Here is a 173,124-nt window from a genome sequence, read left to right as displayed (position 1 = left end):
CCCAGACTTCCCTCGACCATCGAGCGCACCGGCAACCCGGCCGGTCACTCCCACACGCCCTGACCCGCGTCCAAGATCATCGGGCTGGACCGGCCGGGCACCGAGACCTCGTCGGTGGATCAGGGCTGAGAAGTCCTCGCAAGATGGCTCGCGACAGTGCGTGCACCTCGCCATCGAACTCGGCTGTTGAGCTGGTTGAAGTCTTCCGAACGATCGCGGTAGTTGACAGCTGCAGTGGCACTCGATCACGGCTACTGCTTAGAAGGCGCCAATAATAGTTGGTCAGGTATCCCCGTGGCCCGTGTGACAGGTCCTCACGAAGCCGAGCTGGAGGGCCACACTTGCGTCTGCCGCTTCGCAGCCTCGTCGACCCAATTCGCTTACTGCCGCATTCTACGGTAGAGTCGACGTCGACCATCCCCGATCTGAAGAGGTCCCTAAATGACGGCAGATCCGGCCCAGTGGTTGAAGCAGTACGAAGAATTGCGACCGCAATTAGAACCTCTCAGGCAGAAGTTAGATGCACTTGTGCGAGACCTGCTCGAGGATGCCGGCATTAAAGTTATTCAGGTGGAGTCAAGGGCCAAAACTTTAGAAAGCTTTGGCGGGAAACTCGAGAGCAAGGGTGACAAGTACTCCGATCCCATCCATGATGTAACCGACCTAGTCGGTCTACGCGTGATCGCGTACTATGTCGAGGATGTAGAGCGGATTGGCGATATCGTAAGAAATGAGTTCGAGGTAGATGAAACCAATTCCGTAATGAAGGGACGCGAGTATGATCCGGACCGTTTCGGATATCGATCCGATCAGTACATCGTGAGCCTGCAGGAGAACCGGAGCGCCCTGCCGGAATGGCGGCGCTTACCAAAGATCAAATGGGAGATCCAGGTTCGCACGGTACTTCAGCACGCCTGGGCCGCCGTGGAACACAAGCTTTACTACAAGTCGGTTAACGATGCACCGCCGGAGGTGCGTCGCAGGCTGTTTGCTTTGAGTGCCCTTTTTGAGTTGGCCGACCGAGAGTTCTCCGGTATTCGTGATGCCAAGGATGCGATCGTAAGAGGCGTTGAACGCGACGTAACCGAGAACAATTTCGACATTCCGTTGACCTATACGTCGCTGAGTGCGTACCTGGATACACATCAGTACCCGCAGGACGTGAGAGATGCCCTCCTCCAGCAGGGGAATGCAATGACACCTTTGAGCCATCGGCGAATCATAGGAAGTCGCCGTTCGGACCTCGGCGAGCTGCTGGACTACTACAACATCGAAAGCCTTGCACAGTTTCATGAATATCTGCGCACTGACATCGAACCGGTGTTGCGGACGGTCGGAGTTTTTGCTCGACCAGATAATGCGCGTTATGCATTTGAAGACTATCTTCAGGAAGCCGTTCTGATTGCGCGCAATGTGGACGAGGACGACTTCTACAGCCTCGGATACAGTGAACGGGAATGGCCGGCGTATCAGACAAACAGAGACAGCTTTCGGGAGAATGGCACGCTTTCTAGCTGAATATCCCGCATCGATGAATCGGCCCGTGCTGCGCCATCCCCTGGCAGTTCAGTGAGCGCCTAGCCGTTGCCAGCCTCGCGTACTACGTACGCAGAGTGACATCGACCCAGCCCCTCTATGCGCTCGCTCGGCGGCAGATGAGGTGCGCCGCGAGGCGCCTTGTTGTATCCCCAGCGCATGGAGTCGCTTCTCAGCGACATCGATCCAGTCGAGCGGGCCGAGCGGAGCCTAAAGTCGCGACCACCTGGTGCCCGTACTCGCGACCATAGCCAGGAATGCCATCGCCATCAGTTCGATGCTGGCCTGTCCTTTGCCATCGATGTGTGTCCGCGTGCCACTGAAGTTTGTCTCCCGGCCACTCGAGCGAGTGAAGATCTGGGCGAGAGAACTTTCTGGACGTTGGTGCTGCTAAGCCGGTGGCAGCAGATCGTGCCCGATTGCGGGCTGCAGATAACCGCAGCTCAGCAGGCCCTGCGACAGACTTCAGTGGCACGAATCCGGCCGGGACGTACTCGGATGACACGGACAGACTTCACTGGCAAAGGACACTCACCACGGCTACGGGCGCGCACCGTGGACTGAGAACGCCGTATCGAAGGTGCACAAGCGCCTCAGCGCGGCGCTCGCCGCCTGAACACGCCCCGGCTAGTCGTCGTTCGGTAGGTACCAGCCGTGTTCGCGGTGCCTGGTGGTTGCGTCCGGGTTGTCGCGCTTGTAGGCCTCGTTGGCGCGGCGCGTCATCTCTTCGTCGTAGCGGTGCAGCTCGTTGTAGAGGTTCGACGCCTCGCCGACATTGTCGCTGGACACGTAGCGCTGTCGCAACGCCTCGCGCTCGTCTTCGAGTTCCGCGTCGGACAGCGGCCGGAGGCTACCCAAGCCGCGTGCGATGGAGTCGAAGATGCCCATCCGCAGATGCTGTCACGCCGGGGGCGGGCGGGCAAGGAAGCTGCATAGGCCCCACTCCGCATCGGCCCGGCTACAACCGCCAGGTGATGCGCAACGTGTCCGGGTCGAACCCCTTGCGCCCACGTGGCGCGCGAAGCAGCTCCACCGTCATCAGGGTGTCGATGAGTGCCCGCCGTCGGTCGAGGTTCAGCGCTGCCGGGTGCGTTCGTCTTGAGTGACCTGTCGGTTGGTTGATCATGCGGTGAGGTCGTATTGCTGCTGGTAGAGGCTGGTGGTTAGCAGCACCAACGTCCAGAAAGTTCTCGCCCGGATCTTCACCCGCCCGGGTGACCGGGAGACAAACCTCAGTGGCACGCGGACACACTTCGATGGCAAAGGACATGGCCTACAGCCGCCACGGACTCTCGGTACTCTGCAACTGCCGGACCCGCTCGAGCTGGCGAGTGAACTCCTCGGCGCGCCGGCCGCGCTGCTTCCACAGCACGGCGAGCCACCGCAGCGCGCAGGTTCGCTGCGCAGCCCGGAACTGTGGTGTGTTCGTGCGGTCGACGCCAAGGTCCCCCAGCAGGCCGTACCAGACGTCGTCAGGGACGTCACGGGAGCTGATGTGCTCAATCTGGTCAGCGGCGTCGGCGGCAACGGTGCTGCGGCCACTGAATTCGAAGTCGACACAGCCGCTCGACGACGGCAGGACAAGCCAGTTGAGGAGGTTGGCGTCGCCGCGCGACAACACGTACGGAGCGGACTGCCGGATGAGTTCGCGGTCGCCGCTGCCGTGCCACGCCGCGAGCAACTGACGCATGTCGGCGGTCAGCGGATCGTCCGGGTACTCGGCGAGCTGGCCGGGCCACAGCTCGGTGAGCCGGAAGGCGTAATGCGCAATTGAGTCGATGCGGTCCAGCTCCGCCAGCAGTCCGGACGGGGGAACTGCCTGGATTCTCTGCACCGTGTGCGTCATGTTCTTAAGCGCGGCGGGCAGGTTCGGACTCTGCAGCAGTGGGACGCCGTCGAGCAGGCTCATGCCGATCGCCGGCTCGGCGCCGTTGCGGTCGATCCATAGCGGTCGGGGAACATCGGTGACCCCGTGCTCGGCGAGGAGTGTGAGGGTGCTCCACTCCCGGTCCGCGCGTCTGCGGTCGTCGACCCGGTAGTAGATCTTGATGCAGGTCGGCCCGCGGTGCGGGTCGTCCCATACGTAGACGTGGTTGTTGCGCCCGCCGGTGAGCGGGCGGAGGCTCCATCGGTCGAGTGTGGTGTGGAGCTGGTCACTGTCCCCGCCGGCCCGGGCAACGCGGAGTTCTTCGAGCAGGGCAACGCGGCTTTCCGCTGGTGGCATAGTTCGCGGCTCCGTGCGGCAGGTGGTCGGGTCGATAGGCAGGAGGTTGGTCGAGAGCCTAGCGGTCACGATCGGGATGCGGTGGGCACGCGGATCACGCAGCGAGCTGCTCGAAGGCGTCCAGCCAAGCTGGTAGGACGCTCAGGTGATAGTCGTGTTCCCGGGCCAACTCATGTGCTGCCCGGCTCATCCGTTGCCGCCGCTGGGCGTCGGCGGCCAGCTCGCCGATGTGCCGGACGAACGCGTCGCGGACGGCGGGGGTAGCTGGATCACCCGGGATCAGTAACCCGCTCTGGTTGTGTATCACCCGATCGGGGAGGGCGCCCGACGGTGAGGTGACGATGACAGCGCCAGCGGCGCTGGCCTCGAGCGCGGCGATGCAGCACGTTTCCGGGTATGTCGTCGGGTACAGGTAGATCTCGGCTGTGAGCTGGTGCTCGATGAGCTGGGGCTTCGGGATGCGGCCCAGGAACCGCACGCCGAGCGGCGCCATGGCCCGGGCCCGCGTGTAGAGGTCGCCAGCGAGCGCTTGGTCGCGCTCGGCGGTGAAGCCGCGCAGCAGGTGGCTGGAAGCGACATACAGCTCAGCGTCCGGCTGTTGCTCGCGGATCGCCGGCCACATGTCCAACAGGACGCACAGCCCGCGTTTTGGGTTGGCCGCATGGAGATACTTCCCAGGGGTCTTCTCGCGGCGCGTGTCGTAGTGCCGGATGTCGAGCCCGTCGGCGGTGACGAGCCAGTTTGCCGTGCCAGGGAAACCGAACTGCTGGCAGTAGAGCTGCCGCTGAAAGTCGGAGAACGCGATGAGCAGGTTGATCGCGCCGGTCTGCACCTGGCCCAGCAGAGTCTCGTTCGGCGTTTTCAGGCCGAGCTTGGCGATCCGGATCGGAGCGTTGAACCTGCTCGGGTCGTGGCCCTTGGTCCGCACCCAGAACATGATCACGTCGCGGTACTCGCCGGGGTTGAGGTCGGCGAGGGGCCGCCAGTCCACGCCGTAGTCGTGGTCGGGCTCGCAGTCGGCGTAGATGCGGACCTGGTGGCCGAGCTCGGCGAGGCATCGGGAGGCGAGCAGCATCGCGGTCTCGTTGCCGCCGAGTCCATACCGGGTGAAGTAGGCAGGCTGCAGGGGCAGGTACCCCGGATGCACGATGTCGATCTTCATCTCATCCCCGGCCGCCGCTTGGTGGCCGCCGGGCCGCGCTGCGTCGGCACCAGCGGGCGGCTGTTCGACCGACTGGCGGCGAGGTCACCGGCGAGGGCTGCCAGGACAGCGGCGTGGACCTCGTTGACTGTACGACCGGCGACGTCGACGACGATCAGCGTTGGGTCGCGGTCGGCGAGCTCGCGGTAGGCGTCGTCGACGTAGCGCAGGTACAGCCGTTGCTCGGCCGTGTAAGGGTGGCGTTGTCGGTGTTCGGCGCGGGCGATGGCCTCGTCGACCGGCAGACGCAGCCACAGCGACCGGTCGGCGGCGCGGCCGGTGAGGGCGCCGACCGCGTACAGCCAGGCGATCGCCAGGTCGGGAGCGCTGCGGTGCCGCTGCAGGAGGGTGGCAAGGCTGTACGAGTACATCGTGTGCAGGCCGCGGTCCTCAACGACGGTGCGGCGCTGGTCGAGGGTCGGCTCGATGTGGGTGGCGAGCGTGTGGGTACGGATCGCGGCGGCGAGATGGACCTCGGTGACGACGCTGTCGTGCCGGGCGAACGGGTCGCCTCGGGTGAACAGGGACAGCAGCGTCGCGCCGAGGTCGTCGGTGTCGCGTGTGAGGTTGTCGGGCAGATAGACGACCGCGTGGCCGGCCCTGTCGAGGTGCTCGGCGAGCAGGCGGCTCTGCGTGGACTTGCCCGCGCCCGGCAGGCCCTCGAAGGCGATCAGGGTCAACGCTCGCCCCGCTCGCGGTCGGGGGCGTAGCGGCTGTTCGCGGTGGTGTCTTTGAGGACGGCGAGGATGGAGTCGCGCAGGCCCGGGGCGGTGGCGATCGTGGTGCGCGAGGCGGTGGTGTGGTCGCTGCCGTCGGTGTCCATGACGGCGGCGCCGGCCTCACGGGCGATCACGGCCCCGGCCGCCATGTCCCAGGAGCGGTTCCCCAGCGTCACGGATGCGTCGAGGGTGCCGTCGGCGACGAAGGCCAGATCGACGGCGGACGAGCCGAGCATCCGGGTCCGTTGGGCGTGGGACGCCAGATGCGCATGCAAGGCCAGAGCGACCCGGTTGCGCTCCTCGGCGTGAACGCCGGTGCCGAAGTCGCCGATGGCGACCATCGCGGCGCACAGATCACTCGTGGTCGCGGGCCGGATCTGGCGTCCGTTGCACCAGGCGCCGAGGCCGGTTGCAGCCCAGTAGCGGCGCCGGAGAGCGGGTAGGTGAATCACGCCGAGAACTGGCGTGCGCCCGGCGACGAGCGCGAGCGAGATGCCGTACAGGGGTAGTCCGCGGATGAGGTTCGCGGTGCCGTCGGCGGGATCGAGAATCCATCGGGTCGAGGTGTCGCCGGTGTCGCCGCCTTCCTCCTCGCCGAGGAAGCCGATGTCCGGGGTGGCCTCGCGCATCGTCGCACGGATCTGCTGTTCGACCTCCAGTTCGGCTTCGCTGACCATGTCTCGGTCGCCTTTCGCGGTGATGGCGCCAAGCGCATCATCGTGCAGGTAACCCTCCGCTTGCCGGACGGCCTTCTGTGCGACGACGAGCAGGTCCCGCAGCTGCGGGGTGGTGATACTCATGATGGTTCCTCCGCATCGGCCGTCGCGTGGACGGCATCGGTGGTCAGGTAGGTCAGCGCGCGGCGGATGCACTCGCCGATTGGGATGTCGGTGGACAGCCGTAGCGCCGGGACGGCGATCGGGTCGGCGGTGGCCTTGAGCCGCAGGTAGAGGCCGAAGTCGCGGTTCGCGGCCGGGTGCGTCCTTGCGGTGGTGTCGTACGTCAGCCGCTGCCGGACTGTCACCTCGGCGCAGGTGCACTCGATGATCCGCAACAGGTGGCCGGTCTGCTGGGCGAGCCGCTCGACGTCGGCGACCTGGTATCGGCGGCTGCAGGTGCGACCGTCGAGGATGACCGTCCCGTCGGGATGCCGGCCAAGGTGGTAGGCGGCGGCCTGGTGCAGCAGCGCGACGCATAGGTCGTCCTGCTCCTGGCGGTACTCGACGTGGTGGGGTCCGAAGAGGAGGGCGCGGATGCGGTCCTTGTCCAGCATCAGCGCATGCGGACCCAGGCGAGGCAGCAGAGCGGCGGCGAGCGTGCTTTTGCCGGTGCCCGGCAGCCCGGCCAGCTGCACGATCATCCGTCTGCGGCTTCGGCTCGTGGCGTTGCTGGCAGGTCCGGCCAGTGTGTGCGCAGCAGGTTCCATCCTGCGTCGGCTGCCGCGGGGATCGTTGATCGCGGGCCGCTGCGGGAGACAACGGCGCCGGCGAGCGCGAGATGCAGGGCGTCGGCGAGGCCCCGCCAGCGGGGCCTCGCCGCGGTTCGGGCCAGTGTATGCAGCAGGGCGTCGTGCTGGCTGAGCACGGGCAGCGGGCTGCTCATGTCGTGACCATCGATGACTGGCTGGTCGAGTGCCTGCCGGACTGCGGCCGGGTCCGTGGTGTGCCCAAGCGTCGTGGTTAGGTCGACGGTGATGGTTGGGGCCACGGCGTCGGCGGTCGGTAGTCGGCAAGACGCTCCGGGCCGCTCGAGTCGGGTGTAGCCGAGCTTCGTCAAGACGGTGATGGCGTCGTTGACGGTGTCGGCCGGAACGAGCAGGTCGATGTCGGTGAGCTGCCGGGTGCCACGGCTGCCGTAGAGCGCCGCGTCGTATGCCAACCCGTTGAGCACCGCCACCGGGATCCCATGTTCGGCCAGCGCGCTGGTGGCTTGGGAGGCGTGGCGCCGGTGTTCCCGGGTCCGGTGCTGGGTGCCGCGCAGGGTGCTCGTCAGGAACTCCCGCATCGGCGGCGACATCCGCGTGGTGCCCGTTTCGTTGAGGAGCCGGTCGGCGAGCAGGCCGACGAGTTTGGCGGTGATGGCCGCCTCCAGCAGCGCACCGAATGACGTCGCGTCGTCACGGTGCGGTTGGGGCAAGCTGTGCTGTCGCGGGTCGCACAGCGTACGCAGTGTCGGCCGCCACCGGTCGTGCGTGCGCTCGATGCAGTCCGGATTCTCCGGGTGGCGATCCTTGCCCTGCCGTGTTGTCGCCGTGGTCGCGGGGCTCACGGCTCGCCTCGCCGCCGGGGCATGCGGTCGAGGATCGCGCCGACGGCCTCGGCAAGCGCGATCGGGTCGCTGCCCGCGCGGATGCGGTAGCACGGAAGGTCAGTGAGGGCCAGTGCAACCGCGCGCCGATAACCTGCGGTGACCGCCGGGTCAGGCGCCGGGATCAGCCAGTGGTTGACGTGAGCGCTGACCGCCCGGCCCGGGTCGGTCATGAACAGCTCGCTGCGCAGCAGCTCTGTCAGTGCGGCTTGCGGCGAAATGCCTTCCGTGACGACGTGGGTGCGATCTGCCTCGAGGTCGGGCCACAGAAGGACGGCCGGTCGGATCTCACCGGCGACGGTGCCGCCGGCCTGCATCAGCCGCGGGAAGTCCGGTGGCTCGACCGCGACCTTGTCCGGGTAGGTCCACCGCTCCACCAGGGGCAGCCGGCGCAGGTGTTCGGGGACCAGCCCGGCCAGGTGCGGCAGGGCGGTGAGGGTGCCGATGCCGGCGCGCAGGTGCATCGGCCACGGGTATCCGACCAACTCGCTGCCGGTGCAGCGCAGCAGGAGCCGATCGTTGGTGACGTAGTTGCCGCCGAGTCGGTGCAGCGCCGCGAGCAGCGTGGTGGTCTTGCCGCGACGCCGGTGCCCGGCGATCACGACGCCGCGCCCGCTGTGGGTGAACGCGGCGGCGTGTGCGTACACGGCACCGTCGCCGAGCAGTTGGGCGGTCATGGCCTGCCGTATGAGGCGGGGTGCCCAGTGCCGGGCCGCTTGCTCGGTCGCGCACTGCACTGTGATCAGCCTGTATGCCCGGTGCAGCGCGATCATGGTCTGGAGGTCGGACACCCAGTACACGCGACCGGTCGGCGTGGAGCGCGCCGACGCGAACAGCTTCGGGCCGATCTCGACGACCTCGCCGGTGATGCCGGCGGCATCACCCACGTCCAGCGTCGGATCGCAGCGGACGTCCACCGACCACCGGGCGGCTGCCTCGGCGCCGCGCTTGTAGCTGTACAGGGTGTCGAGGGCCTGTCGGTACGCGCCTGGGCAGTTGGTGCGCAGGGACACGCTGGCTGTCGCCTGGCGAAACGTCGTCCGATGTGGGGTGTCAGCAGCCATGGACCCGGGTTCCCGGTCGGCCGGTCGGCGCCGAGGACGGCAGGTGTACCTGCGCCGCGACGCGCAATCGGTCAAGCTCGGTGTCGGTGGCGGCGGCGTAGAACTGCGGCAGGTCACGGCCGGCCAGCAACGGCGGCAGCCAGGCCGGGGCCGCGCCGGGCTCCCCTGTCCCCCACACGCTGAGGCCGCGCTCGGAGCCCATGACCATGAATCCGCTGCTGGCGCGGACGGCGGTGAGCTCAACCGGTTCCCCCGCCGCGTACTTGGCGACCTCGTGGATCGCGCCGGACGGACTGACATGCTGGCCGGCGCCGTGGTCCCGGTGGGGTAGGTCGGTGTAGATGTTGAACACGGCCGCGGGACCGTCGAGCACGCAGGTCAAGTGCCACGCCCCGAACGGCACCGCGCACAGTTCGCCGGCGGTGCACACCTGCAGCCGCACGATCGGGTCGCCCATCGCGGCCCGCCACGCGGTGATCATCAAGATCCGGCCTGTGAGGCACTGGAACACCTCCAGCTGGCTGGGCGTGTTCCAGTGCCCGATCGAACGGTGCAGTTCACCGCCAGGCAGATCACCCGGCTGGTAGACGACCAAGTCTGCGAACCACACCGTCTGCGCCAGCTGCCGGGGCGGCAGGACGTCGCGGTAAGCGGTGTAGAGCAGCGGGTCGTCCACGCCTGGCGCGGTGGCCGCGGCGGTCAGGTGCACGGCACCTCCGGCGGCACGGCGGATCAGCAGGTCGGACAGGCGGCGCTTGACGCCGGGACCGGCCCGGTCGAGCAGCTCTTGCAGCACGTCGGCGCTATCGTCGAGCAGCGCGGGTGAGGTGATCACACTAAGTCTTTCCGGTCGGTATGGGGGGCAACGGCGGTGCACAGGGCGATGAGCAGGTCGGGCAGCTGGTCGAGGTGCGCGATGTCAGGGGCCTGCAGGCGCGGCGATTTGCCGCGCGAGTTGTAAAACACGGCATGGCAGCCGGCGTCGATCGCCCCTTCCACGTCGGTCCGCCAGTCGTTGCCGACGTGCACGATCCGGTTTGGCGAGGTGCCCGAGCGGTCGGCGACGGCCTGGAAGACTGCTCGGTCCGGTTTCGCGACGCCGAGATCGCCCGAGAACAGCAGGTCGTCGAACGGCTCCAGCAGGCCGGTGTCGGCCATGAGCTGGCGATGGAGGGCGGGAGGCGTGGCGAGGGTGTTGGATGTCAAGACCAGCCAGGCCCCGGCCTCCTTGATGCCGGCGACGGCGGCGTGCGCGCCCGGGATCGGCTCCGGGCATGCGCGCAGGACCGCATGGGTGTGCACCGTGACCAGTACGTCTAGCAGCGCTGCGTCGGCGACGATCCCGAGCACGTCGAGTATGGCGGTGACCTGCGCGTCCGGGCCGGGTTGGAGGCCAGCCATCCGTTGCTGCTGCCGTTCGAGGTCGCGGATCTCGGTCACGATCTCGCGCACCCATGCGGGGGCAACGTCGTGGCCGAACGCGTGCAGGACTCGGGTGAATTCGGTGATCCGCCAGGTGGCTTCGCCGTCGCGATCCCCGTAGGTGAGCAGTGTCCCCCACAGGTCGAGGCTGATCACCCAGCCGGTCAATGGCTGCTCCCGGCGGGTCATAGCGCGGCCCCGTTAGGATGCGCGGTGCGGTGGTGGCGGAGCCAGTCCGCGGTGGTGGCTGGGTCGGTGCTGGCCAGCAGGAGCGACCCGGTGACGACGCCGCTCGCGCCGGCGGCGACGAGAGCGGGCACGGTGTGCTCGCGGATACCACCGTCAGCAAGCACCGGCACCGCGCGGCCGCGTAGGTCCAGCAGCCGCCGCATGGCGGTCAACCGGCCAGGCGCCGCCGGGTCCAGGTCGGTGCCCTTCGTGCCCAGCGGGGTACCGACCATGACGACGGCGTCGACGTGCTCGATCAGCTCGTAGACGCCGGCGATGTTCGTGTCCAGGGTCAGCGCCAGCCCGGCAGCCCGGCCCCGGGCACGGATGCGCTGGATCGCGTCGGCGGCACCGTCCGCCTCGGCGTGCACGGTGATGAGGTCCGCGCCCGCGTCGGCGAACGCGTCGGCAAGGCGGCCGGGGTCGCGCGCCATCAGGTGGACGTGGAACGGCAGCGTCGTCCGAGGCCGCAGCGCGGCGACCACGGCAGGGAAGAACAGCGGCTCCGGGACGAACCTGGTGTCGGAGGCGTCGATGTGGATCAAGTCGGCGTACGGTTCGATCCGCTCGACCTCGGCACCCAGCGCGCCCAGGTCGGCCGACCACAGCGACGCCTCGATCAGCAGCCGATCGGTTGGCAGGGCGTTCAGGAAGGACACGGCGAGCTCACTTTCCTAGGCCGGTCGGGACATCCGGGTGTCGGCTCGTGCTGGCGGCGGGCAATGCGACACCGAGCCGGTCGGCGAGTGCGGCCACCGCGGCGTCGGCGACGGCGGCTGGCTCGCGCAGCCCGACGTGGATTCGTCGCACCCGGTCGGGATGGGCGGCGAGGACGTGCCGGTACGCGGCGTCGTAGCGGGGCAGGAACAGCAGGCGTTCGACCGCGGCCGGGTTGCCGCCGCCGTGGCCGCGTGCGATGGCGCGTTCCCGTGCCAGCGGCCATGGCGTGTCCAGGTGGATGGCCAGGTCCGGGTGCAGGAACCACGGCGCGACGATCGTGTGTAGCAACTGCAGCGTGCTGTCGAGGTTGACATCCGGGTCGGCTTCGGCGAGCACGGCTAGGGCGTAGGCGAGTTTGGCGTACACGCCGCGGTCGATGATGACGACGTCGCGTTCGGCCAGTGCCGGGCGGTAGCAGGTGCGGTGATGGTGGGCTTCGCGGCACAGGCGCAGCAGCACATCGACCGTCGCGTGGTGCGATGCGTCGTAGCCGCCCACGCCGGTCCGGGACCGAAGCGGCGCGGTCTCGAGGAACTGCGACAGCCGGCCGACGGCGCCGTGCGTCGGCCCGTTGTGCAACACGGCCACGGCGAATCCGGCCGCTTCCAGGCGCTGGCCCAGGTCATGCGCGACGGTGGTTTTCCCGGCGCCCCACACCCCTTCCACGGTGACCAGGACGCCGTTACGCTGCCCGAGCGCCCAGCTAGGCCGGTCGCCGGCCGTGCCGACGGCATGCATGTGGATCTCCTTCCGCTGTGGTCGAGGCCGGATCAGATGCGGGGGCGCAGGCTCGGGAGCCAGTCGAAGTCGATGTCGGCGTTGCGGACCGGCTCGTACTCCAGGCCCACCCAGCCGTCGTATCCGTGCGCGGCGAGGCGGCCGAACAAGTCCGGGTAGTCCAGCTCGCCGGAGCCGGGCCTGCCCCGGCCGGGCGTATCCGCGATCTGTACGTGGGCGATCCTGGCCGCGTGGCGGGCCAACAGGGCGGGGATGTCCTCGCCGTTGCGGCCGTGGTGGTACAGGTCGCACAGGAACCCGGTGTTGTTCAGGCCGGTCGCGGCGTTCACCGCGTCGGCCAGCGCGACCGCCGTATCGGCGTCGCCGAGGAGGTAGTGCGGCGCCTCATGCCGGTTGATGGCTTCCAGCGCCACAACCAGCCCGGCACGCTGCGCGGCGTTCGCGGCCAGCCACAGACTCTCCACGGCGAGGTTGTACTGCTCGTCGGCCGATACGCCGGCTTCGCGGTTACCGGCCAGGGCGTTGAGCACCGGGCAGCCATTCCGCTCGGCGAAGCCGACGGCCGTGTCGATGCAGTCGCGGAACCGCTGCGCCCGGGCCGGGCTGGACAGCAGGCCCCGGTCGCCGGCGCGCATGTCGCCCTCGATGAGGTTCATCGCTACCAGCTGCACGCCGGCCTGTTCGAGGGCATCCTCCAGCGTGTCGACGTTGCGGTCATCGGGCTCCGGGCCGTCCCACGGCCACCACATCTCGACTGCGGCGAACCCGGCCGAAGCCGCAGCCGCGGGCCGCTCGAGCAGGGGCAGGTGCCCATAGAGGATGGAGAGGTTGGCGGCGAACCGCATGCTCGCAGTGTTCATGGGCACGTACTCCTCGTCGATGCTCGACACGGTCGGTCGAACTGGCTGGTCATCCGGCGGCGTGCGCGAGCGCGGGCGGCGGGCCTGCCATCGCGTCGAAGCCGGTCAGCGGCCACATGCAGACGCAGTCAGTCGAGAACAGCGGGCAGTCCTGCGGGCAGCCGGCCGGTTCTGGGAAGAGGTCGGCGCCGGTCGCGCCGCGGATGCTGCGGTGCTTCTCGACCGGTGTGGCGGCGATCCGCAGCGCCGACGGGCAGTCCCAGACCGTGCCGTCCGGTTCGACGAAGTGCAGCGTCGACCCGCCGAAGCAGGCCCGGACCAGCCCGGTGGGCTCGCGGATCGCCGCGGCGACCTGGCCAGGGTAGGCCGTGTCCGGCAGCCCGATCGGCAGCCCGGCCGTGTAGAGACGCTGATACTGCCGTTGCAGCTCCGGCAGGTCTGCCGGGGTCAGGGCGAGCGTGTCGAACAGCTCGTGGCCGGCAGCCAGGGACACCGGTTGCGGTACCGCGTAGTCGCAGCCGAGCTGGGCGCCGAGGGTGGGCACGTCCACCACGTCGGCGAGATTGAGCCGGGTGACCACCGTGTACAGGCCGACCTTGGGTCGCGGGCTGCGGCCGCGCGCGGCGAGCAGTGCGCGGACGCCGCCGACGACGCTGTGCCAGCCGTCCCGGCCGTTCAGCGGCGACCGCCACCGGTCGTTGTAGGTCGCATCCGTCGAGTCCAGCGACACCGACACCGCGTCGATGTCCAGCCGCAGCAGCCGCCCGGCCACTGCCGGACGGTTCAGCGCGGTGCCATCGGTGCACACCACGACCTCGACCCCGGCGGTCTTCAGCGCCTCGATCACGTCGAGCGTCGGCGCCCAGGCGAGAGGTTCACCGCCGGCGAGGAACACCCGGCGCACCGCAGAGCCGGCCAGCGATCGCGCGAACCGGATCGCCTCATCCGCGCTGATGTCGTTGCGGGACAAGTGCGACAGCTCACCGACCTGGGTGACCGGATTGAGCCGGTGCGCTTCGAGGGTGCCGAAGTAGCAGTACCGGCAGCCCCTGGTGCACCGCGAGCGCAGCGCCCAGAGCAGCGAGATCGACCGTTGCATGGCTCCTCCACCAGTTAGACAGTGACGCCGACGGTGCGCATCGCCGCAGCGAACTCCTCGGCGCGGTGCTCTGGATACGTCCCGTCCCGCATCGCACGCATGTAGTAGGTGTGGACCAGGTCCCACTCCCACGGCGGCGCGGCGAACCGGCCCTCGATGCCGTTGTTGACCAGCGCGATCCACCGACGCAGGCAGCTGGCGCACACACCGCAGTGCTCGAAGCCATCCCCTGGCAGCAGACAGGAAAACGTCTGCAGCAGATCGTCGACCGGCAGGCCCGCATCGACGTACCAGCGCACGACCTCGGTCTTGGTCCACGCCCAGAACGGGCTGTCGACCCGGACGGGCCGCTGCGTGAGCTCGGACAGGGTGACGCTCATCCGCTCGAACGCCTCTGGGCTCTTGTCCGGGGCATGGTCGCCCTTGACCCCGACGCACCAGATCGTGTCCGCGCGCAGGGCGCCGAGGGTAGCGAGGAGCAGGTTCCGCGCCGGGATCAGGTCGCCCTGCGGGGTGTCCCACGCCGACAGGTCCAGCTCGTCGCTGACCGTCAGGTCGATGCCGCACCGTACGGCCAGCGTCCGCACGCTGGCGAGCTCCTGGGCGCGGAAATGGTGGCCGATGTCGAGGTACAGCGCGCGGGGGCGGCCAAGGTAGTGCCAGGCGGGGAACGAGTCCAAGCCGGCCGAGTACAACAGGATCTCGCCGCCCGGACCGGACTGCGGCCCGTCAGCTGTCACGGGCATTCCCACGGGAAGATCACCCACCCTTCAACACGCTGGCCGATGTAGGTCACCGCCTGCTCGGGCGGCTGTGCGCGCCGCCAGTTCTCCGCGTTGACGACCCAGATGGCGGTGCGGACCTTGGCGGCGCCCGCAGCCCGCGCCAGCTCGGCAGTCCGCTCGGCGGTGTCGCCGCTGCCGGCGATGTCGTCAACGACCAGTACGTCCAGGCCGGTCAGGTCGCCGAGGCTGGACGGGTTGAACACCGCCGGGGCCGCGGTCTTCGCCGCGTCGATCTCGTCGGAGGCGGTGTGGACCACCTCGACCGTGCGCAGCCCCCGCAGGTGCAGGGCGTGCGCGAGCAGGACGGCCGGGATCAGGCCGCCGCGCACGACGCCCACGACGACGTCCGGCAGCCCGTCCTGGCGCACCCGCGCGGCCACTTCGTCGGTGATGCCGGTGATATCCGGCCAGCCCAGCGTCGTTACCGTGCGCTCAGCGGCCACGTTCGTCCCCCCACAGCAGCACGTGCAGCCGCGGCGTCAGGTTCCAGCCGTGCACGAGTGCGGGTTCCGCGAGCGCCCGCAGACCGGCCAGTACCGCCTCCGGCGTCGTACCCTCCGGCATGACCCACACCGGTGCCAGGCCGAGCGCGGCCTGCAGCGCCGCAACCTCGTCGACGTCGTCCTCACCGGCGATGACGAACTTGAAGCACGTCTTCCCGGTGTCCTGCAGCGCCTGCAGCACCTCGGGTTTGAGCCGCCGCTGCGAGGCCACACCGGAGCCGGTGAGTTTGGGTGACACGTTGAACCGGGTCACCGCCGCAACCACCGCAGGATCGGGCAGCATCGTCGCGTTGGTCTCGATCTCGACCGGCACACCGGCACGGTGCAGTCCTTCCAGCACCGGCAGGAGTGCGCGCTGCTGCAGCAGCGGCTCGCCCCCGGTCACGACCACGAGCTGCGGGCGCTGTCCGAGCACCCAGCCCAACACGTCGCTCGGCGCCATCACACGGGATTCGGCGGCCCGGTCGAACCTGGACCAGTCCCAGGTGTAGGGGGTGTCGCACCAGCCGCAGTCCAGGTTGCAGCCTGAGAGCCGGATGAAGAACGCACGCTGCCCGACCGACGCTCCTTCACCCTGGAACGTCGGGCCGAACAGCTCCGCCACCCGTAGCGTCGCCGCCGCCACGGCCATTGATCCGCCGCTGCCGGTCATGCGCGCCGACCCGGGACGTGGTAAGCGGCCCAGCTCGAGTCCGACTCCGACACCGTGATCCGCACCAGCGCATCAGACAGGTGCGCCGGCATGTGCTCAAGGAACCATGCAGCCAGGTGGCGGGCGAGATTCTCGCACGTCGGCGGCTCGTCCAGCACCGTGTTGAGATCCCGGTGGTCGAGCCGGCGGTTGAGGTAGCGGCGGAACCGGTCGAGATCGCCGAAATCCGCAACGAATCCCGGTGGCACCAGCTGATCAGCGCCGAGGACCACCTGAGCCGTGAAGTTGTGGCCGTGGCGGCGGCGGCATTTGTGGCCCTTCGGCAGGCCAGGAAGACGATGAGCGGCGCTGAAGCCGAAGCTCTTGCCGATCATGTACGTCGATGTCATGTCGCCCTCTTCATCGATGCTGAATGACCTGGTCAAACCGGGATCTGGCTGTCGGTGGCGTACATCGTCCACACCGCCTTCGTGCGGGTCGCGGGAACAACGTCGATGACTTCGATGGCCATCAGGAGCACCCGACCTTCGGCGTCTGCATGTCGCGGGTGTACGTGCTTGTCGGAAAAAGTTGATAGATCTCGTATTCGTCGCCGGGTTCAGGTGGGGTGGTCGCATCGGGCCGGCGGTGTGCTCGGCTGTGGCTGGCCAGCAGTTGCCCGTTACGCGGGTCGAAGATGAGCGTCTTGGCGACCGTGAACGGCATCGGCGGCTCGTAGGTCCAGGTGACGGCGAGCCCGCTGCGCCCGGCGCGGTCGGTGGTCGCTGGTTGAACGCCGACGCCGGGTTGGCGGGCGAGCATCTCTAGGACGCCTTGGCGGGTGGCCAGCGGCACGAATCGGGCGCCGTAGAGCCCGCCGACCTGGCCGAACAGGTCAGGAACGGTGCCAGGGGCCAGCGGCTCGTGCAGGATCTGCCGACGCACGGCGTCCGGGTCACTGGACAACGGGCCATCGAATGGGCCGAGTTCGTCGTCGGTCTGGTCGGATAGCAGTCGGCAGCCATGGGTTTCGTCGAGTTCCACGGCGCGGCTGGCGCCCAGGCCGGTAGTCCAGAACTGGATGCGCCGCGCTGGTGTAGTGCTGGACGACGACGGCGCGGCGAACGAGTCCCACACGAGCAAAACGATGTACTCGAATCGGGCCCGGACGGGGTCGGCGGGACCGTTGGTCAGGTCGGCGGCGAAACGCTCAATCAGCACCTTCGGGTCGGCGCCTGCGCCCGACGATGTCTGGCCACGGGGTGTGATGGGAGTCGGGCCGAGGGCCGGACTCACGACCTGGGTCGAGGCATGGCCGCCCAGCAGACCGGTCGTGACGGCCGCGGCGCCAGCGACCAGCACGGTGAGGACGGCCGCTGCGGCTACGGTGGCGAGCGGCCGGCGGATCTGAGCTGGCCGTTGGCGCGCGTCAGTCATGTCGGGTCGTTCACCGTCGCCTAGAACACTGTTGGTGCTGCGGTCGTTGTCGGGGTGGTTCATCGGTCTCCCCTGTTGGCCCGGTTGAGCCACCGGTCCACTGCGGTGTTGCGCAACCTCGCGGCGGCCGTACTCAGCAGGGCTTCCGAGTTGGCGAAGTCGGCCCGCTTGATCCGAACCTCACGCGGTGTTGATAGGCAGGCCAGCCAGGTCGCGGCACGGCTCGGCCTGCGACGCGGCGTGCAGTCGGCGATTGCCGAGGGGTGAAGATCGAGCACGGGATTCCCGTCGTCGTGGGTGTTCCGCCGACACTGGCGGGGCTGAAAGGAATGGTTGGGTGGGGCGGCCCGGCCCGGGGAGGTGCGGCCGGGCCACCCCGGGTAGGCGGCGGCCACCCCCGGCGGTGGAGGGTGATGTGCGGCCGCCGCCCTGTCGCCCCGGGCCGGCACCAGGTGCCCGGGACGCGTCCACCGCCTAGAAACGTTCATCCGTACACCTGCACCGCCGCCTCGCCGACCAGGCTGTCGGTCTCGGCGAGCACGAGCTGGACGTTGGGCTTCCCGGCGCCGATCAGTTCGACCATCTCCCCCAGCAGGGCGCGGACGTTCAGACCGGAGCCGTCCAAGTACAGCTCGGAGATCAGATCGAGTCCTAGGACCAGCGCACCGAGCGCGTCGGTCTGCAGATCCGGATTGGTGCTGCGGGTCAGCGTGCTGATCAGCCGGCCCCGGACGCGTGGGATCACGTTCGGGTCGGTCGGCGGGTACCGGCGCCGGCCCCGGGCGATCCGCCGGTGCGAGGTCTGCACGATGAGGCCGCCCGCAAACATTCCGGCCGCGGTACGTTCATAGGCGTCTGCCGCGAGGAGCCGGACCGCGTCGCGGACCGGCATCGACCGGGGTTGGCTGGCAAGCGCCGACCAGCCGCCCGGACCGGCGAGCATGCCGACTGCCCAGTCCCCGACCGGGTCGCCAGACAGGTTCGGGTTGGTGACGATGACCCGCTGGTCGACGATCCTGATCCGCTCGGCCGGACGCAGCAACTCGTCGACGAGCACCGCGCCCGCAAGCGCGACGCCGATCGCCGCGGGGCTGGACAGCCGCTCGCCGGTCTCGTTGTGGGTGATGACGAACGCCTCGACCCGCAGCGGCTGGCGCAGGTTCGGGGGCGGGCGTTCACCGATCGGGTACGCCATGACCGATCACCAGAGCGTGGCGGCCAGCCCGCGCAGCCGCCGATGCGCGCCGCCGTACGCGACGGCGCCGCGCAGGACTGCGGTGTCGATAGCGGCATGCATCGTGTAGTTCGGGTCGCACACATTCCCCGGCGCTGCCCGGCCGGCCTGCGACACCAGCTGGTACGCGTCCAACCGGTCGAGGCCGGTCAGCTCAGCCACCCAGCTGACCAGGTCGTGCTGGCTGATCCGGTACGCATCCTCGAGCGGGCGGGCGGCGCCGATCGAGATGAGCTGGTGGTCGGTCTCGATTCGCGGCCACGGCGTCGCTACGCCCTTGATCAGGTCGACGGCGACGGTGACCCGCATCGCGCACTCCACCCCAACCCCGCACACCTCGCCCTGCCCTTGGCGGGCGTGGCCGTCGCCGAACGCGAACAGCGCTCCCGGCACATTCACCCCCAGGTACAAGGTGGTGCCGGCCCGCAGTTCCGGGGTGTCGAGGTTCCCACCGTGCGCGTCCGGGACGATGCTCGCCCGCACCTCCCCACCGGCTGGGGCCACCCCAACCGTGCCCAGCATTGGATCCAGCGGCAGCTCGACGGCGAAATCCGCGCGGCGGGCGGCGTAGCGGACCGTGCCGGCCTGCAGGTTGAGGTCGTACTGCCAGACCCGCTCCTCCAGCGGTGGCTGCAACGTCGGCGTGGCGTGCGTGCTGGTCAGCGCGCCGAAGTGCGGGAATGTCGCAGACATGCCCCAGTCCCGGGCTGGGGTGATCGCCGCGAAGTGCAGCGCGAGGGTGTCGCCGGGCTCGGCCCCGGCGACGTAGAACGGGCCGGTGACCGGGTTGAACCGTTCGCACACCTTCGACGGCAGATCATCCACCGTGAGCACTCCCCCGCCGAAACAGTCCTCCGTGGTCGTGCGCAGGATCTGCCCCGGCTTGACCAGGTCCACCGCCTCCGTACCGCCGAACGTGTACAAATTCGGCTCGACGAGCTCGAAGTCCACGACGCCCGTCACGACTGCCCCCGCTGCTCGACGCCGAGGCCCGCCAGTCGCGGGCGACGGCCGACCGCGTATAGGACGACGAGGATCATCACGCCGACGCCGACCCAGACCAGCGCGAGATGCTGGGCGGCAACGTTCGCGTTGACCGCCACGTAGGCGAGGATCCCGAACCCGACCGCAGGGACGAGCAGGTGCGACCACAGGTTCCGGCTGCCCTTGCGGAACACGTAGTGCCAGACCACGGCCAGGTGCAGCACCATGAACGCGGTCAGCGCCCCGAAGTTGATCAGGCTGGACAGCAGGGTGATCCCGTCGGAGCGCCACGCCATGTACAGCCCGATCCCGATGGACAGGACCGCGGTGAGCACGATCGCGTTGGCCGGCACCCCGGAGCGCGGCGACACCTTCCGCAGGAACGCAGGCAGCTGCCGGTCTCGGGCCATCGCGAATAACAACCGGGAGGTGGCGACCTGCGCGACCAGGGAGTTGGCGATGCCCCACGCGATCGCGGTCGCGACCGCGCACATGGTCGCGAGCCAGCCGCCGCCAGCGGCGCGGGCGGCGTCGTAGAAGGCGACGCCGTTCGGGTCGCCGTTGGCGATCAGCGCCGCCGGGTCGGGCACCAGCAGTGCAGCCACCCAAGTCTGCGCGACGAACAGCACTCCGGCCAGACCGAGCGCGGCGGCCATCGCGCGGCCGATCTGCCCGGGGCCGCCCTTGTTCTCCTCGGCGAGCGTGGACATGGCGTCGAACCCGAGGAAGCTCAGCACCGCGATCGAGACCGCCCCGGCGATGAGGGGCCAGGTGAACGTGTGCGCGTTGAACAGCGGATCCCAGGAGAACCCACGCCCACGGCCATGTACCACCGCGGCCACGGCGACGACCAGGAAGATCGCCAGAACGATCAGTTCCCCGATCAGCATGAACGTGGTGAACCGGGCGGTGGTCTTGATGCCGAGCAGGTTGACCGCAGTGTTGACGACGACGAACCCGACCAGCCACACCCACACCGGTACCACCGTGACGACGGCGTTCATGCCCACCGCCGCGATCAGGTACAGCAGGCTCGGCACAAGCAGATAGTCGAGCAGGGCCGACCACCCGGCCAGAAACCCAATTGGCGCGGCGATGCCCCGCCCCGCGTAGTTGTAGACCGACCCGGCGAGGGGGAACGCTTTCACCATCTGCGCGTATGAGGCCGCGGTGAACACCATCGCCACCATGCCGATCACGTACGCGAGGGCCACCATCCCACCGGAGCTCTGGTACACGCCGCCGAAAATCCCGAACGGCGCGATCGGCACCATGAACACCAGCCCGTAGAACACCACGTCCCGGAACCCGAGCGTCCGCCGCAAGCTCGTCTCATAGCCGGTCGGCGCGATGCCGCCCGTCGGGGTTGGTGCCTGTTGTGTCGCACTCACCGTGATCTCCTCCCTAATCACGCTCGTAAGCCCGCCAACCGGCCGCCGGCGGGCATGACGTATCCACGCGTCACCGCCTGACGCGCCAGACACGAGAACTGTTGTGTTCGAATTGCCTCTACGTGTTGGTTGTGATCTGGCCGCCGCCTCAGCCAGCGCAGCGACGGCGACCAGAAGCCCTACAACCGCCAGACAAACGCCAGATCGTCCGTCGATGACCCGGTCCGTACCTGGGCGAACAGGCCGCGGAACACCTGGCCCAACCGGTCCGGCGGCACGTCGGCCACCAGCGCGTACGACTCGACCTCAACCCGATCCCTGGCCAGCCGCTCCACCACGTCGCCGGAGACCTCGCCACGATGGCACCCGCACAGAAACACGTAGACCCGCTGGCCACCGGTGGTGTGCGAGGGCTGCAACGGCTGGTCGCAGCCCTCGCACACCAGCAGAGACGCGAGACTGAAACCCGGCGCGGACGACGCTGTCCCGCCCAGTTGCTGCGTGCTGGCCGCCGCCTGCACCGTGAGCCCTCGGCCCGACTCCACCAGAGCGGCGTATAGAAGCCCGTTCCGCCTCACGTGCTGTTCTCCGTCCTGGCACCAAGGTTTGCTCGGTCACCGTGGGTCGTGCTTGTTCTCGAATAGCCTTCATCCGCGCTGCGCGATCTGACGATGCGAGGCGTGTATGGCGGCATACCTGCCACGCATACAGCAAGGTCAGGCTCACCCCGGGTCACCTAATTCGCGCCGAAACGCCTTTGGGGCAGGCCCGTGCCGGATGAACGTCGCCTACAGTGGTCTTCGTATTGACAGCGAGCAACACGCTTCGGCATACGTGATCTATACGTGGACGCATAACGTGAGGTGATGATGTGGCAATCACCCAGCAGCGCCGCTGCGGTCGGTGCGGCCATCAACTGAGCCGCTACAACGACACAGACGAATGCGCCGCGTGTGCTTCCACTCGACGGACGTCCGACACGGCAGCCGTTCCGTCCCACCTGTGGCTGACCACCGAGATGCGAGAAGCCCTCACCCGCTGGGACTGGAAGACGGTGTTCCGGCTGGTTGTGGCAGCGACGGACATGAGCCAGGTCCAGCTGGCAAGTCTGGTCGGGCTCTCCCAGCCGCATGTATCGCGCCTGATGAAGGGCACCGGCGGCAGCTTCGACATTCGGACGATCAACAGCATCGTCGACGGCCTCGGCGCACCGCGGGCCCTCGCCGGACTGGCTCCCGGATCGCCCGACCACGGCGCTACGGTGGGGCTCGACCCGACGAAGGAGTTGAGTCCCGTGGACCGCCGTGCGCTGCTCGTCACGTCAGTAACGCTGCCCCTCGCGGGCATCCTCGGCCGGCACGCACGGCCAAGGGTGGTAACGCACGACTACGCCCGCCAGATCCGCGGCCTGCTGCCAGACCTCTACTCGCTCGACGATCACGACGGTGGCGTGCCGGTGAGCGACGCCGCGCGGTGGTGCCTTCGCGAAGTCGACACGCTGCTCGGCACCGCCGGATACGACGACGCCGCGGCCCACGAGCTCCAGCTGGCATACGGGGAGCTCGCGGAGATGGCCGGCTGGCTCGACTTCGACGCCGGGCGCATCCCGTCCGCCCAATGGCACTTCGGTGAAGCGCTCCGCGCCGCACAACTGGCCGACGACCTGAACCTTGAGGTGCTCATCTTGGGAAGCATGATCATGGTCGCTCGGCACCGCGGCCGACCCCGTGAAGCGATCCAGCTCGCGCAACTCGCACAACGGCGCGCGGCGGGATGGGGCACTCCCCGACTCCTCTCACTGCTCGCGGTGCGAGAAGCGACCGGCTGGGCCCAGGCAGGCGATGCGTCCGCAGCCGACCGGGCCATGAGGCGAGCCCTCAACACCTTCGAGCCGACTCGCAACGACGACGACCCGACGTGGCTGAGCTTCTACACCGACGCCGAGCTGCTGGCGTCGAAAGCCTCGATCAACATGTACCTTGGCAGGCCCGGCCAGGCCGCTGCACACATGTACAAAGCCATCAATCGCCTGGAGCCGCAATATCAACGAAACCGTGCACTCTTCACCGCACGACTCGCCCTCGCATACCTGCACGAAGGCGATGACCGGCAAGCGTGCGCTGTCCTCGCGGCGACACTGCCCCATCTCGGCACGGTCCGGTCCGGCCGCGCCAGGTCCGAGCTCACGGAAGCCATCACATTGATCAACACGAGGCCCCGGCAGGAACACACCGACGAGGTCCTCGCGCAGGCCGCCGCCCACGAACTCCTACCAGCGGCATGACCGAATGGTCCGTGCAACGGCTTGACCCGGCAGAGCTGAGGGCACATGGAGCCGAATTCCGGGACATCTACCTTCAGGTCTATCAAGAGCCGCCATATCACGAGAGCGAAAGCGATGCTGATGACTTCATCGGCCATCTCGATGACCAGATAGACCAGCCCGGCTTCGCGTTCATTGCTGCACTGTCCGCAGCGGGCGAGTTCATCGGGTTCGCATACGGCCTCCCGTTCTCGGCGGAGCAGTGGTGGCGCAACGCCGGCGACGAGCCCGACCTTACGCGCGGGCAGGCGAAGTTCGCCGTGTTCGAACTGGTCGTCGTTGCGCAGTGGCGCAGACACGGCATTGCGACCGCGCTCATCACCGCCCTGCTGGAATCCCGGCAAGAGCCGTTCGCCACGCTGTGCGCAAACCCAACCGCCCCCGCACGCGCCATGTACGACGCCTGGGGCTGGCGGAAGGTCGCGACAACGAGCCCACCGAAGATCGGCCCCCTGGACGTTCTCGTTAAGGCGCTGACGTGACCGTGTAGAGACGTCGCCGAACTGGAATAGCCATCCCCAACCCGATCGCGATCCGCGCGCGGTGGTCGGACGCAACAGGCCGATGTCGCCACGCTGCTCATAGGGTGCGTGTACACAGCGTATATGTGCCGGTTAGGCTGCATCGACAGGTGGCGGGATGCGCGTCGATGGAGGTCGATGACATGTCAGCAGCGGGCGCCGATCAGTGTGCACGCTGCGGTGTTCGCCTCGCCCGCGACAATCCGGGCCCGCGTTGCAGCGCGTGCGGCCGGTCCGGGACGGCGCAGCAGTCACAGCCGCCGGAGGTGCCGACGTCGTTCTGGGAGCATCCGGCGATTGTCGCGGCCGTGCGCGACCGTCACATGGGGCGGCTCATCGCCGCGTACCGGCTCCACCCTCACCACAAGGCCCCGATCCCGCAGTCGGCAATCGCCAGCTGGGCCCATCTGACGCAGGCGCAGATCAGCCGCCTGGAGCACCGGCGCGCGGAACAGCAGCTTGACCGACTCACCTTCTGGGCGAGGCTGCTCCGCATCCCCGAGCAGCTGCTGTGGTTCGTCCCAGTGCCACCGGCCGACCGTGCCGATCACCGTCACAACCATGCGACACCCGCCGCGAACTCGGAGCCCACGGTCGATCCTTCGGTATACCCGACACGATTGGTTCCACCAGCGGACCCGATCTACGGTGAAGCGGTACCAGCCGACCGACACCCAACCGGTCACCGGACCGCAGAGGAGAACGACGACATGCGGCGCCGCACCGTCCTGCAAGCACTTGCTGCTGCTCCATTGGCAGGAACAGCCGGATCGAGTCACCTGATTGAGCCGCGTGTCAGTAGTGTCGTATCTAGCGCCGAAGCATTGCGACGGATCTACCACGACAGCCCGTCACCCCGCGAGCTGCTCGCGCTAGTCCGGTCGCAGCTCGACGCCACCGCCGCCGGCGAAACTCTTATCGACGAGTCAACGGAGTACGGCACCTGGGCCGACTGGCTCGGCGTGCCGCGCCACACGTTCTCCGCAGTGTTTGGGCAGGTCATTGCTCAGGGACGCGACTACCGCGAGACGTTTCAGCACTTCCGGCCCGGGTTCGACCTGGCCACCGAGCGGCGGCGACGCGCCGAGGTTGGTATCGCCGAGCACTTCAACGGCCGCGACCTCTACCCGGACGTGCGTGAGTGCTTCGCCGAGCTCAAGGCAGCGGGCTACTTCGTCGGTGTCGCCGGGAACCAGACCGCCCGCGCCGGACGACTCCTGCGCGAACTGAACCTGGGTGTCGACCTCATCGCCACATCGGATGACTGGGGTGCAGAGAAGCCGTCCCGCGCGTTCTTTGATGCCCTGATTGCATCCGCTGGCTGCAGCCCAGCCGAGATCGCCTACGTTGGCGATCGGCTCGACAACGACATCCTCCCCGCAGCGGACTCAGGACTGATCACGGTGTTCATCCGCCGTGGCCCCTGGGGCTACTTCTACGCCAACCAGCCCGAGGTACGCCGCGCACACCTACGCATCGATTCACTCCGCGAGCTGCCGGCACAATTGAAGGCCCTCAACGCCGCTTGATGTCGCGACCCTCGCCGCATAGCTAATCGACAGCGAACAACGCTGAGCTGGTGACGCCGGGTCGCTATTTTCGCAGGTCTCGTTGAGCAACAGATCAGCCGGTATTGCGAGCCATATCAGCTGCGGCTCGGAGTGAGATCAACTTGATACATCGTCGCTCTGTGTTCGAGTCTTGGGTTCGGCGACGATGCACGTAATCATCCACCTCTCGCCGATCAGTTGATGCAACGTGTCTTCAAGCATTTCAGGAGCTGCTCCCAGCATGGCGGCATGAGTGTGATGTCTGAAGGCGAGAGTCAAGGTGTTCTGCTCAACGGTGACAACGATGGCCTCGCGCAGGATCGCTGTCATCTTGCGGCTCTTGCCAGCCACGCGAGTAAGCACTTCCGGCCAAAGCTGGCGGATGGCAGCGGCATCTACATTGCTCAGTGGCGAGGCCAGCGGCGCCGAGATGTCTGCTGCGGCGATAGCGGGCGGAGGGCGAAGCGGGCCGCCTTTCGGGCCAGCATAATCCCGCTGGATGGCAGTCGGCTGCATGGGCGCTGCGGCAACAGCAATAGCCTGAGAGGACCGGGTCCCGTGCATCGCAACACCGGCTGGGGCGCCACTCTCGCCGTGTTCGAACCGCGCCGATCGCGCCGCGACGTACGCCTCTTGAACGTGCTCGCAAACAGTGAAACCTGCCTCCCGTGTGACGAGAGGGGTGGCGCCCAGCCCAGCTGACCGTTCACTTGACCAGTCGTCGCTGGCCCGCACAAGACAGCCCACCGTAAGGAACGCGTGAGTTCCGGCCTCGGGGACACAGGCTGCCACTACGGACTGAGCGGCGACGACTTCACCGCCGATGACGGAAAGGGCATTGTGCAGGTACCCGGTTCTCGGAAGCGTGCCGAGCACGATCAGCCGGACTTGCTGAAGCTCCCAGTCGGCGTCGGCCGGCGGTGCGAGACCGTGGCGCGGATCAGCCGCATCGACAAGCAAGCTGTACCGCAAGTCGTTGATACTGCCCTTGACCTCGACCCATATCTGCTGTGCGGGAAGGTAGAAGTCCGGCAGGTAGGGCCGACGCCGCCCGAACGGTCCGACGGTGTAGCCCTGCGCCTCGTACTCCCAGCTGATGCCCAGCTGGTCGAAAAACAAAGCCCACTTTGCCTCTAGCCGTGATCTGAAGACAACGCCGCCGTACCGGGTAGGGATGGGTGCCACAGCAGCCGCCATACGACTCCTCCGTTAGGGCGAAGAACATCGATTGTGGCACTCCCCCGACGGGCGTGTGGCTCGTCCAAGCCGGTGGGGAGGATCGCGGTCAGCAGGAACGTCACCACCTGCCACTGCGCCTTGGGCGTGCACCACCTGTGCCACGGTCTCGAACATGGTCCTCAGACGGTTGCGCCGGCGCGCCGGTTGGTCGGACAGCTCGCCACGGACCGCCACCCGCGAGCACAAGGCATTGACCGTAGCAGTGTTGCCGAGGCCCGAGTCGTGACGCCATCCGCACCTTGTCGCCCAGCCCAAGTCTGCGCGCAGCTGAGCGTATGAAGATCGGTTGTTGTCCGGAAGGCGGTGACCGTTTTTCTGTCTCGCCTCGACCGTCCGGCACGTCGATTCACCCGGATGCGGGTGATCCGTGTACATGAGAGGTACTACTCTCCAGGCGGAGATCCGCGTTAAGTAGTCTGAAGATCGCCATCGGCGACAGTGCCGCAGGTCAGGAGAGGGGTGGTCGCGATCCGGCCGGATTCGCCCCGCTGGCGGGAGATCAATGCCAGCGACTGGCCACACGAGCGAGCTGGTCTGCAGCAGCTTCAGGCCCTGCTTCCGGATGGTGACCCCTACCACGCCTGGGCCAACGTCGAGTTCCAGGGCACGGACGGCACGGTCAACGAGGTCGACCTCCTGCTCCTCGTGCCGCAGGGCCTGTTTGTGCTGGAGCTGAAGCACTGGCAGGGTGAGATCGCCGGTGACGGGTTCCAGTGGCGGCGGACGATGCCGAACGGCCTGGTGCGGCTCGTCGACAACCCGGTGATCGCAGCGAATCGCAAAGCTCGGCGGTTACGGACGCTGCTCGAGCAGTACGCCACCAGGGTGCCTGGACGTCGCACTCGGGTGCCGTACGTCGACGCGGCGGTATTCCTGCACGCTGCCAATGTCCGATCGCAGCTGGATCCGGTCGGCCGCCAACGCGTATACGGCCCTGCCGGCTCGCCCTCATCCGGATTGGACGACATCAACCGACTGGTGACGCACCGTCCGGCAAGCGGCGGCATCGACCGAGCAGCCGCTCGCGAGATCGTCGCCCTGATCGAGGCGTGCGGGCTGCGACCATCGGTGTCGAAGCGGATGGTCGGTCAACTACTGCTGACACCGAAACCGTTCGCCGAGGGGCCCGGCTGGCAGGACTTCCTCGCCGGGCACCAACAGACCGATCTGGTACGGCGGGTCCGGTTCTACCTGACCGAGCGAGCCGACGCCGACCGCGAGATGATCCAGCGGGCAGCGGAGCGGGAGTTCCGGCTGCTGCAGGGCATCCGCCACGATGGCATCGTCCAAGCGCACGATCTGATCGAACACGCGTACGGCCCGGCGGTCATCTTTGACCACAACGAGGACTGGGTCCGGCTCGACCGGTGGCTCGCCGAACGCGACGGTGAACTGACCGTCGACCGGCGTCTTGAACTTGTCCGTGAGCTCGGCGACATCATGCGGTATGCGCACTCACGGCACCTGGTGCACCGCAATCTCAACCCGAGGTCGATCTTCGTGCGCAAGCCGAACTCGTCGCGACCCGGGTTGGTGGTCATCGATTGGCAAACCGGCGGCCGGATCCCCGGGACCACCACGACCTCGCAGGGCACCTTGCTAGGCACTCAACATGTCGAGCAACTCGCCGACGAGCACGCCCGCGTCTATCAGGCGCCGGAACTCACCAACCCGGATGCGCCGGGGGTACTGCTGGATGTGTTCGCGCTGGGTGCGATCACGTACCACATCATGAGCGGGCGTCAGCCGGCCACAAGCGTCGCGGAGCGCAAGGCGGTGCTGGACCGGCTCGGCGGCCTGGATATCGCCGCGGCGCTCGACGGCGCCCCGAGCAGCCTGGTCGACCTCGTCTTCGATGCGACCTGCGTGGTGGTGCCGATGCGCACCAAGACGGTGTCGTTGTTCCTGGACGGCCTCGACCGGGTCGAAGAGGAGCTGACCGCGCCGGATCCGGTGCCGCTCGTCAACCCGTTGCAGGCGCGTGGCGGTGACGTGCTCGAGGGCGGGCTGACCGTGGTCGACCGGCTGGGTGCCGGCGCCACGTCGGTGGCGATCCTCGTCCGCGACGAGCAGGGCGCGCAGATGGTGCTCAAGGTGGCGCGTGATCCGGAGAAACGGCAGCGGTTGTACGACGAGGCCGCGGTGCTGCGGCGGATTCCGCACTGGCAGATCGTCCGCCCAGTCCGGGACGAGCCGGTCGAGGTCGGTGGCGAGGTCGGGCTGCTGCTGGAGTACGCCGGGCCGAAGACGCTCGCCGACCAGCTCGCCTCCGGCGGCCGGCTCAACCTGGAACTGCTTGAGCGCTACGGAAGGGATCTGCTCGACGTCGTCCGCGCGCTGGACGCCGAGGGCATCATGCATCGCGACATCAAGCCGGCCAACCTGGCGGCCCGGCCGCGGTCGAGGGACGGCGAGCTGCACCTGTGCGTGTTCGATTTCTCCCTCGCCGCCGCCCCGGCGGAGCAGTTGACCGCCGGCACCCCGCCGTACCTGGACCCGTTCCTGGCCCCGCCGCGCCGGGCGCGATACGACGCCGCCGCGGAGCGGTTCGCCGTTGCAGTGACGCTGTACGAGATGGCCAGCGCGACGCTGCCGAAATGGGGGGACGGGCTCACCCCACCAGAGCACCTGACCGATGAGGTGACGCCGGCGCCAGAGTTGTTCGACCCGGCCGTCGCCGACAGTCTGGTCGCGTTCTTCGCCAAGGCCCTCGCGCGGGATGCCCGGCACCGATTCGACACATACGAGGACATGGCCGACGCCTGGCGGCGGGTGTTCACCGCGCTTCCGGCACCGGCCACCGATCACGTGCCATCCGCCGAAGAGATTCCGCTCGCGGTCGGGCGGGACACCCCGCTGGAACGGGTCGGGTTAACCCCGAAAGCCCGGTCGGCGCTGGAACGCATCGGCGTGCACACCGTCGGCGACCTCATCGACCAGGACCAGATGGCGCTGTCCCGGCTGGCCGGCGTCTCCCAGGCGACCAAGACCGAGATCCGCCGCCGGGCACGCGAACTGCGGGCCGTCTTCGCCACCAGCCACACCGTGACCGCCGAGCCGACCGGTGACGGCGATACCCGGACGGTCGCCGGGATCGAAACCTTGCTGGAGCTGCTTGCCGGCCCGGTGACCCGGCGCCGGTCCGCCGAGACGGCAGTCGTGTCGATGCTGCTGGGTTCGGACGTCCCGCCGGGCGACGACCATCCGCCGCACTGGCCGTCCCAGGTCGACCTGGCCCGCCACGCCGGCGTCACCTCCCAGCGGGTGTCGCAGATCCTGCACCGGCTCACCGAGCGGTGGCAGGAGCTGCCGGACATGAGCCGGGTCCGGGACGAGATCGTGGTACTGATCGAGGCCAACGGCGGGGTGATGTCCGCCGACGAGCTGGCCGGCGAGCTGATCGCCGCGCACGGGTCGTTCAGCCCGGAGCCGAGACGCACCACCCAGGCGATCGGCGTGGTCCGCGCCGTGGTCGAGGTCGAGCTGGCTCGTGGCGGCGACGCCCGAGTCGACCAGCACCGGCTCGACAAGGTGGTGCTGATCGGCCGCGAACCGGACGACCCGAACGCCGAGCACACCGCCATGGACTTCATGCAGTACGCGGCGCAGCTCGGCCGGATCGCGCACGGGTTGGCAAGCCAGTCCCTCCCAGCCACGCGTGCCCGGGCGCTGGAACGGCTCCGCGAACCGGCCCCGCCATCGGCCATGCCGCAGATGTCGGATAGCCGGATGCTCTTTCTCGCCGCAGCGGCCGGTGGCGTCGCCGTCAGCCCACAGGAGCAGCTGTACCAGGTCGGCATGGCGGCCGAGACCGCACTTCGGCTCGCCGCCGGCAGCCTCGCCGTGTCACCGGGCAGGTCACTGTCCATCGAGGAGGTCCGCAAGCGGGTCCGGGCCCGGTTCCCGAAGGCCGAAGACCTTCCCGGCCGGCCGAAGCTCGACCAGTACCTGAGCGCGGCCGGTATCGCGCTCGAATGGCGGCATGACCGTTACACAACACCCACCAGACCCGGCAGTGACCTGTTCGCGAGCCGTACTCGTGGCACTCGCACCGGACCGCTGTTGCCCGCCGGCCCGGATGCCGTCGCAGAGGCTGACGCCCGGCTCGCCGCCGTGCTGGACCGCGACGGCTTCCTGGCTGTCCTGGTGAAACCGGCGGCCCTTGGCGGCGCCCGCAGGGCGCTGCTCGACCGCTTCGGGCTCACCGAGCTGAACGTCACCGCCGTCCTGGTCGAGACGCTGCGCTCCCTCGGCGTTCCGTGGCAGTTGGTGCTGGAGTCCGATGCTCGCGAGGCCGCCCACCCGGACCGCCGCAACCTGGAGAGCGCCGTCCGGGCCGAGGTAGTGCCGCGCCTCACCGCCGCGCTGGCCATAGATGCGGCGGTACTGCTGACCGAGGCGGCACCCCTCGCGCGATACGGCTGCATGGACCTCGTCGCATCGCTGGCTGACAACGGCGTACCACGTCCGGCGGCCCGGCTCCTCCTCGTCGCGACCCGCGGCGGCAAGCAACTCCTCGACGAGGAGCCCATCCCTGTCACCTCTACCGGGCAGCTCACCTGGCTGCCCGACGCGTGGTGGCAGCCCGCCCAGGCCACCGGAAAGGCCCGCACGTGACCGCACTCGCCGCCCTGCAGCGCCAGCTCAAGACGCTCGCGGCCGACCTGCGCGGGCAGGCCGAGACACAGCCGAGGCTCCGGTCCTGGTTGGAGGCTCAGTACAAGGAGGCGTACGGCAAACGCACGGGCGCCACTTACGAGGCGTGGCGCGAGGAACAGATCGACCAGGCGGCGGTCGCGTGGCTGCTCGGCACCGTCTTCGTGCGTTTCTGCGAGGACAACGACCTTATTGACCAGCAGTTCATCGCCGGTCCCGGCCAACGCACCGACGACGCCGTCGAAGCCGCCACCGCGTACTTCCTCGAGCACCCCACTCACAGCGACCGCGAGTGGATCCGGCAGGCGTTTCAGCACCTCGCCGGCCTGCGCGCAACCACCGCCCTCTTCGACGAGCACAACCCGGTCTGGCGCTGGGACCTCAGCGCCGATGCCGCCGCCGGGCTGCTCGACTTCTGGCGGCGCGGTGCCGGCATCCACGACTACGCCAACCCGCCGCTCAACACCCGGTTCCTCGGCAACCTCTACGAAAAACTGTCCCAGGACGCCCGCAAACGGTACGCGCTGCTGCAGACCCCGGAGTTCGTCGAGAAGTTCATCCTCGAACTCACGCTGGACGAGTCCATCAAGGACTACGGCCTGGAAGACACCGCGCTCATCGACCCCACTTGCGGCTCCGGACACTTCCTGCTCGGCGCGTTCCACCGCCTGCTGCCCCTGTGGGAACGCCACCATCCCGACCTCGACCGACGGGTACGGGCGCAGAAGGTCCTCGACCAGATCACCGGCGTCGACATCAACCCGTTCGCAATCGCCATCGCGCGTTTCCGGCTCCTCGTCGAAGCCCTGCGGTACTGCGACGAGAAGCATCTCGCCGACGCACCGGGCTTCGCGATGCGACTGGCCGTCGGCGACTCGCTGCTGCGCTGGGGCGACGAAGACTCCTCCCACCAGGGCGACATGCTGCACTTGCTGGAGACAGGCACGGCATACGCCTACTACACCGAGGACGCCCAGACGCTGAAGAAACTGCTCAAGCCGGCGCAGTACACGGTGGCAGTCGGCAACCCGCCGTACATCACCGTCAAGGACAAGTACCTCAATGACCTCTACCGAGGGATGTACGACTCCTGCTCGGGCAAATATGCACTTTCGGTACCGTTCGCCGAGCGCTTCTTCGAATTGGTTCGGGGCAGTGACGCATCCGGTCGGGCCGGGATTGTCGGACAGATCACCTCTAACTCCTTCATGAAACGAGAGTTCGGCAAGAAACTGATTACCGACTTCTTCGCCAAGAAGGTCGAACTAAGCCACATCATCGACACATCAGGCGCCTATATTCCGGGCCATGGCACCCCGACAGTCCTCCTGGTTGGCTATCGCCGCCAGCCAAAGCGCCCGACCGTGCGCGCCGTGCTCGGTGTCCAAGGAGAGCCCGGCGAGCCGGAGAATCCGGCCGAGGGTCTCGTCTGGTCCGCAATTACCAACAACTTTGACAAGCCAGGCACTGACACTCCGTACGCGACGGTCGTCGACGTTCAGCGTGAAGCGTTCACGCGGTATCCGTGGAGCCTGGCGGGTGGTGGTGCTAACGGTATCCGGGTACAGATTGAGGCACATGGCGTAGTTAGGCTGGGTACTCGGTCTGAGCATATGGGCTACAGTGCCATTACTGCCGAGGACGATGCATTCTTCCTCAATAGTTTGACAACTGCGTTGCGGCTCGGCTCCCTTCCGACTCGAGCAATGGTGGAGGGTGACGTAGTTCGAGACTACACGATAGTGCCAGCTGTGGATGCGATATGGCCTTACACGTCAGATCTCAGTCCAGTTGACCTTGCTCGGCAGCCCAGCCTAGCCAAGTTTCTGTGGCCTAACCGACGAGCACTCCAACGGCGCAAGCGTTTCGGAAAACCGATCGAAAATATCCCCACCGTGCGGTGGTATGAGTTCAGTGAACTCTACCGGGAAAAGCTTCGCGCACCCCTATCGATTGTGTTCGCTTTTGTGGCTACACACAACCAGTTCGTGGTGGATCGGGGCGGGAAGGTCTTCAACAGAACGGCGCCGGTCATCAAGCTACCCGACACCGCAACCGAGGACGATCACTTGGCGCTACTGGGTCTGTTGAACTCGTCGACAGCGTGCTTTTGGCTCAAACAGGTGAGCCAGGGCAAGGGCGGCAGCGGTATGGGTCGAGGCATTCAGCCCGAGGCTTGGATGGAACGCTACGAGTTCACGGGCACAAAGCTGGAAAGCTTTCCTGTACCCGGAGGATCGCCGTTGGCGCGGGCACGGGCGTTGGATCGGCTGTCGCAGGATCTTGCCCCAGTCCGGCCGTCCGCTATCTGCGCCGCCCGAGTTCCGACGCGGCTGGCGCTTGACGTTGCAAAGGCCGACTACATCCGCATCCGAGGGCGGATGGTCGCGCTACAAGAAGAGCTGGACTGGGAGGTCTACCGGCTGTACGGCCTGCTCGACGAAGACGTGACCGTGCCGGACGATGCCCTTCCGGAGCTGCCGCTCGGGCAGCGGGCCTTTGAGATCGTCATGGCCCGCGGCATTGCCGACGGCGGGCCGGTCCCCGAGTGGTTCGTCCGGCACCGGTCGCAGCCCACGGCTACCCTCCCCGAGGAGTGGCCCCAGGCGTACCGGGAAATGGTCCTGAAGCGGATCGCGCTGATCGAGTCGCGCGCGGACCTTGCGTTGATTGAACGTCCGGAGTGCAAGCGGCGGTGGTCCTCGACGCCATGGGAGGCGCAGGAGCAGCAGGCGCTGCAGGACTGGCTGCTCGACCGGCTCGAAGCAGAGGAACTGTGGCGGGGGCCTGCGGCCGGGCGGGTCATGTCGGTCGGGGTGCTCGCGGACCGGGTGGGCACGGACGCCGATTTCCGGTCGGTGCTGGCACTTTACTGCGGCCATGACGGCTACGACCTTGCCAACGAATTGGCGAAGCTGGTCGCGAACGAGACAGTGCCGTTCCTGGCGGCCTACCGGTACAAGCCGTCCGGGCTCGCCATTCGGAAGCAGTGGGAGCACGTCTGGAAGCTGCAGCGGCGCGAGGACGAGGCCGAGAAGAAGCGTGAGCGGCTCGCGGAGCCGATCCCGGTGCCGCCGAAGTACGCCCCGGCCGACTTCGCGCGGACGTCGTACTGGCGGAACCGGGGCAAGCTCGACGTGCCGAAGGAACGGTTCGTGCTCTACCCGAACGCAGGCCGGGATCCCTTGCCGATGCTCGGATGGGCGGGCTGGGACCATCTGGAGCAGGCGCAGGCGCTGGCGAACCTATACATGGAGCGTAAGCAGCAGGACGACTGGCCGAAGGAGCGGCTGCTGCCGCTGCTTGCGGGGTTGGCGGAGTTGGAGTCGTGGCTGCATCAATGGCACGCTGACGAAATGCCGGAATACGGCGGTAGTCCGGCCGATTTCTACACCGCGTTCGTCGATGCAGAGTTGGCGACGTTGGAGGCCGACCGGGCCGAGATCGCACTGGGGGTGCTGCCGTGACGATGCTGCGCGAGGTCATCGTGATTCCGGAGCGGGTGACCGACTCCGACTACGTGATGCGGTTGGCCGAGGGTGTCAGCCATGCGCAGCAGACCCTCGCCGACTATGTGGTCACCGACAGCTTGAAAGCCGAGTTCGTCAAGGCGCTCGGTTTGGTGGCGCAGGCTCTGGAGACGGGCCGATCCCAGGCGGGTTTCCTGCACGGGTCGTTCGGCTCCGGCAAGAGCCACTTCATGGCCGTGCTGCACGAGATCCTGCGCCGCAACCCTGACGCGCTGGCGGTCGAGAACCTGTCGGAGCCCGTCGCGGACGCCGACCGGTGGCTCGCCGGCCGCAAGGTGCTGACGTTGACGTTCCACCTGCTTGGCGCCCGGTCGCTCGAGGCCGCGGTGCTCGGCGGCTATCGCCAGCAGGTGATGGCCTTGCACCCAGACGATCCGCCGCCAGCGGTGCACCGGTCGGATGCGCTGCTCGGCGACGCCGCGGAGTACCGCGCCGAAGTGGGCGACGAGCGGTTCTTCGCTCGGCTCAACGAGGCGTCCGGCGGTGGGTCCGCTGGATGGGGCCAGTGGCGTGGCGGCTGGGACGCCGCCCGATACGACGCCGCCGCGGCGCAGCCACCCGGCACGCCCGACCGCGACCGGCTGGTATCCGACCTGACCGCCACGCTATTCAAGGGCGCCGTCCACAGCGGCGAGTTCCTCGACATCGACGAGGGCCTCGCGGTGATCACGCAGCACGCGAAGTCGCTGAAGTACGACGCGATCGTGCTGTTCCTCGATGAGTTGATCCTGTGGTTGTCACAGCATCTTTCCAATCTGGAGTTCGTCAACCACGAGGGCGGCAAGCTCGCCAAGTTCGTCGAGTCGGCCGACCAGCACCGCCCGGTGCCGATCGTGTCGTACGTCGCTCGCCAGCGCGACCTGGTGGAGTTCCTCGGCCCGCACGTGCCGGGTGCGGAGCGGCAGGCGTTCTCCGACGTGTTCCGGCACGGCCGCGGTCGGTTCACCGAGATCGTGCTGCCGGACCGGAACCTGCCGCAGATCGCCGAGCGGCGGTTGCTGCGGAAGATCGGTGACGGCGAGCGGATCATCAAGGAGGCGTTCGAGGCGGTGCAGCGCCGCCGCGACGTGTGGGACACCCTGGTCGCCGGCAACCAGTATGGTGACGCCGGGGTCGGCTCGGACCCGGCGGTGTTCCGCCGGCTGTATCCGTTCAGCCCGGCACTGGTGGCGACGCTTGTGGCGTTGTCGCAGGCGTTGCAGCGGGAGCGGACCGCGCTGAAGGTGATGGCGCGGCTCCTGGTGGCCGGCCGGGACCGGTTGCGGGTCAATGACGTCATCGGCGTTGCCGAGCTCTTCGACGAGCTGGTCGCCAAGGGTGAACTGCCGGACAACCCGAGGCTGAAGAAACACTTCGAGACCGCCCGCGTGCTCTACGGCCGGTTGCGGTCGGTCCTGCTGGAACAGCATCAGCAGACCGAGGCGACTGCCGCGGCGTTGCCGCCGAGCCACCAGTTCAACATCGACGACCGGCTGATCAAAACGCTGCTGCTGGCGGCGCTGGTGCCGGAGGTGCCGGCGTTGGCGAACCTCAACGCCGTGCGATTGCACGCGTTGAACTACGGCAGCATGGTCAGCCCGATCATCGGCTCGGAACCGCCGCGGGTGCTCAAGCGGCTGCGTGACCTGTCGGTGTACATCCCGGAGATCCAGATCGGCGAGGGCACCGATCCGGTGATTCGCATGGAACTGTCCGAGGTCGACGCCTCGGTCCTCGTCGAGCGGGTGCCGACCACCGAAGACACGCCCGGCGCCCGGCGCCGGTTGCTGCGCGAGCTGGTCTGCGCCGAGCTGGGCATGACCCCGCCGGACGGGATGTTCGCCGCCCAACAGCACCCACGGGAGTGGCGGGGCCGTCGGCACCACATTGACGTGCTGTTCGCCAACGTCCGGGACGCCAACGAGTTGCCCGAGGCGGAGGTCGCGGCGGTTGGTGGGCGCTGGCGTGTGGTCATCGACTATCCGTTCGACGACGAGACCCACACCCGTCGTAGCGACACTGCCCGTATTCGGGTTATTGGTACGCATTTGAATAGCCAAACTCTGTTCTGGCTGCCGTACTTTCTCACCGAGGAGCGGCTGGGCCTGGTCGGTACGCTGGTGAGGCTCAATTACCTGCTTGCCGGCAGCGGAGACGACCGGCTCCGCGCAATCGCCTCGGACTTCTCCACCGAAGAGCGGCTGCAGGCCAAGGCGATGCTGGAGCAGCAGCAGCGCACCACCCGCGGCCGGCTGATTGACTGCCTCAAGCAGGCGTACGGCGTGGTGGGTGCCCTACCGGCCGACGTGGCGGATGATCCCGATCCGGTGCTGCAGACGATCGCGCGCGGGTTCACGCCGGCGAAACCGATCGGTGGCACCCTTCGCGCCGCGTCCGACCATCTGACTGGGCAGATGCTTACCTGGATCTACCCGGGTACCCCGAACCTGCCCGAGGACGAGCCGCTCGTCACCGCGGCGCAGTTGCGCAAGGTGTTCGAGTACGCCCAGCAGGCGATCGCCGACCCGGCCCGCCGGGTGCTGGTGGAGTCGGGTGACCGGCGGCATGTTCGGCGGATCGTCAATCACCTCCGGATCGGCGAGTGCACCGAGGAGGGCGTCTACACAGTCAACCCCACGTACCTGTGGTGGACCGGGCACTTCCTCCAGCAGGCCAAGGCGCTGGAGGGGGCGACCGATCGGTTCGGCGTCTTGCTGCTGCGCCGATTGACCGACCTGCCGCAGCCGCGCGGCCTGGACCGCCAGGTACAGCAGCTCCTGATTGCCGTCTTCGCGCTCGACCAGGACCTGTCCTGGTACCGGGACGACCGGAAGATCCAGGCTCCCGGGCTCGACGGCATCGCCGACGACATGGAGCTGCGGATGGACCGCCGCCCGGACGAGACGAAGTGGAAGGCCGCGCTCGACACCGTCAACGGACTCACCCCGCTCCGGTTGTCGCCGCGACTGTCCGCGGCGAACCTCGCCCGGTTCGGCGCTGCGGTGCGTGACCACGCCAAGGGCGCGCTCCCCGGCTTGCGCACCCTGGTCAAGACGCTGGAGACCCACGCCGGCCAGCTCGGCATCGATCCCGCCGCCACGACCGGCCGGCTCAACACCACCCGGCGCGCCGTCGCCCTGCTCGACACCGTCGTGGACGAGCTCGATGACGTGGTGCTGGTGGAGCTGTTGGCCGAGCCGGATCTTGGCGAGGCCGAGCCGGTGACCGCCAGTGTGTACCTGACTCGCGCGACGGCGCTTACCGAGGCATTGGCACGCACTCCGTGGAACATGCTCAGCACGGTCGCCGGGCTTCGGGACGATCGCGCCGAGGAGGGGCGTCTGCTGTTGGAGAAGCTGGCCGACTCGGCTCGCCGCGAGCAGTTGCACGCCGACCTCGCCGAGGCGTTGTCGACGGCGGCCCACGAGGCGACCGAGCTGCTAGCCAGGACGCCGCCATCGATGGTGACCCCACCGGTCGCGGTCCCGACGGTCGTGACACCGCCCGCAGCTGACCCACCCCCGGCTACCCCTTCGATCACGCCTCCGCTGGTGCGGACCGGTGGCGAGGTCACGATCTCCGATGACGCCTCGTTCGAGGATGCGGTGGCGAGGCTGCGCCGCTTCCGGGAGGCGAATGCCGGTCGCCGTGTCCGTGTGGAATGGTCGGTGGAGTGAGCACGACCCCCGCCGGTATCGCCGCGCCGAGCGCCACCGAGGCGCAGGTGCGGGCAATGGTCGCCGACTGGCTGCGCAGCGGCCGTCCGGAACGGGTCCTGGCACTGAAGGCACGCCCCGAGTGGAGCGGCACACCGACGATCCGGGTCGGCGACACCACCGTGCGGGTGGTGCCAGCCGTGTCGTCGCTCGCGGTCCGGGTCGCGCTGGTCGAGCTACCGGCCGAGGAGCGCCTGGTGGTCCTCACCGACCGCGACGACGACGACCTCGGCGCCGGGCTGCTGTCGCATTGCTCGACCCACACGGTGATCAGCATCGACCCGTGGGAGATCGTCCGGACGCACTTCGAGGCTGCCGCGCTCGACCCGGCCCTGGTCCGGCAGCGCCGCCAGCTCGCGGAGGCGTTGCTGGAACACGCACCACCGGGCAGCTGGCCACCGGTCCGCGGCGGTGTCGTCACCCGCGACGGCGCGATGCGGCTGCTGGCCGCGCGCCTACTGGGCCTCGGCCCGGACGACCTCGACGCGACCGGGCTGCTGCAATGGACCCTGCACGGCACCGACGTGGTGCGGTACACGACCGTCGACAGCGCACTGCGGTCCATCATCGCCGGCTGGCTCGCCGAGACCGCCGGCCCGACCGCGCGGTGGACCATCGCCGCCGTCGACAGCGGACACGGCACCGATGCCATCCCCCTCGGACTCGTAGCGGGCCTGCTGTGGGACGGCCGCGCGCCAACCGCTGAGGTCGCCGCCGCCCGGGTGCGGTTCGAGCAGTACCTCGGCGGCACCGCCCCCCGCGAGAGCGAAGCCGCGGAGTGGAGCACCACCGTTCTCGCCTGGGTCATGCGGGCACTGGGCGGCGAGGACCGGGTCGAGGCGCAACGCCTGCTCGGCCGGGCCGAGGACCTGGCCCGCCGGCTCCAGGCTGCCCGCCTCGTAGGCCGGTCGGACCTTCTTCCCGGCGGCCTCGACGCACGGCTTACGACGTTCGCCGAGGAGCTGCGGCTGGCGCTGCGCCAGCCCACCGGCCGCGCCTTCGAAGCGGCGGAAGCCGCACTGCGGATGGTGGCGCGGCACCGGCTCGCCACAGTCGGCGACCAGTACCCAACCGCCGTGCTGGCCATGCGCGCCCTGCGCTGGCTCAACACCCCGGACGACACCCCGATGACCCTGGCCAAGGCGGTACGCCGGCAGATCACCACCGACGGATGGCTCGACCGGGCCCGGCTCCGGCTCTGGGTCGGCGTGAGCGATCCTGCCCTCGCGGCGGTGTACCGGGACCTGCACGCCGCCGTCGTCGCCCGGCGGGACAGGCACGACGAGCAGTTCGCCGCGATTCTCGCGGCGGCCACGGCCGCCGACAGCCAGCCCGGCAGCCTGCTGTACGTCGAGGACGTCGTCCGGCGGGTCGTGAAGCCCGTTGTCGATGCGGGCCGGCTGGTGCTGTTACTCGTCGTCGACGGGATGAGCGTGGCGGCGAGCACGGAGCTGGTCGAGTCGGCGGTGGCCGCGGACTGGTGGGAGCTTACTCCGGACGGCGGGCATCGGGTTGGGGTCGTCGCGGCGCTGCCGTCGGTGACCGAGGTAAGCCGGACCAGCCTGTTCACCGGCGAACTCCGCCGGGGCGGGCAGGCTGACGAACGCGCCGGGCTCGCCAAGCAGCTCGGCCCCGACGCGGTGCTGTTCCATAAGGGTGACCTGCTTTCCGGCGCCGGCCAGAGCCTCGCGCCGCCCGTCGTAGCCGCGCTGCGGGACCCCGACGTCCGCACCGTCGCCGCGGTCGTCAACACCATCGACGACGCGCTCGACCGCAGCGACCCGGCGGCGACCGCCTGGACTCTGGAGACCGTTCGACTGGTCCGCCATCTGCTCGACGCCGCTCGCGGCCGGGTCGTGGTGCTGCTCTCCGATCACGGGCACGTCGTCGACCGGGGACCCGACGGCGACCTGCGCAGCGGCAACGGTGCCCTGTCGGCGCGGTGGCGACCCGCGGACGGCAGCCCGCCCGGCGACGGCGAAAGCCGGATTACCGGGCGGCGGGTCATCCTCGGTGATGGCGACGTCGTTCTGCCCTGGCGCGAGACCGTCCGGTACACCGCCCGCAAGGCCGGCTACCACGGCGGCGCCAGCGCTGCCGAAGTCGTCATCCCGCTCGCCATGCTCACCGCCGCCGGGGAACCGCCGCCGGTCGGCTGGTCACCGGCACCGGTCGCATCCCCGACGTGGTGGCGCGGCCCGGTCGACCTGCCGACAGACGTCACGCTGATCGAACCCACCCAGGAGGGCACGCTCTTCGACATCGCCGCCCCGGTCTCTGCCTCTTCGGCGACGGGCCCCGTCAGTGTCACGCCGCAGTTCGTGACCGCTCTACTGGCCAGCCCGCGGTACAAACGCAACCGGACCCTGCGGCTGGCTGGCCGCCCGGTGCTGCCTGATGAGCGGGTCACCGCCCTCCTCACCGCCCTGCACGAAGCGGACGGCCACCGGATGCCGATGGAGGCCCTTGCCGCCCGCTCCGGCGTTCCCGCCCAGCGGATCGGCAACGTGGTGACCATCCTGCGCCGGGTCCTCGCCGTCGAGGGGTACCAGGCGGTCGAGGTCGACGGGCAACTCGTCACGCTCGACGAACGAATGCTGCGCGAGCAGTTCGAGCTCGGAGCCCAACCGTGACGGTCGACGTCAGCCGCCGGCGGCGCCGCGAGGTGATCGATGCGCTCCGTCGAGGCACGGTCCCTCGCAACGGACTCGACCTGCTCGCGGTGGGACTCGGCCGGTTCGAGGCCGCGATCGACGCCGAACTCGACACGGCCGCCAGCGGTGGTGCGGTGTTCAAGGCGGTACGGGGCGAGTACGGTGCCGGCAAGACGTTCTTCACCCGCTGGCTCGCCGAGCGGGCGAAACACCGCGGGATGGCGACCGCCGAGGTGCAGATCTCCGAGACCGAGACCCCGTTACACCGGCTGGAGACCGTCTACCGGCGCATCTGCGACAACCTCGCCACCGCCGAGTTCCCGCCGTCCGCGCTGCGGCCAGTCCTCGACGCCTGGATGTACACCCTCGAAGAGGACGTCCTAGCCACCGGGGAAGTCGCCGAGACGGACGGCGATGCGCTTGACGTCGGCGTCGATCAACTCCTCGACCGGCGACTCGGCGAGATCGCCCGAGGCGCACCCGCCTTCGCCGCGGCCCTGCGCGGCTACCGGACCGCCGCCGGCGCCGGCGACCAGGCCACCGCCGAAGGACTCGCCGCCTGGCTCGGTGGTCAACCCAACGTCGCCTCGACCGTGCGCCGCACCGCCGGGCTAAAGGGCGAACTCGACCACTTCGGTGCGCTAGCGTTCCTGCAGGGACTACTTACCGTGCTCCGCGGCTGCGGGCATCCCGGGCTACTCATCGTCCTCGACGAGGTCGAGACCCTGCAGCGCATGCGATCCGACGTCCGGGACAAGGCGCTCAACGCGCTGCGGCAGCTCATCGACGAGGTCGACGGCGGCCGCTTTCCCGGCCTGTACCTCATCATCACCGGAACCCCGGCGTTCTTCGACGGTGTACAAGGCGCACAACGCCTTCCCCCACTGGCGCAGCGGCTCGCCACGGACTTCACCGCCGATGCCCGTTTCGACAACCCGCGCGCCGTCCAGCTCCGGCTGCCCGGCTTCACCACCGACGGGCTCCGCGAACTCGGCGGCAGGGTCCGCGATCTGTTCGTCACCGGCCTGCCCGACCGCGACCGGGTCGCCGCCACCGTCGACGACGCGTACGTGGCCCTGCTCGCCGACGCCGTCACCGGCCAGCTCGGCGGCAAAGTCGGCGTCGCACCCCGGGTCTTCCTGAAGAAACTCGTTGCCGACGTCCTCGACCGCGCCGAACAGTTCCCCGACTTCGACCCGCGCCGCCATTACCCGGTCACGCTGACCGCCGCCGACCTCACCGACGTCGAACGCAACGCCGCCGGCCTGGCGGTCGAAACCGTCGACGACATCGACCTCGCCCTGCCGTGACCGCCACCGACCGGCTGCACCCCGGCCTCGTCCACCACATCGTCAACACCCTCGGCTGGCGCACCCTCCGCCCGCTGCAAGCCGCAGCCATCGAACCGATCCTCAGCGGCGACGATGCCCTACTGCTCGCGCCGACCGCAGGCGGGAAGACCGAAGCGGCGGTGTTTCCCGCCCTGACCGCCATGGCCGACGGCAACTGGACCGGCATCTCGGTGCTGTACCTGTGCCCGCTGCGCGCGCTGCTCAACAACCTCCACCCCCGGGTCGCCGGGTACGCCAGCTGGCTCGGCCGGACCACCGGGCTCTGGCACGGCGACACTTCCGCTACCCAACGTCGACGACTACGCCTCGAACGACCGGATATCCTGCTCACCACGCCGGAGTCCCTCGAGGCAATGCTCGTGTCCACGCTGACCGACCCCCGGCAGGTCTTCGCCGATCTCCGGATCGTCATCGTCGACGAGGTCCACGCCTTCGCCGGCGACGACCGGGGCTGGCATCTGCTCGCTGTCGTCGAGCGACTCTCCCGCCTCGCCGGCCGGCGAATTCAGCGCGTCGGCCTGTCCGCCACCGTCGGCAACCCTGAGGACCTCCTGCGCTGGCTGCAAGGCACCAACGCCACCCACCGGCCAGGCGCGGTCATCGCACCGAGCGCGCCGCCCGGCCCGGCCCCGACCATAGACGTCACGCTCGACTACGTCGGCAGCGTCGACAACGCTGCCACCGTCATCGCCACCATGCACCGCGGAGAGAAACGCCTCGCCTTCTGCGACAGCCGTGCCCAGGTCGAACAGCTCGCCCTCGCGCTGCGCGCCAAAGGCGTCCGCACCTTCGTGTCCCACTCCTCCCTCGCCGTCGACGAACGCCGTCAGGCCGAGCAGGCGTTCGCCGAGGCCCGCGACTGCGTCATCGTCGCCACCGCCACCCTCGAACTCGGTGTCGACGTCGGCGACCTCGACCGCGTCATCCAACTCGACGCGCCGCGTACCGTCGCCTCGTTCCTGCAACGTCTCGGCCGCACCGGCCGCCGTCCCGGCACCGACCGCAACACCCTGTTCCTCGCCACCAAGCAAGACACGCTGCTCAAAGCTGCCGGGCTGCTCACCCTGTGGCGGGACGGGTATGTCGAGCCGGTTACCCCACCGCCGCGGCCCCGGCACATCGCGGCGCAGCAGGTTCTCGCCCTTTGTCTGCAGGAGGGCCGAATCGGTGGCGAGACCTGGCCGTCCTGGTACGGCGACCTCGCGATCTTCGACCACACCGCGCTGGCGATCGTGGAGTGGCTCGTCGAATCCGGGCACCTCGACCGGGATGCCGGCATGCTCGCCATCGGACCGCAGACCGAACGCCGATACGGCCGGCGGCATTTCATGGAACTGCTGACGGTCTTCGCCGCCGCCCCCGAGTTCGCCGTCCTGCACGGTCGGCGAGAGGTCGGCAGCACCGACGCGCTCGTACTCACCATGAAGGTCGACGGGCCGCGCGTCATCGTCCTCGGCGGCCGGCCATGGAAGGTCACCCACATCGACTGGAACCGCCAGCGCTGCTACGTCGAAGCCACCGACCTGCCAGGCCGTAGTCTCTGGCACGGTTTTCTGCCGCCGGAGTCCTGGATGCTCGCACAATCCCAGCGCCGGGTGCTCCTCGGCACCGAACCAGACGTCAACTGGTCCAACCGCGCCGTTCACACCCTTGCTGCACTGCGGCAGCAGCGCGCGTCACAGACCTGGGCCGACGGCAGCGTAGTCGAAGCACGGGAGGACGAACACCGCTGGTGGACATGGGCAGGCCGACGCGCCAACGCCACCATCGCGGCGACCCTCCCGAGAGCTGTTGTGGACGGCGCCCGCCTCGACGACCACATGATTCGGCTACGTGGCGATCTGACAGCCAATGAGCTGCGCCAACTTGTCGACGCGGTGGACGTCGGCCGGCTCCCGGCACCCGACATCGACGAGCGAGCCGTCGCTGGCCTGAAGTTCAGCGACGTCCTGCCACCCGACCTGGCGGTCGCCACACTCGCCGAGCGCGCGGCGGACACAGCCGGCGCCGCAGCGGTCCTAACAGCGCCGCTCCGCTGGGTCAGTGCCCCGTAGCGTGCAGCTCGGCGGACTCGTAGTCCAGCTGGTACACCGTCACTGCGCCGCGACGCAGCCGGTACAGCACAATCGTCGACAGCAGACTCTCCTCGACAATGCGCGCCCTTTTCCGGTATCGCTCGCTGTCATCGATCCACTCCTCGACTCGATCCGGCAACGTGAACGACAAACGGTACGCGTCGGGGCGCTCGCGCGGGAACAGCTCCCACTGGGTCACGTGTGAATCGGAACGCCGACGACGCAGGCCGACCGTGTGCCTCTGCCGATGCTGTGTGAACGTCAGGAAATGCTGCATCGTGTACGGCGGCTGCGCCGACAACGTCAGCACGAACGGCGCCGGCGGGAACCCAAGGAGCAGCTCCCGACCCTCCGCCACCTGAAGCCCCTCGCCCATCCCGGTTGCGATCTCCGCCAATTTCCGATCGATGTCCTCAGACCACCACGTTGGCGTAGCGATGCCCGGGTACGTTGGACCACCTGTCTGTAGTTGTCGACGTACCGCCTCTCGAACCTTGGCTCGAGGTACCGACGGCTTCGTGGTTCGCGCCTTCAAGGACTCCTCGAGCTCGTACACCCGGTCGGCCGCAGCCGCGACAGTGGACCGAAGCCACGCGAAGCTGTCACCGGATAGATCGACGAGGGAGATCTGATGCGCGATCGCATACTCCTGGGCCGCGGCGGAGAAGCCCGAGGTCGAGAACAGCGTGTACACGTACCGGTAGCGGCGACGTGGCCGCCGACCCGGATCGAGCTGCACATAGTTCTCGTTCACGTCGCTGACCACGCCGAACGCATTCCGCACGTCGTAGATGCCCGTGGTCTCGTTGCGGAACTTGGCCTCCACGAACAACCGGATCGGCAGCGAGAACGGCGGCACGAACGCGAACTCGCCGAGCGTGTCCGCCTGGTGGTTCGCCCCGCGTCCCGTGACCAGCAGGCCGTTGCCGGCCCACTGCAGCGCGCCGTCCGGGTCATCGCTGACGTCGACTAGCAGCCGGTACCCGCTCGAACGGACCAGCCATGCGATGGCCTCTTCAAGGAGATAGCCGCGGAGTGCCGCCAGCGAAGTCACCGCCGAACAATACCGGTTGGGACCAAGTCCGCATCGCGTCCTGTCAATGCGGTCCGAGATCGATCAAGCGAGCCGTCGAAGGTGATCGTCGGCGCCCGAATTGGCGTGCGATGCCACCGTCATTGCCCGGAATGCTCTGGCGATGCGCCCGGGTGGCGTCAGCTGGTCAGCGCTGCAATTGGGTGGACGAGATCTCGCAGGCGGCTGGGGTCGGAAGCAGCGACGTAGCGGAAACTCTGGGGCGGTTGGAACGGCCCGTCTTCTCGCAGGCGCTGCAGCGGCAAGGGCTGGTTGAGCCTGCATACGTTGCCCAGGTGCAGCAGGTACACCTGGGAGGTGCCCTCGAGGTACGCATCAAACTCGCGGCGGGCTAGGCCGAGGGTGTGACGGTATCTGCGCCATGCTGTGTTGTGGTCGTCGCTGTGCACCGCGGAGAGGCGGGCTGTGCCGACCACCGCCCGTCGCGGGGAGCTGGCGTAGAGGATGATCGGGGTGCCGGCGGACGCGTTGACGGGACGGCGTCGGACTTCGATGGTCTTGGTGCCGGCGAGGATCGCGTCGGCAAACCGGGGGCGCAGCGATAACAGCAGGGTGCGTTCGACGGTCATGGTGTTCTGCCCTCCTCGTACAGCGCCGTGAACAGATCCGCCGGGATTGGCAGCGGGCCGAACGGCACTTGGTCGTGTGAGGCGTACCGCTGGCTCAATTCGCGCAGCCGGGCCCGAGGCACAGGCGTCGGGAAAATCTCGGTGTTGGTGAAGCGCAGTGCTTGGACACGGCCGCCGCGTGCAGCCTGACCAACCGTGGCCCTGTCCCACACGCCGAGGTGCTGGAACCGGTCGTGCAGTTCGTCCGGGGCGCCGACGACGACTTCGTCGAGCTGCGAGCAGGCGATGACGGCGGCGGGCTGCGGGGTTGTGCTGCCGCCTCCGCTCATGTACCACAGCAGCCGGGCGGGGGCTTTGACCTGTATGCCTCCGGGACGTTTGTAGTACACGTGCTCCCGGGTGAGGCCGAGGGCGTTGTTGCGGGGCAGTAACCCCGATGGGATACCCAGCAGGTCGGCCGAGTACGCCTGCTGGATCGGGATGAGATACGACCGCAGCGCACTGTCGGTGATCTTCGCTGGCCACCAGATGCGTTCCAGTTCGGCGGCGGCGACGGCGGGCATACTTGATCGTAACGGAGGCGGCTCGGGCAGGCCGACCTGCCGTGCGGCAAGCACCGCGCGGTGTTCGACCACGGCGGCCGGGCCGGCAACGTCCAGCGCGTACCCGTAGAGGTGCCCGTCGACGAAGTGGAAGCCCTCGTTGTAGGCGGCGAGTCGTACCGCAGGCGATAGATGGCGGTCGCTGATTCGAATGGTGTCGACCCCGGTAGTGCGGACGTGCTCGCGCAGCAGAAACATCAACTGCCGGGCGAAGGTGTCCGCGAGCCCGTCGTTGGCCACCCGCAGCAGCGGCACCTCCAGCACTCGGGTCGTCGCATGAGCCGAGAACACGGCAGTGATGTCCCCGGCCGGGGTGAAGATGCCGACGCGGTCGTGGCCGGCCAGCGCGAGTCCTCGTATCAGGTTCACCAGGTCTCGCGGTCGTTCGCCAGACCCGGTGCTGGCTAAGGGCAGCGCGTCGTCTTCATGGCCGCTGCCGATGAGCTGCTGCGAGTATTCGGTGCTGAGCAACTCAACCGGCCGGTATGACTCGGCGCGCACGAGCTCGTCGATATGGACGACTACGTCCACAGGCCGCAGAATCCGCAGCCCGTACCGTCCTCCGACGAAACCCAACGTCCGACCCAGATTCTCGTCGCGGGTGATGAAGACGTTGAGGTTCGCGGCGACGGCGTCAGCGACGTGTTGCAGATCCCGCCGGTCCTGGTCGGTTCGTGGGTAGCCGGGGCTGGACGCCTGCGCCTCGGTCTGGATCTCCCGCGCGATCTGCGCCTGCCGGTCAGGATCGGTCCGCACGGCGGTAAACGGTTGCGCCTGCCGGGCGAACTTCGCCCGCCGATCGCCGCTCATCGCATTGATCTCGGCGTCGAGAGCGGCGGTACGCACCAGCTCAAGCAGGCCGATGAGGTGATCGGCGAGCAGGGACCGGGACTCCTCGCTGTCGTGGCGCTGCTCGGCCATGTCGCGGAGCACGTTCATGTCGACGGCCGCGCGGACGAGGACCGTTTCGGGGTCCGGGGTGAACAGGTGGCCGTGGTGATGATCCCGCCACCAGTCCACGAGTGCCTGACGATCTTTGCCGCGTCCGGGTCGCTCGCCGAGCTGCGTGAAGCCGAGCTTGATCCACATTTCGCCGAGGTTGTAGTTGTGCCGGCAGCGTACGGCGATGCCGAGGTGGTCGGCGTGGCGATCGCTGATGAACTCGACCATCCGTAGGGCGACGCGGCGGTTGCGGAACGCCTGGTCGACGCAGAGGTGCGCCAGGCGGACCCGGCTTCTGGCCAGCGCGTAGAGCGCGTAACCGATGACCTGGTCACCGGTATAGGCCAGCAGCAGCGTGCCCTTGCCCGCCGCATCGGTGTAGGCGGCGAACGGCATCGGCCCTAGCGTGGCCCGCGAGCGGTTGCCCAGCGCGATGGCTGCCTTGATTCCGGCCTCGTCGCCGACATCGACTGGAGTCAATCGAAGATCCGAAAACGACTCCGCGCGATCTACAGACATAAGCGCAGTGTGCACGAACATGTGCATACAGTGGAAGATGTCAGGTATAGCCCATCAGTGCGGACTGCTCGATCGATGGCGGAGGTCGGCCCCGTCGAACGGCTGACTCATTCCGCAACTTCCCGCACGTCGAGAGCGCGCCCCTCAGCGATGCCGCCTTCAACCTCGGCTAGCGCACGGCGGCGCCGCCGCGACTACTGCCCGTCATGCAACTATGTCGAGCTTGCGGTACCAGGTCGTCACCTGTTGTTCGAGGACGGCGAGTCACTGCGCCGGCACGGGCCCGGTGGGCAGATGGCGGTGCATGCGGATCTCGCGGCACAGCAACAGGCCGAGGTTCACCATGAACGGCAGCACGATCTCACGGTGTCGGATCTCCGCGGTGATGGCTGCGGCGAGGGTTGGGCTGGCGGCGGCGACGTGTACAGCACGGCCAGGTCGTAGCCGGGCAGGAACCGGCCGCAGAGCTCCCAGTCCACCAACATGCAGCCGCCCTCGGCAGCAGGACCTTGGTCGGGATCGGATCGCCGTGCGCGAACGCGGCCGCGGCGCCGATGCGCTCAAGGAGTCCGTGCAGCCGATGCCGGTCGGCGTCATCGAGCAGGCCGGCGTCGAGTTCGGCGTCGATGCGAGCCAGGCACGTGACGGCCGGGTCCTCCACCCGGCCGTACTCGCCATCGGCAGGCGGGGTCCAGGTCGCGACCTGCCGCAGCGTGGCAAGAATGGCTTGCACGGTTGACGGTTCGAGGTCGGCGTCGAGGTGGCGCTGCTCGTGCAGCCGTTCGCCAGGCAACGTACTGAGCAGCGTGGCCCGGTCGTCGGACCACAACAGTACCGGCACCGCGAACGGGGCGGAAACGGGTGAAGCGGCAGTATGCCGCGAGCTCCCGGCAGCCGACCCAGTACGCGTCGTCCGTGCTGATCATCTTGAGGATGACCGGTGCACCGTCGCGGGCGCCGGACGCCACGATTTCTGCCAGTTCTACGCCGACCACGCCGACCGGGAGTTACCCGGCCATCCCAGCGGTGACCCGGACGCGACAGTATCTGTAGGTTGCCACCTGGCTTGCGCACGTCCCGTTAGATCTGCGCCATCCTGCTCCGCAGTTCCGTTCGTTCAGCTCCAGATTTCTCGTCGTGGCGCTCGTAGCGTTACCCGCTTGCGCGAGCGATCCTTTCATATGTCGCGCCGGGCACCCAGGTCAGTCGTACGCGAGCTCCGCCGGTCGAAGCTGACATGTGCTCGATGTGGGCGCCGACCGCCGCGAGCGTGGCTCCAATGGACTGCTGCTGGCTTGCCAGGAGCAGCACCGGGACGTCACCGGCCCGGCCCCGGGCGCGAATAGTGATCTCCAGTCCGTCCTCTGTGCTGGCCGCCCGAACGACTACATGGACTGCGCCGGCAACACCGGTCGCCTCGTCCAAGGCGGAGCGGGTAGCGTCCAACAGGGCCGCGCCGACCTCACCTGGCGGGTCGCTCGTTAGTTCCGTGCGTACGAACTCCACTCGCAGTCCGCGGGCCCGGTATGCGTCGGCGATCTTCGTCAGCTCGACTGCAAGATCGTGCTCGGGCCGAGTCGGCGGCTGCAGCGTCGAGCGGAGCCGAGTGGCCGCGCTCATCGCCAGGCCCCGCACAGTTTTTGCTAGCCTCTCCGAGGGCACATCGGCGTTGTCGCAACAGGCAACGATGCGTGCCAGGGATGCGGAAACGTCGGTGTACGTGTCCCGCAGCGCCCACGTTCGCTCGATGGTGCGACCTGCCTCTATTCCGGCTTCGACCGCCCGGCGAGCGTTGCTTCGCGCTAGGGTCGACACCATCCAAGCCATTAGGAACGCGGCCACCAGCCATCCCTGGCGGGAAGCAATCTGCAGCAGCCCAGCCCCGTCCAGCGGCGCGCCGTTGAGCCAGGCCATTGGAAACTGAAGGGCCAGCGCGGCGGCGACCAGGCCCAGACCGGCCCACGCGCCACGCGCCACGGTCCAGAACGCAACCACGCCTACGACATAGGTCCACAGAATGTCGTGGCCAGCAGCTAGCTGGGTGCCGACGGGTAGGACATGTGCGGCCCAGAGGTTCATAGCTCCGCAGATTGCGGCGTCCGCGACAAGCAGCAGAGGTGATCGTAGTAGGCCGTGTAGCCGGCCAAAGAGCACGCTGGCAAGCAGTACGACGTCGCCGCAGACCACTAAGCCGACGATCGCGGTGTAGGTGACCGGGATGTTGAGGTTAAGGTTAGCCAGCGCGGTGAGCGCCTGCAGTGGGCTGAGCGCGATCCGGTAGGCGAGGGCGACCAGCGCAAACCAGCCGATCGCGGTACCGGCCAAGACATCAACAGTCTGCGACTCGTGCAGCGCCACCGTCGGCCCGACGCGCGATCGCCTAAGGGCGCCTACCGGAGCGACAAGCGTCACGGTCGTGCCGGCACTCGGCGCCGAGGTGATGTCCGCGTGCCCGCCGGCCTCCTTGAGCCGCGCCTGTATGGACTGCGCGATGCCGAAGCCAGGCGTAGGCAGGCTGGGATCGAAGCCGACGCCATTGTCGCGTATGTGAATGCTGATCTCGTCGCCGGTGTCGGCGGCGGTCATCCAGACGTCTGGGGTGCGGGCATGTTTGCTGACGTTGGTTAGCGCCTCCCGGATGGCCCCAACCAGGGCACGCACGATGGGTTCTGGTGGTTCGGCGGTGAGTTGGGAGACGGACAAGCGCACCAGTAGGTCCCGCGTCGCGTATTCGCGTACCAGGGCGTACAAGCTGTCCCGCAGGCCTTCCTGACGTCGTTCGTCGGTCAGCATCGCCGTGTTGAGCTGCTGCCACTGCTCGTGCGCGGTGGCGCGGATCTCCGCCCGCTGGTCGGGGCCGAGGTCGCCGCTAGCGGTCTGCCAGTTGATCCGTGCGAAGGTTTGCAGAACTGTGTCGTGTAGGTCGCGGAACGCCAGGGCTCGTTGCAGGGCGCGACCTTCACGGTTGCTCTCTTCTACCGCACGGCGAGTGCTCTCACTCGACAACCGCTCGGCGAGCACTGGAATGGCGATTGCTGCGAACAGCCATCCGTCGCGGGCGATCAAGTGCAAGATCCCCTCATCGGTCAGGGTAGCCCGGTTGACCAGCGCCATGGCGAGGGGAAGCCCCGCACCGGCGCTGAGCAGCAGCGCACCGGTGCGAGGCCCGCGAATAATCGTCCACAATGCAGCCGTACTCGTCGCGTAGAGCCAGAAGATGTCGCAGTAAGGCAGCAGAATCCGGTTCGGCGGTAGGGCTGCGGCCGAACCGATGTTGACGGCTACCGTCACCAGAAGGTCACACGCCATGAAGGCCGGGGAGCGCAGCAGTATGACCTGCCGACCGGTTAGCGCCCAAGCGGTCAAGCCAGCGTTGACGACGGTGAGAAGTGCCACCACCGCCAGGTGCGCCGTGGTCAACTCTCCCAGTACGTCCGTACTCCCGAGAAAGATGATTGGGTTTACCAGCGTACGGTGCACCAGCGCGCCGAGGACGAGCCAATCGCCGAGGGACCGGCTCGACCGAGGATGATCTGGGAACTGCTGCACGGTTCCTCCGATCGGCGGTGGGGCGGTGTTCTAGTGCGGGCGAGGTGGTTTGCGCTGGAATCTGGACAGAATGCCGCGCTCGATCGCGAACCGCGTTAGGTCCGCACGCCTTCGCGCGCCGGTCTTGTCGCGGATGCGTTCGAGGTGCCGGTTGACGGTCTTCTCGCTAATGACTAGCTGAGCGGCGATCTCGGGAGTGGTGTCGCCGCTGGCCACCAAACGCAGGATCTGGACCTCGCGGGCAGTCAGACGAGCCGCGTCACGTAACAGGAATCCGGCGACGGTCGCGGAAAAGTACGTCTTCCCGCCAGCGACCGTCCGGGCTGCGCGCAGGATCTCGTCCGGCTCTGCCTCTTTTGTAAGATACCCGTTTGCGCCGGCTCCGATAGCCTCTTGTACGGCAAGCTCCTCGTCGGACATCGACAGCACCAGAACGCGGTGGCCGCGCTCGACGAGGCGTTTGACGGCATCCGCGCCCTGGAACTCGCTGGACCGCAGGTATAGGTCGAGCAGGATGACGTCGACGGCGGTGAGGTGCTTCGCCTCGAGCTCCTCCACCGAGGCAACCGAGGCAACCGCAGTCATTCCGGTCTCGTTGTCCACGATCGCAGCGAGTCCCAGCCTCGTCACCGGGTCGTCCTCCACAATAGCGATCGTGATCATCGCCGACGACTCCTCCATCCGCGGTCTAGTAGGGGTGGGACACGGCCGAGCAGACTGCTGCGACGATACGCCGAGATTGGTCGACTTCTTTAACGGCGACGCGTATATACCGATCTCGGAAGTCCGGCGAGAGGGGAGATACGTCGCGAACAAAGACGCCGAGGTCCTCGCATTGGCGCCGCACCTCCGCGGCGGTGCCCTCGTACGGCAACCGGACGAGGACAAAGTTCGCCTCCGACTCAAGAACCTGCACGTCGGCAGCGGCACGCAGCCCGTCCGCCAGCGTCCGCCGCAGCTCCCCAGTGCGCTGCCAGCAACGCAGGTAGTGGGTCGGGTCCTGGAGCGCCCGAATTGCAGCGATCTGCGCAGGGAGCGCGACCGGCCACGGCGGTGACCACCGGCGAAGATCGGTCGCGAATGGTGCGGCGGCGACCAGGTAGCCCACGCGGAGGCCGGAGAGAGCGTACGCCTTGGACATCGTCTTGCAGACGATCAGGTTGTTAGAGAGCGCGACCATCGGTTCCAAGGTTTCGGACGGGCTGACGTAGTCGATGTACGCCTCGTCGACCCAGATGGTCGTGGATGCTGGCGCATTCTGCAGTACATCCCACAGCTGCTTTCCCGGCACGTGCCGACCTGTCGGGTTGCCCGGATTCACCAGGACAACCAGGTCGTATCCGCGGCCTAGAGCACGCTGCAACTCGCCTTGGTCCAGTTGCCAGCCGTTCTCCGGGCGCAGCCTCAGCACGTCGATTCGAGCGCCGAGCTTCTCGACCAGGTGCGGATACTCGCCGTAGGTGGGCTGCATGAGCAGCACCCGCGAGCCCTGGCCAATCAGCCGGGGAAAGGTCCGATAGATCAGATCGGAGGAACCGGCTCCAACGACGATCGAGTCGCGGTCCAAGCCACGCGCCTTGGCGATCTCCGTGATTAAGCCATCGGCCTGAGCTGGGGGTGAACTGCGCGCGAGCCAGCCGGGATCCTCGATCAAAGCCGTGAGCACCCTGGGCGCCGGCGAGAACCACGCATCGAGCACGTCGGCAGTGATGATGAGCTCGCGGCGGTCGAGACGGTCAAATCCTGTCCCGATCGCGTCGAAGGAGCGGCCGCCGTGCGCGCAGTGGTGCGGATCCGGGCTGAACGAACTGGCCAGCTCCCACTGCACGAGCCTAGCGAGCCGAGGCAGGATCCGCCGGTAGGCCTGTGCGAACGCGGTCTCCGCACCAGCTACGCTGCCACGCATCAAGCCGTAGCGCTGGGAGCCGACGGTGAACTCATAGTCGGTCCGATGCAACCCAAGTTTGGCGTACATGTCCTGGGTCTCTGCTCGGCCCATGGCAATCACGCTCTCGCCGCCGCGGGACACCACCCAGCGCAAGGCGGCGTACATCAGCAGGCTCGCTACCGGCGTGTGCCGGAACCGCTGACGCACGGTCAGGGCACGGACCTCGTACGGCGAGTCTGCGCGCACCTCCCGTGCGATCTGCGCGTCCAGGTACCGCTCCACGAAGTACCGTGGCGCCTCTGGCGGCGTGAGGCTAATAAAACCGGCCAGCGTCGAGCCGACCTCGGCCAATAGGAACACGTTGGCGCTGTCGGCTGGCTCGGCGAGACGTCCGTCGTCGCTGGCGGGGTACTGCTGGAGTTCGGCCGCGTATACCTCGTGGCGCAGGCTGAAGATGTCGTCAAGGTCAGACCGCGTCCCTATGCGGATGGTGATGGGACCCGACATGGTCGATCCTCTCATCGTCTATTGCACCTGCCGGTGGTTCCTCACTAGAAGCTTGTCGCCCTGCCGAGCCGGCAAGTAGGGCAGAAACCCCCAATCGCCGGTTACGGATAGCGCTGCCACCGGTACGGCACGATGCTGATCCGCAGCCCAGCCAGTCGGAGTGCGCCCCAGAGGATGTTCTTGAGCGCGAACAGCGCCGGCGACTCCATCTCAAAGCGCCGCGCCGACACCCCAATCGAGAGTTCGCGGCGGTAGACCACACCCCCGACGAGGCGGCCGAGCTGGCGGAAGAAGTGGGAATCTTCTCCCGCCACCACCGTCTCGTCGAACCCTCCGACCCGGTCGAATGCCTCGCGCCGCACCGCGACGAGGGCGCCGAGTCCCTGCGGTAGGCCGAGCCGGTCGCATACCTGGAAGTGCCGGTCCAGCATGCGGTAGCACAGCCGGACGAACCAGCTCCCGGAGAGTGGCATGAGGCGAACATGCATCGCATTGACAGCTGGGTCGGCGAACCCCGCAGCCAACTGGCTAAGCACCTCGGGGGTGGGCTGTACATCCGCGTCCAGGAAGAGAAGAAGCGACCGATGTGCAACCCGTGCACCGGCGTTACGCCCGTGGGCCGGCCGCCCCCCAGCCACCACGCGGGCACCGGCGGCGACGGCAACCTGGGCCGTGCCGTCCTCCGATTCGGCATCCGCCACAATTACCTCGCCGACCGAGGGAGATGCCTGGAGCGCGCGAACGAGCGGCGGAAGCAGGCGCGCCTCGTTCCAGGTCGGAACAACGACGGAGAATGCCTCAATACTGGACATGCGAAGATTTGAGCACACTTCAGATTGCACGCCCAGGGTCTTATCACCCAATCGAGAAGGCTAGCCCCGCCGTTAAGATCAAAGTAGCCAGCGCCACAGACACGACGACCGTCAGCAACACGGCCCGCATCGTACGAGACTGATCATGACTGACCTCACGGATCGTCCGGAGAAATTCGGTGAGCATCTCCATGAGGGGTTCCATGGCCGTTCCTTTCGGTTCTCGGATGTAGCAACAATTCTGACGAGAACCGGTCGAATGCGAATCGGCATGGGTATCCATTTGGCGGTTAGTAGTCTGCACCCACATCAGCGGGGTCGAACTACCAGCAATACGTGCGGAACCGTCCAGAACAGCGGAAAGGCCGTCCGAAACGTTCGCACAACAGCGGGTTCCAACCCCGTGGCCGCGTCGAGCCAATCTCGCCAGCTCCGCACCGAGCGTGCTTCATGCGCGATCGCGACATCGTCGTGGCTTCCGTGATTAAGCAGATAGTCCCAAACGCGCCAGGCCCGCGCCTGCCATCGGCCTACTGGGGCGTCCTCAACTACCAGTACCTGCCGTCGACTCAACCGCAATGCCTCTCGGAGCAAGCCGTCGGGGTCCGCGGCATGGTGCAGAACAAAGATCAGCAGCACGGTGTCGAACGAGCCGTCGGCGAACGGAAGACGCTCGCCGTCGTAGAGGGTAAGCGGCAGATCAGTGACGTTGTGATCGACGACATCGACCGCAATCACTTCAAGCCCTTCCCGGCCGATCAGCAGCTTCGCGAGCTTACAGCTACCGGCGCCGAGGTCCAGAACGGCGTCGGTGGCCCGCAAGTGAGGGCTCAGATGCCGAGCTATCTGCCGCTCGCGCCATAGGTTCCCAGCGAGCATCCGCTCGCTCATCTCGCTCAGACGACCCACTAGTACAGGATGATGGATCAGTCGCGTGCCGTCCGGCAAGGTTGCTCATGGCGCATGACGGCTCGACCAGATCTTGCGAGTTCGGTCATCGACAGCATTGTCGACATCGCGGACAGGTCGGCTGTCTGCGCGGTGCATCGATGGAGGCATCTGGTGGTCGGGCTGGTCGCGGTTGCCGAATTCGCGGAGTTAAGCGGGTGCCGCCGGGCCACCGTGACGATACGTAACGCACCGCCGGAGCGTCGGCCTCGCCCAGCCCGGGCCCCTCGAAGCAACTGCAATTCGTCTGCGGCTGGTCGGTGAGCGGCTGGTCGGTGATGTGCACGATGCCAACCTCGAGGCGCCGGGCGAGATCGAGGGTGCGATACGTGCCGCCGGCGAGAATGGCGGCAGTGAGGCGGAACCGGGGCGTTGACGCGAGCGACCGCGACGACGCCGCGACATGTGGTGGGTGGTGGCCTTCGGCCGGACCAGCGTCCCGCCGCTGGACCGCGGCCCCTCGCCGGGGAGGCAGGCTCCAGGGAGCGGGAAGGGATCAGGGGCTGGGACCGGTGGTGCTCCCCGGCCACCTGCCCCAAGGGATACCAGACCGGTGGACGGGGCAGCAGGCCACCCCGGGGTGTGGGACCGGGCGAAAAGCGTGCCCGGTCCCACACCCCGGGAACCCCCGACCTACCACCCCGCCCACCGCCCCGGCATTGCACAGCACAGGCAGCCGGGGAGCACCACCTAGAGATCAACTTTGCGCGGCGCGCCAGCAGAAACCATCGTCTAGCTGCGGAAACATGGTTGCGAGTGAGATGTAGTGGTGTATGATTAGAAGGTAGGCGGGTGGCGATCAGGGACGGCGAACCCCCACACCCGCAGGAACCCCAACCGAAAGGCAACCCGATGCCGCTCGACACCGCGACCAAGTACCACGCCGACACCACCACGCGCCTCGCCGTCAAACTCTCCGCACCCAACGACGAGAACGGCAATCCCCGCCGGGGATGGATGATCTTCGACAGCCGGGGCGAGTACCTGGGCTTCGTTGACGAAGGGCACGCCGCACTGCGTCAGGCAGGCGCCGTCGTCGAGTTGCACACCGTCCCGACAACGGCCGCCTTCTACCGCGCCTGCAAGGCGATGCCCTACGCCATCGCGTAGCCCCACACCGCGTTTGCGACGTGGTGTGTGATTAGAAGTTCGCGCTCGGCGAACCCGCGGCGACAAGGAACCCCACCAGTCCAGAAAGGGCCCCCTCGATGTCTGCAATGCCCCGCAACACCGTTGCATGGTCGTATGTCGGCGCAATCCCGGTCGACGATGAGCCGCATCCCGGACGTCAGCAGCGGCTCGCCCGCATCATTGCCTTCTACCTCGCCGCCCTGTTCGGGTTCAAACCCGACATGATCATCGGCCGACGGACCGACCTCAACACCGACGGGGTTCCCGATCTCGTCGAAATCGAGTACAGCATCAGCGGCAGCCAGGTGATTGTGTCCAGCGTCCCGCACGCGATCGACCCGGCGATGCGCGAGTACACGCTCACCGTCGACGGCGTGCCCGTGCCCTACCTGACGACCCTGTGTCGTCCGGCAGCCCAGCTGATCGCCGAAGCCGCGTACATCACCATCCGCCAAGCCCAGCACCGCAGCGCACGGCCGCAATAGCCCGGCCGCACGGCCGACGGCGCCAATCTCGGCGCCGTCGGCCTAAAGCCGCCAGCCCTGCACATTTACCGGAGGACGCCATGGAATCAACCCGCGACACGATCCGCCTGCAGTGGCAGTACTGCCGCGGCGAGCAGGACATCAGCTCGTGGTTCACCGCCAATCTCGACGCGGACGAGGTTCGCGCCTGGGACGGCGACTTCTGCTTCGTCGCCGTGCGCCGCGACGGCCACGACCCGCAGCGGTGGCGCATCGAGAGCAGCGACGGGCGTCTACCCGACGACGCCGACGCCCACTCGTTCGCCAGCCCGGCCGACGCCGTGGACTTCCTCGCCCAGCACCACCGCGTGACGTACCAGTTCACGGACGAATCGTGACACGACCGGGTCGGGGCGCACGAGCAGCCATCGAGCCGCGCCCGCACCCGTTCGTCATCCGGCCAGCGAACCGACCCCTCCGGCAGCGAAAGGACCCTCGCGTGAGCAGCACCACCGAACGCCTGTCCCCCACCGTTGAACCGTTCAACATCCACCCGGCGCTCCTGCGCCTCGACGTGACGCCCGTCCCGCAGACCGCGCCGAGCCGCGCCGAGTGCGGATTCACCAGCTACGCCCGCACCCTCGCGCAGCAGCTGTGCGCCACCATGCACGGCCGGACGTGGCTCGCCGCGACCCGGGCACCCACCATGCCCGACCGGCGCGTTGCGAGCATCGCCGACGTCACGGTCATCGTCGACCGTCGGCGGCTCATCACCGTGCATCAGTTCACGCCGGCCGGCGACAACTTGCGCGACACCTGGACCATCTATGTCAACTGCCGGCCAATCCCGCACCGCACCTTCACCGGCGAGGTCCCGCACCAGGTCGGACCCATCACGCGCAGCCTCTGGCGGCACCTCAACAACGTCCAGACCGACCCGTGCGACACCCTCGGCTGCACCGCGCCAGCGACCCTCGCCACCTACCGCCATCTGTCGCTGTGCACAGCCTGCGTCGCGCGCTTCCGCCAGGCCGGCCGATAAGCAGCCGCGCACCGACCGCGGCCCGACAACAGTCCATCATGGACAGCCGCCGGACGTCGCCGCGGAGGCCACGGCGCGGAGCCAGCCGACACCACACCGAAGCATCGCCACCCATCCGGCTTCGTAGCGCCGAGGCTGATGGTGTATGATTAGAAGTATCGGATCGACCAGGGACCGGCGAAGCCCTTGATCCCCATAGGAACCCAATCCGATTGAAAGGACTGCAATGACCACCATCGAACTAGTCCGCGTCCTGCAGGGCCACACCGACCCGGACAGCGCCTACCTCGTCAACGACTACCCCTACGGGTACACGCTGCGCTGCCAGATCCGCTATTGGGTCGAGACCGCAGCCAAGGGCGCGAAGCGCGGCATGCAGCGCTTCGTCTCCCAGACCACCAACCCCAAGCAGCCCGCCACCGTGTGGAACAAGCCGAAGCCGGCGACCTACGACCTGCTCACCGTCATGTACCTCGACGGCGACGACCACGTGCAGCACACCGGCGTCGGCGAGCTCGGTGCGAACCCGCAGGGCGACGCATGGTTTCGGCTGCACGGCATCTACGCGCAGCTCACCGACGAGCAGCGGCACCGCTACGACGGCCTGGTGGCGCTGTCGCGTCGGTACGCGCAGCCGTGGGAGGACTTCGAGGCGAGCGTCACCGCCCTCGCCGCCCACCTCGCCGACACCGGCGCGGAACCCGAGTTCACCAAGGGGACGTGGACCGACACCAACGGCCGGCCACGTTACATCGGCGCCGAGTACGCCCCCGTGTACCTCGCCCTAGCCCGCCGGCGCAACACCGGCGCCTGACAGGCCCTGCCCGGCCGGGCTTTCACCTCGGGAGACCCGGCCGGGACGGGAGCCGCCAGCACCAGGGAGGGACGCACCGATGGCCATGACCTCCGATCCCCCGGCCGAGCACAGCGCAGCCCACGAGTTCGAGGCGGTCGCGGCATTCTTGGACGCCACCGGCCGAGCCGCCGACCTACCCGCCGCGGGCCGGTTCGCTGAACACCTGCGCCACGCCGAACCAGCCCGATACGCCGCTATACCGCCCGTCTGGCCGCCGATGCCGCCGACAATCTCGCCGCAAGGCGACAATTGCGAGACATGGTGTGTGATTAGAGCACCTCCCCAGGTGCCTCCTGCAGGCGGCCCACCGAATGCCGCGCCCCGGCACTTCCCCGGCCGCAGCGACGGCCGGCCACAGACCACGTCCTGGACCGGAGCTGGTGCGCATCAACGGCCAGCAACCCCGCAGCGAGGGCCGTCAACCCGGACTCCCAGCGCTGCCCGCGCGCGTCTTCCTGAGCCTTCGAAGGAGTCACACGATGCCCGAACGCCATGACAGCGGCCCGGCCACGCACACCGTCGCCGTTAGCGGTGCCGGCAGCATCCGCTACAGCCTGGAGCACGACTTCACCGTCGGCATGACCCGCTTCACGGTCGACAGCGCACGAGTCCGCGGTGTCTTCGTGATCGTCCCGTACCTCGGCGAAAGTCTGGTGGCCTGGCGCGGGCCGGCGCCGCTGCGACTGGACACCGGCACCGTCGCCATTATCTGCGGCGACGGGGCGCCGCACGAACAGCTGATGTACCCGCCGCACGGCACCTACGAGCACCGCCCGTACCGGCCGGCCGTCAACGGCAACCTGCTCACGGGCGTCTACCGCGTCGCGATCACCGCCGCGCGCCACGGCGCCGACGCCCCGATCACCGCGGCCGAACTGTCCGTCACCGTCTGCGCGGACGGCGTCCCAGGCACCAAACGGGTCAACCGCACGGCCGCGAACCGAGCCGTTCGCGTGATGGCCGCCCTCGTGCGCGTCTGGGCCGATCAGCCCGCCGAGGACCTCGCCCGACTCCGGCGGGTCGCCGCGCACCGCCGCGCGCTGGGGTGGCTGGACCACCTCAACGACGCTGTCGCCGACCTGCGCACGGCCCAGGCCGCCGTCTCGCACGCCCTGGACCTGCTCGTGAACGAGCACCGGACCTGCGTCGGGCTCCTGCAACAGCTGCTGCAGCCCGAACCGGGCGCCGACCAGCTCAAGCCCGGCGCCGACACCGACGCGACTGACTGACTCGCAAGACGCCCGCGGTGGGCGCCCGGACGGCGAACCGGACGCCCACCGCGTCAGGAACCCACAACCCGCGAAAGGACTCGGCCCGTGCCCACCCGTACGGCGGCCCCTGGCCGCCCGGAGAACGACACCTCCGGCCGCCGCAAGCGACGGACCGTGTTGCCACCCGAAGAACTCATCCACCCGGACCTCGACCGGTTCGGCGTCATCATCGTCAACTCCTCCGGCGGCAAGGACTCCCTCGCCACCCTCGACGTCGTCACCGCCGCCGCCCGCGGCGCTAGTGTCCTCGACCGGGTCGTCGTGCTGCACTGCGACCTTGGCGCCGTCGAATGGCCCGGGGCGGCTCAGCTCGCCGCCGCCCAAGCCGCGCACTACGGCGTGCGGTTCGAGGTGCGTCGACACCCCGTCGGCCTGCTCGACCTCATCCGCCGCCGCGGCCGCTGGCCCGCGCCCCACGCCCGCTACTGCACCTCCACCACCAAGCGGCAACCGGCCCGCGCGTTCATGACCGAGCTCGTCGCCAGCCACCAGGGCGACAACGGCGGCCGCCTCAACAGTCCGCTGTGGATCCTCAATTGCCTCGGCACGCGCGCCGAGGAGTCCACCGCCCGCGCACGCAGACCCGCGTTCGTGTTCGACGCGGCCGCGTCCAACCACACGCGCCGCAAGGTGTGGACGTGGCTGCCCGTGCACGACTGGACCGAGGCGCAGGTGTGGGACCGCATCCGGCACAGCGGTGCGCCGGCCCACCCCGCCTACCAGCTCGGCATGCGCCGCCTCTCATGCAGCCTCTGCCCGCTCGCCGCCCGCGCCGACCTCGTGCGCGCCTGCCAACTGCGGCCCGACCTCGCCGCCGCCTACCTCGACGTCGAAACCGAAACCGGGCAGCCTTTCCGGCCCGGGCTCGCGCTGCGCGACGTCTACGCCGAGGCCGCCGCCACTTCCGGCCCCGACGACCCGATCAACACCGGCATCCCGGTCGAGCGCACCCTCGCCTACGCGGGCCGGTGGTGACCATGACGATCCCCTCCGCCGCCACGCAGGCTCGGCCGCTGTTCTATCTCGGCGCGCACCAGCCGCATTGGCTCGCCGTCGCAGGGGTGCCGCTGTTCGTCTCGCACCGCCGCCTCGCGGGCCGGCGCACCCTGCCGCGCGCCGTCGCGCCGTGGGCCCTCGACTCCGGCGGGTTCACCGAGCTGTCCATGTTCGGCAGATGGCGGACCACCGCGCGGCAGTACACCGCGGCAGTGCGCCGCTACCGCGACGAGATCGGTCACCTGCAATGGGCTGCGCCGCGGGACTGGATGTGCGAGCCGCGCATCCTCGCCCGCACTGGGCTCATCGTGGCCGAGCACCAGCGGCGCACCATCGCCGACTTCCTTGACCTACGCACCCTCGCCCCGGACCTGCCGTTCATCCCGGTCCTGCAGGGCTGGTGCCGCGGCGACCACCTCGACCACGTCGCACAGTACGCGGCCGCCGGTGTCGACCTGGCCGCGTACCCGGTCGTCGGCGTCGGGTCCGTCTGCCGCCGTCAGAACACGCTCAGCGCCTTCCTGATCTTCACCGGGCTCGCCCGCGAGACCGGGCTGCGCCTGCACGGATTCGGGGTCAAGACCGCCGGACTTGCAGACTACGGACGCCATCTCGCCTCCGCCGACTCCCTCGCTTGGAGCGTCGCTGGCCGTCGCGAACCCGGCTGCACCCGCAGCCACGCCAGCGAAGCCAACTGCCTCGACTACGCCATGGACTGGCGCGACGCCCTGCTGGCCCGCCTCCATCGCGCCACCCGCGACCAGGCGGCACCGGCCGCCGCCTCCACAGCGGTGGCGGCCTGACCGCCCACCCGCTCCGTCGCACTCAGGGAGCCTGCCCTGCCGCTCGACGAGGTCACCGTCGGCGCAGCCGACAAACAGCGCCCCGGCTTCGAGGCCCTCTGGCAGGCCCACACCACCCAATGGCAGCTGGCCCTGTTCTAACCGCCGGACCGTGCCATGCGCGGCGCGCGGCGCTCCATCCGCGACCACCAGGAGCTACCCCATGGACCCGTTGCAGCTCACACTGTTCGACCTCACCGACCGTCCCGTCATCCCACGACCGCGGGCCGGCCGGACACGCACCGCCGTGCCGGCCGATCCCCTCGAGCACGCCCGCCGCATCGCCGCCGCGGTCGACACCGCCTGGTGCCACCACCACGGCAGCGGCATCGACCTGCACATCCCCGCCGGCGTCGTCGCCGCCCTTGCCCTATGTGCCGAGGCCGACCCGGACGGCCCCGACCTCGCCGACCAGATCACCGCCCTCGACCCCTCCGACCTCGCCCAGCTGCTGCGCGGCATCTGGCGGGCGTTCGTTCTGGAGCGCCCAGACCTCGGTGTCCGGCTCCCGCCCCTGGTCGAGTGGCTGCACAACGGTCTGTCCGACTGGCAGCTCGACGGCGCGCACACCGTCGCCCGGGCCGCGCTGCGCGCCGGTCAGCTGCACCTCACCGGCGAGCCGCACCGGCGCCGCGCCACCGACCTGTTCGGCGAACTGCTCCAGCTGCTGCGCGGACCGAAGACCGCGGCCAGCCGCGGCGCCTACTACACCCCCCAGCCCGTCGCCGAAGCGCTCGCCCGCATGCTCCACGTCGCCGACGCCACCCCCGGCCAGTCGATCGCCGACCCCGCCGCCGGCACCGGCATCATGCTCTGGGCCGCCGCCCACATCCTGCGCCAACACGGCAAAGACCCCGCCGACTATCACTGGTACGCCAACGACATCGACCCGCTCGCCGCCGCCTGCCTCGCCGTCAACGCCCACCTCTGGGCCCTCGGCCCCAACGTACTCATCGGCTGCGCGGACGGCCTCGACCCGGCCTGGCCGCACTACGCCGCCGTCGACCGCGCCACCGGCCTCGACATTGCCCGCACCGCCCGCGCCTTCGCCGCGCTCAACGCCCTCACCAGCCCGCCCGAGCCGCAGTGACCGTCACGCCGCCCGCCATGCCCCCCATCGGCACCGGCAGCGAGGCGCCGAGATGACCAGCACCCGCCGACGCGCCCGGCCCAGCACCACCGCGCTGACCGGACCCTGTACGATCGGAGGTCCTTTCGTCTGGCTGGTGACGTGTTCCACGCCCCCAGCGGGTGAAGGGTTCCTAGCGGATGGGCGGGCCTTCGCCGGGCCGGGACCGAAAGGCTCCGGTCGTCGCCGCAAGGCGACGCCCACCCATCCGTTCACCCAGCCGCCCCGACGACCACCGCGCCGGGCGCGGCCGGCCGCGAGAGGCACACCGATGGAGATCCGCATCATCGACGGCCGCCGCGCCACCGACCGCGCCGGCGCCGCCGAACTCGGCGACGTCTCCATCAAAACCATCAACCTCCGCGCCTCACCCAAACACCGCGACCGCTACGGCTTCCCCGCACCGCTCACCACCGAGGGCCGCCGCGAGTGGTACCCGATCGACGGCGACGACGGCCTCGAAGCCCACTTCCGCGACCGGCAACAGCAACGCGCCGAAGCCGCCGCCGCAGCCACGACCACGCCACACGGGGCACCCGACTGGCTGTACGACGGCGACCCCGACGACCGCCTCCCCGCCACCGACTTCTACCGCGCCGCCAACCTCACCCGCGGCGCCTGGAACCGTTACGTCCAAGACTCCAAACGCGACTGGGCCGCCGGCCGCGACGGCTACCTCCCCAAACCAGTCGACGAGGAACCCGCACCCGTGAAGGGCAAGATCTACATCTTCCGGCGCTGGGACGTCATCGACTTCCTCAACAACCGCTCCGGCAAAGGCGCCGGCGCCGGCCGCAAAGGCGGCGGCCGGCCGGGCATCACCGACGCCATCGCCACCGTACGCGCCAACCCCGGCATCGGCCCCGACGCCCTCGCCGACGCTCTCGACATCAACCTCGCCAGCGCGCTCTACCTGCTGCGCAAGGCCCGCGAACGCCTCGCCGCCGAAGCGCAGTAACGGCCCGCACCGCACGAGCCCAAACCAAAACCTCATGGCCCCGGTCCGCCGTGGCCAAGACCGTCGCTCCCGCGGACACCGGGCACGAGGACCGCTCGCAGAGCTCGCTCAAAAGCCGTCCTCGTACCCTGCCAGGTCCGCCGTCAGTTGCGCTGTGCCTCTCGGCTGGCACGGGCCAAGAATCCGGCAGGACGCCGCTTCGCGACGACCCACACCCTGTCGCCGGGGCCCGTGCAGCGTGCGCCCGACACCGCGGGTTGTGGTGGGTGGTGGCCTTCGGCCGGACCAGCGTCCCGCCGCTGGACCGCGGCCCCTCGCCGGGGAGGCAGGCTCCAGGGAGCGGGAAGGGATCAGGGGCTGGGACCGGTGGTGCTCCCCGGCCACCTGCCCCAAGGGATACCAGACCGGTGGACGGGGCAGCAGGCCACCCCGGGGTGTGGGACCGGGCGAAAAGCGTGCCCGGTCCCACACCCCGGGAACCCCCGACCTACCACCCCGCCCACCGCCCCGGCATTGCACAGCACAGGCAGCCGGGGAGCACCACCTAGAGATCAACTTTGCGCGGCGCGCCAGCAGAAACCATCGTCTACCTGCGGAAACGTGGTTGCAGATCAGGGATGGTGGTGTATGATTAGAAGATAGCGGGTGATGGTCAGGGACGGCGAACCCCCCACACCCGCAGGAACCCCAACCGAAAGGCAACACGCATGGCCACCAGCACCACCGCTGTCGGCATCCTTGCCGGACCGCCGCGAGCCACCCGCGACCGCGACAACGTCGCCGTGCTCGTGCTCATCGTCGACGTCCCCGCCGACCCCGAACGACCCACCGACGAGCCCATCCGCTACCAGGTCAAGGCCACCGGCCCGGCCGCCGAGCACGCCGCCCACCAACTCGACGAGGGCGACGACGTCGTCATCATCGGCACCGTCCGCCGCGAGCGCTTCCGGCGGGCCCCAGGGAACCCCACCGACACCGTCGACTGGCTGGTCGCCGACACGATCGCCAAGAACGTCGGCGTGCCGCCCAAGCCGACCACGCCCGCCCCCCGGCCGCTCACCCTGGTGCGCTCCAGCCGCCCCGTCGACCGTGACCAGCGCCCCACGCGGGTGCTCGCCAACGCCGCCTGACCCCTCCCCCACGGTCCGGGCGCCCGAGCCAGCGCCGCGCGCCCGGGCCGCCAACCAGCCACGAAAGGACTAATACGGTGACCATCACTGCCGAGCCCAGCAGCACCAACGTCGACGAGGCCACCACTGGCCAGAGCGCACCCGCCACAACCACCTCGCAACAGGACGCCGACCCGGCACCCGCCACACAGGAAGCGGCGGCCACGCCGACCATCACCGCCCGAATCGGCAACGTCAAGGTCGAGGACCTCTCGATGCACCCGGGCAACACCCGCGACGACCTTGACGAAAGCGTCCGGGCCGACAAGGAGCTCCTCCGGACCGTTAAGACCGTCGGTGTTCGCTTCGCGCTGAAGGTCAAGGAGTACCCGGACGGCAAACTCGAAGTCGTCGCGGGTCACCGCCGCCTCCGCGCGGCCCAGATCACCGGCCGCCCGCACGTGCCCTGCATCATCGTGCCCGCCGGTCCGCTCGCCAACGACTTCCTCGACATGATCTTCGAGAACGTGTATCGCAAGAACTTCACCACGACCGAGCACGCCCTCGCGCTGTTCCGCGCAAACGAGGCCGGAGCCACGCCCACGGCGATCTCGAAGATCACCGGACTCAAGCCCGACGTCGTCAAGCGCGGCATCGAGGCGGGCTCGCTGTCCACGCAAACCCGCAAGACGTTCGCCGCTTACGAATGGGACTTCGCCCAGCTGGCCGCCCTCAAGCCGCTCGACGACGACCCGGACGCCATCGCCCGCATCGCCGAGAAGGTCGCCAACGGCGGCAACTTCGAGCACGCCCTCAACACCGAACTGGTCAAGCGCGAGCAGCTCCGCAAGCACCAGGCACTGCTGCACAAGCTCGCCGCCAACGGCGTGCAGGTCATCGACCTCGCCGGACCCGGCATGGTCGCAGTCGACCGGCTCGCCGACAAGCACAGCCGCCAGCTCACCCCGGATACGCACGCCACCTGCCCCGGACACCGCGCCCTGCGCCCGCACCCCAACGACGACGCAGTGCGCTACGTCTGCGCCGATCCAAAGGCCAACGGCCACCGCCCGTACATGTCCAAGGCCGCCGCGCCAGCGTCCGGCACCACGACCGCCGACAGCACCCCGGCCGCCGACGCCAACCCGGCCAAGGCTGCCGCCGATGCCGCCGAGCAGGCGCGCATCCGCGACGCCCGGATCGCGTGGAAGGCCGCCACGAAGACCCGCATGCAATTCCTGCGCTCGTACCTCACCCGCAAGACGCTGCCGCGAGAGGCGGCCGAGTACATGGTCCGGCAGATGGTCATGTGCTCCAACCCGCTCAGCCGATGGCTCGGCAGCTCCCGCCCGAAGGTGCTCGCCGACCTGCTCGGCATGCCGGTCGGCACCGAGCTGTCCGGCATCGCCCAACGCCTCACCGCCGCCAGCGAGAAGCGGCTCATGGTCATCCAGTTCGCCGTCATCGCCGCCGCCAACGAGCGGGCGATCGACCTCGACAACGACATCTGGCGGTGGGGCCAGCCCTACGGCGAGGTCGCCCGCGCTGCCGCCGCCGCGTGGGTCGGGTTCCTCGGCACCATCGGCTACACCCTCAGCCCGATCGAGCGCGCCTTCGCCGAGCACCGCGAGTACACCGGCGATGACGCCTCCGCCGCCACCGGCGACGACACGCCCGAGCACACCGGCGAGCGGCCCGCGACCGACCCGGCCGCGACCCCCGACACCGCCAGCGCCAGCGAGCCGGAGCCGGTCAGCCAGCCGGTCGCCACCGAGACGAAGCCGGAAACCGTCGTCGCCCAAGCCGCCGGGATGCAGCCGGACGCCACCGATGCGGTCGCCCCGGTCAGCGTGCTACCGACCGCCCGCGACCGGACCACGCGCAACAGCGCACGGCGCACCGGACGACCGGCCGACGGCAAGCAGGCACCCGAGACCGCGGCGTAGGCACCACCCCTTGGCGGGGCGGCACGGTGTGCCGCCCCGCCGCGCTCGCGTCGCCACCAAGAACCGAACACCCAGCGCACACCACACGTGACGATGCCCGGTGCCGCCCGTGACGGCACCGGGCATCGGCGTACCCGCGCCCCGTCGTTGACGTGCCACCATCGACGCCAACCAACACCAAGAACCCAAGCAATGACTGAGCCAGCACCGACGCGCCGTGACCGAACCGGCCGCGCTGTCGTCCGCATCGGCTACGCCCTGGCAGCGCTGGGCGTAGTCGACGCACTTGCCGCAGCCGTCGCGCTGGTGCTGGCTGACCCCGCCCGCTGACGGTCAGCCGTCCGCCGCCGTCCCGACCAGCTCCACAGAAACCGCGACCGTCGGCCCACTTGCGGCCCGGTCCGCACCGTCCGCCCGGCGCGGCCGCCCACCGCGGCCCGGGCCACGGTGCAGCCGCGCCACCGCCGCCCGTACCTCCGCTGCGGGCGCCCGTTGCTGCGCAGCCACCACCTCCTCGGGCGTCACGCCCAAGTCCAACGCCGCCCGTTGGGCGTCGCCGCGTACCGCGGCCAGCACCGCGACCGCGACGTCGCACGCGGTGGCCGCCGCCGCCTGGCGCTGCGTCGCATCCGCAACCGCGCGCACCGCCGCCAACTCCCTGGCGTGCCGCTCACGCAGCTTCCCCACAATGTCGTTGGTCGCCTGACTTGCCATGCCTCGCAGCGTACGTCCAAGAGCGTTCATGGTGCCACCATTCTGAATAGTTCGTAGTGGATCTAAAATCCTGTTGCCCCCCTTTTCCCTGGCGCCCAGTGTCGCTGACGTGGCGTTTCTTGCTGATCGTCGCTGGTCACCTTCCCGTCTAGCACACAACCTTGCATTCACAATGTCGCTGGAGAGTGCGGCAGCGCCGTACGCTGAGGTCATGCTCTCCGTCACCAAGATTCATCCCGGTGCGGGAGTGAACTATCTGCTCGGACAGGTCGCACCAGGAAAGCACGATTTCCGGCCATCGCCGAACAATTCCGCGGTCGCCTACTTCACGGACAACAAGGCACACGGCGAGGCGCCGGGATGGTGGGCCGGGCAGGCGCAAGAATTGTTCGGCGTCGGCCCGATTGTGCAGCCGGAGGAATTGCAGCGGCTGATCGGCGAGGGCAAACACCCGCTAACCGGCAAGCAGCTCGGCCGGCTGTGGCGGCGGTTTCAGGCGCTCACCGACAGCCGCCGGGAGGAGCTCGCGGAGCAGGCACTGCAGGCGCTGCCGGACGATGCGACGCACGAGCAGCGGTTCAAGGTATGGCTGGACGTGTGGACGGCGCCGGAGCGGCGACCGGTGGCCGGGTTCGATGTGACCGTCTCGCCGGTGAAGTCGGTCAGCCTGTTGTGGGCGTTCGGCGACGACCGGGTCAAAGGTCAGGTGATGGCCGCACACCATCACGCGATCCGGGCGATGGTCGCGCACCTACGCCAGCACGCGGCGTTCACCCGGCTGGGCACCGACGGGGTGGCGCAGGTCGACACGGACGGGCTCGCCGTCGCCGTCTTCGACCACCGAATGAGCCGATCCAAGGACCCGCAGCTGCACTCCCATGTCGTCGTCTCGGCCAAGGTCGCAGTCACCGGAACGGACGGCGAGCAGCGATGGTTTGCGCTGGACGGTAAGGCGGTGTACCAGGCGAGCGTCAGCGCGCGGATCGTGTACGAGCGGGCCGTAGAGGTGGAGCTGGGGCGGCGGCTCGGGGTCCGGTTCGCGGCCCGGCCGGAATCCATGATCCGCGAGATCGTGGGAATCTCGCCGCGCGCGATCGTCGTGTATTCGAAGCGGCGGACTGCGATCGAGTCGCAGCTCGCGGCCGAGCCGTCGGCCGGCGAGGCCGGCCTGTCGATGCGGCGGTGGCGGCGCCTGGCGCAGGTAGCGACGCTGCGGACCCGGCTGCGCAAGAACGAGCCGGAGTCGACGTTCGACGCGGTGCGGCGGTGGCGGGCCGAAGACGCCCGCAACGGTCTGGACACGGCCGGGGAAGTCCGGGCGGTCGTCGCCGGCCGGATCCGCGACGCGACCGCCGAGATCGCCGCCCGGGCGGTGCTCCGCGCACGCCGCAACCTGCCGGCAGGCACGGTGCTGACCGAGGTCGACGTGGACGCAGTCGTCGTGAAACTCGGCGTTGACGAGGAGGAGCGTCGGGCAGAGATCCTCGCCGAGGCGGTGCGCCGCGACCCGCAGCTGGCGGTGGCTCGGGCGGTGCGGGACCTGTCCGCCGATCGAGCCGTGTTCGGCCTGGATCACCTCGAGCTCGCGATCGGCCGGGTCCTGCACATCAACCCGGGCGACGGCACCCGCGCGGACTGGTCTCGGGTGCATCGCCTCGCCGTGCACGCGACCAACCACTATTGGTTTGGGCTGCGGGTGCTGACCCCGCCCGCGCTCGTGGCCTGGGGGCCGACGCTGCTACGTACCAGTGACCGGCAGCCGATCTACACCCGGCACCGCCAGCTGCAACTGACCACCGAAGCGGTCCTCGACGACGAGCGGCAGGTCCTCGACTACGCCGCCCGGCTCGGCGCAACCCCCGCCCCCGCCGACCTGCTCGACCAGGTCGCCGCCGAGCTGCAGCTGTCCGACGACAAGCGGGCCGCGCTGGTCCACCTGCTCGGCGACGGCCACCGCGTCGCCGGCGTCATCGGGCCCGCCGGCAGCGGCAAGACCTACCTGCAGCGGGCGGTCGGGATCGTCGCGGCCCGCGCCGGCGTCCCGATACTCGGGCTGACGGTGTCGCAGAACGCCGCGGAAGTGCTCGCCGCCGAGGCCCGCAAAGACGGCGCACCCGGGTTCAGGACCGAGAACATCGCGATGTGGCTGCACGCGCAGCACACCCCGCCAAAGGACAGCCGGCCCGGCCACTGGGACTTCCAGCCCGGCCAGTGGCTGATCATCGACGAAGCCTCGCAGGTGTCCTCCACCGACCTGGCCGAGCTGGTAGGGCTGCTCGACGCGGTCGGCGGGAAGCTCATCCCGGTCGGCGACCTGGCGCAGATCTCCGCGATCGGCCCGGGCGGGCTGCTACGCCACCTCGCCGGGACCGGGCGCACCGTGGAACTTCGTGACCTCAGCCGCTTCCAGGAAGCGTGGGAAGGGCCGGCGTCGTTGCGGCTGCGGGTCGGGGACACCACCGTGCTGCGCGAGTACGACCAGCGCGGCCGGATCGTCGTCGGCACCGACGAACACCTCACCGAACGCCTCCTCGCCGGGTGGCTCGCCGACACCCTCGACGGCCGCGACGCGCTCATCCTCGTCGAGACCGAAGCCGAAGCCGCCGACCTCGCCGCCCAGGCCCGCGCCATGCTCGTCCGCGCCGGCGTCGTCGCCCGCGGCCGCCGGGTGGAGCTGCGCGACGGCACCAAAGCCTCCGTCGGCGACGTTGTCGTCACCCGCCACAACGACCGGCGGCTCACCACCGACACCGACCCGGACTTCTCCGTCGCCGCCGCGCTCGGGCTCGGCGACCGGCGTGCCGGGAAGTTCGTCGCCAACCGAGACCGGTGGACGGTCCTGCACGTCGGCGCGCACGGCGCGCTCCAGGTGCGCAACGTGCGCACCGGCGACGAGGTCGTGCTGCCCGCCGACTACGTCGCCGAGCACGTCCAGCTCGCCTACGCCTCGACCGTCGACGCCGCGCAAGGCCGCACCGTCGATGCCGCCCGCGCCCTCGTCCGCGACGGCATCACCCGCGCCAAGCTGTACGTGATGGCCACCCGCGGCAAGTGGCTCAACATGCTCTACGTCCTGACCAACCCAGAACCCGAGGAGCCGTACGGGGCCGAACCGCCGCTGTCTGGCACTGGCCTACTCGCCGAGGTCCTGCGTAGCGACGACAGCGACCGCACCGCCACCGAAACCGAGCAGATCCTTATCGCCGAGCACGACGCGCTGCACGTGTGGGCGCCGACGTTCGAGGACCTGCTCGGCCAGGCGCACGCCGCCCGGTACATCGCGATCGTCGCCCAGCTCGACCCCGCCGCCGGCGCTCGCCTACGTCAAGACCCGGCAATGGGCGTAGTGGCGTACAAGCTGCGCACGCTCGCCGACGCCGGCTACGACGACGTGCGCGTCCTCACCGAGACCGTCCGGCAGCGCGAACTGCACAGCGCCGACAGCGTCGCCCAGGTCCTCGCCTGGCGCCTCGACGACATCTTCACCGACCTGGTCCACGACCCGCGCCGCGCATTGGCCGCGAACCCGTCCCACACCTACGCCTCGCGGGTACCCGACCTCACCGGAGTCCATCGCGACGTCGACTCCGCGCTGCGGCAGGTCGCCGACATCGCCGACGCGCGCATCGCCGGCCTGGCCGAGCTCGCCGCCGAACGGCCACCCGCCTGGGCAACCGCGCTCGGCACTGTCCCGAACGCCGACGACCCGGACGGGCGGCGGGCATGGCTGGAGCGGGCGAAGGTCGTCATCGCCTACCGCGACCGCTACCAGCACACCAGCGACGAACCCATCGGCCCCGAACCATCCGAACGCAACATCACTCGGTGGACCGCCTGGCATCGCGCGCAACTCGGCCTCGGCACCGCCACCATCGCCGGTGAAGTCCGCGCCGCTGGCATCGCGCGCACCCGGAAGTTCCTCGCCGCGCTGCGCGACGCTGAAGCCCGCGAACCCGACTACGTCGCCGACGACCTGCGCACCGCCCACCTCGACCTGTTCGCGGCCCACGACGCCGTCAGCGAACTGCGCACCGAACTCGCCGTCGCCGAACACCACCCCGACCAGCCGCAGCCCGCGAGCACGCGACGGTGGTGGCGTGCTGGACCCGCAGCCACGACACCGACCGGCACCGGCCAGCATGTCGACCGGCTCCGGGCCGCGCTCGGCGCCGCTGTCCAGCACGTGCAGCACATGCACACCAGGGTCACGGACCTCGATCGCCGCCACGCGGAGTGGCTCGGCTGGTACCGCGAAACCCTGCCCGCCCGGTATGCGGCGTACCTCACCAACGCCGAACGGGCCCGCCGCCAGCAGCGGGTCCAGGGCACCACGAAGGCTGTCCTCGAACGCATCCACGCCACGACCGCCCGCGTCCGAGCCGTCGACGACACACGACCCGCACCACACGCGCGACCGATGCTCGAACAGATCGACGACGCCGCAGGCGCCGCCGCGAAACGGGTCACCGACCACGCCACCACCGCCGGCACACTCGACACCGACCCCGTCGACGAACCGGACCTAGGCTGATGGACACGGCTGCGACGCCCACGAAGTCGCCGAAGCCGGTAGCGCGACCGACGACTGCCCGCAACTGCTGCGCGCCACTGCACACCTCGCGCACGATATGCACCAGCCGCACCGAAGGAGACCATCCGATGGACCGGATCACGCTGCTCACCCAGACCCACCACGAACTCCTCGCCGCTGACGCCGATCGTCCGGCCATGTTTGGCGCCCTGCTCCTGGCCATCGACACCGCCACCGCGGCGGCGGACGCCGACCCGGACCACGCCGACACGTGGGACTTCTGCACGCTCGACCTGCGCGAAGCAGCCGTCCAGCTGCGACCTCAGCTCGGCGACTCCGTCGCCATCGCCCCGGATCTACCGCCGGTGGACCAGGTCGACGCGCGGCTCTCCAGCACACTGTGTGCCCTGCTCACTGTCCTCGCTCAGCGATACCGCGGCACCCCGGCAGGGCTGTCGCACGACCTTGACGTCGCCGTTGCGACCCAACTCGACCGCGCGGCCGCAGCATTGTCATGACGACGTACGGCGAACTGCTCGATCAGGCCATCGATGCGCTCGACGCCGCCACGGTCGCAATCGGCGCGGCTCCGCCGTCCGGCCTCGACGACCAGGTCCACATCGCGGTCGCCCGGGCGCAGTTGTATCGCAACTTGCACCAACAGGTCGTGCTCGTCGGCGCCGCCCCCATCAGCCTCCTCGCCAACGAGCTCGCGCACGCCACCGCCCGTACCGGCAACCTGGCCGACGGCATCGTCCTCACCGCGCCGTCCTCTCCGGTCGCCGTCGCCGTCGCCCGCGCCGCCGCAGTGGCCGAGGCCGCCACGGCGATCCTGGCCAGCCACCTCGCACCGCCAGCACCGACCATTCTGGCGCTCCCACCAGCACCAGCAGCTGCGGCCCTCCGCGAAGCCGGCCACGGCCGCCCGGCCGCGTTGCGCCGCATCGGCGACGTCGTGACCGCCGCAACCCGCCTCGACCATCGCCTCGGGGTCTGGCTGGCTCAGCACACCATCGTCGCCGCCGCCATCAGCGACGCCGACCGCACAACGACCAGCCGCCTACCGCAAGCTGCCGCCCGCACCGCCCGCGCCAAACAGCCGTCACCGCTGGATACCCTCCAAGCCAATACGGCCCTTGAGGTGCCGCACCGCCAGCGCAGCATCGACGACTTCGGCAGCGCGTTCGCGGCCCTCGACACCGCTCGCGGCTGGCTGCTGGACCACCGCGACCACCACACCGCGATCGATCTCACCACGCTCAGCGGGGTCGGACTGTCCCTGTCACACCAAGTCAGCTTCGCCCTGCGCCTGGCCGGCCACCCACTCCCGAAAGACGCCGTCGCGCACCTTACTCACCTATGGCGGCGCGCCGGTCGGCTCCTCGGGCAACTCCGCGATGTGCGCAACATCGACACCAGTCCGGAGATCAAGACGCTGCTGCAGGTCGAGCGATGGCTGCGTGGGCTCACTCGGCATGAACACGGTTGGCGGCTGCCTGAAGACCTCGTGCGCACCGACGCGGACGCTGACACCTGGCACAGCCTCGCCATCCAACTCGCCGCCCGCCTGCCCGACCTCGCGACCCTGCTCGACTACGGCAGCAACGCCGCGATCAGCCGCAATGCCCTGGCGCAGCTGTGGTGGCCCGGACCCCGTGAAGTACACGGCGTCTGGGTCAACCACCCCCTCTGGCAACGCGCCACCATCACCCGCGGACCCGGCAAGAACCTGGTCGAGACCACCCGGCTGCTGCGCGTGCCGAGCGAGTGGCCAGCCATCGCAACGAGCACCAGGCCATCACCAGGGCTCCAAGAAGTGCTCGATCGGCAGCCACCCGGGCGGCAAGGGCAACGCCCGACCTACCGGAACACCTTCGAAGCCGGTCGCCGGGCCGAGGCCATCACCAGCGACGTGCGGAACCTGCGCCGACGCGTCCGCGCGGCCACCTCCGCTACGCATGACGTGCCTGTCGCCGCGGCGCCCTCAACGGCGATTGCCGAACACGCGACAGACATCGCGCGGGCTGACTCACCTCGGCTCAACGAGCCGGACCTCGCCCCCTGACGCACGTACCTGCGACGGCCGCGTATCGGTCGGGCCGACCACGCAACGTGCAAGCCGGTACGCCGGCGGGCCGCAGCCACCGAGGCCCTGATGATCCTGGTGCTCCGTTCACGCTGGATCGCGGTGGCAATCCATGACCGGCGCACGGTCGGCTGCCATGCCCACGCCCCGGGACGAAACCCGTGTACGTGCGGCAAGGTAGCGATGCATCCTTGTGTGCACGGCTACGGAGAAGGCGATGAGGACGCGAATGCCAGCAAGAGCGGGTAACGACAGCGTGACGTCACGTGATCGGCGGCGGGTCATGCAGGCCGTCTACGACTGGTTTCGCGAACACGACCGCTGGCCGCTTTTCCAGGACATCGACCGCGCGTTGCGGACCCCGCGGGGCGCCGACCCGCTGCAGATCATTCGCGAGATCGAACCCGAACTGTTGCGCACGAGCGCGAGCCGCGGCATGTGGGTTGACGCTGAACACCGGATCTGGCTGACGGTGGTCGGTGTCGCCGAATGCGCTGGCAGCGATGTGGACGTCGCAACATTCCTCCGGGCGTTGCGTTGGATGGCGCTGTACGAGGCCAAGACAGCACCCCCGCCGGGGCAGATGACAGTTCTAGTCTCGCGGGCCAACCTGACCAAGGCGCTGCGGCTCAATCGCCGCGCCGCGGCGAGGCTGTTCCACCTGCTCGATGGGGAGCAGTGGGGTTCCAGGAGCCGATCCGGAGATGCTGACGCCGACTGGTCCTTCGGCGTTAACAGAGATGTCCGGTGGTTCAGTCGTGTCCACACCGTCGACGAGTTCCGCGCTGCAGGGGCGGCCTGGGCCGAGTCGCTCCGACCGGCACCACCGGCCGAACCGGCGCAGGTTTTCGAACCGGCGGCCGCCGCACCGCTGTCGTTGACGATCGATGAGCGGGTGCTCGACCGACTGGCTACGGCCACGACGGCCACGTGGGACTTCTCCAAGCTCGCCGCGCTGGCCCGGGAGCTCGACAGCGCGGCCCGGTCCGGGCACGTGTACTCAGCACTTGCACTCGTTCGAGCGATCCTCGATCACGTGCCGCCGCTGTTCGCCAGCACCACCTTCAAGGAGGTCGTCAATAACTACGGGTGGGGAAAGACGGACCGCAGGCACGTGATGCACCTGAGCAGCTTCCGCGATACGGCGGATGATGCCATGCACCGCCAGATCAGCCGCAGTCCGTGTGTGCTGGGCGTGGATGACCTACCGCGCCGGGCGGCCGTGAACCGTTTGTTGACAGTGTGCATCGAGCGGGCAGCCCACCCTTGAGATCAACGCCCAACCGAACGGTCGTGACGACCGCCCGAGGATGAAGGGCCGGAACAGCTGGCCCCGGTTCGGCGACGGCGTCAGCCGGTCGTGCCGGACCGGCGCACCCCTGCGCTGTCGCAGGTGGGTTAGTAGGCCGAGTGGCTCCCCTTGGTACGTACCGGAACCGCCGCGGCCGCGAAACCGTCGATGGTGTGATCACACCTCATGTCAAGCCGGCGAATTCGGCGCTCGACGACAGATACCTCGGTGGGCATGTCCCCGGCGGCGCCCAGAAGGTGCTGCTGCTCGTGTCGGGCTTCAACGGTCTGGCCCAGCGGATTTGGTGTCATCTCCGATCGCGGGGCCACCAGGTCACCGTCGAATTTGCCATCGACAACCAGACGATGATCGCCGCGGCGATCATGGCACAGCCTGACATCATCTTGTGCCCGTACCTCAAGGAGCGCGTACCCGAGGCGGTGTGGTCGCGCTGGCCGACGGTCGTCATCCATCCGGGGCCGGTCGGCGACCGCGGCCCGTCTTCGCTGGATTGGGCGATCAGCGACGGCGTCCCGGTGTGGGGCGTGACGGCGGTGCAGGCGGTGGAGGAGATGGACGCCGGCCCGGTGTGGGCGGACCGCACGTTCCGGATGCCGAGCGACACGCCGCGCAAGTCGAGCTTGTACGGCGGGGCGGTCGCCGACGCGGCGATAGAGTGCGTTGACGAGGTCCTCGCCAAGGCCGAACGGCGCGGCTTCCGGCCGGTCGATCTCGACGCGGCGCCGCGGCGGGTACCCGGCACCGGCCTGCGACCGCTCATGCGGCAGGCCGACCGGGCGTTTGGATGGGACGAGCCGGGGGCGTCGATTTTGCGCCGGATCCGCGCCGCGGACGGGTCGCCGGGCGTGCGGACGATCCTCGACGGCCGAGTCGTACACGTCTTCGACGCCGAACTGGCCGGGCGCCCGGTGTCCGGCCGGCCCGGAACGATCATCGGCCGCGATGATGAGGCCGTGCTGGTCGCGACCGGCGACCAGCACGGGTTGTGGATCGGCCGCGTGCAGCCAGTCGGTGCGGACAGCACCCGCGGGATCAAACTGCCGGTCGTCCAGGTGCTGCGCAACTCGGTCGCGTGCGTTCCCCGGCTGCGGGACCGGGCACGGATCCGGTACCGACGCCACGGCGCCCACATCGGGGAGTTGGTGTTCGAGCCGTACAACGGCGCGCTGGACGTGGACCGGTCGCGGCGGCTCGCCGGCGCCCTGCGCAAGGCGCTGGCCCAGGACACCCGTGTCCTGATCCTGCGCGGCGGGTTCGACGCGTGGTGTAACGGCATCGACGTGAATGCGATCGAGGCCGCCGATGACCCGGCGATGGCGGCGTGGGCCAGCATCCGGGCCATCAACGCGGTGTGCCGGTTGATCGCCCAGAACACCGGCCACATCATCATCGCCGGCGTGTCTGGCAACGCCGGGGCAGGCGGGGTCATGCTGCCGCTCGGCGCGGACATCGTCGCCGCCCGGAACGGCGTCGTGCTCAACCCGTTCTATGCGGACATGGGCCTGTTCGGCTCCGAGTTGCACACTCGGACACTCCCCCGGCGAGTTGGCGAGCAGGCCGCGCGTCGGCTGCTCGCGGACCGGCTCCCCGTCGACGCCGAGCAGGCCGCCGCGATTGGGCTCGTCGACGCGATTGGCCCGCGGTCCGAGCGGCAGTACATCGACTGGCTGCTTGACCTGGCCGTCGAGTACGCGCACGACGCCCGCTGGCGAACCGCGATCGCGGCGAAGCGAGCCGCCGCGGACGCGGAACCGCGCCCGATGACGTACTGGGAGACGCTGGAACTGGCGCAGATGGCTCCGGACATGTTCGACGACCGGCAGCAGTTCGCGCAGCGACGCAGCAACTTCGTGCACAAGGTCCGGCCGCAGCGCACACCGCCCCAGCTCGCCACTCACCGGACGCCGCGGTAGACGCCGATGGGCGTACGTCTGCGGCTGTCGCCCGGGTGCGCCGACCCCTGGCCAGCGCGCCGGTGCGTCCTCAAGTCCACCAGCGCCCGACGGCGGGTCTGGCTCCACGCCGGTGTGGCCCGGCCAGTCGGTGGCGCGGCGGCGAGGTGCCCCGCCGGGACTCGTGAACGGAGCGTCCGGTGAACCCACGGGCCACGCCGACCGCGTTCGTGGACGAGTCGTTCATTCACCGGGCGGGTCATCCAGGTGTGTATCTCCTCGCCGCGGTGCTGGTCGAGCCGGGTGAGGTAGAGCGGGCTGAGGAGGCGGCGCGGACTGCGGCCGGCTCATCCGAATTCCACGCGACCCGGCTGCACAGCCGCGGGCACATGGGCGTGGTTGAGGCGATGCTCGAGGCGGTCGCGCAGTGGGCGGGCTGGAACGTCGTGGTCGCGCACACCCCGATCGGCCCGCATCGGGAGGCGGCCCGGCAGAGTGCCCTGCAGCGGCTGCTGCGCTACCTGGACGGGCAGAAGGTCGGCGATGTCGTGCTGGACCGGCGTGCCGACACCGCCCAGATCGGTCTTGCGCAGCAGCGCGGTCAGCGGCTCGCCGATCCGGAGCACCGCGACCTGCGTACCTATCGGCATCTGGTGCGTGGCGGGGAGATCTCCAACCGGATGCGGCTGGTCCACCACGACGACACGACCCGGCCCGGTTTGTGGATGGCCGACGCGGTGGTCTGGTCGACCCGTCGGGCCCTCGCCGCCGACGAACCGCAATGGCTGTATCGGGTGATCGACGCAACCACGGTGCTGCACGCGCAGACCGGGACGGTCTTGACCGTCAGCGACGACGGGGCCGCTCTACCCGATGGTGATCGCGGCCCCCACAGGCGGGCCCAGCGAGACGAGGTCTCCGCCCAGCCCATGTTGTCGTCCCCTGCACCGTATCGCGTGGCGCGGCGCGGCCGCTATCCCGATTCGGTCGGTCGGTACATGGCGTCGATCCTGCAGCAGATCGCGGCGGCTACGGTGCCGGTACAGGCTGCACGGCTGGTCACCGAGGTACGTCAACTGCGAGCCGAGGTCGATCGGCTAACCCGCGCTGTCGCCGGCGGTGCCGTCCACGACGGCAGACTCGCGGATGGAGCGTCCAGGCTCGAGCACCCAATTGAGCACAACTCCGCAGGACGAGCGGTCGACGGCCCGGACCTGGGCTGACCGCCTGCCGACGTGCCACCGGTTCAGCTCAGCTCGACGCCGGCCGCGGCAGGATCGGCGGCTGGCGCCGCCTCGGCGGCCGATCCGGCGGTCGGCAGAGCGATCCCGGCGAACAGCGACCCCTGTACAGGCTCAGGATCGGCGGCACGGGCTTCCACCCGGCCCACGACGTCAGCACGGAGGCTACCGATACCGTCGCGCACCACGGCGGCATACTGCCGCTCCACGTGCCGGTCGAGCAGCTCATACAGGGCGGTCTCGCGGTGCAGCGCCGCCCGCCAGACCGGCTCGTCGGTCGGCGTGTTCACCGCGCGAAGCTCGGCATCGTTGCGCCGGACCACATCAGCGCCCGGCGCCAGGAGCGGGTTGAACCGGTCGCGGGTGTGCGGCTGCGCCGCCACCAGGGCCGCGACATCCACGGCGTAGCCCGCCGTCAGCTGATCGGTCTGCCGATCAAGCAGTAGCCAATGCGTAGCGTCCTTGCCCCCATCGCCGAGGTCGAGGCCCGCGAACAGCAGCCTGGCGATCGGAGTGGCAGCGTAGTGGCGCCACCCGGCCTGGTTCGCCTCGTCACGCTTGCCGCCGTCGTCGAGGCGCAGCAGGCCCCGCTCGAAGTAGATCGCGACGTAGCGGTCCCCGCCCCGGTAGCCGAGCAGTTCCCCCAGGACCGGCGGGGCCTCGGCGGGCAGCACGACCGGATCGCCAAGTTGCGGCGTAGGTACGTCAAGCGCCGTCATCGACGCGCCCGCGTGGGTGATGCGGCGGTTGCCACGCCGGAGGCGATCGCAGGTCCCGCTGTCGCCCGGGCAAGGCGGCGCGGAGCGGGGAGGGGCCGGCGTCGGCGGGCTCGGTGTGGCGGCCGGCGTTTCCAGGGCGCCTCGGCTGCGGGGCGTACCGCGGGGTGCGGTTCAGGACGGCGCCGTTGCGGACGGCGGACGGCCGCGAAGGTCACACCGCTGGCGCCGACGATGGCCGGGACCACCACGAGCGGCCCAGCAGCGCCCAGAACGACAGCCGTCACCGCCGATGCGATGACCGCAGCCGCCGTGCGCCGCCAGGTCGGCAGGAGCACGATGCCGGCAGTCGCGCCGGCGAGGGTGACTGCGGCCAGGAGCACGGACAGGATTCGCAGCAGCGGGCCAACCCCGGTATGGGTACCAAGGCAGACAGCCGCGACGAGCATGGCGGCGGCCGCCTGGATGAGCAGGTTCCGACGCGACCGGCCCGCCGGGTCGCCCGGCGTGGTCAGCCACGCAGGGAGCGCGCCGCGGCGGGCGAGCGCGTCGCCGAGCCGGATCGCGCCGGCGACGAAGGTGATTCCGGCGCCGCAGGTCAGGAGCAACGCGACGACGGCCGCCGCGGGCCCGGCGGCCGCGCCGATCCCATGATGCAGCAACGCGATGAACGGCGCAGGCGTGGTGGCCGCGGTCGGGCCGAGCACCCCGACGGTCACCGTGGCGAGCCCGAGATAGAGCACGCCGACGATGACGACCGCAGCGGCCGCGACCCTCGGCAGGGTACGGGCGGGCCGCGCGACGCCGTCAGTGAGATGCCCGCACGCCTCCCATCCCGAGAACGCGATGAAAAGTACCGCCGCGGCCCGACCGACCGGGACTGGTCCGGCGGGCAGCAGCGGATGGAGGTTGACCGCGTCGACGTGCGGGGATGCGGTGATTGCCGCGGTGCTCAGCATCGCCACGAGCGCGCCGACGACGCCGAGCTGCAGCCGGCCGGAAGTGTGCAGCCCGAACACGTTGGCCGCGAAAATCGCGGTCAGGATGCCGCCGGCCACGGCTAGGCCCGCGGGTCGTCCGGCGCCGAGCGCGGTGGCCGCGTACTGCCCGCCGATCAGCGCCGCGGCGCATGCGGCGATCGGCGTCGCACAGTAGAAGCACCAGCCGACCATCGCGAACGCGCGGCGCCCGAACGCGAGCTCGGCCAACCCGGCGATACCGGCGGCCTGTCGGTGCCGTATTGCAAGGGCCGTGAAGGTCGCCGCCAACGGCACGCTCGCGGCGACCAGCACCGCCCAAGCGAGCAGCGATCCCGGGCCGGCAACCTCCGCTGCAAGGGCGGGCAGCGTCAGCACGCCTGGACCGAGCAGGGCCCCCACGTATAGCGCCGTCGCGTGGGCGAAGCCAAGCCGGCGGGGCACCTGGCTCGTCATCGGCTGGCCCCGATCCTCACATAAAGATCGTTTCTCGGTGGCGGCCCGCCAGGCGAGGCGGCAAGGGGTACCGGGGCGTGCCACGAGCTATCCAGGCGTGGACGAGACGCATCGCGGTGCGCGCGGCGCGAAGACCGATGCACCGGCGAGGTCACGAGGAGCCGTGCCCGTACGGCACACGAAAAGTCGCAAGCCCTCGCCGGGCGGCGGTGCCATCATGACGATGTGATCGTGAACGTCGACCCGCAATGGAACGACCCGACCTCGTCATGGTGGGCGAAGGCCAACCGCGCGGGCGAGCACGTCGAGTCGTTGCGCCGCCAGGTCGACGCGTTCCGGGCCGCCGCCCCGTACTCGCTCACGCCCGAGCCGACCGACATACCCGACCAGCTCGCCTATCGGCTGCGACTCCATCAGCCCGTGCCCGTCGCCATCAACACCACGGTCGGCGATATCCTCAGCAACCTTCGGGCGTCCCTGGAGAGCCTCGCCTTCGAGGTCGCCAGGCTTGGCCACGGTGGAGTCCTGACGCCCGAGCAGGAAGAGACGTCGACGTTTCCCATCAAGGCCACGCCGGACAAGTTCGACGCCTTCTTCACCGGACGGCGGGCTGCCCTATACGACGACCGCGCCCGCAGCGCGTTCCGGCAGGTCCAGCCGTTCTTCCAAGACGAGCTGCTCCAGCAGAGCGGTACCCAGCTCGACGGCTCCTATGAGGACCACGCCCGCTTCCGGCCCCTATACCGGCTCGATCGCCTCTGGAACATTGACAAGCACCGGCGGCTGGCGATCGTCCGGTGGTGGCCAGACGTCATCTACTGGGGCAGCAACGGCCCGACCAACCGCCAGATGCTGCGCGGTGACGGCACCATGACGGACGGGTCGATCCTGTTCTACGTCCGCGGGCGTGACGAAGGCATGGGCGACCACGTCAACCACGAGTTCAACCTCGTCGTCAAGGACGACCCCGCCTTCACCGGCGGGGGAGCCACTGCCGATGTGGCGGATCTGATGGCCTCGTGGCATCGGCACATCGTCAACAGTGTGTTTCCGCCAGTGTTCACCACCATGTCCCAGCCATAGACGACCGCCCGCGGCACAGACGAGGACCACGAATGTCGAGCGACCCCAGCATCGCCGCGATGCGCCGCATGCACCAGCTCTGCACGGAGCAGGCGGACGACCTCCGCGCCACCATGGAACGCACCCAGGCAACCGCTGCATCTCCGGGCGCGCCAGCCAGCCGTGACCACGCACGGATCCTGTCCTGGACCCGCAGCGCCGACCGCCAGAACCTGTGGAGCCGCGCCGCCATCAATGGTCTGCACATGGCGGTGGCCGTCGCCGATCATGTCCGCGCGTTGAGCCTGCTCCTCACCGACCCGGCCGACGTGCCGATCTACACGCACGCGACCGTCGCCCGGGCCGCCGTCGAGTCGGCCGCCATGATCGCGCACTTGCTGGACGCCGCGGCGTCCAGCGAAGTGCGGTTTGCCCGAGGGGTGGCGTTGCTCATCGCCGACTCGGACGCGGCCCGCCGTGCCGCAGACCAGGTGCCCGCCATGGGGCCGATGCCGGCGCCCGGACCGGCGTGGGCCGACGCGCATCAGAAGTTCCTTGACCTGCTCGACCGGGCCAAGGTGAACGTCGTCAACGGCCGGGACGGAAAGCCGAAGGGCGTGAACGTCGAACCGGGAGGTGTGCATCAGTCCATCTCGGTCAAGGCCAGCGAGTTGGTCCGCAGCGCGTTCACCGACCTGCCTGCGGTCTACGCGATGCTGTCCGGCGTCACCCATGGCATGCCGTGGCGGCTGTCCGACAGCGTGGACATCGCTGACCGGCAGGCGCGCTGGAACGCGGACCCGGTCGATGTCGGCGGCTCTGTCATCGCGGCGCTCGCCGCCGCGCAACGGACCGCCGAGGTGCATGCCTGGTACCGCGGTCAGGACGACGATCCGGGACTCGGCCGGATGCGGCAGCGCTATCGCGCCGGCGACGATGTGCTCAAGCGACTCGCGCTCGGCCGCCGAGGTACGCCGCACGGGGTTCCGCTAACTGCATTCCGGATCACCGGTGGGGCGTGAGCTGGAAGACTCTGGCGCACTAGCTTCATGGCGCCCCGCGAGGACGAGCGCGGAGAGTGCTCACCATCGCGTTGCTAGTCACGAAAACGCGTGTCGTGACCAGTCCAGCCGATGACCTGCAGATCCTGGACGAGCCACTCATACGCCAGGGTGGTGGCGGGCCGATTCCGGTACAGCGGAATACTTCCGTTGCTGCTCGTGTTTGGCGCAAACACGGAACGTGGCCGGTCGGGTTCCGACTGAATCAACTGCCAGCGCCGATCTTTACCGCGGTCCGTCGCCAGTTCGAGGGCAACGTGTGGAGTGTCTGACCGCTTCCCGCGACCGCGTGGCTTCAGCACGAACAGCAACTCGTTATCTTGGTCGGCGTGGTCGTCGTCGTACCGCGTGACGATGCCCTCAACGTCGACCGGCAAGATGCCGTACAGGCCCAGTGCGGCACCGAAGCGGGGGAAGTTGAGCTCGACAAGTTCCCGGTATCCGACGATCGCATCGTGAATGACCGCGGTGAGGATGCTGTGCGTCAGTTCCGGCGAGTACCCCTCCCAAGCCCATTTCCGCGTGTTGTGATGTAGGTCGGGGGACGGCCAAGGCCGGGTCAGTTCCGATCCGGTCTGCGCCGCGAGTTCTGCCTCCAGCCACCGGACGTCGGCCGACTCTACAACGTGCCCACTCATGTCCCAGCGCGCGCTGACGGCGCCGTTGACGGTCACCATCATCTCGGCGACCTTCTGCCGGAGCGTTTCGAGCGCGATGGTGTCGACAAGCCAGTTGGTGCCGCCTCGCGTCGCAAGTTGGGCCAGCAACCACAGCCGTTCGGCGGCGAGTCTGGATGTCGAGGGCACTGGCAGCACGCCACGGCGGATCATCTCGGCGAGCGGAACTCGCAGCTTGCCTCGCGCCCAATGCCACCGGCCGAGGTGGCCATGGGGGAACGAGAACTGCTGCCGTCGGTTCCAGCCCGCCGCAATTGTGATCTCAGGCTCGCTGTCGGGGAGTTCAACCACCTCCGGCGGCGGTGTACTTTCGCGCGATTCTGCGACGGTGATCCAGTCTCCCTGGAGAAAGACGCCCCACTGCGTGAGCTTGTCGGCCCGATACCGAGCAAGCCGAGGCGCGAGCGGTTGCAGGCCGTCCAGGAGTGCTTGCTGCGCCTCGCGAAGCCAGCCACCGGCGACTACCGCCGCACCGCTGGCGGCGGCTTGGGGGCCCGATGGCTGGCTCGCGCCAATAACGGCAAGGACGTCGGCGCTGCTACTGATCGCAACGTCGACGCTCGAAGTGCGTTGCCCTGCCACCTCGTCCAGCACCCACGAGGCTGCGGCAGGGTTCGTCTGGGCAAGTCTGACCATGAGCCCCTCGCCCTGAACAAGATCAGCAGTCGCGATCGCGAATGCGATCGCATACCGCCACCTGGGAAACATGTCAGCGCTCGCGGCAACGTCCAACGCCACGATGCCCTCGGTGATTGCCTGCGCGCCAAAGTGCTGTTCGAAGACCGGCAGAGCGAATCTCAGTACCCCGTCCGCGTTGACAACGAGGTCAGTCTCCGTGAGCCGCCACACCTGCGCCTCGTTGCCGAACGATATCGCTGAGACTGGTGCGGGGCTGTCGAGGACGCGGCAGGCCAGCCGCGCAAGGTCCTGCCATGTCTGCGCCATTGCCGGACCGAGTCGTCGGCGCTCGATGATCGAGCGAGCCAATCCGGCCAGCAGAGCAGGCCGTGAAACGGTACCGCCCTGCCCAGTGCCGAGCCGGACGGCGAGGGCGTGCGCCAGCAGCGGGCTGGTCAGCAGCTCGGTCGTCTCATGCGTCCAGATGTTCCGTGGGAGTTCCGTGCCGAGGACCAGTCGGACGAGCTCGGCGCCGCGCTGTTCCGGCCACGGCGCCACACTGAGGGTCTCGTCGCTCCCCGCCACAACGCCTAGCCGAGAGGTCGCCAGAACCGCCAGATTGGGCCAGACCCGGACCAACTGCCGACCTTGGTTGAGCATGTAGTCGGCGTCCTGGTACCCAATACTGTCAAGGTCGTCAATAACGACGCGGCAGGGACGGTGGGGATCCCGTCCGAGTGCTGCGACAACCGCACTTTCGAGGCTGGCTCCAACCTCGCGAGCCGGCAGCCAAATCGGGATGTCCACCTCTGGATCCGTACGAGCGATGCGCAGCCACTCCTCCCACCAGCGGGCCGCCTGCTCCGTCTTGCCCGCCCCCATCGGGGCCACCAGGATGCGCACGCTGCCGGGCGGAACGTCCACGGTCGGTTCGTCAAGGCCCGCCATCCAGGTCAGCACCATCGGCAGCCGCTCCGGACCGACGCTCGGTTGCAATCTGACTTGGCGGCGGGCGGCATTCTGCCGGTCGGCAAGGTCCAAGGCGACGGTCCGGCTGCGCAGCCGTGGGGAGAACGGCACGAGCGCCCGGATACGCGCGAGCAGTCCCTGTCGATCACGATCGGCTTCACGTTGTTGCTGCACCGCATTCACGTAGCGGACCACGATCCCGACCACCACTGCACCGCCGGCAAGCACCCCGAGCGAGACGGCAAGATCGGCGGTGTAGAGGTTGACCAGCGCAGCGACAGAGGCGTCAGCAAGGCCACCAACCACGAGCCCATATACGGCGGCATTGCTGAGGCGGGCCATGGTCCCTCCGTCCACGTCGCCGGTCAGGCAGCCATCGGTGATCCGGAGCTGTCGCTTCGGCTACGGCAGCTTACGGCTATCGTGGCGCCTTGCTGGCGCGAGCCGTCCGCTTGCGCGACGCCGCCAGCGATCGGGCGCTGCCAGCGTCGGCGCGGCCGTCTTCGTCGCGGTGACGTTCCTGGTCGTGCTACACCTCGCTGTGATGGCCTACGTCGGCGCCATCGGCGTGTATCTGCTGCTGCTGCGCGAGCGGGTTCGGATCGCACCGGCGCTCATCGTCATGGGCACCAGGCTTAGCGGGCTGCTGGCCGCCGCCGTCCTAGTCTTCTGGATCGGCCTGACGTACGTCATGTGACGCGCTTGTGGACGGCAGGTCGGCGGCCAGGGTCTTGAAGTACCGCTGCGACGACCACGCTTCCCGGTTGCCGATGACGTAGAGGCGGCGCTTGGCCCGGCTGACGGCGACGTTGAGCAGGTTCGGGCGGCTCGCGGCCCACCGGCGGGCGCCGGGGCGGGCCGGGTTGCCACCGAGCACCAGGACGACCACGTCGGCCTGCTTGCCTTGGGCGGTGTGGACGGTGCCGGCGGTCAGGGCCGGATACCGCCGGGCCTGGCCGCCGATCTGGCGGGCGATGTCGCGGAACGGTCCGATGACCATCACCTCGGACATGTCGAGGCCGAGGTCGGCGAGCGCGCGGAGGATCCGGTCCAGCTGGCGGCCCTCATCCGGGATCCAGTGGCCCTGCGCGGTGGCGCCGACGACGTCGATCCACTTGGACTCGGGCAGCGTCGGATACCTGGCGTTGAAGCGTTCGCGAGCCGCGTCCCCGGTGCCGTTGATCATGAGGCCGTCGTAGGCGATGGTGTTGACGATGTCGAACATGGGCCGGTCGCAGCGCCGGTGCACGGTGAGCGGGACGCCGACCCAGGTCGTGTCGCCGTCGGCGGGAAGGTGGGTGCCCAGCGGGGTGAGGCGGTCGGCCAGGCGTTGCACGGAGGTGCGGCTGGTCAGCCACTGCTCGTCGACGCCGAGCTCGGTGCGGATGGCCTGTTCGGCCCGGAACGGCAGCGTGGTGATGGGCTCCAGCTGCAGGGGGTCGCCCACCACGACGGCGCGGCGGGTTCGCCACAGCGCCCCGACGGCGTTCTGTGGAGTCGCCTGGCCGGCCTCGTCGATGAGCAGCCAGCCCAGCGCCTCCTTGCCCAGGTGGCCGAACAGCCGGGCGTAAGAGGCGAAGGTGGTGGAGACCACGGGCACGACGAAGAACAGGCTCTGCCACGCGGCCAGCGCCGCGTCCTCGGCGATGTCGCGGGGCGCGTCGCCGCTCACGACGTCCATAGCCGCCTGCAGGTTACGGCGCAGCTCGGTGGCCGCGTGCCGCAGGAACGCCTTGTGCAGCGTGAGGGCGGCGAGGAACAGGTCGCTGCGGGCGGTGTTCCACTCCGGGTCCGTCCACAGCGCGGCCGGCTCGCGGCGCTCACGATCGGCCCACCAGGCGGTGTCCGGATAGTGCTTGCCCAGGGCGGCTGCGAACCCGGCAAGCCGGTCGTCGAGGGCGGCGAGCCGGCCTCGGGCGGCGTGCCGGCGGACTCGGCCGCGGCCAGGGCCCGGGCGGCCGCGGTGACCTCCTGGTCGGCGCGGGCCAGTTCCCGGCGCGCGGCCAGCAGGGGTTCGTGGGTGACGTTCGGGGTGGGCACCCCATCGGCCAGCAGGCGCGTCACCGCGGCCAGGTCGCGCTCGGCGTCCGCCACGGCGCGCCGGGCCGTGTCCACCTCACGTTGGGCCGCGTCCAGCCCGGCCTGCGCCGCGTCCAGCTCGCGCCGGGCGGCGTGCACCTCAGTATCCAGCCACTTGTCCTGCCGCGACCAGCGCCCGTTCGCCGCGCCCAAGGTCCGCAGCCACTCCCACCACCCCGGCCGGGACTGCTGGTGCGCGGCGCGGGCCTGCCAGCGCCGGCCAAGCTCGGCCTCCCACGATCGCACGGACCGCTCGGCGTTGGCCCGGCGCCCGCTGACGATCCGCTCGGCCTCGGCCTGGCGCTCGCCGGCGATCCGCTCGGCGGCGTCGCGGCGGCGCCGGGCGACCCGCTCGGCCTCGAGCCGGCGCTCCTGCGCGATGCGCTCGGCCTCCTCCGTCCGCTCGCGCTCGACGCGGACCGCGACGTCGCGCCGCCCGCGGGCGGTCTCGACCCGTTCGGCGGCGGCCGGCACCGCCGCGGCCAGGCGGGCCAGCTCGCGATCGAGCTCGGCCCGCTCCTCGACCGCGCGGTACGCATCGGACCGCTTGGCGCGGATGGCCTCCACCCGGGACTCGGCGGCGCGGAAGTCGGCCACGGCCTCGGACCATGGCCGCTCCGGCGCGGTCTGCTCGTAGGTCTTGAGCACGGACAGCAGCCCGGACCAGGCGTCTTCGTCCTGCTCGTCCGGGGTGTGGTACCAGAACGTGTTGACGAACCGGCCGCGGTTGGCCTTGTTGCCCAGTCGGGCCGCCACCAGCGCCCAGGCCCCGGGCGGTGACGGCGCGGCGCCCGGCGAGGGCGTCCGGGCCTCCGGTTCCGGCGCCAGCAGCGCACCGGCGATCGCGGGAAAGTAGTCCACCGCGGCTGCCTGCTCCCGCCAGAACTCGGCGATCGCGGCGGCGGCCGGGATCTCGTCGGTGACGTTCTGCACCGCGCCGTTGTTCGCCGAGGCGACCACGACCTCGAAGCCGGCCAGGTCCGACCGCCAGACGTTGACGACGCGGTTGTACTGGCCGGTCTTCCACCGCAGCTGCCGGCCGGTGAACGCCTGCCGCGGGTCGGGCAGCGCGGCCAGCCGCCGGGCCCGTTCCGCCACGAGCGCGGCGATGAGGTCGCGCAGCATCGTGGTCTTGCCGGTCCCGGGCGGCCCGTTGACCCCCATGATCCCGGCGCCGGTAAGGCCTAAGTGCCTGTTGGTAAAGGGGTCGGGCAGGTCGCTGACCGTGTTGGTGTCGGCTTGATCAACGTTCGGCGTGTCCTGCGGAGATGGAAGACGGGCCTTTGGTAGCAGAGGAGGTGACTAGCCAAACCCCTTCACCAAAAGCCCGCGGATGTCTTCATATCTGCTCGACGCGCTCGGCGCCAGTACCACCTGTCCCGGTTGTCTGTGTCGTGACCGGGTCCGCCGCTATCCCTCCGACCTGACCGATGCGCAGTGGAAGATCCTGCAACCGCACGCGCGGCAGGTGATGGACCAACTGCGCCGGGCCACCGGCCGCCCGATGGTGCACGACCTGCGCGCGGTGCTCGACGCGGTCGGCTACGTCGTGCGCAACGGTATCGAGTGGCGGGCACTGCCGATGGACTTCCCGCCCTGGGAAGCGGTGTACGCATTCTTCCAGCGCTGGAGCCAGCGCGGTCTGCCACAGCTCCTGGTCGACCGGCTCCGAGCCAGGCTGCGCACCGGCGTCGGACGCGAGGTCCAGCCGACCGCGGCGATCATGGACTCCCAGTCGGTCAAGGCCGCCGATACCGTCGGTGCCACCACCCGCGGCTTCGACAACGGCAAGAAGATCAACGGCCGGAAACGGCACATCGCCGTGGACACCGAAGGCTTCCTCCTCGCCGCCGTCGTCACGGCCGCGAACATCGGCGACCGAGCCGGGGCGAAACTGCTCATCATCACCCTGCTCAACACCTGCACCCGACTGCGGCTGCTCTGGGCGGACGCCGGCTACGACGGCAAGGCCTTCACCGCCTGGGCCCACGCGGTCGCCCGCATCACCGTGCAGGTAGTCAAACGCACCGAAGCGCACGTCTTCACCGTGCTGCCCCGCCGATGGGTCGTGGAACGCAGCCTCGCCTGGCTCCTGCGCTACCGACGTCTGGCCCGTGACTACGAACGCCGTCCCGACCACCACGAAGCCATGGTCTACTGGGCCACCATCTGGATCATGACCAGACGCCTCGCCCGCCGATCCACCGACCCACCCCTACAACGACGATGGGGCCAACCACGCCCACGAGTCAGCCCCACGCCAACACTCACGTAGACCCTTTACCAACAGGCACTAAGCCTCGATCCACCGACCAACGGTGACGTTGTGCGATGAGAGGGTATGAGAAATGCCCTCTGACCTGGAAGGATGGGGGTTCTCTACGCTTCCATGACCCCGGTCGAGAGGGCATCTCGTAGGTGCGATTGTTGCATGCTCGCCGCGCGGTGGACGTGGTGTTCGACGAGGCGAATCTGGTGTCGTGTGCTGGGCTGGTTCCGGTGATGGGCCTGGCCGAGCAGGTTGATCTGGCCGGGCTGGTCGGGGCTCGGGTGCGTCCGGACCTGTCCACGGGGTCGAACCCGGGCGGCAAGGCCGCCGCGGTCGTGGCCGGGATGGCTGCGGGCGCGGACAGCATCGACGACCTGGACGTGTTGCGGCACGGCGGGATGGCCACGCTGTTCGCAGGGGTGTACGCGCCCTCGACGCTGGGTTCGTTCCTGCGGTTCTTCACCTGGGGCCACGCCCTGCAGGTGGAGGCCGCGGCCCGGGACCTGCTGACCGCCCTCGCTGTGCGCGCGCCGCTGCTGCCCGACGCGGCGAGGCAGGCGTACGTCGACGTGGATTCGTTGCTGCGGCGGGTCTACGGCCACGCCAAGCAGGGCGCCGGGTTCGGCCACGCCAAGGTCGGCGGCTACAGCGTACGACTGCGTGGCCTGTCCCCGCTGGTCGCCACGATCAGCACCGCCGCGGCGGCGCCGGTGATCGCCGCGACCCGGCTGCGTGGCGGCAACGCAGGCTCCGCCCGCGGCGCGGCATCCCTCGTACGGCAGGCGATCGCCACCGCGCGGGCGTGCGGCGCCACCGGCCGGGTCCTGGTCCGCGCCGACTCGGCGTTCGGCTCCGGCCCGGTGGCCACCGCCTGCCGCAAGGCCGGGGCGAACTTCTCGCTCACCCTGCAGTCCAACCCCAAGCTCCGCGCCGCGATCGCCGGCATCGACGAGCAGGCGTGGACGCCGGTGCGTTACCCCGGTGCCGTGTTCGACGAGGACACCGGATGCTGGATCTCCGAGGCCGAGGTCGCCGAAACGGTCTACACCGCGTTCGAGACCACCCGCCACAAGGTCACCGCCCGCCTCGTCGTTCGCCGGGTCAAGGAACGCAACCCCGCCCCCGAAGGCCAGGAGGCGTTGTTCCCGTTGTGGCGGTATCACACCTTCCTCACCGACACCACCGAGTCCACCGTGGACGCTGATCTGACCCACCGCGGTCACGCCGTCGTCGAGCAGGTCTTCGCCGACCTCATCGACGGACCCCTCGCGCATCTGCCCTCGGGCCGGTTCGCCGCCAACGCCGCCTGGCTGAGTCTGGCCGCGATGAGCCACAACCTGCTGCGCGCCGCCGGCTGCCTGACCAGCCCCCGCTACGCCACCGCCCGGGCCGCCACCATCCGCCGGCAACTGATCACCATCCCGGCCCGGCTGGCCCACCGCGCCCGCCGCCTCATCCTGCACCTGCCCGCCCACTGGCCCTGGCAGCAGCCCTGGCAGACCCTCTTCGACCGAGTCCACGCACCACCCGCCACAGCCTGACCCCGGCCAACCGCCCACCCGGGCCCGACCACCGCCACGGAGGACGCCGGACCGCCCGGCAGGTCCACCACACCCACCGACCACCTCAATCAGCATGCATCGATGCAATACCCGGCGACACGTGCACACCAGGGTCAATCGGTGGATCCAGGCTAAGGCGGTGTTCACCGCCAGCTGCTGGCTCAGCGCCAACGCGTGCTGCGGATCGCTGGGCCAGCGGCCGGCCGGCACCGCGTCCGGGGCCGTCGCCGCGAACACCCGGTCGATCCGGTCACGCACGTCGACCCGCCCGGCGACCGGGATCTCGGCCTCGGAACGCAGATACTCGCGCAGCGCGGTGCCGATGTTCCCCTTCGCGGTCTGCTCGGCCACCAGGGCCAGGTCGCTCACGATGAAGCTGTTGAGGAACTCGTGTCCGCTCACGTTGTCGGCGGTCCGGCGGGCCACGACCTGGCTGCTGATGCGGATCTCCGCGCACGACAGCGCGGCGCCGGTGCCCGCCGCGGCCAGGCACTCGCCGAGGTCGTCGCCGTCGAGCACGCGCGGTGTCCAGTCCAAGCCGTCATCCTGCGACCCCGCCGGCTCGTAGGTGACCACCTCGCGCCACGCCTCGCCGAACGCCATCGAGGCGTCCTGAAACCGCGACACCCAGTCCACTCCGGGCCCTTCGCTCAGCACCCGGCCGGTGGCCCACGCACAGCTGGAGAGGACCTCCGAGCCCAGGACGGCGCACCCGTCCTCGCCGACGACGAACGCGGCGACGGCGCTCTCCCCGCCCGGGCGTTCGTCGTAGCTGTCCGGGTCCGGTTCCAGCACCCGCGAAAGCACGTCGAACACCTCTTCGAGGCGGTAAATCCCCAAGTAGACGACGTGCCGCCACGCCTGGTTCGGCCGCAGCGCCCGCCGGGCCAGCTCGTGGCCCGGCTCCCACGGGAGCGGCTGGCCAGACCGGACGGCGAACACCAGCTGCTCGCGGTCGACCTTCTCCACCTTCTGCGGGCTGAACATCTCCACTGTCTGCCAGAACTCGAGTACCTGCGCTCGTCTCGCGTCCGCCTGTCGCGTCAACCCCGGCTCCGATCAATCAGCCGCTCCCCAACGGCCCCCGATGTTAGCGGGCCGGGCAACCGCCATCGTCGATGGAAACGAGCCCGGCCCGAAACACCCGCTCAGCTGCGGGAGTCGGCGAGCGCCGCGCCGCAGTTCACCGTCGTGCACAGGTACGGCCAGCTTCTCCGGTAGTCCTCGTTCTTCTACGCACGGACCTCCTCGTCGATGGTGCCGATCACGCGGCTCTCCTTCAGAGTGCGGGGTGGGCAAGCAGCGGCGCCGGCGTCCGGGCCGGGCGCCGCCAGCCGGAGCAGCAGGGTCACCTCGTTGAGCCCGGTCACGACGGCCAGGCGGTCCGGCGGCCGGCGAGTCCTCGAGGACCCGCGGGATCGGCCACATCGTCGGCGGGCGGATGGAATGCCGGCCACACCTGGCGCGACTGCCACGGATACAAGCCGGTGAACTCGGCGAACCGGCGGACCAACGCCAGCCTCGGCTTGATCGTGGCCTCCCGCGACAACCATGACCGCTGCTGCCGCCACCAGCCCTCCAGCATGCCGTCGAACACCGCGCGCTCCGGGTTGAGCTGCACAACACCAGCCGGCAGCACCAGGTACACCGCGCCCGAAGCAGTCAAACCCAGCGAAACCATTGCTCTGCAACAGTTTCCGCGCCTTGCGAATGTTGCATCTGATGCAACAATGGTCAATTACAATACTGGCGGAGTGCATGTATCCGAACCAGGGGATGTTCCGCACCGTCCGGTGGCTGTGGGTCACGTCCACGGAGTGGTGTCCGGGGCTGTGCCTGGACCTCTCGCCGGATAGCCTGTACCTCGTGCCCCCGCCTGAGCCAACACGGTCACAGCTCGATGCAGCGCTGAAGTCGGCCGTCGGGAGGCTTCGGCGCGAAGACCAAGATCTTGAACAAACGACGGAGAGGGTTGTCGCTGCCCGACTGATGATCTATCTCGACTCCGAGCTGGGCCGCCTACCGAATCCCGCAGGATTCCGACTTGACATGGAGTACGAGCGCGCCGGGCACGATCCGAAAGCCTTCGCAGGACGAGGTCCCGGTGGGCACTTTCGCCGCAAGATCGTGCCTGACCTGATCTACCATCGTCGGCTGGATGATGATGGTCTCTATGCCAACCATCTCGCCATCGAGGTGAAGACGCGCCCCACTTCTCGGGAGGGTCACGATCTCGCCAAGTTGGCGTTGCTGACCGGGCGCGTACAGTATGCCTTCGTTAGCTTCCGACCGAACCTCTTGCGGCGCCCGAACCCAGAAGACCCTGTTATGCCGCCGCCGGACCGCCATGTTGTGGTACTGCCGCCGACGATCCGTCCGTACACATTCGGCGCATTCCTGCGCCTGCACCTCGACGATGCCTTCGTCGAATGGGTCTAGCTGAATGTAGGTTCTCGTTCTTGTTGTCCCGCTGAACGCCGCTGATTTGGGGCTGCGTCGCGTTTCTCAGCGTTTTGTCCCGACCGTTGTTCTCAGCGATCTGTCCATTTCTTCGGAGCAGAGGCTGGCGCAGTCGATGGGGCCAGGATGGTTGGGCAGGGTTGACGGAAACGCTGCGGTGGGTTGGGTTGATCGTGGCGTTGCCGGTAGCGGTTCGCGGCGTCGCATGACCCAGATCAGGCGGCGTGGCGTCAGAGAGTCGGGCCGGTGTGATTGGCCTTGCGCGGTGTGCCGTCTGGGCGAGGTATGTGCAGGGCGGTGGGCTGACCGCCGAGCTGCGGGCCTTCCGTGAGCAGCTGCGGATGCAGGCCGCCGAACGATCACCCGGCCCCGGCGCACATCGCGTCACCGATTCACCTCGGGTAATGGCGCGCGACCTGTGACGGCGTGCGCTCGTCGAGGCTCGCCGCCTCGACGCTTGGCCACCGGTTCGCCCACCGCCGTCGAAATGATCCGCACGGCTGCCCACATCGAGTCAGTCAACGGTCGTCGGTACCGCAACCTGGTGCGGTACCGACGCCTGAGTGTCGACGATCTGGCAGGTCAGGTGACCCCGATGTCTAGGTGGAAGTGGCCGAGCTTGATCGTGAGCGAGGCGCCGCCGAGGCGGTAAACGAGCAGCGCCAACAGGATGATCACCAAGATGCAGACGACGACCCAGATCAAGGACCATACGAACCCTGGGATCCCGTAGCGACCGACGCGAGCCATTAGGCTCGCCTCCTTGCAGTCAGCGCTGCAGCGCGCACTGCCACGCGTGGGCGTGGCGGCTGTTGGGAATTACGCCCGATGCTAGCGGACGTCTCCATACGGCCTCCTTCATTGAGATGTCTGCGGAATTCCCTATCGAGGCGCGCGTCAAACGAGATGTCTCATGAGACTGGCAGGGCAGCAACCGGCAGGTCACCGGCTCCATCGCGAACACGTCCAGGCTTTGGGTGTCCAGGATGACGTATTCGCCCGGCCGGGTCGCCCGCAGCCGCCCGTACACCCCCTTCGGACGGTCCGCGATCGAGCGGCGCCCCTTCGCGCTGCCCCGCACCGCGTTGGTGCCCTTGGCCAGCCGGGTCAGCTGCCGGTACGCGGTCGCCGGTGACGGCCGGGGAACGACCCCGGCGCCGTACTGCTCGTCCAGCCGGGCGTCGACCAGCTGCAGCAACGCGCTCGTGGTCGGGGTCGACGCCGGGACCAACTCCGCCATCACCACCCGACACGCCTGCTCCCACCGGGGATCCACTGTGGACCCGACGCGCCGGAGTAGCTTCTCATCGATATGTCCCATGGGACAGAACGTGGACATCTCTTTTGAAAATGGGCCATGTTATTTGAGAACCTACACTGAAATTAATCTTCAACGATCCGCCTGATGGCTGCGACCTGCGCCGACCATGCCGCCAACTTGCTGATCTTGACGACGTCGCCTGTGTGTGGGGCCTGGACGATGAGTCCTTGGCCGATGTACATGCCGACGTGGCCGGGGCGTGTCCGAGTGCCTTGGCTTCCGGGGATGAGCACGAGGTCGCCGGCGCGGATGGCGTCGAGTGAGGGAACGGCCGTGCCGGCGTTGACTTGTTCGCCGGTGGTGCGGGGGATGCTGATTCCGGCGGCGCGGTAGGCGCCTTGCATAAGGGACGAGCAGTCGCATTGGTGGGCGGGGATGCCCGAGTGGGCGGCTGTGCAGTCGCCGCCGTAGTGGTATGGGGTGCCGAGCTGCTGCAGGGCCCAGCCGATCGCGGTGACGACGGCGGGTGGGGTGTCGGCGGGGAGGGTGAATCCATCGGGGAGGCCGGGTCCATTGCCGCCGCCGGTGTCGCCGTCGCCGCCGTCGATGGCGCAGGTGAGGTCGGTGACGCCGAGCTGCCCGCCGGGGTCGCCGCCGACGGCGGCGACGACCTGGGAGGCGTCGTCCTCGAACTGCGCGTACCGGTCCGGGTAGCCGGAACGCTGGACTGCTTGCGCGGCCTGGGCGATGGGCAGCTGGTCCCAGCTTGGGACCGTGACGAGTTTGTCGTAGAACCTGCTGGCGGCATAGCGGGGGTCGAGGAGTTGCTCGGCCGTGCCCCACCCTTGGCTGGGGCGTTGCTGGAAGAGACCGACGGAGTCGTGGTCGGTGGGGTTCGGGGTGTTGCGCAGCGACGATTCCGTCATCGCGGTGGCGACGGCGATGACCTTGCCGCGGGTGGTGATGGCGTGGGCGGCGCCGACGGCGACGATCGTCGCGGCGTTGCCGACCTGCTCTGCGTCCCACCGCCCGACCTGCCGCCCGCCGGCGGGGCCGTCCGAGGTCGTCGGGTCGCCGGACGTGGTGGTGTCGCCGATGGTCGTGGCGCAGGCGTAGGCGGTGTCGGGGGTGAGGATCGCGGCCAGGGCGCCACAGCCGATGACGACGGCAGCGACGGCCCCGAGCGTGACGATGATCCATCGGCTGCTGGTGCGGCGGCTCATGCCGGGGCTCCGGGTTGGACGTCGTCGACGAGCCAGCGGCCGCCGGTACGGATGACGGTGACCTGGACGGTGCCGCCGCGCACGGAGACGACGAGGACCGCGCTGTCCGGGGTGGCGGTGAGCACCACTGCATCCGACGGACCGGCCGCGGTCGCGGTTGCCGACGACCCGGCCGGGACGCGGGCTGGGTCGACGGTGGCCAGGAGGGCGGCGTAGCGGGGTGTCGCCGCGGGGGTGACGGCGGCGAGCCAGGTGGGCGGATCGAGGTTCGGGCGGGCCCAGAGGGCGACGAATCGGACGGCCGCAATCGTCGCGGCCGGGTCGGCCGAGGCTGGGACCGCCGCGATCGTGTGGGTGGTCTGTGCCGGGTTTCCGGTTGCCGGTCGGCTGGTCGTTGATGGGTTGCCGGTGTGGGTGGTGGGGCTGCTGCAGCCGGCCGTGCCGGTGATCAGCAGCGCGAGGAGCGTGGCGATACGGGTGCGGATCATGGCGCCTCGTCGGGTGCGGGTGGCGGCGGCCAGCCGTCGACCGCCTTGTCGAGCAGCCGGCCGAGGTGGTGGACGGTGCGCCGCAGGTCGGCGAGGGCGGCGGTGCGCTGCTCCGGGACGGCGGCGACCGCTCGGCGGGCTTGGCGGGTGATCTCAGCGGCGTGCCGGTCGAGCCAGTCAACAGCGCTGTGGTGGTCCGCGGCGCCGGTGGCCGGGCCGGTGTGTGGCGCTCGCCGGTCGGTGCCGTGGCGGGCGTTCGGCGTTCGCGGAGCGGTGGCCGCAGGCATTAGGCGTCCAGGTCCGGTGCCTGCGCGGCGCGGGCACGGTCCTGTTCGTAGGACTCTTCGAGCTCCCGTTCCTCGGCGGCGATCTGCTCGATGAGGCCGCGCTCACGCTCTGCGCGGAGTTCTTCCTCGTTCATGGCGTTCTCCTTCGGTCCGGTCTGGTCTGCCTTCTGCCGGGCTTCGTCGCGGGCGTTGCGGTAGGTTTCGATCCGGTCGTGGGTCCACGTCGCGGTCGCTCGGATGTCGCGGTTGGCGATACGGGCCTCCTGCACGAGTGCGGCCCAGGTGGTCTCGCTGGTGACCGGTGCTGGCCTGGTCATGTCTCGTCACCGCCAGCGGATGGCGTGCCATCCGCGCCCTGCGATCCGGCCGGGGTGGGGCTGAAGGCGGGCAGCGGGCGGGACCGGCCGTCGGCTTCGGCGGTGTCGAGGGCGGCGTCACGCCAGCTGGGCCGCCACTGCAGGTCGATGCGGCGGGGGTGGTGATCGCCGTTGCGGCACCGTGTCGGTTCATCCCAGTCGCGGATGCGGGCGCGGGTGCGGGCGAACGCTTCGAGCCAGCGCAGCGGGGCGTCACCGGCGGCGCGCGGATCGTAGGCGCCGTGCCAGGCAGCGGCGAGGGCGGCGAGTTCGTCGACGAGGGCTGGGTGCTGGTGCCAGCAGGCCGGGAGTTCCTCGGTGAGTTCGTAGCGGGCGACGAGCCAGCCGACCCAATCGATGAGCCAGACCCACAAGGTGGCGGCGGTGGACCGGTCGAGGCGATGCCAGCGCAGGTCGGCCGGCGCGCCGGAACGATTGGCGGGCCCGCCAGCCGCGCGGATCTCGTCACGGAGCCGGAAGTGGTCCTCGGCGAGGGCTGCGACGGTGTCGTGGAGTTCGGCAAGGCCGTCAGTGAGCAGCGCGATCGTTTCCAACGCGTCGCCAGACTCCCCGATGATGGTGGTGGGGTCGTTCGGTGTTCCGCGCGGGTCGGCGGGCTGCGTCGCCTCGACGGGGTCGGGCTGGTGCGGTGGTGTGCTCATGCTGCGGCTGCCTTGGCGATTCGGGCCTGGAAACGGTCGCGGTCGGCAGTGCGCTCGGCGGCGTCGCGTCGCTCGTACCAGGCCGGCACGGCGATTTCGATCGGGGGGAGGTTGCCGACGAGGGCGAGCGCGCGGCCTTCCGGCAAGGTGCGCAGGTCGGCGAGGTCGATGAGGTGTTCGCGGCGGACGCTTTCGGACACCGAGGCGCGGCCGCCGCCCCACGAGTGCGAGGAGGAGACTTCTTGGACCTGCCCGGCGAGCGCTTGGGCGTCGCGGAGACCCTGCACGTCGGAGGATCCGCCGATGAGCAGCCGGGCGTTCGCGGACGCGTCGATGGCCCGGCCGGCCTTGTCGCCCCAGCGTTCAAGAAGCTGCTGAGTGTTCTGGCAGTAGACGTCGACGGCAATGCCGGAACCGCCGCCCTCGGTCATCAGCGACGGCAGCGAGCCGAGCGGGGCGACGTTGGCGATCTCGTCGCCAACGAAGTACAGGCACGGTTCGATTCGCCCGCCAGGGGCAGTGAGCGCGATCCGTTTCGCCTGGTAGAGCAGGTCTTCGATGACGGCGGTGAGGAGCGGCGCGATGAGGGCCTGGGCGTCGCGGGTGCCGACCAGGTAGAGGGTGCCGGACTGGGCGAGCCAGTCGACCGGGTTGAACTGCTGCCCCCGCGGCGGCGAGCACGCGGCCAATACCCGGGGGTCGTTGAAAGCGTCGAGCGCGCCGGATACGACGGATTGGATGGTGTCGCGGGCGCGGCCGGTGGTTTCGCGGTGCCGGGCGAGGCGGTCGGCCCAGCTGTGCACGCCGTGGTGGCGCAGCATCCGTTCCGGCCGGGCGTTGGAGGGGTTCTGGCTCCAGGCGAGGACGTCGACCATCGTGGCGTGCTCGTCGAGCGCGGCGGCGCGCAGGAAGCCGCGGATGAGGCTGGCGGCCTGGTCCTGGAAGTATTTACCGTTCTCGACGTTGTCGGCGCCGACCCCGGACCCGGACGCGAAGCCCTGCGCGCGCAGCATCGCGACGATGGGATCATCGGCGCCTTCGATCGGCGACCACCGCATCCTCGGTACACCCGGGATTTCGCCCTGTGGTTCGAAGATGTGCGTGGGGCCGATCCGGGCCCGGTGCTCGAAGGTGACGCTGGCGACGTCGAGTCGGGTGCTGGTGGAGATGACCGCGCCGCGGGCGTCGAGCACGCGCGGGATTACATAGCGGGTGGTCTTGTTCCCGAACCGGGCGACCGCCGTGGCCAGCAGCGTGTATTCGTTGGCGAGGTAGAGCGGGTCGCCGGTGACGGCGTCGTGGCCGAGAAGCCGGCCGACTTCGTGTGGGTCGCCGCGCCGGGCGTTCTTCGCCGCGATGGCCTGCAGGGTGTCCCGATCGCGTATGGTCAGGCCGGGCCGGACGATGTCGGCCCGGCCGAGCACCGCCTCGGCGGACAGCAGCTTGTTTGCGTCGTCGTGACGGGCGAACCCGGCGCGGCGCCGGTGCCGCAGCGCCAGCCAGACCGCGCCGGCCTCGCTGGCCAGATGGTGCATGAGCAGCAGCGTCCACAGTGGATACAGCAGCCACAGTGGTGGCTGGTCAATGCGGGCCTCGGCAGGCCAAGCGTCGGACGGATGGTGCAGGTGCCCGGCGAGGCGCAGCGCGATCCCGAGCGCGTCGCCTGGGGTGCTGTCGGGCCAAGTTGCGTGGGTGAGGAGTCCGCCGAGTTGCCCGGCGAGCCACAGTGTCCACATGAGGGTGGCGGTGACGACGGCGAGGAAGGCGATCATCGCGACCCGCACGATGAGGTCGGCTCGGGGTAGCCCCTGGCGGGGCATGCCGTGGCCGGGCGCGGACAGCGGTGGGCGGCGCATCACTCGGCCCGCCTGCTGGTGACGGCCACACTTGCGCCGGCGTCGGCACCAACGGCGGCTGAGCGGGTGGTGGTGGCTGGTCGGGCGACGTGGCCGGTGAACGCGGCTTCGATGCGGGACTCGGCGTCGCTGGCGTGCTCATCGGTGTCGGGGAGGGCCTCCATCTGGCTGTCGGTGTGGACCATGGCCTTCTCGATGGAGGACAGCTGGTGGCGCACGACGTACGAGCGGGTACCGATCTTCCACAGGGCGACGCCTTGGCGGAACAGGGGCAGCAGGTTGGTTTCGGTGTCCGTGGCGCCGAGGAACTCGCGCGCCGCTTCGAGGGAGCCTGGCTCCTGGCCGTACGAAATCCGCACGCCGGAGTCTTCGATGAGGCCCCGGGCGATGCGGACGGCTTCGCTATCGCCGTCGCCGATCGCGGCCAGGTCGGAGAAGCGGTGGAAGCCAAGCGCGTTGCCGATGCCGAGCGCCCGGGCGAGTTTGAGCTGTTCCCGCATCCTGCGGATGAGCGGCAGGTGCCGGGCGATGAGCGCGAACTCGTCGTAGATGCACAGCCGGGCGCCGGCGTCGGGCCGCGACAGTTCGGCTTCCAGCCAGGACTGGGCGCAGGTCGTCGCCATGGCGGTGAGCTGGTCGGAGGTGCGGATGTCGGCCAGGTCGAGCACCGCGCCGGGCTGATTGAAGTCGAGCCGGGCGAAGGTGGTGGTGTCGTCGCCGTCGAACGTGCCGCCGAGCGCCCCACGGATCAATCGCTCGAGGGCGAGCCGGACCCGGCGGGAGTCGGCGATGAACGTGTCGAGCGGATAGGCGAGGTCGCGCAGGCGGTGCTGCCAGCGGACCGGTTCGCCCATCGCCGCCAGGACCAACGACAGGGTGGGGGTGCCCTGCCGGTCGGGGCCGGTGCCGTCGTCGGCGCGGACGACGGCGTCGACGGCGTATTCGACGAGGGAGCGTTCCGCCTCGCTCAGCGGCCCGCCGAGCTGGATCTCCAGCAGCCCTTCCAGCAGGAGCAGCCGGCGGCTGCGCTGGACCTGCAGCCACTGCGGTACCGGCATGCCCGGGTCGCGGCGGATCCCGGCGAGGGGGTTCATGACGACGCCGCGGCCGGGCCCGATCCGCAGCGGGGTGATCCCGCACAGCCGCGCAAGGGCGCTGTATTCGGAGCGGATGTCGGTGACGTAGAACCGCTGCCCGAACGGCACCCCCCGGAAGGCCAGGGTCTTCAACAATGACGACTTCGCGGTGCCGATCCGGCCGGTGACGACCATGTTCGGCGCCGTCAGCAGCTTCGCCCGGTAGAGCTCGTGCAGGCTGAAGGTGAACCCGCTGCGGGAGTAGACCTCGGTGCCGACGAGCGGGCCGTCGACGGGCAGGCCGCCGTCGGTGACGAACGGGAACACGCTGCACAGCTGGGCTGATGTGCTGACCAGCGGCGGCAGCCGCAGCAGCCACCCGACCCTGCCTGCCGCCGGCCCGTATCCGCCGCGCCGCCCGACTGGCGGCGGGCCGGTGAGTTTGGCCTCCTGCGCGGCGAGCGCGGCCTGTTCGCGGCGGGCCGCCTCCAGCGCGCGGGCGGCGTCGCGGGCCTGGGTCTGGGTGGTGATGAGCTCGCGGAGTGACCCTTCGCGGCGTGGCCGCGGCGTCGGGGGGCGGCGGTGGCGGGTCATGCCGACCATCCGCGCAGCGGCTTGAGGCCGCGGCCGAGCGGCAGCGCCCCGGCGGCGAACGCCTGGTCTTGCTCGCCGTACAACACGACGGCTTCGCAGCCGGCGCGGGACAGGACGCGTTTGGCGGCGCGGGTGTGCCGATCGAGCTCGTCGGGGGTGTCCGTGGTGACGGTGACCAGTAGCTGGTAGCGGTAGCGGACGTGTCCGGCGGCTTGTTCGCGGTCGATCTGGCGCACTGCCTTGGCCTCTTCGTCTTCGCGGGCGGTCCGCACGAGGCGCAGTTTGCGTTTGGTGACCTCGTCGCCGGCGGTGGCGACCTGGTCGCGGCGGGCGGCGAGCTGCGCGAGCGCGGCCGGGACAGGCTGGGCGGTGAGGGTGACGGTGCGCCGGCCGGTGGCCCGGGTGTAGAGCGGGGTGAGCCAGGTCCCGCCGACCGGCTGCCGCGGCATCTGCGCCACCCACAGCGTGCGGGATAGCCCGGAGTCGTGCCGGTAGGTGTCCCAGCCGAGCGTCTCCACGGCGGTCGGCCCGGCCAGTCGTGGTTCGACGCCTGGCTCGACGCCACCGGCCTTGCCCGCCGCGGCCGGGTCAGCGGTCGGTGTGGGGGCGGCGAGGCCGCCGCGCAGGTCGACGGCTTCCTGGTCGGCTGGATCCCAGGCGGTGCGCAGCACCGCCGCGTACCGGCGCAGGCTGAGCCAGCCGTGGGTGGTGACGCCGGCCTCGGCAACGGTGGCGGCGATTCCGGCGAGCCGCTCGAGGATCACCACCCCGATCGCGGTGTCGGTGCCGCCGGCCGCGGCGATCTCCCCGGACAGCCGGGCGATGTCGAACACGACGACGAGGAACGTGTCGTGGCGTTGCCCGGACGGGGCTGCGGTTGCAGTGAGCTCAGCGAGGGAGCGGTAGGCGACGCTTTCGGTTTCCACTGCCCGGGTGGCGAGGTACCGCTGGGCGCGGTTGCCGGTGTCCGGCACGGTGCGGGTCGTCAGCGACCACCGCACCAGCCCCGAGTCGGCGTACTCGGACCCGAGGATGTTCAGCGCCTGGGCCCAGTCGGTCAGGCGGCGGGTCTGCTCGTCGGGGTCGGCGAGGACGAAGTTGTGGCCGGTGCACGCCAGCGCGGCGGTGACGGTCCGCTCGGTGCGGTGGTGCAGCAGCCCGACCTGCGTCACGCCGTCAGCGGCAACCGCAGTCAGCCACCGGTACCCGGCCGCCGCGCCGGGCAGGTCGAGCAGGTCGCCACCGTTGGCGGCGAACACGGCCCCGCGGTAGCGGTCCTGCCGGGTCGCCCGCTGCACCAACGCGCCGGCGACGACGGGCAGCCACTCGGTGATCCGGCGGCCTTTCAGCCGCAGCAACGCCAGGACGATGAGCAGCACCGCCGCGACGAACATGGCGGCCGCGAGCCAGGTACGGCCGGCGGCGATCAGGTTGACACCGATCATCGCGCAGATCAGGCCGACAACCACGCCGCCGATCTGCGACCAGGTGAACCCGAGCACCGCCCCGCGGGTGCTGCGAGGTGGAAATGTGAACCGGACTGACATCGATCCCCCGTCATCTCGAAAATGGGCGGACAGCTACGCGCGTGGCGCCCGGCCTATACGGCGACCACCGCGGCCTCCGCCGCCGTGCCGCCCGCGGCGCCCCCGCCACCACCGGCCGGGACTGGGCCGCCGCCGGACGGCGCGCCACCCGTGGGGCCGGGGCCGGAATCGGGTGGTTCGGGTGGCTGACCGCCGCTGCCGGCGTCCGGCCCATCGCCCAGATCGGAGGGCGGCCCGCCAGCCGGGCCGAGGCCCACCGAGTCCGGACCGGGCTGCGCGCCGTCCGCCGCCCCGCCCTCGGTCCCCTGGGTCGCGCCGCTCCCATCGCCGACCTCGCCGGCCGGGCTGATGCCGGTCGGGACGGCACCATCGCCCTGGGCCGAGTCCGCGACCGCGTCCGGGCGCACGGGCAGCGCGCCGCTCGCGCCGGTCTGCCCCGGTGGCGTCAGCTCACCGGAGCCGACGTCGTGGCGGGCACTATCGGCGGCCGCCTCGACATCGGCGGCCTCGCCGGCGTTCGGCTCGCCGACCGACGTTTCGTCGCCCGGCTCGCCGCCAGCGGCGGCGCCGTCGGCCGGACCGCCGGGCTGGCTCGGATCACCGGGGCGACCGCCGTCCTGCCCGGTCTCCACCGCCTGCGCCGCCTCGTCGACCAGGCCCGGTTCGAGACCGGTCGCCTGCGCCGCACCATCGGTGAGGTCGGTACCGTCGCCCTGGCCGGTGTGCTGCTCCGGGCCCTCCGCGGAACCCTCGCCGGTCTCATCCGCGGGCTCGCCGCCGTCGTCGGGTTCGGCGGGCATGTCGGCGACGTTGGCGTCCATGATCTCCGCGGCATCACCGCCCCCGCCTTGCCCGGCACGGCCGCCAAGGTGGCGCATCGCGGCGTCTGCGCCCAGGCTGGCCAGGTCACCGATACCGGCTGCGGCGGCGCCGACCAGGGCCCGGCTGTTGACGTCCGACAGGTACGCGTCAAAGATCGACATCAGGCGGAGCATCACGCCCGGGCACAGCACCATCAGCCAGATCAGCAGCAGCGCCTGGAGCATGGTGGTCAGGTCGTTGGACCCGTACGCGGCGCGGCTGCCGTAGATCCACAGCAGCACGATGAAGAACTTGGACGCGGCGAGCGCGTTGACGGTCCAAAACCAGGTGCGGGCCCAGGGCCGGGTCTCGTGCATCACCTGTCCGGACATGGCCATGGCACCGAACAGGGCCGCGCCGGTGGTCAGCAGGCCTCGGAACAGCATGATGATGAACAGCAGGACTAGGCCGAGCAGCGCGAACAGGGCGACGAGGAGTACGAGCGCCCCGGAGCCGGCCTGTCCGGCCGGTCCGGACAGGTTGGTCAGCGCGGTCAGCCACAGCGACGCGTCCCAGCCGGCGGCGGCGTTGTGGTCGATGAGGGCGTTCGTGGCCTCGTCCCACGCCGAGGCGATCATCCAGGCGATCCCGCCGGCGAACGTGATGCCCAGGATTGCCCGTACCAGGCCGCCGAGGGTGGCGACTGGGCTCGGGCCGCCCTGCACCCGCAGCCCGTTGATGATCGTCGACCAGCCGAAGTAGAGGAAGACGAGGACCAGCAGGATCCCGGCGGCGGCGTTGTAACTGAAGAAGAACGCGTCGTCCGGATCGCCGATGCTCGACTTGGTCAGCACCAGCTTCGCCAGCTGCGACAGCATGAACCCGACGGCTTGGACGAAGAAGTCGGTGAGGCCCTGGATGCCGGTGCGGATCCCGGCCGCGACGGCGTCTTTGAGCGCTTTCTCGATGCGGCACTGCTGGTCCAGCGGATCGCAGGAATCGCTGATCCCGCCGATGATCTTCGGTGGGCGTAGCGTCTGCACCAGCGCGGGCGCGACGGCGACGCACCGGTCATGCAGTGCGTTCCACGCGGCGGCGTCAGCGGGGTGGTCGACGGCGCGCGCGGTGAACAGGTCGCAGTGCACCAGGTCCGTCGATGCAGCGGTGCCGGCCGAGACGTCGGCGAGGACCGACGGGGTGCCGTCCGCGGGGCGTGTCTCGACGCTGAGCGTGACGGCCTGGCAGATGGCGGTCTCGTCGGCGGTGCGGGTCAGGCTGCAACCGGTCAGCCAGTGCGACGGCGACCCGTCGGGTGGTGTCGGCGTGTAGTGGATCCAGCGCAGGCACCACCGTTGCTGGGCGTCCGGCGCGGCCTGCCCGGCGCAGTCCGTCGTGTCCGGCGCCTGTCCTGGCGCGGACGGTGCCACGGTCGGCGAGCTCGTCGGGGCGGCCGGGTCGGCGGCGGCCGGGTCGGGGCTGAGCACTCCGAGCAGCACTGTGGCTGCCAGGACGGCACCGCATAGCACCGCCAGCGCCCGGGCCGGCCCACGCCAGCCCGCCGCTGCGCGCGGACCCGTAACCGACCAGACCGGTCGCAGACCAGTGCGGTCCGGTCTGGCCGGGCGGCGGGCACGGCGGCGGGGCCGCTGGGCAGCGGCATCGGTGTCGGGCGGCGTTGCCGGCTGTGCAGGCGGACGACGGCCCGCCCGGGCAGTAGCGGGGCGGCTGTGGCGATTGGATGCGGGCGAGCGGGGGATGGTCATGTCGAGGGCACCCAGCTGTCCGGGCCGAAGACCTTCGCCAGGAGTTGACCGTCGCGCCGCGCGGCGGCGTCGGAGGCGCCCGGCGGGACCGGCACCGGAGCGGTGATGGCTGCGATCCGCCAGCCGCTGGCGGTGAGCTGCATGGTGGCGTCGTGGACCAGCCACCCGGCCGCCAGCGTTGGACCCGACCCGTCAGCGGTGCTGGGGTTGCCGGTCGGGCTCGGCGCGAGCGTGGCGCCCGGTGTGGTCGCCGCCGGCGTCCCGGTCGTGGTGCGGGCGCTCGGGCTGCCCGCCGTCGGGTTAGCTGCGCCGCCTTGGTCGGCGCTGGTGCCGAGCAGGACCAGGACGTAGGTCTGGACGTCGACCTTGACGCCGACGGGCAGGGTCGTGGTGTCGGTGGCGTGCGCGGCCCAGACCCGCACGGTGGTGCTCTGCTGGATGGTGGCCGCGTCGCGGGGCACGGCCGGGACGAGCTGCTCGGCGAGGCCGGCCGCGTCGGCGGTGCACAGCCGCCCGGCGAGCGCGATGGCCTGCCGGTGCTCGAGCGTCCCGGCGGCGGTCAGGAGGGTCTCGAACCGGGCCGCGGCATCGCCCGCGCCGCGGGCGGTGGCCGGGTAGCCGACCGGCACCCCATCAACGAGTCGTACCCCGCCACCGGCGCCCGGCCCGCCCGAGTTGCTCGCCGCGCCGCTGTCGGCAGGCAGCAGCCACCGGTCGGTGGCGGCACCCACCGCGAGCAGGAGCACGACCAGCAGCAGCGCGGCGCCGACGCGGCGGCCGGCAGATGGGCTGGCGTGGGCGGGCTTGTAGCTGGCCGGCTTCACGCCGCAGCCTTGATCAGCCAGGCGATGACGCTGGTGGCGGACCCGACGATGAGGGCGACCAGACCGGCCTTCCACATCATCGACTTGCCACGGTCGGAGATGATGTGCGAGCCGAAGATGGGGCCGACGCTGAACGCGATCGCTCCGGCCGCGATGCCGCAGACCGCGGCGACGATGCCCAGGAACAGGGTGGCGTTGGCCAGCTGGTAGAACAGGTCGCTCTTGGGCACGGCGGTCGGGTCGGGATGGACCTTGGACCAGTCGAACCCGCCGTCCGGGTTGGCGCCGCCGGTCGGGTCCGGGGTCGGGGCGAGCAACAACCGTGGACCGGTGATCGGCACCGCTGCCGCGATCCACGCCCCCGCGTTGGACAACATCAGCTCGGCCTCCTTTGCGACTCGGGCGGCGCCGCCTGGTTGGCCGTGGTGGCGGCCTCCATGGCGGCGCCGGTGGTGGTGGGACGCCGGGCCAGGCAGGCCGCGGCGAGTTCGAGCAGCGCTCGGCGGGTGGCGCGGCGGGTCCGGCGCAGGTCGATGGGTTCGGCCCGGGCCAGGTGCGGGTCGTAGGGCACCTGCACGAGCGCGCCGACGCGCCCGGCGGTCTGCCGGCACAGGGCCCGCGCGTCGCTGGGCGGGCTCGGGGCGGTCGCGACCACCGCGACGACGGTGCGGTCCGCGATGCGGTCCAGACCGGCTGCGCGCAGCTGGGTGAGCAGGTGTTGGGTGTGTCGGATGCTGTCCACGCCAGCGCGGGCCACCAAGATCGGTACGTTCACGCCAGCCAGGTACTCCCAGGCCGGCCGTACGTCGGCGACCGGCAGATCCAGCAGCGTCGCGGCGAACAGCGGCCGGAGTCGTTCCACAGCGGTGGTCGTCTCGCGCAGCACCGGCGGACGGCGTGCGGCGGTCCGGGACGGTTCGGCGACCAGCGCACGCAGCCCGGTCGGGCTCGACCGGGTGCAGCCGAGCACGGTGTCCGCGTCGGCGTGGCTGGCAGGGTGTGGCTGGCCGTTGGCGGCGGCCAGGGCGACGACGGCGTCCCAGACGGTGCGGTCACCGTCGTGCACCCGTTCGGTCAGGCCGCCCCAGCTGCGGCAGGTCGCGTCGACGGCTAGGACCAGGCCCGCGGTGGCGCTGGCCAAGACGCCGCCGAGCGCGGCGACGAGGGTGGAGCGGCCGACGCCGCCGTCGGCCGAGGAGACGCCCAGCAACGTCCCGCCGGGCGGCAGCTGCGCGGCGGCCTGCCACAGTCGGTCGATCGTTGGCCCGCCGCCGAACTCGCGGGGCACCATCGGCTGCGCCGCGGCAACGGCGGCGATCGGCAGCGCGACCGGCCTGGCGTCGGCGATGCTCGGGTTGGCGTGGACGGGGGCGGCGGCTGGCGGGACGGCGGTCGCGCGCCGTCCCGCCAGCACGGCGCCCGGCTGCCGTGGCCTGCCGGCGCCGGAGGACGACCGGGCTGCGGCGGTCCGGGCGGTTGCGCGGGGGGCGACGACATCGGGCACCGGTTTCTCCTTGTTGGGTAGCAACGTCACCTGGGATCGGGCCCGTGGTGGGCGTCGACCGGGGACGCGCGGGCGGTCCGGCTGCCCAGGTGTGAGGCCGCGGCGAACGGGGGTGGGTGGTACGCCGCGGCCGCACGGTGGGCGCCGACCTGCCCGGGGCGGTGTCAGCAGGGCGCGCCGGTCAACGGCCGGTGCGGGCCGCCGGGGAGGCACGGCCCGCACCGGCGCGGTCGCTCCGGCCGATCGGCGGCGCGAAGCGGCGCGGGACGACCCGTCACGGAACGGGCCGCCGTGGCGTCGCGCCGGTTCGGCCGCGAACCCCCGTAGCAACCGCGTGGCTGCTGCGACACGGACGAACGCGCGACGATCACAGTTCGACCCTGCCCGCCGGCGACCGTGCCGGGAACGGGCCAAGGGGTGCCGTGCCGTGCCACGTCCACTGTTGACGGTCGCCAGTGGACAGTCTCCGAACGGCGGCGAGGCCGGCACTCCCGGATGCATCGGGTGTGCCGGCCTCGCCGGTGTCGATGTGCTGTTGCCCGCCGTTGCGTCCCCGGCATCGCCCAACGAATGCGCTCGCCGGTCGGGTCCGCGGTGATACCGGGCGCGGCTGATGGTCGGGTTGCACAGGGCCGCCGGGCCGAGTGGCGGACCGCCGTCGGCCTGGGCGCCGGTGGTGCCGGTGTGCGTTAGCCAGTCACTGGGGCATGCGTCTGCCCCGGCGTCGGTACCGGCGCTGCTGACGTGGTACCGCCGCCAGACGGCGCAACGGTCGGGTTCGTGGTCGGCGTACCAGTCGGCCCGGTCGTGGGCGGCGCGCTGCTGGGTCCGCTGGTCGGGCCAGTGCTCGGGCTGGCGCTGAGTGAGGCGGTCGGGCTGCTGCTCGGCGGCGCCGAGCTCGGCTTGCCGGTGGTCGCCGATGGGGTCGGGTTGCCGCCCGGCGCGGCGCAGGTAGCCACGGCGACGTTGATGGTGGCGGCTTCGGTGCCGCTGCCCGCTTTGATGGTGACCCGCATGGCGATGATCGTGACGGAACCGTTGCTGTTGCGGATCTTCACGCCGTGTTCGACGGTGCCTTTCTTGCCCAGCGATCCGGCTGCGGTGCCGGTGACGCTGGAAGTTGCTTCGCCGTTCGTGCACGACGCCGACGCCGAGGACGCCGAGACCAGCCCACCGAAGGCGGTGAAGCCGCTCACGGTCGCGGTGGCCTTCCCGCCGCCGGCGCGAACGGTCGCGGCGCTGACGGTGACGGTGCCGTCGGAGGAGTGCGCGCCACCGCTGGCGGTACGGGTGCTGCCGTCGGTCGAGGTGACCGACGGGGTGGCGCCGATCGGTGCGGCGCCGCTGGCCGAGATGCCGTAGGCGGCGTCGTGGTAAGTGGCGGCGGCGCCGGCGGAGCTGGCCCACAGGGCGAGTCCGAGCGAGCCGCCGGCTGCGACGACGCCGAGCGCGGCGAGACGGCGAACGGTTCTGGTCTGCACGAGCAGCAACTCCTCGAGGTGAAGGGACGTCCCGTATCCGGGCCGGTTGGACCGGTCGGATGGGGCTGGTTGGAGCGGCCGGCGCGTTGCCGGAGTACGCGGGCGCGAGCAAGGGCGCCGTATGGGGTTAGGGGTCGATACGCACGAGGGTGCCCAGCGGCACGCTCGTCAGGGCGGCCAGCGCTGGCGATGGGATGCGCAGGCAGCCGTTGCTGACCGCATGGCCGAAGACGGTGTGGTCGGGCCAGGTGTGCAGGGCCGTAGTCGCGGGCCCGCCGTGGTAGCTGGCCAGGACGGCGCTGTGGGTGCCCAGGGCCAGGATCACCGGCGAAAACGTCTGCGCCGGGTCGTGGATCTGGGCGAGCAGGAACGTCCGGCCGGTCGGTGTTGGTGTCCTCGCCGCGCCGACTGCGATCGTCCACCGGCCGACCGGCACGCCGTCGCGGATCAGAGTCACCGACCTGGTGTGGACGCTGGCGCGGATCTCGTACGGAGTACGGGCGACGTCGACCGCTGTGGCGTCGAGCCACCCGGCGGCGCCGTTGGGCCGATTCGGCAGCAGCACGCGCACCCAGCCTGGTTGCCGGTCAGTAACCGGCAACCAGGTCGTGCTGCCCGCCTGGGTGGTGGGAAGCCGCGCGAAGGGGGTTCCGCCCGGCGTGTCGAAGACCGCGACGGGGGTCCGGTTGTGCACGACGGCGCCGTCGGTCCCGGCTGCCCGGTCGGTGTCGACCGGCGTACCCGGGATGGTGGTGTCGGTCGTAGCCTCGGGCAGCCGGGCCAAGTCCGCCGCGGTGACGTGCGGCACCGAATTCGGCGCCGTGACGGGCACGGCCGCCAGCCCGGACGGTTCCTCGGCGTGGCCGCTGCCCGCGGGCGGTGGCGGCATGGCCGAGGAACGCGCCGGTGGTGCCGGGCGATGCTCCGTGAGGATCACCCCGGCGGTGAGCAGGGCGGCCACGACAGCGACGACGGCGGCGGTGGGCCACACGGTGTGTCTGGCCCGGCGCCCGGTGGCGCGCTGCGGTACCGGCCGCAGATGCTGGCCGGGCTCGCCGGCCGGTGCGGCGCGGTGCCGTTCGAAGTCGCTGTCGTGCCGGGTCATGAGACCAGCGCGGTGAGGTAGTTCGGGCCGGGCGTGCCGAGGCCGGTGACGTGGTCGTAGCCGGGCCCGGTCCGCAGGCTCTGCGGTGCGCCGTCGAGGTCGATGAGGTAGTCCCCGGTCGGCAGGCTGGTACTGATCCCGGGGGTCCAGATCCCGGCGTCAACGTGGCCGACGTCGGTCGTGGCGCCGGTGCCGGCCTTGGCGTACAGGATCGGGGCGGCCAGGCCGATGTCCGCGCCGCCACCGGCGCGGCCCTGCGCGACCGCCGCGAGGGAGGCCAGGATCGGGGTGGCGAGGGAGGTGCCGCCGATCGGGCTGGTCCGGTACTGCCCGCCCGAGCTCCAGCCGATCAGGAACCCGGTGTACGGGTCGGCGAGGCCGGCGATGTCCGGTACGGAGCGGCGGGTGCCGGGCAGGTTCGCCTGCCAGGACGGTTTGTCGAAGTAGCTGGACGCGCCGCCGCCAGCGCCGCCGACCAGGGGCGGGCTGAGCCGCTGCCAGGTGCCGCCCTGCAGCCGGCTCGCGGCGGACTCCCATCCTGTCTGGAAGACCGGCTTGTTGTTCGCGCCGACCCCGGTCGAGGTGCCGCCGACGGCGGTTACCCACGGGCTCGACGCGGGGAACAGCACGCTCCGGCCGGCGGCGCCGTCGACGCCGCTGTTGTCGCCGGTGTCGCCGGACGCGGCGTAGGCACCGACGCCGAGGATCGCGGCGCGGGCCAGGATCGCGTTGTCGGCCTGCAGGAGGTTCTGGTTGTCGGGCTCGCCGACAATCCCCCACGACGCCGAGATGATCGTCGTGTCGATGCTGGGGTCGGCGATCACGTTGGCGACGGTCGTGTCGAGCTTGGTGCAGTCCGGCGCGGCGACGTAAACGATCCGCGCGTCCGGGGCGATGGTGTGCGCGGCCTGCACGTCGAGCGCCTCCTCGACGTTCCAGTTCGCCACATCGCAACCCTCGACAGTGGACGTCGGCGCGTAACTCTTGACCGCGAATCGGTCCGCGGGCAACTGCGGGACGCCGTTCGTGGCGAAGGTCCGGTTCGCGTCGGCGAGGATCGAACTCTGGTGGTAGGCGCCGACGATCACGATCGTCTGCCCGGCCCCGCGGTCGCCAGACCCGAGGCCGTAGATGCCGCGCAGCTGGGCGCCGTTGTAGCCGCAGATCGGGTTGGACTGCCGGCCCGCGGGATACTTCTGCGGGACCGAGCCTTTGTTCCACTCGCCCCAGACGGTCGCGCAGTATTGGCCATCAGCGAGCGGCCGCACGTTCGTCGCCGGACGCACGGACAGCGGCCGGGCGATGGGCGGCGTGAGACCCGTGACGGCCTGCACGTCGGCAGCGACCGTCGCCGGCAACCGCGGCGGCCCGGACGCGGTCAGCGCCCGCACCCCGTGGCGGGTCTGCATGGACAGCTGCACACCGAACGCCGCCCGCGCCGCCCGGGCGGTCCCGGTCAGGGTGAGTCTGGTCCCGGTGTCGTCGAGGCCGCGCACGGCGAACCCAGCGCGGTCGGCCCACGCGGTGACCCGGGCAATCCGGTCCCGGCCGGCGCCGAAGCGGTCGCGCAGCTGCTGGTGGGTGAGGTGGCGGCCGAAGTTGGCGCTCGACGGATCGGCGACGGCCGCAGCGTATGCCTGGACCACGCTGGGATCGGCGCCGGTCAGCGTCAGGGTCACGGTGATCGTCTGATCCGGGGCGACGGCACCGCCGCCACCGGGTGGGATGGGCGTGGCATGCGCAGGGCTGACCGCGACGAGCAGCGCGATGATAGCGCCGCTCGTGACGGCCAACACAGTGCGTGCAAGGCGCATGAGGGGTCGTACTCCTTACTGGCTGGCGCCGGAGAGATCGACAACACCGTTCCTGGGCAGACGGTGCAATGCGAAGATTGGGCTGATACGGTGACGATCAGGTCACCGGTGCGTCGGCTCGACCGATGCCGCCAACCGTGGTCATGGACGACCTGTTCGTGGCGATGCACCAGGCCCTCCGGCCGACTGCTGGGTATGGGTCTGCCACGGACCGCGGACTCCAGCGGTCCCCCGGAGGTCGGTCTGCGAGCGATGTCGGAAGCCGTGTTGCTCAGCCACGTTCATCGCGCGGCAAGCCGTGCCGCGTTGAGGGCGTGGCCACACCGTGAACTGGTTGGAGGTTCGATCGAGCTGGTCACGCCAACGACACTGGTCGTTCGCCGAGGCGAGCGGAATGTGCCAAGGGGTGCCAAGCGACGCAGCGATGGGTATGCAGGGCAGCAGCGAACCGCGACGATGAAGACGGCCGCGCAGCGAGCGGCTGACGAAGAGGGGGCCACGGCACGTGAGGTCTGGGCAGTTCTGGCACGAGGTTCTCGGGCGCAGCACCCTGCCGGCAGAACACGAGCGGCAACTCGCCGACCTCGGCCATGCGGCCAACGTAGCGGCCGGAGCGTTGGTGAAAGCTGCCGCCGATGAGCAACAGGCCGACTACCTGCTCCACGCCGCACAGTACGGGCCGGCCGACCACGTCGGGCCGATCGAGCGGTGCGTCCGTCAGGAGCTGGCCCGGGCCACAGTCGCCCAAGCCGACCGGTTGACCGTGCTCTACACCCGAACCGCATTCAAGTACGCCGTTTATGCCGACGCCCTCGTCGTTGCCCGCACGCGCCCATCCGAAGCCGGCCGGCCAACCCCGGTGACGGTGCCCACGGTCGAACAGTTCCTGCTGGACCCGACCGCGTTTCTCACCGACATTCGCAGCGTCGCATCGGCGAAGGAAGTCCCGGTTGGCGGGTACCTCGCCTTCGCACTCCACACGGACGCTCGCGATGCCACATCGCCAGCGGCACTGCCGGTCGATGAGTACCGCGCTGTGCTGGACGCGGTGGAGCGGTACCGGCAGGTCGGGGAAGCGCTCGACCGCTTCGACGATCACACGTCCGTGCACGTCGAGGACATGCCCGCCGACCCTGAGGCGCCCGGCAACCTGTTCACGGAACCTGGCGCGGTGTACGCGGTCGAACGCCCGACCGATCTCGCCGAGGCGTTGCACGCCTACGCAGCCGGGCTGGTCCACCTGGCCCGCGCGCCCGGCGAGGGCCTACGCGAGGCGCGGACGTCGTCGTGAGCGGAGCGGCCGGTCCGCAGCGGCGTCCGCAGACCCTCCCGCGCCGAGCACGACGTCGTCCTACCGCTACCGGAAGTACGGGTTCGGCGGAAGCCCCAAGTCCTTAACGCGGACCTCCAACGCTTCAGCCAGCAAATGCCGGCTGTACGTGTCCGGGGTGTGCATGTCGCTCTCCCATCGCGAAATCTGGCGCCGATCCACGCCTGATCCGCGGTACCGCACGGCGATGAGCCGCATCCGAGCTGCCAACGTCTGCTGCGAATACCCGCGCAGGCTGCGGTAGTGGAAGATCCGTTGCCCCGGCGTCATGTTCTTGATCTCCTCCGGAGTCGGCAACCGCTCCGGCGGCTCCTGCCCCGTCATGCCACACCACCGAACCGCCGCCGCGACATGTCCAGACGCACACTACGTCCCGATCTTGAGCGGCCTCGAACGCGCCGAAGGTACGACTGCGCCCGTGATGCCTGCTGTTCACCCGCCTTGCCCCGCATTGGTCAGCACCCTCCTGTCGGTGGGTACGAAACACCCCCGTCGACCGCCGATGGATCATCACTACCGCACAACGGCGCAAGCTCGTTCCCCCAAAGCCCGCGCTCGATGTCCGACGGTTCCCCAAACTCGGCGGTGTCTGCGATGCCCCGTACATCGCTTCCGTTGACCTTGTGTAATCGCAGCCCACGACTGGCTGACAGTGATCAGCCGCCCACAAGCCGCACACCTGGGCGAGGTAAACACGGCAGGGCAACCGGTGTCAAGATCAATGCCGAACGATCCCTGTGCCGTGGCGCACGCTCGCCGACAAGTCGTTCCAGAGCGAATTTACGCACTTCACTTGGCCTGCCCACGCATCGACACATCGACACCCCCGCTCAGCAGGCAAGATGCACGGGCAACAGACCTCAACCGCACAAGCCTTTATCGGTAACGATTGCGTACTGGATCATGTCGTATTTCCGACAACAAATCCATGAATCTGCGATCGTTCCAACATATACGATTCTCGGTTCACCCCGGCCGACCCCCAAGCGCGCTGACGCTGCGTAACGATTGCCGGGCAGCATGCTCATTCCGCACGTCGCTGAGCCGGTGGAAATGGGTTTGCTCAACACCGCTCGGCGCTTACTCAAATCTTGCCGGAACGACTGTCGATCGCCACGACTGGTGACAGGTGACAGATTCCGGCGCCGTCCCGGCTTGGCCACCGCGCACGCGCGTGACGCGCGCGCGAGCGATCCACTCGAGGCCGGGCGCGTTCGGAATCGCGCTTCACTGCCCGCCAGGCATGTTCAGTCGGATCATGACAGGCGTTACATTCGCATGCGGTGCATTGACATTCGTGCCGAAAGGCGGTAGTCGCGCGAGAGAACAACCTGGAAATGCGCCAACATCTGTCACCTGTCACTCCGCAACGGGGTGACTGTGCCGGCATCGGCCACTTCGCATGCCGGTCGACGGTTGGCAGTGTTGCCTCTGAGCCACGGGCCAGAGACGCCACCGCAGTCGCGAGTCGAGACGCAGACCGCGGGGCGCCAGGGATGTCGCCCGCGACCCTCCTTCGTGCAGGCGGGCCTAACGGCCGCCGGACGCGTCGTCCAGGTCCTCATCCGCGTCCTCGGCGATCAGCAAACTGATGCCGACGTAGTGCCGTGCGCCGCCAGCGCCGCGGGCCGTGCCGACACCCTGTCGCTGCAGGTCCTGGGTGAGTCGTTTCGCCGAGACCGGCCTGTCTCCGATCTGCTGGCACCACAGCTCATACGCGCGCCGGAGCCGGGTCGTGGCCACGCGCACGAGCGCTTGGTCGGCGGCAAGGTGGCAGCATTCGGCGACGAACCGGGCGACCGTATCCTCGTCGCTGGCGTACGCCGCGGTCGCCGTACGGACCGACTGCGGCTCGGCCAGGCCATGGCGGTGATAGTCGACGGCGCCACGGATGATCCACGCCAACACCGCCGGCGCCTCCTCGGCCAGCCGCTCCCCCAGATGCCGATCCTGCCGGGCCTCCGGCAACGTGTTCATGAACGGCACCAGCCGTACCCGCCGCCAGAATGCCAGGCCGCCGGTACGCACCTCCGGACGGTGGTTGCCGAGCAGCCACAGCGTGTGCGACGGCGCGAAGGTGAACCAGTTCCCACGCATGAAGCGAGCCGAGATCGAGTCCCGACCGGTCAGCTGCTTCACCCGGCTCTCCGAGAACCGCGAGCCCTCGTTGAGCTCCGAACACACAACCAGCCGCGCGCCATGCAGCTGCGCCAGCTCGGCAGGGTGATCGGCGAACTGCCGCTGCATCAACAACTCCGACGATGCCACGATCGCGTATCCCGACCCGCCGAGGCCCATCGCATGCATCGACGCCTCAAGCAGAGTCGACTTACCGTTCGCGCCAGCACCGAGTGCAAACGGCAGCAGTTGCTCGAGGACTGCGCCGATCGCGGAGACTCCCAGCAGCCGCTGCACGTAGTCTCGGAGACCGTTGTCGTCGCCGAATGTGTCACCGAGGAACCGCTCCCAGCGCTCTGCCCGCCGATCGAAGTCCGGCGCGGCAGCTGTGGACCGGGTATGGAGACGAGCCGGGTCCGGCGCCGCCACCTCGCCGGTGCGCAGATCGACGATCCCGCCTGGGGTGTTTAACTCATACGGGCTCGCATCGAGCTGACTGACCTCGACTACCAGCTGCGGATCGGACCGCGCGAGCCGTGCAACGCCCGCAACACCACCCGCTGACAGGGCGCTTTGGCGGAACCGCCGCCACCGGGTTGACGTCGGCAGTTCGCGGGCCAACGCCCTGATCAACTCGCGATGCGAGTCCGCCTCATCCCAAACCCAGCGATGACCGGCCCAGCGCAACCACGCGCCGCGCTGAGGACAGGACCTCAGTTCGCGACCGTGTCTGTGCACAAGAGCCTGCGCAAGGCCATCTTCGGTCGGACCCCAGGCATGAGGTGGGCGCGCTGATCGACCTTCTTCGCTCACCTGCAGCCACCCCGCTCAGGTAGATCAGCAAACACGACACCGACGCCGCGGGCGGCCAGTACCCCGCGAGCACCTCGGAGGCGCGTTCACCGAAACGAACACATGACGGCGCCTTCACCGAGTTCGGTGGTTCGCCATGCGACTTCGCGATTCTCAATGCCGCATTGGAAGGACGAACAGGTGCCACCAGGTGTCGACCAGTGTCAGCAGGGAGCAACACGAACCGATACGTAGGAGCAGCAACGCGCACCTGCGTAGCGTGAGGGCACAACGGTCGCGCACACCGGCACGGGAGGAACGAGCCATGACCGACGAGTTCAGGCTCTACACCTACAAGGAAGCTGCAGCGATTCTTCGGGTTTCAGAGTCCCTGCTTCGAAAGGCCGTAGCCGCCGGCGCGATCTCATGCCGCCGAAGCCCCCAAGGCCGTCTGGTCCGATTCACCGAGGAAGACCTGCGCACTGCGTTCAGACCGGTGGCCGCCACACGCGCCGACCCTGCCACAAGCCGTCGACGAACTCGGCGGAGGCGCGCGCCTTAGCGGCCACACTGACCGCCTCGACCAGCTGCGCAGTGCGGAGTTGCATGGGCGGAGTTGACCACGGCCGCAGAGGTTAGTTGGCCGGGCTCGCCGACACGCCCTCTGGCCTGCGGGGGTACAGAAGTTCAGATTGTCGCGCCCTGGCGCGTGTCTGATAACGGATGCGGATATCCGGGCCAATGGCGTCGCGGCTGCCGTTCCAGCTGCATCGTCTGGGATCTCTGTGTGGACGGGCCGCATCTTGTCGGGGTTCGAGACGCGCTGGCGGTTGGGTCCATCATGGTTGTTGCGGTGGAGGACGGCGTGGTGGCGGGCCGGGTCGGAGCTGGTGTCGCCGGTGCGGGACGTTTGGTCGGTGCCGCTGACGGGGTGAGAGCTGATGCGGCGGTTCGCCACCGCACGTCGAACTCGCCCGCCGCCGTCAAGGATCTGGTGCTGCGACTCGGGGTCCAGGGGCGATCGTGCCGCACACCGTGGAGGCCAGCGTATGGCACGCTGGGCTGGTGAGCGGCTTCCGAGACCGGGTCGTACGGCAGGCAGACACCATCGCTGAGCTCTACCTGGAGGGCGAGCGGCTGGGGCAGCCGGCGACACGGGAACAGAAGGAGTTCATCCAGGGCGTCATCGCAGCCGACTACGACGGGCGGACGGTCGTCGAACTGCTGCAGAACGGCCACGACGCGCATCCCGCGGATCGTCGGGACGGCCGGATCGAGTTCCTGATCGCTGAGGACGAGCACGAGTTCGGAGTGCTCTACGTAGCCAACGGCGGCCAACCGGTGAGTCCCGACGACTTCGACTCAATGTGCCGGATCGCGATGAGCAGCAAGCGTCCTGACCAGGGCATCGGCAACAAGGGTGTCGGCTTCAAGAGCGTGCTGCAGTTGTCGGCCAGCCCGGAGGTCTACAGCCGGTCCGCTCAGGAATCGCCGACGTTCGACGGATTCTGCTTCCGTTTCGCCGGCCCGGCAGATTTCGATGCCCTCGCGGCCCGGGTCGCGCCCGACCGGCCGGACCTGGCCGAGGAGCTGCGCGACAACGTCTCCCCGCTCAAGGTCACGGTCCCGACGAACGAGATTCCGGCGCGCGTGACCGAGTTCGAGCGGGACGGGTTCGCCACGGTGATACGGCTTATCCTGCGCTCCGCGGCAGCGCGGCAGCGGGCCCGGGAGCAACTGGCCGAGCTCTCGTCGTCGGACGTGCCGTTCAACCTCTTCCTGGAGCGGGTCGGGCAAATAGCCGTCCGGAGGCGCACAGCCGACGGCGCCGAGCACACGCACCTGCTCACTCGATCAAGTCGTCCAGTTGCCCGCGCGATCGAGGAGGTGCACGTCGACGGCAGCGCCTACCTGCTCCTGCGCCGCACCATCGCCGAGGCCGCGATGACCCGGATCATTCAGCAGAGCCGGGACGAGGGCGGACTGAACTCCGGCTGGGACCAATGGGAAGGCGACGCCGAGGTGTGCGTCGCGCTCCCACTCGACCGGCCGCTGGAGCGCGGGCGGCTCTACACCTTCCTCCCGATGGGCGAGGCAGCGCCGGCACCGATGCCGGCGTTCGTCAACGCGCCGTTCTTCGCCCAACTCGACCGCCGGAGCCTGTCACCCTCGATTCCCCTGAACGACCTGCTCCTCACCGAGGTAGCCCGGCTCTGCGCCCAGGCCGTCACTTACCCGTCCGGCCTGCCCGACGACGTCGGCCTCGACCTCGTCTGCTGGACGAAGACAGAACTGCCCCGGCTGCGGAAGGCGTTCGACGAGATCGGCGTCGAGCTCGCCGAGCTTCCGCTGGTACCCATGCTCGGCCCGGATCACGGCCGGACCGGCCTGGCCAACGCAAAGCTGTGGTCAGGCCGGGGCACCGTCTTCACCGCCGAAGCGGTGGCCGCTGCCGGGAGCACGCCAATCGTCGACACCGCGGTTCATGCATCGCGAAAGAGCCGGTTGTTGGCGCTGGCCCGGGAGCTCGGCGTCCCGATACAGCCAAGCCTGGCGGAGATCGCCGCGTTCGCTGAGGAAGTCGCGGAGGCGTTGGCGAGCCGACCGGCAGAGCCGGACGTGTGGGCCGAGTTCTACGACGACCTGGAGGCCGAGCGGCTCGACGAAACGGTCCTGCGGGAACGCCGAATCCTTGTTGACGACGAGGGGAAGCTCCTGTCGCCGCGCAGCGACACAAGCGTGTTCGTCAGGACGACCGACGACGACGGGGCCGAGGCGACCGTACCGCCCGCCGCGGTGCGAAAGCGGCTGGCCTTCATGCTCGCCGGCATCCCGTGGTTGACGGCCGAACGACGTAGGCGCCGGGGCCGTGTCTGGCTGGAGTCGCAGAACCTTGTCCGGGACTATAGGACGGACACGGTACTGAGCCTGATCGGCTCGGCCATGCAGGCGATCGATCCAGGGGAGACCGAGACGCTGTGGCAGTGCCTGGAGTTCGCGTTCGAGGTATGGCATCGCGCAACTCGCGACGTAAGCCCCCAGGCGGTCCGCGACGCCCGCCTGTGGGTCCCGACGAGATCGGGCTGGAGGATGGCGAACACCGCAAACTTCGGACCGGGCTGGGGCGGGGCCACCGGCGAGACCGACACCCGCCTCGCCCAGCTGGTCGCCGCGGCGGGGGACGCTTCGGCCGAACTCCGGCGGATCGGCGACGCCACGATCGAGCCCGCCCACCTGGGCGACATCGACCCGGACCCGTGGCGGTCGTTTCTGGAGGCGACCGGCGTCCGCCACGGGCTCAGGCCGAACTGGATCCGATCGAGCACACTGGCGCTGCCGGGCTCCCAGGTCGCCGACCCTACGACCGCGAGCTACCTGATATCGATCCCAGTATCCGGCGACGACCAGCGACGCTGGCGCGAGGTCGCCGCGAGGTGGCCCCGGCGCGGGCCGCTTCATCAGACGGTGTACTACCGGCCGACGACCAACGTCGCGTTTCTCCCCGCCCAGGAGGACTGGTCGAAGTTCGACGCCAGGGCGCGTCGCCTCTACGCGGAGCTGATCCTGCGGGGACTCGACTCCTGGCCGGACTCGGCCCTGGAATTCACCTTCACTCGCGACAGCGACAGCACACGGCCGGCCTGGCCGACCTTTGCGGCGGCGTTCCTGGCGACCACCGACTGGATTCCGCAGACCGCGCCCGGGGACCGCACGCGGCTGAGCTTTGCGCCACCGAACCGCGCCTGGTGGCTCCGCGCGGCGGAGACGCCCGATTATCTGCCGGCGCCGCCGTCGAGCCTGCGAGGGCTGGCAACGCCGCGCGTGCTGACCCGGCTTGCCCGCCTCGGCGTCCGCTTCTGGGACGACCCGGCTACCGCGCGCAGCCGCCTGGACGAGCTCACTGACCTGGTGGCGCGCCACCGCTCGCAGGGTGGCGGCCCGATCCCGCCGAGCGTCCGCAAGGCGTACGAGGAGGCGTGGGAGGACCTCGGCGCGGCGGCCGCGCCCCCGCACCGGATCGTTGTCTCCCGGCTGACCCAGCTGGAGGTGACCGACCTGGACCACGAGGGCGAGCCGGTGTACGTCCGCGACGAGGCCGGCGTCGCCCAAGAGCGGCTTCTCGGCCAAACGCCGGTCGCGATTCTCGCGATCAGAAAGCACCGGCTAGCCACCCAGGTCCACGACCTCCTGCAGCGGTCCGGGCCGCTGCGGCTGGCTCGCACCTCCGCCGTGATCATCGAGGTCACCGCGGACGGACGGCCAGCCGCAGACCTCGCGTACCGGCGCCTCGACGACCTCGCCGGGCGGTGGCTGCACACGCTCGTGCTCGGCGCCGTGGAGTTCCAGCAGGACTCGTTCGTGACGGTCAGCAGCAAGCAACTCGCGCTCGCCGGCCGGCGCCTCGGCCAGTGCGAGATCGCCGCCGCGGAGTCGCTCGTCACCAGTGTCGGCGGTCACCCGGTCGGGGCCGGGGCCGTCCCGCGGTCGTTTCTCATGGAGGCCGACGGCAGGCCCCGCATCGTCGTCGCGGCCGCCGGCACCGATCGCTGGACGCTGCTGCGGGCCGCCTGCGGGTCCCTCGCCGAGCTGGCCGGCTTCCCCCAGGTCGAACGCTCGCTCGAGCTGGCGCTCATCGACCTGCAGCGGATCTGCGCCGACCGGCCGCCCACGACCGCCGACATCGCGCAGGCACTGCGCGTGCCGATCGAGGATCTGCAAGCGCTGGTGCTCGACGCCACGGCCCACCCCTCGGACCACTCCGCGATCGTCGCCGTCCTCGCGGTCGTCGACACCGGCGTCGCCGAGGAACTGCGGGACCGCCGCGAGCCCTTCGACGGGCGCGACGACCTTCGCGCCTGGCTCGCGGAGCGCGGCGTCGATGCCGACACCGTTCTCGCCCTCGCCGACCAAGACGACCTGCACGTCACGATCGAGAAGCTGGGCGTCACCCTCGCTGCAGCGAATGCGGGCTTCCGCGCCGCCGGCGTGCCGCCGCTGCACAACCGCGACGGGCACATCCGGCAGTTCGCGGCCCACCTCCAGCAGCACCGCACCGAGATCCAGGACGAGCTGCGCGACCGGTACCTCACCGTGGCCGAACGCGGCGAGCCGCTGACCGAATACCTGCGGCTACGCGACCTCCCCGGCCTCGGCCCCGACCCGGAATGGCTGGATCGCTACTGGGATCTTCCCGAGCCAGTCCTCCGCGCACGGGTCGCGGAGTGGCTCGGCCGGGTCTGCCCGGCGCCCTCGCCGACGGCGGTACGGCTGGCGTCCGTTAAGGAGCTCAGGGAGGCCGGCCATCGCACCGCCATACGCGCGACGGCTGCCGCCCGGATCATGGTGGAGGCGTGGTTGCACCGCTCCGCGACGAGCAGCACGCGTCGACCCGGCGCGCCCGAGGCGGTCGCCGCCGCGATGGCCGCGGACGGCAGCATGGACTTTCGCCGGCTCACCCAGAACCACGTCATCGGCTGGCTGTACGCCCATCATGAGTGGCCGGAGTCGATGCCGCAGGAGACCGCGCTCCTGGAGCTTTCCAAGCAGGACCTCGCGAAGGCAGAGGAACGCCTGACCCAAGCCACCGAACAGCAGCATCGGACCTCGGTGGCCACGACCTACGGCACGAAGAAGTTCGGTCACGACGCGGTGGAGACCCAGGCATTCATCGACGCTGTTCGCGCGGGCGTGCCGGCCGAGGTCCTGGCGACGCCGCCGCGGCCCGTCGCGCTGCCGGCCACGCCGCCTCGCGACCCGGCCCTGCTCCGCGCGCCCGGCAGCGGAGGGGGATGGCGAGCCATCACGGTGCCACCGGAGGTGACCGCAAGAGTCGGCCTCGCCGGCGAGTTGTTGGTCGGCGAGTGGATCCAGCATCAGTTCGGCTACCCACCCGAGACCACCTGGAAATCTGCCTACCGCCAGACGCGGTTCCCGGAGGACGGCGACGACCGCCTCGGCTACGACTTCCTGGTCAACTCGCCGGAAAAGCGCATCCTCATCGAGGTCAAGGCGACGACCGATGCCACGCTCCAGATCGCCCTCGGCGAGTCCGAGGTCCGAAAGGCACAGGCCCTCGCCGCCGACGAGGAGTACCTGATCGCCTTCGTCACACACGCCCTCGATCCGGCGCGACGCCGCCTCCACATCCTGCCGAATCCGCTGGCCGCCGGCGGCTTCGAGTTCTACCGCGTGGCCGGCCACAGCATGCGCCTGCAGTTTCAGCTGCCCACCCCTTGAGTCGCAGGCGGGTTAGCTTAGAAGGCGAGTCCTCTTCTGACGCCGATGCATTAGGGCCGTCCACGAACGGGACACGCGGAGTGGCCGGTGTCGACAACGAGTTACCGGCCCGAAGCAGCGCGCCGGGTCCGGAGCGGGCACGGCGCGTACAAGCGTGGGCGCAGAGGGTGGGGCGGCAGGCCGGCCAGCCCGGCAGACACGCCGGGACCGCCGGCCAGCGAGCGGATTTTCCATAGCAGCACGGCATGGTGACCGCGGCTTGGAGGCGACTCTCGGCCGGATCGCCTCCCCCACCGCCGCTCGTCCACCAAGCACGACGGCCTATCACGCTGGCCGCGAACCCACTCGACCGAACAAGAACCGGAACCTTTGCATGCCGGAGAGGATCCGCTTGAATGTCGATCGATCTTAGCTTGATGGCCCGTTGATGTGGCCGCGATCCGAGACCGAAGGGGGCCACCGACTAGCCGCGACCGGGCGCCGGCCCGGGTCTTCTACCAATTGACCGCGGAAGGGGTTCCCGTGCGGGTCGACCTTGAGCTTGCGGCACTGTAACGAGCAGCTGCGGACGCCAACAGGAGCTCAGCGCATGTTCGCCTGCTCGTCGATATCCCAAACTGCTTGGCTGACTCTGCGCTCCAACTCTTCGAAGGCGTCCTCGAGAGCTGCGAGTTCGGCGAACAGTGCGTGCTTGTCCGTCATCTCCTCCATCGCGGTCGCCCGCTCGATCCAGGAGGTGACGTCGGCCATCGTCAGCGGGTAGTCGCGGCGACGAAAGGCGGCATCGTCGAATATGGCCTCGACGTCGCCGTCTTCGATCTGCATCCATCGAATCGCATCGCCAGGGCGCGGGTTATTGGGACTGTTCTCCTCGATGTAGCGAAGGCCGGACTCGAGTTCGTCAAGACGTTCGAGGAGGTGCGCGACGAGCGCAGCGCGCACCGCCGCAAGATCGAGGCCCACCTCCTCCCGGAGCTGCCGCGCCGCCCGGTGGGGAAGCTCGAACGGGTCGTCGTAGCCGCCAGAACCATCCTGGAAGCGCGCCAACTCAGGACCGAACGACCGGCCAACGATCATCGAACCCGGGTTGTAGTGGTCCAGGACCGTGCACGCGACATCGAAGTAGATCAGGACCGCTGGCCGGATCACCTCGACGCGATGCCGGTCGCGGTGGTACGTCTCGTTCCGATAGTCGTGTAGTTTCTTCAGCGCTGGCGCGACATCAATCGGCAGCAGTTGCCGCTCGACCAAGAAGTCGATCTTGTCGTCGAAGATGCGGTCGATTCTCCTCCGCCTGGTCTTCGACGTCACCCTCGGTTCAAACCGCCGGATCTCGGCGGCGATCTGGTCACGGCTCGGCCCGTTGGTCGCAAACCGCCGCTGCATCGGGTTGTCGCTGTGCTGCCACGCTTCGTAGCGGCGAAGGTTCTCGAGTTGGTCGAAATCGAAGCGCTCATGACGGAACTCCGCTTCGACCATCCGGACCATGATCAGTTCGACGGCGCTGTCGAGCAGGATGAGGGCCAGCCGCAGCTGAGGAACCCGTCCGACTGTGATGAGGCGCTTGACCTCCTCAAACTGCACGATCACCAGTTCCAGGCGCTGCATCGCGACCCGATCCTCCCCGTAACCCCGCTCGACGGTCGACGCCGACTTCTCACGGTAGTGACCCGCAGGGTCGCCGGCACTGGAGTTTTCTTGGCTTATGCCGACGCGATCCGCGATCGAGCGGAGCAACGATGGACTACGCAGCGGGCCGATTGCGCGGCTGTTCGAAGATCCACCGCACGGTCGGCGCGGTCGCCGGGTCCGGGTCGTACCGCTGCAGCCTCCTGCCCCATTTGGCGTGCATCGGGTTCGGATGCGGCCCGGCGTCAACCAGCCGATACCCGTACAACGGCCGGCCGCCGAGGAACCGTCCCTCGTCGCGAGCCTGGGCCCGCATAGCCTGCAACGCCCGCCACCGCGCCCGCAGCACCTCCCGCTTGGACTGCGCGCCCAGCAGCATCACCAACGCGCGATGCGATGCGTCTTCAATGTCGAACGGGCCGTGCGCCTCTGGCAACCACAGCTGCACCCCACGCACCTCGAACTGCGGCAGCAGCGTCAACAGTTGCGTGCCGCAGAACGCCCGGTCGTACTCCCCCACCACCGCATCGAAACCACGGTCCGAGTCAGCGAACCGCTCCAGCAACGCCGCCGCCTGCGGCCGGTCCGGCCACGCCAGCCGCCGGCTCCGCGACGTGTCAAAATACTCGACCACGACACGACCATGACCGGCGATCAACTTCTCGGCCGCGTCCCGCTGCCACCGCCGCGACGACTCCCGCTCCTGGAAGTCCGCGGTCGACACCCGCCCAGCCGCAGGCCGCCCAACTCATCCGGCGGCCGCCGACGCAAACGTGCTGCAGGGCGCGTCTGGCTCGTCCATTGCGTCAGCAGATCGTCACGCTCGTGACCCGAATCGATCGACACCTCGCAATCCGAACCACGCCAGCAGGAGCCGCAATACAACCCATTGACCACCTCGTCGCTGCAGGCCGGCCGCGCGCTATGTGCGACAGCGCGGCGCCCGAGTCACCCAACGACGCCGCGCTCGACGAGCCCGCCCACCTGCTACTGGCACTCCCGGTCGCCGGCGACGACCTCCCGCCGGACGACGCCGCCGAGCGCGCAAGGCGCGCCCGTTCCGCGGCCGCCGCGTCAGGACCGGCCTGGTCGCGTCCTCGGGCAGCCCACAGGCGTCGCGCACGTGCCGGCCGAGGTGGTCCTGGTCGAGCTGAACAGTGGTCCGCGAGCCACGCCGGGATCGTGCGCGGATCCCGCACACGGCGGCCGAAGTCGTTCATGGTGGTAGCTCCCGCCCAACCGCTGGCATGCGGGCGACCGCGTCATTGCGCTACGCAGGGGGCGGGCGATTGCTGAGGCGGTTGAGCCGCAGCAGCCGGGCGAGTCGGGCTCGTTGATCTTCCGTCATCGGCTGGGCTTCGGCGGCCAGGGCTTGGATCTCGGCTTCGGTGGCGAGGGAGAGCAGCAGCCGGGCCATCGGCAGCGTGCCGCCGGCCTGGGGGTGGCCTGGAGTCTCGCGGTACGGGTTGTCCGCGCCCCGGCCGGTCGGCGCCACAGGGCTGTCCTGCGGACGGTAACGTCCGCGGTCGGCGTGGCGGTCCAGCCGTTGGTCATCGCTGCGCCGAACCACAGTCCTCCTTGCAGCGTGCCTGCGTCTCGACTGCCGGCCGATCCGGTCGGATCGGTGCGGTTGGGGCATCGGATTGACTAACGGGTGGGGCTAGCTGCCGATACGGCCAGGGAAGGACTTGCCTCCAGCTGTTGGAGAGCAGCGACCGCTCAGTCGGCCACCGTCGTCATCCGCAAGCGCGACAGCGGCGTCATCGGCACATGACCCACCCGCACGACCCTGCTACGGGGTGTCCACGGCCGGCGCTTGTGCCGGTGTGGTCTGGGTGGTGTCCAGCAGGCACCAGCCGAGCTCGAGCAGGGACGGTACGCAGGCGTCGACGATGCGGTAGAAGATGCTGTTCCCCGCCCGGCGCGTGGCCAGGATGCGCTGATCGACCAAGCGCTGCAGCTGCTGCACGAGCACCCGAAGCGCACCGACCCGGCCGCGCGATACGCGCTGTACACCCTCCTGCAGCGAACCGGGCGGCCCGACGAGGTCGCGCCGCTGCGTCCCCGCGACGGCTGGCCGCAGGAGCGGGAGCGCCGGCCAGCCGACCTGGTCAATACACCAAGCGGGTTTACGAGCGAGCAGGAGCGGCGGGGGCCAACCCGCCCGACGTCATCTGGGCCGCGGACTCCGGGTGCGGCCGAACGGCGACGGCTCCGGCAGGGTTAGGGTTGAGCCGCTGCGGGTCGTGCGCGTTGCGCACCGGGTCGACGGAGATGAACCGGCCCTGGGCGACGTCGTAATACCGGGCCCCGACCTGCTCGAGCCCGGTGGCGTCGTTCGTGCCGCCGACGAAGCCCGCGTCGCCGGTCCACCCGGTGACCGACGAGCCGCGCGGCTCGCCGAACGGTTTCTGCCGGCGGGTCTCCGCCTGCTGGGTGGTCGCCGAGACCTGGACCTGCGCGATGTCCTGCTCGTCGGCGCCGATCCGGGTCAGGCCGGCCCGGGTCCGCACGGTGACCAGGCCCGTGCCCGGCGCTGTGTAGTACCGGGTGCCGGTGACCACGTTGGTGGCCTTGTCCAGCCGCAGCTCGAACACGCCGGCGATGGAGTCCCAAGCGCTCACGCCTGCGGGTCAGGGACGCGGCCGACAAAACGGCTTGGAGGTGCCAGAACGATCCGCATAACGTTCTCACCATGCCGTCCGACGAGGTGCCGTCGACACCTCCCCCACTGACAGATTCAGCCAGGTTTGAGCGATGGTCTGCGCTGACGGTCCTGGACGCTGCGAGCGTGTCTCCTACTGCCGCCCATCGTCAGGCAGTGCTTGCTCCGATCGTCGCGCTGCTTCACCGCCAGCAGGTCGACGGTACGGTGAACGCCCTTGCGAGCGACCTTCGCGAGCTCATGGCAGAGGGAGCCGAGATGGCTTCCCCAGCGATGGTGGGTGACAGATTCGAGCCTCTGGATGTCCGTCTTGGGGTCCGCGCCAGGTTTGGGCAGGAGCTGTTCCGGCTTGCGCCTGGAGGTTGGGAGCGGCCGCTGTCCATCGTCGAGGACGCGAAGCTGCTCGCTCGAGCCCTGGACCCGGTGATCGAGCGACGGCTGGGGTTCGGCCTGGCGGATCTTACGGAGCTCGTGCTTCGCCATATGGATAGGTGCCTGGAGCGGCTGTCCGGGTGCTGGCCGGCGAAGGATGAGCGGCTGGCGCCCGTGTGGGAGCGAGATGCTGTCGTCAGCGACGAGGAGGTAGCAGCTGCCGCCGCGAATCTTGACATCGCGTCGACGGCGTTGAGTTGTCACGCCCCGGACCGGGCGCAGCGCGCGTTGCAGTGGGCCAGTTGCGCACCGGACAGCTTGGAGGTAGCCGTCGATGGACAGTCCGCGACGTTCGGTCCTGTCATTGCAGTGCGGCATGGCGAGGAGTTCCGCGCGCTCCCTGTCGGGTTCTTCGTCGACGGGCTTTACGCGGCGATGCATGTCCTTCAGGCGATTGGTGTTGAGGAATCGGACGTGCGGGAGCGCTGGGTCAAGGTTGCACGCGACCGGGTGTTGACGTTGATCTCTGGTCCGGGCGCGCTTGTGGCCGTCGGCGCTGACGCCGGTTGCGGTCCGGTCATCGCGCTGCAGCAGATCCGGGACGGTCTGGTACTCGCCGTCGACGTCATCGTGGCAGACATCGATGGGCAAGGGTTGACGGATGTTGAGGATCGGCTTCGCGCGTTCGTTCCCGGCGCGACGGTCCGCACCTCGCGGGGTGAGATGACGCTGGCCGAGGATGAGGAGGTCGTCAGGCTGGCCGTGGTAGCCGGACCTGAGCAGCTGATGATCTTCCGTGGCGATGAGACTGTTCCGGTTCACGTGATGCTCGCCGAGGATCTGCGCTGGATCCTGGCTCGGGCTGACCGTTCAGATGAGCTAGCCGTCTTCCTGCTCGACTGCCAGACGCCGACTTCGGAGCGGCAGTTCTCATTTGGCACGTTCGACTTGTGGGAGACGTGGCACGGCAACGATGGCGCGTTCCACCGCCTCGGCGCGCCGTTGACGATGTTGCTGTTCGAGCCGCATCACGAGCGGGCCGAATGGTTCCTTCACGCTGAGCTCGGCTGGCTGGAGGATGCCTTGGCGCGCCTTGAGCTTCCCGGCCTCGCATCTTGGCCCAAGAGTGCCCCGGACCGCGGCGGAGCGTACGCTGCGGCCCTCACTGACCGGTTCCGCAACGAGGCGGTTGACGTCGCCCAACTCGGGGACGGCACCGTGATCGGTGTCAGGTACCGCATCGATGTCGACGGTCATGTCCGGCCGGCGAACATCGCCCACGCGATCCTGTGGAAGCTTCGGCACGTCGGTGGTGCAGCCTCAGCGCTCGCCGTCGGTGCTGGTTCACGGCGCGTGCAGATCCGGGTGGTCGGCCCTCTCGACCTCAAGGGCGACTCCCTGCGGATTGTCCGGAGCTCCGACGACGACGGCTACATCGTCGGGTTCTCCGAGGATTTCGGAGAGGAGCTGCTGGCCGACGCGTCAGCAGCGGAACGCCACGTTGCGGTGTTGTTCTCCGCCGGTCTGCCCGATCCGCTGGCCCGTGACTTCGTGAGCGCGTGGGTCGCTGCGCCGCCAGGTATCGCGGTCGATGTGGCGGCACCTCCGCAGCACGCCCGGATGCTCGGCTCGTTTCAGCCGCCGCACGGCACCTTCCGCGCCCAGGCCGAGCGCGCTGCGGCTACGCGACTGCTGACGCTCGGTATCCGGCCCGGCACTCGCCAGGGAACCGACGCCCGAGATTTGGAGAGCCAGCAAATCTATCCGGTGTTGCTCGGCCTGCTCCTCGAAGCGACGGCGCGATTCGACGGGCCGTCGCTCGTCGGCGCGATCTTGGAGGATCTCGAGCGAGTGCACCTCGGCCGCTGGCGCGACGAGGGTCATCAGGGCCGGCTCGCCGCTCTCGCGACGCCCGATGTCGACAACACGGACAGCCTCACGGAGGCCCGGCAGAAGATCACGACTGCCACGCGAGCACTCACCCTTGCTGTCGAGGAAGTTCTTCGCGACCTGCCGCAGGGTGCGGATGTTCCGCGCTTCCTGGATTTACAACGGATCTATGGCGTCGCTTACCTGCTCTTCGAGTCGGGCATGCGGAGCGAGACAATCCACCAGCGGGTGTCTGGCGCCGAGTTGGAGATCACGGACGGGTACGAGATCATCGTTCGGCCGGCCGACCTGGATTTGGACGTGGCGGCGTTCAACCGGGCGCTCACGGCGGCCACACCACCTCAGAGGCTGATGGTGTCCGAGCCGGAAGAGTCTCCCGATGACGCGTCCCCACACACTGTCGAACGTGCCTGGCCAGAGATCGACGGCGTCGACTCAGCGCTGCGGACATCGCTCGGCTTCGGAGTCCATACGCTGTTGTGTGTGCTGGACACGGTTGCCTCGTGGCCTGTCGACGACGGCGAGCCGGTGGTGTTTGTTCCGTCGGCGGTGCTTGTGACGGAGGCGGCCGAACAGACTGACGGCGACCTGCTGGAGTTGACGCTCGCGGTGGAGTGGCTCACGCTGCGACCGGCAGCGCTGAAGGGCGAGATGCTCGAGCATTGGGAACTCGACCGCCGCGCGGTGCGGCTCGCAAGCCGACCGTTGGTCGGCGTGGGAGACGACGGCGTGTTCCTCTGTCCTTGGGCGGCATCAATGAGTCGTCGGATCATGCTCGGGCATCTCTCTGACGGCCGGCTCCCGTGGCCCCAGTCGGCGCTGCCCGGTGCCGTCAACAAGGAGCTACAGACGTTCCGTCATCGCCGGAACGTCGCACTGGAACGTGAGATCATCACGACACTGTCGCAACGAACCCACTTGAAGGTCCTCGGCAACATCAAGAAGGCGAAGGTCCTCGGGCTGCCCACTCTGCCGAGAGAGCTTGACGGAATCTGCATCGACCCTGTCCGGGGACGGATCTGGGTTCTCGAAGCCAAGGATCGGTCTGTCGCATTCTCCCCGCACCAGCTGCGCACAGCGATCGACGAGTTCCACGAGACCGGCGGCTACATCGACAAGCTTCTCGCAAACGTCGATCTGATCCGCACCTCGGCATCCACCGTTGCCAGAGCGATGCGGGTCGAAAACCCTGACAGGGTCTGGAGTGTGCAAGGACTGATCGTCACGCGAAGGGTCGAGCCCGCAGCGTACGCGGGGATGCCCCGCGTGCTGTTCTGCACAGCCGACACCATCATCGACACCGTTGACACCAACATCGTCCCCGCTGTCGCGTACCAAGCACTCCTGCAGACTTCCGGCCGCGGAAATCCGCCACAACCAGTCTGACGTAGTCAGTCGCAGCTCGTTGCCCTGTCAGCGTTGCGGCTTGCCAGCAGCCACAACGTCCTTTATCGCCTGCCGTACGTCAGCACTTGAGTCATCTGCTAGGCACCCTTCGAGCTCATCCCGGAGCTCCTGGGCATCTGCTCCGAGCTTCTTCAGGCCGCGGGCTAGATGATGCCGGACATCAGTCTCGGAATCACGTGCCAGTCGCCGTCCGATCTCCGGGTTGGATGGATCGCATAGCCAGAGCGCGGCGGCTGCTTCGCGAACATCGGGATCACGGTGTTCGACAAGCATCTCCAGCGTGCCCGGCGCCTCTCCGTTGCCGAGGTCGACGATCGCCCACGCGGCCGTCCCGGCCCTGCTGTCGCTGAGAAGCCATTCGTGGGCGACGCGCAGGACTTCCCCGATGTGCGCATGTTCGATCGCCACTTTCGCTGCGGTGCGTAGTACCGCCAGCGACAGCGACCCTCGGACCAACGGCACGTCCACGTCCCTCGGGGACAACCCGTTGACCAATGGCCAGATGCCGTTAAAGAGACTGTCCCGCTGACCGGCAGACAGCTTGGGTGCGAGGTGACCGAGGGCAAGGATTGCTTGCGTTCGGTCGAACTCGCTGGTCAGTCCGTCGCACGCGATGTTGACGAGCTGTCGCGCCAGGTCGGCAACTTCCGCGACTGGCAGGAGCCTGCCGAACACACCAGCCGGTTGATGGGAGGGCCCGCTGACCTCGTACTGCGCACGCGCCACCTGAGTCGCGGTATCAAGAACTGCCCGGGCACGAGCGCGCGCACCACGGAGCACCTTGGGATGCGGGACACCAAGGTACATCAGCAGCTTGACTGCCGTGCACTCGTCGGATTCAGATCGATTGGCGATATCTTCAAGGTCGCCGACAAGCAGCCACAATGCAGGCCCAGCGAGGTGAATGTCCTCTGCGACGTACGCGGGAAAGCGTTCGATGGCATACAGCACAACACGACGTGGCATGGACAGGTCGGGCCACGCACGCAGCATGCGGGCAGCGACCCCGACGGCCGAACGCATAGTGCTCTGCCGCACATCGAGGTTGAGGTACGGATCGATCATCTCCTCAACCAACGCCGCGTCGTCCGGCGCTAACTGGAGTGCGACCGCTTCGAGCGCGTGCATTGCACGATCACGGATTTCGTTGTCGTTCCAGCCGACGATCGGACGAGCTCGAAGGCAATCCCGGATCCAGGGCAGGAACTTGACCACCTGCTCGCGGGTGAGGACATCGCCAACAGTGCGGAACGCCGTGAGTGATGCCTTCGTCGACCATGGAGCGATTGGCGCGCCCGCGAGGGCATCGAGCGTTTCCGCACCGAGCGACTTTGCGGCTGCCACAGCCACACTGTCGTCGCCCGCCCGAAGCGCGTGCCAGACCGCACGCAATGGATCAGCCTCCCGCTGATAGTGCTCGGCAAGCAAACGGTGGGCTTCCAGCTCTCCGGCGAGGTCAGCTCGGATGATCGACTCATGCAGGAGCCTTCGGAGCAGCCGTCCGACCGAACTCGCGTGCGACCCAGTCCCGCCGCCCAGCCGACCCGGTCGGCTGAGTTCTCGCAGGGCGCTGATCTCAGCTTGTGAGTCGGTGAAGAGCGCGCGCCCGCGGGGAACAACGGCTTGTGCACGACGTCCGTACTCGATCCCGTCCAAGCTGCCCGACTCGCGGTACAAGCTGTCGATGCTGCGAACAGCCCAGAGATAATCTCCCGCATCCTCGCGGGAGCTGCTGCTATTGGCAGATTGGATCGCCTCCAACCATGCCCGATGGGCATCGTTCGGCTTCGCGTGCCAGCTGTGCCATCTCGCGCGCCGGGCATGTACCACGCTGACGAGACGTTGCGGGATCACGCCGTAGCGGGCTTGCGACTCGAGGACATCGTGATCGGCGTACGCATCAGCAATCGCTGTCCGGAGGCGCACGTCGTCGTCTTCCTCTGCTGCTGTGCGCCCTGCTGGCAGCCCGACGACGAACTGACGTAACCCGGGATGGCCGGCAAGAACATCGGGGCTTTCGGACACCAGCGCCATCTCGGCGACGCGGCGCATAGCCGCAACAGCCCCTTCGTGCCGCATCCCGCCCGCCTCGACGAAACCGCTCGTTGCCTCGAGCAGCGCGGTGAGCTCGGAGACCGACCCGTCACGGGCGGCCTCAACGCTGAGCAGCGCCGAAGCCCGCTGAATCTGCGGATGCATCTCCGGCCACGAGGTTGCCGGCGGATCGGGAACAGGATCGCTTGCAAGCCGAGGCGTTGCCGGTGGAAACGCGCCCGCGGTCATCGCCGACCGAAGATCCAGCAGCCTTCGGTAATCAGGGAACGACAGCAGAGAACCTGCTCGATCGACGTGTGCTTCGAGGTCGCTGATGATCTCTCGATAGGCCTCCTCCAGCCGGCCCGCAGCGATCAGCGCGGTCCGGCGTTCGGCCCGTATATCCGCGGCGTGGACTCGGTAGCCTTTGGCCTCGATCTTGTCGGCGATCTCGCCGAGCAGTGCCGCCGCACGACCCGGATCAGTGCCCCGCATCTTCATGGCGTCCTCGAGATCGCCCATCAGATAGCTCGCGGCCAACGGCCCCCTCAGGAGCCCGTCAGTGTCAGCGGCACCCTCGAATGTCGGCGCTTGCGCAAATGCCCCGTATACGGCGTCGGTCGTCGCTTCCCCGAACCAGCGCAGCACAAGCAGACGGTTGACCATCAGTTCAGTGGTGAAACTCCTCTGATCGCGCAGATCGATGCGTTTGCCGGCATACTCCGTCCGAAGTTTCCGGAGCTCGTCGTCGAGTGCAACATCATCGACACTGTCGGCCCAGCACAGCTGGAACGAGGTTGCAGCGTGCGGCTGCTCCCCGTCGAAGTAGTCCTTGACGGCTTTGCGGAGCATCGCAGGGGTCAGCTCCTGCCTACGGCAGCGCATCTGATAGACGGCGCTCGTGTTGTCCCGGCGCGTGCCGTAGACATCGAGTCCATGCTGCGCCTGCCCCGAACGACCGTAGATCCGCGCCCCGGTCAACCCGTCAAGATGCGCGACGGCCTCAAGGCCAAAACTCTCGAAGTGTCCGCCTCCGAGCTCAAGCAAGGGCAACAAACGACTTGATTGACCGACAGGAGGGTCAGGAAATCTCGACAAGGGTGGCAGAAGCCGACTAGCCGAGAGTTCCTGCACGTCAGTCAGGCCAAGGTCAGGGCCGTACTCGTCAAGCACCACACGGAGTTTACGACCCTCGGAAGCTCGAAGCAGGTCGACACGGGCTTCGCGACCGCCGGCGATGCTCCCGCCGCAGGCAGGTTACAGAACGGCGACACACCTTGCAGCGAGCTACTCATGCAGCGATTGAAACGCCAGGTTGGCCCAGCTACGATCGCTGCATGAACCCCTGGATTTCGCAGGGGTGCAACGTGCGGGGGTTCCCCCTTCGACACCGATCTTGGTGGCTTTTCACCAACATCATCTACGAGCGGGCACACTGCCAGACCCGAGTGGGTGACTACCCGGTCAGCAGCGCGCATAGTCGGGGCATCAGCGCCGTCGGCGCGGACCGCTTTGCCCGGAACCGGGAACTCAAGGCTCCTGCCAGGCGGACGCGTCCAGCGGACGCACTCCCGCCATCCAGCAACGCCACCGCGAGCGCATCGGCCGACTCGGCGTCAAGCCGCTCCAGCGCCTCCTTCAGCGCGCCTCCCCCGGCCCAGGGTGTGCGCCATTCCTGGGCGGCGAAGGCCGCCGCCATCGCAGCCACGGTCTGCGACGGCACCGCGAGCCCGGCTTTCGCGTACGCGAGCGCGGCTGCCGCCGGAACCGGAGCCGCCCCGTCGGTGGCCGCCGAGCGCAGCAGATCAGCGCACGCGGCACCCTCGTGGTGCGCGATGCCCAGCAGCAGCGCGGCCCGGACCGTGGGGTCGGACTCGACCGCCCATCGGCCGCGCAGCGCCTCCAAGGTGTGCGGCCCGCAGCGGCCCAGCGCGTAGGCGGCGCCCGCCCGGACCTCCGGGTCCGCATCGACGAGCTGCGGCACCAGAGCGCCGCTGTGGGCGGCGATCGCGTCTCGAACCGCCGGCAGGTCCGGGCCGTTGCTCTGTTCCGGGTCGGTTAGCATGCCGAGGGTGACGAGGAGTTGTCCCCGATTGTGTACGAGGAGAAACCGTGCCGGCCCTCGCCGGCGGCCTCTGGATCCGGGTCGGCCATCGCCCGCAGAATGTCCGGCGCCTCCGTGGCCGGGCCGTAGGCCCCCTCGTACGCCGATCAGTCGATCTCATCGAGTCCCACGAGCAGCGCGCCAATATAGAGGCCCGTTCCCGTATGCCCTTCGCCGGTAACGGTCATGCTGTGGCGACTTCCTGACGCCTAACCTCATTCAGGCGCCGTCCGCCTGGCGTCGCTGACTCTGATGCGGGCGCCAGGGGCTTGCCTACCGCGGAGGCACCAGCCGAAGCGGCAGGACGCGAAGCTACCCCCTGGCGCCGCGGTGCGCCGCGTCAGCGGCACCTTGATTGGTCCGGAGCACGTCGGCGATCCACCCGACCAAGCGTACGGCCGTTGATGCGGCGTACCGGACTGGCTACGCTATCCGCATGCACACACGTTTTCGGCGTGTGTGCTGGGCGTGGGGGTTCAATCCCCCCTTCGACACTGATCTTGGTAAAGGTTCACCAAGATCCGTTACATCTCGACACACGAGCTGACCCGAGCGGGTGTTCACCCGGTCGGGTATTGGTGTGTCCCGGTCGCCGTCCGGCAGCGACGATGAGCGACGTGCCGCGCGACATCCCGGCCCCGACCGAACAGATGATCGCCGCGCTCATCCCGGCACCACTCCCCCGCAGCCGGCCTTCCCGGCCACCCCTGCCACGCCTGCCCGCGCCGCGAACCCTGGCCGATCCCGCCGAACCACAGCTCGACGTCAGCCGACTCGACCCGTCCGGCCGGATCTCGACCCGCCCGCTGCTCCGCCTGCTGCACTGGACGCCCGGACACCGGTTACGATTCGACGCTTTCGAGCACACCATCACCGCCACCTCGAGCCGGACCGGCACCGCCATCAGCGCCAGCGGCCTGCTCGCCATCCCCGTGGCCGTCCGGCACCTGGGCCGGCTGGCCACCGGTGACACCGTCGTCCTCCTCGCCGATCCCGCCCATGACCTCCTCGTCATCCACCCAGCGCGCATCGTGGCGCGGCTGCTCACCGACCGCCTCGGCGGGGCCGATGCCAGCTGACCGCACCCGGCTCGACGCGGCCTGGACAGCCCTCGCCGAACTGGGCGTCACCCTCGACGACCTGCAGCAAGACGCCCGGCCGCCACAACCTACCGTCGAGGCATACCTACCCAAGGTGGTGGCCGCCGCGGGCCCCGGATCCCGACGCGCCTACCGCACCTATTGGACCCGCATGGCGATGACCTGGCGCGACCGGCCCATCGACACGATCACCGCCACCGAGGTCCAGGCGATGCAGGTCCAGGCCGCCGAACACGCCACGGCCCGGCGCAACCACCGCGACGGCCGCTACGCCGGCGAACTCTTCCTCGCCGCCGCCCGCGCCTTCTACAACCGCGCCATCGCCGACAACCTCATCAACGCCACCGACAGCCCAGCCCACCAAATCGGCAAACCCCGCCGACTCCCCAGCACCCGCCGCGCCCTCACCTATACGGAGCTCGCCGACATCAACCAGGTCGCCCGTACCACCGGCAACGACCCAATCCTCGACGCCCTGCTCCTGCGCCTGCACACCGAGACCGCCTGCCGCCGCGGCGGCGCCCTTAACCTTCGCCGCATGGACCTCGACACCGACCGCGGCCTGGTCCTGTTGCGCGAGAAGGGCGGCACCACCCGATGGCAACCGATCAGCCTCGACCTCGCCACCCGCCTCGCCGAACACGCCCGAATCCGGGGTGCAGTCCTGCCGACCGACACGTTGCTGCGCTACCGCAACGGCAGACCGCTCACCGGCCGCCGGTACGACCACCTCTGGCACCGCATCGGCCACCACCTGGCCTGGGTCGCCGCTCACGGCGTCACCGTCCACTGGCTACGCCATACGACCTTGACCTGGGTCGAACGCCACTTCGGCTACGGCATCGCCCGCGCCTACGCCGGCCACACCGACACCACCGGACCAGCCACCACCACCTACATCCGCGCAAACCTGCAAGACGTCGCAAAAGCACTCGCCGCCATGACCGGCCAACCCCACCCCCTCGCCATGGCCGATCACGGGTCGACAGGTACATCTACATCGACTTAAGCACCCTGCCGAACCACTCATGCGCCGTGGAGAGCAACGCGCCGATCGCGGCTCCGCGCATCCAGGTCGACGTCATTTAATACACGGAATGAGTACGCCGATCGGCTAATTCGTCGGGACGAAAGACCCAGACCGTCGCTCCAGACGGCCCCGAATGGGCGCGTTTCCCGCATCGAGACCGGCCACCGCGCGGGTATGCCGACAGTGCGATGACCCGCTACGCTGAGCGGCACGATGGTGACCGATCGAAGGGCTCCCGCCAGCATCGACGCGTGGGAGCTGACGGGCCTCCCCGGCCGGCTTGACGTTGCTGCGTACCTCACCGCCGACCAGCACGCCACGCAGTACCGGGTGATCGTGGATGCCCTTCTCGACGCGCAGGAGCACTCGCTTACCGGGGTGGGCCGCGACGAGCTTCTCGACCGGGTCCGCGGGCGCGTCGCCGCGGTGGCCGACCTGGCGACGGCCGAACGCTTGACCCTGCCGGACGAGTTCGACCTCGAGGCGCGGATGCGTACCCTGCACGCCTGGGGCGTGGTAATCCGCTGGCAGGACAAGGCCAAGACAGAGGCCGACTTCGTCCGTACCCGCGACCGGTACCAGCTCACCGCCGCTGCGGCCGACCTCCACCGATGGCTGCGGCGGAAGATCGACGAGGACGCGGTGGCGACCAGTGCGGCGGCATTCGCTCCGGCTGTCATCGCCGACCGGCTCGACGAAATGCTCCTGGCGCTGGCCGACGCCGACCATCTTCTCGCGGCGCAGGCGTGGGCGCAGGTACGTACGACGCTCGCCGACATGGCGGAGGCGGCGGCGGTCTGGCAGTCGCGGATGGCCTCCGCGCTCGCCGGCGCGCCGGACACCGACAAGATGCGCCATCTGCGGGAGACGATCCTCGCGTACATCACCGTGTGGGGTGCGGGCGTGGACACGTACAGTCCGCGGATCCGCGGCGCCATCGAGCGATTCGCTTACGTCACCGACCACGACTGGCGGGCGCTCGCCCTTGCCGGGGTCGACGTCGACGCGTCTGAGGACGTGGTCGAGGCTATCGTCGCCGGACATCGTGACCTGGCTGAGCTGCTGCGTGGCTGGTTCGCGGGGCGCGACGCCCAGTCTCAGCGGCTGCGCCGTCAAGTTCGCGACGCGGTCGCGCCGTTGCTGCGCGGCTCGCGGGCTTTGCTGTCGTCGGGCGGCAGCGTCACCCGGCGGGCGGAGCTGCTGCGGGTGGCCGCGGCGGTGGAATCGGCCCCGAGTAACGCCGAGGCATGGCGGGTCTGGTGCGCGGCGACGGGGGTGTGGGCGGCGCGGCACCTGCCTGGTCGCCCGCCAGAGCCGGCCGACTCGCCGCCCCGGACCTCGTTCTGGGTGGCGCCACCGGTTCCCGTCGAGCTGACGCTGCGCAAGCGGGGCGCGAAGTCGGTGCGGGGCCGGGTCGCACAGGTTCCGGACCGGCGCGCGGCGCGGCGGGCCGCGCGCGAAGGCGCCGCGGCGGACCGGGCGGCGTCCAAGGTCGCCGAGCAGGCCGTCGCGGCGCGGTCGGGGCTGCACCTGTCCCAGTGGACGGCACTGACGTCACGCGCCGAGGCGGCGCTCGTATGGGAACTGCTAGCGGCGGTGCTGCGACAACCTCCCGACAGCGAAGGTGTGCGGCTGGCATACAGCCGCGACGCACGGCTGCGCGTGGTGGCGTTCCCCGCGCCGCCCGACCAGCGCTCCGCCGTGCTTATCCTGCCAGATGGGCGGATCGCCTGCGAGAACTGGCGCCTGGACGTGACCGCCGCGTGAGCAGCACCGTGCCGGATGCGGACCGTCGGCAGGACGCCCAGACGGCGTTCGTGACGCTGCTGACCCATCCGCTGCTCACAGCCCGGGCCAACCCCGCCGAGATGCGGTTACTCCTGCCACACCGCGCACGCCTCGCTGAGTGGGCTGCCCGTCTGGGGTACCGGTTGGTCGTCAACGCGGGAGTCATCCGCTTGCACCGCGACCCGGCTGGCTCGCAGCGTACCGCGGCGCCGCCGCCGCTCGACCCGCCGCCGCGCCGTGATCTCGTACTGCAGCTCATCGCAGCGGCGGCCTGCGAAAGCACCGATGAAACCGTCACGATCCAGGAGCTGTCCGATGAGGCGCGAGCGCTGTCGGTGAGCCCGGCGAGCCGCATCACGCCGTACGACCCCGACCGGCGCGCGGAGCGGCAGGCGTTCCTGCGGGCGCTGGACCGGCTGGCCCAGCTCGGGGTGCTGGTCCGACGAACCAGCGACGAGGCGCTGCTGCGGCAGTGGGAGACGGACGGGACCGGTGTCGGCGGCGGCTATGAGGTGGACCGTGACGCCCTGCTGCAGCTGAGCGACCCGTACACGGTGGAACTGGCGCTGCGGCCGGCAACCGGGTCAGCCGAGGACGCGGAAACCACCCGGACCGCCACCCGCACACAGCGGATGCTGCGAACCCTGGTCGAAGACACGGCGCTGCTCTACGCCGACCTTGTACGGCCGGACGCCGAATACGCGCGCAGCCAGCGGTCGTGGCTTGCCGCACAGGCGGTCGAGATGACCGGCGGTACCGTCGAGATCCGCGCGGAGGGTCTGCTGCTACGGCTACCGGAGGACCGGCCATCGAGCGCGGCTGCCGTGCCGGCGTTTCCAGTGGCGACCGCACCGTCGTGGTTTGCGCTGAAGGCGTTGGAGGCGGCGATCTATCGTGGCCAGGCGCCGGATGATGACGGCAGGATCCATCTGCCGGCGAGCAAGATCGATCGGCTTGTCATCGACCTGTACCAGCAGCACCACGCTGCGTTGACCGAGGCACTGGCCGGCTCGCCGGACCGCCTGCGATCAGTGGTGGAAGACCAGCTGGGCGGCCTGGGCCTGATCCGGCCGGAGTCTGATGGGTCGTGGCTGGTCCTGCCGACCGCCGGCAGGTTCCGCGATCCCGTGGCGACCTGGCAGCCGGCGCTCACCGAACCGGGCGACGGGGAGGGGCCGGCGTGACGACGGACGCGCAGCTCGTCGAATGGCGCGACGCGGCCACCAGCGGTGGGCTGCCCCAACCGTACCGCCGCGACCGATGGCAGCCGCTGCGCGCCGGCGTCGTGAACCTGTGGGAATACGACGCCGCGGAGGTCTGGTACGCCGACGGCCGCATGCAGCTGCAAGGCGCGAACGAGTCCGGCAAGTCGACCCTGATGACCCTGACCACCCTGCTGCTGCTCGCCGGCGACACCGGAAGCCGCAATATCGACACGCTCGGCGAGTCGGGCAAGCGGTTCCGGTACTACGTCGAGCCGTCGGACCATCCGCTCGACCGCCGCGACGCGACCCGACAGAAGCACCGCGGCTGGGCCTGGCAGGAGTACGGCCGGCAGACCGACGGCGACCCCGAGTACTTCACGACCCTGCTGTTCGCGGAGGCCCGGCGCACCGACGCCAGCCTGAAGACACACTGGTGCACCCTGCACGGCCGGCACCGGGTGCGTGCCGGCCTCACCCTGCTGTCCGCCGGCCTGGTCGCCGAACCGCAGCAACTGCGCGACATCGAGGGATTCGTGCTGCACCGCACCGGCGCCGCCTACCGGGAGGCGATCGCCCGCACCATGTTCGGCACGGCGAGCGACTTGCTCGACCAGGTGGTGCGGATCCTGCGAGTGGTGCGCACGCCGAAAATCGGTGACCGGCTCGACCTCGCGTTCCTGACCACCGCCTTCCGCAACGCGCTCCCGCCGCTCGCCGAGGACGAGATCCGCCAGCTCGCCGAGGGCTGGGACCAGCTGGAACGGCTGCGCAGCGATCGCGACACCGCCGAGCAGGCACTCGCGGCGGTGGAGGAGTTCACGCGCAAGTCGTGGCGGCCTTGGGCCGACGCGGTGATCCGAGCCGCCGCCGACCCGGTGACTGCCGCGGTGACCGCGTTCGACAATGTCACGCGGGAGGAGCGCCTGGCCCGCGAAGCCGCGTCCGCGCTCGAGCGGCAGGTGACGGAACTGGCCGCGCAGATCACGGCCGACGACGTCGCAACTGCCCATACGCGGGCAGAACTTGAAGCACTGCAGCAGGAACAGGCATACCAGGATGCGGTGACGGCGATCGCCAACGCGGACCAGCTCGCAGAGCGGGCCCGCGAAGCGGTCAGACTCGCGCAACGCAGCGAGCAACGGGCGCGTGACACCATTGCGAAAGTCGGGCCGGCGCGGGTCGCCGCGGAGACCGCGGCCACGGACCTGCGCGAGGGCGAAGCGTCGGTCGACGCTGCCGCCAACCGTGTCGCGGCCGAAGCGGAGCCAGCCGGTCTGACGGACGTGGCCGCCCGCTTCCTGCCCGGCCGGGACACCGCGCGGCTGGACCAGGCCGCCCGGCGACGCCAGGCCGCGGTGACCCGGATACTGCAGCTGCTCGACATCCAGGCGGACGCGCAGCGGGCCCTCGACGAGGCGGTTCGCGTCGCGACGCAGGCACGCACGGAAGCGACCGCGGCCGCCGCGCTCGCCGACACCGCCGGCGAGGAGGTCACCCGGACGATTGAGGCCGTCGCCGCGGCGCTTGGCGCCTGGGCGGCGCGACTCCCGGATGTGGCGCGCCCGACGCCGGAGGCCGTCGAGGCGTGGGTGGGCCTCGTCTCCGGCCTGGCCGACGCGGACCGGCCGCGCCCAGTCGTGGCCGCAGCCATCGCGCGAGACCACCTGGACAGCATCCGCCGGACGCTGCAGCAGCGCTCCGCCGAGCTGGCCAGCCAGCTCCAGCAGAACACCAGAGCCCAGCAGGACCTCACTGCGCGGCTGGCCGCAGTCGAGCAGGAGCGGGACCCGCGGCCCGCCGAACCGGCATTGTGGCGCCGCCGTGACCGGCCCGATGGTGTTACCGACGGCGGCGCGCCACTGTGGCGGCTGGTCGAGGTGATCGACGACGCCGATGGCACCGACGTGGCGACACTCGAGGCGGCGTTGGAGGCGAGTGGTCTCCTGCAGGCGTGGGTCACCCCAGACGGTGCGTACCAACTGGAGCGCGACGGGGCCGACACCGTTTGGATCGCCGGTGACCGCGCAGCACCGGGGATTTCTCATACGCTTCGGGCGGTGCTGCGTCCGGCCGACGACGCGGGCGTCCTCACCGACACCGTCGACCGGCTGCTACGGAACACCGCCTACTCCCCCACGCCCTCCGCCGCTCCGGCACTCAGCCCCGACGGGCAGTGGTGGCACGGCACGCTGACCGGCCGCGCCATCGGCGTCGACGGCGGGCCGCGCCTGCTCGGCGCGGCGGCCCGAGCGGCGGACCGGCGCCGGCGCATCGTCGGACTCCGCGCAGAGCTCGCGGACTTGCGGGCCACGGCAGAGGCCATCACGAACGAGCTTGCGGACGTGGACCAACTGCTGGAACGCCTCGCCGAGGCGGCCCGCCTCGCACCCGACGACGCCCCGGTTGTCGCCGCCGTGCTCACCCTGCGCCACGCCGAGCGGGAGGCGGAACGGCTCGCTCGCAAGGCGGCGGATGGCGAAACCGCCGCCCGCGACGCCCAGGACCGCCTCGACGGCGTGGTTGCCGACGTCGTCACGCATGCCGACGAACACCGCCTGCCCCGCCGGCCCGGCGAGGTGGAGGCGACACGGTTAGCGCTGTACGACTTCGCCAGCGTCGTGAGCAAGCTCGCCGACGCCGTCGGTCGGCTGCCTCGGCTACGTGAGATCGCGGTTCAGTTCGCCGGCGCGTACGACGAGGCCGAGCGTCTCGCGACGACCGCCCAGGAAGACGCGGAGACCGACCGGGCCGAAGCGGAACGACTGCAGGTGCAGGCCGCCGCCGCGGCCTCCGCACTGGCGCAGGACGCCCAAGAGATCCTGGCTCGGGTGGCAGACCTGCGCAAGAACCTCGGTCAACTCGAGGGGCAGGTCAAGCTGCTTCGGGCCGAGCGAGACCAGGTGCTGAGCCGGCAGTTCAAGGCACAGAGCACGCTCGAGTCCGTCGAGGAGCAGCGCAGTGCGGCCGAGGCCGAACGGCAACGGGCCGTCGACTCCTGGTTCGCCTGTGTGGACGCCGGCCTACCCGCGCTCCGCCACCTGCCCGACCCATCCGCCCGGAACGTCACCGCAGCGCGCGAATCGGCACGAGCCGCCCGCGCCGCCATCCACCCCCGCGACTGGTCCGACGAACCGCAAGTCGTCGCGAAACGGGTCCAGGCCCGCTGGGCATCGATGGTCGACACGGCGCAAGAGCTGCGGTCACGGCTGGAATCGTTGTCAGGACGGACGGTACGGACGAAGCCGGCGGACGAGGACGACCCCGGGGCCGTCGACGTCGTGGTGGACGGCACAGGCGCGGCGCTGCCGCCGCCAACCGCGGTCGACGTGCTGGCCCGGCTGTTGGAGCGGCTCAGCAACGACTACGACGAGGAGCTCAGCCGGACCATTAACGAGTTGCTCGGCAGCACGTTCATCGAACACCTGCGCGACCGGCTCGTGGAGGCCGAGCGGCTGCGCACCGACATCAACGCCAAGCTGGCCCAGACCCCAACCACCACGTCGGGCCTGATCCTGCGACTCGTACGCGCACCGGTCGAGGGCGAGCGGGCGGCCAACGACGTGCTCGCCGCGCTGGAGCGCGACTTTGGGCTGCTTCCGGCCGGCACGCAGGATCAGATCCGGCAGTTCCTGTCCCGCCGCATCGGCGACGCGCAAGAGGCCGCCCGCGCCAGCGGCGACGCCGACTGGCGGGCGCAGCTGGAGCGAATCCTCGACTACCGCCGCTGGTTCGAGCTGCGACTGGAGTACCGCACCGCCCAGGCCACCGCGAACGGCGCCATCGGTTGGCGACCGCTCAACCGCGACGACCACTCGCTGCTGTCCGGCGGCGCGAAGGTCGTCACACTGCTGCAGCCGTTCGTCGCGGCGCTGCACGCAATGTACGACCAGTCCGGCATCGGCCCGCGCATGATGTGGCTCGACGAAGCGTTCGACGGCGTCGACCCGGCCAACCGCGCCACCATGCTGCGCCTGCTCGCCGACTGCGATCTCGATTGGGTGGTGGCCGGCCCGGCGACGATCGCGAACACGCCCACCGTCCCCATGGCCGCCATCTACGAGGTACGCCGGGCACCGCGCCCGTTCCCCGGCGTCAGCCTAGAGCTGGCCGTGTGGGCCGGCGGCGAGCTCACGCATCTGGTGACACCCGACCCAGCGGACCTGCCCGACCTGTTCTCGGAGCTGCAGACATGACGGCGGTACCGGACGGTCTGCTCGATTGGGCGCGGCTGCCCGGCCCGACGAAGGTCCTCGACCGGACGCGCCGCCGGCTCGAAGCGGGCGGCAGCATCGCAGGCAGCCCGCTGCCGGTGTCGCTGACACCAGCCGAACGCCGCGACGTCGGCCGGCTGCTCGGGTCCGCATGGGAGCTGTCGCAGCGTGCCGTGCCCCTCCGTCAGCTCGCTGAACGGATTGAGGAACTCGGAACCGACCTACCGAGCCTCCTGACCGCCCTGCATGGCCCATTGGTCGACCGTCCGGCGGAGCGCGCCGCCCGCCGCTCCGCCGCCCAAATGGAACGCCGGGCCGCCGCCGAGGAGCTGCGGGCCGCCGGCTTGCCCGACGACGTGATCAACGGTTGGATGTCGGCGGCGGCCCTGCCCGCAGCCGGCTCAGGCCGCCTGCACCGGCTAGCCAGTCAGGCCGCCGCGGTGCTGCGGACTCTGCCGGCCCCCGGCGACACAACGCTGTTGGCGGTTCTAGCAGCCGACGCACTCGACGATCCGCACGCACTCGATCGCGACACTCGACTCGGCGCCACCGTCCTGCGGCTCGCCCACCGCGGCGAGCTACCCGACTCGGCACGGCGAGAGGCGGAGGCATGGCGGGCGGCCTGGGAACACCTCGGAGTGGTCTGCGACGAGCTGTCGTCGCGCGTGCTCGTACTCAACCTCGACCTGCGCGGCGACGCTGCGGCTACCCACCTTACCGGCGCGGCCGGCGCGGAACCGGTCTGGCTGACCTGGCGCTCACTTCGTGGCACGTTCACCAGCCCGGCGACGGATGTGTACGTCTGCGAGAACCCAGCGGTGCTGGCCGCGGCCGCCGACCGCCTAGGCGTGAGCAGCCGGCCGTTGATCTGCACAAACGGCAGACCGACCTGCGCGGCGCGCCGGCTCATCGCGGTGCTCGCCGCGGCCGGCGTGCGGCTGTGGATCCGTGCGGACGACGACCCGGCCGGCCAGCAGATTGTCAACGAGGTGCACATGATCGCGCCGGCCGCGCAGCTCTGGCGGTACGAACGGCGCGACGCGACTGACGGCCAGCGCCGCTACGAAGAGCAAGACCTGCCTCTGCTGTTGGCAGACCTCACGGCGTCCGACTGAGCACCGAAGGCCGCGAGTCACGCGACGCTTCCAGCAATCGACGCCGGCGGTGATGTGCGACCGTGGCCTCGACGCGTTGGTGCGCTTGGACAAAGCCGCCCGGGACGCAGCAAATACCCAAGATCTGTACGTTCCAGCAGAGGGTAGAGGGCGCGATCGCGGACAACGTTGAGACCGTTGACTTCGTCAGGACTCCCAGCTCCGCAGGACGGACGTGCGGTCCAAGCTCCTGGCAATCGGGCTCATGCAGTCATGAATTGCCGACTTCCTCGAGCGTCTGGTTGTCCGCCCGGATCAGCCGACGCGAGCGCACATCGATGTCAAGGCGATGTGGGAGATCGGGGCGAAAATGGCCGACCCTTGCCTGTTCTGGAGATTGAGCACCTCTACGAGCGGTTGCTCATCGGCTGCGACGGCAGCACAGACCGGTGAGCCGAGTGCCCTGTCCGTCGTTACATACGACGGACAGGGGGCCGAGACGCGTCACGACTCGTCCGACTGCAGGCGAGGCTCGGCATCCCCCGCGTCACCGGCAACATCTCGCGTGTCGACGAGCTCGACGAGTGATTCGTTGCCTGCAAGGCCGCCGGAGAGCAGGTCAACGTGGGGTACGTCGTCGACGGCGAAGGCATACCGGGCGATCAACAGGTCCTTGAAGGCTTCGATGTTCGGCGTGTCGGTCGGCGGGAAGATGCGCCAGCGTCGTCGGCCGACAGCGTGAATCGCACCTCTCATCGCCGCCTGCAGTTCCTTGGGCCTGAGGGCGGTGAGCGGGATGACGCTGGACTGCGGCGTCTCGGGTTGGAATGCGAGTTGGTCGGCTTGGGCAAGGTTCTGGCTGGGTCCGTCCAGCAGCCCGGCTGAACGGACGCGGATGGTTTGTACCACGTTGAAGGTTGCGAGCAGAATCTGCCAGTCCAGCCAGCCTTCGCCGCGGAGTTGCCGAAATCCCGCGAGCGTGTCGGGGTCAGCGAGTGCCCGGGGGAGGGTCTGGTTCAGCAGCCTCGGGAAAAGCTCGTAGTTGTCGCGGATGTGCGCAAGCCCGGCAGCGCGATCGTACGTCGGACCTGGAGTGGCCGGCGGAGCGAGCGGTTGCGCCGGACTCGGCCGGTACGCTGGACCCTGAAGTGGCTCCACGGCGACCGTGGCAAGGGCGACGTAGTGGTTGGCGTCCAGAAGGCCAGCGAGTTCGTCGTAAGGGCGAGCGACGTGGAGCTTGTGGGTCGCGCCACCGGCAAACGCCTGCTCCACGCTCGCCATGAACTGGTCCTGAGGCCGAGCGCTGAGATTCGCAAGCAGGTAGACCAATGTGGAGGCGAGTTCGAGGTTCAGCTTCTCTGGATCGGCCGATGGGTCGTACGGGCTCAGGATGACGGTGCACGTCACCGCCTCGTTGTTGGGTTTGAACTTGACGTTTCCGGTGTCGCCCAACGGCGTGCCCACGAGCACGTCGACGTGGATGTCCTGAGCCAAGAACAGAGGATCGCCGGCGCGAGTTCCACGATCAGAATCTGAGCACCTGCCACGAAACGCTCGGCTGCCAGGACACCGTATTGGTTGTTGAGACAAGTCACGAACCAGGTCGTTCCGAGCGCGGAGAAGGTGAGCGTTCGCCGCGATCCCAGGTCGCCGAACGGCCGTCCGGCCAACTGTGCATCACACTCGGCCACGAGCGTCTCCTCGGTGAGGGAGAATTTAGACCGGACCTCGTCGGCGATCTCGTCAATGTCCCGTTCGTAGTCGGTCTTGCCGAGCGCCTTACGCAGTACCGGCAGGATCTGCGGTCGAAGTCGCTCCGCGGTGAGCAGGGCGGTGAGCGTGTGGAAGTCGATCTTCTGCAGGATCGGCGGAACATCCTGCCGCGAGAGCTGCTCGGCGAGCACGCGGCCAGGATATGGCGGCGGACCGTCACCCAGTCGTGCCAGTGGCCCTGCCGATGCAGGAACGTCTGCATGCCCCACGCGAGATACTGGGCTTCGACATGCCGCCCTTCGCGCACGGTCCGAGCGATCAGCGCCCGCAGCACCGCCAGTTCGGCGCTCATCCAGGCAAGCGCGGCGTCGTGGTCGGCCAGCGGTTCCTCGACGACCTGCTCGTCAACGGCGGGGCAGCGGGCCGAACCGGGGCGGCACACGCCGCGGCTGCAACAGCCGATCCGCCCGCGGCGCCGCCTGCATGTGGTAATCGACGAACCGGTGCCGGGCCCGCTCGATCTCGACCGGGCCGTCGAGCGTCGCGGCCAGCTCCGCGGCGTACGCGGCCAGCAACTCGTGCAGCCCATACCGGCCCGGCGCGGGCTGCTGGAGAAGGTGCGCGGTGGTCAGCTCGGTCAGTAGCGGGCGCGTCCGATGGACGGCCACGCCGAGTATGCTCGCGGCGGCGCGTACGCCGACGTCAGGTTCGGTGAGCGTACCCAGGAGCCGGAACAGCCGTGCGGCGTCGGGGCTGAGCGTCCGATAGGACCAGGAGAACGCTGCCCGCAGGTTGGTGACCGGATCCGCGCCGCCCAGCGCCTCCAAGCCACCGTGGACGTCGCACAGTTCGCTCGCCGTGACGGCGAGGGGGAACGCCGGGTTCGTGACGGCCCGCGCCGCCACGATCGCCAGCGCCAGCGGCAGCCCGGCGCACACGGCGACGATCTGGTCGACGGCGTGCGGCTCGGCTGTCACGCGGTCCGCGCCGATGCGCCGGGCGAGGAAGTCACGGGCCTGCTCGGCGGGCCACACGTCGAGCGTCAGCGACCGGGCGCCTTCGGCGGCGACCAGGCCCGGCATCGCGTTGCGGCTGGTGATGATCGCCAGGCACCCGCCGGCTCCCGGCAGCAACGGCCGGACCTGGTGCACGTCCCGTGCGTTGTCGAGCAGGACCAGCATCCGGCGTCCGTGCAGGAGGCTGCGGTACAGCGCCGACTGGGCGTCCACTTCGGACGGGATGTCCCGTGGCGCGACGCCCAGCGCGTCAAGAAAGCCGCGCAGCGCCCGCTCCGGACTCATCACGTCCGCGTCGGCGCTGAACCCACGGAGGTTCACGTACAGCTGCCCGTCGGCGTACTGGTCGACGACCTGGTGGGCCCAGTGCACTGCGAGGGTCGTCTTGCCGACCCCGGCCATCCCGCCGATCGCGCCGATCACCACCGTGGCGGCCACGTTCGCGTCGCCGTGCAGCGACAAGGCGTGCGCCAGTACGGCCCGGCGCCCGACGAAGGTGGCCGGATCGGCCGGCAGCTGCGCCGGGCGTGGCCGTGGCACCGGTGGCGTCTGGGCCGTCGTTCGTGCGGCCGGCCCGCGCAGAACGGCCGTGTACGCGGCCGTCAGCTCGGCTCCCGGATCGATGCCGAGGTCATCGGCGAGCCGCGCGCGTACCCGTTGGGCGACGGCAAGGGCCTCGGCCTGCTGACCGGCCTGGGCCAGGGCCAGCACGAGCCGCGCCTGTACCGGCTCGTCCAGCGGGGCCCGCACCGCCGCCTCCTGCAACACTGGCAGGAGACGGTGCGCCAGTCCGGCGGGCAAGCCCGCGTCGGCGGCCTCCCGCACCGCGGTCAGGAATTCGCGCTCGCACGCCGCGAAGACCGGGTGCGCGCGTACCTCGGCGTCCAGCCCGGCGGCGCACACCCCGTGCCACAGCTCCAGCGCCTCGGCGAACATCGTGGCGGCGCGCCCCGCGTCGGTGGCCGTCGTGTGCCGCGCGCGCTGGATCAACGCACGAAAGCGCAGCACGTCGACATCGCCCGCGACGCAGACCAACCGGTACCCGCCCGCGGATCGCAGCAGCCACCGGCCCGGCGCCCGCACCGCCAGCTGCGGCTCCAACAGCCGGCGTAGCACCCCGACATGGCGGTGCACCACGTTCACGGCGGTGTTCGGCGGGTCCACACCCCACAGCACATCCACGATCACGTCGAGGCCGACCGGTTCACCGGCGCGTACCAGCAGCAAGGCCAGAAGTGCCCGCTGCTGCGGCGAACCCAGGTCGATCTCGTCGTCGCCGCGCCATACGCGTACCGGCCCCAGCACCGAGAACCGCAGCTGCGGGGCGCTGGCATCGGGCCGGATGGACGGCGACGCGGGCGCCATGGCCAGCCGGCTCCCGTTGCTGTTCGCGGTCACGGGACTGACGCTAGGCAGCCGGCCACCGGCAGCGCCTACGTCAAGTGACGTAGATTCTGCGCACCGCCCGCCAAGGCCGCCGCCAGCTCCGCCCGCGAACGCACCCCCAGCTTCGGGTACACGTTGTACAGATGGGTGCTAATCGTACGCGGCGAGACGAACAGCCGGGCGGCGATGTCGCGGTTACTCAGCCCGTCCGCCGCCAGCTGTGCGATCTGCATCTCCTGTGGGGTCAGCCGTTCGCGTACTTCAGTCGGGCGCCGCAGCGTCTCACCGGAGGCCCGCAACTCCCGGCGGGCCGCCTGCGCCCACGGTTCGATGCCCAACGCCTCGAACGTCCCGGCGGCCTGACGCAGCATCGGCCGGGCGGCGGCCGGTTGGCGTACCCGGCGCAGCCAGATCCCGTACGCCAGAAGGACTCGCGCTCGTGCCCACGGCCAGCGGGCCGCGTCACCGGCCAGCGCCGCCTCGAACAGTCCGCCCGCCGCCGGATCTTCGCCCGCCAGCAGCGCCCGTACGTATGCGAGGTCCACAGTCAAGGCCATCGAACGACTGACCGCCGCGACCTTCACCATTTCGTCGTACAACGCCCGCACCGCATCCATCCGATCGCTGCGCATGCCCGCGTCGGCCAGGTAACCGAGCAGACCGAAGGGCGAATACAGATGAAACGCCGGATCCGCCGGATCGAAGATCCGCACGAGATGGTCGTACGCCTCCTCCGCCCGGCCGTCGGCCAGCGCGCGCAGGCCACGAGCCTGCTGCACCAATGCCAGCATCGGATGCGCACCGATGGCCAGGAACATCTCCTCGGCGGCGTCGACCTGTCCGGCGACAGCGGCCCCGTCGCCCATCAACGCGAGCGCCTGCGCGTGGATCAGCCCCGACGTCAGGCCCCACAGCGCCGCACCCGACTCGCGGGCCAGGTCGCGGCATTGCGCCGCGGCGGCGGCACCCAGCCGCACGTCCCCCCACTGGACCGCCGCCGAGGCCTGCATATTCAGGGCCTGCACCAGCACCGCGATCCGGCCTGCGCCGGTCAGCCGGGTGATCGCGTCGTCGAGGAAACCGCGGGCGAGATCGATCGCGCCGATGCCCAGCGCTCCCGTTCCCAGATGCAGCAACTGCTCGGAATCGAAGTCGGTGCGCCCGGCGAGCCCGCGCATGTGCTCCGCGCAAGCAGCAGCCCGGCTGACGGGTTCACACAGCGCGATCGTCGACAGCATCAAGGGTTCATCGGGCGTCATGGTCAGTTGCTCGGCTGCCGCCACCACGGCGCCGCGGACCGTCTCGTCCGGATTGGACCACCAGGCGCGCACTCCCAGCGACGACAACCAGTGCATGGCCGGCTCCAGCTGCCCGTCCGCGGCCATCCGCAACGCGATGTCCGCCGACGCGACGAGCCGGGCCGCACCCGACCAGCCCATGCTCATCCGCGTCTCGCGCAGCCACGCCAGCTGATTGCGAGCCGCCGGCGCGAGGCGGCTCTCGTCGATCACCGCGACCAGCCGGGACGTCGCCGCCATGTCACCGGACTCCGCGTACTCAAACGCCGCCGCGACCAGTCGTCCGTTGCGTACCACGGGATCGGCCGACAGCCGCGCTGCGCGTTCCCACGCCCGCGCCGCCTCATACGACGCACTGCGGTGGTTGTAGCGGTGCGCCGACTGCTCCAGCTCGTGGGCGATCGCATCGTCCGGGCCGAGAGCGGCCGCCGCCCGGTGCCAGATCCGCCGGTCACCGTCGGTCACGCACTCGGCAAGCGCCGCATGGATACGCCCGCGCAGCACCAGACCGCACGCCTGGCGGATCGCAGAGCGATGCAGCGGATGCGCGAAACGCACCCGGTCGGCAGCATCGACGACGAGTACGCGAGCCGCCACGGCGGGATCGAGGTCGTCCGGCGAGAGGGGGCCGTCGGCGACTGCGGCAGCGGCTTGGAGGATCTCCGGAAGGCTGTCCCCGTCGTCGAGGGCCGCTACCGACAGCAGCGTTCTCGTACCGGCCGGCAACGCGGCCACCGTGTCACCGAACACCGACTCCAACCGGGTCGTCAGCGGCAGCCACGCCGGCAGCAGCGCGTCCGCGCCGTACCGGGACGCCACGGCGGACAGCTCGACCAGTCCGAGCGGATTGCCGGCGGCTTCGGTGACGACCCTCGCCCGCAAGTCGTGGCCGAGACCGGGTGCGTGCGCGGTCACCAGCGCGTCTGCGTCCTCATCGGACAGCGGACCGACCGCGAGCAGGTCGATGCCGACCGCGCGCAAACGGTCGCCGGGATCGGCTTCGTCGCGTATCGCAGCGAGCAGTACGACCGCGTCCTGGGCCAGCCGCCGCCCGACGAAGGTCAGCACATCCCAGCTGGGCCGGTCCAGCCACTGCGCGTCCTCGACGACGAGGACCAGCCGCTGATGCTCCGCGGTGGCCACCAGCAAATCCAGGACCCGCCAAGCGATCCGGTACGCGCCGTCGTCCGGCCCGGCGAGCAACGCCGCCACGTCGTTGTCGTCGGCCAGACCGGACAGCAGCAGACGCAATGCCGCGTATGGCAAACCGAACTCGGCTTGCACACCCGTCACCGTCAGCACCAGCATTCCCGCTTCGCGGGCTTCGGCGGCGGCCGCGGCCAGCAGGGACGACTTACCCACACCCGCACCACCGTGGACGATCAGCGCACCGCCGTGCCCGCCGTCATCGGTCAGTAGCCGCCGCAGACGGCCCAGTTCAGGTGCACGACCAATCACGACGCACTGTCCTCTCACCGGTGCCCGGGTCGCGTACGCCCTCGTTGAGGTCGTCGGCTTGATCGGCGATCAGGCTCCGCCATAGTCTCACCGCGACCGCCGGTCTACCAGGAGGCCCTATGCCGACGCCGTGGGAATGCTGGCCTTGCATCTTGCGCTCACAGACCGCGCAGTACACCGCGCCCTTGAATAGGTAGGGATGGCGGCTGCGGTACTGCTGCCGCGGTCCGCCCAGGCGGTCGCCGCGTCGCGCGAGGATCGCCTGGGCCTGGTCGAATATGTCCCGATCGATGATCGCAGGGTGACCCGGCACGTCTGACTGCACCCAGCGGTCCCGGTCGTTCCAGCGCATCACGCTGGTGTGCCCCATCGCGACATCGTCAACGTCGAGGAGTATCTCGTCCGTACGCTGCTTGTTCCAGACCTGGAATCCCGTGTACCGCGGATTCTTCAGAATGGTGCGTACCGCGCTCTTGGACCAGGCGATGCCGCTGCGGTGGCGGTTGCGGACCCGGTCGTACGCAGACGGGCACGGGATGCCGTCCCGGGCGAACTGTTCCGCGATGACGTACAGCCCATATCCGGTGATGAACATCGCGAAGATCCGCTGCACGGTCGGCGCTGTGGCCGGATCCGGTTCCAGGCCGTGCAGCCGTTTGCCGTCGGCGGCCTTGGCCGGATTCGGGTGCGGGCCGAGATCGCGCAGTGCGTAGCCGTACGGTGGCCGCCCCCCGAGGTAGCGGCCCTCCACCCGAGTCTGCGCGGTCATGGCCGCGCGGACCCGGAGCCTGATCCGGTTGCGCTCGCCCTTGCTCATGCCACCGAAGACGGACATGACCAGTTCATGCGCCTCGTTCTGCGGATCGATCGGGCCGCCGACCTCTGGAACCCACAGCCGCACACGGAAGTGCTCGAACAACGGCAGCGTCAACCCAAACTGGTTGCCATAGAAAGCACGGTGCGGCTCACCGATCACAACATCGTCGAATCCCCGGCCCGGATCACGCAACGCTTCGAGCAATAGCTTGGCGTCGGGCCGGCGCCGGACATGGTGCGCCATTGCGAAGTTGCCGGTGACCTCTACCGGGCCGACGGCAACGACACGGATATGCGAAGGCTCTCAACGAGGCCGGAATCGGGTATACGTACCTCGGCGACTACGCCGGAGCACTCGAGAACTGCACGGCGGCGCTGCCATCTTCGAGCGGTCGGGTGACCGCCACGGTGAAGCGGCCACGCTGGACAACATCGGCTACGCCCACCATCGCCTCGAGAATCACCACACTGCCATCGGCTTCTTCACGCGAGCGGTGCAGCTGGACCGGGAGGTCCGTGACCGGCACGGCGAGGCGGAGACGCTGACCCACCTCGGCGACGCGTACCAGGCCAACGCCGACGGCGCCGCCGCCAGCGAACACTGGAGGGCTGCGGAGGCAATCCTCGTCGAACTCGGCCACCCCGACGTCGACGGCGTCCGAGCCAAACTCGCCGCGACGGAGCCACCGTCGTAACGGTGGTGCTCTTCACAGGCTGGTGATCAGGCCGCCGTCGATGACGACGTCGGTGCCGGTCACGTTTCCGGCTCGATCGCTGGCCAGCAGCAGGACCAGGTCGGCGACCTCGTCCGGCCGGGTGAACCGGCCGGTCACCGAGTCGCCGGCGGCCTGTTTCGCCACCGCGTCCGGGTCGAGGCCGGTGGCGCGGGCCACGGTCGCCGCGACGCCGCCGTCGCCGAGCCACAGCGGTGTGCTGACCGGGCCCGGGCTGACGGTATTCACCCGGATGCCGTGCGGGCCGACCTCCTTGGACAGCGCCTTGGAGAAGCTCAGCAGCGCCGCCTTGGCGGCGCTGTAGTCGATGACCAGCGGGTCGGGCAGCCACGAGTTCACCGAGGCGACGGTCACGATCGTGCCGGCGCCCCGGTCGAGCAGCAGCGGCAGGGCCGCGCGGGTGGCGCGGACCGCGGCCAGGAAGTTGATCGTCAGGGCCGAGGTCCAGTCGTCGTCAGTGACGGACAAGAACCCGCCGGTGCGCGGCTGGACCGCCCCGACGTTGTTGACCAGGATGTCCAGGCCGCCGAACGCGGACGCCGCGGCCCGGATCAGCTCGGCCGGCCCGTCGGGCGTGGACAGGTCCGCCTCCACCGGATGCACACCGCCATCCGCGGCGAGCTCGGCCAGCTCGGCGGTGATGTGACGGGCGCCCGCCGCGACGCGGACGCCCTCGCCGGCCAGGGCCCGCGTGACGGCCAGCCCGATGCCCTTGCCGGCGCCGGTCACAACCGCGGCCTTGCCAGTCAGGTGCAGTTCCATGACGACATCCTCTCGTGGGTCGGCCGACCCCGGCGTGGAATCGGTACGCCGGAGTCGGCCGGTCGTGCTCAGGCCAGGAAGGCGAGCAGGCGATGGGTGAGCTCGGCCGGGTGCTCCTCGTAGATCCAATGGCCGGAGTGCGCGATCACGACGCCAGTGACGTTGTCCGCGTAACCGCGGACCTGGGTCTCCTCGGCCTCGCCGAGGCTGTTGCTGGCGCCGATGGCCAGGACCGGCATGGTGAGCTTGGTCTCGGCGTACCGGGCGTTGTCGGCGATGTCGGTGGGGAAGGCCCGGAACCAGGCGAAGCTCGCCCGCAGATGGGCGTCGTCGCGCAGGTACTGGGCGAATTCCCGCACCTCCACCGGTCCGATGCCGTCCTTCTGGACCTCGAGGGAGTCGGTGAACCGGTCGACCCACACCTCTTCCCGGCCGGCGACGAGCTGCTCAGGCAGGCCGTTGGTCAGGGCGAAGAAGCCGAAGTGCCAGGCGCCCGGGCCCTGCGCGGTCAGGGACGGGAAGCTGTACAGGCCTTCGTCCGCGATGGGCGCCTCGCTGAGGACCAGCTTCCTCACCTCGCCCGGGTGGGCGGCGGCGTAGGCGTAGGCGACCATGGTGCCGATGTCGTGGCCCACCAGCCGGATGTCGCGGTTCAGGCCGAGCTGGACCAGCAGCCCGTGAATGTCGGCCGCCATGGTCTTCTTGTCGTAGCCCCCGGCCGGCGCGTCGCTGCGACCGGCACCGCGCAGGTCGGGCGCGATCACCGTGTAGTGCCTGGCCAGCTCGGGCAGGATCCCGCGCCACTCGTACCAGGTCTGCGGGAATCCGTGCACCAGGACCAGGGTCGGGCCGTGGCCGCCGCGCACGTAGTTGATCCCGACGTTGCCGACCAGGGCCCGCTGCTCCGTGAACCCGTACGGCACCCGGTGTTCCCGGCCGGCGGCGGCGGTGCCGTCGCCGTGGGCCGCCGCCGCGGTCGGCGCGAGGAGCGAGAGCACCGCGGTCGCGGCCAGCAGCCAAAGGTGGCGGGGCTTCACCGGGCGGGCCCTCATACCCCGTGCTCCTTCAGCCAGGCCAGGCTGGCGTCGGCGACGTCGCGCCAGCCGCTGTCGATGGTCAGCGAGTGCGCCCGGTCCGGGAACTCGAGGATGTCGGTGACCGCGCTGGAGTGCCGGTACTGCTTGAGGGTGGCGCGGGTGACGGCTTCGGGCACGGTGTGGTCCTTGCCGCCCATGATCAGCAGCAGCGGGCCGCGGGACTCGTTGGCCGTGTCCACCTTGGCCGGTGAGTGCGGGTCGAAGTTGGCCGCAGCCGCTTCGAAGAGCGGCTTGCCCGGTGCCGGGATCGTCCATCGCTCGTACAGCTCGTCGGACTCGGCCTCGGAGACGGCGTTGCCGAACGCGAACCGGAACTGCTCCGCGGTCAGCGAGACGGCCCGGTGCCGGTTGCCGGGGTTCTTGAACACCGGCAGCGTGGCGCGCAACGCCGACAACGGCACCGGCAGCACGCCCTTGATCTGCGCCGCGTCGATCGCGATCGCGGCGGCCGCCTGGTCCCGGCCGAGCAGCTTCTGGGCGATCATGCCGCCGAAGGAGTGCCCGATCAGGATCGGCCTGGTGTCGAGCCCGTCGATGATCTTCGCGTAGTGCTCGACGACGTCGTCGATGCCGTAGTCGGCGACGGCGTCCGGGTTGGTGCGGGTCGCCTCGACCGTGTCCGCGTCGCCGGGCCAGCCCGGCGCGGCCGGGGCGTAGCCCGCGCTGCGGAACAGGTCGATCCACGGCGCCCAGGAGGCGGCGTGCAGCCACAGCCCGTGGATGAAGATGACTGGTGTGGGGGTACTCATGCTGGACTCCTCAGGTCTGTTGGGGTGGCGGGCCGACGACCCGCAGGCTGAACGCTTCGGCGGACGCGATGATCGCGCCGATGTCGAACGACGCCGGCGCGTCGTCCACGTGCGCGACGGGCGTGCCGTTCGAGCGGAACCACTCGTCGATGCCGGCCGGGGCATACACGACCGCCATCCGGGACCGCGGCGAGCGGACCAGATAGCTGTGCGGCACGCCGCGCGGGCCGTACGCGACCTGGCCGCCCTGCAGGTCGTAGCGGGCGTCGCCGACGAAGAAGCTGATCTCACCGTCGAGCACGACCCACACCTCGTCCTCCCCGTCGTGCACGTGCAACGGTGGAGCCTGACCCTTCGGGTCGTCGAACTCGAGTACGCTCACCGCCCGGTTGGTGGCGGCGCCAGGCACCAGGATGCGGGCCTGGCCGCCGAGGAACCAGAACGGTTCCCCCACTCCGGGAGGCGGGAACAGCGAATCGGTCATGATGATCGCTCCTTGATTCAGCCGGTCGTCGCGCGGGACGCGGCCCGGACGAGGTCGACGACGACATTCGGGTGCGTGACGAAGTACGCGTGCGAGGCGCCGGCGATCTCGACCGTGTGCGAGCCGGCCCGGCCGGCCATCGTCCGCTGCGAGGCCGGCGGGATCGCCTGGTCCGCACCGAACACCGCGTACCAAGACGGGATGGACCGCCACCCGGGCGGGCCGGACGGGAGCCGAGCGCGGTCAGCGTGACCGGGCGCTGCACGGCCGCCATCGCCAGCGCCGTGGCCGGGCCGACCTCGCTGATGAACGCCTTGCGGAACTCCTGCGGCCGGATCGAGAGTTCCACGTCGGTGCCGCCGCCCGGAATCGGGACCTGCACGGCGGTCGTGACGTCGGGCAGGGTACCGCCGGCACTGAGTGCGAACGCGGACTCGCCCTCGTCGGGCACGAACGCGGCGATGTACACCAGCGCCTTGACGTTCCCGTTCCCGGTCGCGGCGTTGGTGATCACCGCGCCGCCGTACGAGTGTCCGACCAGGATGACCGGGCCGGTGATCGAGGCGAGCACGGCCGCCAGGTAGGCGGCGTCGCCGGCCAACGCGCGCAACGGGTTGGCCACCGCGACCACCGGATAGCCGTCGTCCTGCAGGCGCTGTACCACACCGTTCCAGCCGGACGCGTCGGCGAACGCGCCGTGGACCAGCACGACGGTCGGGCAGGTGCCGCGGGCGGGCCGGGCCGAGGCACCGGATGCGGCCTGCGCGGGCGCCAGCGACGTGACGATGCCGAGACCCGCGGCGGCCGACACGGTGGCCAGGCCGGTCAGGACGGTCCGGCGGGAAGTACGGGCGGTGTTCATGCTCATTCCTTTCAACGCAGCGTGCGCGCGGCCGTGAGAATCACGTCCGCGACAGCGGTGGGCTGCGACACCATCACGGCGTGAGAACCGGCCGTCTCGGCGATGTGCGATCCGGCACGCTGCGCCATGAACCGCTGCGCATCCACGTGGATGGCCTGGTCATCGGCGGCCACCAGGTACCAGGACGGCAGCACCCGCCACGCCGGCTCCCCGGCCGCCTCGGTGAAACCGGCCAACGCGATCGGCCGCTGGCTGACCGCCATCACCTCGGCGGCCGGCGCGGGCACGTCGGCGGCGAACACCGCCGGGAACTGCGACCGGTCGATGCTCAGCTCGACCACCTTGTCACCGTGCTCGGCCCGCACGACGGTCTGCCGCAGCGCCGGCCCCATGAGCGTGGCCGGGAACTGCTCGACGATCCCGGTGAGGCTTTCGCCCTGCTCCGGGGCGAACGCCGTGACGAACACCAAGCCGGCCGCATTGGCGAGCTCACCGGCGGCCCCGGAGATCACCACGCCGCCATAGCTGTGCCCGACCAGCAGCACCCGGCCCGGCAGCTCGGCGGCCAGGTCCGCCACATAGCGGGCGTCCGCGGCCGGCCCCCGCAGCGGGTTCGCCACCGCCCACACGTCCAGGCCCGCCGCCTGCAACTGCGCGACAACGGCCGACCAACTCGACGCATCCGCGAACGCGCCGTGCACCAGGACAACCGTCAGGCCGTCCTCGGTACGCTCAGACTCAGTCATCTCTTCTCCCACCTCCACATCGACGTCGCCCGACCGTAGGCCGACGCCGATGCAAGATCAGTGACAAAAGTGTGACGACGCCGCGAGCACAGCGAAGTAGGGAAACCCGCTGGTCAGCCGTTCAGCGCCCAATAGCCGCGCGGCGGCACGCGGACCCAGACGTCCGGCACCCCGGTGGACGGCCGCGTATCGGCGAGCCGCAGACCGGCGCCGGCGCAACAGGAGGCGATGGCCTTTCCGCGGTACAGGTAGGTGTGCAGGATCGCCTCGGCCGGCTCGTCGGCCTCCGCAGCAGCCGCCGCCCGAGTGCAGGTCCCAGCCCTCGACCACGCCGTCGCGGTAGATCCGGCCCAGGTCGCCGCTCTTGCGGTTGGCCTACCTCGCGGCGCGCACCCCGCCGACGGACAGCCGCCGCGCGACGCTGGGCATCGAGGCGCCGTACGCCCACGGCTGGCTCACCACGCACCCACCCCAGCACGGCGGTGACGCCGACGGTCAGCACCGCGTCCTCGTCCGTCGGGTCTTCCCACGGCTCGCGCACGACCGCGAGGTCGACCGCCGTGCCCGCCAGCCGCCGCACCGCCTCGTTGAAGGGCTACGTTGGACTCGCTACGCTACCGGCATGCACACACATTTTCGTTGTGTGTGCTGGGTTTCTGGGCCCGAGTCCCCCCTTCGACACAAACCCCCACGCGCAGACATCTTGCGCAAATGGGTCACGCTGGTTCGAGCGTGCACATCGTCTCGGTGCAGAGCAACACGAGACCGTGTCGATGCAGATGCTCGGCGAGCCGTAGTCCGGAACGACCGTCGTGGCAGTCAGCGATCAGGCTCCGCAGGATCGCAATGATTCGATCTTCGCGGACGTAGAGGTTGCTCGCCCGGCCGCGTCTCGGCCGCGCGCTGGTCTGCCCGTGCCGGCAACGATAGGCAGGCCGCCCGTGCGACCAGCATGACTCGAACGCCCGCCCGCAGAGCCCGCACCGCAGCCGGCCCGCCAGCTGATAGCCGTGCGCGACACCCCGACCGGCTGACGATCCCGCGGCGAGCTGCTGTACGGCGACGAAGTCGGCCTCGGACACCAGCCCCGGGTGCGCCACCTGCACCGACACCACCCACTGATCCGGCCGCACCCAGCACTGCGTCCGGAACAAGCCAGGCAGATGCGGCGGCGTGCACCGGGCCGGCTGCCGGTTCCACACCTGCCGGCCGGCGTACCTCGCGTTGCCGAGGATCGACCGCACCGTCGTGGTGGTCCAGCCGGCCGTCGCTCGATGCCGATTTCCTGGCGCTGTCCGCCTCCGATGGACAGGGCGCGGCCAACTCGTTCAACGCCGCAGCGATCCCGGCCACGCTCCGGCCCGCCAGCCGCTCCGCAAAGATCCATCGAACGATGGGTGAGGTCGCCGGATCCGGGTCCAACCGCTGCAACCGGCGACCCCACATCGCATGCATCGGATTCGGATGCGCGGACCCGCATCCACCAGGCGATAGCCGAACGGCGGACGGCCGCCCAGAAACCGCCCCTCGTCGCGGGTCTGCGCCTGCATTGCGCGCAAACGCGCCCGCGGCACCTGCAGCCTCGCGCTCGCGCGACCCGGCCGATGAAGGGGTGTAGCGCCAAGGGCAAGCCTCGGCCGTCAGGGCGTGTCGGCCGATCCGGGCGCAAGGCGCGTGGTCCAGCGCTCCTCGATCCGCCCGAACTTCCACACCGCGATGGCGACGGCCCAGGCGAGGACGAACAGGGCGACGATGGCGTACCCGGCGTAGTCGAGGGGGATGTCGGCGATCGCGGCGAGCGGGCCGCTGGTGATGCCGGCCTGGTCGGCGAGGACGCCGATGAGCTCGATGGTGCCGATGATGAGCGCGACGGCGACGGAGATCGACGTGATGGTGATGTTGTAGAAGACCTTCCGGACCGGCTTGGCGAACGCCCAGCCGTAGGCGGCGTTCATGAAGACGCCGTCGATGGTGTCCATCAGGCACATGCCGGCGGCGAAGAGGATCGGCAGGACGAGGATGGAGTAGAACGGCAGGTTGAACGCGGCCGCGCCGCCGGCCAGGACGAGGAGGCCGACCTCGGTGGCGGTGTCGAAGCCGAGGCCGAAGAGCACGCCGATCGGGTAGATGTGCCAGGCGCGGCGGACCGACTTGGTGAGGCCGCCGAGGATGCGGTTCATGAAGCCGCGCTTGTTGAGCTGGTCTTCGAGCTCCTGTTCGTCGTACTCGCCGGCGCGCATGCGGCGGAAGACGCGGATGATGCCGAGCAGTACGACCAGGTTGAGGATGCCGAGGATCCACAGGAACAGCCCGGAGACCGACGCGCCGATGACGCCGGTGATCGAGTGGAGTTCGGAGTCGTCGTTCTCGACCTGCCCGGCGAGGGTCTTCACGCCGACCGACAGCAGGAACGCCAGGGTGAACACGATGGTGGAGTGGCCGAGGGAGAACCAGAACCCGACGGACAGCGGTTTGCGGTCCTCGCCGGTGGTGACGTTGTCGGCCATGAGCTTGCGGGTGGTGTTGTCGACCGCGGCGATGTGGTCCGCGTCGAAGGCGTGGCGCAGGCCGAAGGTGTAGGCAAGCAGCCCGACGCCGACGGTGAAGACCGGGTGGTCCCCGCCGAGCTGGAAGTGCTGCGGGACGACGAGCCCGAACAGCACCCCGAAGCCGACGACGTGCAGCAGGACGATGAAGGCGGTCATGCCGCCCAGCGCCCGCCAGTCGCGGCGGGTGAGGCTGGCGCGGAAGCGGGCGAGCCCGGACTGCTCGTCCGTGGTGGTGGCGGGGCTGCTCATGCGCCGGACGGTACTCCCCGTCGATCTCTTGTTGCAAGCTCTATGCAATAACAGCTCGTTGCCAACAGGTAAGCGATCAGGACACGCGCTCCGCTTGTTGCAACTTTATGGCAGATGCCGCAGAGTGGTGACAGTGGAGCGGGTGCTGCCGGGCCGGGTGCGGGTCGAGGTGCTGGTCGTAGGGGCTCGCGACGGGGCGGTGCACTACCGGCCGGTCGACGGGGAGCTGCCGGCGGGCGCGCATCCGGACGCGACGGCGACGGCGTTGGCCGCTTCGCTCGTGAACGCTCGGCCGGTGGCTGTGCCGGACGGGCTCGGCGGCGCCCAATGCGATGGTCCTCAGCCAGTCTGGGCGCCGCCTCCTCTCACCATGCTGCACTCCACGTCGTGGCGCTATGCCGCCGGCGCCGTGGTCCTCACCTACGTCGCCGTGTTCGACGGTGCGCCGCCGCCGGGCGCGACGGTGCTGGGCCCGCACGGCATCGCCCACTCCGGGGATCCGGCCGCGCCGAGCCCGCCGTATGTGTGCGCGGACGCGGTCGCCGCCCACGCGATGCGGCACGTGGCGTGGCTGCGCGGCGCCGACGAGGTGGCGGCGACCGCTCTGGCCCGGCTGCCGGGGCTGTGGCGGGCGCTGGACGGCTATGTACCCGCGCCGGCCGGCGGGTTCGCGCCGGCCGGTCCGGTGTCGGCTCACCGCCCCGGTTAGCCGACCGCGGCGAGGTGGACCGCGGCGACGGTGACGAGTCCGGCGCCGAAGACGGTGATCCCGCCCGCGGCGAGGACCGGGGTCACCCGGGAGGCCAGCCGCAGCGCGGTGCGGGACCGGGTGCTGCGGGTGACCAGGGAGCTGCCGGCCACGGCGAGGACGCCGACGGTGAACAGCACGACGGCCATGCCGATGCCGAAGGTGAGCACGAGCAGCAGCGCGAACCCGGCGCGGCCGAGGAACAGCCCGGTCGCCAGGACCAGGAACGCCGACGGCGACGGGGTCAGCCTGCCGGAGATGCCCAGCAGCAGCAGCCCGGGCCGCTTGCTGTGCTCGTGCGAGTGCCCGTGGTCGTGGTGGTCGTGGTCGTGCGCATGCCCGTGGCCGTGGGTGTGGCCGTGTTCGTGGTCGTGATGGTGGTGGCCGTGCAGGTGGCGGCGGAGCATCCACACGCCGGTGCCGAGGACGAGGACGCCGGCCGCGATCTGCAGCCACGTGGTGAGCTGCTCCATCCGGACCAGGCTCGACAGCGACAGGAACGTCCAGGCGACGCCGATGACCAGCACCGACAGGGTGTGCATGACGGCGACCGAGCCGCCGAGCCAGGCGGCGTCGCGGATCCGGCCGCGGGAGCCGGCCAGGTACGCCGCGGCCAGGGTCTTGCCGTGCCCGGGGGCGACCGCGTGCCCGGCCCCGGCGAGGAAGGCCAGCAGGAAGGCGAGGGGCGTGATGCCGGGCGTGTGGATGAGGTCCTGCAGCCGGTCCGCCGCGGCGGTCGCCCAGCCGGTCAGCGCGGTCATGCCGCCACCGCCCGGCGGCGCATCCGGCGGGCCACGACCTCGGCCCCGGCACCGGCCAGGAGCAGACCGCCGAGCACGGCGGCGAGCTGCACCGCGGCGCTGCGGCCCAGTCCCGCGCCGCCAGCCGGGGGTGGCCCGGTGAGGGTCCACGCATGGGTGTCGGCGCCGCCCTCGTAGACGGCGCGCTGCCCGTTGGGGCCGGTGGCCAGGGTCCGGTAGGCGGGGTTGAGGTCGGTGAGCATCCGCACCGCGACGGTGGCGGTGGCGACCGGGCCGGGGCAGGTGTAGTCGGCGGTGGCGCCCTTGAGCTGCAGGAACCCGATCGGCTGCTGGACCGTGCCCGGGCACGGCGCGGCGCCGTCGGTGACGGTGATCCGCTCGGTCAGGTAGGCGGCGAACCGGTCGGACGCGGCGAGGACGCCCGGGTCGTCGTACTGCACGTCGACGGTGCCGTCGGTCTTGACCCGGTCCCGGGGCAGGAGCCCGAGCGAGACGCCGAGCAGGGTCAGGTCGTCCGGGCCGCCGACCCGCCAGTGCACGTGCACAACCTCCGGCCGCTGCGCGTCGACCGCGACGTCCACGGTCTGCGGATCGCCGAACGGATGCGCCCCGGCGGGGCCGGGCGCGAGCACGGCCGCCCCGGCCGCGGCGCCGAGCAGGGCCGACGCCGCCCAGGCGCCGGCACGGATGGCGAAGGGCACGGACCACACTCCCGACAGCACAGGGGACGGCGAACGGCGGACAGTCTCGCCGCCGCCGCGCACGCGTGCAGGGGGTGGCCGGTGATCGACAACAGTCGGCCGGGTGAATTCTCGGCGGCCGTCACCCGGCCGGTGGCATCGTCAGCGCCTGCTCGACGAGCAGGTTCAGCTCCTGCACCAGGTCGTCCATGGGCTGCCCGGTCTGCGCGCGGACCAGGCCGAGCGCGAGCTCGGCGAGCAGGCAGAACGCGCGGGCCTGGTCGGTCGGGGTGGCGAAGGCGGCGAGGAGGGCCTCCGCGCCGTCGAGGTCACCGCGCGCTCGTGCGGCGATGACCCCGGCGGCGCGCTGGACCGCCTCGGCCGCGCGGGCCGGCGACGGTGCGCCCATCCGGCTCAGGCAGCCGGGTTCGCGGTCGCGGCGGCGTAGCGGGCCTGCACGTCGGCCCAGTTGACCAGGCCCCACAGCCGGTCGACGTAGTCCGGGCGGACGTTGCGGTACTGCAGGTAGTACGCGTGCTCCCACGCGTCGAACACGAGCAGCGGCGTGGCGCCCTGCCCGACGTTGCCGTGGTGGTCGTACACCTGCTCCACCAGCAGCCGCCGGCCGAGGGGCTCCCAGGCCAGGACGCCCCAGCCCGAGCCCTGCACGCCCTTGGTGGCCGTGGACAGCTGACCCGCGAACGCCTCGAAGGAGCCGAAGTGCTCGTCGATCGCCGCGGCGAGGTCGCCGTCCGGGCGGTCGCCGCCGTCCGGGGACAGGTTGTTCCAGAAGATCGAGTGCAGGACGTGGCCGGACAGGTTGAACGCCAGGGTCTTCTCCAAACCGACGAGGGCACCGAAGTCACCCTTCTCGCGCAGCTCGGCGAGCTGGTCGAGGGCGTCGTTGCTGCCCTTGACGTAGGCCGCGTGGTGTTTGCCGTGGTGCAGCTCCAGGATCTCCCCGGACATCACCGGCTCCAGGGCGCCGAAGTCGTAGGGCAGGTCGGGCAGCGTGTAGACAGCCATGCACGATCCTCTCAGAGTTCTGCCGTATCTTTGCTTCTGCCATTATCTTGCAATAACACCGCCTGGGGTGCCGAACGGAGGGGTGATGCACACCGCAGAGCAGCGCATCGCCGCCGCGATCACGGCCATCCGCGCGGCCGGCGGCCGCGCCACCGGCGCACGCGGCGCGGTCCTGCGCGTCCTGGCCGCCGCAACCCACCTCTCCGCCGCCGACGTCCACGCCCGGCTCGCCGCCACCGGTGCACGGATCGACCTGTCCACCGTGCACCGGGTCCTCGCCACGCTCGCCGGGCTCGAGGTCGTGCACGTCGTACCGATCGGCGGCGCCCTCACCTACGGGCTGGCCGACCGGCCGCACCACCACACCGTCTGCCGCCGCTGCGGCACCGTCCGGCAACTCCCCCCGTCGGCGGTCGCCGCCGCGATCGCCGCGGCCACCGCCGACGGCACCTTCACCACCGACACCGCCGGCCGCGACGGCGGCGTCGTCGTCTACGGCACCTGCACCACCTGCCCGGCCGGACCAGCCCGATGACGAGCGCCCCGGCCCGGGTCGCGCACCGCCTGATTCCGCAGTCCGGGCCGGGCCGTGTCCTCGCCGCGTCGAACCTGGTCTTCACCCTCGGCAGCGGCATGTACCTCACCGCCGGCGTGCTCTACTTCACCGAAGTCGCCCACCTCCCCGCCGGTCAGGTCGGGCTCGGCCTCATGGTGGCCGGGCTCATCTCGCTCGCGCTGGGCATCATGGTCGGGCACCTCGCCGACCGGCACGGCGCCCGCGGGGTGTACGCCTCGGCGCTGCTCATCCAGGCCGCCGCCACCGCCGGCTTCGTCGTCGCCGACGACTTCTGGTCGTTCGTCGCCGTGGTGAGCGCGGCGACCGGCGCGAAGGCAGCCGGCGTCGCCGCGCGCAGCCCGCTGATCCGCCAGCACGGCGGCGACCGGCCACAGCAGTTCCGCGCCTACCTGCGCGCCGTGACCAACGTGGGCGTCTCCGTCGGCGCCCTCCTCGCCGGCTCCGCCGTCCAGGCCGGCACCGCGACGGCGTACGACCTGATGGTGTGGGCGACCGCGGCGCTGACCGCGGCCTCGGCAGTGTTTCTGGCCTTCCTGCCGCCGATCTCCCCCGTCCGCGCCGCGGCCGGGCCGCGCTGGATCGCCCTGCACGACCGGCCCTACCTGCTGCTCACCATGCTCGACGGCGTCATGGCGATCCAGTTCAAGGTCCTGACCGTCGCCATCCCGCTCTGGCTCGTCGCCGACACCGCCGCACCGCGCTGGCTGATCTCCGCGACCATGCTCACCGGCACACTCATGGTCATCGCGTTCCAGGTCCGGGCCAGCCGCAGCGTGACCTCGCTCCCGTCCGGGGCCGCCGCCTACCGCCGGGCCGGGTTCGCGTTCCTCGCCGCCTGCGCGCTGATCTCACTGACCGCGGGCATCCCGGGCTGGGCGGCAGCCGCACTGCTCATCACGGCAGTCGTCGTGCACACCGTCGGCGAAGTGTGGCACGCCGCAGCCGGCTTCGAGGTCTCGTTCGTGCTCGCGCCCGAACACGCCACCGGGCAATACCTCGGCGTCTTCGGCCTCGGCGCCGGCCTGGCCGAAGCGTTCGGGCCCGGACTGCTGATCTGGCTGTGCATCGAATGGGGCCGACCCGGCTGGTACGTCGTCGGCGCGATGTTCGCCCTCACCGGCACCGCCGTCCAGATCGCCGTCCGACACGCCCACGACAACGCCCTCCGCCACGCCTCGAGACCCGCAGAACCAGCCCCCCGCCCGGCGCGTTGAACGCCCGGCCATCACCAACGAGTCCCCGTACATGCAGGTTCTCCGGGACTGGCCAACGAAACGTTCGCACCGGACGACGCCGCCAACCCACGTTGTAGCTTCTGCAAGATCGCGCTATGGCCAGCCACATGAACATCTGTGCCGTGGCACAGATGCCACATGTCGAAATTCAAGTCCCTTCGACGCAAATCCCCAGGCGCAGACATTTTGCGCTAATCGGTCACGCTGGTTCGAGCGTGCACACGGTCTCGGTGCAGCGCATGACGAGGCCTTGTCGCCGTAGATGCTCGGCGAGCCGCGGCCCTGGCTGGTCGTTGCCGCACTCGGGGATCAGGCCTCGGAGCATCGTGACAACCCGATCTTCGCGGACGTAGAGGTTCCTTATCCGGTCCCGTCTTGGTCGTGCGCTCGTCTGGCCGTGACGGCAGCGATAGGCAGGCCGCCCATGCGACCAGCACGACTCGAACGCACGGCCGCAGCGTCCGCACCGCAACCGGCCCGCAAGCTGGTGGCAATGGGCGACACCCCGGCCGGCCGACGATCCGGCAGCGAGCTGCTGCAGCGCGACGAAGTCGGCCTCGGACACCAGCGCCGGGTGCGCCACCTGCGATGAGATGACCCATTGCTCCGGCCGGGCCCAGCACTGTGTCCGGAACGGGCCGGGCAGGTGCGGCGGTGTGTACCGGGCCGGCTGACGGTTCCATACCTGCCGGCCGGTGTACTTCGCGTTGCCCAGGATCGATCGCACCGTCGTGGTCGCCCAGCCGGCCGCCGCCCGACGCCGAAAACGGGACCCCTCCGCCTCCGACGGACACGACACGCCCCGCTCGTTCAGCGCCGCAGCGATCCCGGCCACGCTCCGGCCCGCCAGCCGCTCGGCGAAGATCCACCGGACGATCGGTGAGGTCACCGGGTCCGGGTCCAGCCGCTGTAACCGCCGGCCCCACGTCGCATGCACCGGATTCGGATGCGGCCCCGCATCCACCAGGCGATACCCGTACGGCGGCCGGTCGCCCAGAAACCGTCCCTCATCACGGGTCTGCGCCTGCATCGCGCGCAGCGCACGCCACCGCGCCCGCAACACCTCCCGCCGTGACTGCGCCCCGAGCAGCATGATCCAGTGCCTGGTGCGATGCGTCGGCCAGGTCGAGCCGGCCGTGCACCTCGGGCAACCACAACTGCACGTCGTGCGCCTCGAACACGGGTACAAGGGCGAGGAGTTGGTTGCCGCAGAAGGCCCGCTCGTACTCCCCCACCACGACCGCGTCGAACCTGCGATCCGGGTCAGCGACGGCCGCCAGCAACGCGGCCGCCTGCGGCCGGTCCCGCCATGGCAACCGCCGGCTGCGGGACACATCGAAGAACTCCGCCGCGATCCCGCCGTGGCCGGCGATCAGATCCTCAGCGACATCGCGCTGCCACCGGCGGGATGAGTCGCGCTCCTGAAAGGAGGCAGTCGACACGCGCCCATAGAACGCAAACCGCAAATCTTCCGAACGCACGGCCGGCGATCCGGACGCCTCCTCGCGGCCGATCCAGTCCGACAGCAGGTCCTCGACAACGATGTCCATCGCAAGCCTCGCTACACGGGAAAGGTAACGACGTCATTGACGCGCAGCCTCAACCGACACCAACGCACGTTCAGTCCGATCCGCGCCGCGCCGCTCTGCCATTGCGAAGGCCCGCTGCCGCAATCCCAGCGGTCCCTCGCCGCGCCGCGGCCCCACCGAGCGCGCGGATCGCGGCATGTCAGCGCACCGGGTCAGCGCGCCCAGTCAGGGCCCGACGGGCAGAACCTGCGATGCAGCGTGGCACCTTCGTGTTCAAGGAAGCCTCTGAGCAGCCGAGCGCAATCCGCACCGAGCGTGCAGTCCTTGCCGGACTCGTGCACGATGATGGTTCCCGAGCAGCTCACCGGTCCGTGCGTCGGCAGCGGAAAATCTCCGGAGGCAGCGGGACCGGCGATCGGATCGAAGTCCTCGGGATTGAGCCTATAACGACGCTCGAACGCAGGGTGCAGCGAAACCTCCAACCCGTAGAACGCGTGGTTCCGGCGCTGTTCCCGCCCGTTGTCGAAGTCGCCGTCGGTCAGCCGCCTGAGTCCGGCCAGCTCCGTCAGGCCAAGGTAGTCGAACGCGTCCGCGGCGCGCAGGATCTCCTCGACGGTGCACGTGTCAGCGACCGCACTGGTGCCGCTGCCCATGATCCGGGCGTGCGGCTTGCTCATGGCATGGAGGTGCCGAGGCGACCCGTCAGAGCGCGAGATCGGTGGGCCGGAGCCGCTGGAAGGCCACTCAGGCTCGGGATGGGATCACGGCACGGCACGGCATTTTGGCCGTCGGAGCCCATGCTCAGGGTCGGGGCGCGGGCAAGGGTCCGGGCGAAGAGCCGCACCGTGCCTGACCACGGTCGGCACGACCGTGGTTGAGCCGCGCCGGCGCCATGGACGAGGCCGGCTCGCTCCGCAGCTCCTGTCGAGTGCGGGTGGGGCTGCGGTCGGCGAACCCGTCGAACAGGCGCAGCCCCAGCTCGACGGTGCGGAGCCCGTCGGCCAAGGCGTGGTGAAGCTTGATCAGCAGCGCGAAACGCTGCTCCGAGAGGCCGGTCATAAGGTGCAGTTGCCACAGTGGGCGGCCGAGGTCGAGGGGTTCGGCCATCAGCTCGCAGGCGAGCACGGTCATCGCGTTCGTGCCGCGCTGCAGTCTGTGGGTGTGGACGTGCCGGGACAGCTCGAACGTCGTGTCGGGCGTCCATACCGCGCCGCCCGGCGGCAACCATGTGCTCCGCACACGCTGGAGCAGCGCCGGTATCCGCGCAACGCGCTCGCCGAGCACCGTGACCAGCCGGGCGGGCGGAATCCGTTCCCGCGGCTGGAAGATGGCCAGCGCGCCCAGGTGCATCGGTGCCCGCGGGGACTCCAGGCGTAGGAAGGCAGTATCGAGATCACTCAACCGCTCGTCATCCACCGACAGCACTCTCCATGCGAAGTTGGCTGGGTGCGGCGCCCTCCCCCCGCCGGGCACGACGCGCTCTGCCCAGCAAATGTCGCAACTTCCCGTCGTCCATCCGACACGGGTGTGCAAACGTCACCTCGGCAACGCCTTGAATCACCCGAGGTGCCGCCGAGCTGACCCGCGCAGCGCCATGACGAAAGCCCAGCCGGACGGCCAGGGCAGCCTGCGGTCGCGGACCGGGGTGGTCGGGCGCTGCCCGCTGCGTGGCCGGGAACGCTGGGTGCTCGTCAGGCCGGTTGCAGCTCAGGCGCCACCGGCGGTGACGATCGCGTCGGTAAGGAATCCAGCGATCAGCCCTACGAGGAGCCCGTATGCGAGCATGTCGGTGCGCTTGGATTTTGCCGCCACGCCCAGCAGTTGAGTGATCACGTAGATGATTGATCCGGCGGCCAGGGTGAGGAACACGACACTGACCGGTTCGCTGGTGAACCCGTGCCCCAGCACTGTGCCCACGAATGTGGGGCCACCGCCGATCAGTCCCAGGGCGAGGAGGAAGCCCCACGACGGACGACGGGCGCTGCCGTCGGTGTCGGTGTCCCCGGCCAGCGGCGCGGTGATGCCGAAGCCCTCGGTCGCGTTGTGCAGCGCGAAGCCGATGACCAGGAGGGTGGCCAGGCCGATCTCGCCCGTGGCGGCGGACTGGCCGATGGCCAGCCCTTCGGCGAAGTTGTGCAGCGCGATCCCGACCGCGATCAGCAGCGCGAGGCGACGGGCTGGGCTCCACGAGGACAGTCCTGCCGCAACGGGGCTCAGTTCGGTGACGTGCGCGGCGCCGGGCCCGAGGTTGGCCGGCGCCTCGACAGCGCGCGCCCGGGCCGCGGCCCGGCCCATCCAGCGTTCGTAGCCGACCAGTGACAGCAGCCCGACGGTGAGCCCGCCGATGAACAATGCGCCGTAGCCGACGGCGCTGCCCAGGCCACCAGTACCCTCGTGAAGGCTGCCCAGCGCGGCATCGATCGGCTCCCAGGCGTGGGAGAGCACATCCCAGACCAGAAAGAGCAGGACGCCAACCGCGATCGCATTGAGCAGGACCCGTAGGCTGGCGGCGGGACGGCGGAGGCGTCCGATCGGCAGGCCGAACAGGATCGTCACCCCCGCGATGAATCCCATGAGCAGCGTCGGACCCAATCCCATGACGTCTCCCTTCTCGTCGCGCGCGGACGTCCAAAATTAGGTTAGGCTCACCTCGCAGGTCAAGGCGCGTCGGGTCTGGACACCGTGACTCAACCAGCCCGAACACACCGTGTCGTCGCCACCAGGCACGACAACTCGCCGTGCGTTTCGCGATCAATGAAGCCGGCGTGCACGCGCATCGGGGGACGCGGGTGAACCCTGCCAGGGGTGCGGGAGGAAGGAGCTTTTTGGGTTCAGCCTTCTGCTGCTGGTAGGCGATCGCTGACGGTTCCGCTACGGCGCTCGTGGAGACGTGGTCCGTGCTTGCGGTCCTTGACATGGGCGTAGCTCATGAGGGCGAACAGGACCGTGAGCAGGACCGCTGACGAGCCGAGTGTGCCCAGGTCCAGGCCGCCCTTGGCGGTGGGTTTGGTGAGGAGGTCGCCGGCGGTGGCGCCCAGTGGCCGGGTCAGCACGAACGCAGCCCAGAACAACGCTACATTCGGCACAGGGGGAACGTACTTGAGGGCGAGCAGGGCCACGAGGGTGCCGGTGACGAGTAGGGCGCTGCCGCCGTAGCCCAGGCCGGAGCTGTCGGACAGGAAGTCGCCCATCGAGGTGCCCAGCGTGTTGGAGACCAGGATCGCCGCCCAGAACAGCGCCTCACCGCGGAACGTGTCGATGTCACGGATGGCGAACGTCAGTCCGGTGTACCGCCACGCCACGAAGATGGCGATCAACAGCGCGACAAGAATCGCCGCGCCGGTCGGGTAGCCCAGTCCCAGTCCCTGCGGCCCCCAGCCGAGCGCGTCGGCGCCGGCGGGGAGGTACTTTGCGGTCGCGTCGCGGTTCATGAAGTCCGACATGGTGGTGCCGGCCATGCTCGTGGACAGGATGACCGTCCAGTAGAAGAAGGGGTTGTACCTGCGGGAGCGCAACTGCACCAGCAACGTGACCACGAACATGCCGAACAGGGCGATCGTGGTCAGCAAGTACCCCAGCTTGAGGGTCTGGGCGAACAGGTCCCCGGCGGTCTCACCCAGGGTCGTGGCGGCGATCTTCATGATCCAGAAGGCGAGGGTGACCTCGGGCAGTTTCTTCATGACGTACCGGCCGCCGTGGGTGAACTGCGTTTTGTTGGCGTCCTCCGCATTTTTCACGAGAGCTCCTTGCACCGGTCGGTCGCCGGGCCCGGCGACAGCGGGCAAATTTGGGCAAATCTACGCCAAGTTGGATAAGAAGCACCTGAGCGGCGGACGCTCCCACCCTCAGGCTCGCCGGCCCAGCGGACCCGCAGCGCTGGGACGCAACACGACCCGCGCATGCTGATCCCATCCCGAGCCTGAGTGGCCTTACAGCGGCTCCGGCCCACCGATGTCGCCCGCTCCTGACGGGTCGCCTCGGCTCAACGCTCCGCAACGCTCTCAGCGTTCTCTCATCGGCGAGGAGCAGGCTTGAGTGGCCGATCAAGGGGGTGATCGCGTGCGGGTGCTGCTCGTGGAGGACGAGGAGGTGCTGGCCAAGACGATCCGGCAGGCGTTGCACGCCGACGGGTTCGCAGTGGATCTGGCCTTCTGCGGCACCGAAGGTCTGTGGGCAGCGCGCCAGACGCGGTATGACGTCGTGGTGCTGGACATCATGCTGCCCGGACTCAACGGCTACGAGGTGTGCCGGCAGTTGCGGGCGTCGGGCGTGTGGACGCCGGTGCTGATGCTGACCGCCAAGGACGGCGAGTTCGACGAGGCCGACGCCTTCGACCTCGGCGCCGACGACTACCTGACCAAGCCGTTCAGCTTCGTGGTGCTGGTAGCCAGGCTGCGGGCGCTCATCCGTCGGGGTGCGCCCGAGCGACCGGCCGTGCTCACCGCAGGGGACCTCAGCCTCGATCCGG

General features: G+C 69.7%; 143 protein-coding genes and 2 pseudogenes. 53 read left to right on the top strand and 92 right to left on the bottom strand.

Annotated features, from left to right (window positions below; all coding sequences use genetic code 11):
* The first annotated feature begins 441 nt into the window (after nt 1–441).
* On the top strand, nt 442–1,518 hold the full coding sequence (locus tag ABD901_RS35075) for a GTP pyrophosphokinase (protein WP_345133587.1): 1,077 nt from the start codon (nt 442–444) through the stop codon (nt 1,516–1,518).
* Between the two features lie 645 nt (nt 1,519–2,163).
* Here ABD901_RS35075 and ABD901_RS35070 read toward each other — a convergent pair.
* The 23 genes from ABD901_RS35070 to ABD901_RS34960 form a co-directional block, all read right to left on the bottom strand.
* Nucleotides 2,164–2,424: a hypothetical protein gene (locus tag ABD901_RS35070; RefSeq protein WP_345133585.1), complete on the bottom strand. Its 261-nt coding sequence runs from the start codon at nt 2,422–2,424 to the stop codon at nt 2,164–2,166.
* 385 nt (nt 2,425–2,809) lie between these two features.
* Entirely contained in the window at nt 2,810–3,760 is a 951-nt protein-coding gene (locus ABD901_RS35065) for an aminoglycoside phosphotransferase family protein (RefSeq protein WP_345133583.1), read from the bottom strand.
* 94 nt (nt 3,761–3,854) lie between these two features.
* Nucleotides 3,855–4,922: a glycosyltransferase gene (locus ABD901_RS35060; RefSeq protein WP_345133581.1), complete on the bottom strand. Its 1,068-nt coding sequence runs from the start codon at nt 4,920–4,922 to the stop codon at nt 3,855–3,857.
* Nucleotides 4,919–5,641, bottom strand: a complete 723-nt coding sequence (locus tag ABD901_RS35055; RefSeq protein WP_345133578.1) for a dTMP kinase — start codon at nt 5,639–5,641, stop codon at nt 4,919–4,921. The genes ABD901_RS35060 and ABD901_RS35055 overlap by 4 nt, the downstream gene beginning before the upstream one ends.
* A complete protein-coding gene (locus ABD901_RS35050) occupies nt 5,638–6,480 on the bottom strand; it encodes an inositol monophosphatase family protein (protein WP_345133577.1) in 843 nt (280 codons plus the stop codon). Before ABD901_RS35050 ends, ABD901_RS35055 begins: the two co-directional genes overlap by 4 nt.
* Nucleotides 6,477–7,040: a P-loop nucleotide/nucleoside kinase family protein gene (locus tag ABD901_RS35045; RefSeq protein ID WP_345133576.1), complete on the bottom strand. Its 564-nt coding sequence runs from the start codon at nt 7,038–7,040 to the stop codon at nt 6,477–6,479. The genes ABD901_RS35050 and ABD901_RS35045 overlap by 4 nt, the downstream gene beginning before the upstream one ends.
* Complete coding sequence (locus ABD901_RS35040; protein WP_345133574.1) at nt 7,037–7,948, bottom strand: nucleotidyltransferase family protein; 912 nt, start codon at nt 7,946–7,948, stop codon at nt 7,037–7,039. Before ABD901_RS35040 ends, ABD901_RS35045 begins: the two co-directional genes overlap by 4 nt.
* On the bottom strand, nt 7,945–9,000 hold the full coding sequence (locus ABD901_RS35035) for a hypothetical protein (RefSeq protein ID WP_345133573.1): 1,056 nt from the start codon (nt 8,998–9,000) through the stop codon (nt 7,945–7,947). Before ABD901_RS35035 ends, ABD901_RS35040 begins: the two co-directional genes overlap by 4 nt.
* A gap of 40 nt (nt 9,001–9,040) precedes the next feature.
* Nucleotides 9,041–9,886, bottom strand: coding sequence for a cupin domain-containing protein (locus ABD901_RS35030; protein ID WP_345133571.1), 846 nt, complete (start codon nt 9,884–9,886; stop codon nt 9,041–9,043).
* Nucleotides 9,883–10,662 carry an HAD family hydrolase gene (locus tag ABD901_RS35025; protein ID WP_345133570.1) on the bottom strand — a complete coding sequence of 260 codons (780 nt, stop codon included), beginning with the start codon at nt 10,660–10,662 and terminating at the stop codon, nt 9,883–9,885. The genes ABD901_RS35030 and ABD901_RS35025 overlap by 4 nt, the downstream gene beginning before the upstream one ends.
* The gene (locus tag ABD901_RS35020; RefSeq protein ID WP_345133568.1) at nt 10,659–11,360 is read right to left on the bottom strand and encodes a ribulose-phosphate 3-epimerase; all 702 of its coding nucleotides are present in this window, start codon (nt 11,358–11,360) and stop codon (nt 10,659–10,661) included. The genes ABD901_RS35025 and ABD901_RS35020 overlap by 4 nt, the downstream gene beginning before the upstream one ends.
* A gap of 7 nt (nt 11,361–11,367) precedes the next feature.
* Complete coding sequence (locus ABD901_RS35015; protein ID WP_345133565.1) at nt 11,368–12,159, bottom strand: nucleoside/nucleotide kinase family protein; 792 nt, start codon at nt 12,157–12,159, stop codon at nt 11,368–11,370.
* A gap of 32 nt (nt 12,160–12,191) precedes the next feature.
* A complete protein-coding gene (locus ABD901_RS35010) occupies nt 12,192–13,049 on the bottom strand; it encodes a hydroxypyruvate isomerase family protein (protein WP_345133563.1) in 858 nt (285 codons plus the stop codon).
* Between the two features lie 19 nt (nt 13,050–13,068).
* Nucleotides 13,069–14,118 (bottom strand): radical SAM protein, encoded by a 1,050-nt coding sequence (locus ABD901_RS35005; protein ID WP_345133561.1) that lies wholly within the window; start codon nt 14,116–14,118, stop codon nt 13,069–13,071.
* 14 nt (nt 14,119–14,132) lie between these two features.
* Nucleotides 14,133–14,858 carry a 7-cyano-7-deazaguanine synthase gene (locus ABD901_RS35000; RefSeq protein WP_345133559.1) on the bottom strand — a complete coding sequence of 242 codons (726 nt, stop codon included), beginning with the start codon at nt 14,856–14,858 and terminating at the stop codon, nt 14,133–14,135.
* Nucleotides 14,855–15,346, bottom strand: coding sequence for a phosphoribosyltransferase (locus tag ABD901_RS34995; protein ID WP_345133557.1), 492 nt, complete (start codon nt 15,344–15,346; stop codon nt 14,855–14,857). The genes ABD901_RS35000 and ABD901_RS34995 overlap by 4 nt, the downstream gene beginning before the upstream one ends.
* Entirely contained in the window at nt 15,336–16,058 is a 723-nt protein-coding gene (locus ABD901_RS34990) for a 7-carboxy-7-deazaguanine synthase QueE (RefSeq protein WP_345133551.1), read from the bottom strand. The genes ABD901_RS34995 and ABD901_RS34990 overlap by 11 nt, the downstream gene beginning before the upstream one ends.
* Nucleotides 16,055–16,483 (bottom strand): 6-pyruvoyl trahydropterin synthase family protein, encoded by a 429-nt coding sequence (locus ABD901_RS34985; protein ID WP_345133549.1) that lies wholly within the window; start codon nt 16,481–16,483, stop codon nt 16,055–16,057. The genes ABD901_RS34990 and ABD901_RS34985 overlap by 4 nt, the downstream gene beginning before the upstream one ends.
* Before the next feature lie 85 nt (nt 16,484–16,568).
* Nucleotides 16,569–17,537, bottom strand: coding sequence for a hypothetical protein (locus ABD901_RS34980; protein ID WP_345133547.1), 969 nt, complete (start codon nt 17,535–17,537; stop codon nt 16,569–16,571).
* 421 nt (nt 17,538–17,958) lie between these two features.
* A complete protein-coding gene (locus ABD901_RS34975; protein ID WP_345133545.1) occupies nt 17,959–18,669 on the bottom strand; it encodes a GOLPH3/VPS74 family protein in 711 nt (236 codons plus the stop codon).
* A 6-nt stretch (nt 18,670–18,675) separates the two neighbouring features.
* Nucleotides 18,676–19,671 carry an acetamidase/formamidase family protein gene (locus ABD901_RS34970; protein ID WP_345133543.1) on the bottom strand — a complete coding sequence of 332 codons (996 nt, stop codon included), beginning with the start codon at nt 19,669–19,671 and terminating at the stop codon, nt 18,676–18,678.
* Nucleotides 19,668–21,083, bottom strand: coding sequence for an APC family permease (locus ABD901_RS34965; protein WP_380132488.1), 1,416 nt, complete (start codon nt 21,081–21,083; stop codon nt 19,668–19,670). Before ABD901_RS34965 ends, ABD901_RS34970 begins: the two co-directional genes overlap by 4 nt.
* Before the next feature lie 179 nt (nt 21,084–21,262).
* Nucleotides 21,263–21,628 carry a hypothetical protein gene (locus ABD901_RS34960; RefSeq protein WP_345133542.1) on the bottom strand — a complete coding sequence of 122 codons (366 nt, stop codon included), beginning with the start codon at nt 21,626–21,628 and terminating at the stop codon, nt 21,263–21,265.
* A gap of 326 nt (nt 21,629–21,954) precedes the next feature.
* Between ABD901_RS34960 and ABD901_RS34955 the strand changes: the two genes are divergently transcribed.
* The 3 genes from ABD901_RS34955 (at nt 21,955) to ABD901_RS34945 (ending at nt 25,456) form a co-directional block, all read left to right on the top strand.
* Nucleotides 21,955–23,367 carry a helix-turn-helix domain-containing protein gene (locus ABD901_RS34955; protein ID WP_345133540.1) on the top strand — a complete coding sequence of 471 codons (1,413 nt, stop codon included), beginning with the start codon at nt 21,955–21,957 and terminating at the stop codon, nt 23,365–23,367.
* The gene (locus tag ABD901_RS34950) at nt 23,364–23,888 is read left to right on the top strand and encodes a GNAT family N-acetyltransferase (RefSeq protein WP_345133539.1); all 525 of its coding nucleotides are present in this window, start codon (nt 23,364–23,366) and stop codon (nt 23,886–23,888) included. The genes ABD901_RS34955 and ABD901_RS34950 overlap by 4 nt, the downstream gene beginning before the upstream one ends.
* 902 nt (nt 23,889–24,790) lie before the next feature.
* Entirely contained in the window at nt 24,791–25,456 is a 666-nt protein-coding gene (locus ABD901_RS34945; RefSeq protein ID WP_345133595.1) for an HAD family hydrolase, read from the top strand.
* A 138-nt stretch (nt 25,457–25,594) separates the two neighbouring features.
* On the opposite strand, the gene ABD901_RS34940 is transcribed toward ABD901_RS34945, so the two are convergent.
* The gene (locus tag ABD901_RS34940) at nt 25,595–26,596 is read right to left on the bottom strand and encodes a PDDEXK family nuclease (RefSeq protein ID WP_345133538.1); all 1,002 of its coding nucleotides are present in this window, start codon (nt 26,594–26,596) and stop codon (nt 25,595–25,597) included.
* 579 nt (nt 26,597–27,175) lie between these two features.
* Here ABD901_RS34940 and pglW point away from each other — a divergent pair.
* The 6 genes from pglW to ABD901_RS34910 are packed head-to-tail and all read left to right on the top strand — an operon-like array spanning nt 27,176 to nt 44,657.
* Entirely contained in the window at nt 27,176–31,333 is a 4,158-nt protein-coding gene (pglW, locus tag ABD901_RS34935) for a BREX system serine/threonine kinase PglW (RefSeq protein WP_345133537.1), read from the top strand.
* Nucleotides 31,330–34,839: a BREX-2 system adenine-specific DNA-methyltransferase PglX gene (gene pglX / locus ABD901_RS34930; RefSeq protein WP_345133535.1), complete on the top strand. Its 3,510-nt coding sequence runs from the start codon at nt 31,330–31,332 to the stop codon at nt 34,837–34,839. Before pglW ends, pglX begins: the two co-directional genes overlap by 4 nt.
* Before the next feature lie 2 nt (nt 34,840–34,841).
* Nucleotides 34,842–38,558, top strand: a complete 3,717-nt coding sequence (locus ABD901_RS34925) for a BREX-2 system ATPase PglY family protein (protein ID WP_345133593.1) — start codon at nt 34,842–34,844, stop codon at nt 38,556–38,558.
* The gene (gene pglZ / locus ABD901_RS34920) at nt 38,555–41,230 is read left to right on the top strand and encodes a BREX-2 system phosphatase PglZ (protein WP_345133533.1); all 2,676 of its coding nucleotides are present in this window, start codon (nt 38,555–38,557) and stop codon (nt 41,228–41,230) included. The genes ABD901_RS34925 and pglZ overlap by 4 nt, the downstream gene beginning before the upstream one ends.
* Nucleotides 41,227–42,561: a BREX system ATP-binding protein BrxD gene (brxD, locus tag ABD901_RS34915; protein ID WP_345133530.1), complete on the top strand. Its 1,335-nt coding sequence runs from the start codon at nt 41,227–41,229 to the stop codon at nt 42,559–42,561. The genes pglZ and brxD overlap by 4 nt, the downstream gene beginning before the upstream one ends.
* The gene (locus ABD901_RS34910) at nt 42,558–44,657 is read left to right on the top strand and encodes a DEAD/DEAH box helicase (RefSeq protein ID WP_345133528.1); all 2,100 of its coding nucleotides are present in this window, start codon (nt 42,558–42,560) and stop codon (nt 44,655–44,657) included. Before brxD ends, ABD901_RS34910 begins: the two co-directional genes overlap by 4 nt.
* Here the strand turns inward: ABD901_RS34910 and ABD901_RS34905 are convergent.
* The 3 genes from ABD901_RS34905 to ABD901_RS34895 all read right to left on the bottom strand — a co-directional run bounded on the left by ABD901_RS34905 (nt 44,644) and on the right by ABD901_RS34895 (nt 48,430).
* On the bottom strand, nt 44,644–45,732 hold the full coding sequence (locus ABD901_RS34905; protein ID WP_345133526.1) for a hypothetical protein: 1,089 nt from the start codon (nt 45,730–45,732) through the stop codon (nt 44,644–44,646). The two genes, ABD901_RS34910 and ABD901_RS34905, sit on opposite strands and share 14 nt — an antisense overlap.
* 158 nt (nt 45,733–45,890) lie before the next feature.
* A complete protein-coding gene (locus tag ABD901_RS34900) occupies nt 45,891–46,340 on the bottom strand; it encodes an ASCH domain-containing protein (protein WP_345133524.1) in 450 nt (149 codons plus the stop codon).
* Nucleotides 46,337–48,430 carry a GNAT family N-acetyltransferase gene (locus ABD901_RS34895; RefSeq protein WP_345133522.1) on the bottom strand — a complete coding sequence of 698 codons (2,094 nt, stop codon included), beginning with the start codon at nt 48,428–48,430 and terminating at the stop codon, nt 46,337–46,339. Before ABD901_RS34895 ends, ABD901_RS34900 begins: the two co-directional genes overlap by 4 nt.
* Nucleotides 48,431–48,932: 502 nt before the next feature.
* Here ABD901_RS34895 and ABD901_RS34890 point away from each other — a divergent pair.
* Entirely contained in the window at nt 48,933–49,142 is a 210-nt protein-coding gene (locus ABD901_RS34890; protein WP_345133520.1) for a hypothetical protein, read from the top strand.
* A 413-nt stretch (nt 49,143–49,555) separates the two neighbouring features.
* Here the strand turns inward: ABD901_RS34890 and ABD901_RS34885 are convergent, their stop codons facing one another.
* The 6 genes from ABD901_RS34885 to ABD901_RS34860 all read right to left on the bottom strand — a co-directional run bounded on the left by ABD901_RS34885 (nt 49,556) and on the right by ABD901_RS34860 (nt 56,050).
* Nucleotides 49,556–51,952: a sensor histidine kinase gene (locus ABD901_RS34885; RefSeq protein ID WP_345133518.1), complete on the bottom strand. Its 2,397-nt coding sequence runs from the start codon at nt 51,950–51,952 to the stop codon at nt 49,556–49,558.
* A 30-nt stretch (nt 51,953–51,982) separates the two neighbouring features.
* On the bottom strand, nt 51,983–52,633 hold the full coding sequence (locus ABD901_RS34880) for a LuxR C-terminal-related transcriptional regulator (protein WP_345133516.1): 651 nt from the start codon (nt 52,631–52,633) through the stop codon (nt 51,983–51,985).
* 7 nt (nt 52,634–52,640) lie between these two features.
* The gene (locus ABD901_RS34875; protein ID WP_345133514.1) at nt 52,641–54,347 is read right to left on the bottom strand and encodes an aminotransferase class I/II-fold pyridoxal phosphate-dependent enzyme; all 1,707 of its coding nucleotides are present in this window, start codon (nt 54,345–54,347) and stop codon (nt 52,641–52,643) included.
* Nucleotides 54,348–54,448: 101 nt separating this feature from the next.
* Complete coding sequence (locus ABD901_RS34870) at nt 54,449–55,159, bottom strand: glycosyltransferase (protein ID WP_345133512.1); 711 nt, start codon at nt 55,157–55,159, stop codon at nt 54,449–54,451.
* 43 nt (nt 55,160–55,202) lie between these two features.
* Nucleotides 55,203–55,352 (bottom strand): hypothetical protein, encoded by a 150-nt coding sequence (locus ABD901_RS34865; RefSeq protein WP_345133510.1) that lies wholly within the window; start codon nt 55,350–55,352, stop codon nt 55,203–55,205.
* 116 nt (nt 55,353–55,468) lie between these two features.
* Nucleotides 55,469–56,050, bottom strand: a complete 582-nt coding sequence (locus ABD901_RS34860; RefSeq protein ID WP_345133508.1) for a class I SAM-dependent methyltransferase — start codon at nt 56,048–56,050, stop codon at nt 55,469–55,471.
* 849 nt (nt 56,051–56,899) lie between these two features.
* Here ABD901_RS34860 and ABD901_RS34855 point away from each other — a divergent pair.
* The 13 genes from ABD901_RS34855 (at nt 56,900) to ABD901_RS34795 (ending at nt 68,181) form a co-directional block, all read left to right on the top strand.
* Nucleotides 56,900–57,217, top strand: a complete 318-nt coding sequence (locus tag ABD901_RS34855; RefSeq protein WP_345133506.1) for a hypothetical protein — start codon at nt 56,900–56,902, stop codon at nt 57,215–57,217.
* Nucleotides 57,218–57,324: 107 nt separating this feature from the next.
* Nucleotides 57,325–57,723, top strand: a complete 399-nt coding sequence (locus ABD901_RS34850; RefSeq protein WP_345133504.1) for a hypothetical protein — start codon at nt 57,325–57,327, stop codon at nt 57,721–57,723.
* A gap of 80 nt (nt 57,724–57,803) precedes the next feature.
* Nucleotides 57,804–58,100 (top strand): hypothetical protein, encoded by a 297-nt coding sequence (locus tag ABD901_RS34845; protein ID WP_345133502.1) that lies wholly within the window; start codon nt 57,804–57,806, stop codon nt 58,098–58,100.
* Between the two features lie 101 nt (nt 58,101–58,201).
* Complete coding sequence (locus ABD901_RS34840; protein WP_345133501.1) at nt 58,202–58,744, top strand: hypothetical protein; 543 nt, start codon at nt 58,202–58,204, stop codon at nt 58,742–58,744.
* Between the two features lie 226 nt (nt 58,745–58,970).
* Entirely contained in the window at nt 58,971–59,558 is a 588-nt protein-coding gene (locus ABD901_RS34835; RefSeq protein WP_345133499.1) for a hypothetical protein, read from the top strand.
* 521 nt (nt 59,559–60,079) lie between these two features.
* The gene (locus tag ABD901_RS34830) at nt 60,080–60,829 is read left to right on the top strand and encodes a hypothetical protein (RefSeq protein WP_345133497.1); all 750 of its coding nucleotides are present in this window, start codon (nt 60,080–60,082) and stop codon (nt 60,827–60,829) included.
* Nucleotides 60,830–60,916: 87 nt separating this feature from the next.
* Complete coding sequence (locus ABD901_RS34825) at nt 60,917–61,846, top strand: phosphoadenosine phosphosulfate reductase domain-containing protein (RefSeq protein WP_345133495.1); 930 nt, start codon at nt 60,917–60,919, stop codon at nt 61,844–61,846.
* A gap of 2 nt (nt 61,847–61,848) precedes the next feature.
* Nucleotides 61,849–62,670, top strand: coding sequence for a deazapurine DNA modification protein DpdA family protein (locus ABD901_RS34820; RefSeq protein WP_345133493.1), 822 nt, complete (start codon nt 61,849–61,851; stop codon nt 62,668–62,670).
* A gap of 202 nt (nt 62,671–62,872) precedes the next feature.
* Nucleotides 62,873–63,799 carry an N-6 DNA methylase gene (locus ABD901_RS34815; protein WP_345133491.1) on the top strand — a complete coding sequence of 309 codons (927 nt, stop codon included), beginning with the start codon at nt 62,873–62,875 and terminating at the stop codon, nt 63,797–63,799.
* A gap of 310 nt (nt 63,800–64,109) precedes the next feature.
* Nucleotides 64,110–64,796 carry a hypothetical protein gene (locus ABD901_RS34810; protein ID WP_345133488.1) on the top strand — a complete coding sequence of 229 codons (687 nt, stop codon included), beginning with the start codon at nt 64,110–64,112 and terminating at the stop codon, nt 64,794–64,796.
* 707 nt (nt 64,797–65,503) lie between these two features.
* Entirely contained in the window at nt 65,504–65,926 is a 423-nt protein-coding gene (locus ABD901_RS34805; RefSeq protein ID WP_345133486.1) for a hypothetical protein, read from the top strand.
* A 77-nt stretch (nt 65,927–66,003) separates the two neighbouring features.
* On the top strand, nt 66,004–67,851 hold the full coding sequence (locus ABD901_RS34800) for a ParB/RepB/Spo0J family partition protein (RefSeq protein WP_345133484.1): 1,848 nt from the start codon (nt 66,004–66,006) through the stop codon (nt 67,849–67,851).
* A gap of 192 nt (nt 67,852–68,043) precedes the next feature.
* Nucleotides 68,044–68,181, top strand: a complete 138-nt coding sequence (locus ABD901_RS34795; RefSeq protein WP_345133482.1) for a hypothetical protein — start codon at nt 68,044–68,046, stop codon at nt 68,179–68,181.
* Nucleotides 68,182–68,184: 3 nt separating this feature from the next.
* On the opposite strand, the gene ABD901_RS34790 is transcribed toward ABD901_RS34795, so the two are convergent.
* Entirely contained in the window at nt 68,185–68,565 is a 381-nt protein-coding gene (locus ABD901_RS34790) for a hypothetical protein (protein ID WP_345133480.1), read from the bottom strand.
* 211 nt (nt 68,566–68,776) lie between these two features.
* On the opposite strand from ABD901_RS34790, the gene mobF reads away from it, so the two are divergent.
* From mobF to ABD901_RS34760, 6 genes are all read left to right on the top strand, one after another.
* Nucleotides 68,777–73,096 (top strand): MobF family relaxase, encoded by a 4,320-nt coding sequence (mobF, locus tag ABD901_RS34785; protein WP_345133478.1) that lies wholly within the window; start codon nt 68,777–68,779, stop codon nt 73,094–73,096.
* 128 nt (nt 73,097–73,224) lie between these two features.
* A complete protein-coding gene (locus ABD901_RS34780; protein WP_345133476.1) occupies nt 73,225–73,614 on the top strand; it encodes a hypothetical protein in 390 nt (129 codons plus the stop codon).
* Nucleotides 73,611–75,161 carry a hypothetical protein gene (locus ABD901_RS34775; RefSeq protein ID WP_345133474.1) on the top strand — a complete coding sequence of 517 codons (1,551 nt, stop codon included), beginning with the start codon at nt 73,611–73,613 and terminating at the stop codon, nt 75,159–75,161. Before ABD901_RS34780 ends, ABD901_RS34775 begins: the two co-directional genes overlap by 4 nt.
* Before the next feature lie 304 nt (nt 75,162–75,465).
* Nucleotides 75,466–76,452 (top strand): hypothetical protein, encoded by a 987-nt coding sequence (locus ABD901_RS34770; RefSeq protein ID WP_345133472.1) that lies wholly within the window; start codon nt 75,466–75,468, stop codon nt 76,450–76,452.
* Between the two features lie 194 nt (nt 76,453–76,646).
* Entirely contained in the window at nt 76,647–78,407 is a 1,761-nt protein-coding gene (locus tag ABD901_RS34765) for an enoyl-CoA hydratase-related protein (RefSeq protein ID WP_345133470.1), read from the top strand.
* Between the two features lie 209 nt (nt 78,408–78,616).
* Complete coding sequence (locus tag ABD901_RS34760) at nt 78,617–79,609, top strand: hypothetical protein (protein ID WP_345133469.1); 993 nt, start codon at nt 78,617–78,619, stop codon at nt 79,607–79,609.
* 23 nt (nt 79,610–79,632) lie between these two features.
* On the opposite strand, the gene ABD901_RS34755 is transcribed toward ABD901_RS34760, so the two are convergent.
* Entirely contained in the window at nt 79,633–80,301 is a 669-nt protein-coding gene (locus ABD901_RS34755) for a hypothetical protein (protein WP_345133467.1), read from the bottom strand.
* A gap of 41 nt (nt 80,302–80,342) precedes the next feature.
* A complete protein-coding gene (locus ABD901_RS34750; RefSeq protein ID WP_345133465.1) occupies nt 80,343–81,860 on the bottom strand; it encodes an APC family permease in 1,518 nt (505 codons plus the stop codon).
* Nucleotides 81,861–82,001: 141 nt separating this feature from the next.
* Between ABD901_RS34750 and ABD901_RS34745 the strand changes: the two genes are divergently transcribed.
* Both ABD901_RS34745 and ABD901_RS34740 read left to right on the top strand, forming a co-directional pair.
* Entirely contained in the window at nt 82,002–82,859 is an 858-nt protein-coding gene (locus ABD901_RS34745) for a hypothetical protein (protein WP_345133463.1), read from the top strand.
* Nucleotides 82,860–82,891: 32 nt separating this feature from the next.
* The gene (locus tag ABD901_RS34740) at nt 82,892–83,860 is read left to right on the top strand and encodes a hypothetical protein (RefSeq protein ID WP_345133461.1); all 969 of its coding nucleotides are present in this window, start codon (nt 82,892–82,894) and stop codon (nt 83,858–83,860) included.
* 74 nt (nt 83,861–83,934) lie between these two features.
* Here ABD901_RS34740 and ABD901_RS34735 read toward each other — a convergent pair whose 3' ends face one another.
* A complete protein-coding gene (locus ABD901_RS34735) occupies nt 83,935–86,505 on the bottom strand; it encodes an NACHT domain-containing protein (protein ID WP_345133459.1) in 2,571 nt (856 codons plus the stop codon).
* Nucleotides 86,506–86,674: 169 nt separating this feature from the next.
* On the opposite strand from ABD901_RS34735, the gene ABD901_RS34730 reads away from it, so the two are divergent.
* The gene (locus ABD901_RS34730) at nt 86,675–86,860 is read left to right on the top strand and encodes a hypothetical protein (RefSeq protein WP_345133457.1); all 186 of its coding nucleotides are present in this window, start codon (nt 86,675–86,677) and stop codon (nt 86,858–86,860) included.
* Here ABD901_RS34730 and ABD901_RS34725 read toward each other — a convergent pair.
* Together ABD901_RS34725 and ABD901_RS34720 are read right to left on the bottom strand one after the other, a co-directional pair.
* Nucleotides 86,825–87,844, bottom strand: coding sequence for a DEAD/DEAH box helicase (locus tag ABD901_RS34725; protein ID WP_345133455.1), 1,020 nt, complete (start codon nt 87,842–87,844; stop codon nt 86,825–86,827). The genes ABD901_RS34730 and ABD901_RS34725 overlap by 36 nt on opposite strands.
* The gene (locus ABD901_RS34720; RefSeq protein ID WP_345133453.1) at nt 87,832–89,406 is read right to left on the bottom strand and encodes a DEAD/DEAH box helicase family protein; all 1,575 of its coding nucleotides are present in this window, start codon (nt 89,404–89,406) and stop codon (nt 87,832–87,834) included. The genes ABD901_RS34725 and ABD901_RS34720 overlap by 13 nt, the downstream gene beginning before the upstream one ends.
* Before the next feature lie 169 nt (nt 89,407–89,575).
* On the opposite strand from ABD901_RS34720, the gene ABD901_RS34715 reads away from it, so the two are divergent.
* From ABD901_RS34715 to ABD901_RS34705, 3 genes are all read left to right on the top strand, one after another.
* The gene (locus tag ABD901_RS34715; protein ID WP_345133451.1) at nt 89,576–90,517 is read left to right on the top strand and encodes an IS5 family transposase; all 942 of its coding nucleotides are present in this window, start codon (nt 89,576–89,578) and stop codon (nt 90,515–90,517) included.
* Between the two features lie 143 nt (nt 90,518–90,660).
* The gene (locus tag ABD901_RS34710) at nt 90,661–92,052 is read left to right on the top strand and encodes an IS1380 family transposase (protein ID WP_345133449.1); all 1,392 of its coding nucleotides are present in this window, start codon (nt 90,661–90,663) and stop codon (nt 92,050–92,052) included.
* A 160-nt stretch (nt 92,053–92,212) separates the two neighbouring features.
* Nucleotides 92,213–92,641, top strand: a complete 429-nt coding sequence (locus ABD901_RS34705; protein ID WP_345133448.1) for a hypothetical protein — start codon at nt 92,213–92,215, stop codon at nt 92,639–92,641.
* A 664-nt stretch (nt 92,642–93,305) separates the two neighbouring features.
* Here the strand turns inward: ABD901_RS34705 and ABD901_RS34700 are convergent.
* Both ABD901_RS34700 and ABD901_RS34695 read right to left on the bottom strand, forming a co-directional pair.
* Entirely contained in the window at nt 93,306–93,443 is a 138-nt protein-coding gene (locus ABD901_RS34700) for a hypothetical protein (protein WP_345133446.1), read from the bottom strand.
* The gene (locus ABD901_RS34695; RefSeq protein ID WP_345133444.1) at nt 93,440–93,739 is read right to left on the bottom strand and encodes a hypothetical protein; all 300 of its coding nucleotides are present in this window, start codon (nt 93,737–93,739) and stop codon (nt 93,440–93,442) included. The genes ABD901_RS34700 and ABD901_RS34695 overlap by 4 nt, the downstream gene beginning before the upstream one ends.
* A gap of 92 nt (nt 93,740–93,831) precedes the next feature.
* On the opposite strand from ABD901_RS34695, the gene ABD901_RS34690 reads away from it, so the two are divergent.
* A complete protein-coding gene (locus tag ABD901_RS34690; RefSeq protein WP_345133442.1) occupies nt 93,832–94,512 on the top strand; it encodes a hypothetical protein in 681 nt (226 codons plus the stop codon).
* Nucleotides 94,513–95,115: 603 nt separating this feature from the next.
* Here ABD901_RS34690 and ABD901_RS34685 read toward each other — a convergent pair.
* The 14 genes from ABD901_RS34685 to ABD901_RS34620 all read right to left on the bottom strand — a co-directional run bounded on the left by ABD901_RS34685 (nt 95,116) and on the right by ABD901_RS34620 (nt 108,775).
* Complete coding sequence (locus ABD901_RS34685; protein ID WP_345133440.1) at nt 95,116–95,238, bottom strand: hypothetical protein; 123 nt, start codon at nt 95,236–95,238, stop codon at nt 95,116–95,118.
* 64 nt (nt 95,239–95,302) lie between these two features.
* Nucleotides 95,303–95,731: a hypothetical protein gene (locus tag ABD901_RS34680; RefSeq protein ID WP_345133438.1), complete on the bottom strand. Its 429-nt coding sequence runs from the start codon at nt 95,729–95,731 to the stop codon at nt 95,303–95,305.
* A 185-nt stretch (nt 95,732–95,916) separates the two neighbouring features.
* On the bottom strand, nt 95,917–97,017 hold the full coding sequence (locus ABD901_RS34675) for a C40 family peptidase (protein WP_345133436.1): 1,101 nt from the start codon (nt 97,015–97,017) through the stop codon (nt 95,917–95,919).
* Nucleotides 97,014–97,505 carry a hypothetical protein gene (locus tag ABD901_RS34670; protein WP_345133434.1) on the bottom strand — a complete coding sequence of 164 codons (492 nt, stop codon included), beginning with the start codon at nt 97,503–97,505 and terminating at the stop codon, nt 97,014–97,016. The genes ABD901_RS34675 and ABD901_RS34670 overlap by 4 nt, the downstream gene beginning before the upstream one ends.
* Nucleotides 97,502–97,792, bottom strand: a complete 291-nt coding sequence (locus ABD901_RS34665; RefSeq protein ID WP_345133432.1) for a hypothetical protein — start codon at nt 97,790–97,792, stop codon at nt 97,502–97,504. The genes ABD901_RS34670 and ABD901_RS34665 overlap by 4 nt, the downstream gene beginning before the upstream one ends.
* Nucleotides 97,792–98,109, bottom strand: a complete 318-nt coding sequence (locus tag ABD901_RS34660; RefSeq protein WP_345133430.1) for a hypothetical protein — start codon at nt 98,107–98,109, stop codon at nt 97,792–97,794. The genes ABD901_RS34665 and ABD901_RS34660 overlap by 1 nt, the downstream gene beginning before the upstream one ends.
* The gene (locus ABD901_RS34655) at nt 98,106–98,810 is read right to left on the bottom strand and encodes a hypothetical protein (protein WP_345133428.1); all 705 of its coding nucleotides are present in this window, start codon (nt 98,808–98,810) and stop codon (nt 98,106–98,108) included. Before ABD901_RS34655 ends, ABD901_RS34660 begins: the two co-directional genes overlap by 4 nt.
* Entirely contained in the window at nt 98,807–100,666 is a 1,860-nt protein-coding gene (locus ABD901_RS34650; RefSeq protein WP_345133426.1) for a type IV secretory system conjugative DNA transfer family protein, read from the bottom strand. The genes ABD901_RS34655 and ABD901_RS34650 overlap by 4 nt, the downstream gene beginning before the upstream one ends.
* Nucleotides 100,666–102,336, bottom strand: a complete 1,671-nt coding sequence (locus tag ABD901_RS34645) for a hypothetical protein (RefSeq protein ID WP_345133424.1) — start codon at nt 102,334–102,336, stop codon at nt 100,666–100,668. The genes ABD901_RS34650 and ABD901_RS34645 overlap by 1 nt, the downstream gene beginning before the upstream one ends.
* A complete protein-coding gene (locus tag ABD901_RS34640; RefSeq protein WP_345133422.1) occupies nt 102,333–103,883 on the bottom strand; it encodes an SCO6880 family protein in 1,551 nt (516 codons plus the stop codon). The genes ABD901_RS34645 and ABD901_RS34640 overlap by 4 nt, the downstream gene beginning before the upstream one ends.
* Before the next feature lie 53 nt (nt 103,884–103,936).
* A complete protein-coding gene (locus ABD901_RS34635; protein ID WP_345133420.1) occupies nt 103,937–106,180 on the bottom strand; it encodes an ICP22 family protein in 2,244 nt (747 codons plus the stop codon).
* Between the two features lie 263 nt (nt 106,181–106,443).
* Nucleotides 106,444–107,271, bottom strand: coding sequence for a hypothetical protein (locus ABD901_RS34630; RefSeq protein ID WP_345133419.1), 828 nt, complete (start codon nt 107,269–107,271; stop codon nt 106,444–106,446).
* Nucleotides 107,268–107,648, bottom strand: coding sequence for a hypothetical protein (locus ABD901_RS34625; RefSeq protein ID WP_345133417.1), 381 nt, complete (start codon nt 107,646–107,648; stop codon nt 107,268–107,270). Before ABD901_RS34625 ends, ABD901_RS34630 begins: the two co-directional genes overlap by 4 nt.
* Nucleotides 107,648–108,775 carry a hypothetical protein gene (locus ABD901_RS34620; RefSeq protein WP_345133416.1) on the bottom strand — a complete coding sequence of 376 codons (1,128 nt, stop codon included), beginning with the start codon at nt 108,773–108,775 and terminating at the stop codon, nt 107,648–107,650. Before ABD901_RS34620 ends, ABD901_RS34625 begins: the two co-directional genes overlap by 1 nt.
* Nucleotides 108,776–109,582: 807 nt before the next feature.
* Here ABD901_RS34620 and ABD901_RS34615 point away from each other — a divergent pair.
* Nucleotides 109,583–110,137, top strand: coding sequence for a hypothetical protein (locus ABD901_RS34615; protein WP_345133414.1), 555 nt, complete (start codon nt 109,583–109,585; stop codon nt 110,135–110,137).
* A 246-nt stretch (nt 110,138–110,383) separates the two neighbouring features.
* On the opposite strand, the gene ABD901_RS34610 is transcribed toward ABD901_RS34615, so the two are convergent.
* The gene (locus ABD901_RS34610; RefSeq protein WP_345133412.1) at nt 110,384–111,361 is read right to left on the bottom strand and encodes a L,D-transpeptidase family protein; all 978 of its coding nucleotides are present in this window, start codon (nt 111,359–111,361) and stop codon (nt 110,384–110,386) included.
* Entirely contained in the window at nt 111,358–113,175 is a 1,818-nt protein-coding gene (locus ABD901_RS34605) for a S53 family peptidase (RefSeq protein WP_345133410.1), read from the bottom strand. The genes ABD901_RS34610 and ABD901_RS34605 overlap by 4 nt, the downstream gene beginning before the upstream one ends.
* A gap of 505 nt (nt 113,176–113,680) precedes the next feature.
* Here ABD901_RS34605 and ABD901_RS34600 point away from each other — a divergent pair.
* The gene (locus ABD901_RS34600) at nt 113,681–114,466 is read left to right on the top strand and encodes a hypothetical protein (protein ID WP_345133408.1); all 786 of its coding nucleotides are present in this window, start codon (nt 113,681–113,683) and stop codon (nt 114,464–114,466) included.
* 66 nt (nt 114,467–114,532) lie between these two features.
* On the opposite strand, the gene ABD901_RS34595 is transcribed toward ABD901_RS34600, so the two are convergent.
* The gene (locus tag ABD901_RS34595; protein WP_345133406.1) at nt 114,533–114,829 is read right to left on the bottom strand and encodes a helix-turn-helix transcriptional regulator; all 297 of its coding nucleotides are present in this window, start codon (nt 114,827–114,829) and stop codon (nt 114,533–114,535) included.
* Between the two features lie 1,206 nt (nt 114,830–116,035).
* On the bottom strand, nt 116,036–117,361 hold the full coding sequence (locus ABD901_RS34590) for a DNA primase family protein (RefSeq protein WP_345133404.1): 1,326 nt from the start codon (nt 117,359–117,361) through the stop codon (nt 116,036–116,038).
* A 211-nt stretch (nt 117,362–117,572) separates the two neighbouring features.
* On the opposite strand from ABD901_RS34590, the gene ABD901_RS59195 reads away from it, so the two are divergent.
* Together ABD901_RS59195 and ABD901_RS34585 are read left to right on the top strand one after the other, a co-directional pair.
* Nucleotides 117,573–117,977 (top strand): helix-turn-helix domain-containing protein, encoded by a 405-nt coding sequence (locus ABD901_RS59195; RefSeq protein ID WP_380132430.1) that lies wholly within the window; start codon nt 117,573–117,575, stop codon nt 117,975–117,977.
* Nucleotides 117,978–118,480: 503 nt separating this feature from the next.
* Nucleotides 118,481–123,652: a sacsin N-terminal ATP-binding-like domain-containing protein gene (locus ABD901_RS34585; protein ID WP_345133402.1), complete on the top strand. Its 5,172-nt coding sequence runs from the start codon at nt 118,481–118,483 to the stop codon at nt 123,650–123,652.
* A 582-nt stretch (nt 123,653–124,234) separates the two neighbouring features.
* Here the strand turns inward: ABD901_RS34585 and ABD901_RS34580 are convergent.
* The 5 genes from ABD901_RS34580 to ABD901_RS34560 form a co-directional block, all read right to left on the bottom strand.
* Nucleotides 124,235–125,389, bottom strand: a complete 1,155-nt coding sequence (locus tag ABD901_RS34580) for a hypothetical protein (protein ID WP_345133400.1) — start codon at nt 125,387–125,389, stop codon at nt 124,235–124,237.
* A gap of 7 nt (nt 125,390–125,396) precedes the next feature.
* The gene (locus ABD901_RS34575; protein WP_380132421.1) at nt 125,397–126,005 is read right to left on the bottom strand and encodes a recombinase family protein; all 609 of its coding nucleotides are present in this window, start codon (nt 126,003–126,005) and stop codon (nt 125,397–125,399) included.
* Nucleotides 126,006–126,551: 546 nt separating this feature from the next.
* Nucleotides 126,552–126,776, bottom strand: a complete 225-nt coding sequence (locus tag ABD901_RS34570; protein WP_345133397.1) for a hypothetical protein — start codon at nt 126,774–126,776, stop codon at nt 126,552–126,554.
* Nucleotides 126,777–127,073: 297 nt separating this feature from the next.
* Nucleotides 127,074–127,256 (bottom strand): hypothetical protein, encoded by a 183-nt coding sequence (locus ABD901_RS34565; protein ID WP_345133396.1) that lies wholly within the window; start codon nt 127,254–127,256, stop codon nt 127,074–127,076.
* A 154-nt stretch (nt 127,257–127,410) separates the two neighbouring features.
* Complete coding sequence (locus ABD901_RS34560) at nt 127,411–127,905, bottom strand: RHS repeat-associated core domain-containing protein (RefSeq protein ID WP_345133394.1); 495 nt, start codon at nt 127,903–127,905, stop codon at nt 127,411–127,413.
* Between the two features lie 197 nt (nt 127,906–128,102).
* Here ABD901_RS34560 and ABD901_RS34555 point away from each other — a divergent pair, with 197 nt between their 5' ends.
* Complete coding sequence (locus tag ABD901_RS34555) at nt 128,103–131,594, top strand: hypothetical protein (RefSeq protein WP_345133393.1); 3,492 nt, start codon at nt 128,103–128,105, stop codon at nt 131,592–131,594.
* Nucleotides 131,595–131,621: 27 nt separating this feature from the next.
* Here ABD901_RS34555 and ABD901_RS34550 read toward each other — a convergent pair whose 3' ends face one another.
* Together ABD901_RS34550 and ABD901_RS34545 are read right to left on the bottom strand one after the other, a co-directional pair.
* On the bottom strand, nt 131,622–134,822 hold the full coding sequence (locus tag ABD901_RS34550; protein ID WP_345133391.1) for a HEAT repeat domain-containing protein: 3,201 nt from the start codon (nt 134,820–134,822) through the stop codon (nt 131,622–131,624).
* 283 nt (nt 134,823–135,105) lie between these two features.
* The gene (locus tag ABD901_RS34545; RefSeq protein ID WP_345133389.1) at nt 135,106–135,714 is read right to left on the bottom strand and encodes a HEAT repeat domain-containing protein; all 609 of its coding nucleotides are present in this window, start codon (nt 135,712–135,714) and stop codon (nt 135,106–135,108) included.
* A 647-nt stretch (nt 135,715–136,361) separates the two neighbouring features.
* Here ABD901_RS34545 and ABD901_RS34540 point away from each other — a divergent pair.
* The 6 genes from ABD901_RS34540 to ABD901_RS34515 all read left to right on the top strand — a co-directional run bounded on the left by ABD901_RS34540 (nt 136,362) and on the right by ABD901_RS34515 (nt 146,202).
* A complete protein-coding gene (locus ABD901_RS34540; RefSeq protein ID WP_345133387.1) occupies nt 136,362–136,832 on the top strand; it encodes a hypothetical protein in 471 nt (156 codons plus the stop codon).
* Entirely contained in the window at nt 136,822–137,862 is a 1,041-nt protein-coding gene (locus ABD901_RS34535; RefSeq protein WP_345133385.1) for a tyrosine-type recombinase/integrase, read from the top strand. The genes ABD901_RS34540 and ABD901_RS34535 overlap by 11 nt, the downstream gene beginning before the upstream one ends.
* Nucleotides 137,863–138,096: 234 nt before the next feature.
* Nucleotides 138,097–139,650: a DUF2397 domain-containing protein gene (locus ABD901_RS34530; protein ID WP_345133383.1), complete on the top strand. Its 1,554-nt coding sequence runs from the start codon at nt 138,097–138,099 to the stop codon at nt 139,648–139,650.
* Nucleotides 139,647–140,855: a DUF2398 family protein gene (locus tag ABD901_RS34525; RefSeq protein WP_345133381.1), complete on the top strand. Its 1,209-nt coding sequence runs from the start codon at nt 139,647–139,649 to the stop codon at nt 140,853–140,855. The genes ABD901_RS34530 and ABD901_RS34525 overlap by 4 nt, the downstream gene beginning before the upstream one ends.
* Nucleotides 140,852–145,069 carry a TIGR02680 family protein gene (locus ABD901_RS34520; protein ID WP_345133379.1) on the top strand — a complete coding sequence of 1,406 codons (4,218 nt, stop codon included), beginning with the start codon at nt 140,852–140,854 and terminating at the stop codon, nt 145,067–145,069. The genes ABD901_RS34525 and ABD901_RS34520 overlap by 4 nt, the downstream gene beginning before the upstream one ends.
* Nucleotides 144,988–146,202, top strand: coding sequence for a TIGR02679 domain-containing protein (locus tag ABD901_RS34515; protein WP_345133378.1), 1,215 nt, complete (start codon nt 144,988–144,990; stop codon nt 146,200–146,202). The genes ABD901_RS34520 and ABD901_RS34515 overlap by 82 nt, the downstream gene beginning before the upstream one ends.
* Nucleotides 146,203–146,685: 483 nt before the next feature.
* Here ABD901_RS34515 and ABD901_RS34510 read toward each other — a convergent pair whose 3' ends face one another.
* From ABD901_RS34510 to ABD901_RS34485, 6 genes are all read right to left on the bottom strand, one after another.
* Entirely contained in the window at nt 146,686–147,675 is a 990-nt protein-coding gene (locus ABD901_RS34510) for a hypothetical protein (RefSeq protein ID WP_345133377.1), read from the bottom strand.
* A complete protein-coding gene (locus ABD901_RS34505) occupies nt 147,585–148,085 on the bottom strand; it encodes a hypothetical protein (RefSeq protein ID WP_345133375.1) in 501 nt (166 codons plus the stop codon). Before ABD901_RS34505 ends, ABD901_RS34510 begins: the two co-directional genes overlap by 91 nt.
* Before the next feature lie 213 nt (nt 148,086–148,298).
* Nucleotides 148,299–150,308, bottom strand: a complete 2,010-nt coding sequence (locus tag ABD901_RS34500; RefSeq protein ID WP_345133373.1) for an AfsR/SARP family transcriptional regulator — start codon at nt 150,306–150,308, stop codon at nt 148,299–148,301.
* A 35-nt stretch (nt 150,309–150,343) separates the two neighbouring features.
* Nucleotides 150,344–153,052 (bottom strand): helix-turn-helix transcriptional regulator, encoded by a 2,709-nt coding sequence (locus ABD901_RS34495; protein WP_345133371.1) that lies wholly within the window; start codon nt 153,050–153,052, stop codon nt 150,344–150,346.
* Nucleotides 153,033–154,112, bottom strand: coding sequence for a recombinase family protein (locus tag ABD901_RS34490; RefSeq protein WP_345133369.1), 1,080 nt, complete (start codon nt 154,110–154,112; stop codon nt 153,033–153,035). Before ABD901_RS34490 ends, ABD901_RS34495 begins: the two co-directional genes overlap by 20 nt.
* 97 nt (nt 154,113–154,209) lie before the next feature.
* A complete protein-coding gene (locus ABD901_RS34485; RefSeq protein WP_345133600.1) occupies nt 154,210–154,335 on the bottom strand; it encodes a hypothetical protein in 126 nt (41 codons plus the stop codon).
* Between ABD901_RS34485 and ABD901_RS34480 the strand changes: the two genes are divergently transcribed.
* Complete coding sequence (locus tag ABD901_RS34480; RefSeq protein WP_345133591.1) at nt 154,291–154,563, top strand: tetratricopeptide repeat protein; 273 nt, start codon at nt 154,291–154,293, stop codon at nt 154,561–154,563. The two genes, ABD901_RS34485 and ABD901_RS34480, sit on opposite strands and share 45 nt — an antisense overlap.
* Nucleotides 154,564–154,575: 12 nt before the next feature.
* On the opposite strand, the gene ABD901_RS34475 is transcribed toward ABD901_RS34480, so the two are convergent.
* From ABD901_RS34475 to nicT, 10 genes and pseudogenes are all read right to left on the bottom strand, one after another.
* Nucleotides 154,576–155,364 (bottom strand): oxidoreductase, encoded by a 789-nt coding sequence (locus ABD901_RS34475; RefSeq protein WP_345133367.1) that lies wholly within the window; start codon nt 155,362–155,364, stop codon nt 154,576–154,578.
* Nucleotides 155,365–155,432: 68 nt separating this feature from the next.
* Nucleotides 155,433–156,416, bottom strand: coding sequence for an alpha/beta fold hydrolase (locus tag ABD901_RS34470; protein ID WP_345133365.1), 984 nt, complete (start codon nt 156,414–156,416; stop codon nt 155,433–155,435).
* Nucleotides 156,413–157,210 (bottom strand): alpha/beta hydrolase, encoded by a 798-nt coding sequence (locus tag ABD901_RS34465; RefSeq protein WP_345133363.1) that lies wholly within the window; start codon nt 157,208–157,210, stop codon nt 156,413–156,415. Before ABD901_RS34465 ends, ABD901_RS34470 begins: the two co-directional genes overlap by 4 nt.
* Nucleotides 157,211–157,220: 10 nt before the next feature.
* Entirely contained in the window at nt 157,221–157,694 is a 474-nt protein-coding gene (locus ABD901_RS34460; protein WP_345133361.1) for a cupin domain-containing protein, read from the bottom strand.
* 17 nt (nt 157,695–157,711) lie between these two features.
* Nucleotides 157,712–157,879, bottom strand: coding sequence for an alpha/beta fold hydrolase family protein (locus tag ABD901_RS34455; protein WP_345133598.1), 168 nt, complete (start codon nt 157,877–157,879; stop codon nt 157,712–157,714).
* A 146-nt stretch (nt 157,880–158,025) separates the two neighbouring features.
* Nucleotides 158,026–158,556: pseudogene (locus ABD901_RS34450) on the bottom strand (esterase/lipase family protein); the annotation flags it as partial.
* A gap of 11 nt (nt 158,557–158,567) precedes the next feature.
* Nucleotides 158,568–159,302, bottom strand: a complete 735-nt coding sequence (locus ABD901_RS34445; RefSeq protein ID WP_345133359.1) for an alpha/beta fold hydrolase — start codon at nt 159,300–159,302, stop codon at nt 158,568–158,570.
* A 716-nt stretch (nt 159,303–160,018) separates the two neighbouring features.
* Nucleotides 160,019–160,384 carry a recombinase zinc ribbon domain-containing protein gene (locus tag ABD901_RS34440; RefSeq protein ID WP_345133589.1) on the bottom strand — a complete coding sequence of 122 codons (366 nt, stop codon included), beginning with the start codon at nt 160,382–160,384 and terminating at the stop codon, nt 160,019–160,021.
* A pseudogene (locus ABD901_RS34435) lies at nt 160,358–160,570 on the bottom strand (recombinase family protein); the annotation flags it as partial. The gene ABD901_RS34440 and the pseudogene ABD901_RS34435, both read right to left, overlap by 27 nt.
* Nucleotides 160,571–160,942: 372 nt before the next feature.
* A complete protein-coding gene (nicT, locus tag ABD901_RS34430; RefSeq protein ID WP_345133357.1) occupies nt 160,943–162,100 on the bottom strand; it encodes a Nickel transporter NicT in 1,158 nt (385 codons plus the stop codon).
* 133 nt (nt 162,101–162,233) lie between these two features.
* Here nicT and ABD901_RS34425 point away from each other — a divergent pair, with 133 nt between their 5' ends.
* Nucleotides 162,234–162,809, top strand: coding sequence for a hypothetical protein (locus tag ABD901_RS34425; RefSeq protein WP_345133356.1), 576 nt, complete (start codon nt 162,234–162,236; stop codon nt 162,807–162,809).
* Here the strand turns inward: ABD901_RS34425 and ABD901_RS34420 are convergent.
* The 4 genes from ABD901_RS34420 to ABD901_RS34405 all read right to left on the bottom strand — a co-directional run bounded on the left by ABD901_RS34420 (nt 162,806) and on the right by ABD901_RS34405 (nt 165,315).
* Nucleotides 162,806–163,609, bottom strand: a complete 804-nt coding sequence (locus ABD901_RS34420) for a HoxN/HupN/NixA family nickel/cobalt transporter (protein ID WP_345133355.1) — start codon at nt 163,607–163,609, stop codon at nt 162,806–162,808. The genes ABD901_RS34425 and ABD901_RS34420 overlap by 4 nt on opposite strands.
* Nucleotides 163,606–164,310, bottom strand: coding sequence for a hypothetical protein (locus tag ABD901_RS34415; protein ID WP_345133353.1), 705 nt, complete (start codon nt 164,308–164,310; stop codon nt 163,606–163,608). The genes ABD901_RS34420 and ABD901_RS34415 overlap by 4 nt, the downstream gene beginning before the upstream one ends.
* A 121-nt stretch (nt 164,311–164,431) precedes the next feature.
* Complete coding sequence (locus tag ABD901_RS34410) at nt 164,432–164,698, bottom strand: superoxide dismutase (RefSeq protein ID WP_345133351.1); 267 nt, start codon at nt 164,696–164,698, stop codon at nt 164,432–164,434.
* 5 nt (nt 164,699–164,703) lie between these two features.
* The gene (locus tag ABD901_RS34405) at nt 164,704–165,315 is read right to left on the bottom strand and encodes a superoxide dismutase (protein WP_345133349.1); all 612 of its coding nucleotides are present in this window, start codon (nt 165,313–165,315) and stop codon (nt 164,704–164,706) included.
* Between the two features lie 85 nt (nt 165,316–165,400).
* On the opposite strand from ABD901_RS34405, the gene ABD901_RS34400 reads away from it, so the two are divergent.
* Both ABD901_RS34400 and ABD901_RS34395 read left to right on the top strand, forming a co-directional pair.
* Nucleotides 165,401–165,850: a Fur family transcriptional regulator gene (locus ABD901_RS34400; RefSeq protein WP_345133347.1), complete on the top strand. Its 450-nt coding sequence runs from the start codon at nt 165,401–165,403 to the stop codon at nt 165,848–165,850.
* Nucleotides 165,847–167,106 carry an MFS transporter gene (locus ABD901_RS34395; protein WP_345133345.1) on the top strand — a complete coding sequence of 420 codons (1,260 nt, stop codon included), beginning with the start codon at nt 165,847–165,849 and terminating at the stop codon, nt 167,104–167,106. Before ABD901_RS34400 ends, ABD901_RS34395 begins: the two co-directional genes overlap by 4 nt.
* Nucleotides 167,107–167,326: 220 nt before the next feature.
* Here ABD901_RS34395 and ABD901_RS34390 read toward each other — a convergent pair whose 3' ends face one another.
* The 6 genes from ABD901_RS34390 to ABD901_RS34365 all read right to left on the bottom strand — a co-directional run bounded on the left by ABD901_RS34390 (nt 167,327) and on the right by ABD901_RS34365 (nt 172,393).
* Nucleotides 167,327–168,157, bottom strand: coding sequence for a recombinase family protein (locus ABD901_RS34390; RefSeq protein WP_345133343.1), 831 nt, complete (start codon nt 168,155–168,157; stop codon nt 167,327–167,329).
* Nucleotides 168,138–168,677: a recombinase family protein gene (locus tag ABD901_RS34385; RefSeq protein WP_345133341.1), complete on the bottom strand. Its 540-nt coding sequence runs from the start codon at nt 168,675–168,677 to the stop codon at nt 168,138–168,140. The genes ABD901_RS34390 and ABD901_RS34385 overlap by 20 nt, the downstream gene beginning before the upstream one ends.
* Before the next feature lie 191 nt (nt 168,678–168,868).
* A complete protein-coding gene (locus ABD901_RS34380; protein WP_345133339.1) occupies nt 168,869–169,333 on the bottom strand; it encodes a hypothetical protein in 465 nt (154 codons plus the stop codon).
* A gap of 124 nt (nt 169,334–169,457) precedes the next feature.
* Entirely contained in the window at nt 169,458–170,072 is a 615-nt protein-coding gene (locus tag ABD901_RS34375; protein ID WP_345133337.1) for a wax ester/triacylglycerol synthase domain-containing protein, read from the bottom strand.
* 291 nt (nt 170,073–170,363) lie between these two features.
* Nucleotides 170,364–171,254, bottom strand: coding sequence for a ZIP family metal transporter (locus ABD901_RS34370; protein WP_345133335.1), 891 nt, complete (start codon nt 171,252–171,254; stop codon nt 170,364–170,366).
* Nucleotides 171,255–171,487: 233 nt separating this feature from the next.
* Nucleotides 171,488–172,393, bottom strand: coding sequence for a COG4705 family protein (locus ABD901_RS34365; protein ID WP_345133333.1), 906 nt, complete (start codon nt 172,391–172,393; stop codon nt 171,488–171,490).
* A gap of 322 nt (nt 172,394–172,715) precedes the next feature.
* Here ABD901_RS34365 and ABD901_RS34360 point away from each other — a divergent pair.
* Nucleotides 172,716–173,124 (top strand): response regulator transcription factor (locus ABD901_RS34360; protein WP_345133331.1); only part of this gene is annotated, 409 nt, incomplete at its 3' end.

It is taken from the genome of Dactylosporangium darangshiense (assembly GCF_039537565.1).
GTDB lineage: Bacteria > Actinomycetota > Actinomycetes > Mycobacteriales > Micromonosporaceae > Dactylosporangium > Dactylosporangium darangshiense.
The sequence above is the reverse complement of the archived record's forward strand: the minus strand, read 5'-3'. Positions and strand labels throughout refer to the sequence as shown.

What these genes read in the sequence shown, in the direction of transcription:
- ABD901_RS34735 (WP_345133459.1), bottom strand. Translation starts at nt 86,505, where the DNA reads ATGGCCCGCCTCAGCAATGCCGCCGTATATGGGCTCGTGGTTGGTGGC.
- ABD901_RS34420 (WP_345133355.1), bottom strand. Translation starts at nt 163,609, where the DNA reads ATGACCGCGCTGACCGGCTGGGCGACCGCCGCGGCGGACCGGCTGCAG.
- ABD901_RS34895 (WP_345133522.1), bottom strand. Translation starts at nt 48,430, where the DNA reads ATGCACATGTTCGTGCACACTGCGCTTATGTCTGTAGATCGCGCGGAG.
- ABD901_RS34460 (WP_345133361.1), bottom strand. Translation starts at nt 157,694, where the DNA reads ATGACCGATTCGCTGTTCCCGCCTCCCGGAGTGGGGGAACCGTTCTGG.
- ABD901_RS34655 (WP_345133428.1), bottom strand. Translation starts at nt 98,810, where the DNA reads ATGAGCACACCACCGCACCAGCCCGACCCCGTCGAGGCGACGCAGCCC.
- ABD901_RS34670 (WP_345133434.1), bottom strand. Translation starts at nt 97,505, where the DNA reads ATGATCCGCACCCGTATCGCCACGCTCCTCGCGCTGCTGATCACCGGC.
- ABD901_RS34880 (WP_345133516.1), bottom strand. Translation starts at nt 52,633, where the DNA reads ATGGAGGAGTCGTCGGCGATGATCACGATCGCTATTGTGGAGGACGAC.
- ABD901_RS35015 (WP_345133565.1), bottom strand. Translation starts at nt 12,159, where the DNA reads ATGCATGCCGTCGGCACGGCCGGCGACCGGCCTAGCTGGGCGCTCGGG.
- ABD901_RS34830 (WP_345133497.1), top strand. Translation starts at nt 60,080, where the DNA reads ATGCCCGAACGCCATGACAGCGGCCCGGCCACGCACACCGTCGCCGTT.
- ABD901_RS34405 (WP_345133349.1), bottom strand. Translation starts at nt 165,315, where the DNA reads ATGGCTGTCTACACGCTGCCCGACCTGCCCTACGACTTCGGCGCCCTG.
- ABD901_RS34530 (WP_345133383.1), top strand. Translation starts at nt 138,097, where the DNA reads ATGGTGACCGATCGAAGGGCTCCCGCCAGCATCGACGCGTGGGAGCTG.
- ABD901_RS34815 (WP_345133491.1), top strand. Translation starts at nt 62,873, where the DNA reads ATGGACCCGTTGCAGCTCACACTGTTCGACCTCACCGACCGTCCCGTC.
- ABD901_RS34780 (WP_345133476.1), top strand. Translation starts at nt 73,225, where the DNA reads ATGGACCGGATCACGCTGCTCACCCAGACCCACCACGAACTCCTCGCC.
- ABD901_RS34925 (WP_345133593.1), top strand. Translation starts at nt 34,842, where the DNA reads ATGCTGCGCGAGGTCATCGTGATTCCGGAGCGGGTGACCGACTCCGAC.
- mobF (WP_345133478.1), top strand. Translation starts at nt 68,777, where the DNA reads ATGCTCTCCGTCACCAAGATTCATCCCGGTGCGGGAGTGAACTATCTG.
- ABD901_RS34795 (WP_345133482.1), top strand. Translation starts at nt 68,044, where the DNA reads ATGACTGAGCCAGCACCGACGCGCCGTGACCGAACCGGCCGCGCTGTC.
- ABD901_RS34370 (WP_345133335.1), bottom strand. Translation starts at nt 171,254, where the DNA reads ATGGGATTGGGTCCGACGCTGCTCATGGGATTCATCGCGGGGGTGACG.
- ABD901_RS34810 (WP_345133488.1), top strand. Translation starts at nt 64,110, where the DNA reads ATGGAGATCCGCATCATCGACGGCCGCCGCGCCACCGACCGCGCCGGC.
- ABD901_RS34640 (WP_345133422.1), bottom strand. Translation starts at nt 103,883, where the DNA reads ATGTCAGTCCGGTTCACATTTCCACCTCGCAGCACCCGCGGGGCGGTG.
- ABD901_RS34400 (WP_345133347.1), top strand. Translation starts at nt 165,401, where the DNA reads ATGCACACCGCAGAGCAGCGCATCGCCGCCGCGATCACGGCCATCCGC.
- ABD901_RS35060 (WP_345133581.1), bottom strand. Translation starts at nt 4,922, where the DNA reads ATGAAGATCGACATCGTGCATCCGGGGTACCTGCCCCTGCAGCCTGCC.
- ABD901_RS34805 (WP_345133486.1), top strand. Translation starts at nt 65,504, where the DNA reads ATGGCCACCAGCACCACCGCTGTCGGCATCCTTGCCGGACCGCCGCGA.
- ABD901_RS34380 (WP_345133339.1), bottom strand. Translation starts at nt 169,333, where the DNA reads ATGAGCAAGCCGCACGCCCGGATCATGGGCAGCGGCACCAGTGCGGTC.
- ABD901_RS34975 (WP_345133545.1), bottom strand. Translation starts at nt 18,669, where the DNA reads ATGGCGTACCCGATCGGTGAACGCCCGCCCCCGAACCTGCGCCAGCCG.
- ABD901_RS34595 (WP_345133406.1), bottom strand. Translation starts at nt 114,829, where the DNA reads ATGACGGGGCAGGAGCCGCCGGAGCGGTTGCCGACTCCGGAGGAGATC.
- ABD901_RS35045 (WP_345133576.1), bottom strand. Translation starts at nt 7,040, where the DNA reads ATGATCGTGCAGCTGGCCGGGCTGCCGGGCACCGGCAAAAGCACGCTC.
- ABD901_RS34470 (WP_345133365.1), bottom strand. Translation starts at nt 156,416, where the DNA reads ATGAGGGCCCGCCCGGTGAAGCCCCGCCACCTTTGGCTGCTGGCCGCG.
- ABD901_RS35025 (WP_345133570.1), bottom strand. Translation starts at nt 10,662, where the DNA reads ATGACCCGCCGGGAGCAGCCATTGACCGGCTGGGTGATCAGCCTCGAC.
- ABD901_RS34660 (WP_345133430.1), bottom strand. Translation starts at nt 98,109, where the DNA reads ATGACCAGGCCAGCACCGGTCACCAGCGAGACCACCTGGGCCGCACTC.
- ABD901_RS34395 (WP_345133345.1), top strand. Translation starts at nt 165,847, where the DNA reads ATGACGAGCGCCCCGGCCCGGGTCGCGCACCGCCTGATTCCGCAGTCC.
- ABD901_RS34875 (WP_345133514.1), bottom strand. Translation starts at nt 54,347, where the DNA reads ATGTCGGGTCCCATCACCATCCGCATAGGGACGCGGTCTGACCTTGAC.
- nicT (WP_345133357.1), bottom strand. Translation starts at nt 162,100, where the DNA reads ATGAGCAGCCCCGCCACCACCACGGACGAGCAGTCCGGGCTCGCCCGC.
- ABD901_RS34990 (WP_345133551.1), bottom strand. Translation starts at nt 16,058, where the DNA reads ATGACCGGCAGCGGCGGATCAATGGCCGTGGCGGCGGCGACGCTACGG.
- ABD901_RS34775 (WP_345133474.1), top strand. Translation starts at nt 73,611, where the DNA reads ATGACGACGTACGGCGAACTGCTCGATCAGGCCATCGATGCGCTCGAC.
- ABD901_RS34950 (WP_345133539.1), top strand. Translation starts at nt 23,364, where the DNA reads ATGACCGAATGGTCCGTGCAACGGCTTGACCCGGCAGAGCTGAGGGCA.
- ABD901_RS35065 (WP_345133583.1), bottom strand. Translation starts at nt 3,760, where the DNA reads ATGCCACCAGCGGAAAGCCGCGTTGCCCTGCTCGAAGAACTCCGCGTT.
- ABD901_RS34860 (WP_345133508.1), bottom strand. Translation starts at nt 56,050, where the DNA reads ATGAGCGAGCGGATGCTCGCTGGGAACCTATGGCGCGAGCGGCAGATA.
- ABD901_RS34715 (WP_345133451.1), top strand. Translation starts at nt 89,576, where the DNA reads ATGTCTTCATATCTGCTCGACGCGCTCGGCGCCAGTACCACCTGTCCC.
- ABD901_RS34545 (WP_345133389.1), bottom strand. Translation starts at nt 135,714, where the DNA reads ATGCTAACCGACCCGGAACAGAGCAACGGCCCGGACCTGCCGGCGGTT.
- ABD901_RS34835 (WP_345133499.1), top strand. Translation starts at nt 58,971, where the DNA reads ATGACCACCATCGAACTAGTCCGCGTCCTGCAGGGCCACACCGACCCG.
- ABD901_RS34465 (WP_345133363.1), bottom strand. Translation starts at nt 157,210, where the DNA reads ATGAGTACCCCCACACCAGTCATCTTCATCCACGGGCTGTGGCTGCAC.
- ABD901_RS34740 (WP_345133461.1), top strand. Translation starts at nt 82,892, where the DNA reads ATGTCGAGCGACCCCAGCATCGCCGCGATGCGCCGCATGCACCAGCTC.
- ABD901_RS34980 (WP_345133547.1), bottom strand. Translation starts at nt 17,537, where the DNA reads ATGAACCACCCCGACAACGACCGCAGCACCAACAGTGTTCTAGGCGAC.
- ABD901_RS34490 (WP_345133369.1), bottom strand. Translation starts at nt 154,112, where the DNA reads ATGGCGCACCATGTCCGGCGCCGGCCCGACGCCAAGCTATTGCTCGAA.
- ABD901_RS34675 (WP_345133436.1), bottom strand. Translation starts at nt 97,017, where the DNA reads ATGAGCCGCCGCACCAGCAGCCGATGGATCATCGTCACGCTCGGGGCC.
- ABD901_RS34725 (WP_345133455.1), bottom strand. Translation starts at nt 87,844, where the DNA reads ATGGACGTCGTGAGCGGCGACGCGCCCCGCGACATCGCCGAGGACGCG.
- ABD901_RS34475 (WP_345133367.1), bottom strand. Translation starts at nt 155,364, where the DNA reads ATGGAACTGCACCTGACTGGCAAGGCCGCGGTTGTGACCGGCGCCGGC.
- ABD901_RS34390 (WP_345133343.1), bottom strand. Translation starts at nt 168,157, where the DNA reads ATGCAGGCGCAGACCCGTGATGAGGGACGGTTTCTGGGCGACCGGCCG.
- ABD901_RS34845 (WP_345133502.1), top strand. Translation starts at nt 57,804, where the DNA reads ATGGAATCAACCCGCGACACGATCCGCCTGCAGTGGCAGTACTGCCGC.
- ABD901_RS34770 (WP_345133472.1), top strand. Translation starts at nt 75,466, where the DNA reads ATGCAGGCCGTCTACGACTGGTTTCGCGAACACGACCGCTGGCCGCTT.
- ABD901_RS59195 (WP_380132430.1), top strand. Translation starts at nt 117,573, where the DNA reads ATGCGACTTCGCGATTCTCAATGCCGCATTGGAAGGACGAACAGGTGC.
- ABD901_RS35005 (WP_345133561.1), bottom strand. Translation starts at nt 14,118, where the DNA reads ATGCAACGGTCGATCTCGCTGCTCTGGGCGCTGCGCTCGCGGTGCACC.
- ABD901_RS34870 (WP_345133512.1), bottom strand. Translation starts at nt 55,159, where the DNA reads ATGTCCAGTATTGAGGCATTCTCCGTCGTTGTTCCGACCTGGAACGAG.
- ABD901_RS34790 (WP_345133480.1), bottom strand. Translation starts at nt 68,565, where the DNA reads ATGGCAAGTCAGGCGACCAACGACATTGTGGGGAAGCTGCGTGAGCGG.
- ABD901_RS34610 (WP_345133412.1), bottom strand. Translation starts at nt 111,361, where the DNA reads ATGACCCGGCACGACAGCGACTTCGAACGGCACCGCGCCGCACCGGCC.
- ABD901_RS34690 (WP_345133442.1), top strand. Translation starts at nt 93,832, where the DNA reads ATGTATCCGAACCAGGGGATGTTCCGCACCGTCCGGTGGCTGTGGGTC.
- ABD901_RS34385 (WP_345133341.1), bottom strand. Translation starts at nt 168,677, where the DNA reads ATGGACATCGTTGTCGAGGACCTGCTGTCGGACTGGATCGGCCGCGAG.
- ABD901_RS34865 (WP_345133510.1), bottom strand. Translation starts at nt 55,352, where the DNA reads ATGGAGATGCTCACCGAATTTCTCCGGACGATCCGTGAGGTCAGTCAT.
- ABD901_RS34535 (WP_345133385.1), top strand. Translation starts at nt 136,822, where the DNA reads ATGCCAGCTGACCGCACCCGGCTCGACGCGGCCTGGACAGCCCTCGCC.
- ABD901_RS34540 (WP_345133387.1), top strand. Translation starts at nt 136,362, where the DNA reads ATGAGCGACGTGCCGCGCGACATCCCGGCCCCGACCGAACAGATGATC.
- ABD901_RS35070 (WP_345133585.1), bottom strand. Translation starts at nt 2,424, where the DNA reads ATGGGCATCTTCGACTCCATCGCACGCGGCTTGGGTAGCCTCCGGCCG.
- ABD901_RS34850 (WP_345133504.1), top strand. Translation starts at nt 57,325, where the DNA reads ATGCCCCGCAACACCGTTGCATGGTCGTATGTCGGCGCAATCCCGGTC.
- ABD901_RS34605 (WP_345133410.1), bottom strand. Translation starts at nt 113,175, where the DNA reads ATGCGCCTTGCACGCACTGTGTTGGCCGTCACGAGCGGCGCTATCATC.
- ABD901_RS34650 (WP_345133426.1), bottom strand. Translation starts at nt 100,666, where the DNA reads ATGCGCCGCCCACCGCTGTCCGCGCCCGGCCACGGCATGCCCCGCCAG.
- ABD901_RS34665 (WP_345133432.1), bottom strand. Translation starts at nt 97,792, where the DNA reads ATGCCTGCGGCCACCGCTCCGCGAACGCCGAACGCCCGCCACGGCACC.
- ABD901_RS34410 (WP_345133351.1), bottom strand. Translation starts at nt 164,698, where the DNA reads ATGGGCGCACCGTCGCCGGCCCGCGCGGCCGAGGCGGTCCAGCGCGCC.
- ABD901_RS34900 (WP_345133524.1), bottom strand. Translation starts at nt 46,340, where the DNA reads ATGACCGTCGAACGCACCCTGCTGTTATCGCTGCGCCCCCGGTTTGCC.
- ABD901_RS34625 (WP_345133417.1), bottom strand. Translation starts at nt 107,648, where the DNA reads ATGTTGTCCAACGCGGGGGCGTGGATCGCGGCAGCGGTGCCGATCACC.
- ABD901_RS35075 (WP_345133587.1), top strand. Translation starts at nt 442, where the DNA reads ATGACGGCAGATCCGGCCCAGTGGTTGAAGCAGTACGAAGAATTGCGA.
- ABD901_RS34820 (WP_345133493.1), top strand. Translation starts at nt 61,849, where the DNA reads ATGACGATCCCCTCCGCCGCCACGCAGGCTCGGCCGCTGTTCTATCTC.
- ABD901_RS34645 (WP_345133424.1), bottom strand. Translation starts at nt 102,336, where the DNA reads ATGACCCGCCACCGCCGCCCCCCGACGCCGCGGCCACGCCGCGAAGGG.
- ABD901_RS34720 (WP_345133453.1), bottom strand. Translation starts at nt 89,406, where the DNA reads ATGGGGGTCAACGGGCCGCCCGGGACCGGCAAGACCACGATGCTGCGC.
- ABD901_RS35050 (WP_345133577.1), bottom strand. Translation starts at nt 6,480, where the DNA reads ATGAGTATCACCACCCCGCAGCTGCGGGACCTGCTCGTCGTCGCACAG.
- ABD901_RS34445 (WP_345133359.1), bottom strand. Translation starts at nt 159,302, where the DNA reads ATGACTGAGTCTGAGCGTACCGAGGACGGCCTGACGGTTGTCCTGGTG.